The organism is Gordonia liuliyuniae (genome assembly GCF_021739025.1).
GTDB lineage: Bacteria > Actinomycetota > Actinomycetes > Mycobacteriales > Mycobacteriaceae > Gordonia > Gordonia liuliyuniae.
Window position 1 is genome coordinate 55,188 of the sequence record NZ_JAKKOT010000008.1, and the last position, 180,800, is coordinate 235,987.

General features: G+C 66.7%; 180 protein-coding genes, 4 tRNA genes and 4 pseudogenes (1 of these 188 only partly in view). 139 read left to right on the plus strand and 49 right to left on the minus strand.

The window, feature by feature from the left end; genetic code table 11:
• Positions 1 to 1,127, plus strand: partial view of a phosphatase PAP2 family protein gene (locus L5G28_RS17510; protein ID WP_237002651.1) — the 3' portion only. 229 nt of this gene lie to the left of the window's left edge; the window shows 1,127 of its 1,356 coding nt (coding positions 230-1,356); its start codon lies beyond the left edge, outside the window; it ends in the stop codon at positions 1,125 to 1,127.
• Between the two features lie 100 nt (positions 1,128 to 1,227).
• Here L5G28_RS17510 and L5G28_RS17515 read toward each other — a convergent pair whose 3' ends face one another.
• The gene (locus tag L5G28_RS17515; RefSeq protein ID WP_237002652.1) at positions 1,228 to 1,971 is read right to left on the minus strand and encodes a LamB/YcsF family protein; all 744 of its coding nucleotides are present in this window, start codon (positions 1,969 to 1,971) and stop codon (positions 1,228 to 1,230) included.
• 71 nt (positions 1,972 to 2,042) lie between these two features.
• Between L5G28_RS17515 and L5G28_RS17520 the strand changes: the two genes are divergently transcribed.
• Complete coding sequence (locus L5G28_RS17520) at positions 2,043 to 3,596, plus strand: carboxylesterase/lipase family protein (protein WP_237002653.1); 1,554 nt, start codon at positions 2,043 to 2,045, stop codon at positions 3,594 to 3,596.
• Positions 3,593 to 4,102 carry a DUF2599 domain-containing protein gene (locus tag L5G28_RS17525; protein ID WP_237002654.1) on the plus strand — a complete coding sequence of 170 codons (510 nt, stop codon included), beginning with the start codon at positions 3,593 to 3,595 and terminating at the stop codon, positions 4,100 to 4,102. The genes L5G28_RS17520 and L5G28_RS17525 overlap by 4 nt, the downstream gene beginning before the upstream one ends.
• A 6-nt stretch (positions 4,103 to 4,108) precedes the next feature.
• On the opposite strand, the gene L5G28_RS17530 is transcribed toward L5G28_RS17525, so the two are convergent.
• Genes L5G28_RS17530 through L5G28_RS17540 form a run of 3 tightly spaced genes read right to left on the minus strand, consistent with a single transcriptional unit; the run spans position 4,109 to position 6,677 of the window.
• Positions 4,109 to 4,936, minus strand: a complete 828-nt coding sequence (locus L5G28_RS17530) for a metal ABC transporter permease (RefSeq protein ID WP_237002793.1) — start codon at positions 4,934 to 4,936, stop codon at positions 4,109 to 4,111.
• A gap of 23 nt (positions 4,937 to 4,959) precedes the next feature.
• Positions 4,960 to 5,754, minus strand: coding sequence for a metal ABC transporter ATP-binding protein (locus L5G28_RS17535; protein ID WP_236998866.1), 795 nt, complete (start codon positions 5,752 to 5,754; stop codon positions 4,960 to 4,962).
• The gene (locus L5G28_RS17540) at positions 5,751 to 6,677 is read right to left on the minus strand and encodes a metal ABC transporter solute-binding protein, Zn/Mn family (protein ID WP_237002655.1); all 927 of its coding nucleotides are present in this window, start codon (positions 6,675 to 6,677) and stop codon (positions 5,751 to 5,753) included. The genes L5G28_RS17535 and L5G28_RS17540 overlap by 4 nt, the downstream gene beginning before the upstream one ends.
• A 134-nt stretch (positions 6,678 to 6,811) precedes the next feature.
• Here L5G28_RS17540 and mshA point away from each other — a divergent pair, with 134 nt between their 5' ends.
• The 7 genes from mshA (at position 6,812) to L5G28_RS17575 (ending at position 13,663) form a co-directional block, all read left to right on the plus strand.
• Positions 6,812 to 8,149 carry a D-inositol-3-phosphate glycosyltransferase gene (gene mshA, locus L5G28_RS17545; protein ID WP_443669975.1) on the plus strand — a complete coding sequence of 446 codons (1,338 nt, stop codon included), beginning with the start codon at positions 6,812 to 6,814 and terminating at the stop codon, positions 8,147 to 8,149.
• A 46-nt stretch (positions 8,150 to 8,195) separates the two neighbouring features.
• Complete coding sequence (locus L5G28_RS17550) at positions 8,196 to 8,771, plus strand: type III secretion system chaperone family protein (protein WP_236998869.1); 576 nt, start codon at positions 8,196 to 8,198, stop codon at positions 8,769 to 8,771.
• 66 nt (positions 8,772 to 8,837) lie between these two features.
• Positions 8,838 to 10,442, plus strand: a complete 1,605-nt coding sequence (locus L5G28_RS17555; RefSeq protein WP_237002657.1) for an AMP-binding protein — start codon at positions 8,838 to 8,840, stop codon at positions 10,440 to 10,442.
• 76 nt (positions 10,443 to 10,518) lie between these two features.
• On the plus strand, positions 10,519 to 11,265 hold the full coding sequence (locus tag L5G28_RS17560; protein ID WP_237002658.1) for a phosphoglyceromutase: 747 nt from the start codon (positions 10,519 to 10,521) through the stop codon (positions 11,263 to 11,265).
• A 100-nt stretch (positions 11,266 to 11,365) separates the two neighbouring features.
• Complete coding sequence (locus tag L5G28_RS17565; RefSeq protein WP_236998873.1) at positions 11,366 to 11,671, plus strand: GNAT family N-acetyltransferase; 306 nt, start codon at positions 11,366 to 11,368, stop codon at positions 11,669 to 11,671.
• A 127-nt stretch (positions 11,672 to 11,798) separates the two neighbouring features.
• Entirely contained in the window at positions 11,799 to 12,977 is a 1,179-nt protein-coding gene (locus L5G28_RS17570; RefSeq protein ID WP_237002659.1) for a sensor histidine kinase, read from the plus strand.
• The gene (locus L5G28_RS17575) at positions 12,974 to 13,663 is read left to right on the plus strand and encodes a winged helix-turn-helix domain-containing protein (RefSeq protein ID WP_236998875.1); all 690 of its coding nucleotides are present in this window, start codon (positions 12,974 to 12,976) and stop codon (positions 13,661 to 13,663) included. The genes L5G28_RS17570 and L5G28_RS17575 overlap by 4 nt, the downstream gene beginning before the upstream one ends.
• 7 nt (positions 13,664 to 13,670) lie before the next feature.
• Here the strand turns inward: L5G28_RS17575 and L5G28_RS17580 are convergent, their stop codons facing one another.
• On the minus strand, positions 13,671 to 14,516 hold the full coding sequence (locus L5G28_RS17580; protein ID WP_237002660.1) for a DUF3109 family protein: 846 nt from the start codon (positions 14,514 to 14,516) through the stop codon (positions 13,671 to 13,673).
• A gap of 88 nt (positions 14,517 to 14,604) precedes the next feature.
• On the opposite strand from L5G28_RS17580, the gene L5G28_RS17585 reads away from it, so the two are divergent.
• The 9 genes from L5G28_RS17585 to L5G28_RS17625 all read left to right on the plus strand — a co-directional run bounded on the left by L5G28_RS17585 (position 14,605) and on the right by L5G28_RS17625 (position 22,510).
• On the plus strand, positions 14,605 to 15,570 hold the full coding sequence (locus tag L5G28_RS17585) for a Ppx/GppA family phosphatase (protein ID WP_237002661.1): 966 nt from the start codon (positions 14,605 to 14,607) through the stop codon (positions 15,568 to 15,570).
• A 20-nt stretch (positions 15,571 to 15,590) separates the two neighbouring features.
• A complete protein-coding gene (locus L5G28_RS17590) occupies positions 15,591 to 16,760 on the plus strand; it encodes an Rv0497 family membrane protein (protein WP_237002662.1) in 1,170 nt (389 codons plus the stop codon).
• 10 nt (positions 16,761 to 16,770) lie between these two features.
• Positions 16,771 to 17,640 (plus strand): sugar phosphate isomerase/epimerase family protein, encoded by an 870-nt coding sequence (locus L5G28_RS17595; RefSeq protein WP_237002663.1) that lies wholly within the window; start codon positions 16,771 to 16,773, stop codon positions 17,638 to 17,640.
• 1 nt (position 17,641) lies between these two features.
• Positions 17,642 to 18,517 carry a thioesterase family protein gene (locus tag L5G28_RS17600; protein WP_237002664.1) on the plus strand — a complete coding sequence of 292 codons (876 nt, stop codon included), beginning with the start codon at positions 17,642 to 17,644 and terminating at the stop codon, positions 18,515 to 18,517.
• A gap of 4 nt (positions 18,518 to 18,521) precedes the next feature.
• The gene (proC, locus tag L5G28_RS17605; RefSeq protein ID WP_237002665.1) at positions 18,522 to 19,397 is read left to right on the plus strand and encodes a pyrroline-5-carboxylate reductase; all 876 of its coding nucleotides are present in this window, start codon (positions 18,522 to 18,524) and stop codon (positions 19,395 to 19,397) included.
• A gap of 185 nt (positions 19,398 to 19,582) precedes the next feature.
• On the plus strand, positions 19,583 to 19,825 hold the full coding sequence (locus tag L5G28_RS17610; protein ID WP_008377474.1) for a helix-turn-helix domain-containing protein: 243 nt from the start codon (positions 19,583 to 19,585) through the stop codon (positions 19,823 to 19,825).
• Between the two features lie 258 nt (positions 19,826 to 20,083).
• A complete protein-coding gene (locus L5G28_RS17615) occupies positions 20,084 to 20,185 on the plus strand; it encodes a 30S ribosomal protein bS22 (RefSeq protein WP_003402602.1) in 102 nt (33 codons plus the stop codon).
• A gap of 105 nt (positions 20,186 to 20,290) precedes the next feature.
• Positions 20,291 to 21,355, plus strand: coding sequence for an NAD-dependent epimerase/dehydratase family protein (locus L5G28_RS17620; RefSeq protein WP_237002666.1), 1,065 nt, complete (start codon positions 20,291 to 20,293; stop codon positions 21,353 to 21,355).
• Positions 21,356 to 21,397: 42 nt separating this feature from the next.
• Positions 21,398 to 22,510: a lysophospholipid acyltransferase family protein gene (locus L5G28_RS17625; RefSeq protein WP_237002667.1), complete on the plus strand. Its 1,113-nt coding sequence runs from the start codon at positions 21,398 to 21,400 to the stop codon at positions 22,508 to 22,510.
• Positions 22,511 to 22,565: 55 nt separating this feature from the next.
• Here L5G28_RS17625 and L5G28_RS17630 read toward each other — a convergent pair whose 3' ends face one another.
• Positions 22,566 to 23,717, minus strand: a complete 1,152-nt coding sequence (locus L5G28_RS17630) for an HAD family hydrolase (RefSeq protein ID WP_237002668.1) — start codon at positions 23,715 to 23,717, stop codon at positions 22,566 to 22,568.
• A gap of 119 nt (positions 23,718 to 23,836) precedes the next feature.
• On the opposite strand from L5G28_RS17630, the gene L5G28_RS17635 reads away from it, so the two are divergent.
• From L5G28_RS17635 to ccsB, 15 genes are all read left to right on the plus strand, one after another.
• Complete coding sequence (locus tag L5G28_RS17635; protein ID WP_237002669.1) at positions 23,837 to 24,097, plus strand: glutaredoxin family protein; 261 nt, start codon at positions 23,837 to 23,839, stop codon at positions 24,095 to 24,097.
• A gap of 146 nt (positions 24,098 to 24,243) precedes the next feature.
• On the plus strand, positions 24,244 to 25,602 hold the full coding sequence (locus tag L5G28_RS17640) for a glutamyl-tRNA reductase (RefSeq protein ID WP_237002670.1): 1,359 nt from the start codon (positions 24,244 to 24,246) through the stop codon (positions 25,600 to 25,602).
• A gap of 55 nt (positions 25,603 to 25,657) precedes the next feature.
• Entirely contained in the window at positions 25,658 to 26,608 is a 951-nt protein-coding gene (gene hemC, locus L5G28_RS17645) for a hydroxymethylbilane synthase (protein WP_237002671.1), read from the plus strand.
• Between the two features lie 115 nt (positions 26,609 to 26,723).
• Complete coding sequence (locus tag L5G28_RS17650) at positions 26,724 to 28,343, plus strand: bifunctional uroporphyrinogen-III C-methyltransferase/uroporphyrinogen-III synthase (RefSeq protein ID WP_237002672.1); 1,620 nt, start codon at positions 26,724 to 26,726, stop codon at positions 28,341 to 28,343.
• A 13-nt stretch (positions 28,344 to 28,356) separates the two neighbouring features.
• Positions 28,357 to 29,352 (plus strand): porphobilinogen synthase, encoded by a 996-nt coding sequence (gene hemB, locus L5G28_RS17655; RefSeq protein WP_237002673.1) that lies wholly within the window; start codon positions 28,357 to 28,359, stop codon positions 29,350 to 29,352.
• 18 nt (positions 29,353 to 29,370) lie between these two features.
• Entirely contained in the window at positions 29,371 to 29,940 is a 570-nt protein-coding gene (locus L5G28_RS17660; RefSeq protein WP_236998890.1) for a hypothetical protein, read from the plus strand.
• Positions 29,937 to 30,446 (plus strand): hypothetical protein, encoded by a 510-nt coding sequence (locus L5G28_RS17665; protein ID WP_237002674.1) that lies wholly within the window; start codon positions 29,937 to 29,939, stop codon positions 30,444 to 30,446. Before L5G28_RS17660 ends, L5G28_RS17665 begins: the two co-directional genes overlap by 4 nt.
• The gene (mce1N, locus tag L5G28_RS17670; RefSeq protein ID WP_237002675.1) at positions 30,443 to 31,105 is read left to right on the plus strand and encodes a transport-regulating membrane protein Mce1N; all 663 of its coding nucleotides are present in this window, start codon (positions 30,443 to 30,445) and stop codon (positions 31,103 to 31,105) included. Before L5G28_RS17665 ends, mce1N begins: the two co-directional genes overlap by 4 nt.
• Positions 31,098 to 31,994 carry an SGNH/GDSL hydrolase family protein gene (locus L5G28_RS17675; RefSeq protein WP_237002676.1) on the plus strand — a complete coding sequence of 299 codons (897 nt, stop codon included), beginning with the start codon at positions 31,098 to 31,100 and terminating at the stop codon, positions 31,992 to 31,994. The genes mce1N and L5G28_RS17675 overlap by 8 nt, the downstream gene beginning before the upstream one ends.
• 60 nt (positions 31,995 to 32,054) lie before the next feature.
• Positions 32,055 to 33,401 carry a glutamate-1-semialdehyde 2,1-aminomutase gene (gene hemL / locus L5G28_RS17680; RefSeq protein WP_237002677.1) on the plus strand — a complete coding sequence of 449 codons (1,347 nt, stop codon included), beginning with the start codon at positions 32,055 to 32,057 and terminating at the stop codon, positions 33,399 to 33,401.
• Positions 33,398 to 34,024 (plus strand): histidine phosphatase family protein, encoded by a 627-nt coding sequence (locus L5G28_RS17685; RefSeq protein WP_237002678.1) that lies wholly within the window; start codon positions 33,398 to 33,400, stop codon positions 34,022 to 34,024. The genes hemL and L5G28_RS17685 overlap by 4 nt, the downstream gene beginning before the upstream one ends.
• Positions 34,025 to 34,029: 5 nt before the next feature.
• Complete coding sequence (locus L5G28_RS17690; RefSeq protein ID WP_237002679.1) at positions 34,030 to 34,692, plus strand: TlpA family protein disulfide reductase; 663 nt, start codon at positions 34,030 to 34,032, stop codon at positions 34,690 to 34,692.
• On the plus strand, positions 34,689 to 35,498 hold the full coding sequence (locus L5G28_RS17695) for a cytochrome c biogenesis CcdA family protein (protein ID WP_237002680.1): 810 nt from the start codon (positions 34,689 to 34,691) through the stop codon (positions 35,496 to 35,498). Before L5G28_RS17690 ends, L5G28_RS17695 begins: the two co-directional genes overlap by 4 nt.
• On the plus strand, positions 35,495 to 37,129 hold the full coding sequence (resB, locus tag L5G28_RS17700; RefSeq protein ID WP_237002681.1) for a cytochrome c biogenesis protein ResB: 1,635 nt from the start codon (positions 35,495 to 35,497) through the stop codon (positions 37,127 to 37,129). Before L5G28_RS17695 ends, resB begins: the two co-directional genes overlap by 4 nt.
• A gap of 28 nt (positions 37,130 to 37,157) precedes the next feature.
• Positions 37,158 to 38,162: a c-type cytochrome biogenesis protein CcsB gene (gene ccsB / locus L5G28_RS17705; RefSeq protein ID WP_237002682.1), complete on the plus strand. Its 1,005-nt coding sequence runs from the start codon at positions 37,158 to 37,160 to the stop codon at positions 38,160 to 38,162.
• 32 nt (positions 38,163 to 38,194) lie between these two features.
• On the opposite strand, the gene L5G28_RS17710 is transcribed toward ccsB, so the two are convergent.
• Both L5G28_RS17710 and L5G28_RS17715 read right to left on the minus strand, forming a co-directional pair.
• Entirely contained in the window at positions 38,195 to 38,359 is a 165-nt protein-coding gene (locus L5G28_RS17710) for a hypothetical protein (protein ID WP_236998900.1), read from the minus strand.
• Between the two features lie 97 nt (positions 38,360 to 38,456).
• Positions 38,457 to 38,684: a BldC family transcriptional regulator gene (locus L5G28_RS17715; RefSeq protein WP_308191581.1), complete on the minus strand. Its 228-nt coding sequence runs from the start codon at positions 38,682 to 38,684 to the stop codon at positions 38,457 to 38,459.
• Positions 38,685 to 38,931: 247 nt separating this feature from the next.
• Between L5G28_RS17715 and L5G28_RS17720 the strand changes: the two genes are divergently transcribed.
• The 7 genes and pseudogenes from L5G28_RS17720 (at position 38,932) to L5G28_RS17745 (ending at position 42,616) form a co-directional block, all read left to right on the plus strand.
• A complete protein-coding gene (locus L5G28_RS17720) occupies positions 38,932 to 39,261 on the plus strand; it encodes a DUF4229 domain-containing protein (protein WP_236998901.1) in 330 nt (109 codons plus the stop codon).
• Positions 39,261 to 40,370 carry an L-cysteine desulfhydrase Cds1 gene (gene cds1 / locus L5G28_RS17725; RefSeq protein WP_308191994.1) on the plus strand — a complete coding sequence of 370 codons (1,110 nt, stop codon included), beginning with the start codon at positions 39,261 to 39,263 and terminating at the stop codon, positions 40,368 to 40,370. The genes L5G28_RS17720 and cds1 overlap by 1 nt, the downstream gene beginning before the upstream one ends.
• A 146-nt stretch (positions 40,371 to 40,516) precedes the next feature.
• Positions 40,517 to 40,975: pseudogene (locus tag L5G28_RS17730) on the plus strand (ABC transporter ATP-binding protein); the annotation flags it as partial.
• Positions 40,976 to 41,380: a hypothetical protein gene (locus tag L5G28_RS17735; RefSeq protein ID WP_237002683.1), complete on the plus strand. Its 405-nt coding sequence runs from the start codon at positions 40,976 to 40,978 to the stop codon at positions 41,378 to 41,380.
• A gap of 4 nt (positions 41,381 to 41,384) precedes the next feature.
• Positions 41,385 to 41,513, plus strand: a complete 129-nt coding sequence (locus tag L5G28_RS19355; RefSeq protein ID WP_265744556.1) for a hypothetical protein — start codon at positions 41,385 to 41,387, stop codon at positions 41,511 to 41,513.
• Between the two features lie 64 nt (positions 41,514 to 41,577).
• Positions 41,578 to 41,844, plus strand: coding sequence for a helix-turn-helix domain-containing protein (locus L5G28_RS17740; RefSeq protein WP_237002684.1), 267 nt, complete (start codon positions 41,578 to 41,580; stop codon positions 41,842 to 41,844).
• Positions 41,837 to 42,616: a Clp protease N-terminal domain-containing protein gene (locus tag L5G28_RS17745; RefSeq protein WP_237002685.1), complete on the plus strand. Its 780-nt coding sequence runs from the start codon at positions 41,837 to 41,839 to the stop codon at positions 42,614 to 42,616. The genes L5G28_RS17740 and L5G28_RS17745 overlap by 8 nt, the downstream gene beginning before the upstream one ends.
• A gap of 34 nt (positions 42,617 to 42,650) precedes the next feature.
• Here L5G28_RS17745 and L5G28_RS17750 read toward each other — a convergent pair whose 3' ends face one another.
• The gene (locus tag L5G28_RS17750) at positions 42,651 to 43,520 is read right to left on the minus strand and encodes a 1,4-dihydroxy-2-naphthoate polyprenyltransferase (protein WP_237002686.1); all 870 of its coding nucleotides are present in this window, start codon (positions 43,518 to 43,520) and stop codon (positions 42,651 to 42,653) included.
• Between the two features lie 140 nt (positions 43,521 to 43,660).
• Between L5G28_RS17750 and L5G28_RS17755 the strand changes: the two genes are divergently transcribed.
• Positions 43,661 to 45,058 carry a PE-PPE domain-containing protein gene (locus tag L5G28_RS17755; RefSeq protein ID WP_237002687.1) on the plus strand — a complete coding sequence of 466 codons (1,398 nt, stop codon included), beginning with the start codon at positions 43,661 to 43,663 and terminating at the stop codon, positions 45,056 to 45,058.
• On the opposite strand, the gene menE is transcribed toward L5G28_RS17755, so the two are convergent.
• Genes menE through L5G28_RS17780 form a run of 5 tightly spaced genes read right to left on the minus strand, consistent with a single transcriptional unit; the run spans position 45,059 to position 48,415 of the window.
• Positions 45,059 to 46,177 (minus strand): o-succinylbenzoate--CoA ligase, encoded by a 1,119-nt coding sequence (gene menE / locus L5G28_RS17760; protein ID WP_237002688.1) that lies wholly within the window; start codon positions 46,175 to 46,177, stop codon positions 45,059 to 45,061.
• A 38-nt stretch (positions 46,178 to 46,215) separates the two neighbouring features.
• The gene (locus L5G28_RS17765) at positions 46,216 to 46,536 is read right to left on the minus strand and encodes a DUF3349 domain-containing protein (protein WP_237002689.1); all 321 of its coding nucleotides are present in this window, start codon (positions 46,534 to 46,536) and stop codon (positions 46,216 to 46,218) included.
• An 11-nt stretch (positions 46,537 to 46,547) separates the two neighbouring features.
• Positions 46,548 to 46,859 (minus strand): DUF3349 domain-containing protein, encoded by a 312-nt coding sequence (locus L5G28_RS17770; RefSeq protein ID WP_236998908.1) that lies wholly within the window; start codon positions 46,857 to 46,859, stop codon positions 46,548 to 46,550.
• Between the two features lie 24 nt (positions 46,860 to 46,883).
• Positions 46,884 to 47,159 (minus strand): hypothetical protein, encoded by a 276-nt coding sequence (locus L5G28_RS17775; protein ID WP_236998909.1) that lies wholly within the window; start codon positions 47,157 to 47,159, stop codon positions 46,884 to 46,886.
• A gap of 29 nt (positions 47,160 to 47,188) precedes the next feature.
• Entirely contained in the window at positions 47,189 to 48,415 is a 1,227-nt protein-coding gene (locus tag L5G28_RS17780; RefSeq protein ID WP_237002690.1) for an inorganic phosphate transporter, read from the minus strand.
• A 274-nt stretch (positions 48,416 to 48,689) separates the two neighbouring features.
• Here L5G28_RS17780 and L5G28_RS17785 point away from each other — a divergent pair, with 274 nt between their 5' ends.
• Positions 48,690 to 49,742, plus strand: a complete 1,053-nt coding sequence (locus L5G28_RS17785) for an LLM class F420-dependent oxidoreductase (RefSeq protein WP_372476920.1) — start codon at positions 48,690 to 48,692, stop codon at positions 49,740 to 49,742.
• 93 nt (positions 49,743 to 49,835) lie between these two features.
• On the opposite strand, the gene L5G28_RS17790 is transcribed toward L5G28_RS17785, so the two are convergent.
• Positions 49,836 to 50,792, minus strand: coding sequence for a 1,4-dihydroxy-2-naphthoyl-CoA synthase (locus L5G28_RS17790; RefSeq protein ID WP_237002691.1), 957 nt, complete (start codon positions 50,790 to 50,792; stop codon positions 49,836 to 49,838).
• Between the two features lie 73 nt (positions 50,793 to 50,865).
• On the opposite strand from L5G28_RS17790, the gene L5G28_RS17795 reads away from it, so the two are divergent.
• Entirely contained in the window at positions 50,866 to 51,522 is a 657-nt protein-coding gene (locus L5G28_RS17795; RefSeq protein ID WP_237002692.1) for a PaaI family thioesterase, read from the plus strand.
• Between the two features lie 43 nt (positions 51,523 to 51,565).
• Here L5G28_RS17795 and L5G28_RS17800 read toward each other — a convergent pair.
• From L5G28_RS17800 to L5G28_RS17810, 3 genes and pseudogenes are all read right to left on the minus strand, one after another.
• Positions 51,566 to 51,694, minus strand: a pseudogene (locus tag L5G28_RS17800) (sugar O-acetyltransferase); the annotation flags it as partial.
• Positions 51,695 to 51,746: 52 nt separating this feature from the next.
• Positions 51,747 to 52,997, minus strand: coding sequence for a saccharopine dehydrogenase family protein (locus tag L5G28_RS17805; RefSeq protein WP_237002693.1), 1,251 nt, complete (start codon positions 52,995 to 52,997; stop codon positions 51,747 to 51,749).
• 67 nt (positions 52,998 to 53,064) lie between these two features.
• Positions 53,065 to 53,685: a class I SAM-dependent methyltransferase gene (locus L5G28_RS17810; protein ID WP_237002694.1), complete on the minus strand. Its 621-nt coding sequence runs from the start codon at positions 53,683 to 53,685 to the stop codon at positions 53,065 to 53,067.
• Positions 53,686 to 53,722: 37 nt separating this feature from the next.
• On the opposite strand from L5G28_RS17810, the gene menD reads away from it, so the two are divergent.
• From menD to L5G28_RS17825, 3 genes are read left to right on the plus strand one after another with little or no spacing between them, the layout of a single operon-like run.
• Positions 53,723 to 55,393, plus strand: a complete 1,671-nt coding sequence (gene menD, locus L5G28_RS17815; RefSeq protein WP_237002695.1) for a 2-succinyl-5-enolpyruvyl-6-hydroxy-3-cyclohexene-1-carboxylic-acid synthase — start codon at positions 53,723 to 53,725, stop codon at positions 55,391 to 55,393.
• A gap of 11 nt (positions 55,394 to 55,404) precedes the next feature.
• A complete protein-coding gene (locus L5G28_RS17820; RefSeq protein ID WP_237002696.1) occupies positions 55,405 to 55,833 on the plus strand; it encodes a DUF3592 domain-containing protein in 429 nt (142 codons plus the stop codon).
• A gap of 9 nt (positions 55,834 to 55,842) precedes the next feature.
• Positions 55,843 to 56,535, plus strand: coding sequence for a demethylmenaquinone methyltransferase (locus L5G28_RS17825; RefSeq protein ID WP_237002697.1), 693 nt, complete (start codon positions 55,843 to 55,845; stop codon positions 56,533 to 56,535).
• A gap of 27 nt (positions 56,536 to 56,562) precedes the next feature.
• On the opposite strand, the gene L5G28_RS17830 is transcribed toward L5G28_RS17825, so the two are convergent.
• Complete coding sequence (locus L5G28_RS17830) at positions 56,563 to 57,792, minus strand: geranylgeranyl reductase family protein (protein WP_237002795.1); 1,230 nt, start codon at positions 57,790 to 57,792, stop codon at positions 56,563 to 56,565.
• A 143-nt stretch (positions 57,793 to 57,935) separates the two neighbouring features.
• Here L5G28_RS17830 and L5G28_RS17835 point away from each other — a divergent pair, with 143 nt between their 5' ends.
• The gene (locus L5G28_RS17835; RefSeq protein ID WP_237002698.1) at positions 57,936 to 58,952 is read left to right on the plus strand and encodes a polyprenyl synthetase family protein; all 1,017 of its coding nucleotides are present in this window, start codon (positions 57,936 to 57,938) and stop codon (positions 58,950 to 58,952) included.
• Between the two features lie 86 nt (positions 58,953 to 59,038).
• Positions 59,039 to 59,902, plus strand: a complete 864-nt coding sequence (htpX, locus tag L5G28_RS17840) for a zinc metalloprotease HtpX (protein ID WP_237002699.1) — start codon at positions 59,039 to 59,041, stop codon at positions 59,900 to 59,902.
• Positions 59,903 to 60,061: 159 nt separating this feature from the next.
• Here the strand turns inward: htpX and L5G28_RS17845 are convergent, their stop codons facing one another.
• Positions 60,062 to 60,553, minus strand: a complete 492-nt coding sequence (locus tag L5G28_RS17845) for a YajQ family cyclic di-GMP-binding protein (protein ID WP_237002700.1) — start codon at positions 60,551 to 60,553, stop codon at positions 60,062 to 60,064.
• Between the two features lie 129 nt (positions 60,554 to 60,682).
• Here L5G28_RS17845 and L5G28_RS17850 point away from each other — a divergent pair.
• From L5G28_RS17850 to L5G28_RS17910, 13 genes are all read left to right on the plus strand, one after another.
• Positions 60,683 to 60,763: transfer RNA gene (locus tag L5G28_RS17850), tRNA-Tyr, on the plus strand.
• 123 nt (positions 60,764 to 60,886) lie between these two features.
• Positions 60,887 to 60,959 (plus strand) — tRNA-Thr (locus L5G28_RS17855).
• 37 nt (positions 60,960 to 60,996) lie between these two features.
• Positions 60,997 to 61,070: transfer RNA gene (locus tag L5G28_RS17860), tRNA-Met, on the plus strand.
• Positions 61,071 to 61,156: 86 nt separating this feature from the next.
• Positions 61,157 to 61,324, plus strand: a complete 168-nt coding sequence (rpmG, locus tag L5G28_RS17865) for a 50S ribosomal protein L33 (protein ID WP_183369950.1) — start codon at positions 61,157 to 61,159, stop codon at positions 61,322 to 61,324.
• Positions 61,325 to 61,596: 272 nt separating this feature from the next.
• Positions 61,597 to 62,685: a fused (3R)-hydroxyacyl-ACP dehydratase subunits HadA/HadB gene (locus tag L5G28_RS17870; protein WP_237002701.1), complete on the plus strand. Its 1,089-nt coding sequence runs from the start codon at positions 61,597 to 61,599 to the stop codon at positions 62,683 to 62,685.
• A gap of 187 nt (positions 62,686 to 62,872) precedes the next feature.
• A tRNA-Trp gene (locus L5G28_RS17875) sits at positions 62,873 to 62,945 on the plus strand.
• A gap of 38 nt (positions 62,946 to 62,983) precedes the next feature.
• The gene (secE, locus tag L5G28_RS17880; protein ID WP_237002702.1) at positions 62,984 to 63,349 is read left to right on the plus strand and encodes a preprotein translocase subunit SecE; all 366 of its coding nucleotides are present in this window, start codon (positions 62,984 to 62,986) and stop codon (positions 63,347 to 63,349) included.
• An 86-nt stretch (positions 63,350 to 63,435) separates the two neighbouring features.
• Positions 63,436 to 64,290 (plus strand): transcription termination/antitermination protein NusG, encoded by an 855-nt coding sequence (gene nusG, locus L5G28_RS17885; protein ID WP_237002703.1) that lies wholly within the window; start codon positions 63,436 to 63,438, stop codon positions 64,288 to 64,290.
• Between the two features lie 78 nt (positions 64,291 to 64,368).
• The gene (rplK, locus tag L5G28_RS17890) at positions 64,369 to 64,803 is read left to right on the plus strand and encodes a 50S ribosomal protein L11 (protein WP_237002704.1); all 435 of its coding nucleotides are present in this window, start codon (positions 64,369 to 64,371) and stop codon (positions 64,801 to 64,803) included.
• Between the two features lie 111 nt (positions 64,804 to 64,914).
• Positions 64,915 to 65,631 (plus strand): 50S ribosomal protein L1, encoded by a 717-nt coding sequence (gene rplA, locus L5G28_RS17895; protein ID WP_236998928.1) that lies wholly within the window; start codon positions 64,915 to 64,917, stop codon positions 65,629 to 65,631.
• A 107-nt stretch (positions 65,632 to 65,738) separates the two neighbouring features.
• Positions 65,739 to 67,073 carry a bifunctional adenosylcobinamide kinase/adenosylcobinamide-phosphate guanylyltransferase gene (locus L5G28_RS17900; RefSeq protein WP_237002705.1) on the plus strand — a complete coding sequence of 445 codons (1,335 nt, stop codon included), beginning with the start codon at positions 65,739 to 65,741 and terminating at the stop codon, positions 67,071 to 67,073.
• A gap of 94 nt (positions 67,074 to 67,167) precedes the next feature.
• The gene (locus L5G28_RS17905; RefSeq protein ID WP_237002706.1) at positions 67,168 to 67,989 is read left to right on the plus strand and encodes a DUF2786 domain-containing protein; all 822 of its coding nucleotides are present in this window, start codon (positions 67,168 to 67,170) and stop codon (positions 67,987 to 67,989) included.
• 53 nt (positions 67,990 to 68,042) lie between these two features.
• A complete protein-coding gene (locus L5G28_RS17910; RefSeq protein WP_237002796.1) occupies positions 68,043 to 68,474 on the plus strand; it encodes a TIGR04338 family metallohydrolase in 432 nt (143 codons plus the stop codon).
• 4 nt (positions 68,475 to 68,478) lie between these two features.
• Here the strand turns inward: L5G28_RS17910 and L5G28_RS17915 are convergent, their stop codons facing one another.
• Together L5G28_RS17915 and L5G28_RS17920 are read right to left on the minus strand one after the other, a co-directional pair.
• A complete protein-coding gene (locus L5G28_RS17915) occupies positions 68,479 to 70,494 on the minus strand; it encodes a CocE/NonD family hydrolase (protein ID WP_237002707.1) in 2,016 nt (671 codons plus the stop codon).
• A gap of 97 nt (positions 70,495 to 70,591) precedes the next feature.
• On the minus strand, positions 70,592 to 71,770 hold the full coding sequence (locus L5G28_RS17920; protein WP_237002708.1) for a glycoside hydrolase family 76 protein: 1,179 nt from the start codon (positions 71,768 to 71,770) through the stop codon (positions 70,592 to 70,594).
• Positions 71,771 to 72,078: 308 nt separating this feature from the next.
• On the opposite strand from L5G28_RS17920, the gene rplJ reads away from it, so the two are divergent.
• The 15 genes from rplJ (at position 72,079) to L5G28_RS17995 (ending at position 93,586) form a co-directional block, all read left to right on the plus strand.
• Entirely contained in the window at positions 72,079 to 72,609 is a 531-nt protein-coding gene (gene rplJ / locus L5G28_RS17925) for a 50S ribosomal protein L10 (RefSeq protein ID WP_237002709.1), read from the plus strand.
• A gap of 103 nt (positions 72,610 to 72,712) precedes the next feature.
• On the plus strand, positions 72,713 to 73,099 hold the full coding sequence (gene rplL / locus L5G28_RS17930; protein ID WP_236998935.1) for a 50S ribosomal protein L7/L12: 387 nt from the start codon (positions 72,713 to 72,715) through the stop codon (positions 73,097 to 73,099).
• 398 nt (positions 73,100 to 73,497) lie between these two features.
• On the plus strand, positions 73,498 to 74,787 hold the full coding sequence (locus L5G28_RS17935; RefSeq protein WP_237002710.1) for an ABC transporter ATP-binding protein: 1,290 nt from the start codon (positions 73,498 to 73,500) through the stop codon (positions 74,785 to 74,787).
• Positions 74,784 to 75,590 (plus strand): MlaE family ABC transporter permease, encoded by an 807-nt coding sequence (locus tag L5G28_RS17940; RefSeq protein WP_236998937.1) that lies wholly within the window; start codon positions 74,784 to 74,786, stop codon positions 75,588 to 75,590. Before L5G28_RS17935 ends, L5G28_RS17940 begins: the two co-directional genes overlap by 4 nt.
• Positions 75,591 to 75,592: 2 nt before the next feature.
• Positions 75,593 to 76,465: an MlaE family ABC transporter permease gene (locus L5G28_RS17945; RefSeq protein WP_236998938.1), complete on the plus strand. Its 873-nt coding sequence runs from the start codon at positions 75,593 to 75,595 to the stop codon at positions 76,463 to 76,465.
• A 6-nt stretch (positions 76,466 to 76,471) separates the two neighbouring features.
• Entirely contained in the window at positions 76,472 to 77,785 is a 1,314-nt protein-coding gene (locus L5G28_RS17950) for an MCE family protein (RefSeq protein ID WP_237002711.1), read from the plus strand.
• A complete protein-coding gene (locus tag L5G28_RS17955) occupies positions 77,782 to 78,870 on the plus strand; it encodes an MCE family protein (RefSeq protein ID WP_237002712.1) in 1,089 nt (362 codons plus the stop codon). The genes L5G28_RS17950 and L5G28_RS17955 overlap by 4 nt, the downstream gene beginning before the upstream one ends.
• Positions 78,867 to 79,976, plus strand: coding sequence for an MCE family protein (locus L5G28_RS17960; protein WP_237002713.1), 1,110 nt, complete (start codon positions 78,867 to 78,869; stop codon positions 79,974 to 79,976). The genes L5G28_RS17955 and L5G28_RS17960 overlap by 4 nt, the downstream gene beginning before the upstream one ends.
• Positions 79,976 to 81,220 (plus strand): MCE family protein, encoded by a 1,245-nt coding sequence (locus L5G28_RS17965; protein WP_237002714.1) that lies wholly within the window; start codon positions 79,976 to 79,978, stop codon positions 81,218 to 81,220. The genes L5G28_RS17960 and L5G28_RS17965 overlap by 1 nt, the downstream gene beginning before the upstream one ends.
• Positions 81,220 to 82,605: an MCE family protein gene (locus L5G28_RS17970; protein WP_237002715.1), complete on the plus strand. Its 1,386-nt coding sequence runs from the start codon at positions 81,220 to 81,222 to the stop codon at positions 82,603 to 82,605. The genes L5G28_RS17965 and L5G28_RS17970 overlap by 1 nt, the downstream gene beginning before the upstream one ends.
• Positions 82,602 to 83,843: an MCE family protein gene (locus tag L5G28_RS17975; protein WP_237002716.1), complete on the plus strand. Its 1,242-nt coding sequence runs from the start codon at positions 82,602 to 82,604 to the stop codon at positions 83,841 to 83,843. The genes L5G28_RS17970 and L5G28_RS17975 overlap by 4 nt, the downstream gene beginning before the upstream one ends.
• A 178-nt stretch (positions 83,844 to 84,021) precedes the next feature.
• On the plus strand, positions 84,022 to 84,849 hold the full coding sequence (locus tag L5G28_RS17980; RefSeq protein ID WP_237002717.1) for a hypothetical protein: 828 nt from the start codon (positions 84,022 to 84,024) through the stop codon (positions 84,847 to 84,849).
• Positions 84,849 to 85,628, plus strand: a complete 780-nt coding sequence (locus L5G28_RS17985) for a hypothetical protein (RefSeq protein ID WP_237002718.1) — start codon at positions 84,849 to 84,851, stop codon at positions 85,626 to 85,628. Before L5G28_RS17980 ends, L5G28_RS17985 begins: the two co-directional genes overlap by 1 nt.
• Before the next feature lie 363 nt (positions 85,629 to 85,991).
• Complete coding sequence (gene rpoB, locus L5G28_RS17990) at positions 85,992 to 89,492, plus strand: DNA-directed RNA polymerase subunit beta (RefSeq protein WP_237002719.1); 3,501 nt, start codon at positions 85,992 to 85,994, stop codon at positions 89,490 to 89,492.
• A gap of 137 nt (positions 89,493 to 89,629) precedes the next feature.
• Positions 89,630 to 93,586 carry a DNA-directed RNA polymerase subunit beta' gene (locus tag L5G28_RS17995; protein ID WP_237002720.1) on the plus strand — a complete coding sequence of 1,319 codons (3,957 nt, stop codon included), beginning with the start codon at positions 89,630 to 89,632 and terminating at the stop codon, positions 93,584 to 93,586.
• 170 nt (positions 93,587 to 93,756) lie between these two features.
• On the opposite strand, the gene L5G28_RS18000 is transcribed toward L5G28_RS17995, so the two are convergent.
• Together L5G28_RS18000 and L5G28_RS18005 are read right to left on the minus strand one after the other, a co-directional pair.
• Positions 93,757 to 94,203, minus strand: a complete 447-nt coding sequence (locus L5G28_RS18000) for an SRPBCC domain-containing protein (protein ID WP_237002721.1) — start codon at positions 94,201 to 94,203, stop codon at positions 93,757 to 93,759.
• A gap of 36 nt (positions 94,204 to 94,239) precedes the next feature.
• Complete coding sequence (locus L5G28_RS18005) at positions 94,240 to 95,265, minus strand: alpha/beta hydrolase (RefSeq protein WP_237002722.1); 1,026 nt, start codon at positions 95,263 to 95,265, stop codon at positions 94,240 to 94,242.
• 94 nt (positions 95,266 to 95,359) lie between these two features.
• Between L5G28_RS18005 and L5G28_RS18010 the strand changes: the two genes are divergently transcribed.
• Positions 95,360 to 96,487: a DNA polymerase IV gene (locus tag L5G28_RS18010; RefSeq protein WP_237002723.1), complete on the plus strand. Its 1,128-nt coding sequence runs from the start codon at positions 95,360 to 95,362 to the stop codon at positions 96,485 to 96,487.
• A 9-nt stretch (positions 96,488 to 96,496) separates the two neighbouring features.
• On the opposite strand, the gene L5G28_RS18015 is transcribed toward L5G28_RS18010, so the two are convergent.
• Both L5G28_RS18015 and L5G28_RS18020 read right to left on the minus strand, forming a co-directional pair.
• Positions 96,497 to 96,988 (minus strand): SixA phosphatase family protein, encoded by a 492-nt coding sequence (locus L5G28_RS18015; protein ID WP_237002724.1) that lies wholly within the window; start codon positions 96,986 to 96,988, stop codon positions 96,497 to 96,499.
• Positions 96,989 to 97,002: 14 nt separating this feature from the next.
• Positions 97,003 to 97,275 (minus strand): hypothetical protein, encoded by a 273-nt coding sequence (locus L5G28_RS18020; protein WP_237002725.1) that lies wholly within the window; start codon positions 97,273 to 97,275, stop codon positions 97,003 to 97,005.
• Positions 97,276 to 97,422: 147 nt separating this feature from the next.
• Between L5G28_RS18020 and L5G28_RS18025 the strand changes: the two genes are divergently transcribed.
• Complete coding sequence (locus tag L5G28_RS18025; RefSeq protein WP_237002726.1) at positions 97,423 to 98,268, plus strand: DMT family transporter; 846 nt, start codon at positions 97,423 to 97,425, stop codon at positions 98,266 to 98,268.
• A 48-nt stretch (positions 98,269 to 98,316) separates the two neighbouring features.
• Here L5G28_RS18025 and L5G28_RS18030 read toward each other — a convergent pair whose 3' ends face one another.
• Positions 98,317 to 98,769 (minus strand): flavodoxin domain-containing protein, encoded by a 453-nt coding sequence (locus tag L5G28_RS18030; protein WP_236998954.1) that lies wholly within the window; start codon positions 98,767 to 98,769, stop codon positions 98,317 to 98,319.
• A gap of 126 nt (positions 98,770 to 98,895) precedes the next feature.
• On the minus strand, positions 98,896 to 99,426 hold the full coding sequence (locus tag L5G28_RS18035; protein WP_237002727.1) for a DUF4333 domain-containing protein: 531 nt from the start codon (positions 99,424 to 99,426) through the stop codon (positions 98,896 to 98,898).
• Between the two features lie 179 nt (positions 99,427 to 99,605).
• Between L5G28_RS18035 and L5G28_RS18040 the strand changes: the two genes are divergently transcribed.
• The 3 genes from L5G28_RS18040 to L5G28_RS18050 all read left to right on the plus strand — a co-directional run bounded on the left by L5G28_RS18040 (position 99,606) and on the right by L5G28_RS18050 (position 101,608).
• Positions 99,606 to 99,995, plus strand: coding sequence for an SHOCT domain-containing protein (locus tag L5G28_RS18040; RefSeq protein ID WP_237002728.1), 390 nt, complete (start codon positions 99,606 to 99,608; stop codon positions 99,993 to 99,995).
• A gap of 186 nt (positions 99,996 to 100,181) precedes the next feature.
• Positions 100,182 to 101,057: a DUF3558 family protein gene (locus L5G28_RS18045; RefSeq protein ID WP_237002729.1), complete on the plus strand. Its 876-nt coding sequence runs from the start codon at positions 100,182 to 100,184 to the stop codon at positions 101,055 to 101,057.
• On the plus strand, positions 101,054 to 101,608 hold the full coding sequence (locus L5G28_RS18050; RefSeq protein ID WP_236998958.1) for a DUF3558 domain-containing protein: 555 nt from the start codon (positions 101,054 to 101,056) through the stop codon (positions 101,606 to 101,608). Before L5G28_RS18045 ends, L5G28_RS18050 begins: the two co-directional genes overlap by 4 nt.
• Positions 101,609 to 101,618: 10 nt before the next feature.
• Here the strand turns inward: L5G28_RS18050 and L5G28_RS18055 are convergent, their stop codons facing one another.
• Positions 101,619 to 102,446, minus strand: a complete 828-nt coding sequence (locus L5G28_RS18055) for an acyl-[acyl-carrier-protein] thioesterase (protein WP_237002730.1) — start codon at positions 102,444 to 102,446, stop codon at positions 101,619 to 101,621.
• Positions 102,447 to 102,590: 144 nt separating this feature from the next.
• On the opposite strand from L5G28_RS18055, the gene L5G28_RS18060 reads away from it, so the two are divergent.
• Genes L5G28_RS18060 through L5G28_RS18075 form a run of 4 tightly spaced genes read left to right on the plus strand, consistent with a single transcriptional unit; the run spans position 102,591 to position 107,465 of the window.
• A complete protein-coding gene (locus L5G28_RS18060) occupies positions 102,591 to 104,255 on the plus strand; it encodes an FAD-dependent oxidoreductase (protein ID WP_237002731.1) in 1,665 nt (554 codons plus the stop codon).
• A 17-nt stretch (positions 104,256 to 104,272) separates the two neighbouring features.
• Positions 104,273 to 105,715: a glycosyltransferase family 4 protein gene (locus tag L5G28_RS18065; RefSeq protein ID WP_237002797.1), complete on the plus strand. Its 1,443-nt coding sequence runs from the start codon at positions 104,273 to 104,275 to the stop codon at positions 105,713 to 105,715.
• Positions 105,709 to 106,422 carry a class I SAM-dependent methyltransferase gene (locus tag L5G28_RS18070; protein WP_237002732.1) on the plus strand — a complete coding sequence of 238 codons (714 nt, stop codon included), beginning with the start codon at positions 105,709 to 105,711 and terminating at the stop codon, positions 106,420 to 106,422. Before L5G28_RS18065 ends, L5G28_RS18070 begins: the two co-directional genes overlap by 7 nt.
• A gap of 2 nt (positions 106,423 to 106,424) precedes the next feature.
• Positions 106,425 to 107,465, plus strand: coding sequence for a prenyltransferase (locus L5G28_RS18075; RefSeq protein ID WP_237002733.1), 1,041 nt, complete (start codon positions 106,425 to 106,427; stop codon positions 107,463 to 107,465).
• Positions 107,466 to 107,493: 28 nt separating this feature from the next.
• On the opposite strand, the gene L5G28_RS18080 is transcribed toward L5G28_RS18075, so the two are convergent.
• Positions 107,494 to 108,150: a class I SAM-dependent methyltransferase gene (locus tag L5G28_RS18080; RefSeq protein WP_237002734.1), complete on the minus strand. Its 657-nt coding sequence runs from the start codon at positions 108,148 to 108,150 to the stop codon at positions 107,494 to 107,496.
• Positions 108,151 to 108,194: 44 nt separating this feature from the next.
• Here L5G28_RS18080 and L5G28_RS18085 point away from each other — a divergent pair, with 44 nt between their 5' ends.
• Positions 108,195 to 109,187, plus strand: a complete 993-nt coding sequence (locus tag L5G28_RS18085; RefSeq protein ID WP_237002735.1) for an NADPH:quinone oxidoreductase family protein — start codon at positions 108,195 to 108,197, stop codon at positions 109,185 to 109,187.
• Between the two features lie 47 nt (positions 109,188 to 109,234).
• Here L5G28_RS18085 and L5G28_RS18090 read toward each other — a convergent pair whose 3' ends face one another.
• The 4 genes from L5G28_RS18090 to L5G28_RS18105 all read right to left on the minus strand — a co-directional run bounded on the left by L5G28_RS18090 (position 109,235) and on the right by L5G28_RS18105 (position 112,329).
• On the minus strand, positions 109,235 to 109,570 hold the full coding sequence (locus L5G28_RS18090; RefSeq protein ID WP_237002736.1) for a hypothetical protein: 336 nt from the start codon (positions 109,568 to 109,570) through the stop codon (positions 109,235 to 109,237).
• 143 nt (positions 109,571 to 109,713) lie between these two features.
• Complete coding sequence (locus L5G28_RS18095) at positions 109,714 to 110,727, minus strand: TIGR03617 family F420-dependent LLM class oxidoreductase (RefSeq protein ID WP_237002737.1); 1,014 nt, start codon at positions 110,725 to 110,727, stop codon at positions 109,714 to 109,716.
• Positions 110,728 to 110,730: 3 nt separating this feature from the next.
• Positions 110,731 to 111,639, minus strand: a complete 909-nt coding sequence (locus L5G28_RS18100; protein WP_237002738.1) for an amidohydrolase family protein — start codon at positions 111,637 to 111,639, stop codon at positions 110,731 to 110,733.
• 24 nt (positions 111,640 to 111,663) lie between these two features.
• Positions 111,664 to 112,329, minus strand: coding sequence for a hotdog domain-containing protein (locus L5G28_RS18105; protein ID WP_237002739.1), 666 nt, complete (start codon positions 112,327 to 112,329; stop codon positions 111,664 to 111,666).
• Between the two features lie 153 nt (positions 112,330 to 112,482).
• On the opposite strand from L5G28_RS18105, the gene L5G28_RS18110 reads away from it, so the two are divergent.
• Genes L5G28_RS18110 through L5G28_RS18135 form a run of 6 tightly spaced genes read left to right on the plus strand, consistent with a single transcriptional unit; the run spans position 112,483 to position 118,002 of the window.
• Positions 112,483 to 113,067, plus strand: a complete 585-nt coding sequence (locus tag L5G28_RS18110) for a TetR/AcrR family transcriptional regulator (RefSeq protein WP_236998968.1) — start codon at positions 112,483 to 112,485, stop codon at positions 113,065 to 113,067.
• The gene (locus L5G28_RS18115) at positions 113,064 to 114,314 is read left to right on the plus strand and encodes a cytochrome P450 (protein ID WP_237002740.1); all 1,251 of its coding nucleotides are present in this window, start codon (positions 113,064 to 113,066) and stop codon (positions 114,312 to 114,314) included. Before L5G28_RS18110 ends, L5G28_RS18115 begins: the two co-directional genes overlap by 4 nt.
• A gap of 6 nt (positions 114,315 to 114,320) precedes the next feature.
• Positions 114,321 to 115,106, plus strand: a complete 786-nt coding sequence (locus tag L5G28_RS18120; protein ID WP_236998970.1) for an SDR family oxidoreductase — start codon at positions 114,321 to 114,323, stop codon at positions 115,104 to 115,106.
• A gap of 31 nt (positions 115,107 to 115,137) precedes the next feature.
• On the plus strand, positions 115,138 to 116,541 hold the full coding sequence (locus tag L5G28_RS18125; protein WP_237002741.1) for a cytochrome P450: 1,404 nt from the start codon (positions 115,138 to 115,140) through the stop codon (positions 116,539 to 116,541).
• Positions 116,541 to 116,735 (plus strand): ferredoxin, encoded by a 195-nt coding sequence (locus L5G28_RS18130; RefSeq protein WP_237002742.1) that lies wholly within the window; start codon positions 116,541 to 116,543, stop codon positions 116,733 to 116,735. Before L5G28_RS18125 ends, L5G28_RS18130 begins: the two co-directional genes overlap by 1 nt.
• A gap of 1 nt (position 116,736) precedes the next feature.
• Positions 116,737 to 118,002 (plus strand): hypothetical protein, encoded by a 1,266-nt coding sequence (locus tag L5G28_RS18135; RefSeq protein ID WP_237002743.1) that lies wholly within the window; start codon positions 116,737 to 116,739, stop codon positions 118,000 to 118,002.
• A gap of 56 nt (positions 118,003 to 118,058) precedes the next feature.
• Here the strand turns inward: L5G28_RS18135 and L5G28_RS18140 are convergent, their stop codons facing one another.
• Positions 118,059 to 118,949 (minus strand): PaaI family thioesterase, encoded by an 891-nt coding sequence (locus L5G28_RS18140; protein WP_237002744.1) that lies wholly within the window; start codon positions 118,947 to 118,949, stop codon positions 118,059 to 118,061.
• A gap of 119 nt (positions 118,950 to 119,068) precedes the next feature.
• Here L5G28_RS18140 and L5G28_RS18145 point away from each other — a divergent pair, with 119 nt between their 5' ends.
• From L5G28_RS18145 to L5G28_RS18180, 8 genes are all read left to right on the plus strand, one after another.
• Positions 119,069 to 119,854, plus strand: a complete 786-nt coding sequence (locus L5G28_RS18145; RefSeq protein ID WP_237002745.1) for a TIGR03084 family metal-binding protein — start codon at positions 119,069 to 119,071, stop codon at positions 119,852 to 119,854.
• Complete coding sequence (locus L5G28_RS18150) at positions 119,855 to 121,576, plus strand: acyclic terpene utilization AtuA family protein (RefSeq protein ID WP_237002746.1); 1,722 nt, start codon at positions 119,855 to 119,857, stop codon at positions 121,574 to 121,576. It begins immediately after the preceding gene.
• A gap of 69 nt (positions 121,577 to 121,645) precedes the next feature.
• Positions 121,646 to 122,806, plus strand: coding sequence for an acyl-CoA dehydrogenase family protein (locus L5G28_RS18155; protein ID WP_237002747.1), 1,161 nt, complete (start codon positions 121,646 to 121,648; stop codon positions 122,804 to 122,806).
• On the plus strand, positions 122,803 to 124,398 hold the full coding sequence (locus L5G28_RS18160) for an acyl-CoA carboxylase subunit beta (protein ID WP_237002748.1): 1,596 nt from the start codon (positions 122,803 to 122,805) through the stop codon (positions 124,396 to 124,398). Before L5G28_RS18155 ends, L5G28_RS18160 begins: the two co-directional genes overlap by 4 nt.
• An 11-nt stretch (positions 124,399 to 124,409) precedes the next feature.
• Positions 124,410 to 126,428 (plus strand): acetyl/propionyl/methylcrotonyl-CoA carboxylase subunit alpha, encoded by a 2,019-nt coding sequence (locus L5G28_RS18165; RefSeq protein WP_237002749.1) that lies wholly within the window; start codon positions 124,410 to 124,412, stop codon positions 126,426 to 126,428.
• A gap of 69 nt (positions 126,429 to 126,497) precedes the next feature.
• On the plus strand, positions 126,498 to 127,655 hold the full coding sequence (locus L5G28_RS18170) for an acyl-CoA dehydrogenase family protein (protein ID WP_237002750.1): 1,158 nt from the start codon (positions 126,498 to 126,500) through the stop codon (positions 127,653 to 127,655).
• A 50-nt stretch (positions 127,656 to 127,705) separates the two neighbouring features.
• Positions 127,706 to 128,500 (plus strand): enoyl-CoA hydratase family protein, encoded by a 795-nt coding sequence (locus tag L5G28_RS18175; RefSeq protein WP_237002751.1) that lies wholly within the window; start codon positions 127,706 to 127,708, stop codon positions 128,498 to 128,500.
• Entirely contained in the window at positions 128,497 to 129,102 is a 606-nt protein-coding gene (locus L5G28_RS18180) for a TetR/AcrR family transcriptional regulator (protein WP_236998982.1), read from the plus strand. Before L5G28_RS18175 ends, L5G28_RS18180 begins: the two co-directional genes overlap by 4 nt.
• Before the next feature lie 37 nt (positions 129,103 to 129,139).
• Here L5G28_RS18180 and L5G28_RS18185 read toward each other — a convergent pair whose 3' ends face one another.
• Positions 129,140 to 129,892: a DeoR/GlpR family DNA-binding transcription regulator gene (locus tag L5G28_RS18185; protein WP_237002752.1), complete on the minus strand. Its 753-nt coding sequence runs from the start codon at positions 129,890 to 129,892 to the stop codon at positions 129,140 to 129,142.
• Positions 129,893 to 130,037: 145 nt separating this feature from the next.
• Between L5G28_RS18185 and gnd the strand changes: the two genes are divergently transcribed.
• Genes gnd through pgi form a run of 3 tightly spaced genes read left to right on the plus strand, consistent with a single transcriptional unit; the run spans position 130,038 to position 133,563 of the window.
• A complete protein-coding gene (gnd, locus tag L5G28_RS18190; protein WP_237002753.1) occupies positions 130,038 to 130,934 on the plus strand; it encodes a phosphogluconate dehydrogenase (NAD(+)-dependent, decarboxylating) in 897 nt (298 codons plus the stop codon).
• A complete protein-coding gene (gene fgd / locus L5G28_RS18195; RefSeq protein WP_237002754.1) occupies positions 130,931 to 131,935 on the plus strand; it encodes a glucose-6-phosphate dehydrogenase (coenzyme-F420) in 1,005 nt (334 codons plus the stop codon). Before gnd ends, fgd begins: the two co-directional genes overlap by 4 nt.
• Before the next feature lie 2 nt (positions 131,936 to 131,937).
• Positions 131,938 to 133,563 (plus strand): glucose-6-phosphate isomerase, encoded by a 1,626-nt coding sequence (pgi, locus tag L5G28_RS18200; RefSeq protein ID WP_372477254.1) that lies wholly within the window; start codon positions 131,938 to 131,940, stop codon positions 133,561 to 133,563.
• A 131-nt stretch (positions 133,564 to 133,694) separates the two neighbouring features.
• Here pgi and L5G28_RS18205 read toward each other — a convergent pair whose 3' ends face one another.
• The 3 genes from L5G28_RS18205 to L5G28_RS18215 all read right to left on the minus strand — a co-directional run bounded on the left by L5G28_RS18205 (position 133,695) and on the right by L5G28_RS18215 (position 138,095).
• Positions 133,695 to 134,807 (minus strand): NDMA-dependent alcohol dehydrogenase, encoded by a 1,113-nt coding sequence (locus tag L5G28_RS18205; protein ID WP_237002756.1) that lies wholly within the window; start codon positions 134,805 to 134,807, stop codon positions 133,695 to 133,697.
• 44 nt (positions 134,808 to 134,851) lie between these two features.
• The gene (locus L5G28_RS18210) at positions 134,852 to 136,348 is read right to left on the minus strand and encodes an aldehyde dehydrogenase family protein (RefSeq protein ID WP_236998988.1); all 1,497 of its coding nucleotides are present in this window, start codon (positions 136,346 to 136,348) and stop codon (positions 134,852 to 134,854) included.
• 142 nt (positions 136,349 to 136,490) lie between these two features.
• A complete protein-coding gene (locus tag L5G28_RS18215; protein WP_237002757.1) occupies positions 136,491 to 138,095 on the minus strand; it encodes a helix-turn-helix domain-containing protein in 1,605 nt (534 codons plus the stop codon).
• Positions 138,096 to 138,239: 144 nt separating this feature from the next.
• Between L5G28_RS18215 and L5G28_RS18220 the strand changes: the two genes are divergently transcribed.
• The gene (locus L5G28_RS18220) at positions 138,240 to 139,124 is read left to right on the plus strand and encodes an exodeoxyribonuclease III (RefSeq protein WP_237002758.1); all 885 of its coding nucleotides are present in this window, start codon (positions 138,240 to 138,242) and stop codon (positions 139,122 to 139,124) included.
• Positions 139,125 to 139,146: 22 nt separating this feature from the next.
• Here the strand turns inward: L5G28_RS18220 and L5G28_RS18225 are convergent, their stop codons facing one another.
• Positions 139,147 to 140,892: a cytochrome c biogenesis protein DipZ gene (locus L5G28_RS18225; RefSeq protein WP_237002798.1), complete on the minus strand. Its 1,746-nt coding sequence runs from the start codon at positions 140,890 to 140,892 to the stop codon at positions 139,147 to 139,149.
• A 223-nt stretch (positions 140,893 to 141,115) separates the two neighbouring features.
• Between L5G28_RS18225 and L5G28_RS18230 the strand changes: the two genes are divergently transcribed.
• The 8 genes from L5G28_RS18230 to L5G28_RS18265 all read left to right on the plus strand — a co-directional run bounded on the left by L5G28_RS18230 (position 141,116) and on the right by L5G28_RS18265 (position 148,847).
• Positions 141,116 to 141,784: a fasciclin domain-containing protein gene (locus tag L5G28_RS18230; RefSeq protein WP_237002759.1), complete on the plus strand. Its 669-nt coding sequence runs from the start codon at positions 141,116 to 141,118 to the stop codon at positions 141,782 to 141,784.
• Between the two features lie 104 nt (positions 141,785 to 141,888).
• Complete coding sequence (locus L5G28_RS18235; protein ID WP_237002760.1) at positions 141,889 to 143,235, plus strand: TIGR01777 family oxidoreductase; 1,347 nt, start codon at positions 141,889 to 141,891, stop codon at positions 143,233 to 143,235.
• Between the two features lie 43 nt (positions 143,236 to 143,278).
• The gene (locus tag L5G28_RS18240) at positions 143,279 to 144,631 is read left to right on the plus strand and encodes an NAD(P)/FAD-dependent oxidoreductase (RefSeq protein ID WP_237002761.1); all 1,353 of its coding nucleotides are present in this window, start codon (positions 143,279 to 143,281) and stop codon (positions 144,629 to 144,631) included.
• Positions 144,628 to 145,386, plus strand: a complete 759-nt coding sequence (locus L5G28_RS18245) for a DUF1365 domain-containing protein (RefSeq protein ID WP_237002762.1) — start codon at positions 144,628 to 144,630, stop codon at positions 145,384 to 145,386. The genes L5G28_RS18240 and L5G28_RS18245 overlap by 4 nt, the downstream gene beginning before the upstream one ends.
• A complete protein-coding gene (locus L5G28_RS18250; protein ID WP_237002763.1) occupies positions 145,383 to 146,651 on the plus strand; it encodes an SAM-dependent methyltransferase in 1,269 nt (422 codons plus the stop codon). The genes L5G28_RS18245 and L5G28_RS18250 overlap by 4 nt, the downstream gene beginning before the upstream one ends.
• On the plus strand, positions 146,648 to 147,442 hold the full coding sequence (locus L5G28_RS18255) for a DUF1295 domain-containing protein (protein ID WP_237002764.1): 795 nt from the start codon (positions 146,648 to 146,650) through the stop codon (positions 147,440 to 147,442). The genes L5G28_RS18250 and L5G28_RS18255 overlap by 4 nt, the downstream gene beginning before the upstream one ends.
• Before the next feature lie 15 nt (positions 147,443 to 147,457).
• A complete protein-coding gene (gene sigK / locus L5G28_RS18260; RefSeq protein ID WP_265744576.1) occupies positions 147,458 to 148,111 on the plus strand; it encodes an ECF RNA polymerase sigma factor SigK in 654 nt (217 codons plus the stop codon).
• Positions 148,104 to 148,847 carry an anti-sigma factor gene (locus L5G28_RS18265; RefSeq protein WP_237002766.1) on the plus strand — a complete coding sequence of 248 codons (744 nt, stop codon included), beginning with the start codon at positions 148,104 to 148,106 and terminating at the stop codon, positions 148,845 to 148,847. Before sigK ends, L5G28_RS18265 begins: the two co-directional genes overlap by 8 nt.
• Here L5G28_RS18265 and L5G28_RS18270 read toward each other — a convergent pair.
• Positions 148,844 to 150,115 carry a CynX/NimT family MFS transporter gene (locus L5G28_RS18270; protein WP_372477253.1) on the minus strand — a complete coding sequence of 424 codons (1,272 nt, stop codon included), beginning with the start codon at positions 150,113 to 150,115 and terminating at the stop codon, positions 148,844 to 148,846. The genes L5G28_RS18265 and L5G28_RS18270 overlap by 4 nt on opposite strands.
• 459 nt (positions 150,116 to 150,574) lie before the next feature.
• Here L5G28_RS18270 and rpsL point away from each other — a divergent pair, with 459 nt between their 5' ends.
• From rpsL to L5G28_RS18300, 6 genes are all read left to right on the plus strand, one after another.
• Positions 150,575 to 150,946, plus strand: a complete 372-nt coding sequence (gene rpsL, locus L5G28_RS18275) for a 30S ribosomal protein S12 (RefSeq protein ID WP_236999000.1) — start codon at positions 150,575 to 150,577, stop codon at positions 150,944 to 150,946.
• Positions 150,947 to 150,951: 5 nt separating this feature from the next.
• The gene (gene rpsG, locus L5G28_RS18280) at positions 150,952 to 151,422 is read left to right on the plus strand and encodes a 30S ribosomal protein S7 (protein ID WP_161062017.1); all 471 of its coding nucleotides are present in this window, start codon (positions 150,952 to 150,954) and stop codon (positions 151,420 to 151,422) included.
• 116 nt (positions 151,423 to 151,538) lie between these two features.
• Entirely contained in the window at positions 151,539 to 153,644 is a 2,106-nt protein-coding gene (fusA, locus tag L5G28_RS18285; RefSeq protein WP_237002767.1) for an elongation factor G, read from the plus strand.
• Between the two features lie 203 nt (positions 153,645 to 153,847).
• Positions 153,848 to 155,038 carry an elongation factor Tu gene (gene tuf / locus L5G28_RS18290; RefSeq protein WP_237002768.1) on the plus strand — a complete coding sequence of 397 codons (1,191 nt, stop codon included), beginning with the start codon at positions 153,848 to 153,850 and terminating at the stop codon, positions 155,036 to 155,038.
• A gap of 472 nt (positions 155,039 to 155,510) precedes the next feature.
• Positions 155,511 to 156,263, plus strand: a complete 753-nt coding sequence (locus L5G28_RS18295; protein ID WP_237002769.1) for an alpha/beta fold hydrolase — start codon at positions 155,511 to 155,513, stop codon at positions 156,261 to 156,263.
• A 43-nt stretch (positions 156,264 to 156,306) separates the two neighbouring features.
• A complete protein-coding gene (locus tag L5G28_RS18300) occupies positions 156,307 to 156,768 on the plus strand; it encodes a flavodoxin family protein (protein ID WP_237002770.1) in 462 nt (153 codons plus the stop codon).
• Between the two features lies 1 nt (position 156,769).
• Here L5G28_RS18300 and L5G28_RS18305 read toward each other — a convergent pair whose 3' ends face one another.
• Positions 156,770 to 157,177: a VOC family protein gene (locus tag L5G28_RS18305; protein WP_236999005.1), complete on the minus strand. Its 408-nt coding sequence runs from the start codon at positions 157,175 to 157,177 to the stop codon at positions 156,770 to 156,772.
• A gap of 135 nt (positions 157,178 to 157,312) precedes the next feature.
• Entirely contained in the window at positions 157,313 to 158,233 is a 921-nt protein-coding gene (locus L5G28_RS18310; RefSeq protein ID WP_237002771.1) for an oxygenase MpaB family protein, read from the minus strand.
• A 211-nt stretch (positions 158,234 to 158,444) separates the two neighbouring features.
• Here L5G28_RS18310 and L5G28_RS18315 point away from each other — a divergent pair, with 211 nt between their 5' ends.
• The 10 genes from L5G28_RS18315 (at position 158,445) to L5G28_RS18360 (ending at position 166,520) form a co-directional block, all read left to right on the plus strand.
• Positions 158,445 to 159,389 (plus strand): o-succinylbenzoate synthase, encoded by a 945-nt coding sequence (locus L5G28_RS18315; RefSeq protein ID WP_237002800.1) that lies wholly within the window; start codon positions 158,445 to 158,447, stop codon positions 159,387 to 159,389.
• A gap of 104 nt (positions 159,390 to 159,493) precedes the next feature.
• Entirely contained in the window at positions 159,494 to 160,834 is a 1,341-nt protein-coding gene (locus L5G28_RS18320; protein WP_237002772.1) for a cytochrome P450, read from the plus strand.
• On the plus strand, positions 160,831 to 161,430 hold the full coding sequence (locus tag L5G28_RS18325) for a TetR/AcrR family transcriptional regulator (protein ID WP_237002773.1): 600 nt from the start codon (positions 160,831 to 160,833) through the stop codon (positions 161,428 to 161,430). Before L5G28_RS18320 ends, L5G28_RS18325 begins: the two co-directional genes overlap by 4 nt.
• Positions 161,431 to 161,473: 43 nt before the next feature.
• Positions 161,474 to 162,349: an SDR family oxidoreductase gene (locus L5G28_RS18330; protein ID WP_237002774.1), complete on the plus strand. Its 876-nt coding sequence runs from the start codon at positions 161,474 to 161,476 to the stop codon at positions 162,347 to 162,349.
• A 10-nt stretch (positions 162,350 to 162,359) separates the two neighbouring features.
• Positions 162,360 to 162,947: an Rv1363c family protein gene (locus L5G28_RS18335; protein ID WP_237002775.1), complete on the plus strand. Its 588-nt coding sequence runs from the start codon at positions 162,360 to 162,362 to the stop codon at positions 162,945 to 162,947.
• Positions 162,944 to 163,441 carry a hypothetical protein gene (locus L5G28_RS18340; RefSeq protein ID WP_237002776.1) on the plus strand — a complete coding sequence of 166 codons (498 nt, stop codon included), beginning with the start codon at positions 162,944 to 162,946 and terminating at the stop codon, positions 163,439 to 163,441. The genes L5G28_RS18335 and L5G28_RS18340 overlap by 4 nt, the downstream gene beginning before the upstream one ends.
• Positions 163,438 to 164,037 (plus strand): Rv1363c family protein, encoded by a 600-nt coding sequence (locus tag L5G28_RS18345; RefSeq protein WP_236999013.1) that lies wholly within the window; start codon positions 163,438 to 163,440, stop codon positions 164,035 to 164,037. The genes L5G28_RS18340 and L5G28_RS18345 overlap by 4 nt, the downstream gene beginning before the upstream one ends.
• Positions 164,034 to 164,516 carry a hypothetical protein gene (locus L5G28_RS18350; protein ID WP_237002777.1) on the plus strand — a complete coding sequence of 161 codons (483 nt, stop codon included), beginning with the start codon at positions 164,034 to 164,036 and terminating at the stop codon, positions 164,514 to 164,516. The genes L5G28_RS18345 and L5G28_RS18350 overlap by 4 nt, the downstream gene beginning before the upstream one ends.
• Before the next feature lie 78 nt (positions 164,517 to 164,594).
• A complete protein-coding gene (locus L5G28_RS18355; protein ID WP_237002778.1) occupies positions 164,595 to 165,794 on the plus strand; it encodes an NAD(P)/FAD-dependent oxidoreductase in 1,200 nt (399 codons plus the stop codon).
• Entirely contained in the window at positions 165,795 to 166,520 is a 726-nt protein-coding gene (locus L5G28_RS18360) for a DNA alkylation repair protein (RefSeq protein WP_237002779.1), read from the plus strand.
• Between the two features lie 6 nt (positions 166,521 to 166,526).
• Here L5G28_RS18360 and L5G28_RS18365 read toward each other — a convergent pair whose 3' ends face one another.
• From L5G28_RS18365 to mftR, 3 genes are all read right to left on the minus strand, one after another.
• A complete protein-coding gene (locus L5G28_RS18365; RefSeq protein ID WP_237002780.1) occupies positions 166,527 to 166,925 on the minus strand; it encodes a DoxX family protein in 399 nt (132 codons plus the stop codon).
• Positions 166,926 to 167,040: 115 nt separating this feature from the next.
• Positions 167,041 to 168,099: a ferredoxin--NADP reductase gene (locus L5G28_RS18370; RefSeq protein ID WP_236999018.1), complete on the minus strand. Its 1,059-nt coding sequence runs from the start codon at positions 168,097 to 168,099 to the stop codon at positions 167,041 to 167,043.
• A gap of 121 nt (positions 168,100 to 168,220) precedes the next feature.
• Entirely contained in the window at positions 168,221 to 168,865 is a 645-nt protein-coding gene (mftR, locus tag L5G28_RS18375; RefSeq protein ID WP_237002781.1) for a mycofactocin system transcriptional regulator MftR, read from the minus strand.
• A 141-nt stretch (positions 168,866 to 169,006) separates the two neighbouring features.
• Here mftR and mftA point away from each other — a divergent pair, with 141 nt between their 5' ends.
• The 4 genes from mftA (at position 169,007) to mftD (ending at position 172,077) form a co-directional block, all read left to right on the plus strand.
• The gene (gene mftA / locus L5G28_RS18380) at positions 169,007 to 169,099 is read left to right on the plus strand and encodes a mycofactocin precursor MftA (RefSeq protein ID WP_132992091.1); all 93 of its coding nucleotides are present in this window, start codon (positions 169,007 to 169,009) and stop codon (positions 169,097 to 169,099) included.
• Entirely contained in the window at positions 169,099 to 169,458 is a 360-nt protein-coding gene (mftB, locus tag L5G28_RS18385) for a mycofactocin biosynthesis chaperone MftB (RefSeq protein WP_236999020.1), read from the plus strand. The genes mftA and mftB overlap by 1 nt, the downstream gene beginning before the upstream one ends.
• Positions 169,455 to 170,741, plus strand: a complete 1,287-nt coding sequence (gene mftC, locus L5G28_RS18390) for a mycofactocin radical SAM maturase (protein WP_372476916.1) — start codon at positions 169,455 to 169,457, stop codon at positions 170,739 to 170,741. Before mftB ends, mftC begins: the two co-directional genes overlap by 4 nt.
• Positions 170,742 to 170,859: 118 nt before the next feature.
• Complete coding sequence (gene mftD / locus L5G28_RS18395; protein WP_237002782.1) at positions 170,860 to 172,077, plus strand: pre-mycofactocin synthase MftD; 1,218 nt, start codon at positions 170,860 to 170,862, stop codon at positions 172,075 to 172,077.
• 76 nt (positions 172,078 to 172,153) lie between these two features.
• Here the strand turns inward: mftD and L5G28_RS18400 are convergent, their stop codons facing one another.
• Positions 172,154 to 172,819 (minus strand): TetR/AcrR family transcriptional regulator, encoded by a 666-nt coding sequence (locus tag L5G28_RS18400; protein ID WP_237002783.1) that lies wholly within the window; start codon positions 172,817 to 172,819, stop codon positions 172,154 to 172,156.
• A gap of 100 nt (positions 172,820 to 172,919) precedes the next feature.
• On the opposite strand from L5G28_RS18400, the gene L5G28_RS18405 reads away from it, so the two are divergent.
• The 5 genes and pseudogenes from L5G28_RS18405 (at position 172,920) to L5G28_RS18415 (ending at position 176,898) form a co-directional block, all read left to right on the plus strand.
• Positions 172,920 to 174,452, plus strand: coding sequence for a DHA2 family efflux MFS transporter permease subunit (locus L5G28_RS18405; RefSeq protein WP_237002784.1), 1,533 nt, complete (start codon positions 172,920 to 172,922; stop codon positions 174,450 to 174,452).
• Between the two features lie 178 nt (positions 174,453 to 174,630).
• The gene (locus L5G28_RS18410) at positions 174,631 to 174,912 is read left to right on the plus strand and encodes a transposase (RefSeq protein WP_237002785.1); all 282 of its coding nucleotides are present in this window, start codon (positions 174,631 to 174,633) and stop codon (positions 174,910 to 174,912) included.
• A 29-nt stretch (positions 174,913 to 174,941) separates the two neighbouring features.
• A pseudogene (locus tag L5G28_RS19535) lies at positions 174,942 to 175,157 on the plus strand (IS3 family transposase); the annotation flags it as partial.
• Between the two features lie 307 nt (positions 175,158 to 175,464).
• Complete coding sequence (locus tag L5G28_RS19540) at positions 175,465 to 175,920, plus strand: integrase core domain-containing protein (RefSeq protein WP_372477255.1); 456 nt, start codon at positions 175,465 to 175,467, stop codon at positions 175,918 to 175,920.
• A gap of 246 nt (positions 175,921 to 176,166) precedes the next feature.
• Complete coding sequence (locus L5G28_RS18415; protein ID WP_237002786.1) at positions 176,167 to 176,898, plus strand: YoaK family protein; 732 nt, start codon at positions 176,167 to 176,169, stop codon at positions 176,896 to 176,898.
• A gap of 108 nt (positions 176,899 to 177,006) precedes the next feature.
• On the opposite strand, the gene L5G28_RS18420 is transcribed toward L5G28_RS18415, so the two are convergent.
• The gene (locus tag L5G28_RS18420) at positions 177,007 to 178,056 is read right to left on the minus strand and encodes a hemolysin family protein (RefSeq protein ID WP_237002787.1); all 1,050 of its coding nucleotides are present in this window, start codon (positions 178,054 to 178,056) and stop codon (positions 177,007 to 177,009) included.
• Complete coding sequence (locus L5G28_RS18425) at positions 178,049 to 179,413, minus strand: hemolysin family protein (protein ID WP_237002788.1); 1,365 nt, start codon at positions 179,411 to 179,413, stop codon at positions 178,049 to 178,051. Before L5G28_RS18425 ends, L5G28_RS18420 begins: the two co-directional genes overlap by 8 nt.
• Positions 179,414 to 179,646: 233 nt before the next feature.
• Here L5G28_RS18425 and L5G28_RS18430 point away from each other — a divergent pair.
• Positions 179,647 to 180,676, plus strand: a pseudogene (locus tag L5G28_RS18430) (IS3 family transposase); the annotation flags it as partial.
• Between the last annotated feature and the right edge of the window lie 124 nt (positions 180,677 to 180,800).

A 180,800-nucleotide genomic window follows, 5' to 3' on the forward strand; every position in this document is an offset into this window, starting at 1 on the left:
TGCTCGCCCTCGTCTGCATGCCCGCTCGCCTGCGCTGGTGGATGCTCGGCGCGGTCGTCCTGCTCGAAGGCGTCTGGAATCTGCAGCGGGTGATCGTCGGGAACCCGGGGACCGTCGGCAACGGCATCCTGTTCGGGCTCGTCGGCACCGGTCTCTACGCGTTCTGGAAGCTGCACGGCTCGGAGAAGTCGGCGACGTTGAAGGCCGTCGGCCTCGGTCTGATGATGCCGATCATGGGTCGCGTCGGCGACGCCTGGCTGGTGTTATCGGCCAAAGCGAACCCGAAGGTCCTCGACGAGTACGTCGAGGTGGCCGACCGGGCGCTCGGCTCGCCGTCGTGGGTGCTGGGCCGGATCGTGACCGACAACGCGTTCCTGACCGAAGTGTTGAGCACGGTGTACGTCTTCCTGCCGGTCGGTGCGGCGGTCATCGCGTTCTTCCAACTGCGGAACGTCGCGCGCGATGGCTTCCCGCGGCATCACATCATCCGTACCTTCCTGCTGATCGGCATGATCGGCCCGATCGTCTACTTCATCTTCCCGGTGGTCGGCCCGGCCTACGCGTTCGGGCACGAACACCCCGGTGCAGGCTGGGTCGACGTGTGGCCGTGGGTGACACCCGACATCACCGAGCCGGTCGCCAGGTTCTTTGACCAGGGCATCGCCCGGAACTGCATGCCGAGTCTGCACACGGCTTGGGCGACGTGCATCCTCTTGCACGGTCTGCGCGGATCGAGGGCGTCGAGGATCTTCGGCATCGTGTGGTTCGTCTGTACGATCGCCGCGACCCTCGGCTTCGGCTACCACTACGCGATCGACATCCTCGCGGGCATCGTGTTCACGCTGACCATCGAGGCCGCGTTGACTCGCCCGGAGACCGGATGGACGCGCTTCCGGATGGGAGTCGTAGCGGCAGGCTTCGTCGTCTTCGCCGGGCTGCTCCTGCTGACGCGTCTGGCCGCAGTCCCGATGTCGACCGGCGGCGCCGGAGCGGCCGTACTGCTGCTGGCGCCCGTGGGAATGATCGCGATCGCCTTCCTGTTCGTCGAGAGACCGGAACTGCTGTCGGTCGGGCAACGCCCCGGCGGTCCGACGACGCCGTCATTGCGCCAGCGCTCGCAGGCGTGAGGCGACGCTAAGCGGGCTTGAGCCGTCCTCAGCCCCCAGGTCCCGTAGGCGGCGAAGCCTGCGAGGACTCCGCGCGTGGACTGGGGGACGACGCGTGCGCTCATCGGGCGCGCACGTCGATCCCTGCGTCGGCCAGCGCATCGCGTACGGCGCGCGCATGAGCGAGGGCGCCTGGCGTGTCGCCGTGCAGGCACACCGACGTCGCGTGCACGTCGAGCCGGGTCCCGTCGACGGCGACGATGTGTCCGCTGCGGGCGAGTGTCACGACGCGGTCGGCGATCGTGGCGGAGTCGTGCAGGAGCGCACCCGGTTCGGTGCGCGGCACAAGCGTTCCTCGCGACGTGTAACCGCGGTCGGCGAACGCTTCAGTGATGACCGGGATGTCGGCGGCGATCGCGATACGCGCAACCGTGGAGCCGGGCAGACACATCAACGGCAGTCCGGTGTGGGCGACGGCGTCGACCACGGCGCGCGCCTGCTGTTCGTGACTCACGACGGTGTTGTAGAGCGCCCCGTGCGGCTTCACGTATTCGACTGCGCCACCGACGGATTCGGCGAGCGTCCGCAGCGCCCCCACCTGGTAGAGGACGTCGGCGAGCAGATCGTCCGGCGCGACGTCCATGAACCGTCGACCGAAGCCCGCCACGTCCGGGTAGGAGACCTGCGCCCCGATGCGGACATCCGATGCGACGGCCGCCGCGCAGGCTTCGCGGAGCACGGTCGGTGTGCCCGCGTGGAAACCGCACGCGATGTTCGCGCTGCTGATGAGCGGCATCATCGCGGCGTCGTCCCCGACGCCCTCTCCGAGGTCGGCGTTGAGGTCGATGACGGAGTGCGAGCGCATCCTGTCAAGGGTAGTCTCGCCCGTTTCGAGGTCGGCGACGCCGGTTTCCGTGTCGCCTATAGTGTGGGCGCATGGCAGTGATGGACACGACGGTGACGACCGCCGACGGCGCAGTTCAGGGATACCGCGGCCGCGGCGGGCGCAAGGGAACGATCGCGTGGAAGGGCATCCCGTTCGCGGCGCCGCCGGTCGGTCAGCGTCGATGGCGTGCCCCCGAACCCGTAATGCCGTGGCCAGGGGTCCTCGACTGTGAGGATTACGGGAACGCGCCCGTCCAGGACAAGCTGTTCACCGCCCGCGGCGCCGGCCGCTTCCAGCCGCGCCATGAGGACTGCCTGACGGTCAACGTGTTCACACCCGACTCGGTGTCGTCGACGCCGCGACCGGTGATGGTGTTCAACTACGGCGGCGCATACATCCTCGGCAGCACGTCGACCCCGATCTACGACGGCGCATACCTCGCACGTTCGCGGGACGTGATCGTGGTGACCGTCAACTACCGTGTCGGTCCGCTCGGGTTCCTCGACCTGTCCGACTACTCGACGCCGGAGCGGCGATTCGACTCGAACCTCGGTCTACGCGACATGGTGGCCGGACTCGAGTGGGTGCAACGGAACATCGCCGCGTTCGGCGGCGACCCCGGCCGGGTCACCGTATTCGGGGAGAGTGCGGGCGGGTCGGCGGCGCTCACCCTGCTGTCGACTCCTGCCGCAGCCGGACTGTTCGCCGGCGCGATCTCGCAGAGTCCGGCTCCGGACCTGGTGGTGGACAAAGACAACGCGCGGATCTTCGCCGACGAGTTCGTACGACTGCTCATCGACCCGACGCGTCGTGACGGAGCCGAACGCACCGATCCGCCGATGGATCCCGACGTCGTCGCGCGCGTCGTCGACGCCGCCAGTGGGATGGACCTCGTGCGCACCGGCAACAGACTGCTGGGTTTCGCGCGGGCCGCCGGACTGTCGGATCCGATGCCGTTCGCGCCGACCGTCGACGGCGACTACCTGCCGCAGCGGCCGAACGACGCAGCGCGCGACGGCAATACGCACCAGGTGCCGTTGATGATCGGGCACAACAAGGACGAGGGGGAGTTGTTCGCACGGTTCTGGAACATCCTGCCCGACGGTTCACAGGCGTTGGTCGGCGTCGACGACCCCGAGATCCGCACCGAACTGGAACTGCTCTACCCGGGCACACGAGACCATGTGCGCCTGTCCGCCGACGCGACGTTCTGGATTCCGACCCAGATGTTCGCCGGATACCACAGCGTGCACGCGCCGACCTACGTCTACCGCTACGACTATGCGCCGACCGTGTTGAACGCGACGGGGATCGGCGCGACCCATGCGACCGAACTGTTCGCCGTGTTCGGCATCTACCGTGACCCGATCGGTGCGGGGCTCGCCGCCGCGGGCAGTTGGGGCTCGACCAAGCGGATCACCGCGACGATGCAGTCGCATTGGAGTTGGTTCGCCCGCAAGGGGGTGCCGTCGCCGAGCTGGCCGCGCTACACGGTCGAGGACCGCCGCGTGATGATTCTCGACGATCCGTCGCATGTCGCCGTCGATCCCGACGGTGCGCGGCGTCGCGCGTGGGAGCGCGTGCATCTGGCGGTCAGCGGGTGACTCGTCGGCGACCGGCGCTGCTCGTATCGGTGTGTGCGGCGATACTGCTGGTCGGCGCGTGCAGTTCCGGCGTCGACATCGCCGAACCGACGATCTCGACAACTCTGCCGCAGACCGCCTCGGAGGAGAGTTCCCAGACTCCGACATCCCAGACTCCGACATCCCAGAAGTCAACATCCCAGACTCCGACGCTGCCGCCGCCCTACATCGAGGGTGCGGACTGGGTGGACACCGAAGTCGGGCCGAGCTTGCAGGTCCGGCCGACTCGCAACGGACGGGACGTCTCGGGCGGCACCGCGGGCGACGAAGCGTGGGGCGAGGTCCTCGCGCTGCATCCGGACGCCGACAGGCCGGGCATGCGTGCTCAGTTCGACTGCCATTGGACGTTCGCGCGCCTAGTCGACCCGGAGAAGACGAGTTGGAACCTCGAACCGCGGCGGCCAGTCGTCAGCGAGTCGGAGATGATCTCGACGCGGTGCAACCCGGGTTTTCCGGAAGAGAAGTAGCGCTGATCAGTCCCGGCGTCGCGTCCCGACGAGTCGACAGATCACGTAAACGGCGAACGAGATGGTCGTGACTGCGACCGACACCGGGAGTTCGGGTGCGAGTGACAGGATGAGGCCGCCGACCGCTGCCAGTTCGGCGAACACCACTGACAGCATCAGCACCTTGGTCGGGTCAGCCGTCAGCCGCGCGGCCGCCGCGGCCGGGGTGATCAGCAGGCTCATCACGAGTAGCGCTCCGATGATCTGCACACCCTGTGCCGCCGCGAGACCGACGAGGATCGCGAAGACCACTGACAGGAATCGGGTGGGGACTCCAGCCGTCTCGGCGACTCTGGGGTCGAGGCTGGCGAACAGCAGCGGCCGGTAGATGATCGCGTAGACGACGAGAACGACGGCTGCGGTGACGCCGACGGCGATCAGACCGTCCGTGCCGACACTGACCACCTGGCCGGTCAGCAGGGCGAACCCCTGCCCGACGCGACCGTGCAGCGACAGGAACAAGACGCCGAGGCCGAGCCCGAACGCCATGACGACGCCGATCACCGAATCGCGTTCGCGTGCGCGCTGACCGAGCAGACCGAAGACGGCGGCCGCGAGGACCGCGCCGATCACGCCGCCGATGTTCACCCCGACCCCGGCGAGGAGCGCGGCGGCCGCACCGGTGAACGAGAGTTCGGCTGCGCCGTGCACCGCGAAGCTCATCTGGCGCGCGACGATCATCGGCCCCAGGACGCCGCCGATGAGACCGAGGAGGGCTATCGCAAGCAGCGACTGCTGCACGAACGTGTACGACAGCAGGTGGCCGGTCTCCGAGAACTGGAAGAACTGCCCCATGTTCGCTGCCAGGGGCGTCGAGGTCACGAAGCCGCCTCGTCGGCGTAGCCGTGCTCGACGCAGTGGTGGGAGTCCTCGCCGCCCACCACGACCAGTCGCCCGCCGATGCGGACCACTTCGATCGGGCTGCCGTACAGATCGGACAGGGCCGCCGAGTTCATCACCTCGTCGACGGTCCCGATCCGGAATCTGCCGTCGGCGAGGTAGAGCACGCGGTCGACGAACGGCAGCACGGGGTTCAATTCGTGCGTGACGAACAGGACGGCGGTGCGCGCGCGTCGCCGTCGGGCGTCGAGAAGGTCCACGACCACCTGCTGACTGGTCAGGTCGAGGCTCGCGAGCGGCTCGTCGCACAACAGGATCGACGGGTCGCGCGTCAACGCCTGCGCGATCCGGAGGCGTTGCTGTTCGCCGCCCGACAGCAAGCCGACGGCGGTGTTCGCGTATCGGGTCGCGTCGACTTCGGCGAGCGCCGCGTCGACTCGGGTGCGGCGTGAGCGCAGGCCACGCAGGCCCATGCCCCAGGATCCGCCGTCAGCGCCGAAACCGACGAGGTCGCGGCCGCGCAGCATCATCGTGTCGGAGTCGTCTGCGTGCTGCTGCGGGATGTAGCCGATGCGTCCGTTCGCCGTCACGTCACCTTCGGTGAGCGCAACCTGTCCGAGGACCGAGCGGAGCAACGTCGTCTTCCCAGAACCGTTCGGGCCGAGCACGGCGATGAACTCGCCGGGTGCGACATCCAGATCCAAGTCACGCCACAGGGTCCGAGTGTCGAACGACAGCCCGGACCCGGTGAAGCGCAGTACGGCCTCACTCACGCGTTCAGCGCCTTCTCCAGTTGTGCGATCTGTGCCGACTGCCAGGCCACGTAGCTGTCGGCGCCTTCGGGCAGCGACTCGGTGACCTCGACGACCGGCACGCCGGACGACTTCGCAGTGGCCAGCACCGATTCGGTCGCCGGGTCGACCGACTGCACGTTGTAGAGCAGGGCCGAGACCTGGTGAGCCCGCAACAGATCGTCGAAGGCGGCTCGGTCGGCGGCTGACGGTGACTGGCCCTCTTCGACAGCCGCCGTGAATCCGGCGGGTGCGACATCGGTGATCCCGGCCTCGCTCAGCAGGGTCGTCGCGAGCGGCTCGGTCGCCGCGACCTCCGTGTTCGGGTGGTCGGAACCGAGCTTGGTCATCCGGGCGCGCAGCTGGTCGATCTCGGTACGGAACGCCTTGGCATTCGCGCGGTACTCGTCGGCGTGAGCCGGGGCCACCTCGGCGAGCGCGTCTGCGATGTCGTCGGCGGTGTCGGCGACGACGGGCAGCGTGTAGAACGCGTGCTCGGTGGCATCGTGGTCGTGACCCTCATGGTCCCCGTCCTCGTGTTCGTGCTCGTCGTCGAGGGCGCTGACCTGGTGGCCTTCGGCGTCGGCGGCGATGCGCTCCATGTAGGCGTCGTAGTGGCCGCCGTTCATCACGATCACGTTCGCGTCGAGAACGCGCGCGGCGTCGGCGTTGGTCGGCTCGAACTCGTGGGGATCGCCGTTGGGGGTGTCGAAGAGCGCGGAGACGTCGGCGTTGTCGCCTGCGACCGCGTCGGCGACCGACGCCCACACGCTGGTCGACGCCACCACAACGGGATGGTCGGTGTCCTGCGGTCCGGAATCGTCACCGCAGGCGGCGAGGCCTGCGGTCAGGACTGCGGCCGACGCGAGGGCGGCGGCCAGGCGGAAACGACGTGCAGAAGGCATGCGGTGAGGGCTCCGGATTCAAGGCTGAAATGTAATGACAATCGTTACCGACAATACTAAGGCTCGGACGAATCGTTTGTCGAAGCGATGCGTGAACGTGCATCTGTCACCGTCGCCGATCGCCGTATTCTCCGATGGTTACGCTGGAGGACATGACGGGTCGACACCTCCCGCGGCGGCTGGCACTGATCTCCGTGCACACGTCGCCGCTCGCGCAGCCGGGGACCGGCGACGCCGGCGGACTCAACGTCTACGTGTGGCAGACCGCGACCCGTCTGGCGCGGCGCGGCGTGGAAGTTGAGATCTTCACGCGGGCAACGTCGTCGGCCGACGAACCGAGCGTCGAGGCCGCTCCCGGGGTCACCGTGCGCCACGTGCCGGCCGGACCGTTCGACGGCCTCGACAAACGTGATCTGCCCGGACAGCTGTGCGCGTTCTCGGCCAATGTGCTGCGCGCCGAAGCGGCGCAGGATCCCGGTTACTACGACTTGATCCACTCTCACTACTGGCTGTCCGGTCAAGTCGGCTGGCTGGCCCGCGACCGGTGGGGCGTCCCGCTGGTGCACACTGCGCACACGCTCGCCGCGGTCAAGAACGCGTCGCTCGCGATCGGCGACACCGCGGAACCGATGCTGCGCGTCATCGGTGAGCAGCAGGTGGTCGACGAAGCTGACCGGCTGGTGGTGAACACGGCGACCGAGGGTTCGGAACTGGTCGACCTGTACGGAGCCGATCCGTCGCGGGTGGACGTCGTCGTCCCGGGGGCGGACCTGGACCGGTATTCGCCAGGATCCAAGCTCGCGGCGCGCGCGAAGCTCGGCCTCGACCCCGACGACGTGCTCGTCACATTCGTCGGTCGCATCCAGCCGCTGAAAGCGCCCGACGTGCTCTTGCGGGCCATGGCGCCGTTGATCCACGCCGACCGCACCGGCCGACTGCGGCTCCTCGTCGTCGGCGGACCGTCGGGCAACGGCGCCGGTCTGCCGGAGACACTCATCGAGCTGGCCGCCGAACTCGGCGTGACCGAACGGGTCACGTTCCTGCCGCCCCAGGCGCCCGACGATCTCGCTCAGGTGTACCGGGCGTCCGATCTCGTCTCCGTCCCCAGTTACTCGGAGAGCTTCGGGCTGGTCGCCGTCGAAGCGCAGGCGTGTGGGATCCCCGTGCTGGCCGCCGACGTCGGCGGTCTGTGCGTGGCGGTCGCCGACGGCGTGACCGGACAACTCGTCGCCGGACACGGCATCGCGGAGTGGACCGAGTCGCTGGCGGGTCTGCTCGCGGACCCAGATCGGCTGCGCGCGATGGGGGTGCGGGCCGCGGTACACGCCGAGAAGTTCTCGTGGGAGCACACCACCGATGCGTTGCTGGCCAGCTACGACCGTGCTCTCGTCGGGTACCGCGGGGTCGGCGGGCGCGGAACCGGCCGGTTCGGTCTGCGCCGTCGGCGTGGGCGGACCCGGCTGACGGTGTGAGCATTCCCCGCACTTCGAGTGCAGCGGATCGACGGATGGAGACCATATGACCACGACCGACTACACCGCGACGTTGCGGGCCGCCCTCGACGAATCGGGGATCGACTACGCACGCAAGTCCTCCGGTGGCGCGAAATCCGAGCATCTCGTCGTCGAACTGCCCGGCGAGAAGAAGCTCAAGACGACGGTCCTGCTGACGGCGGGCATGCACGGGGTCCGAGTGGAGGCGTTCGTGTGCCGTCGCGCCGACGAGGAACTCGAAGCGGTCTACCGGTACCTACTCAAGCGCAACCGGCGGCTGTACGGCGTCGCCTACACCATCGACAATGCGGGCGACATCTACCTGGTCGGCCGGATCTCGGCGGACGCAGTCAGCCGCGACGAGATCGACCGCGTGCTCGGGCAAGTCCTGGAAGCCGCCGACGGCGACTTCAATCAGATCCTGGAGATCGGTTTCCTCACGTCGATCAAACGCGAGTGGGCGTGGCGATCCGCGCGCGGCGAGCCCATGAAGAACCTGGAGGCGTTCGCCCACCTGATCGACCCCGATGACCTGCCGGAGATCCCGCCGCTAGCTGAATCGGGCGCACTCGACGACATAGGTGAGCCGTCCGGGGAGTGAACCGCCGACAGTGACAACAGGGATTGGTATGGTCGGGCGGATCTCCTCCACCGACGAAGGACCGCCATGACATTCGCCTCCCCGTTCCCGGCCGTCGACATCCCCGACGTCAGCGTCTACGACTTCCTGTTCGGTTCTCTCGCCGACGACGACCGCGACCGGGCGGCGCTGGTCGACAGTGTCTCCGGAGCCACCACGACCTACGGTCAACTCGTCGCCCAGATCGACGCCGCAGCGGGCGCTCTCGCCGCCCGAGGCGTCGGGGTCGGCGACGTGGTAGCGATCCTGTCGCCGAACATCCCCGCGTTCGCGTCCGTCTTCCACGGCGTCCTGCGGTCCGGAGCGACCGCGACCACGCTGAACGCGCTGTTCACCGCGAACGAGATCACCAAACAGCTGCGGAACTCCGACGCCCGGATGATCATCACGATCTCGCTGATGGCGCCGCAGGCTCTCGAAGCCGCGCGTGCGGTCGGCATCGCCGACGTCGACGTCGTCGTCCTCGACGGTGAGGGGTCTGCGTCGACCGGGCATCCGAACGCCGCAGAACTCCTCGGCGCAGGCCTGTCCGCGCCCGACGTGTCCTTCGACCCGGCGACGCACGTCGCCGCGCTCCCGTACAGCTCCGGCACCACGGGGAACCCGAAAGGGGTCAAGCTCAGTCACCGGAACCTCGTCGCGAATGTGTCCCAGACCGCGCCCATCCAAGGCTTCCGGAGCGACGACGTCGTCCTCGCAGTGCTCCCGTTCTTTCACATTTACGGGATGACGGTGCTGCTCAACGCGGCTCTCAAGGCCCGGGCGACGCTGGTCGTCATGCCGAAGTTCGACCTCGTCGCCTTCCTCGAGAACATCGCGAGCCGGAAGGTGACGTACACCTTCATCGCGCCCCCGATCGCCGTCGCGCTCGCCAAACATCCGATCGTCGACCAGTACGACGTGTCGTCGCTGCACACCATCGTCTCGGGCGCCGCGCCGCTCGACGAGGAACTCGGTGACACCGTCGCCCGGCGGCTGGACCTGCGGATGCTGCAGGGCTTCGGCATGACCGAACTGTCGCCGGTCAGCCACGTGATCCCGTTCGACGGGGGAGAGACGACCATGGGCCGGCCCGCGTCGCTCCAGTCGTGCGGATGGCCGATCCCGAACACTGAGAACCGGATCGTCGACCCGGCCACCGGGGAGGACGTCGATCCGCCAGCCGAAGGCACGTCCGCGCCCGGGGAACTATGGGTGAGCGGACCCAACGTGATGCTCGGATACCTGAACAACGACCAGGCCACCGCCGAGACGATCGTCGACGGCCACTGGCTGCGCACCGGCGACATGGCGACCGTCGACTACGACGGCTGCGTCACCATCGTCGACCGCCTCAAAGAGCTCATCAAGTACAAGGGCTACCAGGTGCCGCCCGCCGAACTCGAAGCGCTGCTGCTGACCCACCCTCAGATCGCCGACGCCGCGGTGATCGGCGTCAACGACGCAGACGGCGAGGAGATCCCGAAGGCGTTCGTCGTCCTGCAGGAGGGTGCGCAGCTCACCGAGGACGAAGTCGTCGCCTTCACCGCCGAACGGGTCGCCCCGTACAAGAAGGTCCGTGCCGTCGAGTTCATCGAAACGGTTCCGAAGTCGGCATCGGGCAAGATCCTGCGCAAGAATCTGCGGGGGTAGTGCGGACCGCAGCTCCTCGGTCATCGACCGCGGGCGCGACCAGGTGCGCCGTTAGCGATATGGGAAACTGACGTACATGAGCAACGGCACCCTGATCCTGATGCGTCACGGCGAGAGCGAATGGAACGCGTCCAACCAGTTCACCGGCTGGGTGGACGTCGCGCTGACCGAGAAAGGCCGCGCCGAAGCGGTCCGCGCGGGCGAACTCCTCACCGAGCACCATCTGCTTCCCGACGTCCTTTACACGTCGCTGTTGCGTCGCGCGATCATCACCGCACAGATCGCACTCGACACCGCAGACCGCCATTGGATCCCGGTGGTGCGCGACTGGCGACTCAACGAACGTCACTACGGTGCACTTCAGGGCCTGAACAAGGCCGAGACCAAGGCAAAGTACGGCGACGAGCAGTTCATGCTGTGGCGCCGCAGCTACGACACGCCTCCGCCCGCGATCGAGGCCGACGCCAAATACAGCCAGGTCGGGGATCCTCGATACGACGGCATCGACGTGCCTCTCACCGAATGCCTGCTCGACGTCGTCAAGCGGTTCATCCCGTACTACACCCAGACGATCGAAGCCGACCTCCGGGCCGGTAAGACCGTGCTGATCGCCGCGCACGGCAACTCGCTGCGCGCCCTGGTCAAGCACCTGGACGGGATCTCCGACGAGGACATCGCCGGGCTGAACATCCCGACCGGCAACCCGCTGCGGTACGACCTCGACGAGGATCTGCGTCCGATCACGCCCGGCGGCGTCTACCTCGATCCAGAGGCGGCCGCGGCGGGCGCCGCGGCCGTCGCCGCGCAGGGCGAGAAGAAGTAGCGACACTCGCCAATTCGCACCCTGAGCGCTTTCCCTGGGTGCGTCCTCCACTCCGGGACAATCGGTGCGTTCGCCTGTGACCTCGGCTACATTGGAAGGCATGGCAGACGCGACGATTTCGGTGACACATCTGGCCGAGCGTGAGCGCTACCGCGCTGACCTCGCAGACGATGATTCGGGTCCGGTCGAGGTCGGGTACATCGACTACACGACCGACGGTGACCATCTCGCCCTCACGCACACCGTCATATACGACCGTTGGGGCGGAAGGGGATTCGCGGCCGAGCTGGTCAAGCAAGTCCTCGACGACATCCGGGCGAACGGGCGAAGCGTCGTCCCGGTCTGCACGTACGTCGCCAGTTACCTGGAGAAGCATCCGGAGTATTCGGACCTCGTCGCGTCGTGACCGGCGCGGCGAGCGCCGATCATCGGGAGTTCATTTGCGTGTAACCAGCATTGCTCCGGCGTGAATGGACGGCGAAGACTGGCTGCCCAAGCTGCGAACTCCAGGCGGTGACCGTAAGATTCCGGGTGTGTCCGAAACCAGCGGGGGTCGCCTGATCGACGGTGCCGCGGCGAATGGGCGGTTCGGTCCGGCGCGAGTCGATGCCGGGCAACTTGACCCGGTCGATGCCACCGACGTGTCCCGCACCCATCTGCTCACGATGATGGTGGCGAAAGCGGAGACCGGGATCGTGATGGTCGACGAATTCCACACCGTCGTGATGTTCAACGACCGGGCCACCGAACTCGGCATGGTGCGCGGCGTCCTCGCGGACGCGATCGCCGAAGGCGTCGCCGAAGTCATGTCGACCGGAGCCGACCGCCGCTTCGACTTCTCGCCGCCGCACTCGACCCTCGGTTTCGTCTCCGCGGGTCGCGCGGTGCCGCGCCCGGTCGACACCGTCCGGTGCGTGGCGAGCCTCGCCGAGGTCAACGGCGAACGCTTCGTACTCGTGTACGGCGACGACGACTCCACCAACCAGCGCGTCGAGGCGACCCGTCGCGACTTCGCCGCCAACGTCTCCCACGAACTGAAGACCCCGCTCGGTGCGATCAGCCTGATGGCCGAAGCGATGCTCGAATCGCGTGACGATCCGAGCGCGGTGGAGCACTTCGGGCGGAGAGTCCTCAAAGAGGCGACTCGAATGGGGTCGCTCGTCAACGAGCTCATCGGACTGTCCAAGCTGCAGGACGGCAGCGTCGCCGACCTCGTCCCCGTCGACGTCGACGCACTCGTCGACGACGCGCTCGCGGGAGCAGGTGTCTCCGCCGAGGTCGCGGAGATCGAACTCGTCGTGGACCAGCCGAGCGCGCTGACCGTGCAAGGGGACCGCACGCTGCTCCTCACCGCACTGAGCAACCTGCTCGTCAATGCGATCAACCACTCGCCGACGGGCGACGTCGTGTCGGTCAGCCGCAAGGAAGCCATCATCGACGACTGTCCGATGGCGTGCATCGCGGTCACCGACCGGGGCATCGGCATCGCGCCCGCAGACCAGCAACGAGTGTTCGAACGGTTCTACCGAGTCGACAAGGCGAGGTCACGTGCCACCGGCGGCACCGGTCTCGGCCTGGCAATCGTCAAGCATGTGGCAGCCAGCCACGGCGGACACATCGGGTTGTGGAGCAAGCCGGGGACCGGCTCCACGTTCAGCCTCTACATACCTATCGATGAAACCCCGGCCTACTCAGAGGAACAGTCGCGTTGACGCATGTACTGATCGTCGAAGACGAAGAATCGCTGGCCGACCCGTTGGCCTTCCTGCTCCGCAAGGAGGGTTTCGAGGCGAGCATCGTCAATGACGGAACGCAGGCACTGCCCGCATTCGATCGCATCAACCCGGACATCGTCTTGCTCGACCTGATGCTCCCCGGAGTGTCCGGAACAGACATCTGCAAGTCCATCCGCGCCAAGTCGACGACGCCGGTCATCATGGTGACCGCGCGCGACAGCGAGATCGACAAGGTGGTCGGGCTCGAACTGGGCGCCGACGACTACGTGACCAAGCCGTACTCGGCTCGTGAACTGATCGCGCGGATCCGGGCGGTGATGCGCCGCGGCGGTGTCGTCGCCGACGACGAGGACGCCGCGATCGGCGTCATCGAAGTAGGGCCGGTCCGCATGGACGTGCAACGGCACACGGTGAGCGTCGGCGGCGCCGAACTGACGCTTCCGCTCAAGGAATTCGACCTCCTCGAATACCTGCTGCGGAACTCCGGCCGCGTCCTGACCCGCAGCCAGCTGATCGACCGCGTGTGGGGTGCCGACTACGTCGGCGACACCAAGACACTCGACGTCCACGTCAAACGCCTGCGGTCCAAGGTCGAGCCGGACTCGTCGCAGCCGCGACACCTGGTGACCGTCCGAGGACTCGGGTACAAATTCGAGGCGTAGCGCGCACCTACATCTGTTCGTACTTCAGATCGGTCTCGCGGCGGGAGGTGGCCGCGGCCGTCGCCGGATGGACGGCGATCAGGCCGAGGCCGTCGCGGCGACGACACGCGTCGGCGAGCACGGCGTAAGCCTGCTCGCCGATCAGTTCGATGAGCTCCGGGCGGTACGACTCGTACACCTGGGTCGCGCCGATGTGCGCGTCCGGCGACCCCGAGCAGTACCAGTCGAGGTCGTGCCCGCCCTCGCCCCACCCTCGCCGATCGAACTCGGTGAGCGTGGTCTTCAAGACCTCGGTCCCGTCGGGGCGGGTCACCCAGTCCTGTTCGCGACGCATCGGCAGCTGCCAGCACACGTCGGGCTTCACCGTCAGCGGTTCGAGGCCCTTGCGCAACGCCATCGAATGCAGCGAACAGCCCTGTCCGGCGGCAAAACCCGGCCTGTTCAAGAAGATGCACGCGCCGTCGTGCAGTCGGGTCTTCAACGCGGGTTCGCCGTCGATGTCCTCGTTCTCCTCCAGATATCCGCCCGGCCCGAGCGGATCGTCGCCTGCCCCCTCGTCATGGAACTGCCAGTCGTCGGGTGTCAGCATGGCGACCCCCGCGGCCAGACGGTCACGATCGTCGTCGTCGGTCAGGTACGCGCCGTGGGTGCAACACCCGTCGGTCGGACGGTCCGCGATGATGCCACGACACGCCGGGGTGCCGAACACGCACGTCCACCGGGACAGCAGCCAGGTGAGGTCGGCGCTCACCAGATGCTCGGGGTCGGCGGGGTCGACGAACTCGTACCATTCCCGCGCGAAATCGAGGTCGACTTCGCGCGCGGGGGACGGTTGCGGCTGCTCTGGTGACACGGGAAATCCTCTCGACACTGCGGGTCCACCGTAGTCGTCAATCGCGTCGTGACTCGCATCGACGTGTATCGCCGAGTAGTTTGAACCGGTGCGACTTGGAGTGCTCGACGTGGGCAGCAACACCGTGCATCTGCTCGTTGTCGACGCGCATCGGGGTGGCCATCCCACTCCGATGAGTTCGACCAAAGCCGTGCTGCGGCTGGCCGAGGAGATCGACGACGCGGGACGGATGCGCGATTCCGGTGCGCAAGCGCTGGTTTCGACAACCGAAGAGTTCACCCGGATCGCGAACTCGTCCGGGTGCGAGCAGATCATGGCGTTTGCGACGTCCGCGGTCCGTGACGCCACTAACTGCGACGACGTGCTCCGCAGCGTGAAGGACGCCTCCGGCCTGGAGATCGAAGTGCTCCACGGCACCGATGAAGCGCGGCTCACCTCGCTCGCCGTCCGACGCTGGTACGGGTGGAGCGCAGGCCGCATTCTCGCTCTCGATATCGGCGGCGGCAGCCTGGAGATGTCGAACGGCGTCGACGAAGAACCCGAGGTCGCGCTGTCGCTACCGCTCGGTGCGGGCAGGCTGACGCGCGAATGGCTGCCGGACGACCCGCCGAGCCGCCGACGAGTCTCCATGCTCCGCGACTGGCTCGACGCCGAGCTGAAGCAGCCCGCGCGCGACCTGCGCGCGGTCGGCAAAGCCGATCTCGCGGTCGGATCGTCGAAGACGTTCCGGTCGCTCGCGCGGCTGACGGGCGCCGCCCCGTCCGGGGCAGGCCCCCGCGTCAAACGCACCTTGACGGTGAGTGGGCTGCGGCAACTCACCGCCTTCATCTCGAGGATGACGACGGCCGACCGAGCCGAACTCGAAGGAGTCAGCGCGGACCGTGCTCCGCAGATCGTCGCGGGCGCATTGGTCGCCGAGGCGGCGATGCGTTCACTGGGAGTCGATACACTCGATATCTGTCCGTGGGCACTACGGGAAGGAGTCATTCTGCGCCGCCTCGATGCCGAGCCCGCAGGCACAATGACGACCAATCCGATCCAGACCGCGGACTGACAGACCACCACCATCCAGACATGCAGGAACGGGGCCACCACATGGCGGACGAATCCGAACCGGAGTCGAAGCCGATCACGGTATCCGAGCTGATCGCACGCTCTGAGAACGACGACGCGTTTCCGCGCTCGGAGTCGATGTCGGTCCGGCGCGCGGGCCGCGAGGGCGAGCAGGCGGCGAATACGACCACCTCCTCGGGGATGCCTGCGTACCGGACCGAGAAGCAGGCCGACGCGACTCGGCCGCCGCGCGTCGTCGGCGCCAGCGGTATGCCGAGCTACTCTCCGACGACCGATCCCGAGCCCGAGGCGAACGCGGTGACCGGAATCATCCCGGTGGTCACCGACGATCCGGACGCCGACACCGGAACTCTGCGCGCGGTCCGCGACGACGACTTCATCGACGACGATCTGCCCCCGATGGAGTACCGCTCGGTCGCAGCGGACACGACGTCGACGATGCAGGTGCGGACCGACGACGGGCCGTCACCGTTCGAACAGACCGCATCGATCCCCGTTGTCTCCGGCACGAACACGCCGGAGACTGGGGTTTCCGAGACGGCTGCTCTCACCGACTTCGACGGCGGGCCCGAGCTCGACGGCGGACCCGAGCCCGACACTCGAACCGAGCCCGACACTCGAACCGAGCCTGACTCCGACGCAGACCTCGATCTCGATGCGGACATCGAATCCGACGACGAACCGGAACCGACCGGCTGGGCCGCGCGCCGGGCCGCGAGGGCCGAACGGAAGGCAGAGCGCAAGACGGTCGGGCGCAAGACGGCCGGGCGAAAGACGGCCGGGCGCAAGACGGCCGGGCGCAAAGCGGAGGAGACGAAAGCCGCCGTTGCGACCTCAGACGCCGCCGATACCGATACGAGCGCTGCGACCGCTGACGACGAGACCCGTGCGGCGGACGAAGCAGAGCCGTCGCCGGTGCTCGGCTGGCTGGCGTTCGCAGGCGAACTGGTCCTCGGTCTCGCGGTGGGCGCCGGTCTGTTCTGGGGCTTCACCGAACTGTGGAAGAGCTACGTGTATTTGGCGCTGGTCCTTGCGGTCGTGGTGATCTTCGCGGTCGTCACCTTCGCCCACGTGTTGCGCAAGCGTGATCTGCCGACCACCCTGCTGGCGCTCGGCGTCGGGATGGTCGTGACCATCGGGCCGCTCGTCCTCCTCGCGGCGCAACCGTAGAGCGCGCACCTTGACCCGATTGCGGTTCCCGATCCCGGTCGGCCTGTCGACGGCCTCCGTCTACCCGCAGAGCACCGAGGCGGCGTTCGGATACGCCGCCGACCTCGGATTCGACGGCATCGAACTGATGGTGTGGGGTGACCCGGTCAGCCAGGACATCGCCACCGTCGCCCGGCTGTCCCAGGAGTACCAGGTGCCAGTGCTGTCGGTGCACGCACCGTGCCTGCTGATCTCGCAGCGGGTCTGGGGGCGTGACCCGAAGGCCAAACTCGTGCGCTCGGTACAGGCCGCCGAAGACCTCGGCGCGTCGACGGTGGTCGTGCACCCGCCGTTCCGGTGGCAGCGCGACTACGTCGTCGCATTCGACGACCTGGTCGCGCGGCTCGAGCAGTCGTCCGACGTGTCGGTCGCGGTGGAGAACATGTTCCCGATGCGGGCCGATCGACTATTCGGCGGCGGTGACACCGCATCGCGGCGGATGGCGCGCCGCGGCGGCGGACCAGGCGCCAGCGCATCGGCGTTCGGCAAGCCGATCGACCCGACGGCCACCGGTTACGACAACTACACGCTCGACCTGTCGCATGTCGCGACCGCGGGGCACGACGCGCTTGCGATGGCCTCCCGCATGGGGACCGGCCTCAAGCATCTGCACCTGACCGACGGAACCGGAGCCGCCCACGACGAGCACTTGATCCCCGGCGACGGCAGCCAACCGTGCGTTGAGGTGTGCAACTCGCTCGCAGCCAGTGACTTCGACGGCGCCGTGGTGCTCGAAGTCCACACCACGTCGGCGAGAACCAAGAACGAACGCGCCGCGATGCTCGCGCGTTCGCTGGAGTTCGCGCGCACTCATCTGCGGCGCGACCACTCGGAGGAATGAGATGACACGACTCGGTGGACTGCTCGCCGTGAGGCGAATCGAGCAGGCCGGGACCGGGCACGACCTCGTCTACCGGGCGACGATCGACCCGACGTTCACGATCGGCCCCAAGGTGCACGGCGGCAGCACCCAGATGCTGGCCGCGAAAGCGGCTCGCACGGCACTGGCCGACCTCGCCGCTCCCGATGACGTGCCCGCGCTCGCCGACGTCACCGCGATCGCCGTCTCCTCGGACTATCTGGCCGCACCCGATCCCGCCGAGGTCGACGTCGCCGTGTCGATCGTCAAACGCGGCCGCACCGTGAACCTCGCGCGCGTCGACGTGATCCAGGGCGGACGCGTCATGGTGTCGTCGACGGTGACACTCGGTCGAGTGGACTCCGGTGCCCCGACGTACCGGCTGCCCGGCATGATCGATCCGCTGCCCGTCGAACCGGACGACGCCGGCCTGGGCATCGACGAGACGCCGATCGGTCAGATCATGCACCTCGGCCCGGCCCTGGACCTGGTGCTCGACGGCGCGACGTTCGCCGCCGCGCGCGGCGCGCAGAGCGAGCCGGTGATACGCGGATGGGTTCGACCCAAGGACGTCGCCGACCAGCCCGACGGCATGGATCTCGACTTCCCGGTGCTCGTGTGCGACATCTCACCGCCCGTCCTGATGAATCTCGGCATGTTCGGCTGGGCGCCGACCGTGCAGCTGACGACGTACGTGCGACGCAGGCCGGCGCCCGGCTGGCTGCGATTCGAGGCGACGACGCAGGAAGTCGGCAAGGGCATGTTCAACGAGGACCATCTGGTGCTCGACTCCACCGGAGCGGTCGTCGCGCACTCGCGACAGCTGGCCCTCATCCCCCAATCAACGAAAGGCAAGTGATCACATGACCGAGCGGGTAGCAATTGTCGGTGGAGGCAAGATCGGCGAGGCGCTCCTGGCCGGATTGATCAACGCGGGCAAACCGGTGCGCGATCTGGTCGTCGTCGAACGCTTTGCGGAGCGGTCCGCCGAACTGGTCGACGATTACGGGGTCCGCGTCACCGACGACGTCACCGATGCGGTCGACGGCGCGCGAGTCGTGTTCGTCGCGGTCAAGCCCGACGTCGTCGACACCGTTCTCCAATCGCTGGGGAAGGCCGACGACAACGGCGACGAGGAGCGGATCACCGTCAGCCTGGCCGCAGGAGTCCCGACGAGCCGTTATGAGGCGTCGCTGCCGGCTGGATCCCCGGTCGTCCGTGTCATGCCGAACACCCCGATGCTCGTCAACGAGGCGATGTCCGCGGTCAGCCCGGGGCGGTACGCCAACGACGATCAGGTCGCGCTCGCGGTGCGACTCCTCGAAACGGTCGGCAAAGTGATGGTGGTGCCGGAGAGGTCGCTCGACGCGGTCACCGCGATCTCGGGATCGGGCCCCGCCTACTTCTTTTTGATGGTCGAGGCGATGATCGACGCGGGTGTCGCGCTCGGTCTGACGCGTGCGCAGGCGGCCGAACTGGCCGTCCAGACGGTCAAGGGGTCGGGTGTGCTGCTCGCCGAGTCCGGACTCACCTCGGTCGATCTGCGGGCGGCCGTCACCTCGCCGGGTGGGACGACCGCCGCGGCGTTGCGCGAGTTCGAGCGGTACGGCCTCCGACACGCGGTCAACGAGGCGACGGCGGCTTGCGCCGAAGCCAGCGCACGCATGGCACGTCGACCCGAGATTGAGGGTTCGCGGCCCGCGTCGCCGTTCACCCCGGAATCCGGTGTCGGCGGATAGTAGCGCCGCTGCCAGCGGTGATGCTCGCTGAACGCGGCTCGTGTCGGCGGAATCGACTCTTTTTGAGCCACTCACGTCGCACTAATCACATCTGCCACGCTAAGCTGCTCGCAGCACGTACGTGTCTGATGTCCGCCGGAGGGGAAGCCGGTGGCCGCGATGCGTGCACCGGAGGTTATAAATTCATGGCTGCAGAAAAGCCGGGAGAACGGAACGACTTCGCCGACCGTGGAGTTGCGAACGCATCGTCTGCGTCGCAGTTCCTCACTGTCGCAGAGGTCGCGTCCCTGATGCGGGTCTCGAAGATGACCGTGTACCGACTCGTCCACAATGGTGAGCTGCCCGCGGTTCGCGTCGGACGTTCGTTCCGCGTGCACGCGAAGGCTGTTCACGAGTATCTGGAGACCTCGTACTTCGACGCAGGCTAGGTCGAGTACGGGTAGAGCATGAGAACCACCGCCTGCCGCCGTGTGCGGCAGGCGGTTCATGCACGTCCGGGCGACGCGGCGGGACGGCGGCTGTACCGCCCGATTTCGTGTCGTGTTCACCGGAGCGGTAGGATCGAACACCAGGTCGCTGTCGCCCCGGTATCCGCGAGGATTGCTTGAGTCGGCGACGGCCCCGACAAGCATTGCCGGTTCACGCCGGCGGCAAGTTCATCCGCATCGATCGTGAGGGAGAGCCCCATGGGTTCCGTTATCAAGAAGCGCCGCAAGCGCATGTCGAAGAAGAAGCACCGCAAGCTTCTCCGCCGCACACGAGTGCAGCGTCGTAAACTCGGTAAGTGATCGAAGACCCGCCCCTCACCGGGCGGGTTCTTTGTTTCCCGCCTCTTCGGCTGGTTGAGCCCCCTCCCGCTGGTCGCGTGGAGCCGAGACCCTTAACCTGGTCCCATGGTGCGAGACTCTGACGCCGACGAACCGATCACGCCGCGGTCGGTCCTGGTGACCGGCGCGTCGTCGTTCCTCGGCGGCTACCTGGTGGCGAGGCTCGCCGCCAATCCAGCGATCGAACGCGTCGTCGCCGTCGACTCCCGGATCCCGAGCAAGGATCTGATGCGTCGGATGGGGCGCGCCGAGTTCCTCCGCCTGGACATCCGCCGCCCGGCGATCGCGAAGGCCATCGCGACGTACGACGTCGACACCGTCGTGCACGCGGCGCCGTCGATCATGGACGGCGCTGAGCACTCCGCGGCCATCAAAGAACTCAACGTGGTCGGGTCGATGCAGGTGTGTGCCGCCTGCCAGCGCAGTCCGTCGGTGAAACGACTCATTCTGCGGTCCACCGGCATGGTCTACGGGGCCAGTGGGAGCGACCCCGCGATGTTCGCCGAAGGCGCCCCCGCCCGCAAGGAGCCCAAGAGTGGCTACGGTCGGGACCTCATCGACGTGGAAGGTTACGTCCGCGGCCTGGCTCGGCGACGGCAGGACATCGATGTGACGATCCTGCGCTACCAGTCGATGCTCGGGCCGCGAATCAAGACGCGGATCGGGTCGTATCTGTCGATGCCGGTGGTGCCCGCCGCTTTCGGATTCTCGCCGCGCCTGCAGTTCCTGCACGAGGAAGACGCGTTGGCGGCAGTCGAGCACGCGACGCTCAACCGTCGACCCGGAACGTTCAACATCGCGGGTGACGGCGTCGTCAGCCTGGCGCAGGCGGTGAGCCGGGCGGGCCACGTCCGACTGCCGGTCGCGGCGAGCATGATCCAACCCATCATCGGGGTGCTGCGCGACGGCGCGCTGCCCGCGATGCGCGCAGGCCACACCGGGTATCTGACCTACGGTCGGGTCCTGGACAACACCCGCATGCGCACCGAGTTCGAGTTCGAACCGAAGTACACGACGTCGCAGACACTCGACGACTTCGTCACGAGGGGCAAGACGTCCCCGCTGATCTCCGCGGACACCTGGCGCGACCTGGAGGCTCGGGCATTGGTGGCCGCGACCGCGCTGCAGTGACCCCGCCCAGTGCACGTACGATGGAAGCCATACGAGAGGGGGATGACTGTGGCCGTGGCAGGTGAGCCCAGCGACGAACGAACCGCCAAGGTGATCGCCCTCTACACCGACCCCAGAGTCGGTGGGTCCCGAGTCGGTGGGGGCGGGGCCGGTGGGTCCGGCCCGCTCGGGCACCCGAACACCGACGGCTTTGGTCGTCCGAGCGCACCGGTCACCCCGATCCACCACGGCATCGACGTGCAGGACGAGCCGGAGCCCTCCTCCGTCGGATCCGTTGCGAATTCTCCCCTGTTCAGTCTCGGCGGAATCCGGAGTGCTGTCGCTGACTCGCTGATCGCGACCTCCGGCTTCATCCGCGAACGCATGACCGGCGAGTACACCGTCGACGACTTCGGCTTCGACCCGCACTTCGCGGAATCGGTGTGGTTCCCCGCTCTGCGGCCGATCTACGAGAACTGGTTCCGCGTCGAAGTGACCGGCGTGGAGAACCTGCCGGCGACCGGCGGCGCCCTGCTCGTCGCCAACCACGCGGGATCGATTCCGGTGGACGCCGTGGTCACGTCCCTCGCGGTGCGCGACAACCATCCGAACGAGCGGTACCTGCGGATCCTGGCCGCCGACATGGCGTTCGCGACTCCCGTCGTCAGCGACCTCGCCCGCAAGGTCGGTGCGACGCTCGCATGCAACAGCGATGCCGAGGCGTTGCTGCGTCGAGGCGAACTGACCGCCGTGTGGCCCGAAGGCTACAAAGGCATCGGCAAACTGTACAAGGACCGCTACAAGCTGCAGCGGTTCGGACGCGGCGGTTTCGTGACGACCGCGATTCGCACGCAGGCCCCGATCGTGCCGGTGTCGATCGTCGGCTCCGAAGAGATCTATCCGATGATCGCCGACCTCAAACCGCTGGCGAGAACTCTCGGCCTCCCGTACTTTCCCGTGACGCCGCTGTTTCCGTGGCTCGGCCCGCTCGGCGCGATCCCGCTGCCGTCCAAGTGGCACATCCACTTCGGCAAGCCCATCGTCACCGAAGGTTACGACGAGCAGGCCGCAGACGATCCGATGGTCGTCTTCGACGTGACCGACCACGTCCGCGAAGAGATCCAGCAGACGTTGTTCCGCATGCTGAGCCGCCGCGGAAGCGTCTACCTGGGCTGAGCCATCTGAGCTGGGTCAGCTGAGCTGGGTGGTCTACCTGGGTGTGGGCGGTCGGTCAGTCGCGCTTGCGCAGCACCCGGGTGGCTGCGGCCGCCGCGCCGCCCGCCGCGCCGAGGACCATCGCCGACCGGACTCCGTACTTGGCCGCCTTGCGGGCGGTGCGGAAGTCGTACTGCTCCCAGCCTCGGACGCGTGCGACGTCGCGCAGATCCGCGTCCGGGTTGATCGCGACGGCGTTTCCGACCAACGACAGCATCGGGACGTCGTTGTGCGAGTCCGAATACGCCGTGCAGCGTTTCAGATCGAGGCCTTCACGAACCGCGATCGACCGGACGGCGTGCGCCTTGCCAGCCCCGTGCAGGATGTCGCCGACGAGGCGTCCGGTGAACCGACCGTCGACGCTCTCCGCGACGGTGCCCAACGCACCGGTCAACCCGAGACGTTTGGCGATGGTCTGCGCCAGTTCCACCGGGGTGGCGGTCACCAGCCAGACCTGCTGTCCGGCGTCGAGGTGGCGCTGCGCGAGCGCGGCCGTCGCGGGCCAGATCTTGTCGGCGATGAACTCGTCGTAGATGTCCTCGCCGAGGTGCACCAATTCGGACGTCTCGCGGCCTGCGATGAACGAGAGCGCCTTGTCACGCCCTTGCGCGACGTCGTCCATGTTCTCCCTGCCGGTGATCCGGAACTTGACCTGCTGCCACGCCACGTTGGCGATGTCGCCGTACGAGAAGTACTTGCGTTGCGCCAGCCCGCGCGCGAACAACACGATCGACGCTCCGTGCACCAGCGTGTTGTCCACGTCGAAGAATGCGGCGGCGGTCAGATCTCGGACCTGGCCCTGCCCGTCGACGGGTATCCGGCTGCCGAGCGATTCGATGGCGGCGCGTGCCGACGCCTCACCGGCCAGGGTCTGACGCAGTTCCTCGGCGGTCTGCCGGAACTTTCCCGCCCGCCGGTTGAGCCAGGCCGTCATCCGATGGAACTCGTCCTCGTCGGTCGGCCCGTCCCATTCGTCGGGGCCGGTCAGTCGCGCCCCGTCCCGGTCGTGCTGGACGTCGTCGCCGTCCGGATCCACCGTGGGATCCACGTCGAACTGCTCGGCTTCGAGTTCGGCCGCCTCGTAGAGTTCGGCGTCGTCACCGTGTAGAAGCATATCGTCGCCGTCAGAGGTGATCTCGTGATCTGGGTCGATCGAATCGCGGCTCATCGGCCACCTCCCATTCGTTGCGAGCGAGCTCAATCATGCATTGCAGCCAGCCTATCGCGGCGCACGCCGAACGGCTCCCTCCAGCGGCGACAGTGAGTCCGCTGGCACAATCGTCGACTATGAAAGCCACCGTGGAACTCATGACGCGCGCGGGATGCCATGCGTGCGCCGCCGCCGAACAGCAGTTGCGCACCGTCCTCGCCGACTACGGCATCGAACCGTCGGTCGTCGACGTCGACGCAGCCGCCGAGGCGGGCGACCCGTCCCTTCGCGCCGAATACGGCGACCGCGTCCCCGTGATCGTGCTCGACGGCGACGAGCACAGCTACTGGGAAGTCGACGAGCCTCGCCTGCGCACCGATCTCGACGGCCGCCGCTGAGCGCCGGGGCGCCCGGTGTAGGCCGTCTCACCGACGGGTTGGGGTGCATTCCCGGCATCGAGTGATCTAGCCTGGATACACATGTGCCCATCACGGTGGCGCCGCAGGGGCGCTGTCGGCTCGGTGGGCGGGAAACGGGCGATGCAGTGAGTGTCTTGTTGTTCGGAGTGTCCCATCGGAGCGCCCCGGTGTCGGTCCTCGAACGACTCACCGTCTCCGAGACCGACCGGCCCAAACTCGTCGAGGCGCTCGTCCAGTCTCCCGCGGTGTCCGAGGCGATGCTCGTCTCCACCTGTAACCGGGTCGAGGTGTACGCGGTCGTCGAAGCATTCCACCCTGCGTTGGAAGCGGTCGGCGACGTGTTCGGCGACCACACCGGCATGACCGTCACCGAACTCACCGGCCACGCGTACGTCCGCTACTCCGAAGCCGCCGTCGAGCACCTGTTCACCGTTGCCGCGGGCCTGGACTCGATGGTCGTCGGCGAACAGCAGATCCTCGGACAGATCCGCTCCGCGTACACCGAAGCGGACCAGAACAAGTCGGCCGGTCGCACCCTGCACGAACTGGCGCAGCAGGCGTTGCGCGTCGGCAAGCGCGTGCACCACGAGACCGGTATCGACCGGGCTGGGGCGTCGGTGGTTTCCGTCGCGCTGCACCGGGCTACGACTCTGCGGAACGTGTCCGAGGACCACGGCCCGATGCGGCGCGCCGTCGTCTTCGGCGCGGGCGCCATGGGATCCTTGTCGACCAGCCAGCTCGCAGGCGACGGCGTCGAACAGATCGCCGTCGTCAACCGGACGTCGGAACGGGCCGTCGAAGTGGCCGCCACCGTCGCCGAACGGTACGGTGTCGCCGCGACGGGCACCGACGTCGACGATCTCGCTGATGCGATGGCCGACGCCGACGTCGTCGTGACGTGTACCGGATCGGTCAGCGCGGTGGTCGACGTGGCGACCGTCCATTCGGCGCTCAAGCAGCGAACCAACCCGGCGCCGCTCATGATCTGCGACCTCGGCATCCCGCGCGACGTCGACCCCGCTGTGGTCCAACTGCCCGGTGTGTACGTCGTCGATATCGAAGGCCTCCGCGGTGACCGGGAGACCAAGGCCGCACAGGACGACGCGGTGGCCGCCCGTTCGATCGTCGCGGGAGAACTCGCCGACTACCTGGCCGCGCAGCGTCAGGCCGCTGTGACACCGACCGTGGCGGCCCTGCGCCAGCAGGCCGCAGACGTCGTCGAAGGCGAGATCCTCCGGCTCCAGTCCCGTCTGCCGGACCTCGATGAGATGCAACGCGACGAAGTGGCCAAGACGGTGCGCCGCGTCGCCGACAAACTCCTGCACGCGCCGACCGTGCGCGTCAAACAGCTCGCGTCGACCGGCCGCGGCGACCACTACGCCGAGGCTCTCCGTGAGCTCTTCGAACTCAAGCCCGGCGCAACGGAATCGGTTTCGGCATCCGAAGCGGGTATACCGGTGACCGGCGAGCGCGACTCGCACTGAACAACTCCAGCGCTGCTCGCGCTGACATCACCACCGACACGACAGGACGGCTACCGTGCCCACTGCTGCTTCCAGCGACCGCCCCATCCGTATCGGCACCCGAGGGTCGAAGCTCGCGACCACACAGGCGCAGCAGATCGCCGACCGGCTGATCGCCAACGGACATCCCGCAGAACTCGTGATCATCACCACTGCCGGCGACACGTCGACGGCTCCGGTCGCACAGATCGGCGTCGGCGTCTTCACCACCGCGATCCGATTGGCACTGCGTGACGGCGAGTGCGACGTCGCGATTCACTCATACAAGGATCTGCCGACCGCGCCCGAACCCGACCTGGCGATGGCCGCCGTACCCGAGCGCGTCGACCCCAGAGACGCCCTGGTCAGCAGGGGTGGCCTGGTCCTCGGCGAGCTTCCGTCCGGCTCGACGATCGGCACCTCGTCGCCGCGAAGGGCCGCACAGCTTAGAGCACAGGGTCTCGGTTTGGAAATTCGCCCCCTACGAGGCAACCTTGATTCTCGGTTGGGCAGAGTCGCGAACGGGGAACTGGACGCGGTAGTGGTCGCCCGAGCCGGACTGGTGCGCATCGGTCGAGCCGATGAGGTATCCGAAGCGCTTGACCCCGTGGTCATGCTTCCCGCTCCGGCACAGGGGGCCCTGGCCGTCGAGTGTCTCTCTGACGATGCCGAACTGGTGAGAATACTCGCCGAGTTGGACGATCCGTCCACCCGCGCAGCGGTCGACGCCGAGCGTGCGGTGCTCGCGGCCCTCGAGGCCGGATGCACGGCCCCCGTCGGTGCGATCGCCGAGGTGGTCGAGTCGATCGACTCCGACGGACGCATCTTCGCCGAACTCTCGCTTCGCGCGGGGGTGGCGGCCGAGGACGGATCTGACGTGATCCGCGCTTCGGCGGTGGGTCCGGTGGAGCGGGCCGCACAACTCGGCAAGGATCTCGCCGCCGAACTGCTGGAGCTCGGCGCAGCCGAATACGTGCCCAAAGCGTAGGGCACCGTTCGCGCGGCGACGCACTCCGGCAAGAGGACAAGTCGGTGCTCACGGCAACGAGCGGAGCACCGAACGGACTGCAGCCCCCTGGGCGGGGGCAGGAGAGTGCGAACGCATGAGCCGTACGAAGAATGCTAAACCCGGCCGGATCCTGTTCGTCGGGTCGGGTCCGGGAAACCCCGATCTGCTCACTGTGCGAGCGCAGAACATTCTGGTCAACGCCACATCGGCCTTCGTCGACCCGGACGTCCCGTCCGGTGTCGTGGCGTTGATCGGTTCGGCCCACGCCAAGGCCGAACCCGTTCCGACGCGCGCAGGCCGCAAGGCCGCCGAGGCAGCAGCCGAGGCCGACGAGCAGGAGACCCCCGAGGTCATCCGTCCCGCACTCGGCGAACCCGCACAGGTCGCGAAGATGCTCGTGGCCGAAGCCAAGACGGGCGTCAACGTGGTGCGGGTCGTCGCAGGCGACCCGATGAGCGCCGACGCAGTGCTCGCCGAGATGAGCGCCGTCGCGCGCACCTCGGTGTCGTTCGAGGTGCTCCCGGGGATCCCCGCGGACGCAGTCGTCCCGAGCTTCGCCGGCATGCCCATCGGATCGGGTCACACCGTGGCCGACGTCCGCGGGGACGTCGACTGGGCGGCACTGGCTGCCGCGCCCGGCCCCCTCGTGTTGAACGCGACCGCCGGACACCTCGCGGAACTGTCGAGCGCGCTCACCGAGCACGGGCTGGCGCCGCAGACCCCCGTCGCGATCACCGTGAACGGGACGACGTGTGCGCAGCGCACCATCGAGGCGACGCTCGCCACGGTCAACGATCTCGGCAGTGCGCTGACCGGGCCGCTGATCCTGACGATCGGCAAGGTCGTCGCCTCGCGGAACAAGTTCTCGTGGTGGGAGTCGCGCGCACTGTACGGCTGGACCATTCTGGTGCCACGCACCAAGGACCAGGCCGCTGACATGAGCGAACGGCTCGAATCGCACGGTGCGATCCCGCGCGAAGTCCCGACCATCGCCGTCGAACCGCCGCGCAGCCCCGCGCAGATGGAGCGCGCGGTGAAGGGGCTCGTCGACGGGCGGTACCAGTGGGTCGTGTTCACCTCGACGAACGCGGTCCGCGCCGTCTGGGAGAAGTTCGAGGAGTTCGGGCTCGACGCCCGCGCGTTCTCCGGCGTCAAGATCGCCTGCGTCGGCGAAGCCACCGCGGCCAAGGTTCGCTCGTTCGGCGTCAACCCCGAACTGCTGCCGACCGGCGAACAGAGCTCACTCGGACTGCTCGACGAGTTCCCGCCGTACGACGAGGTCTTCGACCCGGTGGATCGCATCCTGCTGCCGCGCGCCGACATCGCGACCGAGACGCTCTCCGAAGGCCTTCGTGAGCGCGGCTGGGAGATCGACGACGTGACCGCCTACCGCACGGTGCGCGCCGCGCCGCCGCCCATCGAGACCCGCGAGATGATCAAGACCGGTGGCTTCGACGCGGTCTGCTTCACCTCCAGCTCGACGGTCCGCAACCTCGTCGGCATCGCGGGCAAGCCGCACGCCCGCACCATCGTCGCCTGCATCGGACCGAAGACCGCGGAGACGGCGGTCGAGTTCGGCCTGCGCGTCGACGTGCAGCCGGAGAACGCATCTGTCCCGGAGCTGGTGGACGTGCTCGCCGCCCACGCGGCGCAGCTGCGGGCCGAGGGCGCCCTGCCCCCGCCGCGCAAGAAGTCCCGTCGTTCGCGTTCGTGACAGGGAGGTCGGCATGAGTGCACCGTTCACCCGACTGCGTCGTCTCCGGACGACGCCCGCGATGCGTCGGCTCGTCGCCGAGACCCGACTGCACCCGGCCCAGCTGGTGCTGCCGATGTTCGTCGCCGACGGCATCGACGGTCCGCGCCCGATCACGTCCATGCCGGGCGTCGTGCAGCACACGGCCGAGTCCCTCGTCGTCGCGGCCCGCGAAGCGGTCGCGGCGGGAGTCGGTGGGCTGATGCTGTTCGGCGTCCCGGAGGACGCGGACAAGGACGCGGTCGGGTCGGGGGCGGACGATCCGGACGGCGTGCTCAATCGGGCACTGCGCCTGCTTCGCGACGATCTCGGCGATTCGACCGTCCTCATGGCCGACACCTGCCTCGACGAGTTTACCGATCACGGGCACTGCGGTGTCCTCGACGATCAGGGGCGGGTCGACAACGATGCCACGCTGCCGCGCTACGAGTCGATGGCGCTCGCGCAGGCGCGCGCAGGCGCACACGTCGTGTCGCCGAGCGGGATGATGGACGGTCAGGTCGGTGCGATCCGCGCAGCCCTCGACGACGCCGGATTCGCCGATGTGTCGATCCTCGCGTACACCGCCAAGTACGCGTCGGCGTTCTACGGCCCGTTCCGGGAAGCCGTCGGGTCGTCCCTGCAAGGGGATCGGCGAACCTACCAGCAGGACACGGCGAACCGACTCGAGTCCGCACGCGAACTGTTGGCCGACCTCGACGAGGGCGCCGACATGGTGATGGTCAAGCCGGCGATGAGCTATCTGGACATCGTCCGAGACGTCGCCGACCGCACGGATGCGCCCGTGGTCGCGTACCAGATCAGCGGCGAGTACTCGATGATCGCGGGAGCCGGAGCGAACGGATGGATCGACGCGGACGCCGCGTTCGACGAGGCTGTCCTGTCGATCGCCCGCGCCGGAGCGTCGATCATCCTGACATATGCGGCGGTCGACGTGGCACGACGCCTGTCTGAGCGTCTTCTTGGGTAGACCCTCTACCCTGGAATCATGACCGCCCCCGCCCCTATGCCCGGCGCACCCGGATCCGGCACGTCGGACGTGCCGACCCGACCGGACAGCGTGAAGCTGGCCGTCGAGATGTGGTGCGCGGTGATCGTCGTCCAACTGATCGTCGCCATCGCGCAGTATCCGGTCGTTCTGGACCAGTCGCGCAAGATCCTCGACGAGATGGCCGAGCGGGAAGGGCAGGAAGTGCCCGTGTCCGCGACGGCGATGACCGCGGTGTCGATGGTGCTGGTCTGCGTGGTTCTCACCGCGATCGCCTTGCTGTTCATGTGGTTCTTCTGGAACGGACGCAACTGGGCCCGTCAGGGGCTCGGAGTGCTCAGCGCGTTCCTCGCGGTCCAGCTGGTGTTCAGCGTGCTCTACATGTTCACCGACAACAGTTCCGACGACGGAGTGTCCGCACCCGCGTGGGCGACGGTCTTCGGGATCATCGGAGGCGTCGCCGCCATCGGGGCCCTCGTCGCGTTGATGAACCGGGACACCACCGCCTACTGCCGGGACATGGCACAGTGGCGGGACCGTAATCGACAGAACGGCGGGTTGCGACGATGATCGAGTTCAAGTCCCGACTGCGGGCGCCGAAGCCCGACCCCAACGACCGGCCGTCGCTCGTCGTGTGGGCCCTGCGGCTGTGGATGATCTCCGGTGCGCTGCTCGTCGCACTTGGCGTCCTGACCATCATCGAGGAGTCGGCGAGCGTCGGGCTCGAGTTCGGGCCGCTGGCGATCGGCGTCCTCATCGTGCTGGTGGGCGTCGCCTACTTTCTGCTCGGCTCCAAGACGTACCGAGGAGAGCTGCAGTGGCGGTCGTCGCTGTCGGCGCTGACGTGCGTGATCGTCGCGCTGCTCCTGCCGTTGACGATCGGCTTCCAGAGTCCCGGGATGGCCATCGTCCTCGCCGTCGCCGTGGTCGGCCTCGCCGGATCAGTGCTCGCCTACCGGCCCGCATCGGACGCCTGGTTCAACTGCAAACTCAACGCCCCGGTATCGCCCGAGGAGGTCCCCGCTCCGACGGCAGGCGAACGCAAGTCGTCCGATGACGCGGACGGTGGCGAGTGAGCGATCGCGACGAGTTCGACCCTGCGGACAGGGGCGACACCGACGGGACCGACACCGACGGGGCCGACACTCCGGAGACCGAGGACTCCGAAGTCGCCGCTCCTGCCGAGCGCGCTCCGGAGGTCGTCGAACGAGGGGAGGAGCTCTTCTACGAGGAGGGCGGCAGCAAGTGGGTCATCGTGATCGGCCCCGTGATGCTGGCGCTGACACTGGCGTTGGAGATCGCGGGCGGCGGCCGCATCCACTGGGAGGTGCTCACGATCTTCGGCGTGATCCTCATCGGTTTCTCAATCATGCAGGTGATCGCGGCACGCCGACACGTCTCGGTGCGCCTCACCGACTGCACGCTGCGCCAGGGCACTCGCGTCACCGACCTCGACGACATCGCGAAGGTGTACCCGGAGAACACCGGACCCGAGGCGCAGGACTGGGAGAGCGCACCCGCACTCGGTGAGCTGCACGCGGTGCCGCGCCGCCGCAAAGGCGTAGGTGTGAAGCTGACGAACGGCCGACTCGCGCAGGCCTGGGCCCGCGACGTCGACCGGTTCCGCGTCGAACTCACCGAAGCGCACCTCGCGGTCAAGATGGGGCTGCCACCCAAAGGAACGCCACCCAAAGGAACGCCACCCGAGGGCGCCTCGTCGGCAGGCGATGCCTGACCGCAAACCGGTCGCGCTGGCCGCGGCCGCTCTCGTCACCGTCGTGATCGTGGCACTCGCCGCAGTCGTCGTCTGGCAGCGCGACGACGCAGCGCCCGGCGCGGGGGCCGCGGACGCCACCGAACTCCATCAGGTCCATCTCGGTGACAGTTTCGCCTCCGGCGCGGGAACGCTGCCGCTGGTGCCCGATTCGCAGTTCACCTGTCAGCGGTCGTCGGTGAACTTTGGCCAACTCGTCGCCGCGCGCCGCGGGTACCGGCTGACGGACGTCTCGTGTGCCGGCGCGTGGACGAAGAGTCTGTACGAGGGCCAGTACGAGGGCGTCGGGCCACAACTCGACGCGGTGACCCCCGACACCGACGTCGTGACGCTCATGCTCGGCGGGAACGACGCCACCCTGTACTCGACACTCATCGGAGACTGTTCCCGCGTCGCTGCCTCGGACCCGGCCGGAGCGCCGTGCCGGGCCGAACTCGACGGTGCTCCCGCCCGGGCGGTGGACGACGAGATCGAGCCGGCGGTGCAGCAGGCGCTGCACGACATCGCGGCCCGTGCGCCGTCGGCCCGCGTCGTCGTCGCAGGCTATCCGCAACTGCTGCCGGCGGAGCGGTCGTGCCGCCCGGCGGTGCGGATCGCCGACGGCGACATCGCGTACGTCCACCGCGTCCAGGCCCGCCTGAACGCGGCGATCGCCAAGGCGGCGGCGGCCACCGGCGCGACTTTCGTCGACATGTCTGCGCGTTCGGCCGGACACGACGCGTGCCAGCAGGTGAATGTGCGCTGGATCGAACCGATGAGCGGGACGACGGCACGGATCACGATGCATCCCAACGATGCGGGCCAGCAGGCGCTCGCCGACGCGGTGGACGAGGCCTTGGAACACCACTGAAACCTGAGACGAACCTTTGGCGATTGGGTCGAGAGCGCAGGTTTTGGGACACTGGAACCCATGGCCGTTTCAGCTAACCCGTCCGGTCCGAACACCACGCGGAGCGACGAACTGTTCGCTCGTGCCGCGCACGCCGTTCCAGGCGGGGTCAACTCGCCGGTCCGCGCGTTCTCGGCGGTCGGCGGCACCCCCCGGTTCATCGCCGAGGCCGCCGGGTGCACGCTCACCGATGTCGACGGAAATCAGTACGTTGACCTGGTGTGTTCGTGGGGGCCGATGATCCTCGGGCACGCTCACCCGGCGATCGTCGAAGCCGTGCAGAAAGCCGCTGCGGGCGGATTGTCGTTCGGCGCTCCGACTGTCGGCGAAATCGAACTCGCCGAAGAGATCATCGACCGTGTCGACCCCGTTGCCCGCGTGCGACTGGTCAACTCGGGCACCGAGGCGACGATGTCCGCGGTGCGTCTCGCACGCGGATTCACCGGCCGCAGCAAGATCGTGAAGTTCTCCGGGTGTTATCACGGTCACGTCGACGCGCTCCTCGCCGACGCCGGGTCGGGCGTCGCGACGCTCGGCCTCCCGACCTCGCCCGGCGTGACCGGAGCCGCCGCCCACGACACTCTGGTGGTGCCGTACAACGATCTGACGGCCGTCGAAGCGGTGTTCGCCGAACACGGCGCCGACATCGCCGCCGTGATCACCGAGGCCGCCCCGGGCAACATGGGTGCCGTCGCTCCGCTGCCCGGCTTCAACGAAGGCCTGCGCGAGATCACTGCGCGGTCCGGCGCGTTGCTCATCATGGACGAGGTGATGACCGGATTCCGGGTGAGCCCCGCAGGCTACTACGGCGTCGACGGCGTCGCAGGCGACCTGTACACGTTCGGCAAGGTGATGAGCGGCGGTCTGCCCGCGGCAGCGTTCGGCGGTCGCGCCGACATCATGGAGCATCTCGCGCCGACCGGCCCCGTCTACCAGGCGGGCACGCTGTCGGGGAACCCGGTCGCCGTCGCATCCGGTCTCGCGACCCTGCGCAATGCCACCGCCGACGTCTACGAGCGGCTCGACGCCAACGCGGACCGGCTCGCGACGCTCGTCAGCGACGCGCTCACCGACGCGTCCGTCGCTCACCGCGTGCAGAAGGCAGGCAACCTGGTGAGCTTCGCGTTCACCGACGCCGCCGAGCCGCTCACCGACTACGCGAGCGTCAAAGCGTCCGCCACCTGGCGGTTCGCGCCGTTCTTCCATGCGCTGCTCGAACGCGGCGTCTACGCTCCGCCGAGCGCGTTCGAAGCCTGGTTCGTGTCCGCCGCGCTGGACGACGACGCGTTCTCGAGAATCGCCGACGCACTGCCGGCAGCCGCAGCAGCCGCGGCGGCCGCGCCCGCACCCGGAGAGGGAGACCGATGAAGACGATCGTTCACATGCTGCGCCACGGGGAGGTCCACAACCCCGAAGGCATCCTGTACGGGCGACTCCCCGGTTTCCGGCTCGCCGACAACGGACGCGAGCAGGCGGAGCGCGTCGCCGACGCACTCGCCGACCACGACATCACGCACGTGTTCGCATCGCCGCTCCAACGCGCACAGGAGACGGCCGCCCCGATCGCCGCCGCGCACGAACTGTCGATCGGAACCATCGGCAACCTGATCGAGGCGGGCAACCAGTTCGAGGGCCTCCGCGTGGCCGTCGGCGACGGTGCGCTCCGCCAGCCTCGGCACTGGCCCAAGCTGCGCAATCCGTTCACCCCGTCGTGGGGCGAGCCGTACATCAACATCGCGCACCGCATGCTCGCATCGGCGAACGAGGCGCGCGACGCCGCCCGCGGCCACGAGGCGGTGTGCGTCAGCCACCAGCTGCCCGTGTACACGCTGCGCCGATTCCTCGAAGGCCGTCGCCTGTGGCACGACCCGCGGATACGGCAGTGTTCGCTCGCATCGCTGACCAGCCTCGTCTACGACGACGACGAACTCGTCGACATCGTCTACACCGAGCCCGCAGGCGCCTCCGACCCGCGCCTCACCGGAGCGTGACCACGATGCGACGTTCACACCGCGTGCTGGCCGCTGCTCTTGCAGCGGTCACCTCGCTCGGGGTCCTCACCGCGTGCAGCACCGGGGACGACGCCGTCGCACAGAACCAGACCAACCAGTTCGTCTCGCCCGACGGCAAACTCGTCCTCTCGTATCCACCGAGCGACCGCAAAGCCGCAGGCGACGTGAGCGCGCCGGACCTGTTGACCGACGAGACCATCGACCTCGACGAGTTTGCCGACCAAGTCGTCGTCGTCAACGTGTGGGCGTCCTGGTGCGCGCCGTGCCGCAAGGAGTTCACCGAACTCGAAGCCACCTACCAGAAGACCAAGGACAAGGGCGTCACGTTCCTCGGCATCGACTTCCGTGACAGCAAGTCGAACGCCAAGGACTTCTTCAGCGACAACAAAGTGAGCTACCGGTCCATGTACGACTACGGCGGCGCGTCGCTCGCCGCCCTCGGGGTGCCCGTCGGCGCGGTCCCGACCACCGTTGTCCTGGACCGCCAGCACCGTCCGGCGAAGGTGTTCCTCAAGGCGATCACCGAAGAAGAACTGACACAGGCCGTGCTCGACGTCGCGAACGAGCAGTCTGGACCCAATGAGCAGTCTGGGCCCAATGAGCAATCTGGGTCGAACGAGCAATCTGGGTCGAAGTCGCACCGATGACCCAGGTGAACCTGGCGGACGTCGGTGACTCGTTCGCGTCGACAGTCGTTTCGGGGCCGCTGCTGCTCGCGCTCGGCGCATGCGTGATCACCGGTTTCGTGTCGTTCGCGTCGCCGTGCGTGGTCCCCCTCGTACCCGGCTACCTCTCGTATCTGGCCGGGCTCGTCGGCGCCGAGGCGCCTGCCGTCTCGGCCGACGAGAACCGCAAGAGCGGACGGTGGCGGGTGGTCGGGGCCGCAGGCCTGTTCGTCCTCGGTTTCACTGTCGTGTACGTCCTCGCCACGGCCGCGATCTTCGGTGTCACCTCCGTGTTCCTGGACACCGATCGGCTCGAACTGATGCAGCGGATCGGTGGCGTCCTCACCATCGTGATGGGATTGGTGTTCCTCGGCATGATCCCGTTCCTGCAGCGCGATCGCCGGATGGCGCCCCGGCGCTACTCCAATGTGATCGGCGCGCCCGTGCTCGGCGCGGTGTTCGCCGTCGGGTGGATCCCGTGTAGCAGCGCGACGCTCGGCGCAGTCCTGAGCGTCTCGATGGCGACCGAGGGGGCGTCGGCGTGGCGCGGCGCACTCTTGGTGACGGCGTACTGTCTCGGGCTGGGCATCCCGTTCCTGATCCTCGCCGCCTCGTCGGCCTGGGCGGTGCGGAGCCTCGGATTCATCCGACGACACGCGCGCGCCATCCAGATCTTCGGCGGCGTCGCGCTCATCGCGGTCGGCGTACTACTGGTCACCGGTACGTGGAACGAGGTCGTCGACTGGTTCCGATTCAACATGATGAACGATGTGGAGTTGCCGATATGAGCTCGTCCCAGAGCCCCGTTCAGCGCTTCGTCGTCGTCCCGCTGCGCAAGACGTGGCGTGGGCTCACCTCGATGCGTACAGCGCTGGCATTGCTCTTTCTGCTCGCCCTCGCTGCGATCCCCGGGGCACTGCTGCCGCAGCGCGACCTCAACGAGCAGAAGACGCTCGAATACATCGCTGACAAGGGCACGCTCGGCGAGTGGATGGATCGCGTCCAACTGTTCGACGTGTTCTCGTCGAGTTGGTTCACCGCGATCTACCTGCTGCTGTTCATCTCGCTCGTCGGCTGCCTCACGCCACGGATCTGGGAGCACTACAAGGCGTTGCGGACGCCGCCGGTCGCCGCGCCCCGCAACCTGGGCCGGCTGCCGCGTCACATCACCGAGACCGTCGACGGCGAACCGGCGGCAGTCGCCGAGACGGTCACCGGAAACCTGCGGGGATGGCGCAAGACCGTCCGCGTCGTCGAATCGTCCGAACGATACCCGGACGGCGCAGTCGAAGTGTCCGCCGAGAAGGGGTACCTCCGCGAACTCGGCAACCTCGTGTTCCACTTCGCGCTGCTCGCGCTCCTCGTCGCGATCGCGACGGGCAAGATGCTCGGTTACGAGGGCTCCCGCACTCTCGTCGCCGACGGCGAACAAGTCTTGTGCAACACCTCGACCGCGGTCTACGACACGTTCCGGTCCGGCGCACTCGTCGACGGCACGGGCCTCGCACCGTTCTGCTTCCGCGTCGACGACTTCTCCGCGACGTTCCTGCCCAACGGGCAGCCCGACATGTACGACGCCAAGGTCGCCTACACGACCGATGTGACGTCGGCGCCGGACACCTGGCCGACCACCTCGGTCCAGGTGAACAAGCCGCTCCGGATCGCAGGCGACCGTGTCTACGTGCTGGGCAACGGTTTCGCGCCGACGTTCACCGTCACCTTCCCGAACGGGGAGAAGCGCACCCAGACCGCACCGTTCCTGCCGCAGTCGACGCAGACGATGCTGTCCGAGGGAGCGATCCGATTCGAGACGCCCGCAGGCATGTACCCGAACCCCGACGACCGTCGGAAGAACCAGATCGCGATTCAAGGTCTGTTCGCGCCTGACCCGGTGTTCGGGCACGGTGGACTGCTCGACTCGCAGTCGCCGGTCGTCAACAGACCGACGACAGCCATCCGCGTCTACGAAGGCGATACGGGCATCGACTCCGGCACTCCGCAGAACGTCTACTCGCTCGACCAGAAGCTCGTCGACCAAGGCCGCCTCGTCCAGAAGGCGTCGGTCAACCTCGAGGTCGGGAAGGACGTCGTCCTCGAGGACGGGACCCGCGTCTCGTTCGACGGCTACCAGCGCTGGGTGTCGGTGCAGGTCTCACACGACCCGGCGCAGACCTGGGTGCTGGTGTCCGCCGTCGCCATGGTGTTAGGCCTGGTGGTCTCGCTGATGATCAGGCGACGTCGCATCTGGGTGCGACTCGTGCCGGCCAAGGGCGACTCAGCTAGTGACAACAGCGAAGTCCGACGTACTGTAGTAGAGGTTGCCGGACTGGCCCGAACCGATCAGGCGGGCTGGGGCGAAGGCTTCGAAGACCAGGCGCACGGTCTGCTGACCGTCGCCGACAAGCGCGCCAAGCTGTGATGCGCGAGATCGAGAAGAAGGATCACTGATGGAAGAGACGTCGTACGTCAACGAGACGCTCGGCCAGTACTCCGACTGGTTCTACGCGACCGCGGTCACCGTGTACGCGATCGCGATGATCCTGTTCCTCGCGTCGCTGGCGTCGGCTCGGTTCGCCAAGATCGAGAAGACACAGGCACGTGAACTCGTCGGCGCCGGGGCGAGCGTCTCCGCGGACGACCGTGTGCCCGGCCGCGTCGCAGGCCCCGCGCCACGTCGCGGCGCTGGTGAACGTCTCGGCTCCATGGCGTACCCGGTCGTCTGGGTCGGCCTCGCCGCGCACCTCACGTCGATCGTGCTGCGCGGTGTCGCGACCGACCGCGCGCCGTGGGGCAACATGTACGAGTTCATCTCGCTCACGTGCATCGCGTGCGTCGCGGCGGGCGTCGTCGTGCTGCGTCGCCGTGAGCATCGGCCACTGCTCAGCTTCGTGCTGATCCCGGTCATCCTGCTCATGTTCATCGCGGGAAAGTTCTTGTACACGGTGCCCGCGCCCGTCGTTCCCGCGCTGAAGTCGTACTGGCTCGCGATCCACGTCTCGATCATCTCGATCTCGTCCGGCGTGCTGCTCGTATCGGGCGTCGCCAGCATCCTGTTCCTGGTGAAGCAGCGGTGGAACGTGAAAGCGGACGAGACCGCGAGCGGCTTCTCCGGGGGGCTCGGGCGTCTGCTCGGCCACCTTCCGTCGCTGGAGTCGCTCGACCGGCTCGCCTACAAGTGCGTGGTCATCGGCTTCCCGCTGTTCGGCCTCGGCGTCATCTGCGGAGCGATCTGGGCAGAGTCGGCGTGGGGCCGTTTCTGGGGCTGGGATCCGAAGGAGACCGTCTCATTCATCGCGTGGGTCATCTACGCCGCCTACCTGCATGCGCGCGCGACCGCCGGCTGGCGCAACGCCGCCGCATGGATCAATGTCGCGGGGTTCGTGGCTTTGCTGTTCAACCTCTTCGCGATCAACCTCGTCGTGTCGGGTCTGCACTCCTACGCAGGACTGTGACGTCGCAGCTCGGTCGTTGAGGGGCGCGGACGTCAGAGGCTGTTGAGGAAGTCCGGATCGTCGTCCGGGCCCTTGGGGGCTGCCCCGCGGCGCCGGTCGGGGACCGGGTGTTCGGTCGGCGGCTGCCGCAACCCGATCAGGCGCCACCCGATGAATGCGATCGCGCAGATCAGGACTGCTGCTAATAGAAATCCCATGGCAACGGCCACCTCCTGAGAGTCCACGTTACGTGAACTCTCAGGGGAGGTGGCCGTCATGTCGTTCGAGGGCGTCCTCGTGGCGAGGAGCGGCCTGTCAGGAACGGTTGAGGAGCGCTACGACGTCGGCCTCACGGAAACGACGGTGGCCGCCTGGCGTGCGGATCGACTTGAGGACGCCCGACGACGCCCACCGTGCGACGGTCTTCGGATTGACGTTGAACATCGCCGCGACCTGTCCCGGGGTGAGGTTGTGCTGTGTCGCCAGCGCGGGCGTGATCATGCCGCTGGTCGTCTGCTCGTCGTTCTCGGCGATTGCGGTCATTGGTTGAGACCTCCTGTGGGTGGTTGTAGTTCCATTGACGCCGACCGGCCGGTTTCTGCCGATCGCCCGGACAGTTCCATCTGTACACGCACTTGCGGTGGTTGCTCGAACAGTCAGGTGTAAGTAAAGAGACCGTAATGTCCGTTAGGTGGGGGACGAAAGACCCTAGCGATCGTCGGCGACGGCGTCTCGGGGTGCGGTCGCGGGGGTGGAAAAGAAGGATGCGCAGGCACGTATCCTGGAACCCATGAGTGAAGACCGTGCCGTGACCACACCGGCGAACGACGAAGCGCCCGCCACCATGGGGACCCTCGTCGTCGCAGTCCTTCTGTACACGGCGGCTCGGCTGGTGCTCGTCGTCGCGATCGCGGCGGTGATCTTCTACGTCGCCAAGGCGGTCAGCGTCGACGTCCCGCTGGTCGTGGCCGCCGTCTTCGGTGTGCTGATCGCGCTCCCGCTCGGAATGGTCCTGTTCAAATCGCTACGACTGCGCGTCAACGATCAGATCGCGCGGGTCGACGCCGAACGGAGCGCGCGCCGAGACGACATCGCCTCGCGGTTGCGAGGCGACGAGTAGTGAGCGCCACGCGGGTCGTCGAGCGGGTGAGCGACCGGTCGTGGACCGCCGACGCCGTCCGCCGGATCGAAGCCGACGGGCTGCGCAGCGCCGACACGCATCTGTTGAAGGTCGATCTGCCGGACTGGTCCCGGACGCCCGCCGGGGGCGTCGACCTGTATCTGAAAGACGAGTCGACGCATCCGACGGGCTCACTGAAGCATCGCCTCGCCCGTTCACTGTTCCTGTATGCGCTGTGCAACGGGTGGATCGCGCCCGGAACCACGGTGATCGAAGCGTCGTCGGGGTCGACGGCCGTGTCGGAGGCGTATTTCGCGAAGTTGATCGGGGTCCCGTTCGTCGCCGTCATGGTGAAGGGCACGTCGCCGCGCAAGACCGAGCTGATCGAGGCGCAGGGTGGCATGTGCCACTTCGTCGACTCGCCGACCGAGATCTACACGGTGGCCCAACGACTCGAGCATGAGCTCGGCGGACACTTCATCGACCAGTTCACGATGGCCGAACGCGCCACCGACTGGCGCGGCAACAACAACATCGCCGAATCGGTCTTCGCGCAGATGGCCGGCGAGCCGCACCCGGTACCGGAGTGGATCGTCGTCGGGGCGGGCACCGGTGGCACGTCCGCGACGTTCGGCCGCTACCTCCGCTACCAGCAGCACGACACCCGCCTCGCCGTGGTCGACGTCGAGAACTCGGTCTTCCTGCCCGCGTACGAGGCGGGGGACGGAAGCATCGTGTCGACGGGGGCATCGCGCATCGAGGGGATCGGCCGACCGCGAGTGGAGCCGTCGTTCGTCTCGCAGGTGATCGACGCGATGATCGGTGTACCCGATGCCGCGTCGGTCGCCGCCGCCCGGTTCCTGTCGAACCGGCTCGGCCGCCGTGTCGGCGGGTCGACGGGCACCAACTTCTGGGGTGCGTGTGTCCTGCTCGCCGAGATGGTCCGGCACGGGCGAGCGGGCAGCGTCGTCACCCTGCTGTGCGACAGCGGCGACCGCTACGATCACACCTACTTCAACGATGCCTGGGTTGCGCAGCAGGGACTCGAACTGGGCCCGCCGACAGCCGTTCTCGACGAGTACTTCGCGACCGGGAGCTGGCGCGAATAGCGAATCTCGTAACGTTGGCACTCGAACCGGTCCCCACGAACGGTTCGAGTGCCAACGTTCACGAACTTGAGGGGCGCGCGTGTCGACAGTCGAGGCCACCGACCTGGTGCGTGAATATCGGATGGGCGGCGAGACCGTGCGGGCGCTCGACGGCCTCCGACTTTCGGCGTCACCGCGTCGGATTCATCTTCCAGTTCTTCAATCTCGTCCCGACCCTGTCGGCGTGGGAGAATGTCGCGCTGCCGAAGCTGCTGGACTCTAAGTCGCTGGCGAAGGCGAGACCACGCGCTGTCGAACTCATGGAGCGCGTCGGGCTCGGTGACCGGATCAACCACCGTCCGTCGGAGATGTCCGGCGGACAGATGCAACGGGTGGCGATCGCGCGGTCGCTCATCATGGATCCGAAGATCGTTCTCGCCGACGAGCCGACCGGCAATCTCGACTCGCAGACCGGTGCAGACGTGCTCGCGCTCCTCTCCGACGTCGCCCACGAAGGGGCGGACCGGTTGGTGCTGATGGTCACCCACGATCGCGGCGCGGCCGACGTCTGCGATCGGGTGGTGACGGTCCGAGACGGCAGGGTTTTCGGCGGGACGGACCGGTAAGTGCGCGCCGTGTCGGCGGGCATCACGCGAGTCCGGGTCATCGGGTTGCGCGACCTGGCGACCCACAAGCTGCGCGTGATCACGTCGCTGCTCGTCGTCCTGGTCTCGTCGGCGCTTCTCGTCGCGGTCCTGTCGGTGTACGGCTCGTTGACCGCGTCGGTGCACGATTTCACCGCGGCGATCTCCGGCGACGCGACGATCGAAGTCGCGGCGATCGCCGACTCGGGCGTCGACGCCGACCTCGCAGGTGAGCTCCGCCGGGAGATTCCGCAGGCGAAGAGCGTCGTCCCGGTGATCCGCGGAACGGTGAACATCGACGGCGAGCCGACCGTCCTCATCGGTTCGGACTATCGGGCGTCGTCGTTGTCGCCCCAGTTGCGCGACGCCGTCGACGACGGCCATTGACATCGTGTACTCGCCGCTCTGGTCGTCGGCCTGGTACGTCGGCGTGTCCGCGATGCTGTGCCTGGTCGGTGCGCTCGTCCCCGCGATCCGGGCGGCGCGGTTGAACATCAGCGAGTCCGTGGCGTCGGAGTAAGCCGCCGAAACCTTATCGTCAATAAATATTGACAACGTGCTGGATGTCAACTTAACCTGACAAGATGCACGACGATGAAACGACGACAGACGCGGCGACCGTCGCGGGAACAGCGGCCAGTGACGACCCGGGCGTAGGGCTCGGAACGGTCCGGGCGCTCCGAACCCTCGCGGACCGTCTCGAAGACGTCCACGTCTCGTCGGCTCGCGCCAAAGGGTGGAGCTGGCAGGCGATCGCAGACGTACTCCAGGTCAGCCGTCAGGCCGTGCACCAGAAGCACTCACAACGAGAAGCCGCTTCGGCGGCCGGAAAGGACGGCAACGATGTTTGACCGTTTCTCGCGGGAAGACCGCACACTGTTCATGTTCGCCACGCAGGAGGCCCGGGACCTCGGCCACTCCACGCTAGGCAACGACCACCTGATCCTCGGCATGCTCTGCAACGCCCGAAGCCCGATCTTCGGCGTGCTCGGCGAACTGGGTTTCACACTCGACGGCGCCCGAAAGGTCGTCGCCGAGCATCACGAAGACAACGACGAGCCGTCGACACCCGACGCCGACGGCCGCTATGAAGAAGACAAAGAAGCACTCCGCAGCATCGGGATCGACCTCAATCGCGTCCGTGAGGCCGTCCAGTCGAAGTTCGGCGATGACCTCGCCGACGGCTGGGGCGAACGCTCGGGCCGGGGTCGGGGCCGCGGTCGAGGTGGCGACTGCGGTGAACGTCACGGTCGCGGGCCGCACGGTCGTGGCCGCGGCCCCGGATTCGGTTGGCCGGCCGACGCGCCAGGGTTCGGTCCAGGATTCGGTCCGGGTTTCAGCGGCCCCGGCTGGGATCCCGAAGGCCCGTGGGATGGTGGTCGTGGTCGCCGCGGACCTCGCGGACGCGGCCGGGCGCGCATGAACGGCCCGGTACGCGACTCGTTGCGCTCGGCCGTCATGCTGGCGCGCACGCGCGGTGACGACCGGATCGGCGTCGCGCACCTGATGCTCGGCATTCTCGACGCGGACGACGACGCCTCGCGCACGGTCATCGAGGCCGTGACCGACCGCGCCACGCTGCGCGCCAACGTCGAAGCGATGCTGGAGCCCGCCGCCGTCTGACCGCAGATCCGGTCCTATGGCCGGATCTGTGCGGTCACGTCAGTCCGAGCGCGAATCCCGTCATGACGGCCCACATGAGCATCGCCTGGCCGGTCGTCGCGAGGGACGGGACCAGATCGCGGCCCCGGTCGCCCGCGAGGACGGGACGGGCCGCGGCGATGGCGAGCGGCGCGGCGAGCAGACCGGCCAGCGCGAACGTCGTTACCGGCGTGAGCACGATGGTCATCACGAACGGCAGCGTGATTAAGAAGGCGAACAGGCCGCGGGTGCCGTTCTCGCCGAGCCGGACGGCGAGCGTGATCTTCCCAGACTCCCGGTCGGTGGGAATGTCGCGCAGATTGTTCACGACGAGCACCGCGCTGGAGAACGAGCCGACGGCCACCGCGCACACCCCGCCGATCCAGTCGATGCGGCCGCACGTCACGTACTGGGTGCCCAGGACGGCGACGAGACCGAAGAACACGAACACGGCTATCTCGCCGAACCCGAGGTAGCCGTACGGCTTCTTACCGCCCGTGTAGAACCACGCGCCCGCGATGCACACGACGCCGACCGCGATGAGCCAGTAGGCGGTCGTGATCGCGACCGCCAGGCCCGCCGCCGCAGCGATGCCGAAACAGATGAACGCCGCGGCTTTGACCGCGCCGGGGCGAGCGGCCTTCGATCCGACCAGGCGCATCGGTCCGACCCGATCGTCATCGGTGCCGCGGACCCCGTCCGAGTAGTCGTTGGCGAAGTTGACGCCGATGATCAACGCGAGTGCGACGACCAATGCCAACACGGCCTTCCACCAGGTCGCCTCGCCGAGATGGGCGGCGGCCCCGACTCCGACGACGACGGGTGAGACAGCGTTCGGCAGCGTCCGAGGTCGGGCGCCTTGAATCCATTCATTGACGGTAGCCACGCCCTAGAGCATGTCACCGTCGACCGATCGCTCGCCTGGCCGGGGGCCTCCGATTACGCGACTCGCAGTATCAGCAACCTCTCAGGAATCCTCCGAACGGACGCTGTCCGACAGGAGTCGCGGACTGCTTACATCGGATGGTGAAGCTCAAGGGGAAAGTCGCGGCTACCACCCTCGCCGGACTCATGGTCACGGGGATCGGCGCGCCCGCATGGGGCGTCGATCCGACCGACGCGGCTCTCGATCAGTATGCAGACCTGGGACCTCGACCTGCCGAGTTCGACGATGTGCTTGGCACCTGGGTGGACGCCGGCCGGTTGGGGTCCGCCTTCGTCGTCGTCACGCCGGGGACTGACGACACGGGCCTGGCAGAGCGGACGGCTGGCCTGGTCGGTGACCGTGAGAACCGGATCATCAAGTACCCGGAATCGATCTGGCCGCTGGCGTCGGGCAAATCCGATTCGCTGCTGCCGTTGTTCGCGCCCACCTATGACGAATCCAAAGAGGTCGCCGTAAGCGCGAACCTTGAGATGATGCGCGCACTCGCAGGCGCCCCCTACGTGGTGGTCTATACCGGCTACTCGCAGGGCGCCGACGCGCTCGGGAACGCAGCCGAACGGGCCGAACCCGGACTGCTCGGTGAGAACACGTTGATTCTGCTCGTCTCCGACCCCCGTGGCCCGTGGGGCCTCAAAGCGGGGTTGGCGAAGATTCCGTTCTCGGCGCCGGTCATGGCGCTCGTCGGAGCGGAGAGCGACGGCGCGCGCGACCCGGCGGACACCGGCGACGCCCAGGTAGTGCAAGTGATCGTCAAGGGCGACCCGGTCGCCGACTGGCAGTGGAACCCCCTGCGCCCCGTCTCCTCGCTCCTGGTCGACCTCGCCGGATTCATCACCATCCACGCGGGCACCGGGCCGTACTCATACGCGAACCTCGACGGATTGACACTGGAGAAGACGCTCTACAGTGCCGACGGGAACACGACCTATGAGGTGTACGACACCTACCATCCGCTGGCGCTCGTCAACTGGATGATCGCCGATGCCCTGGGCTTCGACGTCGACGAAGAACAACTCGAGGAGTGGGACCGCCAGGCGGAGTTGTTCTACCCGCTGCAGGAGATCTCCCCGGAGACCGCCGCTCCCGGCGTGAAGGTCGTCACCGATCAGCCCGCGGGCAGGCACCGGTTGGTCGACGGCAACGGCGACCACGTCCAGGCTCCCGACGTGGTGACCACTGGTGCAGGCGCGTACGTGCCGCGCCATGCGGCACCGGACAGCGATCCCGCGCCGGCCGACCCCGAGGCCCAGGCCCCTGAACCGGCCCCGACGGCACCTGAAACGACAGGGCCAGCAACGACAGCACCCGAAACGACGGCACCCGAAACGACGGGGCCCGCGGCGACAGGGCCCACGACTGCGACGGACGCGACGGATTCCGGGACGACGGATTCGGGGACGACGGATTCCGGGACGACGGGGGAACAGCCGGAGGCGCCGACGGCCGCCGACGATGCGCCTGAGGACGACGCGGCGTGATCAGCTGAGCAGTTCCCGCAACCGTCTGCGGTCCACCTTGCCGGGGCCACGGCTCGGCAGGGTGTCGAGCACGAACAGTTCGCGGGGGGCGGCGTACCGATCCAGCCGTTCGGCGACGATGTCGCGGATCTCGGCGAGGGTCGGCTCCGGCCCGCCCGGTGCGGGCACGACGGCGGCGACCACGCGCTCACCGAGCCGTTCGTCACCGAGCCCGACCACCGCGCAGTCGGCGACCGTCGGAAGCTCGTCGATCACCGCTTCGACGACTTGTGGGATCACTGTGAGTCCCCCGGTGGAGATCGCCTCGTCCGCACGGCCGACGATCCGCAACGTCCCGTCGTCGACGACGCCGAGGTCGTCCGTCCGGAACCAGCCGGGCTCGGCGAACGCCGGATGGTCGAGTAGATTCCGGTAGCCGAGGGCGACTGTCGCACCGCCCAGGATCACGCGGCCGACCCCGTCGGAATCGGCGTCGTCGATCCGGATCTCGACGCCCCGCAGCGGGATGCCGTCATACACGCATCCACCCGCGGTCTCGCTCATCCCGTATGTCCGGACGATCGTCAGGCCCGCCTCGACCGCCTGCCGTTGCAGTGCGGCGGGGGTCGCCGCTCCGCCGACGAGAACGCCGTCGAGTTCGGCGAGCGCTGCGGTGGCGGTCGGGGACTCGAGTGCTTTGCGTAACTGGACTGGGACGAGCGAGGTGTATCGGCGCGGTCCGTCGAGCGCGTCTACCGCGGACCGTAGGACGGTGGGGTCGAATCCGGACGACAGATCGACGACCACGGGCTCGTGCCCGGCAGCGAGAGAGCGCAGCATCACCTGCAGGCCCGCGATGTGGTGCGGCGGCAACGCCAACAGCCACGCGCCCGGACCGCCGAGTGCCTCGGCGGTCGCGTCCGCCGACGCGCGCAGCGTGTCGCGGGTGTGCATGGCCCCCTTCGGCACTCCGGTCGTCCCGGACGTCGACACGACGAGCGCGACACGGTCGTCGATCTCTTCGCCGACACCGAGATGCACCGACATGAGGTCAGACGCGGCGGACCCGACGTCGGGAAGCGGCAGGTACGCGGCGTCACCGGACAGGAGAGCCGACAGATCTCGCCGGGCGTCGCGCACGGCGAGATTCGGTGGAAGGACCAGCGGTCGGAGCAGTCTCAGGATTCGTCCTTCGGGGTAGATGGCCCGAACGGGTCGCCGTCGAACGGCCAACTGTGCTCTGCCAGACGATCACGGACCCGCTGGACGTCTTCGTCTCGGGGTAGTTCGTCAGTCACTTTAGTGATCTCGACGGCGATCTCGACCGAGTCAACCGGTTGGGCGGGCAGCAGACCGCTGGCGACCTGCGCGACCTCGTCGTCGCTGAGTTGACGGCGCAGCAACGCCAGCAGCGGAACGTAATCGCTCTGCGGGACGCCCTGCGGGTACCCGGCACGGAGCCAGGAGCGGATCGTGGTGAGCAGCGACGGGCGGTCCACGGCGGGCCGACCTAGTCGGTCGTGGAGACTTTGAGCGCCAACGGCCACCCTGCGGCCGCGAGACGCGAGGCGACTTGACGCTGTTCTTCAACGGACGGCGCCTGCTCAGTGACGGCGTGGATCGCGTCCCGGATCCGTTCGGGCGTCGCCGGGTTCTCGGTGCCGTATTCGACTGCGAGTTTGAGGACGATGTCGGTGATCTCCGACTCGGTCAACACCGGAGTCAGCAGGGCGAATAGCGGAGGATAGTCCGCGGCGGGCACGCCCTCAGGATACCCGGCACGAATCCAGGTGATCACGTTCTCGAACAGTGAAGGAGCCATGGTGGTTCGGGAGATCCTTTCAGATCACTTGTAAGCGAAGTCAGGGAAGATCCGCAGATCGAAGTAGTAGAGGAGCGTCTGACGGGTGACCCAGAGAATCCCGACGGCGATGATCAGCGCCGCGAGTCCGACCAGGACGAACCCGAGGTACTTCAGGGCGGGAGTCTTGCGGGTGCTCGTCTCGAGTTCGCCGTCGCCCGCGGCCTCCGCACGCATGCCGAGTGCGAACAGAGAGGGGATTCCGGCGCCGAGGAGTAGGCCGACGGCCAAGACCTTCATGAGCGATTCGACGATGTCCATTGCGATCTACCTTTCGAGGAGCCGGAGACTCAAGCCTGAGTGGAGGTCGTCGGGTCGCCCGAGGTCGGGACGGGAGTCTCGGCCTCGGCGTCCCACTCGGCGTTGACGTTGCTGGCGTCGATCTTCTGCTGCTGTGCACGCCAGTACATGTAGCCCGACAGAGCGGCGAGGATCGCGAAGATGACGATCGCGCCTGGAGCGCCGCCGATCAGGTGTGCGAGCCAGAAGCAGAGCGCGCCGACGATCGCGGCGGCTGGGAGCGTGGTGACCCAGGCGATGGCCATGCGGCCTGCGACGCCCCAGCGGACTTCGGCGCCCTTCTTGCCGAGCCCGCTGCCGAGGATCGAGCCGGTCGCCACGTGCGTGGTCGACAGGGCCATGCCTGCGACCGACGACGTGAGGATGATCGCGGCGGACGATGCCTCGGCGGCCATTCCCTGGGGTGCCTTGATCTCGACGAGTCCCTTGCCGAGCGTGCGGATGATGCGCCAGCCGCCGAGCCAGGTGCCCAAGGCGATCGCGCCGGCACACGCGAAGACGACCCAGAACGGGAGTCCGTGGGCGACCGACGCGGCGTCGAGGTGGCCGGTGGCGATCAGGGCGAGGGCGATGACGCCCATCGTCTTCTGTGCATCACCGGTGCCGTGTGCGAGGGAGACCAGCGACGCCGATGCGATCTGGCCTCGGCGGAAGCCGCGTTCCTTCTTGAGTTCGGACATGCCGTTGGTGATCGCGTAGATCAGGAGTGTGCCGACCGCGGCGACGACGCAGGCGATGACCGGCGCGAACAGCGCTGGCACGATGATCTTGCCGAGGATGCCGTGCCAGTTGATGCCGGTGGTTCCGATGGCGGCGAGCCCGGAGCCGATCAGTCCGCCGAACAGTGCGTGCGAGGAACTCGACGGTAGGCCGAACAACCAGGTGAAGAGGTTCCACAGGATGGCGCCGATCAGGCCGGCGAAGATGATGATCAAAGCCTTGTTCGCGTCGAGGCCTTCGACGAGCGTTCCCGCGCCCTCACCCGACGTGTTCTGAATCTTCAGAACGTCCTTCGTGATGGTGGCGGCGACCTCGACCGAGAGGAATGCGCCGACGAGGTTCAAGATCGCGGAGAGTCCGACGGCTACCTTGGGCTTGAGTGCGCCCGTGGCGATGGATGTCGCCATGGCGTTGCCGGTGTCGTGAAAACCATTGGTGAAGTCGAAGCCCAGGGCTGTGACGATCAACAGCACAAGAATGATCATCTCTGCGGTCATGGCACTACTATGCGGCTCGAACCATATGGCTCGTCAACTCGGGATTTGCCGAGAAAGTTGCCGTGAACAGTGTGTTTACCGTGGATCCCGGCCTATTCATGCAATGTTCACCGGGGCGACCGACGCGCGTCACCGAGCGGGTCCTCAGTGGATTTCCATCGGGGGGACGGAAGGTGTCGAGGAGGTGAACTGAGGCGACGTGACCGGCGGCGATGACGTGCGACGGGCGTCACGTTCGGGGCCGTCGAGGTTGTGGAACAATCGCGGAATGACGATGAAGCTGGGCATGCCTATCAACTATGCAGGCGACTTCCGCGAGACGATCGACAACCTGCGCGACTTCGAATCCGTTGGCGTTCGGCGGGTGACGGTCCCCGAGGCCTACAGTTTCGACGCCGTCAGCCAGCTCGGATACATCGCGGCCCGGACCGAGACGATGGAGTTGCAGACCGGCATCTTGCCGATGTATTCGCGGACGCCGACCAACTTGGCGATGACGGCGGCCGGCATGGACTACATCAGCGGCGGCCGCTTCATTCTCGGCATCGGCGCATCCGGGCCGCAGGTGATCGAGGGATTCCATGGCGTCAAGTACGACTACCCGCTCGGTCGGGCCCGCGAACATGTCGACATCTGCCGCCAGGTGTGGCGCCGGGAGAAGGTGGAGCACCGCGGTAAGTCGTACCAACTGCCGTTGACGGAGGAGGACGGTGGATCCGGGCTCGGCAAGTCGCTCAAGATCATCAACCATCCGGTGCGTGAACGGATTCCGATGCTGCTTGCGGCGATCGGACCCAAGAACGTCGAGTTGGCGGCAGAGCTCTACGAGGAGTTCCAGCCGTTCCTGTTTCACCCCGAGTATGTGGACGCGGCGTTCGGTCCGGCGCTCGAGGCTGGCCGAGCCAAGCGCGACCCGTCGTTGGGTGACCTGTCGATCGTCGTCCAGACGTCGACGCTGATCACCGACGACGCGGAGAAGGCGGAGGCTGCGTTGAACGCGGTCCGCCACCATTCGGCGCTGTACATCGGCGGCATGGGCGCGCGCGGCAAGAACTTCTACAATTCGCTCGTCCAGCGCTACGGCTACGTCGACGAGGCGAAGACCATCCAGGACCTGTATCTAGAAGGACGCAAGGAGGAAGCCGCCGCGGCAGTCCCGGACGAACTGGTCCGCGCGATGAGCCTCATCGGCCCGCGTTCGTACGTCCAAGAGCGTGTCGAAGCGTTCCGCAGCGCCGACGTCGGCGTCATCCTCGCCTCTCCGGCCGCCGCGACGCACGCCGACCGTGTCGAGGACATGCGCGTCCTCGCTGAGATCATCGGCTGACGGTTCGCGAAACCTACACCGCTCAGGCGTTTGGTCTGGGCATGGGCGGGTGTGTGCGTTCTGCGGTGTAGGTTTCGCCAGTAGTACGGGGGCTCAGTAGTAATACGGGTAGTCGTCCCAGTTCGGATCGCGCTTCTCCAGGAACGCGTCGCGACCTTCGACGGCCTCGTCGGTCATGTACGCCAGACGGGTCGCCTCACCTGCGAACACCTGCTGACCCATCAGGCCGTCGTCGGCCAGGTTGAAGGCGTATTTGAGCATGCGCTGCGCGGTCGGGGACTTCGAGTTGATCTTTCGTCCCCATTCGATGGCGGTGTTCTCCAGGTCGGCGTGGTCGACGACTCGGTTCACCGCACCCATCCGGTGCATGGTCTCGGCGTCGTACGCCTCGCCGAGGAAGAAGATCTCCCGCGCGAACTTCTGACCGACCTGTTTGGCGAGGTAGGCGCTGCCGTATCCGGCGTCGAAGCTGCCAACGTCTGCGTCGGTTTGCTTGAAGCGGGCGTGCTCTCGCGAGGCGAGAGTCAAGTCGGCCACGGCGTGCAGCGAGTGTCCGCCGCCTGCCGCCCATCCGTTGACGACGGCGATGACGACCTTCGGCATTGTGCGGATCAGGCGCTGCACTTCGAGGATGTGGAGGCGTCCGCCTTCGGCCTTCACACGCGCGGCGTCGACACCGTCGACGGTCGCCGCGTCGACGTTCGAATCGTGGCTGGTCGCATACTGATAGCCGCTGCGTCCGCGAATGCGCTGGTCACCGCCGCTGCAGAACGCCCACCCGCCGTCCTTCGGCGACGGGCCGTTGCCGGTCAACAGGATGGTGCCGACGTCGGGGGAGCGGCGCGCGTGGTCGAGCGTCCGGTACAACTCGTCAACCGTGTGCGGGCGGAACGCGTTGCGGACTTCGGGGCGGTCGAACGCGATCCGCACGATGCCGTCGGCCCGGCTCTCGCCGACATGACGGTGATAGGTGATGTCGGTGAGATCGTCGAAACCGTGCACCGGCTTCCACTGCGTCGGGTCGAACGGGGCGCTATTCGGGGCAGTCATACCGACGAGCCTATCGCCGGCCAATCACCGGGGCGCGCGATGACGTCGGACAAACTGCGGATACGGTGGGACGATGACGGAGACCTCCAAGCACGAGTGGGACATTCCCGCGACCGATGACTCACCGCACGAAGGTGGTTTCCGTGCAGACCTCCAGATCACGACCGATCGCGGCGGTCCCCGCTATGGAGAGATGATCGAACAGGTCCGTAGTTTCATGGGCAAGGTCCGGTACGCGTCCCCGACTCCGGAACTGGCCGACGAGGTCATCGAGGATCTCCACAAACTCAACGCCAAGCTCGACACGATGCTCGTCGACGAATGGACCACTCCGTCGGGTACACGCATCGACCTGCCGTCGCGCGGCAACATCACCCTGCCGCCGTACGAGGTCAAAGACGGCGGCCCGGACGGTGTCGACGCCGAAGTGACCTTCGAAGACTTCCACCTCGGAGGCAACGGCGTCGCCCACGGGGGACACGTGGCCGTCGCGTTCGACGATCTCGGCGGCATGGCGGCCGCGCTCCGGACCGGCGGCGTCGCGCGGACCGCATACCTCACGGTGAACTACCGGTCGCTGACCCCGTTGAACACTCCACTGGTCCTGAAGACCTGGGTGGACCGCCACGACGGTCGCAAACTCTTCGTGAAAGGCACCCTGCACGACGGCGACCGGCTGTGCGCGGACCTCGATTCGCTCTTCATCGAACTCAAGCCCGGCCAACCCTGACCCGCCGATAACCGCGTTGCGACGCTAATGCCGAGTGTCGCGACTAGCCCTCGACATCCAGGTCTCTGATGGGGGCCGCGGGTGATCCCACCGCCACGACGTGGTCGGGCAGGTCGCGCACGACGACGCTGCCCGCGCCGACGACTGTGTTGCGGCCGATCGTCACACCCGCACTGTCGAGGTACCACTCGCCCGACAGCATGGCGTCGACGTCAGTCATCGCGTCAGTCGAGCAGCTCGTGCGCTTCGACGACGAATCCGGCGGCGCGGAGACGGTCGGCGAGTACGTCGCCCATCGCCGCAGCCGGAGTCAGGACGCCGCTGCGGTCGGGAAGTGAATCGCGGTCCAGAGCGAGCGCGAGCGCACTCTCGCCGAGCATGACCGCGGTGGCCTTGTAGCCGGGGTCGCCGTGTGCGCGCATCTGGGACCGGTAGCGACGTCCGGTCGTGGTGCGGGTGAACGTCTGGGTGACGAAATGCCCGGCTTCGCGCGACTTCTCGGCGGGGCCGTCGCCCGGCTTCGGGAGGAGGTAGTCGAGGATCTTGCGAGTGGGGCGAAAGCTCATCGCACCCAGGAACGCGCCGGTGCCGATCGAGACCGCTCCCGCCAACAACGCGGACATGCCCGGGACGCCGCCAACCGCCATCGTCTCCTGGTAGCGGAACGCGTCTCCGTAGGCGCCGTCGAGCAGCGCGTTGGAGCGTCGCACGATCCGCGTGTTGTACGACGCCATGAAGAACGGAGCGAGTGTTCCCCTCAGCGACGGGTCGACCTTTCGGGCGTCGACGGGGGAGATGTCGCTCGGCTCGGAGTTCATGCCGGCTCGCGGAGTGTCGCCCGGACCGCCCGACAGTGCCTGCGGATTCAACAGGAGGCGGCGAGTCTGCGCGTCCTTCGCCTGATCGGCGATCACCCGGATCGAGTCGACAGTGCCGCCGGACGCGCCACCGCGCATCGACGCGAGCACCATCGTCGTGTCGGTCATCTCGCCCGCGCCGTCCTCCGCGATCTTCCGGTGCAGGAGGTAGGCGCCGAGATCGGAGGGGACCGAGTCGAACCCGCACGAGTGCACGATACGTGCGCCGGAGCCACGAGCGGTCTCGTCGGCCTTGTCGATCGAATAGCGCACGAACGGGACCTCACCGGTGAGGTCCACGTAGTCCGTGCCCGCGGTCGCCGCAGCGACCACCAGGTTCTCGCCGTACCGCAGGTACGGGCCGACCGTCGTGCACACCACGCGGGTGCGTGCGCACATCGCGTCGAGCGACGCAGGCGAATCCGAGTCGGCGACGATCAACGGCCAGTCCGACGCGTTGTCCCCGAGCCTGCGGCGGACCGCCGCGAGTTTGGTCTCCGACCGCCCGGCCAGAGCGATCTTCGTGTCCGCCGGTGCGTACTGGGCCAGGTGTCTCGCGGTCAGTTCGCCGACGAAACCGGTTGCTCCGTAAACGACCACGTCGAATTCGCGACTCATGGAGTCGAGCGTAGCCGGGACGAGCGTGGCTGTGGAGAGGTGAGACGACGGTGTGTCAGATCGCCGTTCAGCCGGGCACCCGCGCGGACCCCAGGACGAACGCGCCGAACGGCTTCGGAGCCTGGTCGGCGTAGAACGCGTCCACCGAGACGACACCGAAGCCCGCGGCCGTGATCTCGGCGGTGACATCACGAGTCAGGTGGCACCCGCCGCCGAGCTTCAGCTGGAACGGCTCGAGCCTGCGCTGCCACTTCCGCACGGCCGCGTCTGGTGCGATCCCGTGCTCGAGGAAACCGAACACCCCGCCGGGTCGGACGACGCGGCGCATCTCGGCGAGGGCCGCACCGAGGTCGGGAATGGTGCAGAGCGTGAACGTCGACAACGCCGAATCGAACGAATCGTCGTCGAACGGCAGACGCGTGCCGTCGAGTCCGGTCCGCTCGATCGGCACGGTGGACGCCGCGACTCTGGCCTCGCCGAGCCGCCAGCCGGTATCGCTCGGCTCGACTGCAGCGACCGCCGTCACCGCAGCCGGGTACGACCCGACGTTGAAGCCCGACCCGAATCCGACCTCCACGACCCGCCCGGACAGCGGTGCGCAGACGCGGTCACGCAGCGTGTGCAGCGCGGGCATTCCGCAGGTGCGCGCGATGATCCTCGGCAGGACTCGGTCAGAGTAGAAGCTCATGAACGCACGCTATAGCGTGCCGCATAGTGTGTCAGCCATGAATCCGTCCACACTGCAGGCCCGCGTGATCGTCGACGAGATGATCCGCTGCGGCGTCCGAGACGCCGTCCTGTGTCCCGGCTCGCGCAACGCACCGCTCGCGTTCGCCCTGCATGCTGCGCACCAGCAAGGACGACTCCGTCTGCACGTCCGAATCGACGAGCGTTCCGCAGGTTTCCTGGCGCTCGGCCTCGCGGTCGCATCGACGACGCCGGTCCCCGTCGTGATGACCAGCGGAACCGCCGTCGCCAACATGAGCCCGGCAGTCTTCGAAGCCAACTATGCGCGCGTCCCGTTGGTCGTGGTCAGCGCGAACCGCCCGTACGAACTCCTCGGCTCGGGTGCCAACCAGACCATCGAACAGTTCGGGATCTTCGGCACCCAGGTGCGGGCCGCCATCAGTCTCGGGCTCGCCGAACAGGACCTCGACACCAATTCGCAATGGCGGTCGGCGGTGGGCCGCGTCCTCGCGTCTGCGCGCGGTGCTCGCACCGGCAACGCCGGACCGGTCCAGTTCGACATCCCGCTCCGCGAACCCCTCGTCCCCGACATGGGGGACGACCCGGATGCCGATCTTGTCGGCGGCAGGTTCGCCGGCCGCCCGGACGGTGAACCCTGGACCGACGCGCCCGTCGGACGGCTCGACATCGCGCTCGAGATCGATCTATCCCGCGACACCGTCGTCGTGTCCGGACACGGTGCGGGCGTTCACCCCGAACTCGCCGACCTCCCGACCGTCGCCGAGCCGACCGCGCCCGCACCGCAGAACCCGCTGCACCCGCTGGCCCTGCGCGAATTGAAACCACAACAGGCGATCATCTGCGGTCGGCCGACCCTCCACCGGTCGGTGTCCCGACTGCTCGCCGATCCGGCCGTCGACGTGTTCGCTCTCACGACCGGTCCGCGCTGGCCCGACGTTTCGGGCAACGTCCGCGCCACCGGCACCCGCGCCGAGCCGACCGCCGCGTCGCGTCCCGGGTGGATCGACGAGGCGGCGGCCGTCCACGCCCGCGTCGTCGCGGCGGTCGACGCCGAACTGGCGGCCGCCGACACCACGACCGGACTCCACGTGGCACAGACGGTGGCATCGGCCATGCAGTCCGGTGACCGGCTCGTCGTCGGAGCGTCCAACCCGGTCCGCGACATCGCCCTCGCGGGCCGTCTGGCCGACGGCGTCGCGGTCATGTCGAACCGGGGCGTCGCAGGCATCGACGGCACCAACGCCACCGCGATCGGCGCTGCGCTCGCCGCGGGCCCCGGCCAACGAACCGTTGCGCTCATGGGCGACCTCACCTTCGTTCACGACGCCACCGGCCTGCTCATCGGGCCGGCCGAACCCCGCCCGACCGACTTGCGGATCGTCGTCGCGAACGACGACGGCGGCGGCATCTTCAGCCTCCTCGAGCAGGGCGATCCGCGGTTCGACACCGGCGACTACACGGGCGTCTACGAGCGGGTGTTCGGCACCCCGCACCGCACCGACCTCGCCGCACTGTGCGCCGGATTCCACATCGGGCACCGCCGCACCGACCTCGCGGGCCTGCCCGGAGTCCTCGCCGAACCGGAGCCCGAAGGCGGCATCGAAGTCGTCGAGGTCTCCACCAGCCGCGGCGGCCTCCGCTCCCTCCACGACCGGATCGCCGCACGACTCGACCCGACTGGCCGGTAACCTCGTATCCCATGACGACCACCGTGCAACGACGTGTGCAGCTCGCGCTCGCCGCGCTCGGCGTCATCGTGACGTTGATCGGTGTGGTCATCATCGCGGGCGCGCACCGCAACGACGCCAAGATCGACGCGAACAAGGCCACCGCAGTCGCCGAGGTCATCTCCGCTGACCGACTCCACGCCGCCGTCAACTTCGTCACCCCCGACGGGGTGCTCCGCAACCCGAAACTGGGCCTTCTCTACCCGACGCAGCTGTCCACGGGACAACGAATCCTCGTCGACTACGACGCGTCGGATCCCGACACCCTCGCCCGCCCGGCGGGCCGCGGAGCGTCGCTGTCGATCAAACCCGCGCTCTCGGTCATCGGAGCCGGATGGATCGTCGTGATCGTCCTCATGGTGGCCGTGGCCGAAGTAGGACGTCGAACGCGCCGCAGCTAGTCTCGTCACATGAGTGGAGACCGCGCAGGCCTGGACAAGAAGCCGTCCGAAGTCGCCGAGATGTTCGACGGCGTCGCCAAACGCTACGACATCACCAACACGGTCCTCTCGTTCGGCCAGGACCGGCTCTGGCGGCGTAACACGCGCAAGGCGCTCCGCCTCCGCCCCCGCGACGTCGTCCTCGACCTCGCCGCGGGCACTGCGGTCTCCACCGAAGAGCTCCGAATGTCCGGGGCCACCTGTGTCGCCGCCGACTTCTCCCTCGGGATGCTTCGGGCGAATGCTCGCCGCGACATGCCCAAAGTCGCCGCCGACGCACTCCATCTTCCGTTCGCCGACGAGTCGTTCGACGCCGCGACGATCTCGTTCGGGCTCCGCAACGTCAACGACGTCGACCTCGCGTTGCGCGAACTGCGGCGTGTTCTCAAACCCGGTGGGCGCCTCGCGGTGTGCGAGTTCTCCACGCCGACGTGGCGGCCGTTCCGCACCGTCTACATGGAGTACCTGATGAAGGCGCTCCCCGCCGTCGCGACGAAGGTGTCGTCCAATCCAGCCGCCTACGTGTACCTCGCCGAGTCGATCCGGGAATGGCCCGACCAGGAACGGTTGGCGGCCAAGCTGAACGCCGCAGGCTTCGCGGACGTGGGGTGGACCAACCAGACCGGTGGAATTGCGGCCATCCACCACGCGCGCCGCCCCTGATGCACTCGAGGCACGAGCGTGCTCGATTCACGTGAACGGGGGCCGGGACTCGACTCTCGACGCGGTTCGTCCGGCGGTTCGCCATGCACGGGCGATCACGTCGGTGTCCTCGGGCGTCAGCAGGTTGCCCATCACGCGGACCACCGTCGACATCAGCGTCGCCGATCGGATGCCGGGCCTACCCAGCACGGGCACGGTCTGAGGGAGCGTCAACAGTCCTGCCGCGCGACGAGCCGCGGCGAACACCGCCCCGTACTCGCGGCGTAGGTGCGCCGGCCACGCGGCGGAGAAATCGCTCGCGGTGTCGAGCATCGCGACCGCGGCTTCCGCGGTCTCCAACGCGTAGTCGATGCCCTCGCCGTTCAACGGGTTGACGCAGGCGGCGGCGTCGCCGATCAACATCCAGTTCGCGCCCGCGACGCCCGAGACCGCGCCGCCCATCGGCAGCAGCGCTGACGTGATGCGTTCGGGCGGCGCCGTCAGCGCCCATTCGTCGCCGACCATGCGGGCGTAGTGCTCCAACACCGGGCGTAGCGCCAGGGACGCGGGGCGCTTCGCCGTAGCCAACGCGCCGACGCCGACGTTCACGAGTCCGTCGCCCAGCGGGAACACCCAGCCGTACCCCGGCAGCAGTTCGTCGTCGGGGCCCCGCAACTCCAGATGCGATCCCATCCACTCGGCGTCCGACCGCTCCGAGAACGCATACGAGCGCGCCGCGACGCCGTACGCCGTCTCCCGATGCCACTGCCGCCCCAGGGATTTGCCGAGGCCGGACCGGACGCCGTCCGCGACGATCACGTTCTGCACCGATATCTGCGATCGTGCACCGCCACACGCGAGCGTCACCGACTCGATCCGGCCTCCCGTCACCTGGACGCCGATCGCCTTGGTGCCCTGCACCATGCGGGCCCCGTGATCGACGGCGAAGCGGCGGATGGCGTCGTCGAGTTCCATCCGGGACACCGCGGTTCCGACCTCGCCGAACGGCGACGACGGCCACGCCACCTGCTGGCGTGCACCCCACCCGTTCAGTTCGAGTCCGCGGATGCGGGGACGGTCGGCCAGGAACTCGCCCATCCCGAGCGCGTTCATCGCCGAATGGGCGCGTGGTGTCAGGCCGTCGCCGCACGTCTTATCGCGCGGGAACACGGCCGCGTCGAGCAGGACGACGTCCATGCCTCGGCGAGCGGCGTGCGCGGCGGCGGCGGCGCCTGCCGGGCCGGCGCCGACCACCAGCAAGTCGGTGCTGTCCGGCATCGCGGGAGACGGATTGTCGTCGGCGGTCGGTACGGTCGTCACCCGACCAGTATGTCGTCCGCCGTCAGCGGCTAGGCTGCTGGTGTGCAGCGCCGCCCGAACCCGCGGTGGCAGGAACGGAACGAAGTGGGGCTCGAACACCAGTGAAGTCAACATTCGCCGGATTGGACCTCGGCACAGGCGAGTTCGCCGGACAGGTCCGGACCTCGCTCGCCGACGTCGAAGAACTGCTCCTCACCGAACTGTCGTCGGGCGACGAGATCCTCACCGAGGCCGCGACGCACCTTGCGAAGGCAGGCGGCAAACGATTCCGTCCCATGTTCGCGATCCTGGCGTCACACTTCGGCCCGGAACCGGAGAACCGCGACGTCATCACGTCGGCGACCGTCCTGGAGATGACGCACCTCGCGACGCTCTACCACGACGACGTCATGGACGAGGCTCCGATCCGTCGCGGAGCTCAGTCCGCGAACGCGCGCTGGTCCAACTCGGTGGCGATCCTGGCAGGCGACTTCCTGTTCGCCCGTGCGTCGCATCTGGTGTCGACGCTCGGTCCCGACGCCGTCCGCATCATCGCCGACACGTTCGCCGAGCTGGTCACCGGCCAGATGCGCGAGACGGTCGGTGCGCGAGGAGCCGACCCCGTCGACCACTATCTGCGTGTGGTCTGGGAGAAGACCGGCTCGTTGATCGCCGCCGCGGGACGGTTCGGCGCGATGACGGCGGGCGCCGACGAGGCCAGCATCAAGACCCTGACCCGCCTCGGCGACATCATCGGAACGGCGTTCCAGGTGTCCGACGACATCATCGACATCGCTTCGGTGACCGGCGACTCCGGCAAGACCCCGGGCACTGATCTGCGCGAGGGCGTCCACACACTGCCCGTCATCTACGCCCTCGCAGGCGACGGACCCGACGCGGTTCGACTGACCGAGCTGCTCGTCGACCAGGCGACGGGAACACCGCGTGCGGTCACCGACGACGCCGAGGTCGACGAAGCGCTCCATCTGCTCGTCGCGTCGGACGGCATGGTCGCGGCGCGCGCGAAACTGCAGGAGATGTCCGAGGAGTCCGCGGCACTCCTCGCGACTCTCCCGGCCGGTGACGCCAACGACGCGTTCACCTCGCTCGTCCGCTACACGGTCGACCGCATCGGCTGAGACGCGACTATCACTTCCGTCTGGAACTGATTGTCTGCGCCTCGCGTTGAGTAGATAGACACCCTCGAACGCAAACAGGAGGCACGGTGCATTTCAACGGGCTCAAGACGGCTGCGTTGATGGGCGCCATGTCGGCGATCATCGTCGGCATCGGGGCAGCATTCGGCAACAAGACGATCCTGATCGTCGCTGTGCTGCTCGCGGTCGGCACCAACGCGTACGCCTATTTCAACAGTGCCAAGCTGTCGCTCAAAGCGATGCACGCGCAACCGGTGACAGAGGTCCAGGCGCCCGCCCTGTACCGGATCGTTCGAGAACTAGCGACGCAGGCGCATCAACCGATGCCCGCCCTGTACATCAGTCCGACGGAGTCGCCGAACGCCTTCGCGACCGGGCGGAACCCGAAGAACGCCGCCGTGTGCTGCACGTCCGGGATCATGGAGTTACTCACCGAACGTGAGCTGCGCGCCGTGCTCGGCCACGAGCTCTCGCACGTCTATAACCGCGACATCCTCATCAGCTCCATCGCGGGCGCGATGGCGGCGGTCATCACAGGGCTCGCGAACATGGCGATGTGGATGGGCATGTTCGGCGGGAACCGCGACAACGGTCCGGGCCCGTTCGCGATGATCCTCGTCTCGCTCCTCGGCCCCGTCGCCGCGGCGGTCATCCAGATGTCGGTCTCGCGCTCGCGTGAATTCCAGGCCGACCAGTCCGGTGCCGAGCTCACCGGCGACCCACTTGCACTCGCATCCGCCTTGAACAAGATCTCGGGCGGAATCGCGTCGGCCCCGCTGCCGCCGACACCGGATCTGACGACCCAGTCGCATCTGATGATCGAGAGCCCGTTCCGGGCCGGTGAGAAGCTGTCCCGCTTCTTCTCCACCCACCCGCCGACCGAGGAACGCGTCGCCAGACTGCAGGACATGGCCCGCAAGATGGGGCAGTAAACGCTTCACGGGTGCGGGCTCAGCAGTTCGTGACGCAGAGCGCAACGAGCTAGGTGGGGCGAAATGTCGTGAGGAGCCCTCCGCAGCGACGAGCCGCTAGGCGAGGAGCGAGGACTGCCGACGAACGATATTTCGCCCCACCTACCGGCGTCGAAACATCTACCGGTAGTTCACGAACTGCAGAGCAATCCCGAAATCTTCACCCTTGAGCAACGCGATCACCGACTGCAGATCGTCGCGCTTCTTGGACGAGACGCGCAGCTCGTCGCCCTGAATCTGCGCTTTGACGCCCTTGGGTCCTTCGTCGCGAATCTTCTTGGAGATCTTCTTGGCGTGCTCGGAATCGATGCCTTCGACGATCTCGCCGGAGATCTTGAACGTCTTGCCAGAAGCTGCGGGTTCGCCCGCTTCGAACGCTTTGAGGGAGATGTCGCGGCGGATCAGCTTCTCTTTGAATACTTCGAGGGCGGCGAGGGCGCGCTCCTCGGCGTCGGAGGTGATCACGATCTTCTCTTCGCCCGACCAGTCGATGCCGGTGTTGGTGCCGCGGAAGTCGTACCGCTGCGACAGTTCTTTGCCCGCCTGGTTGAGTGCGTTGTCGACCTCCTGGCGGTCGACCTTGCTCACGATGTCGAATGAGGAATCAGCCATGCACCGAAGAGTACACGGTGTCTGAGCAGCAGATTTGCATGGACGTGGGAGGTTCGTTGTATTCTAGTCGCCGTTGCCCTCACCGGGGTGTTCCTCGCATGCGTGGACGCCGAGGAGTGGGCGGCGAATGGCAGATTGCCCGAGCGGCCAAAGGGAGCGGATTGTAAATCCGTCGCGCAAGCTACATAGGTTCGAATCCTATATCTGCCACAAACGAGTCAACTCGTACAGATCTACGACGACCAGCGGTTTTGGTTTCTCGGTGTCCGTATGTGTAACCTCGTTGAGGCTCTTGAGTACACGGTGACGGTGACGTCGCCGGGTGTCAAGTACGCCCCCTTAGCTCAGTCGGTAGAGCGTTTCCATGGTAAGGAAAAGGTCGACGGTTCGATTCCGTCAGGGGGCTCGCTGGTTTCGCGGCCGTACGGCTTCGGGACCGACAGGGCGGTGTAGCTCAGCTGGTTAGAGCGCACGACTCATAATCGTGAGGTCGGGGGATCGAGTCCCCCCACCGCTACACATCGATCACCGGTGCACGCCCCGGCCCGAGGCAGGGCCGCGATACGGCCCGACAACTGCAAGACGCGAAAGTAGGCAAACAAAGTGGCTTCCTCAACCGATGTCCGGCCGAAGATCACCTTGGCATGCGAGGTGTGCAAGCACCGTAACTACATCACCAAGAAGAATCGGCGTAACAACCCTGACCGCCTCGAGCTGAAGAAGTTCTGCCCGAACTGCGGAACTCACCAGGCGCACAAAGAGTCGCGCTGACCTGAGCCGCGCTTCGCGCGTGCAGGAGACTTAACACTTTCGAAAGCGGGCCACCTCACGCGAGGTGGCCCGCTTTCGTCGTGTCCGGACGTGATGCCGACCGCGATGTGTAACGATCGTGTGCCACCCGTGTGTAACGATCAGGTGTCGGTTCATGTGGACACCGCGTGCGACGGAACGAACAAGAGAAGAGGGAAGTTCAGTCGGCACAGCCCTGCCGGCTGGCGTGGACAGCGGCCCACGACGGGTGCCGTGTGAGGAGTGTGTGGGCGATGACAGATCAGATCGATGACCCAGAGATCCTGGCGCGGATCGCAAAACTGAAGTCCGGGGAGAAGATGACGCCGGAGGAGATCGCCGAACACACCAGGGCGATGGTCGGCTACAACTACACGGTCGACGACTTCTATGAGGTGGGACGAGAAGAGGTCCGTAAACATGCGCGGGCCGTCCAATCCGATCACCCGGCCCACTGGGATGAGAACGTCGCCGCCCGTCTCGGCCACGACACACTGATTGCGGCGCCGACGTACATCTCGGTTCTCGGGATCATCGCGCAGCGTCGCCTCTTCGAGGACGTCGTCACCGGATACGACGTGTGGCAGGTGATGCAGAGCGACCAGCGGTTGATCTTCCACCAGCCGGTCAAGGTGGGCGACCGACTGGTCTGCGACGTCTCCCTCGAATCGTTCCGGCAGTCGATGGGCACCGACATGATGGTGACGAAGAACATCGTCTGGAACCAGCATCACGAGCCGGTGTTGACGACATTCACCTCGCTTGTCGCTCGGCCGTCGGTCGACGTCGACCCGGACGTCCTGGACAAGCTCGAGCACGTGATGATGACGATCGACCGTGAGCCGCAGAGTGCGCAGACGGTCTTCGGGCCGTTCGAGCGCTACAACGATCCTGATCCGTCCGTCGAACCGAAGCCGTATGGGGCGATCGACTTCGATTCGCTCGAGGTCGGCCAGTCGTTGCCTGCGGTCACGAAGAAGCTGACGCTGGGCAATCTGGTGAACTTCGCGGGCGTTGCTGGCGACCCGAACCCGATCCACTTCTCGCCCGAGGTCGCGACGTCGGCGGGCCTGGACGGCATGGTGGCACACGGCATGCAGACGATGGGCATCGGCGCGAGCGTGATCAGCGACTTCGTCGGGGATCCGGCGGCCGTCTACGAATACAACGTGCGATTCACCAGTCCCGTCTACGTCCCCGCCGTCGGCTATGCGGAGATCGATTTCACCGGGAAGGTCAAATCGCTCGACCCGGTGACCCGGCGCGGTGTGATCGCACTCGTCGCCAAACAAGGCGATCGCAAGATTTTCGGCCGCGCGCAGGCCCATGTGCAATTCGCGTGACTGCGATCGAAGACGAGCGCGCAGCGCGTGCCCGTCTTCACCTGGTGTTACCGGGCGAAGTTGGGTCCGACCGCCGACGTGCTCTACACTAGTTGAGTCTGATGCTCTTTAGACTTGCGCGCTGCCCAAAGGGTGGCGCGTTGGTGTTGTTAAGCGCTGGACGGTACCGGATGCGCATCCGGTACAAAGGGGCGTAGCTCAACTGGCAGAGCAGCGGTCTCCAAAACCGCAGGTTGCAGGTTCAAGTCCTGTCGCCCCTGCCCTCGGGCAGAATGCATACGAAGGGATCGGTGAGAAGGTGGCCAAGCGGGATCGCAAGGCCGGCGACGTCGACGACTCGATCGAGGTCGACGACATCCGGGCCGATGAACTGCGTCCGAGCGGCAAACGCTCAACGCGTGGTCGTCGGGCCGACAGCGGCACCGCAGTCGCGACCAAGTCGCGCGCCGCGGAAGCCGCGCCATCGACCAGCCGAAACCCGTTAGTCCGCATCTGGGTGTTCCTCAAGCAGGTCGTCAGCGAGATGCGCAAGGTCGTGTGGCCGACGCGCAACGACATGGTCAACTACACGATCGCAGTGCTCGCGTTTCTCGTGGTCCTCACCGCGATCATCGCGGGCTTGGACATCGGTTTCGCGAAGCTGATGTTGCAGGTGTTCGGCTGACGGTCGGACCACACGCTGCGGGGTGGACCTCCCGGAGAACTAGCGGGCCTTTTCGGCCCGGTCTGAGAATGAAGGAGTTGGGCGCAGTGAGCACCCCGGAGAACGAAATCGAATCGCCGGAGGCCGGCGATGCGATGCCCGACGATGCTGTGCAGACGGAGACCACGGTCGACGCTGCAGGTGCCGAGCCCGTCGCCGATGCCGCACCGGAGGCTGCTGACACGACAGCCGACGCAGGTGAGGCCCCAGAAGCCGAAGCGGCAGAGCCTGAAGTCGCCGAGCCTGAGCCCGCTGATCCTGAGGTCGAAGTCGACCCGGTCGCCGAATTCAAGGCGCAGCTGCGCCGCCAGCCGGGTGACTGGTACGTCATCCACTCGTACGCCGGGTACGAGAACAAGGTGAAGACCAACCTCGAGACCCGCGTCCAGAACCTCGACGTCGGCGACTACATCTTCCAGGTCGAAGTGCCGACCGAAGAGGTCACCGAGATCAAGAACGGCCAGCAGAAGAAGGTCAACCGCAAGGTGCTGCCGGGCTACATCCTGGTGCGCATGGAACTGAACGACGACTCGTGGAGCGCCGTCCGCAACACCCCGGGCGTCACCGGGTTCGTCGGCATGACTTCCCGTCCGTCGCCGCTGTCCCTGAAGGAAGTCCTTCAGTTCCTGATGCCGCGCGCCGAAGTGCGCAAGGCTCAGGCCGCGAAGGCGGCAGCGGATGCGGGCGAGAGCGTCGAGGAAGCCGCGGCAGCCGCGTCGAACCTCGTCGAGGTCGACTTCGAGGTCGGCGAGTCGGTGACTGTCATGGACGGACCGTTCGCGACTCTCCCGGCCTCGATCAGCGAGGTGAACACAGAACAGCGCAAGGTGAAGGTCCTGGTGTCGATCTTCGGCCGCGAAACGCCGGTCGAACTCGGTTTCAACCAGGTCGAGAAGATCTGACGGCCTTCCACCGAATGCGATGAAGAGACTTCCGCGTATCCAGCGTGCGCGGATCTGTAGGAAAAAGGACTAGAGGATATGCCTCCCAAGAAGAAGAAGATCTCCGGGATCATCAAGCTCCAGATCCAGGCGGGCCAGGCCAACCCGGCTCCGCCCGTGGGTCCGGCGCTCGGCCAGCACGGCGTCAACATCATGGAGTTCTGCAAGGCGTACAACGCCGCGACCGAGAACCAGCGTGGAAACGTGATCCCGGTCGAGATCTTCGTGTACGAAGACCGCTCGTTCGACTTCAAGCTGAAGACCCCGCCGGCAGCCAAGCTGCTCCTGAAGGCCGCAGGCCTCCAGAAGGGTTCGGGTGTTCCGCACACGAACAAGGTCGGCAAGGTCTCGATGGACCAGGTCCGCGAGATCGCCAAGACCAAGGCCGAAGACCTGAACGCCAACGACGTCGACGCCGCAGCGAAGATCATCGCGGGCACCGCGCGTTCGATGGGCATCACCGTCGAAGGCTGATCCCGCCGACACCTCTGCCGTCAGGGCAGAGAACCAGTGACATCCGTGGGAGGGCCGTGCTCGGCCCATTAACCACTAACTCCCGTACTACACGGGGAGAAGGAACAGAGCATGAGCAAGAAGAGCAAGGCCTACCAGGCCGCCGCCGAGAAGATCGATCGCGACAACCTGTACAGCCCGCTGGAGGCTGTGGAGCTCGCGAAAGACACGTCGTCGAAGAACACCGACTCGACTGTCGAGGTCGCCGTCCGCCTGGGCGTCGACCCGCGCAAGGCCGACCAGATGGTTCGCGGCACCGTCAACCTGCCGAACGGCACCGGTAAGACCGCCCGCGTCATCGTGTTCGCCGCAGGCGACAAGGCGAACGAAGCGACCGCCGCAGGCGCAGACGAGGTCGGCGCCGAGGACCTGATCGAGAAGATCCAGGGCGGTTGGCTCGACTTCGACGCCGCGATCGCGACCCCGGATCAGATGGCCAAGGTCGGCCGCATCGCGCGTGTCCTCGGCCCCCGCGGCCTGATGCCGAACCCGAAGACCGGCACCGTCACCAACGACGTGACCAAAGCTGTCAACGACATCAAGGGCGGCAAGATCAGCTTCCGCGTCGACAAGGCTGCGAACCTGCACTTCGTGATCGGCAAGGCGTCGTTCGACGCGAAGAAGCTCGCCGAGAACTACGGAGCCGCGTTCGACGAGATCCTGCGTGCGAAGCCGTCGGCTGCCAAGGGGCGCTACGTCAAGAAGGTCACGGTCTCGACCAACACCGGCCCGGGCATCCAGGTCGATCCGTCGGTGACCCGCAACTTCGCGGGCGAAGATCAGGCCTGAGAAGAACTGCGCACGAACGCATAGAACGAGATAGCGCGAGGGGCCCGGCACACGCTGCCGGGCCCTTCGTGCGTTCACCGGTACCGGTGAACGCGTGAGGAGGGGCGATGGACGTCGTGGTGCTCGGCAGCGGAGCCGCTGACGGCTGGCCGAACCCGTTCTGCTCCTGCACGTCGTGCCTCGACGCGGCCGCACGACGGGAGATCCGGGGACAGACGGCAGCACTCGTCGATGACACCCTTCTGCTCGACTGCGGCCCGGAGACGCCGAGCGCGGCGACGCGGGCGGGTCGGTCGCTGGCGCGTGTACGAGTGCTGTTGGTCACACACGCGCACCCGGACCATCTCGGGCCGCAGGCTCTGCTGTGGCGGTCCTGGGTCTCCGGGCTCGAGGAACTGTGCGTGGTCGGACCGGCCGCCGCGCTAGAGGACTGCCGCGGTTGGGTGGGACCCGACGATCCCGTACGTTTCGTCGCCGTCGGTGCGGGCGATCGGCTCCGACTCGACGACTACGACATTCGCGTCCTCCCGGCCCGGCACCGTGTGTTCGTCGACGGTGACGCCGTGCTCTACGACGTGACCGGCCCCGACGGGACACGGCTGCTCTGGGCCACGGACACCGGGACGTGGCCGCGATCGTGGTTCGACGCGGTGGCCGACGCCCGGTACGACACGGTGTTCCTCGAAGAGACCTTCGGCGACCACGTCGTCGACTCGGTGGGGCACCTGGGGTTCGACGGCTTCTCCGAGATGGTCGGGTCCATGGGGCGGGTCGGGGCGGTCACCGACCGGACCGACGTCGTCGCGGTGCACTTGAGCCACCACAATCCGCCGTTCGACGAGCTCGAACGGCGGCTGGAGGCGGTGGGGGCGAGGCCCGGGCGCGACGGTGAGTGTGTGCGGGCAGGCGGGTCGCTCCCAACCGGTCGGCGCGTGTTCGTCACCGGGGGAGCCCGGTCGGGCAAGTCACGGTACGCCGAGAACCTGTTCGCGGACGTGACCGATCTCGTCTACGTCGCTGCAGGCGGCCCGGCCGGCGATGACCCCGAGTGGACGCGTCGCGTCCAACTCCATCAGCGGCGACGGCCCCCGTCGTGGACGACACTCGAGACGACGCAGGTCACCGACGTCCTGTGCACGACGACGACTCCGGTGCTCGTCGACTGCTTGAGCACCTGGCTCAGCGCCCGACTCGACCACCACGGGGTCTGGGACAGCGGTGACGTGAGTGGTGTGCGCGACGATGTGGACCAACTCGTGACGGCTTGGGAGCAGTGCACGGTATCGGTGGTCGCGGTCAGCAACGAGGTCGGTAGCGGCGTCGTGCCCGCGACAGCGTCCGGACGATTGTTCCGCGATGAACTGGGACGTCTCAATGCGGCGATCGCGAACATCTCCGAGACCGTGGTGCTGATGATCGCTGGACGTCCACTTGTCCTTTGACGTCCACTTGCGCCTCCGCGCGCGACGTCACCGGCGACGAGCCTGTGGATAACGGGATCGACGGTCGGTGGCGTCGACCGATAACCTGTGGCGCATGCGCGACGACAGACTTCTGACCCGTATCGCGGGACTGCTCCGGCAGGCCGAGGGCACCGACAACGAGCACGAGGCGGAAGCGTTTATGGCGGCCGCGCAACGTCTGGCGACGGCGTCGTCCATCGATCTCGCGCTGGCTCGCGCGCACGATCGGTCGACGCGCGCGGCGACGACGCCGATCACCCGTCAGGTGAGCATCGGGGAGAAGGGTAAACGCGGACTCAAGACGTATGTGCAATTGTTCGTGCAGATCGCGCGCGCGAACGATCTGACGGTCGATGTGGCGTCGAACTCGACGTTCGTCATCGCCTACGGGTTCGAAGTGGACATCGACACGACCGAGGCGCTGTACACGTCCTTGGTGATCCAGATGGTCGCAGCCAGCGACGCCTATCTGAAGTCAGGTGCATACAAGCGGGAGACCGCGCGCCAGGTGGTCACCGTCGGCGACGGATACTTTCGGCGCCGGGCGGTCGCCGAGAAGCCGCTGTCGCCGATCACCGCCCGCCTGAACTTCCAGTCGGCGTTCGCCGAACGCATCGGGGCGCGGCTGGTCCGGGCGCGCGATGAGCAGCGCGCCGAAGCGGTCGCGGCCGAGACGACGGCCGCCGGCTCCACCGAGGTCGCCCTGCGTGACAAGGAGGTGGAGATCCGCGACTTCTACCGGGACTCCTCGTCGGCGCGGGGGACGTGGCGTCCGTCGTCGGCGCGGTCCGGGTATTCGGTTGCGGCCCGGCAGGCCGGAGATCAGGCGGGCCGACGCGCCCGCATCGGAGCGGATCACACGTTGCCCGGGGCCCGCGGCGCGATCGACCGGTGACGCGCGACGCCGACCGGTCGGTGGTCTATGCGGCCGAACAACTCGTCCGTGCGATGGTCGAGCGGGCCGGTACGTCGCGGACGGTGCAGATCGCGGGTGCGGAACTGACTCTGCCACCGGAGGCCAGATTCTCGTCGGTCGACGCAGTCCGGCGGTACGTCGACGATGTGCTCGCGTTGCCGAGCGTGTGCGAGAGCTTTCCGCAGGCGCAGCGGCCGGTCACGGTGCGGCGACGGCGGGGGAGCACCGCGGCCCACTACGAACGCGACGGCGGTGTGATCGCCGTGCCCGAGTCGGTAGACGGCTCCTGGGCGATGCGGGAGCTGGTGGTCCTGCACGAGATAGCGCATCACCTCGACCCGGTGGGGGCGCCTGCGCACGGCCGTGGCTTCGTGGACACCCTCATCGAACTCGTCGGACTCGTCCTCGGACCGGAGACCGCGCTCGTCTACCGCGTGGTGTTCGGCGATAGCGGACTGCTGTGACCGCTCAGCGAGCCGCGGCCAGTCGCACCACCGGCACCGGGTCGGCCCCGAGGTCGCCGTCGGCCTGGAACGTCAGATAGCTGGGCTTAGTCGGGTCCAGGACCAGCCGTTGCCTGCGACCACGCGCTTTGATCAGGTCGGGGACGATGGTCAGATACCGGGGGAGGCTCGCCGCGTAGACGTCGACGCGCAGCCGATGGCCGGTTGCGAGGACCACGTCCGTCGGGACGAGGTCGACGTCGATCCGCACCGGCTCGTCGGCCGGTACCGGGAGCCGGCGAATGCGGGACAGATAGTGGACGGCGTCGAGTAGGACGCCGTCGTCGGTGTACGTGCACCGTGACGGATCGAGTGCGCGATTGGACGCCGTCAACGCCCCGTTCGTCAACACGCGCGACGAGCCGTCGGGTGCGACGTCGTTGACGGTGACCGCCCAGATGCCCTCGTGCGCGGTCGTCGAGACGTTCAACCGCAGATTCATCTGGCCGGACACCTGCGTGGGGGCAGCGACCGGTTCGCTGGTGAACGACAGTCCGCCTGCCTCCTGGAAACGCGCGTCGGTCGAGAACTTTTCGCCGAGCACGATGGCGGCGCCCGCGGTGACCTGGGCGATGTCGCGGGAGACGAATCCACGCAGGTCCGGGGTGATGGGGAGGGTGCGTCGTCGGGACGCAGGGGAGGGCCGGAGACTGCCGTCGTGCCGTGCATGGTCTGCGGTCCCAGACGGCTCCTCGGTCAGGAAGAGTCGGCGCGGTGTGACGCCGGTGCGGGGGAAGGCGTCACCGCACGACCAGCTGCCGCCCTGCTGGTGCATGGTCACCGGGCCGTAACCGTCGACGTCGTTGTCGATGCCTTTGAGCCACTTGTCGAACCAGGCGCGTTCCAGGACGTCCAGGCGCGGCGGGCGTCCGGGCGCGCCGTGATCGCACCCGGGGTCGAGGTGATAGCCGTCTGCCACGAGCATCTGCTTGCGGCCGGGGGCCATCTGGAGCTTGGCGTACACGCGGGTGGCGCTGCGGCCGAACAGATCGTGCCAGCCGCCCACAGTGAACGTGGGGCACTCGATCTGCTCGACTTTCGGGTTGCGCTCATCGAAGTACGGGTCGTCGAAGATCCGGTCGTCGCGTGCGGTCAGGAAACCCCAGATCAGCGACGGCATCTCCGAGGCAGGCGACTTCAACCGGTCGCGCAGCCAGAGGTACGCGTCGCCGCGCAGCACGTCGGCGACGCCGGTCGCCGGGTTCGGCAGCCATTTCAGTCCGTTGACGAGGGCCAACCACAGCGGGATGAACGCCGACGGCATCCCGCCGGTCAGGTAGACGTCGCGGACGATGTCCTCGCCGCCCTCGACGGCGAAGACCGCTTTGAGCGCGGGCGGACGGAGCCCGGCGGCCTGCAGCGAGTTGATCGCCGAATACGACCACCCGGTCATGCCGACGTTTCCGTCGCACCACGGCTGACGGCTGAGCCAGTCGATGACCTCCACCGAATCCTGCTGTTCGCGCGGCGACAGGATCTCCCATCGGCCGTGTGACGAGCCCGTGCCGCGAACGTCGACGATCACCTGGGTGTAGCCGGAACGGACTAGGTTGCGGTTGATGCCGAACACGTCCCACAAGCCGGTACCGAAGGTGCGGCCGATCCGGGAGAGCCCGTCTCCGAGCGGCAGCGACGCGCTCGCGGTCCGGACTACGCGGCCGATCGCGGGCGCGTGCAGCGTGTGGTCGATGGAGTCGATGACCGCCCGGTTGTACGGGTTGATGTTCAAGACGGCCGGGAACGGGGTCCGGACCGGCTGGCCGAGGAGATTGGCCGGGCGGACGACGGTCGCCCGCAGCCGTGTCCCGTCCGACATCGTCAGGGTGACGCTGCGATCGATGTGCACTCGCGGGTACGGCTGCCTGCCGTCGACGGCCTCGCGCCAGGCTCGGGCGGTCTCGCCGCCGTCGGCGTTCGGCTGCAGTCGGGCAGATCCCCGGTCTGCCCCCGCGAACCCGTCGTAGTCCAAGTCGAGTGTCATCGCGTCACTCACCCCTCCCGCCGCCCGAAGCCGGCCATGTGGCACACGTCACCAAAAGTGTTGCTGTCCCAATTAAAAACGACGGCGTTCCAGATGCCTAACCCGGGGTGGAAACGATGTCCTCTGGTGATCCGATCGTGACCGCGACTGCGGCTTCAAGGAGCATCGTCGCGGCGATCTGTACGGACATGTCGCGTTCCGGCGTCTTCGACGATGCGACCGCCCCGCCGTGCCTGCGGCCTGCGGGGCCGACCGCCGTCGGGACCACGGCGGGCACTCGCCAATCGTGGCCGAACACGGGAAGGTGTTCGTGCTCGGCCCGGTTGGCCCATGCCGCGTCAGCGCTGGCGGTGACGATCCGCGCGGCCCGCTCCCGAATCGAGACTGACTCGGGGCCGTCGTCGGTCAGGTCGGTGGCGACGAATGCCAGATAGCGCGCGAGGATGCCGCCGAACAGGCCGCCGTCCCCGCCGCCCGCGGCGTGGATGACGCCGTCGGTGGTGAATCGGTCGGCCACGGCGGTCAACAGGGCGTCGATACGGTGCAGTCGCGCGCGGTCGCCGGTGTGGCGGTATGTCTGCGTCTGCGCGGCGAGCGCCACGCCCTGACAGTAGGTGTACAGCGAGTCGTCGAGTTCGCGCGTGCCGTCCGCGTGACACCAGAGCCCGTCCGCGATCAGCCCGGATGGCAGCCGGAGATGCTCGTCCATCCAGTCGGCCATCGCGATCGACCGTTCGATGCGATCGGTTCGGGACAGCAGGACCGCGGCGGGCCCGTTCGCAGGTGCGTTGAAGAATGTGTCGGTGGTGCGCCACGGGATGCCGCCGCCCGCGTCCGGCGCCCAGGCGTCGTACACCCGGTCGCGCAGGACGCGCAACGCCCGCGGGCGGCAGCTCGCGGCGCCGGGCCCCAGGTGGCGCTCCACCCGCTCGATCGCGAGACCGAGCCACGCCATGTCGTCGTAGTACGAATTGGTCCATCTGCCTGCGTTGCGGAAGCGGATCCCGCGCAACAGTGCTGTCGCATCGCGCTCGCACCGGGCGTCGTCGCGGTGGATCGCGCCGTCGACGAGGACGTCCACCAGGTGTGCCTGCCACCAGTAGTTCCACGAGGCCGTGAGACGCTCCTTCGACAGCGGCCGCCCGGCAGGCGGCCATGCGACCCGGCCGATCCGGGTGCCCGGAACCCATCCGCCGAGCCTGCGGAGGTGGCGAGCGCGCAGCGCCTGCTGAGCTGCGGCGGCCCGACGCTGCGCCGATTCGACTTCTGCGGCCATGGACGTTAGCCTATTAGCCGGTACATCGAGTTCGCTCGATGCATCGAGTTCAACCAGAGACCGTTGGTCGTCGGGAACGAAGTTTCCGATCGAAGGTCCGGCGAGAGTCGGCGACCCACGCAGGATGAACGTGGAGTACTCCTCACGCTATGCGCTGAGTTCTTGTTCGCCCCGTGCCTCCTGCGCCGGGGCGTTTTTCTTTTGGCCGGCCTCCGATCGCGAATCGCCGCTCTCACGGCACGACGGCCTGGGTCCGATTCGGTCCCTTAACCCGGACCGACGTGAAGTGACACGAGAGGAGGCGAAGTATGGCTAACGCCGAAAAGGTTTCTGCAGTCGCAGAGATCGCCGAGCAGTTCAAGGGCTCCGACGCGGCAGTCGTCACGGAATACCGTGGTCTGACCGTCACCCAGCTGGGGACCCTGCGTCGCTCGCTCGGTGAAGGTGCAACCTACTCCGTCGCCAAGAACACCCTCGTCAAGCGTGCTGCCGAAGAGGCAGGCGTCGAGGGCCTCGACGAGCTGTTCACCGGTCCGACCGCGATCGCATTCATCCAGGGCGAGCTTCCCGAAGCCGCCAAGGCGATGAAGACGTTCGCCAAGGAGAACAAGAACCTTGTCATCAAGGGCGGGTACATGGACGGCCGAGCGCTGTCCGTGGCCGAGGTCGAACAGATCGCCGACCTTGAGTCCCGTGAGGTTCTGTTGGCGAAGCTCGCCGGTGCCATGAAGGGCAACTTGGCAAAGGCTGCAGGGCTGTTCAACCAGCCTGCGTCGCAGGTCGCGCGTCTTGCCGCGGCACTGCAGGAGAAGCAGGAGGCTTCGGGCGACGCCGCCTGAGTCACCGCTGCTCCAACCCGATCGGTTCGCCGATCACCACCCATGATCGAGCCTGCACCGCAGGCGCCCCCGCACCGGCGGGGAATTACGGAAGGACGCCACCATGGCGAAGCTCACCGCTGACGAGCTCATCGAGCAGTTCAAGGAACTGACCCTGCTGGAGCTCAGCGATTTCGTGAAGAAGTTCGAAGATGTCTTCGAGGTCACCGCTGCTGCTCCGGTCGCCGTCGCTGCTGCCGGTGCTCCGGCCGCCGGCGCGGAAGCCGCTGCCGAGCAGGACGAGTTCGACGTCGTGCTTGAGGGCGCGGGCGACAAGAAGATCCAGGTCATCAAGGTCGTGCGTGAGGTCGTCGCCGGCCTGGGCCTGAAGGAAGCCAAGGACCTCGTCGAGAGCGCTCCGAAGGCCCTCCTGGAGAAGGTCAGCAAGGAAGACGCCGAGGCCGCCAAGGCCAAGCTCGAAGAGGCCGGCGCCTCCATCTCGCTCAAGTGATCTGATGCGCCGTTCGGCGCACCGGTCACCACGCGTGGCTTGAATACGGGCGAGGCCCGCAGGGAGACCTGCGGGCCTCGCCTTTTTCCATGCTCGCCGGTCCCGGTGTCGTCCGTAAGCCGTCGAGTGGCGGCAGTCTCAGCCTCGGGGGCCAAAGAGTCGGGCGTCACTTGGTGTACGGCGCTTCTTCGCGTATTCTCAGACCACCGAGAAGTTACTGCCCAGTAGGGCGGTTGTGAGAAGGCTTTCGCCAGTTCCGATGGTGTGTACCGCTGGTCACGTGCGTTAGAGTGACCGCAGCCACAAAGGGCACGCCGGGGCGAGCGAGGACGCTTGAAGACTGCGACTACGGATGGACGCGGTGGCTGGACCGGTGAATGAACGTCTGGAGGGACGCAGTGGGAGTTGAGGTCACGGTCGAGGGACTTACGAAGTCGTTCGGCTCGCAGAACATCTGGAGAGACGTCAGTCTGACGTTGCCTGCCGGTGAGGTCAGTGCTCTGCTGGGCCCGTCGGGTACCGGTAAGTCGGTGTTCTTGAAGACGCTCATCGGTCTGCTCCACCCCGAGCAGGGTTCGGTGGTCATCGACGGCACCGACATCACGCAGTGTTCGGCCAAGGAACTCTACGAGATCCGTAAGCTGTTCGGCGTCCTGTTCCAGGACGGTGCGTTGTTCGGTTCGATGAGCCTGTACGACAACATCGCGTTCCCGCTTCGTGAGCACACGAAGAAGAAGGAAGACGAGATCCGCAAGATCGTCCTGGACAAGGTCGAGTTGGTGGGTTTGACCGGTGCTGAGGACAAGCTGCCCGGTGAGATCTCCGGTGGTATGCGCAAGCGTGCCGGCCTGGCCCGCGCCCTCGTGCTCGATCCGGAGATCATCTTGTGCGATGAGCCGGATTCGGGTCTGGATCCGGTGCGTACCGCCTACATCTCGCAGTTGTTGATCGACATCAATGCCGAGATCGATGCGACGATCATGGTGGTCACGCACAACATCAACATCGCTCGTACGATCCCGGACAATATCGGGATGCTGTTCCGTAAGGAACTGGTGATGTTCGGTCCGCGTGAGCAGTTGTTGACGTCGGAGCAGCCGGTGGTCAAGCAGTTCTTGTCCGGTGACCGTTTCGGTCCGATCGGCATGTCCGAGGAGAAGGACGAGGCGGCTGCGGCTGCGGAGGCGGCGATGCAGGCCGCGGGTATCTCCGGTGGCGGTACCAAGGACGACTTCTCCGAGATCATCCCGCAGGTCCAGCCCAACCCGGGCATGCCGGTCCGCAAGGCCGCGATCCGGCACCGCGCCAACGTGCTCTCGATGCTGCACACGCTGCCCGCCAACGCGCAGGAAGCGGTCCACAACTCGATCGCCGCCGAGGATCGTCAGGCTGCCGAGGCGCCGGAGACCTCGACCACGCTGGTCGCGCTCGCCGCGACCGACTTCAACGACCCCGATGTCGGTAAGACCGGCCTGCCCGGTGGGCCGGAAGGCGTCTACGTCGAGCCGACCCACGTCCACGACGTGGGTGCCAACGCGCGGACCGAGGAAGTCACCCGCCCCGACCTGGCGAAGACCGCAGCCGCGCAGCCGGCAGGCGACGACGCCTTCACCCAGCCGATCGACACCTCCGCCATCGAGACGGCTATCAACGATCAGTCGAATGGACAGGGGAGTAACCAGGCATGACGAGTGCCACCACGCGTGGCGTCGACAAAGTCGCGAATGCCGGAGAGGGCGCGCTCGCCCAGACCGGCAATATCGTCCAGCTGTTCGTCGACGTCGCACGCCAGCTCTTCGTGCGTCCGTTTCAGCTGCGCGAGTTCATTCAGCAGGCCTGGTTCATCGCCAGCGTCACGATCCTTCCGACGGCGCTCATCGCGATCCCGTTCGGTGCGATCGTCTCGCTGCAGACCGGTTCGCTGATCAAGCAGCTCGGCGCTGAATCATATACAGGTGCGGCCAGCGTGCTGGTCGTCGTGCAACAGGGGTCACCGCTGGTGACGTCGCTGTTGGTGGCGGGCGCCGCCGGTTCGGCCGTGGCGGCCGACCTCGGCTCGCGCACCATTCGTGAAGAGATCGACGCGATGGAGGTGCTGGGCATCAATCCCATCCAGCGTCTCGTCGTGCCACGCGTGTTGGCGATGGTTCTGGTCGCCGTGCTGCTGAACGGCCTGGTCGCCGTGGTCGGCATCGGCGGCGGATACTTCTTTAACGTCGTTGTCCAAGGCGGCACGCCAGGTGCCTACCTGGCCTCGTTCGGTGCGCTCGCGCAGCTTCCGGACCTTTACATCTCGACGCTCAAAGCCGCGATCTTCGGTGTGATCGCCGGTGTGATCGCCGCGTATAAGGGCCTCAACCCGAAGGGCGGGCCGAAGGGCGTCGGCGAAGCGGTGAACCAGAGTGTCGTGGTGGCGTTCCTGCTGCTGTTCTTCGCGAACCTCATCATTACCGCCGTGTTCCTGCAGATCGTTCCGCCGAAGGTAGGTTAGTGATGACTCGTGGTGTGACGATCGCCAAGAGCCGCCCGGAGTACTACCTGTACGAGGCGCGCAAACAGCTTGGCAAGCCGTTGAAGATGCTCGACGGCGCAGGCGAGCAGATGTCGTTCTACGGACGCACACTCGCCTGGATCCCGAAGACCCTCGTGCACTACACGCGCGAAGTGATGCGCCTGCTCGCCGAGGTGGCGTTCGGTTCCGGCGGACTCGCCGTGATCGGCGGCACGGTCGGCGTCATGATCCTGATGTCCGGTTTCACCGGCGTCGTCGTCGGCATGCAGGGCTATGCGGCACTCGACCAGATCGGGTCTCAAGCGCTCACCGGCTTCCTGTCGGCGTACGTCAACACGCGTGAGGTCGCACCGCTCGTGGCGGGCCTCGCCCTGTCGGCGACGGTCGGCTGCGGTTTCACCGCTCAGCTCGGCGCCATGCGCATCTCCGAGGAGATCGACGCGCTCGAGGTGATGGCGGTGCCGTCGATCCCGTTCCTGGTCAGCACCCGCGTGATCGCAGGCTTCGTCGCCGTCATCCCGCTGTACGTGCTCGGCCTGATGGCGGCCTATCTCGCATCACGCGTCGTCAACACCGTGTTCAACGGCCAGTCGACGGGCTCGTACGACCACTACTTCAATCTGTTCCTACCGCCTGCCGACGTCCTATGGTCGTTCGGCAAGGTCCTGGTGTTCGCTTTCGTGATCATCCTCGTGCACTGCTACTACGGCTACTACGCCAGCGGCGGGCCCGCGGGCGTCGGCGTGGCCGTCGGACACGCCGTGCGCGCCGCGCTCGTGTTGATCGCCGTCCTGGACTTCTTCCTCGGCCTGGCGATCTGGGGAACCACAACGTCGGTCAGAGTCGGAGGTTAGACAAACGTGGCGACTGCTAAACGCAGGCTGCTCGGCCTGCTCTTCTTCGTCGTGGTGATCGGACTGCTCGCGACGTCGATCCTGAAGTTCCGCGGAACGTTCGACGACGTCTCCACCATCACCTTGAAGACCGACGACGCCGGCAACGCGCTGTCCGTGGACTCCGACGTCAAAGCGCGCGGTGTGATCATCGGTACCGTCCGCGAAGTGCACGTGGAGTCCGGCGGCAAAGTGACCGTCCAACTCGGTGTGGAACCGGACAAGATGGCGGACCTCAACGCCGAGACGACCGGCCGCGTGCTCCCCAAGACGCTGTTCGGCGAACGGTACGTCTCACTGACTGTGCCGGTCGGCGGCAAGGGCCGGTTGCACGACGGCGACACGATCAAGACCGATCCGCGCGGCAGTTCGGCCGAGGTCGAGGATCTCTTCGACTCGCTGATGCCGGTGCTCGAAGCCATTCCTCCGCAGGATTTGAACGTCACCCTCACCTCGATCTCGCAGGCGATCGGCGGCAAGGGCAAACAGTTGGGTCAGACCATCGACCGGCTGAACACCATCTTCACCCGCGTCAACGCGCACATGGACGACCTGCAGGGCACTCTGCGCGGGCTCGCTTCGTTCTCGGACACCTATTCGGAGGCCCTCCCGGACGTGATCGACGCACTCGACTCGCTCCGGACGACCGGCAACACGATCGTCGAGCGTCAGGGAGATCTGCGCTCGTTGATCTCGACGGTCGGCGTCGCCGCGACCGACACCACAGCGTTCCTGAAGACGAACCGACGTGACATGTTGGACCTGACGATCGAGTCGGAGCCGTTCCTGACCAAGATCGCCAAGCAGTCCCCGACGTTCACGTGCATGTTCAAGAACTTCGCGACGCTCATCCCGGAGTCGGAGAAGATCGTCGGCAAGGGCACCGACAATCCCGGCGTCCGCGTCAACCTCCAGTTCGTGAATCCACGTGGCCGGTACCTCCCGAACCAGGACGAGCCCCGCCTGTTCTGGGAAGATCCGCCTGCCCGCTGCTACGAACCGTCGACTGACGGTCGTCCGTTCCCGCAGTACCCGGGCGGCGGCGTGCCGGACGGCTCCTACCAGCCGCCCTCGCGCAACGCGGGGCCGACCACCTGGCCCGAGCTGCCGCAGCCGCAGTTCAGCCCTACGCCTGCGGGAACGGTGTCCGACGCCGACTACGCCAAGCAGATGAAGATCGTGTACGGCTCGTCGACCGGAGTGGACCCGTCGCAGGTGCCGACGTGGATCACCTACATCGGCGGCGGAGCCGCGCAGGGAACGGAGATGACGATCAAGTGAGAGGACTCGTAGGACCGCTGATCAAGCTGGTCATCTTCGCAGTCGTGACCGTCATCGCCACCGCGATGCTCGGTCTGACGATCGCCAACGCGGGCGGCGGCGGCCGCACCGGGTTCAAAGCCGTCTTCTCCGATGCGGCGATGCTCAACCCGGGCGACGAGGTCCGCATCGCGGGCGTCCGCGTCGGACAGGTCGAGAGTGTCGAGATCACCGACCGGAACAAGGCCCTCGTCACGTTCAACGTCGACCGAGATACGCTCCCGGCGAGCACCAATGTGTACATCCGCTACCGGAACCTGACCGGCCTGCGTTACGTGGCGTTGGAGAAGGGCGCCGGTGAAGCGAACGAGACGGTCGGCAAGGACTACACGTTCGGCACCGACCCGAAGGTCGACGACACCCATCCCGCGGTCAACCTGACCGAACTGTTCAACGGGTTCAAGCCGCTGTTCAAGCAGATCGAGCCGCAGGACATCGACAAACTCGCCGAGACCATCATCAAGGTCTTCCAAGGCGACATGGACACCACGATCAGCCAGCTGGTCAGCCAGACGTCCGAGTTGACGAACGCACTCGCCGACAAGGACCAGGTGATCGGCGACATGATCACCAACCTGACGAAGGTTCTGGACACCGTGAACCGCAACGACAAGGAGTTCACCAGCCTTCTGGTGAACACCGAGAAGCTCGTCACCGGACTCGCCGCGCAGCGCGATTCGGTCGGCTCGGCCGTCAGCTCGGTGTCGAACCTCACGACGGTGACCGGCTCCATCCTGAGTAAGTCGCGTCCGGCCATCCAAGGCGACATCGCCGGGATCAAGTCGCTGTCGGACCAGTTGAACTCGCGCGACGACGACCTCAAGAAGGCGCTGACCAATCTGCCGGTCAAACTGCAGAAGATCGGCCGCGCCGCGACCTTCGGATCGTGGTTCCAGTTCTACCTGTGCGGTATCGACGTCGTCGCGGGCAACGGTAAGTCGACCCTGCTCACCCAGCCCGCGGTCGGACTGCCGGACATCAACCACGTTCTGTACACCAGCGCTGCCACCAGGTGCTGGAAAGACAACAAGCGACCGGGGGAGTGACAATGACGCAAGATCCGAACTCCCAAGGACCGAACAACCCCCAGGGCCCGAACGATTCGGGCGATCTGCCGACAGAACCCAAGAAGAGCAGAAGGTTCGCCGGCCGTCGCAACCCGATGAGCATCGGTGCGATCGGCCTGCTGATCCTGATCATGGTGTCGGTGTCGTCGTTCTACCTGAAGGACCTCCCTCTCCTCGGTGCGGGCCCCCAGTACACGGCGGTCTTCTCCGAGGCGGCCGGGCTCAAGTCCGGCAACGAGGTCCGCGTCGCGGGTGTCAAGGTCGGCGAGGTCACCAAGGTCTCGCTCGACGATGACAAGGTGAACGTCGACTTCCGTGCGAACAACACGTGGATCGGCGACCAGACGCAGGCGTCCATCCAGATCAAGACGGTTCTCGGCCAGAAGTACCTCGCGTTGAACCCGCGCGGCAGCGAACTCGCCGATCCGGATGTCCCGTTCACCGACACGGTCTCCCCGTACGACGTCATCGAAGCGTTCGGCGACGCGGCCGACCAGATCGAGCACGTCGACACGGACCAGGTCGCGAAGTCGCTGCGGACGATGTCGAACGCCTTCTCCGGGACCGCCGGTGACATCGGGCCGTCGCTCGACGGCATCGCGCGTCTGTCGAACACGATCGCCAGCCGCGATCAGGAAGTGCAGCGATTGCTCCAGGCGACGAAGGACTCGTCGAAGATCCTCGCCGATCGCAACGAGGAGTTCACCCGGCTGATCGCGGGCGCGGGCACCCTGCTGAAGGAGCTGAACAAGCGTCAAGACGACATCTCGGCTCTGCTCGCCAGCACGACGACGTTGAGCAAGGCGTTGACCGGGATCGTCCGGGACAACGAAGAGCAACTCGCGCCCGCTCTGGAGTCGCTCAAGGGCGTGACCGATCTGCTGACCGACCAGAACAAGAACCTTCGCGACACGATCACTTACATGGCGCCGTTCTACCGCCTGTACGCGAACGTGCTCGGTAACGGACGTTGGTTCGAGTCGACCGTCACCAACCTGCTGCCGCCCTCGCTGCCGCAGCAGAACACGACGCGACTGCCCAATATGAACAAGCAGTTGAACAACGGTGGAACGGAGGCCGGATGATGACCGCCGCTGACGAGAAGTCCGGGGTCTTCAGCCGACGCAACATCGTGTTCGGTGCGCTCGGCCTGGTCCTGCTCCTGATTGTCGGGGCCGCCGGATGGTGGGCGTCGACGCTGGTCGGGACCACCAAGGTGAACGCGACGTTCACGAGCGCGGTGGGCATCTACAAGGGCAGCGACGTGCGCGTGCTCGGCGTCGACGTCGGCAAGGTGACGGAGGTGACGCCGCGCGGCGACGTCGTCGACGTCGAGATGCGCGTCAACCGCGGCATCGACCTGCCCGAAGGCGTTCAGGCGATGCAGATCATCCCGTCGATCGTCGCCGACCGGTACGTCCAGCTGGCTCCCGCCTACTCCGGTGGCGAGAAGGCGGGCAGCGACGTCACGCTCACCACCGACGAGACCCATGTGCCCGTCGAGATCGACGCGATCTACGCCAACTTGCAGAAGCTGTCGAAGTCGCTGGGCCCCGAAGGCGCTAACAAGAACGGCGCGGTCACCGACTTCGTCGAGACCGCGGCCGACAACCTCGACGGCAACGGCGCGAAGCTCGGCAGGGCGCTCACCAATCTCTCGAAGGCGGCGACCACGCTGTCCGACGGCCGCGGCGACCTGGCGTCGACCATCAAGAACTTGAACGTCTTCGTCGGAGCGCTTCGCGAGAACGACTCCCAGGTGCGGCAGTTCAACACGCAGATGGCGTCGTTCAACACGTTCCTGGCCGGAGAACGCAACCAGCTCGGCACAGCACTCGATTCCTTGTCGTACGCGCTCGGTGATGTCGCGACGTTCGTCGCCGACAACAACGACCGCATCGGCGACGCGATCCGAGGGCTGCACCCGACCGGACAGGCACTCCTGGACAACAAGGAGCACCTGCTCGAGATCTTCACCGTTCTCCCGGTCACGATCTCGAACCTGATCAACGCGTACGACGCAGAGTCGGGCACGCTGGCGATGCGCCTGAACCTGCCGGACCTGCAGGACCCGTTGAGTGCGGGCTGCCGGTTCCTCGACCTGAAGAATCTGATGCCGGGCAACCCGCTCGCCATCGATTTCAGCAAGAAATTGGCTCCGCTCGTCGACAACTGTAAGAAGATCGGCAAGCAGGTCACTGACGGCGTGCTCGAGCCGATGCTGCCGATCCTCCCGTTCGGCATCCTCAGCGCGAAAAAGCTGCAGAAGGAGCCCGCACCGGGCACCAACTCCGGTAACCCGGATCCGCGACTCCCCGGAGGCAAGTGATGAAGGTGACGCTCAATAGGCGTGCCCGCGCATCCGCGGTCGGCGCAGTGATGGCGGTCGTCGTCGCGCTGGCGTCGGCGTGTTCGGGATTCCAGTCGCTGCCGTTGCCCGGCGGCGTCGACGTCGGCGACAATCCGCGCGAGTACAAGATCGAGTTCGCGGACATCCTGGACCTGGTCCCGCAGTCGATGGTCAAGATGGACGGCATCCCGGTCGGTCGCGTCGTGAAGGTCGAAGTCCCCGAGAATTCGTGGGACGCGTTGGTGACGGTCAAGGTCCGCAACAATGTGGACTTGTCGGCGAAGGCGAAGGCCTCCATCCAGCAGACCAACCTGCTCGGCGAGAAGTTCGTCGCACTCAGCGACCCGGAGGACGCGTCGACGACGGCCCGGCAACCCGAGTCGCAGATCATCAAGACCTCACGTACGTCGACGACGACGGACATCGAGCAGCTTCTCGGCGCGCTGTCGATGCTGCTCAACGGTGGCGGGATCAACCAGCTGGAACCGATCATCACGGCGATCAACGAGTCGGTCGGCGACAATCCCGGTCGCTTCGCGTCGCTGCTCCGCCAGACGGAGACGTTGATCTCGGGTCTCAACGCGCAGCGCGACGACATCATCCGTGCGATCGACGGTGTCGATCGCCTGTCGGCTCGCGCCAACAACCAGACCGATCAGATCGAGCGCATCCTCGACGAACTGCCCGCAGGCGTCCAGGTGCTCGAGGAGCAACGTCCGCAGTTCGTCGACTTGCTGACCAAGCTCGACGAGCTCGGCGAAGTCGGTACCGACGTCCTCGGCAAGGCGCACGACGCGATCATCACCGACCTCAAGGCGCTTCGACCGATCTTGACGGAGCTGTCGAAGTCCGCGCAGGACGCGGTCACCGCGATGCCGTTGATGTTGACGCATCCGTTCCCCGATGACCTGCTGCCGGCCGTCCAGGGTGATTCGACCAACCTGTTCATGACGCTCGACCTGCGACTGCTGAACCAGCTGGAGGCATTGGGCGTCGGTCAGGGCACGCCGAAGTACAGCCCGCCGAAGGTCAATCCGCCGAAGGTCAACCCGAACAACCCGTACATCAACGGGAACGGGCCGCGGTGGGGATGGCCGACCATCTCGCTGCTGCCGCCGCCGTTGAACTCGCGTCCGGGGCCCAACACTCCGCCGTCTGGCGGCCGGTATCCGGCAGCAGGCTCGACGACGACGAAGAAGAAGAGCACGGGGACTTCGAACAGCACGGGGACTTCGAACAGCACGGGGACTTCGAACAGCACGGGGACTTCGAAGAAGAAGCCGAAGAACCAGTACTCGGTCACCTCTTCTGAGACCAGCTTCCTCGACGCACCGATCTCGATGATGACCGGGGAGGACCGATGACGAGCCGGATAGTCAAGATCCAGTTGATCGTCTTCGCCGTCGTCGGCGCCCTCGCGGTGGTCTACGTCGGCGGCAAGTACGCACGACTGGACCAGATGGTCGGACTGTCGATCTACCAGGTGACGATCGAGGCCGAGGATTCGGGCGGCGTGTTCCCGAACGCGGAAGTGACCTACCGCGGCGTGCCCGTCGGTCTGGTCGGCGACATGGAACTGACGACCGACGGGATGAAGATCCAGCTCGACCTGCGGTCGGACGGGCCCAAGATTCCGGCGTCGTCGAAGGCGGTAGTGGCCAACCGGTCGGCGATCGGCGAGCAATTCGTCGATCTGCAGCCGCCGAACGACGACGGCCCGTACCTCGAGGACGGGTCGGTGATCACCGACTACAGCCTTCCGCCGAAGCTGCAGGAGGTCATCTCCGACGCGATCACGTTGACCGACACGATCCCGGTGGACGATCTGCACACCGTCGTCACCGAACTCGGGCAGGCGTTCAACGGGCAGGGCGAGAACCTCACCCGGCTCATCGACTCGCTCGACAAGCTGTCCAAGACGGGTGTGGAGAACCTCGACGACACGATCTCGTTGATCGACGACTCCAACGTCGTCCTCGGGACGCAAGCCGAACAGTCCGACGAGATCCTGGCGTGGTCGAAGAACATCGACAAGGTCGCAGCGACGCTGGCAGGCTCGGACCCGGCGATCCGGCGGATCTTGACCGACGGACCGCGCGCGGCGACGACCCTGTCGCACTTCCTGGATTCGAACGGTGACGACACCACGAAGCTGATTCACCAGTTGGGGCGGACGGTCGACACGATCTCGCCGACGTCGTTCGCGGCCGGCGCGACGTTCGCGATGCTGTCGGCGCTGTCTGCGGGCAGCCACACCCCCGCACCGGGAGACGGTCAGATCCACTTCGGCATCGTGCTGGAGACGGGCAACCCGCCGAGCTGTACCAGTGGCTACGAGAGCACCGACAAGCTCATCGCCGAGATGAAGAAGCGCAACCCGGACTTCGACGTCAACTACGACGACTTCCCGTTGAACACGGAGGCGGGCTGCGACGTCCCGGTCGGAAACCCGACGGGCGTACGCAGCGCCGACCGTGCTGCACTGTCGAACCCGGATTTCGTTCAGCCGTGGGACAACAAGCCCAAGGCCGACCCGGACAAGCTCAACCTCAATCCGATCGCCACGCAGCTGGCGACCCTGATGGGTGTGCACGCCAAATGACGTGCAGTCAGTGACGATGCGGTGAAGGATGCGATCGCGCCCGCGGAGCCGTAGACGCCCGCGGGCGCTAGTCGTCCCGAGCTTCGCCTTGTCGCTGGTAGAGCGGGCGGAGCGAGTCGGAACATCCTCCAACCGGCACACAGCGTGCCGTGACATTCGATAGGTACAGTGGCGCTCGATGAATTCTGATGAGACCCGCGAGCCGGATTCGGTGGACGAATCGGTGAGCGATGAGACCAGCCTGGACGGCAGCGACGAGGCAGGAGTCGATGAGACCGGAGTCGACGAGGCAGGAGTCGACGAGGCAGGAGTCGACGAGACAGGCGCGTCTCAGGACCCGGTCGATTCGGACGACGACACCGACTCCGACGACACCGACTCCGGCGACACCGACTCCGGCGAGACGGACGGTGGACGCCACTGGGCGGCCTCGATGGCTCTCGCGGTGGCGGTCACCGCGCTCGTGGCAGCGATCGTGTGCGTCGGCTACTTCGGGTACACCGGCATCCGGGCGTACACCGTCGATGCCAACCGTGAGCAGATGCGCGTCCACGTCGTCGACGCCGCCGAACAGGCGATGCTGAACATCCTCACCGTCGATGACAAGGGTGTCGACGTGTGGCAGAAGCGGATGAAGTCGTCGTTGACCGGTGACGCGTTGAAGCAGGCGATCGACGAGACCAGCGGTGGTGCAGTCAAGCAGATCGAAGCCGCCAAGGACCGGAAGCTGACGATCAAGGCGAGCATCATTCGCAGCGCGACCACCGAATTCAACCCGGACGAGGACACTGCGACGGTATTCGTGCTGAGTCAGGCGGCCACGTCGGAGGCCCCGAACCAGCCGCAGGCACAGTCGTCGTTGCTGTCGGTGGTCAAGGTCGACGACACGTGGAAGGTCGACAAGATCGTGCCGCTCACCGACATCACCTACTACGACGACACGGCAGAGCCTGCCACCGGTGAACAGCAGCAGGGCACCGAACAGCAGCAGGAAGGCGGCAACTGATGGCGGCCGAACGCCCGAACCAGCGTCGTACACGCAAGGTCGCAGGCCGTTCGACGGCCCGCGTCGAACTGTCGCAGACCGCGCGGGAGCGCAAGCAGTCCAAGGGGCCCGCCGGCACGGCGGAGCCGGTCTCGCAGGCCGAGGAGACGACACGCTCCGTCAGCCTTCGCAAGCCGCAGGGCGCCGAGTCCGGCGTCGACCGCAAGCGTCGTCTGGTCGAAGCCGAACGCGAGGTCGCCGAACGCGAACGTTCGATGACCGACGTCGAACCCGGGGTCCGCGGCACACGCGGAACGTACCGACTCGCGGCCGTCCTCGGCGCAGTCGCGGTGCTCCTCGGCGCGATCGCGGCTGTCTTCGCGTTCCACCCGGGAGCCGATGTGTCCGACAACAAGGCGTTCGTCGACCAGGAGGCGTCGGAGAAGGTGCTGTCGCAAGCACGATCGGCAGCGTGTGCACCGTTCCAGTACAAGTACCAGAACCTCGACTACTGGCTCACCGAGGCCCAGAGCAAGCTGAGCGGCACCGCGCGCGAACAGTTCCAGGCGAATCTCAAGACGAACCGGTCGATCATCGAACAGACCAAGTCGTCGTCGGACTGTCGAGTCGAGACGGTCGGCCTGATGGATCTGTCGCACGATCACGCGACCGTCCTCGCCGCGCTCCAAATCGACACCACCCGCGACGGCGCGCTGGTCGAGTCGAACAAGCCGAAGACGGGGATCGTCCTGGTCCGCGACGGCGACGAGTGGCTGGTCGACCAGTTCCTCGATCCGTAGACACCGCGTGGACGTATGTCCGTCGTTCGCTGACAGCGCGCGGATCAGTCATGAAATTTCATGGCCGATCCGCGCGTTCTCTTGACGAACGGGCTCTTCGCGGGTCACTGTAGTCACCAAACCGATCAGCTCAGGTGGCAGCCCGGCGATCTGGTTCTACTCGGGGTTGACAAATCCCGCTCCTCTTCTGATACAGTTGGACGTTGCGCTGGCTGCCTCCTGTTCGCTGTTCGATGCCCTTCCGGTCACCTCGGTGCCCGCCGTGGGAATTCGCTGCTCATCAGGTCGATTCGCCTCGCAGCGGCCCCACGGCCAACGGCTACATGCCATGCACCGAGAAACTTCGTGTTGGAAGGACGCATCTTGGCTCTCGACCGCCAGTCCACCTCAACCACTGCGGGTATTATCCCGGGAGCGCCGCACCGCGCTTCATTCGCCAAGATCGACGAGCCACTGGAGGTCCCGGGTCTGCTGGACGTCCAGCTCGACTCGTTCGACTGGCTCGTCGGAACGCCCGAGTGGCGCGCTAAGGCGACCGCCCGCGGTGAAGAGAACCCGGTCGGCGGACTCGAGGATGTCCTCCGCGAACTGTCGCCCATCGAGGACTTCTCATCCTCGATGTCCCTGTCCTTCTCTGATCCGCACTTCGACGAGGTCAAGGCCTCGGTCGACGAGTGCAAAGACAAGGACATGACGTACGCGGCTCCGCTGTTCGTCACCGCCGAGTTCATCAACAACAACACCGGCGAGATCAAGTCGCAGACCGTCTTCATGGGCGACTTCCCGATCATGACCGACAAGGGCAGCTTCATCATCAACGGCACCGAGCGTGTCGTGGTGAGCCAGCTGGTCCGTAGCCCCGGCGTGTACTTCGACGCCACCATCGACAAGGCCACCGAGAAGACACTGCACTCGGTCAAGGTGATCCCGGGCCGCGGCGCGTGGCTCGAGTTCGACGTCGACAAGCGCGACACCGTCGGTGTCCGCATCGACCGCAAGCGCCGTCAGCCCGTCACCGTGCTGCTGCAGGCGCTCGGCATGACGCGCGAAGAGATCACCGAGCGCTTCGGCTTCTCCGAGATCCTCATGTCGACGCTGGAGAAGGACTCGACCGGCAACCAGGACGAAGCCCTCCTCGAGGTCTACCGCAAGCTGCGTCCGGGCGAGCCGCCGACTAAGGAGTCGGCCGAGAGCCTCTTGGAGAACCTGTTCTTCAAGGACAAGCGCTACGACCTGGCACGTGTCGGTCGCTACAAGATCAACAAGAAGCTCGGTCTCACCGCGACCCCGATGTTCGGTGAGTCGGTGCTGACCCGCGAGGACATCATCGCGACCGTCGAGTACCTGGTGCGCCTGCACGAGGCCGACCCGAACGTCACCAGCGAGATGACCGTCCCCGGCGGTGTCCCGGTGCCCGTCGAGGTCGACGACATCGACCACTTCGGCAACCGTCGCCTGCGCACCGTCGGCGAGCTGATCCAGAATCAGATCCGGGTCGGTCTGTCCCGCATGGAGCGCGTCGTCCGCGAGCGCATGACCACGCAGGACGCCGAGGCGATCACTCCGCAGACTCTGATCAACATCCGTCCCGTCGTGGCGGCGATCAAGGAGTTCTTCGGGACCAGCCAGCTCTCGCAGTTCATGGACCAGAACAACCCGCTGTCGGGTCTGACGCACAAGCGTCGTCTCTCGGCGCTCGGCCCGGGTGGTCTGTCGCGTGAGCGTGCCGGCCTGGAAGTCCGTGACGTCCACCCGTCGCACTACGGCCGCATGTGCCCGATCGAGACGCCGGAAGGACCGAACATCGGCCTGATCGGTTCGCTGTCGGTGTACGCCCGCGTCAACCCGTTCGGCTTCATCGAGACGCCGTACCGCAAGGTCATCGACGGCAAGGTCTCCGACCAGATCGAGTACATGACCGCCGACGAGGAGGATCGTTACCTCATCGGTCAGGCGAACACGAACTACGACGCCGACGGCACCATCACCGACGAGCGCGTCCTGGTCCGCATCAAGGGCGCCGAGGTCGAGTTCGTTCCGGCTGCGCAGGTCCAGTACATCGACGTCTCGCCGCGCCAGATGGTGTCGGTCGCGACCGCGATGATCCCGTTCCTCGAGCACGACGACGCCAACCGTGCCCTGATGGGCGCGAACATGCAGCGCCAGGCGGTGCCGCTGGTCCAGAGCGAGTCGCCGCTGGTCGGCACCGGCATGGAGTTGCGTGCCGCGGTCGATGCAGGCGATGTCATCGTCACCGGCAAGACCGGTGTCATCGAAGAGGTCTCGGCCGACTACATCACCGTGATGGCCGACGACGGCACCCGGGACAGCTACCGCCTGCGCAAGTTCGAGCGGAGCAACCACGGCACGTGCGCCAACCAGGTGCCGATCGTCGACGAGGGGCAGCGTGTCGAGGCCGGTCAGGTTCTCGCCGACGGTCCGTGCACCGACCAGGGTGAGATGGCGCTCGGCAAGAACCTGCTCGTGGCGATCATGCCGTGGGAGGGTCACAACTACGAGGACGCGATCATTCTGAGCCAGCGCCTCGTCGAAGAGGACACGCTCACCTCGATTCACATCGAGGAGCACGAGATCGATGCCCGCGACACCAAGCTCGGTGCCGAGGAGATCACTCGTGACATCCCGAACGTCTCCGACGAGGTCCTCGCGGACCTCGACGAGCGCGGCATCGTGCGCATCGGCGCCGAGGTCCGCGACGGCGACGTGCTGGTCGGCAAGGTCACCCCGAAGGGCGAGACCGAGCTGACCCCGGAAGAGCGTCTGCTCCGCGCGATCTTCGGTGAGAAGGCGCGCGAAGTGCGTGACACCTCGCTGAAGGTGCCGCACGGCGAAACCGGCAAGGTCATCGGCGTCCGCGTCTTCAGCCGTGACGACGACGACGACCTCGCTCCGGGCGTCAACGAGCTGGTCCGCGTCTACGTCGCGCAGAAGCGCAAGATCCAGGACGGCGACAAGCTCGCAGGCCGCCACGGCAACAAGGGCGTCATCGGCAAGATCCTGCCGCAGGAGGACATGCCTTTCTTGCCCGACGGCACGCCGGTCGACATCATCCTGAACACCCACGGTGTTCCGCGTCGTATGAACATCGGCCAGATCTTGGAGACCCACCTCGGTTGGGTCGCCAAGGCCGGCTGGAACATCGACACCGCGCAGCTCGAAGAGGAGTGGGCCAAGCGCCTGCCCGCCGACATGGTCTCGGCCGAGCCGAACACGAACACCGCGACCCCGGTGTTCGACGGTGCCAAGGACGACGAGTTGGCCGGTCTGCTCGGCTCGACCCTGCCGAACCGTGACGGCGACGTCATGGTCGGCCCGGACGGCAAGGCGACGCTGTTCGACGGTCGTTCCGGCGAGCCGTTCCCGTACCCGGTCGCGGTCGGCTACATGTACATCATCAAGCTGCACCACCTGGTCGACGACAAGATCCACGCGCGTTCGACCGGTCCGTACTCGATGATCACGCAGCAGCCGCTCGGTGGTAAGGCGCAGTTCGGTGGCCAGCGCTTCGGTGAGATGGAGTGCTGGGCGATGCAGGCGTACGGCGCCGCCTACACGCTGCAGGAACTGTTGACCATCAAGTCGGACGACGTCGTCGGCCGCGTGAAGGTCTACGAGGCGATCGTCAAGGGCGAGAACATCCCGGAACCGGGTATCCCCGAGTCGTTCAAGGTCCTGCTCAAGGAGCTTCAGTCGCTCTGCCTCAACGTGGAGGTGCTGTCGTCGGACGGTGCAGCCATCGAGATGGCCGACAGCGATGACGAAGACCTCGAGCGCGCCGCCGCGAACCTGGGCATCAACCTCTCGCGCAACGAGAACGCCACGGTCGACGATCTCGCGAACTGACCCACGCACGGGGAGCTCCGCCCCCGTGGACCCCTGGTTAGACCAGTACGGGCTCACGGGGGAGGGATTTCCCGAATGACACAACTTGAACCTCGACGCTTTTAGAGCTTGCTAGCTTTCTGAGGAAGGGCAATAGATTGCTCGACGTAAACTTTTTCGATGAACTGAAGATCGGTCTTGCGACGGCCGACGATATCCACAACTGGTCGTACGGTGAGGTCAAGAAGCCGGAGACCATCAACTACCGCACCCTGAAGCCGGAGAAGGACGGGCTCTTCTGCGAGAAGATCTTCGGTCCGACCCGCGACTGGGAGTGCTACTGCGGCAAGTACAAGCGCGTGCGTTTCAAGGGCATCATCTGTGAGCGCTGCGGCGTCGAGGTGACCAAGGCCAAGGTGCGCCGCGAGCGCATGGGCCACATCGAGCTGGCTGCACCGGTCACGCACATCTGGTACTTCAAGGGTGTGCCGAGCCGTCTGGGCTACCTGCTCGACCTGGCGCCGAAGGATCTCGAGAAGATCATCTACTTCGCCGCCTACGTGATCACGTCGGTCGACGACGAACTCCGTCACGCGGAGCTCTCGACCCGTGAGGCCGAGATGGGCGTCGAGCGCAAGGCGATCATGGATGATCTCGAAGCCGCGCTTGCCGAGCGACAGACCAAGCTCGAAGCCGACCTGGCCGAGCTCGAGGCGGAGGGCGCGAAGGCCGACGCGAAGCGCAAGGTCCGTGACGGCGGTGAGCGCGAGCTCAAGCGCATGCGCGACCACGCCAACCGCGAGGTCGAGGCTCTCGACGAGATCTGGGACAAGTTCACCAAGCTGGCCCCGGGCGAGCTCATCATCGACGAGCGTCTCTACCGCGAACTGGAGGACCGCTTCGGCGAGTACTTCACCGGTGCGATGGGCGCCGAGGCGATCAAGAAGCTCCTCGAGACCTTCGACATCGACGCGGAAGCCGAATCGCTGCGCGAGACCATTCGCAGCGGCAAGGGCCAGAAGAAGCTGCGTGCGCTCAAGCGACTGAAGGTCGTCGCCGCGTTCCAGCGTTCGGGCAACGAGCCCAAGGGCATGGTCCTCGAAGCCGTCCCGGTGATCCCGCCGGAGCTGCGTCCGATGGTCCAGCTCGACGGCGGCCGATTCGCTACGTCGGACCTGAACGATCTGTACCGCCGCGTCATCAACCGCAACAACCGTCTCAAGCGACTGATCGATCTCGGTGCGCCCGAGATCATCGTCAACAACGAGAAGCGCATGCTTCAGGAGTCGGTCGACGCACTGTTCGACAACGGCCGTCGCGGTCGTCCGGTCACCGGACCGGGCAACCGTCCGCTCAAGTCGCTGTCCGATCTGCTCAAGGGCAAGCAGGGTCGTTTCCGTCAGAACCTGCTCGGCAAGCGCGTCGACTACTCGGGCCGTAGCGTCATCGTCGTCGGTCCGCAGCTCAAGCTGCACCAGTGCGGCCTGCCGAAGCTGATGGCTCTTGAGCTGTTTAAGCCGTTCGTGATGAAGCGTCTCGTCGACCTGAACCAGGCGCAGAACATCAAGTCGGCCAAGCGCATGGTGGAGCGTCAGCGCCCCGCCGTGTGGGACGTCCTCGAAGAGGTCATCGCCGAGCACCCCGTGCTGCTGAACCGTGCTCCGACCCTGCACCGTCTCGGTATCCAGGCGTTCGAGCCGCAGCTCGTCGAGGGCAAGGCCATCCAGCTGCACCCGCTCGTCTGTGAAGCGTTCAACGCCGACTTCGACGGCGACCAGATGGCCGTGCACCTCCCGCTGTCGGCGGAGGCGCAGGCCGAGGCTCGCATCCTGATGCTCTCGAGCAACAACATCCTCTCGCCTGCATCGGGCCGCCCGCTCGCCATGCCGCGTCTGGACATGGTGACCGGTCTGTACTACCTGACCACTCAGAAGCCGGGTGAGAAGGGCGAGTACACCGGCGCGACCGGCGACGACGTCGAGCGCGGTGTCTTCTCGAGCCCCGCCGAGGCGCAGATGGCCGTTGATCGCGGCTCGCTGAGCATCCAGGCGTCGATCAAGGTGCGGCTGAGCGATCAGCGTCCGCCCGCGGACGTTGAGGCCGAGCTGTTCGCCGATGGCTGGCGTAAGGGCATGGCGTGGGAGACCACGACCACCTTGGGCCGTGTGCTGTTCAACGAGCTGCTCCCGCACGACTACCCGTTCATCGACGAGCAGATGCCGAAGAAGCGTCAGGCCGTGATCATCAACGATCTCGCCGAGCGCTACCCGATGATCGTCGTCGCGCAGACCGTCGACAAGATGAAGGACGTCGGCTTCTACTGGGCGACCCGGTCGGGCGTCACCGTCTCCATGTCGGACGTTCTGGTTCCGCCCGCCAAGGCCGAGATCCTGGAGCGTTACGAGGAGCGGGCCGACGGGCTGGAGCGCAAGTACCAGCGCGGTGGTCTGACCACCGAAGAGCGTCGCGACGCACTGGTCGAGATCTGGAAGCAGGCCACCGAGGAAGTCGGTAAGGCTCTCGAGGACTACTACCCGGACGACAACCCGATCACGATGATCCCGAAGTCGGGCGCCACCGGCAACATGACGCAGGTTCGTAACCTGTCGGGCATGAAGGGCCTGGTGACGAACCCGAAGGGTGAGTTCATCCCGCGTCCGATCAAGTCGTCGTTCCGTGAGGGACTGACGGTCGCCGAGTACTTCATCAACACGCACGGTGCTCGTAAGGGTCTGGCCGACACGGCTCTGCGTACCGCCGACTCGGGTTACCTGACCCGTCGTCTGGTGGACGTCTCGCAGGACGTCATCGTCCGCGAAGAGGACTGTGGCACCGAGCGCGGCATCAACGTGCCGCTCGCGGAGCGCCAGAGCGACGGCGCACTCATTCGCGACGCTCACGTGGAGACCTCGGCGTACGCTCGTACGCTCGCGGTGGACGCACTCGACGCCGACGGCAACGTCGTCATCAAGAAGGGCCACGACCTGGGCGATCCCGCGATCGAGGCTCTCCTCGCCGCGGGCGTCACCGAGGTGAAGGTCCGTTCGGTCCTCACCTGTGCGACCGGCACCGGCGTCTGTGCCCACTGCTACGGCCGTTCGATGGCCACCGGCAAGCTCGTCGACATCGGCGAGGCCGTCGGTATCATCGCCGCCCAGTCGATCGGCGAGCCCGGTACCCAGCTGACGATGCGTACGTTCCACCAGGGTGGTGTCGGCGACGACATCACGGGTGGTCTGCCGCGTGTCACCGAGCTGTTCGAAGCACGTGTCCCGAAGGGCAAGGCTCCGATCGCCGAGGTGTCCGGCCGCGTCTCCATCGAGGACGATGATCGCTTCTACAAGATCACGATCGTCCCGGACGACGGCAGCGAAGAGGTCGTGTACGACAAGATCTCGAAGCGTCAGCGCATGCGCGTCTTCAAGCACGAGGACGGCACCGAGCGTCTCCTGACCGACGGTGACCACGTCGAGGTCGGCCAGCAGCTCATGGAGGGTGCTGCCGATCCGCACGAGGTGCTGCGTGTGATGGGTCCGCGCCAGGTGCAGATCCACCTCGTCAACGAGGTCCAGGAGGTGTACCGGAGCCAGGGTGTGTCGATCCACGACAAGCACGTCGAGACCATCGTCCGCCAGATGCTGCGTCGCGTGACGATCATCGACTCCGGTGCGACCGAGTTCCTGCCGGGTTCGTTGACCGAGCGCGCCGAGTTCGAGGCGGCCAACAGGTCGGTCGTCGCCGAGGGCGGGGAGCCGGCTGCCGGCCGTCCGGTCTTGATGGGCATCACCAAGGCGTCGCTCGCCACGGATTCGTGGCTGTCGGCGGCGTCGTTCCAGGAGACCACGCGAGTCCTGACCGATGCGGCCATCAACAGCCGCAGCGACAAGCTCGTCGGCCTCAAGGAGAACGTGATCATCGGTAAGCTGATCCCGGCCGGTACCGGTATCGACCGTTACCGGAACATCCAGGTCCAGCCGACTGAGGAAGCCCGTGCCGCCGCGTACGCGCTGCCCACGTACGACGACACCTACTACAGCCCGGACAGCCCGTTCGGTGCGCCGAGTGGTGCCGCCGTCCCGCTGGACGACTACGGTTTCGGTAGCGACTTCCGCTAGCGCGAGACAGACAACGAGGAAGGCCCCCACCGCGAGGTGGGGGCCTTCCTCGTCGCTGCTGGTCGTGCCCAGGGCGCGGCTTTGTGCGCAGGGTCAGACCCTGAGCGCAAGGGCGCTGCCCTGAGCACAAACGGGCAGGACTGAGTTTCTGCGAGGGCCGTCGCTGAGACTTAGGGGGCCAGTTCGGCGGCCCGTCTGCCGACGGCTTCGGTGGTCTTCGTGAACTTGGCGACGAGCTCCCTGCCCATCAGGGCCTTGACGACCACGGACAACGGTCCGTTGATCTCGAAGTGCGAGTCGTAGCGCGACCGCCCGTCGCCGAGATCGACGACGCTCTGGCGGCGCAGGCTGGTGATCAACCGGAACGGAGCGGGCTTCATCCGGTAGGTGAACCATCGTCCGGCCTCGTCCACCTCGTCGATGAACTCGCGTTGACGCATCGGCGGTCGGGGGCCGAGGTCGACCTTCATGTCGATCGGCGCACCCGGAGTCAGCGTCGTCGAGCAGTCCAGCTGGAAGGGATTCCATTCGTGGTAGGCGTCGAAGTCGGTGAGCACGCTCCAGACCACGTCGGCAGGTGCGTCGATTTCGATGCTGTTGTCGGTGACTAGGCTCATCCCGCAACTGTAGAACACGTTGCAGAAATGCGTCTGTCAAGCGCCGATGGCGCGAGCGATCATCGGCCAGGAGTCACGGAGGTCGGCGTAGAACAGGCCCCACGTGTGTACGCCGTCGGGGCGGTGGACGAAGCGGTGTGGGATGTGTAGACCCGCGAGTCGGTTCGCCATGTTCGTCGTGCAGCTCAGGGCTATGCGTTCGATCACGTTGCCGCCGACGAGTCCGCCGCCGTTGCGGAGGAGGCTGCCGTCCACCGGCCCCGCTACTCCCGACCCGGCGGACAGATAGATGGTCTTGCCACGGAGCTTGCCTGCGTTGACCACCGGATCGTGGTGCCGCCACTGCGGGCTTCCCGGCGGCCCCCACATGTTGACGACGTTCCCGCCTCCTCGGGCGACGACGGCCGTGTTCGCGAGCAGCCCCAGCGGATCGGTGGCGCCGGGGCAACCGCTGTAGGAGGCGACGGCACGCCATCGTGACGGCGCGTGCGTCACGATGTCCAGGGCCGGGCCCGCCGTCATGGAGACGCCCGACAGGGCGTTCACGCGACTGGTGCGGTAGGCCGCGTCGATCACCGGCGGGAGTTCCCGGTTGATGTAGGTCTCCCATTTGTTGCGCCCGAGAATCGGGTCGTTCGTGTTCCAGTCGGTCCACATGGAGAACTTCCCGCCGATCGGCAGGATGACGTTGACGCGTTTGTGTGCGAAGAACGCTCGGGCGCCGCCGCTGTGGTACCAGGAGATGCCGTCCTCGGCGCCGCCCGCGCCGGGGAGCATGTAGAAGGACGGCAGTCCGCCAGGCTTACCGACCGGATGCAGGACGTGGTTGCGGACCACCCGGTGCATCGACGGCGAGTACACCGAGACCAGATCCACTCGTGGGCTGAGCCGTTGCACACCGACGATCCGTGCTGCCGCGGCAGCCGCGGGCAGTCCTGGAGCCGATGCGGCGAGCAACGCGAAGACGACGGCCACGAGAACGGTTCGCCTGGTACGGCGGCGACGTGTCGGAGCGGGCGCGGACGCAGGCATGTGCGTTGTCCTCGCACGCAATTCAGTCACGACCCGACAGTAGCGGTGGCACCGTCGAGGGCCGATCCGCGTTACTCGTTCGTTGTGGTATCGATGCGTGCTCCTGCCTTCTACAGTGGAGGTCGTGGCCGAGCGCGTCGATCGAGCGCAGCAGCAGCCGCCGACGCGGTTCCGTTGGCTGCTGCACATCGACGTGGACCAGTTCCAGGTGGCGGCGGAGCGATTGCGTCGGCCCGATCTCGTCGGTGTCCGGGTCATCGTCGGCGGAGACGGCGATCCGTCCCGTCCGCGGCAGGTGGTGACGTGCGCGTCGTACGAGGCGCGGGGCGACGGTGCGCGTGCAGGCCTTCCACTTCCCGCAGCCAGACGTAAGAGCCCCGACGCCGTCTTCCTGCCGCTCGACATGGCGTATTACACCGACGTCTCCGAGCGGGTCATGGACGTCGTCCGGGCACAGGGCAGTCCGGTGGAAGTGTGGGGATTCGACGAGGCGTACCTCGGCGTCGAGCCGCGTGACGCGACGCCGATGCTGACCGCGGCGGAGGTCGTCGCGTTCGCCGACCGGCTCCGGACCGCGGTACTCGACGAGACCGGTCTCGAGTGCTGTCTCGGCGTCTCCGACAACAAGCAGCGAGCCAAGATGGCCGCGGGGTTCGCGAAGGCTGCGGTCCGTCGCCCTGACGCGCCTGCCGCCGACCGGATCTTTGTGCTCGACGACGGGAACTGGCCTCAACTCATGGGGCCGCGATCCTGCCGCGATCTGTGGAGCGTCGGTCCGAGGACCGCGGCTCGGCTCGCCGATCACGGCGTCGACACCGTCGAGCAACTGCAGACGGTACCGCTCGAGGATCTGATTTCGATGTTCGGCCCGAGCCAAGGAAATTGGCTGTACGTCCTGTGTCGGGGAGGCGGCGACGACGCGATCGCGACCGCGCCGTGGATCGCGAAGTCCCACTCGCGGTCACGCACCTATCCGAGAGATCTCACCGATCGGGAAGAAGTCCGTGACGCGGCGGCCGATTTGACCCGTGAGGTGCTCGCGCACGCCGTCGCCGAGCAGCGCCTGCCGTTCCGTGTCGGGCTCACCGTTCGCACGTCGACCTTCTACACGCGGACGAAGGTGCGCAGGCTCGCCGAGCCGACTGTCGAGTACGCCGAGATCATCCCCGTCGTCGACAGTCTGGTCGATGCCTTCGAACTCGACCGGCCGGTTCGTCTGCTGGCCGTCCGGTTGGAATTGGAAGACGTGTAGCGCGCGCTGTCAGCGGGGAACCCGCAACGAACTGAGTTCGGCGTCGCCGTCAACATCCAACCCGATCTGTTCCCATTCGACGCCGATCCGGACGACGGCGTAGGCCGACGTCGGAAATCTCTCGATCGTGCCGGACGGATCGAGCGTCAACGCCGTCTCCGGGATTCCCGGAAAGTGGCCGACCATCAGCAGGGTCCGCGCGTCGGCCGGCGCGTGAATGCGGATCGTCTCCAGCAATTCGTCGGGTGTGCCGCCGTAGATGCCGTCGACATACTGGGTCGGCGCGCCGATCCCGGTCCGCGCCAACGTCAGCCGGGTGCGCGTCGCCGTCGAACAGAGAACGGCGTCGACACGATACCCGTCGTCCCGGATCCAGTCGCCTGCGAGCGCGGCCTGACGTCGACCGCGCTCGTTGAGCGGCCGCTCGTGATCGGGGACGCCGAGCGGGTAGTCGCTCTTCCCGTGCCGAAGCAGGATCAGCAGGCGGCTCCCTCGGCTCATGCGGCTCCGTGGGCTCATGCGGCTCCGTGGGTGTCCCGGGCGAGCGAGGAGTCAGCGGACATGGTCCGCAGTACTTGCGCGGTGGCACGCCACGCGGCGGCCTCCTGCACGTAGAAGGCATGTGCATCGACGTCGCACGTGTGAGCAGAGTCGTCGGCCAGCTCGGACAACTCCAGGTGCTCGTCGACGCACCGCGTGATCAGACTCGCCAGACTCTCGCCCCGGCACGCTGCGTCGACGTCGTCGGAGGCCAGGGTCATCAGGCGTTCCAGTTCGCTGCGGTACATGAGTCAACGGTAGATCCGACCCCCGACAATCTCAGGCAGGCGCGCCACCGGTTGTCGGGTGCACAGGCGTCAGTGGAATGAGTGACAATTCACGCGCAGTGCTCGTGATTGCCGGGTGAGGCGTCGCCTGCGGATAGTCTGGTCGGGATGCACACCTGGATTCCCGCACTGTTGGCGATCGCCGCGGCACTGTTGATCGCCATCGGCACTGTGCTGCGTCAGCGCTCGTCGGCGGCGAGCGGGGCCATCACCGCCGGCTGGTGGATCGGCGCTGCCGTGGCGTTGTCCGGGTTCTCGCTGCAAGCGTCGGCGTTGGGCCTCGGGTCGATCCTCCTCGTGCAACCGCTCGTCGTGCTCGCCGTGTTGTTCGTGCTGCCGATGGAGGCGTGGGCCGACCACCGGCGACCACGCCGCTCCGAGTGGGCGTGGGGCGGTGTCCTCGTCGCCTGCGTCGTCGCCTTCCTACTGATCGCGAGACCGGTATCGACGGACCGCCGCCCAGATGTCGTCGTCATGGGAGGCACGGTCGGCGCAGTGGTCGCCGGGTTGATCGCGCTCGTCGTGGTCGCCGAATGCAAGGACAACCGTCACCACAAGGCGTTACTGTACGGACTGGCGTCGGGTGCCCTGTTCGGAGTGTCCTCACTGCTGATCAAAGCGGTGGCGATCCGCGTCGTCGACGGCCCGCTGACCGTGTTCGTCCATTACGAGGTCTATCTGCTGGTGCCGGTCGTCGTGCTCGGCGTCGTCGCGCAGCAGCGTTCGTTCGGGTCCGGTGATCTGCAGACGTCGTTTCCGGCCATGAACGTCATGGAGCCGACCGTCGCGATGGTGCTCGGTGTCGCGCTCCTCGGCGAGAGCTTGAAGGTCGGGGTGCCCGCGACGATCATTCTCGTAGTGGTCCTGGCACTGGCGATCGTCGCTGTCGCAGAACTGGCCAAAGCCGCAGCGATCCGCGGGGACCAGCGTTCGCTGGCGTGCGTGGATCAGTGAACGTACCCAGACCCAGCCTCCCGCGATTACGCAGGCTTCGGCAGAGGCTCAGGCTCCGGCGATGACCGGCTTGAGTCGCTCGGCCCACGCCTGCGCCGCCTTGGCGGGCTTCTCGGCGCTCGATGCGTCGTGGCGGTAGTGCTCCCCGACCTCGATCGCGCCCAGAGCCGTCAGTTTCTCGGCCATGACCTCTCCGCCGCGGTTGAACGTGTCGTCGTAGACCGTGTCGCCGAGACCGAACACGGAGAAGCGCAGTCCAGCGAGATCGGGCTTCTCCTCATCCAACTCATCCGCGAACGGAAGTGCGCTCGACGGGAGTTCGCCTTCGCCGTACGTCGAGCAGACCACGACGAGGAAGTCGTCGGTGTTCAGATCTTCGGCGGCGTACTCGGCCATGTCGTAGATCGACGGATCGTGGTCGGCGGCGAGCACGTCGGCGATGGCGTCGGCGACGAGTTCGCTGGTGCCGGTCTCGGTGCCGTAGAGGATGACAGCTGCCATTATCGGGCATCTCCTGGGAAGATTCGGGGTCAACGACGACGATGACGGTATCCTAACCACTTCGTCGCGTCGAACCCCGACCAGGGACTTTAGGTCTATGTCACAGGCCCGTCGGCGGAGTCGGGGTCAGTTGACCTCCCAACGGTCGTTCGTACCGCCCGCGGAGACGGAGTATGTGAGGGGCCGCGTCGCCCCGCCGTCGTTGACCACCGTGCATTGGAACGTCGATCCCGCGGTCAACGCTTTGACGTCCTCACCGCAGTTCACGGTGACACTCCCGCCGAGTTGATCCGCGACTGGCTGTGCGAGTTGCTTTGCGACAGTGGGCATGTCGTACAGCAGGTCGTCAGTGGTCAGCTTGAATCCGCCGTCGTCGTCGGTGATCGCGATCTGCGTACGAACCTTCGCGCCGTCGATGTCGGCCACGCACGTGAACGCGGTGCCGGTCGTGATCTCGCTCTCCGGATAGTCGCACTCGTAGGTGGAGACGGTCCGGCCGGTGTTCGCGTAGTCGTCGTCGATCTCCGAGACGGCCCTCTCCTCGAAGGCACTCCGGTCGAAACCGTTGTCGCCTACGCTCACCGAGGCGCTGCACGCGGCGAGGAGGGGGAGTGCGGCGAGGGCTGCGATGGCGGCGGCGGGACGCAGGTGGCTCATACCCGGCAAGAATATTCTTCACGGAAGTGATTTGTGTCACTATGGCGATTTGTCCGTCGATCGGATGACTGTCGCAGAACTGTGGTGATCGTGGGTCGCCGGTTGTGGCTGAACGGCGCTATTGCCTTCTCCTGGCGCGATAGGATTGCATTCCCGACATTTGAGAAAGGTGCACGAAAGTGGACTGGAGTTCGTTCTGGGGTGTGCTGTGGTACACCATCGTGATTTTTGCTTTCATCGCATATCTGATCGTCTTGTTCATGATCCTGACCGACCTGTTCCGCGACCACAAGCTGGGTGCGGGTTGGAAGGTCCTGTGGATCATCGCGCTGGTGATCTTCCCGTATCTGACGGCGTTCGTGTACATCCTCGCGCGCGGCCCCGGGATGAACGATCGGAACCACGCGGCAGCTGTCGCCGCTCACCGGGCGCAGGAGGAGTACATCCAGCATGCCGCGGGCCAGACGTCGCCTGCGCACCAGATCGCGACCGCGAAGTCGCTGCTCGACGCCGGAGTCGTGACGCCGGAGGAGTACGAGACTCTCAAGGCCAAGGCGCTCGCTGCCTGACCGGCCCCGCTGGCTGGTAGTGCCCTGCGGCAGGCCCGGACGGAGATTGTTCCGTCCGGGCCTGTCCGTCTGTCGTGACGTGTACACCCGGTCGGTCGAACGATCGTGTGTGCGCCGTGGTCGGCGGTTCGGACCGATACTCTGGGATCGGACCGAACACCGCGCTCCGCGAGAAGGGACCTGTCCATGGCGACCCGTATCGACAGCTGGATCTGGGCGATCCGACTGACGAAGACCCGCTCAGCCGCGGGCGCCGCATGCCGGGGCGGCCACGTCCGGCTCAACGGGGCCACCGCCAAACCGTCTGCGACCGTCGCGGTCGGCGACCGAGTGAGTGTGCGCCAGGGTTCACGCGAACGGATCGTCGAAGTGACCGGCCTGATCAACAAACGGGTGTCGGCGGCCGTCGCCGCGCAGAACTATGTCGACCACAGTCCTCCGCCTCCTCCCCGCGAAGTGATCGCGTCGATTCCGCGCCGCGAAGCCGGAGCGGGCAGGCCGACCAAACGTGAACGGCGTGAACTCGACCGCTTTCGCCGCGGGTCGATGCTCGTTGTGGCCGCGATCGCGGTGCTCGGCCTGTCGGCGTGCGGTAGCGATGGAACGTCCGACGCGGTCGACTCGACTCCCGAACCTAAGACGGGGACCGGTCCCGACTTCGACCGATGCGGCGGTCTCACCACTGACGACGTCGTCTCGATCAGCCGACTCGGCGGCCTCACCCAGGTCATCGACAACCCGTCGGCCTGCGAATGGCGGCGCGGCGCGACCAGCGCGCCGTCCGTGTCGTTCAACTGGTACCGGGGGTCGCCCATCGGGCGCGAGCGGGGAACCGAACAGCTGCAACGCGATGTGACACAGGATTACGAGGTCGACGGACAGTCCGGTTTCATCGCCCGCCATGGGAACATCTGCGAGACCGGCATCGGATGGGACGCCGACTTCATCGAGATCTCGGTGATGTCCGCATCCGCGGACGGTACCGCGTCGATGACTACCGATCAGACGTGTGAAGTGACGAAACGGCTCACCGAGAAGGTCGTGAGAGGAGCGTCCTCGTGAGGGGGAACCGGGCCCGCCGGGTCGTCGCCGCATCGGCGGTCGCCGTCGCCGCGGTCGTCGGTGTCGGCGCGTGCAGCGTGGACGGCACTCCGGTGCGTGAAGGGCGTGACGTCGGCACCGACACCGGCCACGTCGACACCGACAAGTTCGAGAACCTCCTCGCCGAATGCGAGATCCTGCCGTCGAACCAGATCGCCGAAGCCGTCGGCGGCGCTGTCGCCGACCCGAGCTTCTTCGGTGCCAACTGTCGCTGGACTGTGCTGGGGACGAACACCGCCGAGGTGATGTTCAACTGGTTCGAGTGGGGGTCGTACAACCATGAGAAGGACACCGCCAAGCGGCTGGGTTTCACCACCGAGAACGTCGAAGTGCGCAGCCAGGCCGCCTTTACCGCACGGGACCCGAAACGGCCGAACGTCTGCGGCGTGACTGCGAAAGCACCGAGCGGCGGCGTCTACACGTGGTGGGTTGAGCCATCCGGCACGCCGGCGGGCGACGCCTGCGACGCGCCCATCAAACTGATGGAACTCATTCTGACGGGTGCGTTCTGAGGGTCGCGCTCTAAAGGGCCGCGTTCGCAAGGGTCGTGACTGAGACGGTCGAGGCCACGGCGAGCGCGCCGTCGTCGTCGGGGACCAAGATCCACATCAGCAGGCGCTCGCCGTCCCGGGAGCGGCGGACGGTGACCGGCGTGGCCGGCGCGATCGGTCGCAGGTACTCGATCACTGCTCGGTGCGGACCGTCGATCAGATCGGGGTGATCGACGAGCTCATCCTCGACGATCTCGAGGTACGCCGCGTTGTTCAGATGCTTGAACGGATCGAAATCAGTGATCCGCAGGACGTGTTCGCGATCGGGGAGATCGATGTCCTCGACACTCGGAGCGGTCCCCGGGTTCATCGACTTCCACCGCAGGCGGTGCTCGTCGGTCATCTGCACGAGGAGGTCGAGGGCACCGTCGCTGATCCGCGACGGCATTCCCGAAGCGTTGACGTTGATCCAGAACGCCTCGGTCTCGACGAGTCCGTTCGGTCGGGGTTCCGGATTGAACCGGTTGGTCTGCGTCTCGCCGACGATGCGCACGCGCATGTTGGTCCACCGCGTGGAGAGGGCGCCGCACCACCGTTCCATTCGGAGATCGGACGGCCAGGTGAGGGGTTCGATCACATCGATGACGGTGCGGCGGATGATCCAGAACGGGTCGGTGTCGGCGAATGTGACGGCAGCGATGTTGTCGTTCGCGACGTCCTGTAGGTAGCGCGCCACGCCGTCCAATCGGACGCGCATGTCCTGGTCGACGTCACCGGTGCGGACACGGTACTCGCCTGCGAAGAATCGCGCACCGGACTTCCGTTCGCTCAGCGGCCCGTACTCGCCGGTGCTGGTCACGTCGGGGGCCTCCTAGGGGGCGGCGGGGTGGCGCGTAATCTCGGGTCCACTATCCTCCGGTGTGACGCATTACGCTATTCTCAATAGCAAAACTAGAACACGTTCACCCTGTGGATCGCCGGTTTCGGCATGAAGGAAGACCAGATGGCGCACGTTATCACCCGCCCTTGCTGCAATGACGGCTCTTGCGTCGCAGTGTGTCCGGTGAACTGTATTCATCCGACGCCGGACGAACCGGACTTTCTGACCGCGGAAATGCTGTACATCGATCCCGAGACATGTATCGACTGCGGTGCGTGTATCGACGAATGCCCGGTTGAGGCGATCGTTCCCGACGACCAGCTCGAAGAGTCGGACGAACCGTATCTTCAGATCAACGCGGACTACTACAAGGACCACGACGCAGACGGTGGCCTGGTGAAGCATCCCAAGCCCCCGCAGCTGCCCGAGGGTGAGGAACTGCGGGTCGCGATCGTCGGGGCCGGTCCGGCCGCGTTCTACGCGGCCGAGGAGCTGGTCAAGAAGCGGCAGGTGCAGGTGCACATGTTCGACCGGCTGCCCACCCCGTACGGACTGGTGCGCGCGGGGGTGGCCCCCGACCACGCCAAGACCAAAGGCGTCGAGTCGACCTTCGCGGCCGTCGAGAAGAAGGGCAACTTCACCTACCACCTGAACGTCGAGGTCGGTCCGCATGTGACCTCCGACGAGCTGCGCGAGCGCTTCGGCGCGGTGCTGTACGCGGTCGGCGCTGCGCACGATCGACGTCTCGGCATCGCGGGCGAGGAACTGCCCGGATCGATCGCCGCAACCGACTTCGTCGCCTGGTACAACGGGCATCCCGATCACGCGGGCCGGGTGTTCGACCTCTCGTCCGAGCGGGTCGTCATCGTCGGAAACGGCAATGTCGCGCTCGACGTCGCCCGCATTCTGGTGACCGATCCCGATCAGCTCGCCCGCACCGACATCGCCGATCACGCCCTCGCCGCGCTGCGCGAATCGGCCGTCCGCGAAGTCGTCGTGCTGGCGCGACGCGGCGTCGAGCACGGTGCGTTCACCAACAGCGAGTTCCTGTCGCTCGGCGAACTCGACGGTGTCGACATCGTGATGCCCGAAGAACTCACGCTGTCCGACGAGGCGGCCGCCGCGGACGCCGACGGCTCCCTGGACTCGGTCAAGGCCACCAAGATCCGACTCGCCCGCGAGTTCGCCGAGAAGTCGGTCGGCGGCGCTGACCGTCGGATCGTGTTCGAATTCTTGACCTCGCCGACCGCGATCGTCGGCTCCGACGGCGTCGAGACGGTGCAGTACGTCCGCAACCGGTACGTCGACGGAACGACGATCGAGCCGACCGACGACACCGGCGAGATCGCGACCGGACTCGTGGTCCGATCGGTCGGTTACCGCGGGAACCCCGTCGACGGCTTGCCGTTCGACGAGCAGCGCGCCGTCGTCCCCAGCGCAGACGCGCGCGTACTCGACGCTCCGGACGGCGAACCGATACCCGGCCTCTACGTCGCAGGCTGGATCCGGCGCGGACCCACCGGAGGCATCGGCCGCAACCGGTACTGCGGCGAGGAAGCGGCCAAGGCCGTGCTCGCCGACTTCGCGCACGGAGTGCTTCCGGCTCCGAGCGCGAGCACCGACGACCTCGCCGACCTCGTCGCGTCGCGCGGAGCCAACCGCATCGACCTCGCCGGGTGGAAGGCGATCGATGCCGCCGAGAAGGGGGCGGGCAAGGCCGCAGGTCGCCGCCGCATCAAGATCGTGTCTGTGACCGACCTGGAGCAGGCCGCGGGGGACAACGCGTGAGCGCCGGCGACGACCGGTTGCGGATCGCGCTGCTCTCGTACCGCAGCAAACCGCACTGCGGAGGTCAGGGCGTCTACGTCCGGCATCTGGCGCGTGAGATCGCGCTGCTCGGTCACGACGTCGAGATCTTCTCCGGCCAGCCGTACCCCGACCTCGACGAGTCGGCGCTCGACGCGGGCGTCACCTTGACGAAAGTGCCGAGCCTGGATCTGTTCGGCGAACCGGACCCGTTCCGGACCCCGAAGCCGCGCGAGTTCCGGGACTGGATCGACGTCGTCGAGGTCGCCCAGATGTGGACCGCCGCATTCGGTGAGCCGCTCACGTTCAGCCTTCGAGTATCCCGGCTGCTGCGCAGTCGTCGCCGGGCCGCACTGGCGGCAGGCGACTCGACCGGCGGCTTCGACGTCGTCCACGACAACCAGTGTCTCGGCTACGGCCTCCTGTCGGTCAAGCGCGCAGGCTTCCCGCTCGTCGCCACGATCCACCATCCGATCACCCGCGACCGCGCCCTCGCAGTGCGGGCCGCCAAGGGCGTCAAGAAGATCAGCGCCTGGCGCTGGCATTCGTTCCTGGCCATGCAGGGACGCGTGGCCCGGCGGATCCCGTCACTGCTGACGGTCTCGCGCAGCAGCGAAGAGGACATCCGCAGCGCGTTCAAAGTCCGTGAGGACTCGTTGGCGACGATCCCGCTCGGCGTCGACACCGAGGTGTTCGCACCGCGCACCGAACGCGCCCCGGGGCACATCGTGTGCGTCGCGAGCGCTGATGCACCGCTCAAGGGCGTCTCGTACCTGTTGGAAGCGGTGGCCAAGGTTGCCGCCGAGCAGCCGGTGCACCTGACACTCGTGTCCAAACTCGACTCGGACGGCCCGTCGGCCGCGCTCATCGACGAACTGTCGATCGCCGACAAGGTGTCAGTCGTGTCGGGCATCGACGACGACGAGCTCGCACGTGTTCTGGCTAGCGCTGAGATCGCCTGTGTCCCATCGTTGTACGAGGGATTCTCGCTGCCGGCCGTCGAAGCCATGAGCTGTGGGACCCCGTTGGTGGCGACCCGAGCCGGAGCGATCCCCGAGGTGGTCGGCGAGGCCGAAGAAGCGGCGGTGCTCGTCGACGCGGGCGATGCCGGACAGCTGGCGCAAGCGTTCCTGCGTCTGTTCGACGACCCGGACCTGCGCGATCGACTCGGCCGTGGCGGCCGGGAACGCGTGCTGACGAAGTACAGCTGGTCGGCGGTCGCCGCCGCCACCGTCGAGCGGTACCGCGCGGCGATCGAATCGACTCGAGGAAATTCTCCTGGCGCCGATTCCCCTGGCGCCGATTCCCCTGGAGTCGATGTCACTGGCGCCGATTCCCCTGGAGTCGATGTCGCCGGAGTCGATGTCACTGGAGTTATTGCCACTGGGGGTATTGCCACTGAGGGTATTGCCACTGGGGGACAGAAGGGAACATTATGCTGACGGTCGATTTCGATCGACTCAAAGTCGGTCCGGGAGTACGCGCGATCGACATCGGCGCCGGACAAGGACGGCACTCGTACGAGATGCTGCGTCGCGGCGCCGAGGTGACGGCGTTCGACATGAGTGCATCCGACATGGCCGACGTCTCCGAGATGTTCGGGGCGCTGGTCGCGGCGGGCGAAGTCCCTGAGTCGGGGAACGCGGACACTCGTACCGGCGACGCTCTCGGTCTGCCGTACGACGACGCCTCGTTCGACGTGGTGCTGATGTCGGAGATCCTCGAACACATCCCCGACGACGAGTCGGCGATCGCCGAGATGGTCCGCATTCTCAAGCCGGGCGGCCTGGCTGCGGTCACCGTTCCGAGGTTCTGGCCGGAGAAGATCTGCTGGGCGCTGTCGGACGAGTATCACGAGGTCGAAGGCGGGCACGTCCGCATCTACAAGGCGTCGGAGTTGGCGGCCAAGCTCCAGGCCGCGGGCCTGGAAGTGACCGGCACTGATCATGCGCACGCGCTCCACGCGCCGTACTGGTGGCTCAAGTGCGCCGTCGGCGTGGAGAACGACGGCAACCCCCTGATCAAGGGCTATCACAAGCTGCTCGTCTGGGACATGATGAGCAAGCCGTGGGTGACGCGTGTGGGCGAGCAATTGCTCAATCCGCTCGTCGGCAAATCGGTCGCCATCTATCTGCGTAAACCGGAATAGGCATGCCGATCCCGTACATCGACGGCGTGCTGACCCCGGCTCAGATCCGGGCGACGGGACAGTCGATCGTCGCGATGCAGGAGCCGTCCGGCGCTCTGCCGTGGTTCCCCGGCGGCAAGACCGACCCGTGGGACCATGTCGAATCAGCGATGGCGTTGTCGGCCAGCGGGTTCCGGTGGGAGGCGGAAGCCGCCTACGAGTGGTCTCGCCGCACTCAGCGACTCGACGGGTCGTGGCCGATCGAAGTCCGGGAGGGGCGCGTCGTCGACACCGGCGTCGATAGCAACTTCTGTGCCTACGTCGCGGTCGGCGTGTGGCACCACTTCCTGGTGTACGACGACCCGGTGTTCCTTCGCCGCATGTGGTCGACGGTCCGGGCCGCCATCGAGCGCACCGTGACGTTCGCGCGCGCCGACGGCGCGATCCGGTGGGCCGCAGACTATTCGACCGGTGAGATGTTCCCGAACGTCCTCATCACCGGGAACGCCAGCATCTATTCGGCGCTCGACTGCGCGGTGCGGATCGGGGACGTCCTCGGTGAGCCGACGCAGGCGTGGGAGGCCGCGAGGCACCGCCTCGGCGACGTGTTCGACCGCTGGGCGGACGATCGCAGCGTCCTCGACCCCGCGTCGCACCATTCCATGGATTGGTACTACCCGGTGCTCGGCGGCGCGGTGCGCGGCGACGTCGGACGCGAACTCATCGACGAACGCTGGAGCGAGTTCGTCGTCGACGGTCTCGGCGCACGCTGCGTCGACGACCACCCGTGGGTGACGGGCGCCGAGACCTGCGAGCTGGCGATGGCCGTCGACTCGCTCGGCGACGTCGACCGGGCCGCCGCTCTCGTGCAGTCGATCCAGCATCTCCGCGAGGACGACGGTTCGTACTGGACCGGGCTCGTCTTCTCCGACGGGAAACGCTGGCCGGTCGAACTGAGCTGTTGGACGGCGGCGGCCGTCGTGCTCGCTGCCGACGCGATCAGCCGCGCGACGCCGGGAAGTGGAATCTTCCGCGACGTCGCAGACAGCCGCGTCGCAGGCTAGTGCCTCGTGTGGCGTCTGGCTCCCCAGGTCAGCGGCGCACCAGCACGCGCAGCGAACCGTGGGCGTCGGCTTCGGTGAATTCGCCGGAGTCGAGGGCCTGCCGATAGATCTCGTACGGTGGACGCCCGCCGTCTGCAGGGTCGGGGAACACGTCGTGGATCAGCAGGGCTCCGCCGGGGCGCACCCAGGTGGCCCACCCGTCGTAGTCGTTCTGGGCGGCCTCCATCGAGTGGCCGCCGTCGATGAACACGAAGTCGACGGCACGACCCCATACGCGGGCCGCGGCAGTCGACGGTGCGAGCAGACCCAGGACGGTGTGCTCGAGTCGCGCGTCGAACATGGTGCGGCGGAACCGTGCCGCAGTGTCGAGAAGACCGGCGTGCGCGTCGACGAGAGTCGTGTCGTGATACTCCCAGCCCGGCTGATGCTCTTCGGAACCGCGATGATGGTCGACGGTGACGATCAGTGCGTCATGACGTTGCGCCGCATCGCCCAGGTACACGGTCGACTTTCCGCAGTACGTGCCGATCTCCACCCCGATCCCGACCGAATCCGGCTGGGACAGAAAGCGATCCACTACACGATGCAGAGCATCGGCTTCGTCGGCGGGCATGAATCCCGGAGTGTTGTCGGCCACCGTGCGGCGGTCGTCGGGCAGCGTGGAACTCGAAGTCGACAAAGGCATGATTCGATCGTAGGCGAGGCCTCGATGCAGATACGGTGAAACCCATGAAGGCTCAGATGATCGTCAGCGAGACCGGCCCCGACGGACTCGAACTCCAAGAGATCCCCGCCCCGCAGGCCCAGGATGGGCAGTACCTGGTCGACGTCCGCTCGTGCGGGGTGTGCTTCCCCGATCTGCTCATGTCGCAGGGCAAGTATCAGTTCCGTCCGCCGGTCCCGTACGTCCCGGGCACCGAGGTTGCGGGCGTGATCGCGCAGGCCCCCGCCGGGGGCGCTTACGCCGTCGGTGACCGGGTGTTGGTCACGTCGATGATCGGCGGCTTCGGCGAGCAGCTCGCTGCCGTCGAGCGTCAAATCCTCCCGATGCCCGCCGAGCTGACCTTCGACGAGGGCGCCGCGATGGGCATCAACTTCCAGACGGCGTTGTTCGCGTTGAAGGTTCGCGCGCAGACGGCTCCGGGCGAAGTGGTTGCCGTCCTCGGTTCGGCGGGAGGCGTGGGCGTAGCCTCGATCCTCGTCGCGAAGGCCATGGGCGCCAAGGTGATCGCCGTCGTGCACCGCACCGGCCAAGAGGAGATGCTGCGCGGTCTCGGAGCCGACGAGGTCGTCCAGCTGACCGATGGCTGGAAGGAGAAGGTGCTCGAACTGTCCGACGACGGCGTCGATGTGCTGATCGACCCCGTCGGCGGCGACGTCTTCGACGAGGCGCTGCGCACTGTCGGCGTCGACGGTCGCTACGTCGTGATCGGGTTCGCCGCGGGCGGCATCCCGTCGGTCAAGCTCAACCGTGTCTTGTTCCGCAACATCTCGATCGTCGGCGCGGCGTGGGGCGAGTACATCACCAAGAAGAGCCCCGAGCTCCCCGCCCTGCTGCACGACGAGCTCACCGAGATGATTGCTGCGGGCATGCGTCCGCCCGCCACCCACGTCTACGAACTCGACCAGCTGGGGGCCGCGCTGACCGACCTCGCCGAAGGCCGGATCAAAGGGAAGGCCGTCGTCCATGTCACGGAGAGTGAGGCGACCGTTCGGAAGTAGCGCCTGTAGTCGGTCACGAACAGGCGTTGCAGTGCAGGGCCGCCTGGTCAGAGATCGAGCTTCGTCCATTGGTGCATGCGGTACGACGAGTCGTCGCCGGTCAACCAGCCGTGTAGAGCGGAGGCGAATCGGTCGACGAGTGGCGGGGTGATCACCGGGAACGCCGAGTGGCCCCAGGCGACGAATCGGCCGGGCATCGCATTGCGCGGGTCCAGCATGAGTTCGTACTGCGGGTCGTAGACGGCGAAACCCGCAGTGAACGCGATCGCCTGTGCGTCGCGGGTTCCGGGCGCTCCGCTCTCCTGCTGGGCGATCACGTGCGCGATGGCAGCCCTGGTGTCGTCGGCCAGATGTGCTGGGAGAACCCAGTGGTCGTAGCTCATGGCGTCGACGATAGCGGCGGTTCGTCGAGCAGTGCTTTGATCGGCTGGCCGTGCTGTTCGCGGATCTGGTGATTTTCCAGCACAGTCAGAGGCTTTTCGGCCGACAGGGGGCCGATATGGAGTACGACTGTGTTGGAAAACCGTCAACACTGCGAACGCAGTGAGGCGGCCACGTCGGCGAGCAGATCCGGGTCGGCCTGGTACGGAGTGTTGAATCCGAGACGATCCACCAGCGGGTCGTAGCGGCGGAGCAGTTCGGCGGCGCCGTCCACCGGATCGGTGACCGTCACCGCGATCGCGTCGACCAGGTCGTCGGGAACCAGGCGGGCGATGGCCTTCCAGTCGCCGGCGCGGGTCAGTTCTCGAAGGCGCGGCTGGAGATCACCGAAACCCACCGAGTCGAGGATCGGGCGGTACGCGGGAGTCGAACCGTAGAAGCCGATCTGAGCGCGGACCGCGTTGCGTGCGGCGGCGCGCTCGACGTCGTCGCGTCCGACGATCACCATCGCCGAATGGTGGACTGTCGGACGCGGACGGTAGCCGGCGCCGTCGATGAGATTGGGGATCGTGGTGTCGCGCAAGAACTGCGGTGTCGCCAGCGGATGGGAGAGGAAGCCGTCGGCGACCTCGCCCGCCACCCGCGTCATCGCTGGCCCGACGCCGGCCAGCCACACCGGCGGAGGACCGAAACCGTCCACCTCGTCGGCATCGGGTTTGAACAGCGGCGGCATCAGCGTCTGCGTATAGAACTCGCCGCGGTGATCGAGCCGGCCGCCAGTGAGCCAACTGTCCCAGATCGCGCGGACCGCTGTCACCAGGTCGCGCATGCGGTCGGCCGGACGGCTCCACGGCATCGAATATCGACGCTCGATATGCGGCTTGATCTGCGTGCCCAGACCCAACACGAACCGTCCCCGCGAATACGACTGCAGGTCCCAGCCCATCGTCGCCAGCAGCAGCGGATTGCGACCGAACGCCACAGCGATCGACGTACCGAGCGTCACGGACTCCGTGTGCTCGGCCGCCAGCAAGAGCGGAAGGAACGGGTCGTGCGCGCCCTCGAACGTCCACACGCCGTCGTATCCGGCGGCCTCGGCGGCTGCGGTCCGTTCGGGCATCTCCGCTAGGGGGCAGGTGATCGTCGTGTCGACACGCATGCGCTATCCGATCTGAAACAGTTGGGCAGCATTGCCGTGTAAGACGCGGCGCACCCAGTCATCGCCGAGGTCGAGGCGGGTGATCGCATCGAGCGCGTGCGTGTAGCCGTACGGGATGTTCGGGAAGTCGGAGCCGAACAGGATCTTGTCGCCGAGGTCGGCGACGCGCGGCAAGAGATCGCGCGGGTACGGCGCATCCTGCTCGGAGAAGTCGGTGAACGACATCGTCGTGTCCAGTCGCACGTTCTCGTATCGCTCGGCGAGCGCGAGGAACTCGGCATACTCGGGGGTGCCCATGTGGGCGACGATCAGCGGCAGTGTCGGGAAGCGCGCCAGCAGGGCCTCGACCGGCCCCGGCCCGGTGAACGAGCCCGGGGCAGGCCCCGAACCGCAGTGGATGACGACCGGTACCTGCGCGTCGTCGATCGTGCCCCACACGTCGTCGAGCAGCGGATCGATCGGCGAGTAGTCACCCACCTGGATGTGTGATTTGAACACTCGCGTGCCTGCGTCGATCGCGGCGCGAACGTACTCGCCGGCGTCGGGTTCGGGGTAGAAGGTCGACGTGTGCAGGCAGTCGGGGTGCCCGGCGGCGAAGTCGGCGGCCCACGAGTTCAGCCAGCGCGCCATCGCGGGCTTGTGCGGGTAGAGCATCGACGAGTAGGCGAGGACGCCGAACCCGCGGAGTGTCTCGACGCGTTCGTCCTCGTCAGCGCGGTAGGTGATCGGCCACTCACGGCCCAGCATCGGGCCGGCCGAATCGAAGTACGCCCACACCTTGTCGAGGACTCGCCCCGGCATGAAATGCGTGTGGACGTCGATGATCCCGGGGAGGTCGAGCCGTTGCCAGCGTTCGTGGACGGCATCGGTCTCGGCCCGCGAGAACGGCTGCACCTCGTGTTCGTCGCACATTGCCCTGACGCTACCGACTCGCGGTCAGTCGCGCGCCGTAGCCTCCGCGATTGCGGCCATCACCTCGTCGCGTCCCGCGAACTCCTTGGGACGGATCATGATCGCTTCGACTTCGGCGGTGACGCCCTCGCTGTCGTGGATCTCGCCGCTGACGAAGGCCTTGCGGTCCTGCGTACCGGTCACCTCGGCACGTAAGGACACCTGCCCGAGCTTCGTGGGACGGACGTAGCGCACGGTCAGAGTTCCGGTGAAGTGCGGCATCGACGTACCGCTGCTCGCGCATTCGCCGACGAGTTGATCCAAGAGGAGGGCGAGGACGCCGCCGTGCACGTGGCCGCCTGGCCCCTCGTACGCGGCGCCGAGCGTCACCTCGGCGGTCGAGACGCCCGCGTGGGTGACCGGACGCAACGGCGGGGCGACCGCGTTGCGGACGCCGGTCGCCGCGTTGCCCCACGGCATTCCGACGAGATCTCGCGTGAACGGGACGCCGAACCCGCCCGGCTTCTCCTCGGTGCGCAGGCGAGCGACGATGTCGTCGATCTGTCGGCGCGCATCGTCGAGGGCCGTGTCGTCGACCTCGGTGCGGATCACGGCGTCGACGAGGTCGCGCACCGATTCGGTGAGCGGCTCGACGGCGCTGATCCGACGTTCCACTTCGGCGGGGCCGATGTCCTCGAATCGAAAGTCCACGGGTCACCTCGGGTGTCAGGGGAACCTCGGAAGCGAGGCTCGGGGCCGACACCCATACTAGAACGCGTTGCAGTCTTGGCCCACGCCGGACGCCGGATTCCGTTCTGGACAGGTGTCTGGACTTTGTTTCGATGCCGGGGTACCGTCGATCGCATGTCCACGCCTCTGGAAACCGAATCCACCCGTCGACGTCTCACTCCGCAGCAGGCGGAGAAGATCGCGAAGATGACCGACGCGGCCGTCGAGATCGTGTTGGCCGACGGATTCGACAAGTTGTCGGTGCGCGACGTGGCGAAACGGGCAGGCGTGGCTCCGGCCACCGCATACACCTACTTCAGTTCCAAAGGGCACCTCGTCGCCGAAGTGTTCTGGCGACGACTCGCAGTGGGTGTTCCCGAGCCCGATCCGTCGTTGTCCGCGTTCGACCGGGTCGCGCAGGTCCTGCACGGCGTGTCGATGGTCGTCGCCGGGGAAGGGCAGCTCGGCGGCGCGGTCACCGTCGCGCTGCTGTCCGACGACCCGGAGTCGCAGCACCTGCGGTTGCGGATCGGCGGGTTCATCCACGATCGACTGGCGGCCGCAGTGGGCGACGGCGTCGACGATCCGCAGGGGCTCGTCGACGCGCTGCAGATGCTCTACGCGGGCGGCTTGGTGACCGCAGGCATGGGCCACCTCAGCTACGAAGCAACGTCTGCGCGGCTGATCGCCGCCGCCGCACGATTGATGGGACAGTCATGACTATTGCCGACTCCGGAATGCAGAACAGAATTCCGTTCGATCCGTACGACTACGAGTTCCATGAGGACCCGTATCCGACGTACGCGACGCTGCGGGCGCAGGCCCCGGTCTATCGGAACACCGACAGTGACTTCTGGGCGTTGTCGCGTCACGCCGACGTGTCCGAAGCGTTCCGGGACAACACCAGGCTGTCGAACAGCTGGGGTGTGTCGATGGACCCGACCGCGTACAACGAGAACGCCGAATACGCGATGAGCTTCCTCGCGATGGACGATCCGCGCCATCTGCGTCTACGCAAACTCGTCTCGAAAGGCTTCACGCCTCGTCGCGTCGGTGAGCTCGCGCCGCGTATCGCCGAACTGACGGCGCAGCACTGGGACAAGTGCCTGCAGATGGGCGAGTTCGACTTCGTCCACGACTTCGCCGGTCTGCTGCCGATGGACGTGGTGTCGGAGCTGCTGGGTGTCGGGACGTCCGACCGCGCGCACCTGCGGAAGCAGTCCGACCTGCTGATCCACCGCGAGGAGGGAGTCACCGACGTCCCGCCCGCGGCGATCAGTGCCTACCTCGACCTATATGCCTTCTACACGTCGCTGTTGGCCGAGCGGCGCAAGAACCCGGGCGACGATCTGGTGTCCGCGTTGACGACGGCCGAACTCGTCGACGGCGGCGAACGGACCGCATTGACCGACGGCGAGATCGTCGGCTTCATGATGCTGATGGTCGTCGCGGGCAACGAGACGACCACCAAACTCCTCGCGAACTCGATGTTCTGGGGTGGGCGGAGCCCCGACCAGGTGGCGCCCATCATCGCGGCGGCGACCGACGACGATGCGGCGCTCGACGCCGTCGCACCGTGGGTGCAGGAGACTCTCCGCTACGACACGTCGACGCAGATGCTGATCCGTCGGGTCGTCGAAGACGTCGAGTACGGCGACTTCACGATCCCGGCAGGCGACCGGGTCCTCCTGCTGATCGGTTCGGCTAATCGTGACGAAGAGGTCTTCGGCGACGATGCCGACCAGTTCGTGATCGGCCGCGACAGCGACCGCGCCATCATGAGCTTCGGTCTCGGCACCCACTTCTGCCTCGGCGCACACCTCGCCCGCCTGGAGACCGAGATCGGTCTGGCGAAGATCGCGCAGACGGTCAGCTCGTTCGACATCGACTTCGCGCGAGCCGCGCGCGTCCACTCCGTCAACGTCCGGGGGTTCGCCGACCTCCCCATGACCGTGAAGGCCCGGTGACCACCGATGCGATTCCAACCCCACCCCGAACGTCGACCGGTCCTCGTCGCGGGCGCGTCCTCCGGTATCGGTGAGGCGACCGCACGTCGCCTGGCCGGTCTCGGTTACCCGGTGGCGCTCGGCGCCCGCCGCGTCGACAAGCTCACCGAGCTCGCGGACGAGATCACCAGCGCGGGCGGGGAAGCGGTCGCCGTCGAACTCGACGTCACGTCCGACGAGTCGGTGATCTCGGCGGTGAAGTCCGCGCAGGAGGCGCTCGGCCCACTGGAGATCGCCGTGTCCGGAGCAGGCGACCTGCAGATCGGCCGCGCGCACGAGATGCCCGTCGACGAGTGGGCCGCGCAGATCGACGTCCACCTGGTCGGCGCGTACCGCATGTACCGCGCCGTGGTCCCCGACATGATCGGGCGGCGGCGCGGCGACTTCGTCTTCATCAGCTCCGACGTCGTCTCGCATCCGCGTCCATGGTCGTCGGCGTACGTCGCCGCCAAATGCGGCGTCGAAGGGCTTGTCGCGACCGCGCACATGGAGCTCGAAGGCACCGGCGTCCGCGCGGGGCTGGTCCGGCCCGGCCAGACGATGACCGGGATGGGCATGAACCTGGACCAGACGGCCACCGAGGGCATGCTCAACGACTGGATCGCGTTCGGTCTCGCCCGCCACGGCCACTTCCTCGAACCCGACAACCTCGCCCACGCCGTCGAGTCGATGGTGACGCTCCCGCCGGGGGCGCACATGAAAGCCGTCGACGTCGAAGCCGAGGGCAAGCTGACCGCGACGACCACCGGTTAAGCAGATCCGACCCGACCCAAGGAGAACCGACATGACTGCTGTCACGTCAAAGCGTGTGTCCGGCGGTGCCGGCGAGCACGGACATCTCGACGAGATGGCCACCGATCCGATCGCCCTGTTCCAACGGGTGCGCGACGAGTGCGGAGAAGTCGGAACGTTCCAGTTGGCCGACCGCGAAGTGGTCCTGGTCAGCGGGGCGGCCGCGAACGAGGAGTTCTTCCGCGCGCCCGACGAAGTGCTCGACCAAGCGGCAGCCTACCCGTTCATGACCCCGGTGTTCGGTGAGGGCGTCGTCTTCGACACGAGCCCGGAACGCCGCAGCGAGATGCTGCACAACCAGGCGCTCAAGGGCGCGCACATGAAGCAGCACGCGGTGACGATTCCGCAAGAGGTAGAGCGGATCATCGCCGACTGGGGCGACGAAGGCGAGATCGACCTGCTCGAGTTCTTCGCCGAACTCACTCTTTACACGTCGTCGTCCTGCCTGATCGGCGGCAAGTTCCGCGAGGAGCTCAACGTCCACGTCGCGCACCTGTTCCACGATCTGGAGAAGGGCACCGACCCGATCGCGTACGTCGACATGCACGCGGACATCGAGAGCTTCCGGCGTCGCGACGCCGCACGCGCCGAACTCGTCGAGTTCATCGGGCAGATCATGGAGGGCCGGGTCGCGAACCCGCCGGAGAGCAAAGACGACCGCGACCTGGTCGACGTGCTCGTCTCGCTGATGAACGACGACGGTTCACCGATGTTCGACGCCAACACCGTCACCGGCATCTTCATCTCGATGATGTTCGCCGGGCACCACACCACGTCGGGCACGGCCGCGTGGACGCTCATCGAACTGTTGAAGCACCCCGACTATCTCGCGCAGGTCACCGAGGAGCTGGACGGGATCTACGAGGCCGGCGACGGTGGAGCGGAGCGAGGGGACGTGACACAGTACTCGTTCGCCGCGATGCGGCAGATCCCCAAGCTGGAGGGTGCGTTGAAGGAGGCGCTGCGCCTGCATCCGCCGCTGATCATCCTGATGCGGGTCGTGCAGGAGGCGTTCGAGGTCGGCGGGGTGACGGTCGAACCGGGACAGTCGATCGCGGTGTCGCCCGCCGTTTCCAACCGGTTGCCGGAAGACTTCCCGAGCCCCGACGAGTTCGACCCCGAACGATACGGGGACGGTCGGCAGGAGGACCTCGTCAACCGGTGGACGTGGATTCCGTTCGGTGCGGGCCGCCACCGCTGTGTCGGCGCACAGTTCGCGATGATGCAGCTCAAGGCGATCTTCTCGGTGCTGCTGCGCAACTACGAGTTCTCGCTCGTGCAGGACCCCGAGAGCTACCGCAACGACCACTCGAAGATGGTCGTCCAACTGCAGCAGCCGTGCCGGGTCGCGTACCGGCGTCGGGGCGGGGCCGAATCGGCGACAGGAACGGCGTGATGCGCGTAGTCGTCGACCTGGACCTGTGTCAGGGGCACGGCATGTGCGAGATGGAGGCCCCGGAGGTCTTCGAAGCCGGACGTGACAGCGTCACGCTGCTCGACGAGACGCCGGACGAGTCACTCCGCGGTGAGATCGAGGCCGCGGTCCGCTACTGCCCGACGCAGGCGTTGAAGATCGTGGAGGAGGACTGAGATGACGACCGACCCGAATACCACCCTCGATCGACTGACCGGCGATCAGCTGGCGACGCTGGTGCCGGAGTTGTTGTTGACCGGGCAGCTGATCGACCGCAGCGGCATGGCCCATCTGATCTCGGCGTTCGGCCGGGACGGCATGGCGCAGGTCGCGATCGAAGAGTGGATGGCGGCGAGCCCGGTGTACACGGGACGAATGCGTGCCGCGCTCGGCATCGACGGCGACGGTGTCGTCGACATGTTCAAGTGCCTGCAGCTCGACATCGGGGCTCCGCCCCAGTTCATGGACTTCCGCTACCGCGTCGACGACGAATACCACGGGTCGTTCGTGCTCGACCACTGCGGCGCACTGCTCGACGTGGAGCCGATGGGCGAGGATTACGTCACCGCGATGTGCCACACGATCGAGGATCCGACGTTCGACGCGACCGCCATCGCGACGAATCGTCGCGCACGGATCCGGCCGGTGCATCGTCCGCCGCGAATGCCGGTCGACCGCACGCCGCACTGTGAGTGGGCGGTGACGATCGAACCCGACCGCGACGAACTGCCGTTGCCCGAAGTGACCAAGCCGATGCTGGTCCGCCGAGCGGCGACGGTCGAACTCAGCCCCATCGACCCCGCGTCAACCGACGGCCTGGTGGACTACCGTGGTCCGCTCGTCGCAGACCTGAACTTCGCCGAATGGTCGGCGTCGGCGTTGCGGCGCATCCTGGAGGAGGTGACCCTCCAGCATCAGCTGTTGGCGCTGGGATTCCTCGACTCGGTGCTCCGTCGCGCGGACGACGCCGCGGCCGACGACATCTTCGATAAACAGCTCATCGGGATTGCGGGCATCGCGTCCGAACGTGTGCGTGCCGCGGTCTTCGAGAACCGTTCGGACGCGCAGACCCTCGCCGACGTGCTGAACCTGAACCCGGTGTTCGGGCCGAGACAGTACACCGGCTTCCGTGCGGAGGCGGTCGACGACGAGCACGTCGACGTCCACATTCCGAACGACTCCGACGCGCTGGCCGACGGCGGGTGGATGCGTCTGCTCGCCGGCGGGCGGCTCGGCGCGCTGCAGTCCGCATCGACGGCGGTAGACCCGACATGGGTGGTCGGCGAATCGTTCGGCGGGCCGGTCGAGACGGTGATCCGGATCGGTCGCGGCGAGCCGCAGAGCGAACCCGGCGAGGTCGCGATCGTCCGGTTCTCCGGGGGCGCGTCGTTCAGTTTCGCCGACCGCGGTCCGTCACGGAGCCTCCCGCTGACCGTCGTGTGAGACTGTGTGAGGCTTCCGCGTCGAGATCTCAACGACGCTGTCGCTGCTTGCGGCCCTCACACATCGAAGCGGACGTCTGCCGTCGCGTGCGCGAGCAGCGTGCCGTCCTCGTCGCGCAGGTCGGCGTCGAACACCGAGAGGCGTCGTCCGAGTTTGATCGGGCTGACGCGCGTGTGGATGCGACGGCCGTCGACGGCGGGGGAGCGGAGGAAGGCGACAGTGAAGTCGACCATCTGGTACCTCTGGCCGGCGCCGGTGTAGAGCTGTGCTCCGAATGAGCACCCTTGGGCGACGACCGCGCCGATGACGCCGCCGTGCATGGTGCCCATCATGTTGCCCATCCACGCCGCGGTCTCGGTGGTGTAGGTGAGGCCGTCGTCGTCCGCGGCGGAGATCGATCCGCCGAGCATCGTGGCGATCGGGCCGATCGGGGCGCCCCGCCGGATCGCGTCGATCACTTCCCGGCCGGTGAGGCCCCCGGGCAGCGCGTCGACGATCGGTACGTCGTTCGGAGCCTGCGGTACCGCGAGGTTCAACTCGGCGGGCCCACTCGCCGCGCGTCCGACGCGGACGTTGCGTGCGAGACCCGAGCAGAGGACGCGTCCGCCGTCCCCGGTGATCTCGACGGTCGTCGTCCCGTAGCCGGGTGACGACATGCGCAGGTCCGCGGTGGCCTGCACGCGTTCGTCGACGTCCGGGCGGTCGAGCATCGCCATCGTCAGCCGGGACTGCAACGACGTGGCAGCGGGGTCCTCGATGAAGAATCGGTATCCGCCCAGGTCGTCGAACAGCACGGCGAGGGCCGGCAGGTCGATGAGCCCGCGGTGGTCGGTGACGCGGGAGCCGAGTGCCTGGTGCATCACCGCGCCGTCGAAGTCGACGTCCCGCCCTACGGCGAAGGCCGTGAACGGATCAGTGGGGGTCGCGCCGGTGGAGTTCGGGCTCATACCGATCTGTCTAGCAGGAGCAGTGGTGTGACCTGGGTCGCGGTGGGGGAGTTTCAGTGGATTCACTAAAACAATCAGGCGTGCTTGATTATTTTCTGATCGTGTGTGACGCTCATCGCGTGAGCATCGCCGACGATCTGCGCGCCGAATACGCCGCGCTCGACGCCCTCGTGGCGGACCTGAACGAGGACCAGTGGTCACAACCGACGCCCGCGCCGGGTTGGACCATCGCCCATCAGATCGGCCACGTCCTCTGGACCGACCGGGTGTCGCTGATCGCTGCCACGGACCCCGAGGAGTTCTCGGCGCAGGTGCTGGCCGTCGGTACGCAGGATCCGGCGGGCTTCGTCGACACCGCCGCCCGGATCGAGGCGGCGCGGCCGCCCGCCGACCTGCTCGCTGACTGGCGAGAGACACGGACCAGGCTCGTCGACGCGCTCGTCGCAGTGCCCGACGGTGTCAAGCTCCCGTGGTTCGGGCCGCAGATGTCGCCGTCGTCGATGATGACCGCGCGGATCATGGAGACCTGGGCGCACGGACTCGACGTCGCCGACGCGCTCGGCGTCGTCCCGGAGCCGACCGACCGGCTCCGCAACGTGGCGCACATCGGCGTCCGCACCCGCGACTTCGCCTACCTGGTGCACGGCCGCACGCCGCCGACCGATCCGTTCCGAGTCGAGGTGACCGCGCCCGATGGACAGATCTGGACGTGGGGGCCGCCGGAGGCGTCGAACATCGTCCGCGGATCGGCCCTGCACTTCGCCGAACTCGTCACGCAACGGCGCGCGCTCGCCGACCTCGACCTCGAGCTCATCGGTGACGACGCGGTCGAGTGGGCGTCGATCGCGCAATGCTTCGCAGGCCCGCCCGGACCCGGACGGGAACCCTCGCAGGAAGGACACTGAATGGCTCCCGACCCGACCTCGACGCCCGGATCGGTCCGGATCGGCAACGCGTCCGGCTTCTACGGCGATCGGCTCACTGCCGTCCACGAAATGCTCGACGGCGGACAACTCGACTATCTGACCGGCGACTACCTCGCCGAACTGACGATGCTGATCCTCGGCAAGGACCGCATGAAGGACCCGTCCCGCGGCTATGCCAAGACGTTTCTGCGACAGATGGAGACGAGCCTGGGCCTCGCCGTCGAGAAGGGCGTGCAAGTCGTGGTCAACGCGGGCGGTCTCAACCCCCACGGGTTGGCTGTCGCGCTGCGCGAACTCGCCCAGCAGCTCGGCGTCGACGCCCACATCGCATTCGTGAACGGTGACGACCTCGCGCCGCGGGCCGCCGAGCTCGGTCTCGGCACGCCGATCACGGCCAACGCCTACCTCGGCGGCTTCGGCATCAAAGCCGCCCTCGATCGCGGAGCCGATGTCGTCGTCACCGGCCGCGTCACCGACGCGTCGCTGACCGTCGGGGCCGCAGCAGCGGCCTTCGGCTGGGGCTACGATGACCTCGACGCGATCGCCGGAGCAGTCGTCGCGGGGCACGTCATCGAATGCGGAACGCAGGCGACCGGCGGCAACTACTCGTTCTTCTCCGAGATCCCGATGGACCGACCCCTCGGCTTCCCGATCGCCGAGGTCGCCTCCGACGGATCGTCGATCATCACCAAGCACGACGACACCGGTGGCGCCGTGAGTGTCGGCACGGTGACCGCACAACTCCTGTACGAGGTGCAGGGGCCGCGCTACTACAACCCGGACGCGACGGCGCTGCTCGACACGATCGCACTCGCACAGGCCGGACCCGATCGGGTCGCGATCACCGGCGTGCGCGGAGAAGCCCCGCCAAAAGATCTCAAGGTCTCGCTGAACCACCTCGCCGGTGTCCGCAACGAAGTCGACGTCGTGATCACCGGCCTCGACGTCGAAGCGAAGGCCGCGCTCTTCCAGAATCAGTTCGAAGCCGCGCTGCCCAGCCGCCCGGCCGAACTCACCTGGGAGCTGTCCCGACTCGACCGCGCCGACGCAGACACGCAGGAGCAGGCGAGCGCGGTGCTGCGGTGCGTCGCCCGCGACCCCGACCCTAAGGTCGTCGGCCGGCCGTTCAGCGCGACCGCCGTCGAACTGGCCCTCGCCAGCTTCCCCGGCTTCACAATGACCTCTCCTCCGGGCAACGGCGCGCCGTACGGCGTGTTCGAACCGGGTTACGTCGACGCCGGGCTCGTCGAACATCGGGTCAATCAGCCCGACGGCGTGTCCGTCCTCATCGAACCGTCACCGCTGCGCACCGAGCCCGGACGCGACCACAGCGTCCCCGACTCGGGCCCCGTCGACGACTGGGGTCCCACCCGAAGGGCGCCGCTCGGCGAGATCGTCGGCGCGCGCAGCGGCGACAAGGGCGGCAGCGCCAACATCGGCGTCTGGACGAAGGGCAGGGCCGAATTCACCTGGCTCGACCAAATCCTGACCGTCGACAACCTGAAGGAACTGTTGCCCGAGGTCGCCGACCTCACTGTCCACCGCTACCGGTTGCCGCAGATGAATGCGCTCAACTTCGTCATCGAAGGCGTGCTCGGCCGCGGCGTCGCCGAGAACGTCCGCTTCGACCCGCAAGCCAAAGGCCTCGGCGAATGGCTGCGGTCGAGGGTCGTCGACATCCCCGAACAGTTCGCGCGCTGAGAAGGGCCCGCCCCGCTCGCTGAGAACGAATCCCGCGCAACCCGCGGAACACGAGGTAAGGAGTATTACGTGCCCATCCCCAGTCCTCTGTGGGACAGTCCCGAACGTCTCGCGCTGCGCGCGAGCGTCGCCGGGTTCATGCATCGCCACATCATCGGTCAGCAAGACGGATGGGAGCAGACCGGTCTGATCCCGCGCGACGTCCACGGTGCGGCCGCTGAACTCGGACTGTTCGGTCTCGGTATCGCCGAAACGGTCGGCGGTTCGGGGGGCGACCTCATCGACGCGACGATCCTCGGCGAGGAGTTCCATTACCAGGGCGGGGCCGGCGGCGTGTTCGCGTCGTTGTTCACGCACGGGATCGCGCTGCCGCATCTGATCGCGGCGGGCGATCCGGCACAGATCGACAAGTGGGTGCGGCCGACACTCGAGGGACGTCTGATCGGCAGTCTGGCCATCACCGAACCGGGCGGCGGGAGCGACGTCGGACATCTCACGACGACCGCGGTGAAAGACGGCGACCACTTCGTCGTGAACGGAGCCAAGACGTTCATCACCTCAGCGGTACGCGCCGACTTCGTCGTCACGGCGGTCCGCACGGGTGGGCCCGGGGCGGCAGGCGTCTCGCTGCTCGTCGTCGAGAAGGGCACGCCGGGCTTCGAGGTGGCGCGCAAACTCGACAAGATGGGGTGGCGTTCGTCGGACACCGCCGAGTTGTCGTTCGTCGACGCCCGGGTGCCCGTCGAGAACCTGGTCGGACCGGAGAACTCGGGGTTCGCACAGATCGCGCAGGCATTCGTCACCGAGCGGGCGGCTCTCGCCGTGCAGGCGTACGCGAGCGCACAGCGCTGCCTCGACCTGACCCTCGAATGGGTCCGGGACAGGGAGACGTTCGGGAAGCCGCTCATCGCGCGGCAGTCGGTGCAGGACTCGGTGACCGAGATGGCTCGGCGCATCGACGTCGCTCGCACCTATACGCGCGCCGTCGTCGAGCGGAGAGTGCAGTCCGAAGACGATCTGATCGCAGAGATCTGCTTCGCCAAGAACACCGCCGTCGAGACCGGGGAGTGGGTGGCGAACAAGGCCGTCCAACTGTTCGGCGGCATGGGGTACATGCGCGAATCCGAAGTGGAACGCCAGTACCGCGACATGCGCATCCTCGGCATCGGCGGTGGGACCACAGAGATCCTCACCGGCCTGGCAGCGAAACGATTGGGGTATCAGGCATGACCGTACTCAAGTCCCGAATCGACACGGGTGCAGACGAGTTCATTGCGAACGTCGAAGCGATGAACGCGAAGCTCGCCGACCTGGACGTCGAATTCCGCACCGTCCTCGTCGGCGGTGGTGAGAAGTACGTGGAGCGCCACCGCAAGCGCGGCAAGATGACCGCACGCGAGCGCATCGAACTGCTGGTCGACGAGGACTCGCCGTTCCTCGAGCTGTGTGCGCTCGCCGCACACGGCTCGCAGTTCACCGTCGGCGCGTCCGTCGTCGTCGGCATCGGCGTCGTCCACGGCGTCGAGTGCATGCTGGTGGCGAACGATCCGACCGTCAAAGGCGGCACGTCCAACCCGTGGACGTTGCGTAAGATTCTGCGTGCCAACGATATCGCGCTCGCCAACCGTCTCCCGGTGATCTCGCTGGTCGAGTCGGGCGGGGCGGACCTTCCGACGCAGAAGGAGGTGTTCGTTCCCGGCGGACGACTCTTCCGCGATTTGACGCGGCTCTCCGCGGCGGGCATCCCCACCATCGCGCTGGTCTTCGGCAACTCGACGGCAGGCGGCGCATATGTCCCGGGCATGAGCGACCACGTCGTGATGATCAAAGACCAGTCGAAGGTGTTCCTCGGTGGTCCGCCGCTGGTCAAGATGGCCACCGGCGAGGTGAGCGACGACGAGGAGCTCGGTGGCGCCGAGATGCATGCGCGCGTGTCCGGCCTCAGCGACTACCTCGCCGCGGACGAACAGGACGCGCTGCGCATCGGCCGCCGCATCGTGGCCCGCCTCAACTGGCGTAAGCGGGGACCCGAACCGGTCGCCGTCGCCGAACCGCTGTACGACGCCGAGGATCTGCTCGGGATCGTGCCCTGCGACTTGAAGATCCCGTTCGATCCGCGCGAGGTGATCGCGCGGCTCGTCGACGGCAGCGACTTCGACGAGTTCAAACCCGATTACGGGAGCTCGCTGTGCACGGGGTGGGCCACCGTGCACGGCTACCCGGTCGGCATTCTCGCCAACGCGCAGGGCGTGCTGTTCTCGCAGGAGGCCCAGAAGGCGACCCAATTCATTCAGCTCGCCAACCGTAGCGACACGCCGCTGTTGTTCTTGCACAACACGACCGGTTACATGGTCGGCAAAGAGTACGAGCAGGGCGGCATCATCAAGCACGGGGCGATGATGATCAACGCGGTGTCGAACTCGACGGTCCCGCACATCTCGATCCTGATGGGAGCCAGCTACGGGGCGGGCCACTACGGCATGTGCGGTCGCGCCTACGATCCGCGGTTCCTGTTCGCGTGGCCGAGCGCCAAGAGCGCGGTGATGGGCGCGCAGCAACTCGCCGGAGTCATCTCGATCGTGTCCCGGGCCGCCACCGAGGCTCGCGGCGGCGTCGTCGACGAGGAGGCTGACGCCGGGATGCGCGCGATGATCGAGGCCCAGATCGAGATCGAATCAGTGCCGACGTTCCTGTCCGGGATGCTCTACGACGACGGGGTCATCGACCCGCGTGACACCCGAACGATTCTCGGCCAGACCCTGTCCGCGATTGCGACTGCCCCGATCGAGGGCACCAGCAATTTCGGCGTCTTCCGGATGTGAGGGAGAACTTCATGACACAGACCATCACCTCCGTGCTCGTCGCCAACCGTGGCGAGATCGCGTGCCGAGTGTTCACCACCTGCCAAGCGATGGGACTGCGGACCGTCGCCGTCTACTCCGACCCGGACGCCGACGCACCTCACGTGCGCATGGCCGATTCTGCTGTCGCCCTTCCGGGGTCGACGTCGGCGCAGACGTACCTGCGACCGGACAAGATCATCGCCGCCGCGCAGGCGGCAGGCGCCGACGCCATCCATCCCGGTTACGGATTCCTGTCGGAGAACGCCGAGTTCGCGCAGGCCGTCGTCGACGCGGGGCTGGTGTGGATCGGCCCGCCCGCCGTTGCGATCACGGCGATGGGTTCGAAGGTCAACGCCAAGGCCCTGATGGCGTCCGCCGGCGTCCCCGTCCTCACCGACATCGACCCCGACGCCGTGACGGAAGCGGATCTGCCGCTGCTCATCAAGGCGTCGGCGGGCGGCGGCGGCCGCGGTATGCGGATCGTCCGTGAGGTCGCCGAACTCGCGGACGCGGTGGCGGCGGCGCGCCGAGAAGCCGAGTCGGCGTTCGGCGACCCGACGGTGTTCTGCGAGCCGTACATCGAACGCGGCCATCACATCGAAGTCCAGGTGATGGCCGACGACCATGGAACCGTCTGGGCGGTCGGTGAACGCGAATGCTCCATCCAGCGGCGCCATCAGAAGGTGATCGAGGAGGCTCCGGCTCCGCTCGTGGAGCGGATCGGTCCGGATATGCGCGAACGTCTGTACGCGGCGGCGCGTCTGGCCGTGGAGTCGATCGGATACCGGGGCGCCGGGACGGTGGAGTTCTTAGCCGACGCCGGGAGCGCCGGGAGCGGGAAGTTCTTCTTCTTGGAGACCAACACTCGTCTTCAGGTGGAGCATCCGGTCACCGAGCTGACGACGGGAACCGATCTGGTCGCGTGGCAGATCCGCGTCGCCGAAGGGGAGGCGCTGCCCGAACGGGAGCCGGTCTCCGCGGGGCATTCGATCGAAGTCCGCCTGTACGCGGAGGACCCGGCGAACGACTGGCAGCCGCAGTCAGGCACGGTCACCTCGATCGACCTGCCTGCCTCGGCGCACTTCGAACAGTTGTCGAGGCCGGGGGTGCGCGTCGACTCCGGCGTCGCCGACGGCAGCGAGATCTCGACGTTCTACGACCCGATGCTCGCGAAGGTCATCTCGTGGGCGCCGACCCGGGAGCGTGCCGCCGCGATGCTGGCGCGTGCGTTGAGCGATGCGAAGATCCACGGCGTCGTCACCAATCGCGACATGCTCGTCAACACACTGCGCGACGAGACGTTCCTGTCCGGCGACACCGACACCGCGTACCTCGACACTGTCGGTCTCGACGTCCTGTCGGCACCGCTGGCGTCGCCCGAGGACGTCCGCGTCGCGGCTGTCGCCGCAGCGCTCGCGCAGTCGGCGATCAACCGGTCGACGGCACGCACGCTCGGTTCGCTGCCGTCCGGTTGGCGCAACATCGCCTCCGACTACCAGGTGAAGAGGTACACCGCGTGCGGGGGCGCAGCGGACGGGGACGAGATCGTCGCGCGGTACCGGTTCGGCAACTCGGGCGTCGAACTGCCCGACCTCCCGGAGTCGACGGTCGTGTCGGTCTCGTCCGACGAGGTGGTCATCGCGACTGGGGGTGTGACCCGTCGCTACACGGTGTCGGTCAGCACCGAACGAGTATCCGGTGCGCAGACGGTGAACGTCGACTGGCCGGGTGCGTCCGTCGCGTTCGCGCGGGTCCCGCGCTACGTCGACCCGGCGGCACAGGCCCGACCCGGGTCGTTGCTGGCACCGATGCCTGGGTCGGTCATCCGAGTCGCGGTCGCTGAAGGCGACGCTGTCACCGCAGGCCAACCGCTGTTGTGGCTCGAAGCTATGAAGATGGAGCACACGATCAGCGCCCCGTCCGACGGTGTCGTGTCGGTGTTGGCCGTCGAGCCGGGACGGCAGCTCTCCGTCGGAGACGTCCTCGCCGTCATCGCCGAACCCGACTAGTTGCCCTGACCAGCGCCACTTATCGGACTGGGCGCTTCGCCCAGCCGCACACCAACGAACAGGAATTCCATGACCTTCATCGAGAACGACGAGCGCATCGCACTGCGCGAAGCCGTCCGGGCACTCGCGAACAAGTACGGCCAGCAGTACTTCCTCGACTGCGCCGAACACGACCGCAAGACCGACGAGATGTGGCGTGAAGCAGGCGAACTCGGCTTCATCGGGGTGAACCTGCCCGAGGAGTACGGCGGCGGCGGGGCAGGGATGTACGAACTGTCGATCGTCATGGAGGAGATCGCGGCAGCAGGCACCGGGCTGCTGATGCTCGTCGTCTCGCCTGCGATCTGCGGCAACATCATCGCCAAGTTCGGTACCGATGAGCAGAAGCAGCAGTGGATCCCGGGTCTCGCAGACGGCAGCATCACGATGGCGTTCGGCATCACCGAACCCGATGCCGGATCGAACTCGCACAACATCACGACCACGGCCCGCCGGGACGGCGACGAGTGGATCCTGAACGGGCAGAAGGTCTTCATCTCGGGGGTGGACCAGGCGCAGGCCGTGCTGATCGTGTCGCGGACAGAGGACGCGAAGACCGGCCGCCTCAAGCCCGCTCTCTTCATCGTGCCGACCGATGCGCCGGGTTTCAGCTCCACCATCATCGACATGGACCTGAAGAACCCGGAGAAGCAGTTCACCCTGTTCCTCGACGACGTCCGGCTACCTGCCGACGCCCTCATCGGGTCGGAGGACGCCGCGTTGAGCCAGTTGTTCGCGGGTCTCAACCCGGAGCGCATCATGGCGTCGGCGTCGGCCGTCGGCATGGGACGTTTCGCGTTGGCGAAGGCCGTCGCCTATGCGAACGAGCGCACGGTCTGGAAGGCTCCGATCGGCGCGCACCAGGCGATCGCGCACCCGCTCGCCCAGTGCAAGATCGAACTCGAGATGGCCAAGTTGATGATGCAGAAGGCTGCGACCCTGTACGACTCCGGCGACGACTGGGGCGCGGCCGAACCGGCCAACATGGCCAAGTATGCGGCGGGCGAAGCCTGTGTGAAGACCGTCGACCAGGCGGTGCAGACCCTCGGCGGCAACGGTCTCACGGTCGAATACGGTGTGGCCGCGATGGTTCCGCTCTCGCGCCTGACCCGTATCGCTCCGGTGAGTCGGGAGATGATCCTCAACTTCGTCGCCCAGACGAGCCTGGGCTTGCCGAAGTCATACTGACGTCGGTTCTCGACCGGAACCTGCATCGGCCCCACTACCCAAGGACCCCCATGATCGAGACTCTCGTACGCACTGAGATCGTCGCCGCCGTCGCGATCATCACGCTGGATTCGCCAGACAACCGGAACGCGTTGAGTTCAGTTCTGGTGGCGCAGTTGCAGGCGGCGTTGGCGGGCGCGGCGTCCGACGACGCGGTCCGCGCGGTGGTGTTGACGCACACGGGCGGAACGTTCTGCGCCGGCGGCGATCTGAAGGAGGCTCTCGGCCGTGGACTGTCCCCCGAGGAGGCGACGGCGGAAGGCACGCAGGCGATGATCGAACTGATGGGGACGATGTTGGAGACACCGAAACCCGTGGTCGCTGTCGCGAACGGGCACGTCCGTGCGGGCGGGTTCGGGCTCCTCGGGGCCGCCGACATCGCGCTCGCCGGCCCGAAGGCGACGTTCGCGCTCACCGAGTCACGGTTGGGGCTCGCGCCGTCGATGATCTCTCTCGTCCTGGTGCCCAAGATGTCGGCGCGTGCGTCCGGCCGCTACTTCTTGACCGGTGAGACGTTCACTCCCGACCAGGCCGAGGAATTCGGTGTCGTGTCCCGTGCGCTCGGCTCGGCCGACGACCTCGACGCCGAACTCGACAGCATCTGTGAGGGCGTCCGAAGGTCGTCGCCGCAGGGACTCGCCGTGTCGAAGGCGTTGACCACCGCAGGCGTCCTCGCCGAGTTCCGCGCCGGCGCTCAGACGCGCGCCGCGGAGTCGGCTGCGTTGTTCGCCTCCGACGACGCACGCGAGGGCATGACCGCGTTCCTGTCCAAGCAGAAGCCGTCGTGGGATGTGAGCGCGTCGTGACCGCGTCGGCGCGCGAACCTCAGCAGGACCGGTCGCGGATCACCCGGGAGCGCCTGCTCGCGTCGGCCGTCGACATTCTCGCCGACCAGGGGTGGGCTGCCGCGACAGTCGCCCACGTCGCCGAAGAGGCGGGCGTCTCACGGGGAGCGGCACAGCATCACTTCCCGACGCGCGAAGCGCTGATCACTGCGGCGTTGGAGCAGATGTTCACCGACCTGACCGCCCTCGCCGCGGAGGACCTCGACGATCTTCCCCCGGGTCCAGAGCGGATCAGAGTCGTGGTCGAACGGGCCGTCGACATCTACGTGGGGCCGAACTTCCGTGCGGCGCTGCAGGTGTGGGCCGCCGCGGCCTCCGACGAAGCGCTGCGCGAACGAATTCTTCCGTTGGAGGCCAAATTCGCGCGCGCCGCGCACGCGATGACGCTCGCCGGACTCGACCCCGAGGGGACCGACCCGAACGCGCACCGACTCGTGCAAGCCACCCTCGACCTCGCGCGCGGTCTCGGCCTCGCGGGCACGCTGTCGGACGATTCGCGTCGGCGCGCCCAGGTGGTCGGGACGTGGGCGGACCAATTGACCGCGGCGCTCAGGCGCGACTGAACGACCTACAGACCTACAGGTCGCGATCCCAGCGGAGCTAAGCGAACGTGACGGTCGGCCCGTAGTCGGCGACCCGGTCGATGGCCTGCTGGCGGTCGGTGATGATCCGGTCGACCTCGTCGAGCGTCGCCACCCGTGCGAGCGCGCGCGCACCGAACTTGGAGCTGTCGGCGACGACGATCGACCGGTCTGCGGCGCGGATCATGGCCCGCTTGACGGGGATCTCCAAGGTGTTCGTGTTGGTAATGCCTGCGGTGGGGTCGATAGCGTCGGCGCCGAGAAACGCCCAGTCGGCCGAGTAATCGGACAGGAAGTCGACGGATCGTTCGCCGACCAGCGTAAACACCGATCCGAGGAGTTCGCCGCCGGTCACGAGGAGTCGGACGCTCGGCAGCGTGGCCGCGTACTTTCCGATGCGCAGGTCATTGGTGATGATCGTGATCTCGTGCTTGTGTCGTAGCTCGAGAGCGATCTGGAACGTCGTCGAACCGCTGTCGAGGACGACGGTCTGGCCGTCGCGCACCTCGGCGGCGGCCGCGCGGGCGATCGCGATCTTCTCGTGGCGTCGTTCGCCTTCTTTGACGGCGTACGGAATGTCGTTCGGCGCCCCGATCGTGCTCCGCGCGCCGCCGTGGGTCCGTTCGGCCTGCCCGGATCGCGCGAGAGCGTCGAGGTCACGTCGAATGGTCGACGCGTCGACGCCGAGATCGCGAGAGAGCGCTGCGGCCTCCAGGTATCCGTCGATTTGGAGTCGTCGCAGTATCTCCCGCCGCCTATCGTCAGCGGCCATCGAACATCCCACGGCGGGACGGCACGGATTCACTCATGCGTGAATATTGACATACCCGAAGACCGATCACATGATTACGTGCACAATGTGCGCGATTTCGTGCAATCGTTGGTGTGTTCCATAACGTCGCGTGGAGGAGTGCCTGGTGGAGATCGGTGTGATCGGCCTCGGCCGAATGGGTGCGAACATGCGTGATCGTCTCCGCGCGGACGGCCACACGGTGATCGGATACGACGCAGCCCCCGGTGTCGGCGACGTTGATTCGCTGCACGATCTCGTCAAGGGCCTCGCCGTTCCACGCGTCCTGTGGACGATGGTGCCTGCGGGCGCCCCGACCCGCGAGGTGATCGACGAACTGGCTGATCTGCTCACGGACGGTGATCTCGTCATCGACGGCGGCAACTCCCGTTTCACCGAGGACGCGGTGCACGCCGCCTCGCTCGGCGAGCGAGGCATCGCCTACCTCGACTGCGGAGTGTCCGGCGGGGTGTGGGGGAGGACCGAGGGTTACGGCCTCATGGTCGGCGGTTCGGCCGCCGACGTCCGGCGTGCGATGCCGATCTTCGACACGCTGCGTCCGGAGGGGCCGCGCGAGCGCGGTTTCGTGCACGCGGGCCCGACCGGGGCGGGGCACTACGCGAAGATGGTGCACAACGGCATCGAGTACGGACTCATGCAGGCATACGCCGAGGGGTACGAGCTGCTCGCCGCGGAGTCCCTCATCACCGCACCCGACGAAGTGATGCGGGCGTGGCAATCGGGCACCGTGGTCCGCTCCTGGCTTCTCGAACTCCTCGTCGCCGCTCTCGCCGACGACCCGGGGCTCGCTGAGATCACCGGGTACACCGAAGACTCCGGCGAGGGGCGGTGGACGGTCGAGGAGGCGATCGGTCACGCCGTGCCGACACCGGTCATCGCCGCTGCGCTATTCGCGCGGTTCTCCTCTCGGCAGGAGGAGTCGCCTGCGATGAAGGCTGTGGCGGCACTACGCAATCGATTCGGGGGACATCAGGTTCACACCGACCCGGAAGCAGGGAAATGATCAAACTCGGATACAAGGCGTCGGCAGAGCAGTTCGCGCCGCGCGAACTGGTCGAGCTCGCCGTTCTCGCCGAACAGCACGGCATGGATTCGGCGACCGTCTCGGACCACTTCCAACCGTGGCGACACAACGGTGGCCACGCTCCCTTCTCGATCTCGTGGATGACTGCGGTCGGCGAGCGGACGAGCCGGATCCAGTTGGGCACGTCGGTGATGACGCCGACGTTCCGATACAACCCGGCGGTGGTCGCGCAGGCGTTCGCGACGATGGGCTGCCTGTACCCCGATCGAGTCATGTTGGGCGTCGGCACGGGCGAGGCGCTCAACGAGATCGCGACCGGATTCGACGGTGAATGGCCCGCGTTCAAGGAACGGTTCGCGCGGCTGCGAGAAGCCGTCGAGTTGATGCGAGCGTTGTGGCGGGGCGAGCGCGTCGACTTCTCGGGCGAGTTCTACAAGACGAAGGGCGCGTCGATCTACGACGTTCCAGAGTCCGGGACGGTCCCGGTGTACATCGCGGCGGGCGGCCCGGTCGTCGCCCGATACGCCGGACGCGCGGGCGACGGTTTCATCTGCACCTCCGGCAAGGGCATGGACCTGTACACCGAGAAGTTGCTCCCGGCGGTCGAGGAGGGGGCGGCGAAGGCGGGCCGGTTCGACGACGTGGACCGGATGATCGAGATCAAGCTGTCCTACGACACCGACCCGCAAGTGGCGCTGGACAACACGCGGTTCTGGGCTCCGCTGTCGCTGACACCCGAACAGAAGCACAGCATCGAGGATCCGATCGAGATGGAGGCCGCGGCCGACGCGTTGCCGATCGAGCAGATCGCCAGACGGTGGATCGTCGCCTCCGACCCGGACGAGGCCGTCGCCCAGATCGCGCCCTACCTGGACGCGGGTCTGAACCACCTGGTGTTCCACGCCCCGGGCCACGATCAGCGCCGTTTCCTCGACCTGTTCGAGCGAGACCTCGCACCCCGACTGAGGGCGCTGACATGAGCGTGTCAGATGCGACGGCGTGGGCGGCGCTCACCGAGCACAGCGCGACGATCACCGAACGCAGCCTCCGGGATCTGTTCGCGGCCGACCCCGCGCGGGGCACGGCCATGACCGTCTCCGTCGGAGACCTGTACATCGACTACAGCAAGCATCGGATCAACGGTGCGACCATGCGTCTGCTGCATCTGCTGGCCCGCGAGACGCACGTCTTCGAGAAGCGGGACGCGATGCTCCGCGGCGAACGCATCAACGTCTCCGAAGACCGCCCGGTGCTGCACATCGCGCTGCGCAAACGACGCGACGAGTCACTGTGGCTCGACGGACATGACGTGGTGCCCGACGTACACGGCGTCCTCGACGCGATGGGCGAGTTCACCGACAGCCTGCGCGACGGGTCATGGCGCGGCGCGGACGGACGTCCGATCACGACCGTCGTCAACATCGGCATCGGCGGCTCCGACCTCGGACCGGCGATGGTGCACGCCGCGCTGCGCGAGTACTGCGACGGTCCTGACGTGCGGTTCGTGTCGAACGTCGACCCGGCTGACCTGCTGTCCACACTCGCCGACCTCGATCCGGCGACGACGCTGTTCGTCGTCGTCTCGAAGACGTTCTCGACATTCGAGACGATGGCGAACGCACACGCCGCACGGCGATGGATCGTCGACGCGCTCGGCGAGGATGCCGTCGCCGGACACTTCGTCGCGGTGTCCACCAACGCGGCACTGGTCGCCGACTTCGGCATCGAATCGTCGAACGTCTTCGGATTCTGGGACTGGGTCGGCGGCCGCTACTCCGTCGGATCAGCCGTCGGGCTGTCGGTCATGGCAGCGATCGGCAGGCACAGGTTCGCGGAGTTCCTCGCGGGGTTCCGTACGGTCGACGAACACTTCCAGACCGCGCCCATCCACTCGAACGGGCCGGTCATCCTCGGTCTGCTGAGCGTCTGGTACGCGAGCGTGCTCGACGCGGACGCCCGCGCGATCCTGCCGTACGCGAACGACCTCGCCCGGCTGCCCGCCTACCTGCAGCAGCTGGCCATGGAGTCGAACGGCAAGTCGGTGCGCGGCGACGGCACACCCGTCGGCGTGCCGACCGGAGAGGTGATCTGGGGGGAGGCGGGCACCAACGGTCAGCACGCCTTCCACCAGTTGTTGCATCAAGGGACCAGACTCGTTCCGGCGGACTTCATCGGCTTCGCGCGGGCGGGGGAGGACTTCATCTCTCCCGACGGCGCCACCAGCATGCATGAGGTGTTGACCGCCAACATGTTCGCGCAGTCGCGGGTGCTGGCATTCGGGAAGACGAAGGCAGAGGTCATCGCCGACGGCGTCGACCCCGTGCTGGCGCCGCACAAGGTGATGCCCGGAGATCGGCCGTCGACGACGATCCTGGCGTCCGAGCTGGCCCCGTCGACGCTCGGTCAGTTGATCGCCCTGTACGAGCATCAGGTGTTCGTGCAGGGCGCGGTGTGGGGGATCGACTCCTTCGACCAGTGGGGAGTCGAACTCGGGAAGGCGTCGGCCGTGGAACTCGCCCCCGCGCTGGCCGCGGGTGGCGGGCCCTCCGACGAGATGGACAGCTCGACCAGGGGGCTCGTCGCGGCGTTCTGGCGCGAGCGGACATAGCGCGAAACGGCGCCGTGACCGTCGTCGGCCGATGAACTGTGAAACCTACACCGCAGCAGGGCTGCATCGATCCATAGGGTGATGCGGCCTCGCTGCGGTGTAGGTTTCACGACGTTCCGGATTTGACCTGTCTATACGGCGTGGTCGATGACGCCGCGGACGTTCAATCCGTTGCGGAGATCGTCGTATCCCTGGTTGACGTCTTCGAGCGAGTACCTCTTGGTGACGAGTTCGTCGAGCTTGAGTTCACCGGCGTCGTACAGGCGCAGGAGTCGGACGATGTCGTACTGCGGATTCATCGACCCGAACAGGGTGCCCATGATCGTCTTCTGGTTGAGCGTGAGATCGGTGCCGGACACCTGCACGGTCAGCTTCGTCGGATCGGCGAGACCGGTGATGACGACCTTGCCGCCCTTACCGATGATCGCGGTCGCCGCCTGCACGACGGGGACGTCGACGGTACCGACCAGGATCAATGCGGCGTCCGCGCCCTGGCCCCACGTCAGTTCGGTGACCTTCTCCTGGGCTTCCTCAGCGGTCGCGAAGGCGTGCGTCGCACCGAACTTGAGAGCCTCGTTGCGCTTCATCTCGATCGGGTCGACCGCGACGACGTACTTGCACCCCGCCGAGACGGCGCCCTGCACGGCATTGATGCCGAGACCGCCGATGCCATAGATCACCGCGGTGTCGCCCGCCCGGAGATTGCCTGCGTTGACGGCGGTGCCCCAGCCCGACGGCACGCCGCAGCCGACGAGGACAGCCGTCTCCAGCGGCAGCCAGTCGTCGACCTTGACCACCGAATGCTGAGAGATGGTCGAGTACTCGGAGAACGTGCCGAGCATGCACATCGCGCCGAAGTCGTCACCGTTCCCGTGGAAGCGGAACGTGCCGTCGGGCATCGACCCTTCCAGGATGGTCGCGCCCATGTCGCACAGGTTCTGGCGACCCGTCGAACAGTACCGACAGGTGCCGCAGTTCGGGATGAAGCTGCACACGACGTGGTCGCCGGGCTTCACCTTCGTGACGCCGGGCCCGACTTCCTGGATGATGCCCGAGCCCTCGTGGCCGCCGACGATGGGGTAGCGGGGCGGAAGGTCGCCGTCGGTGAGGTGCAGATCGGAGTGGCACAGGCCCGCCGAGGTGTACTTGATCAGGACTTCGCCCGCGCCGGGGCCGTCGAGCTCGAGTTCCATGATCTCGAACGGCTTGCCTGCTTCGAGGAGCACTGCTGCTTTGGTCTTCATTGGTAATTTTCCTTCCGAACGGGGTCAGAGGTCGAACAGGGAGGTCAGAGTGCGATGTTGACGGACTTGGTCTGGGTGTAGAGGTCGATCGCGGAGTCGCCGAGTTCACGGCCCCACCCGGACTGTTTGAATCCACCGAACGGGAGGGCGGTGTCGAAGCCGTTGTACTGGTTGACCCACACCGAACCGGCTTGGACGGCGGCCGCGGTGCGATGGGCCTTCGACAGGTCCTTCGTCCAGATGCCTGCGGCCAGACCGTAGATCGAGTCGTTCGCGGCGCGGACCACGTCCTCTTCGTCGTCGAACGGGAGGGCGGAGACGACCGGTCCGAAGATCTCCTCTTCGACGATGGAGAACTCGGGCTGCACGTCGACGAACACCGTCGGCTCGATGAAGTAGCCCTCATCGCCCCACCTCTTGCCGCCGGTGAGGGCGCGGGCACCGTCGGCCAGACCCTGCTGGATGAACCCGTTGACTCGGTCGAACTGCTCCTGCGACACCAACGGGCCGAGTTCGGTCGTCGGGTCCAGGCCCGGACCGATCTTCGACTGTGCGGCGGCGTCGGCGACGGCCTGCGTGAAGTCGTCGAAGATGTCGCGCTGGACGTACATGCGTGTCCCGGCGACACAGCACTGGCCGTGGTTGAACATCCACGCGGCGACCGAACCGGCGACCGCAGCTTCGATGTCGGCGTCGTTGAAGATGATGTTCGGGCTCTTGCCGCCGAGTTCGAGAGTGACCTTCTTCAGGTTGCCGGTTGCGGCGTGCACGATCTTCTTGCCGACCTCGGTGGACCCGGTGAACGCGACCTTATCGACGTCCATGTGGGCGGACAGGGCCGCGCCCGCGTCGCCGAATCCGGGAACGATGTTGACGACGCCGGGCGGGAAGCCGGCCTCCTCGAACACCTCGCCGAGCATCAGTGCGCTCAACGGCGTCTGCTCGGCGGGTTTGAGGATGACAGTGTTTCCGGCCGCGAGCGCGGGCGCGAGCTTCCAGGTGGACATCAGGATCGGGAAGTTCCAGGGAACGATCTGGCCGCACACGCCGAGCGATTCGCGCCGGGTGTAGGCGTGGAACTGGCCGCCCGGCGCGAACGGCATCGACGGAGTGATCGACGATCCGGCGATCTTGGTGGCCAGACCGGCGTTGTACCGCCAGACGTCGGCGGCCCAGCTGACGTCCACCGCGGTCGCGATCGCCACGGACTTGCCGTTGTCGAGGGCTTCGAGCTGACCGAACACGTCGGCGCGTTCGCTGAGGATGTCGCCGACCCGCCAGATGAGACGTTCACGTTCGTTCGGCTTCATCCGCGACCACGGCCCCTCGTACGCAGCCCGGGCCGCGGCGACGGCGCGGTCGATGTCGGCGGCCTCGCCGTGCGCGACGTTCGTGATGACCTGTCCGGTGGCCGGATCGTGGGTGGCGAACGTACGGCCGGACGCGGCGTCGACCCATTGGCCGCCGATCAGCATCTTGCGGTCCTTCGAGACGAAGTCGGCGACGGCGGGGAGAAGTGCCGTATCCAGAGTCGTGGTCATCGGTGCCTCCTGACGAGAGCGATATGTGAAGTGCGCCACTGGGGCGGTGCACTATTTCTCCCATGCCGGGGACGTCGCTGCGTGTACGGAAACTGAACACTCCGCGTGGACACGCGGCGGTGACTCGCCCGTAGCGGCGGTGTCAGATGCCGAGCGCGCGTATTCGCGCGTACAGCGTGGTGCGACTGATGCCCAACGCCGACGCCGCGTGGCTCTTGTTGCCGCGGGCCACGTCGAGAGCTTCCTGGATCGCCAGCCGTTCGGCCTGTTCCAGACCCAGCAGCTTCGAGGCTCTCGTGGACCCGCGGTACTCCTCCGGGAGGTCAATCGCTCCGATCGCGCGCGATCCGCGAGCGAGAGCCGAGTCGACGGCTCGACGCAGGACGATCGTCAACTCGATGAGGTTGCCCGGCCACTCCTGACACACCAGCGCGTCCGCGGCGTCGGACTGCAACTTCACGCGGGAATCTATGCGCTGCAACACTTCCTGTCCGATAGACGCCAACTCTGTGGTGCGCTGGCGCAACGGTGGAAGGATGATCCGCCGCGTGCAGCAGGCGGTGAGCGCGGCAGCCGGGCTCGACAACGATTCGACGGGCCCGGTGACGACCACCAGGGCCGGGTCCGACGATCCGCGGCCGGCGACCGCTGCGTGCAGCAGCCGCATCGACCGTTCATCGAGGAGGTCGGCTCCGTCGATAATTACCCCGCGACCCGACATTCGGGCTGTGCGCAGGACGGCCGCGACGTCGACCGGTGAGCCGTCCAGGATCGATGCGGCGACGTCGATGGTCGTCGCATCCTCTGGCGGCACCCGCGTGTAGGCGTGCGTCGTGCGGCCGGTTCCAGCCTCACCGCAGATCGCGGTGGTCGCAGCGATCTCGCTCGGCAACCGGAGCGGCGAGGCGGGCACGGCGTCCTCGATCCGCGGGCGCAGACGGAAGACGGCTGCGTGCCGTACTCCCGGCACCCGGTCGACGGCGACGTCGGCGACCACCCCGGAGACCAGGGTGATGGCGGGCGGCGCATTCCGTTCGCCGACGAGGAGTGCGAGCGTGCCGAAGTCGCCGGGGGCAAGGAGTTGGGCGGCGAGCGAATTGGTGAGTTGAAGGTCGTCACCGACCGCTGCGACCGCGGTGTCGCGGCGCGCCGAGGCGCGTTCGAACGCAGAGACCACAGCGCGGTGGTCGGTGTGCGTCCGATTGAGCAGTCGTTCGGCGATGTCGTCGACGAGGCCGCGGATCAACGGCACCGACAGCGGGTTCACGCGGTCGGCGACTTCGGTCATGCAGATGATGCCTGCGAGACGTCGCGTCGCCGGATGGATGATGGGTCGGCCGAAGCAGCTCAGCGACCGGAACTGCTCGAGGTAGTGCTCGCCACCGTTGATGACCACATCGCCGCGCACCTCGGCGGTGGTGCCGAGCGCGGTGGTGCCCATCGCGTCCTCACCGAAGGCCGCGCCATCGACGGCTCCGGCGTCCGACAACCGGTTCTCCAGGGTGGCGTCGGCCGAGACGCGGGCGACCATCCGACTCTCACTGTCGACCAGGAGCAGGGCCGTCTCGGTTCCACTCAAGATCTCGACGGCGCGTGCGAGGACCGGGCGCGCTGCGTCCAGCAACGGGTCGGCGGATGCGATGTCGGAGACGTTCGGCACCGGTCGGGCGTCTCGTTGCAGTCCCGACGACGCGACCCGCTGCCACGATGCCGCGATCACGTCACGATGGGGGAGGGAGGTGGTCACGGCTCCACTGTGGCATGGATTACACCTGGCCGGTAGCGGTTGGCCGCCGGGGTCGTCGGATCGTCGTACCAACGCGTATGGCGTCAGGACTAGCCCGTAGAGCGGATATCGGGCCGAAATCGTGGTGGCGCTACGGTGGTTCGCATGCGTGTAGCGACCTGGAACGTCAACTCGGTGAAACAGCGTGTGCCCCGGCTTCTCCCGTGGCTCGACGAGCGCGGCCCCGACGTGGTCTGCCTCCAGGAGACCAAGGTGTCCGACGAGGTGTTCGCAGCCGAACTCGGGGATGCGCTCGCTGCGCGCGGATACGAGTTCGCACATGCCGGACAGGGCCAGTGGAACGGGGTCGCACTGCTCAGCAGGGTCGGGCTCGACGATGTGCGTGTCGCGTTCGCCGGTGCGCCGGGATTCCCGGACTCCGACGCCGCGCCTGAGGGCCGGGCCGTCTCGGCCGTGTGCGACGGTGTCCGCGTCCACTCGCTGTACGTTCCCAACGGTCGCGAGGTGGACGCCGACCACTACCACTACAAGCTCGCCTGGCTCGAGACCCTGCGCGCCTCGATCGTCGACGAATCCGACACCACCATGCTGTGCGGTGACTTCAACATCATCCCGACCGACCATGACAGCTTCGATCCGTCGGCGTTCATCGGACACACGCATGTGACGGCTCCCGAACGCGATGCGCTCACCGCGTTCGAAGCCCTCGGACTGCGTGACACGATGCGCGAGCACTGGCCGGACGAACGGATCTACACCTACTGGGACTATCGCGCAGGGATGTTCCACAAGGATCTCGGAATGCGGATCGACCTGATCCTCGCCGGCGGTCCCGTCGCCGACCGGGTCCAGGCCGCGTGGGTGGACCGCAAGGCCCGCAAGGGGACCAAGCCGAGTGACCACGCGCCGGTCTTCGTCGACCTCGACACCGCTCCCGACGGAAACGTCGGGCCCGTGGTGCCGCCGCCGTCTCGACCGGCGAAGGTCGCAGCGGGATCGGTGAAGCTGCCGCACACGGTCGCCGACTGACACCCACCCACCCGCGCCCGTCTCACCCGTAGGTGAACGAGAACACCTGCAGTCCGGGCGTGGGAGTCACGTCGACGCGACCGCGCTGATTCTCTGCGGAACCGACGATCTTGTGGAGAGTCGGCGGCCCGCTGATCGGGATGACCGTCGGGTCGGCGCCGTCGCGGCGCACGGTGATGCTTCCGGTTCCACCGACCACGATGTAGACGTTCTTCGCGTGGTAGTCGAGGCCGATCGACGAGTCACCGCGTGCCGTCGCCCCCTGGTAGTCGAGGTCCCACGGTCCGTCGAGGCAGAAGGTGTCCGCCGGTTGGGTGTCCGGACGGCGGAACTCGCTGCGTCCGGCGACGTACGGTGTCGGGCCGCGGTAGTTGACCATCTTCCCGACTCCCAGATACGTCTCGGGCGTCGTCGATTCGGTGGGCGTCGTATCGCTCCGCTCGGACGGCGGCGGCAACGTCGCGGTCGGATCGGCCTGCATCAGCAGTTCTCGGATCAGGCGCTCGGAGGTCGCGTATCCGCCCTCACCGAACTCGATGTGGCGAACCGTCCCCGACGCATCGATCAGATAGTGGGCGGGCCAGTAACTGTTGCGGTATGTCGTCCACGTCGAGAACGCCGGATCGAGAGCGACCGGATACGTGATGCGCAGCCGCTCCGCTGCCTTCTTCACATTCGCGGGAACCTTCTCGAATGCGTACTCGGGCGTGTGGACGCCGATCACCTCCAATCCGGCGGCGCGATACTTCTCGTACCAGTCGACGACGTGCGGGATGCTGCGTTGGCAGTTGATGCATGAGTACGCCCAGAAGTCGAGGAGCACGACCTTGCCGCGCAACTCCGACAGCGCGAGCGGAGCCTCATCGGGCGTGTTGAACCATTCGCTGATCCCCGACAGGCGCGGCGCCGTGCCACAACTCTGCAGCTGTTCGGCGCCATCGGTGCAGTTGGACAGTTCACGGTTCTCATCGGTGACGATGCCGCCGATGTCGAGTCTCGCCGTCAGATCGTCGGTACCACCGACCGAATCCTGCAGTGCGCTCGCATAGTCCGGGATCGCGCGCTGCAATGCCGCGGGTACGTTGAACACCAGGCCGATGGCGAGACCGATCATCACCACACCCGCCGTGATGCGGATGCCGCGCTGGTGTCGACGGAAGCCCGCCACTCGCTCGGCCACCCGTCGTCCGGCAAGCGCGAAGACGAGAAGCGGAAGCGCCGCCCCGACTGCGAACGACAACGTCAACGCCACCGTGTCGAAACCGATGTCGCCGGTCGCGCCTGCCACGACGATCGCCGCGAGGACGGGGCCCGCGCACGGCACATAGAGGACGCCGAGCGCCAGGCCCAGATTGAATCCGGACTTGCCCGTGCCGACCGACCGAGTGGGAAGACGTGAGAAAGGTTTCTCGAGTAGACGCTCGACCGCTGGAACGATCAGGCCGACGCCGATCGTCGTCAGGACGATCAGACCCGCCCACCGGAACGCGTCCTGTGGAAGATGCAGCAGTGACAGCAGACTCGACCCGACCAGCGTCACGGTCGCGAAACTGACGACGAGACCGCCGATCACGCGATACGGCCGACTCTTGTGCGAGAACCGTGGACGCCGACTGCCCGCGGAAGCAGTTTCCGTACTCGACGTCGGTGTCTCGCCGTGGGGTTCGTGAGCGCCTGCGAAGAATACGACCGGGAGTACCGGAAGGATGCACGGAGAGATGCCGGTGATCAGGCCGCCGACGAATCCGATGAGCACGATGGAGTACATGCCGGGCATTCGGTGCGGATGCGCCATCGGATGGGTACGTCGACATCGGCGTGGTATGTCCGCAGACGCACGGCGCGACGGCCGTTCGACGCCCGCCGAACGGGACGAAGAAGAGAATTTTCGATCCCCGCCCATCCGATTCGAGCGCGGCTCCGAATGGCTCCTTGTAACAGCAGGAGATGCCCGGCGACCGCCGGACAGTCCACGACAAGGGAGACAGCAGATGAGCATCACCAAGACGACCGGTGCACGGGTGACAGCGATGGCGTTCGCGATCGCCGTGGCCGCAACGATGACCGCGTGCTCGAGCGACGACTCGTCCACCGAGTCGGCCGACTCGACGATGACCACGGGCGCGATGAGCACGAGTGCGATGACGGCCGATCCGGCCGCAGGCCTCGTCGGCCCGGGCTGCGCCGACTACGCGAAGCAGGTGCCGACCGGACCGGGTTCGGTGACCGGGATGTCAACCGAACCGGTAGCAGTCGCCGCGTCCAACAACCCCTTGCTCACCACCCTCACGTCGGCGCTGTCGGGCAAGCTCAACCCCGACGTCAACCTCGTCGACACCCTCAACGGCGGCGAGTTCACCGTGTTCGCACCGGTCGACGACGCCTTCGAGAAGGTCGACGCGGCGACCATCGACTCGCTCAAGACCGACGCACCCGGCCTGACCTCGCTGCTCACCTACCACGTCGTCGAGGGCCAGGCCGCACCCGACAAGGTCGTCGGCGAGCACAAGACCGTTCAGGGCGACACGCTCGAGGTCACCGGCAGCGGTGACGACCTGAAGGTGAACGGCGCCGGCGTGATCTGTGGCGGCGTCAAGACCGCCAACGCCACCGTCTACCTCATCGACGGTGTGCTCATGCCGCCCGCCGACGACAAGTAGAGACCGACTCCGGTTCGACGATCCGAGACCGTACGGTCGGCCCCGCCTCAGGGGCCGACCGTACAGTCGATGGCACGCCCCGATGGACGGAAGAGGTTGACGATATGAGCATCGAATTCACGAGCACCGTCGACGCTGAGATCGACGACGTCTTCGAGTGGTTCTCCAGGCCGGGAGCGCTTCGCAGACTGCTGCCGCCCTGGCAGCCGATGTCCGCGATCAGCGAAGCCGAGTCGTTGGCCGACGGACAGGCCGTCCTCGGGCTGCCCGGCGGGCTCCGGTGGACGGCGCAGCACCGAGCAGACGACTATCGTCCGCCCCACGCGTTCGTCGACGAACGGATCACCGACGGTGTCCGCGGCCTGCCGACCGCATTCGCCGGATCCTGGCGGCACGAACACGAATTCGTCGACGACGGTGTAGGACGCACCCGGGTCATCGACCGCGTGCACACCGCCGTCCCGGCGAAGCTGCTGCGTCCGACCTTCGAGTACCGACACCGACAGATCGCCGACGATCTCGCCGCACATGCGCGAACACGAGCCGCCGGATCGACGCCGTCCGTCATCGCGGTGACCGGCGCATCGGGGCTCGTCGGCTCCGCGCTGTGTGCATTCCTCTCCACAGGCGGGCACCGTGTGATCCGACTCGTTCGGCGCCCCGCGCAGACCTCCGACGAACGGACATGGGATCCGGCTGACCCGTCATCGGGCCTGTTCGACGGCGTCGACGCCGTGATCCACCTGGCCGGTGAGTCGATCGCCGGACGGTTCACCGGAAGCCACCGCGCCGCCATCGTCGACTCCCGGATCGAACCCACGCGGAGACTCGCCGCGCTCGCCGCAGCCAGTGCCGAGGTCCGGGTGTTCGTGAGCGCGTCCGCGATCGGGTTCTACGGCGCGCATCGACCAGACGAACTCCTCGACGAGTCCTCGGCCAGAGGAGAGGGCTTCCTCGCCGACGTCGTCGACGAGTGGGAGGCCGCCGCCCGCACCGCGTCGGTGGGCGGAACGCGGTCGGTGCAGATCCGCACCGGAATCGTCCAGAGCCCGCAAGGCGGCGTGCTCCGCCTGCAGCGGCGACTGTTCGAAACAGGTCTCGGCGGCCGACTCGGTGACGGTCGACAGTGGCTGTCATGGATCGACATCGACGACCTCATCGATGTCTATCTGCGGGCGATCGTCGACGAGAGTCTCGACGGCCCGGTCAACGCGGTCGGCCCCGAACCGGTGACCGGGTCCGACTTTGCAGCGATTCTCGGCCGAGTGGTGCACCGTCCGGCGATCCTCCCGGTGCCTGCCTTCGGCCCGAGGCTGCTCCTCGGGAAGCAGGGCGCCGACGAACTCGCGCTCGCCGACCAGCGAATCGGGAGCCGTGTCCTCGCTGAGGCCGATCACCGGTTCCGGTTCGAGACACTGGAGGACTCGCTGCGTCACCAGCTCGGGCGGTAGCCCGGCGACCCATCCGATTCGGTGTCGGCTCCGAATGACCGGCATGACCGCACCGAAACATCTGCCACCGCACTCGCGGGTCGCCGTCGTCGGCAGTGGCGTCGCCGGCCTGACCGCCGCGCATCTCCTCGCGCGCACCCACACCGTGACTCTCCTGGAGTCCGACTCCCGTCTCGGCGGACACGCGCACACACAGACCGTGTCTCTGCTCGATGGCGACGTCTCGGTGGACACCGGATTCATCGTCCACAACGACCGCACGTACCCGACACTGCTGACACTGTTCGCCGAACTCGGGATCGCCACGCAAGACACCGACATGTCGATGTCCGTGCGATCGGAACTCACCGGACTGGAGTACGCGGGAGCGCGCGGCGCCCTCGGGTTGTTCCCGCACCCGCGTAACGCGATGAGCCCCAGACACATCCGAATGCTCATCGAAGTGCGGAGATTCCATCGACTCGCCCACGAGGTCCTCACCAACCCGGGGAACGACGTCGCCCTCGACGAATTCGTCCGGGAGGCAGGGCTGTCGGACTACTTCCTCGACAACTTCCTGCTTCCGCTCGTGGCCGCCGTGTGGTCGTGCGACTCGGCCACCGCGGGGCGTTACCCGGCTCGCTACCTGTTCGAGTTCCTCGACCACCACGGGATGCTCACCGTCTTCGGTTCGCCGACGTGGCGGACCGTCACCGGCGGCTCCGCGACCTACGTGCAGGCCGTCGCCGATCGACTGGCGTCGGCCGGCGGCCGCGTGCTCGTCGACGCCCCGGTCCGCGGCATCCGCGAAACGGAGGACGGCGTGCGGATCGAGGCTCCCGGTCTGAACGAGACGTTCGACGCGGTCGTCGTCGCGACTCATCCGCACCAGGCGCTCGCCGCTCTCGACCGACCGACCGGCATGCAGCGGGAGGTACTGGGCGACATCGCGTACCTACCCAAACATGCTGTCCTGCACACCGATACGTCCCTGCTTCCGCGATCGTCGCGGGCCCGTGCATCGTGGAATTACCAGATCCGCGACGACGGCGACGACGTCGCCGTCACCTACGATCTGACGCGCCTGATGCGTCTGTCCACCGGCGGCGAGCGCGTCCTCGTCACGATGGGACGCACCGATCTCGTCGATCCGCAGCACATCGTCTCGGCCATGACCTATGAGCACCCCGTCTACGACCTGGCGTCCGTGTCCGCGCAGAAGCGACTGCCCGACATCGACACCGCGCGGATCGTGTTTGCAGGCGCCTACCACGGATGGGGGTTCCACGAGGACGGCGCGGCGTCGGGCGCCCGTGCAGCCGAGCGGCTCGGGAATGGGCGGCTCGGGGATGGGTGGTCGACCGTCTCGAATCGCGAAGCACTCGACGGCGACGGCCTGATCGGGCGGGCGCGATGAGCCTCCATACGCCGCGACTCGTGGCCAGTCGGATCACCCACGTGCGCACCGAACCCGTGGAGAACCGGTTCGTCTACCGCAGCATGCACTGGCTCGTCGACATCGACGCGCTGCCCGACCTCGGCGTCGGCAGACGATGGCTGGCCCGCTTCTGCGCCGCCGACCACTTCGCGCAGCCGGTGACCGACGGACAGACGCTCCGCGATCGGCTCACCGGGTTCCTCGCCGCGGAAGGCATTCAAGCGCCGACCGGTCGGGTGATCGTCCTGACGTCCCCGCGGGTCGCAGGCTACGTCTTCAACCCGCTCAGCGTTTTTTGGTGCCACCACGCAGACGGGACCCTCGCCTGTGTCGTCGCCGAGGTCCACAACACGTATTCGCAGCGGCACTGCTACGTGGTGCATCCCGACGCCGACGGCCGCGCCAGTGTGCCCAAAGAGTTCTACGTGTCACCGTTCAACGACGTCGACGGCAGCTATCGCCTCCGCCTGCCGACCCCGGACGAGGACGGCCGGGTCTCGCTCGGTATCACGCTCCACCGACCCGACGACGCGCCGTTCATCGCGACCCTCGTGGGCCGGTCACGTCCCGCGACACCGCGCGCCGTCCTCCGCGCTCAACTGTCCGCCCCGCTGGCGCCATGGATGGTCGCCGCTCGAATCCGCGTACAGGGCATCGCGCTGTGGATGCGCGGCCTGCCCATCGTCCCCCGCCCGGCACCCGAGAAGACCTGCAACCGAAAGGCCCTTCGATGACCATCGACCGACTGTACGAGAACGACATCGCGCAGAGCCGCGACCTCGACGACAGGGGTTCGGCCGTCGACCCCGCGAGGTGGCCGGATGTCGCCGCCCGCCCGGAATCGGTGACGGCGCGAATTCGCGGTCGGGCCGCCGAAGCATTGTTCCGGCGCGCGACGGCCGGCCTTCCGCCGGACGCTCCGCGAATGATCGTCCACGATGAAGACGCACTGTTCCGGCGAGTCGGGACGGCGGGGCTCATCGGTTTCGGCGAATCGTATATGGCGGGGGAGTGGACGGCAGACGACCTGGTCGCGACTCTCACCCCGCTCGCACAGCGCATCGCCGACATCGTGCCTGCGGCGTTGCAGCGGCTCCGTCCGATCATCCTGCCGAGCCATCCGCGCGACGAGGAGAATTCGCTGGCCAACACGCGATCGAACATCTCGCGTCACTACGACCTGTCCAACGACCTCTTCGCATCGTTTCTCGATGAGACCATGACCTATTCGAGTGCGTATTTCGGATCCGACGATGCGGCCGCGCATGCCGACTGGGACGATCTCGCCGATGCGCAGCGCGCCAAGATCGACCGGCTCCTCGATCAGGCAGGCGTCGAGTCGGGCACTCGGCTGCTGGAGATCGGGACCGGCTGGGGCGAGCTCGCGGTCCGCGCGGCGGAGCGGGGAGCCGTAGTCCGGAGCATCACGCTCTCGCACGAGCAGCAGGCGGCGGCACGACGACGCGCGACCTCCGCAGGCCTCGCCGACCGCATCCGGGTCGATCTCGCCGACTACCGCAGCGTCGACGGTGACTACGACGCCGTGGTCTCCGTCGAGATGGTCGAAGCCGTCGGACGCGACTACTGGGGCGACTACTTCGCCACGATCAACCGGGTCCTCGCACCGGGCGGGCGGGCCGCGATCCAGGCGATCACCATGCCGCACGACCGGGTGCTGGCCTCGACCGGCACCTACACCTGGGTGCACAAATACATCTTCCCCGGCGGTCAGATCCCGTCCGAGCAGGCGCTTCGCCACGCGGCGGCGTTGTCCGGCCTCACGCCGACATACGCCGAATCGTTCGGCCTGCACTATGCGAAGACTCTCGAACTCTGGCGCGAACGCTTCAGCGCACACCGGGATCGGGTGGCAGAACTGGGATTCGACGACACGTTCGTCCGGATGTGGACGTTCTACCTCGCCTACTCCGAGGCGGGCTTCGCCTCGCGGTACCTCGACGTCTGCCACCTCGTCTACACGAAGGGCGCAGGCCGATGACGGGCATCTCGGGAGCAGTGACGGTCCTCGCGGTATGCGCGGTGTGGATCGTCGTCCTGCAGGGCGCCGCGTTCGCCGTCGGCCACCGCATCCGGCGATACAACGTCGTCGACGTTATCTGGGGTCTCGGCTTCGTCGGCATCGGCGTCGTTGCGCTCGTGCTCGGCGGCGGCGACCTCACACGCCGTATCGTGCTCGCCGTCGTAGTCGCCGTATGGGGTCTGCGCCTGTCCTGGCATATGCACGTCAAAACGCGCGGCCACGGCGAGGATCCTCGCTACGTCGACTACCTGGGACAGGACCCGACGGTGGGTACGGTCATCGGGAAGGTCTTCGCGACCCAGGGGGCCTCCCAACTCTGGGTCGGCCTGCCGATCGTGGTCTCCGCGGTGTGCGGGGCGACGACTGGACCGGGCTGGATTCTCCTCGTAGTCGGTGTAGCGGCGGCCCTCGTCGGATTCTCTTTCGAAGCGATCGGCGACGCCCAACTGCGTGCGTACAAGGCCGACCCCGACCGGGGTCCGATCATGGATCGGGGGCTGTGGGGGTGGACGCGCCACCCGAACTACTTCGGCGATGCCTGCCTGTGGTGGGGGCTGTGGCTCATCGCCGCATCGGGAGGGCTGCCCGCAGTCCTGACCGTGCTGTCACCGGTCGCGATGACCTACTTCATCGTCTACGCGACCGGGGCACGCCGTCTCGAAGCGGCGATGGCCGACAGACCCGGATACGCCGACTACTGTGCGCGAACCTCCTATTTCCTGCCGCGTCCACCGCGCCGGAGCCCCTGATGGAGTCGATCCGCCATGACGGCCTTCGCTGAGACTCCCATCGGGCGCACCCGACCGACGGCATCGAGGGCTAAGCTGTTGTCCGATGAGACCTGGAGATCTGCAGTGACGCGTTCCGCGGCGACCGATACCGGTCTGGACGCCCTGATAGAGGCGAGTGCAGCGGGCGAGATGGACGCCTTCGCCGAACTGTACGACCAGACCAGTGCGCGCATCTACGGCATGGTGCTGCGCGTGCTGCGCGATCCCGGATACAGCGAAGAGGTCACTCAGGAGGTGTACCTGCAGGTCTGGCGGGGCGCAGAGAAGTATCGCCGCACCGACGGGTCACCGATCGCGTGGCTGCTCGCGATAGCTCACCGACGCGCCGTCGACCGGGTGCGATCGGAGTCGTCGGCATCGCGCCGCGATTCCTATTACGGCGCAAAGCAACTCGTCGAACTCGGTGATGAGGTCGGCGATACGGTCCAGATGCGCGAACAGGGCCGCCGCGTACGACGATGCCTGGGCGGTCTCAGTGAACTGCAGTCGCAGGCAATCGGACTCGCCTACTACCAAGGGCTGTCGTATCGAGAGGTGTCCGACGCGCTGGCGGTCGGACTGCCGACGGTGAAGAGCCGGATCCGCGACGGATTGAAGAAGCTGAGGGGGTGTTTGGAAAGTGAGTGACGATATGAGCGGTGCTGGGGAGACCGGCCACGTGGACGCTGACGATCTACTCGATCTCGCACCGCTGGTTGCGCTCGATGCACTCTCCGAGTCCGAACACGCGAGTGTCGAGAAGCGTGTCCAGCGCGCCGATGCGATGACTCGTCGCGCCTTCGACGTCGAAGTCGCCGCCGTCCGTGACACGTTGGCCGACTTCGGCGAACTCACCGAACAGGCGCCGCGCGCGGGCCTGCGCGACGAACTGCTCGCGGCCGCCGAGCGCGATCAGCTCGCCGACCGACGGCGGGCGAGCCGGATCCGGTGGGGCGCCGTCGCGGCAGCGGTCGCGGCCGTCATCGCCGTGGGCGGCGGCGTGGTCGGCTACGCGATGTCCGGTCGAGACGAACCTGCCCAGACGACGGCCGAACGCGTCTTCGAGGCGACAGACGTGCGCACCGTGAGCGGCGAACTGGCGAAGGGGCGAGCGTCGGTGACGTTCTCACCGTCGGCGGGTGCGGGCGTCCTCGTCATGAACGACGTCACCCCGCCGGACGCGGGCAAGGTCTATCAGCTGTGGCTGGTAGGGCCGGACGAAACCCGCCTGGGCGGAGTGATGGCTCCGGACGACGTCGCTCCGTCGACGACGGTGGTTCTCGACGATCTCGGCGATGCGACGGCGATGGCGTTCACCGTCGGTGACATGGCGACGCCCGAACTGCGTATCGGGCCGACTGTCTCCGAGATGTCGCTCGGTTAGCGTCCCGCCGCCTGGTCCTCGAGGTAGCGCGGCTTGCAGATGACCCACGCCCCGCACAACATCACGAGGACCATGCCGACGACGAGTAGGAACGGGACGCCCCAGCCGTGTGTCACATCGTGCAGCACGCCGAACAGCAACGGGCCCGCGCAGGCGAGCAGATAGCCGACGCCCTGCGCGAAACCCGACAGCGACGCGGACGCGGCGCTCGTCCGCGTCCGCACGTTGATGAGGGTCAACGCCATCGGGAATGTCGTCGGGCCGAGACCGCAGAGAAGAGCCCACACCAACGGAGCCGACAGCGGGGCCCACATGAGTCCCGCGAAACCCGCGAACCAGCACGCCGCGAACAGCACGGTGAAACCGAACGGGTTGGCGAACCGCGTCGACAACGTCGGTGCGACGAATGTGGCGGCCAGGCCGACACCGGAGAACACGGCGACGGCCGTGCCGCCGAGCGACTCGCTGCCGCCGGCATCGGTGATGATCTTCGGCATCCACGTGAACATCGCGTATGTGCCTGCTGACGTCATGCCGAACATGAACGTCATGCCCCACGCCATCGGGCTGCGCCACATCGAGATCGTGGCGTCTGGAACCGGGGGCGCCGACTCGTCGACGACGGCCGCGTCTCGTCGGCCCGCGACTTCGCGTCGGGCGGCCGCGCGTCGTTCGCGGACCACCCACAGCCACGGGCCGAGCGCAGCGAGCGGGACGAGCGCCCACACGCCGAGTGAGAACCGCCAGTCGACCGCGTCGGCCAACGGGATCGCGACCGCGGCCGGGATCACGGTCCCCGCCTGCACGAAGATGATGTATGCCGTGCTGATCGGGGCGATCCGGTCGGCGAAGTAGCGCTTCACCAGCGGCGGGATCAGGATGTTTCCGATACCCATGCCGAACAGGGCGACACACGAGAGGACGACCAGCACGGCGACGTTCTGGCTCAGCGACCGTGCTGCGATGCCGACACCGGTGATGACGACGGCGGCGAGCATCACCTGTTCGATGCCGAACCGGCGCCCCAGTCCCGGCGAGACGATCCCCGCGACGCCGAACGCGAGCGTCGGCAGCATGCCGAGCAACCCGCTGACTGCGGTGCCGAATCCGACGTCCTCGGAGACGCGTTCGAGCAGAGGAGTCAGCGAGGTGACCGCGGTGCGCAGCGAGAACGCGAACACGACGATCGCGAGAAGGACGATGATCCGACCTCGCAGACTTCCCGATCCGTATCGTTCGAACGTCTGAGTCTGCGGCATGGTCGTCACCGAACCAATGGTCGCAGCCGCCGTCGGGGCGACGCGAATTCTTTTGCGGTGCGACCGGTCACAGGCTGCCCCACAGCGTGACGGGACATGCGTTGCGGGCGTTTCCGGCTGTTCGGACCGTGTTCAACCTCGCATGTCAATGATTTTGACCAGGGTAAACCGGGGCGGTAAAGTATTGCGTCGGCACCTGCCCACGGTAGGTGCTGCCCGAATTCTCTTCCGAACCCGTTTCGGGGGAGGCGGGATCGCGAGCCGGATACGGCGTGGCTGACACGCCCGACCTCGGGGTGGCGATATTGCAGTTGACCGGCGCAGACGCGCCGGTGGGGCGAGTTGCGGACATCGTTCGGAGCGTATGCGGGTGCATGCCTGCGTGCGGACCGGAAGACGTGCCCGGAGCACTAACCGTGACGAGAAGAAGGACCGACGGGAGTCGGCCCACAAGGAGAAAAGAACTCAGTGCCAACTATTAACCAGCTGGTCCGCAAGGGCCGCAAGGACAAGGCGACGATCAAGAAGACCGCCGCCCTGAAGGGGAGCCCGCAGCGGCGCGGCGTGTGCACTCGCGTGTACACCACCACCCCCAAGAAGCCGAACTCCGCTCTTCGTAAGGTCGCCCGTGTGCGCCTGACGAGTGGCGTCGAGGTCACCGCCTACATTCCGGGTGAGGGCCACAACCTGCAGGAGCACTCGATGGTGCTCGTTCGCGGCGGACGTGTGAAGGACCTCCCCGGTGTTCGCTACCGCATCATCCGCGGCTCGCTCGACACCCAGGGTGTCAAGGACCGCAAGCAGGCTCGTAGCCGTTACGGCGCCAAGAAGGGAAGCTGATCTAGATGCCACGTAAAGGACCCGCTCCCAAGCGCCCGCTGATCAACGACCCGGTCTACGGTTCGCCCCTGGTCACGCAGCTCGTCAACAAGATCCTGCTGGACGGCAAGAAGTCGACCGCCGAGCGGATCGTCTACCAGGCTCTCGAGCAGGCTCGTGAGAAGACCGGCACCGACCCCGTCGTCACGCTCAAGCGTGCACTCGACAACGTCAAGCCGACCCTCGAGGTCAAGAGCCGCCGCGTCGGTGGTGCCACCTACCAGGTGCCGATCGAGGTCAAGCCGGGCCGCGCCAACACGTTGGCTCTCCGCTGGCTCGTCACGTTCAGCCGTCAGCGTCGTGAGAAGACGATGGTCGAGCGTCTCGCCAACGAGCTGCTCGACGCGTCGAACGGTCTCGGAGCTTCGGTGAAGCGCCGCGAAGACACCCACAAGATGGCTGAAGCCAACCGGGCGTTCGCGCACTACCGCTGGTGACAACCGCCGGACGCGGATCGGGTCACCCCCGATCCGCGTTCATCGGCCCTTTGCCCTCGGGCGGATGGTCGTCGAAGAACCAATTCCAACCTCTAGCGAAAATGCGAGGCGAATAAGTGGCACAGGAAGTGCTGACCGACCTGACCAAGGTCCGCAACATCGGCATCATGGCCCACATCGATGCCGGCAAGACCACCACCACCGAGCGCATCCTCTACTACACCGGTGTGAACTACAAGATCGGTGAGACCCACGACGGTGCGTCGACGACCGACTGGATGGAGCAGGAGAAGGAGCGTGGTATCACCATCACCTCCGCCGCCGTGACCTGCTTCTGGGACAACAACCAGATCAACGTCATCGACACTCCCGGCCACGTCGACTTCACGGTCGAGGTCGAGCGCGCGCTTCGCGTCCTCGACGGCGCCGTCGCCGTCTTCGACGGCAAAGAGGGTGTCGAGCCCCAGTCCGAGCAGGTCTGGCGCCAGGCCACCAAGTACGACGTCCCCCGCATCTGCTTCGTCAACAAGATGGACAAGATGGGCGCGGACTTCTACTTCACCGTGCAGACGATCATCGATCGTCTCGGTGCGAAGCCGCTCGTCATGCAGCTCCCGATCGGCGCCGAGGATGCCTTCGACGGCGTCGTCGACCTGATCGAGATGAAGGCCATCACCTGGCGCGGCACTGTCGCGATCGGTGCCGAGCCGACCATCGAGGAGATCCCCGCGGAGCTGGCCGACAAGGCTGCCGAGTACCGCGAGAAGCTTCTCGAGACGGTCGCCGAGTCGGACGAAGCCCTCATGGAGAAGTACTTCTCCGGTGAGGAACTGACGATCGACGAGATCAAGGGTGCGATCCGCAAGCTGACGATCAACTCCGAGATCTACCCGGTGCTGTGTGGTTCGGCGTTCAAGAACAAGGGCGTTCAGCCCATGCTCGACGCCGTCATCGACTACCTCCCGAACCCGCTCGACGTCGGCGAGATCGAGGGCCACGTCGTCGGCAACGAGGAAGAGATCATCTCCCGCAAGCCGTCGAAGGACGAGCCGTTCTCGGCGCTCGCGTTCAAGATCGCTGCTCACCCGTTCTTCGGCAAGCTGACGTTCGTGCGTGTGTACTCGGGTCGCGTCGACCCGGGCACGCAGGTCCTGAATGCCACCAAGGGCAAGAAGGAGCGCATCGGCAAGCTCTTCCAGATGCACGCCAACAAGGAGAACCCGGTCGAAGACGCGGTGGCCGGCCACATCTACGCGATGATCGGCCTCAAGGACACCACGACCGGTGACACCCTGTGTGACACCAGCGCTCCGATCGTCCTCGAGTCGATGAGCTTCCCGGACCCGGTCATCAACGTCTCGATCGAGCCGAAGACCAAGTCCGACCAGGAGAAGCTGGGCACCGCGATCCAGAAACTCGCCGAAGAGGATCCGACCTTCTCGGTGAACCTGGACGACGAGACCGGCCAGACCGTCATCGGCGGCATGGGCGAGCTCCACCTCGACATCCTCGTCGATCGCATGAAGCGCGAGTTCAAGGTCGAGGCGAACGTCGGCAAGCCCCAGGTCGCCTACCGCGAGACGATCCGCAAGACCGTCGACAAGCACGAGTTCACCCACAAGAAGCAGACGGGTGGCTCGGGCCAGTTCGCGAAGGTCATCATCAAGCTCGAACCGTTGGTCGACGGCGAAGAAGGCGCGACCTACGAGTTCAAGAACGCCGTCACCGGCGGCCGTGTCCCGCGCGAGTACATCCCTTCGGTGGATGCCGGTGCGCAGGACGCGATGCAGTACGGTGTGCTGGCCGGCTACCCGCTGGTCAACCTGAAGGTCACCCTGCTCGACGGTCAGTACCATGACGTCGACTCGTCGGAGATGGCCTTCAAGATCGCCGGTTCGCAGGCCCTCAAAGAGGCTGCGAAGATGGCACAGCCCGTCATCCTGGAGCCGATCATGGCCGTCGAGGTCACGACTCCGGAAGACTACATGGGCGACGTCATCGGCGACCTCAACTCCCGCCGTGGTCAGATCCAGGCCATGGAGGAGCGCAGCGGCGCTCGAGTCGTGAAGGCTCAGGTTCCGCTGTCGGAGATGTTCGGCTACATCGGAGACCTTCGGTCGAAGACCCAGGGCCGCGCAAACTACTCCATGGTCTTCGACTCGTACGCTGAAGTTCCGGCGAACGTGTCGAAGGAGATCATCGCGAAGGCGACGGGCGAGTAGAACCGCTCGCCGTCTTGGCGGAACCCATTGGCGGACCACGCCAGCGTGGACAAACCAATACCCCGATCGGCGGCTCCCGCCGTCGATCGGGGACCATGTAAGAAGCCTCCCCGTAGTGGTACAGATGAGTATCGGTACAGGGAACCCATACACCGTCGACCGGGAACCACCCGGTGGCGCAGAGAAGTCCAGGAGGACATCAAGTGGCGAAGGCGAAGTTCGAGCGGACCAAGCCGCACGTGAACATCGGCACCATCGGTCACGTCGACCACGGCAAGACCACCACCACGGCTGCCATCACCAAGGTGCTGGCAGACCAGTACCCGGACCTGAACGAGAGCTTCGCTTTCGATCAGATCGACAAGGCGCCTGAGGAGAAGGCTCGTGGTATCACGATCAACATCTCCCACGTCGAGTACCAGACGGAGAAGCGTCACTACGCTCACGTCGACGCTCCGGGTCACGCCGACTACATCAAGAACATGATCACCGGTGCCGCCCAGATGGACGGCGCGATCCTGGTCGTGGCCGCCACCGACGGCCCGATGCCGCAGACCCGCGAGCACGTCCTCCTGGCCCGCCAGGTCGGCGTCCCCTACATCCTCGTCGCACTGAACAAGGCCGACATGGTCGACGACGAAGAGATCATGGAGCTCGTCGAGATGGAGGTCCGCGAACTGCTGGCCGCCCAGGAGTTCGACGAGGACGCACCGGTCGTGCCGATCTCGGCGCTGAAGGCGCTCGAGGGCGACGAGAAGTGGGTCAAGTCCGTCCAGGACCTGATGGCTGCCGTCGACGAGTCGATCCCGGACCCGGTCCGCGAGACCGAGAAGCCGTTCCTGATGCCCGTCGAGGACGTCTTCACGATCACCGGTCGTGGCACCGTTGTCACCGGTCGCGTCGAGCGTGGCGAGATCAACGTCAACGCTGAGGTCGAGATCGTCGGCATCCGCGAGAAGAGCACCAAGACCACCGTCACCGGTATCGAGATGTTCCACAAGCTCCTCGACTCGGCACAGGCTGGCGACAACGCCGGTCTGCTGCTCCGCGGCCTCAAGCGTGAGGACGTCGAGCGCGGTCAGGTCATCGTGCAGCCGGGCACCACGACCCCGCACACGGAGTTCGAGGGCCAGGCGTACATCCTGTCGAAGGACGAGGGTGGCCGTCACACCCCGTTCTTCAACAACTACCGTCCGCAGTTCTACTTCCGCACCACGGACGTGACCGGTGTCGTGACCCTTCCTGAGGGCACCGAGATGGTCATGCCGGGCGACAACACTGAGATGCTCGTCAAGCTCATCCAGCCGGTCGCCATGGACGAAGGCCTGCGCTACGCGATCCGCGAGGGTGGCCGCACCGTCGGTGCCGGTCGCGTCACGAAGATCATCAAGTGATGACCACCCGCCGGGCGCAGTAGCGGAAGTGATTTTTGCGGTGCCCGGCGGGACATCACGGATCATCAAGTGATGACCACCCGCCGGGCGCAGTAGCGGAAGTGATTTTTGCGGTGCCCGGCGGGACATCACGGATCATCAAGTGATGACCACCCGCCGGGCGCAGTAGACCCGCTGACCTCGCATCGAGGTCTGAAAGAGCCCCGCTCCGATTCGTCGGAGCGGGGCTCTTTCGCGTGTCGAGCGACGCCCCGTACGAGCAGGGCCAATCGGCGGGTCAAGGCCGACGTCGCGCTCCTCGACATCGCCGCCCAGGTGGACTCGGTCGTGTATCCGACGGCGACGCCGGAGGATCTGGCGTCGACCGCGGAACTTCGCGATGCTCCTCGGAAGCACGGTGTTCGAACGAGTTCTTCGAGAACTGAGGTTCCCGGAGCGCGGCGCCGCATCGGCCGACATTAGTCTGGACGTCATGGTGTCTCAACGTCGCACGCTGACGCGTGCCGGGCTGTCGTTGTCGATCCAGGTGTCGGGGCCGCTCGACCCGGCCAGTGTCCCGGTGGTCCTGGTCCACGGCATGGGCGGCGATCGTACGACGTGGCGTCCGCTGGCGAGCAAGCTCCGCAAGGCCGGTCGGACGGTGGTCAGTTTCGACATGCGTGGCCATGGGCGGACCGGGCCCGCAGAGTCGTATCTCCTCGACGACTTCCGTGACGACCTCTCCGCCGTCGTCGATGACCTCGGTGCCGAGCGCGTCGACCTCGTCGGACACTCGCTGGGTGCCCACACGGCACTCCGGTTCGCCATCTCGGCACCCCAACGCGCCCGCCGGATCGTGCTCGAAGAGGTTCCGCCGATCCCGCGCGATGCCGCCGATCTCGCCGAGGAGGTCACCCCGTCCGCGACGTTGGTGGAGCGGATCCGGGGGATAGGGTCGCTCGTCGCCAACCCTGGACCATTTCTACGGTTCGACCGTGCTCTGGGTGATCCGGTGATGTCGGCGTTTGCCATCGCCGAGCCCGCGTGGTGGTGCAGTCTTCAGCAGGTCACGGCACCGACACTTGTCGTGTCGGGTGGACGACGCAGCTTCCTGCCGCCGAGGCATCTGCGCGACCTTGCCTACGCGCTGCCGTCAGGCGATTTCCTGACGATCGAGGCGGGCCACAGCGTGCACCGCGATCGGCGCGACGAGTTCACCGAGGTGGTTCTCGCTCACCTGTCGTGAGACGCCCCTGTTGTGACGAGTCCATTCGTGTGACGATCGAGGAATGAACTCTCTGATCGTCGTCGCGTCGAAGTCGCATGGAAACACTCGTCGGATCGCGGAGGCGATGGCGGAGACGCTCGACGCCCGGGTCGTCACGCCCGACGAGGTGTACGACGCCGAGATCGACGCCGCTGATCTGATCGGGTGGGGTTCGGGAATCTACTGGATGTCGTTCGCTCCCGAACTGCGACGTCGCATCGAGCGGCTCGATGCGCGTGGCCGCGGCCGCGCCTTCGTCTTCTCCACGAGCGGGCTTCCCGAGACGCCGCTTCGTCGATACAGCCGAGCCCTGGTGGCGTCACTCGCTGGCCGCGGCTTCACTGTCGCCGACGATGTGTTCGCCTGTCGCGGCCTCGACACGATGGGGCCGCTCGCCCTGATCGGCGGGGTCAACAAGGGGGCGCCGACGACGAACGACCTGGCCGCCGCGCAAGCGTTCGCGCGGCGCGTCCGCGAGTCCTGATCTATCCATCGCTCGCGATCATCCAGGCGATGCCGAAACGGTCCGTGAACATGCCGAAGTAGGCGCCCCATGGCGCCTGGTCGAACGGCATCGTCACCGTCGCTCCGTCGGTCAGTCCGGCCCAGGCGCGCCGCAACTCGTCGACGTCGGAGCCGGACAACGACACCGAGATCCCGGTCGGAGCGGTGTACGGCATGACGCTGGGGGTGTCGGAGGCCATCAGGACGAGGTCGTCGTCGGTGGTGAGTTGTGCGTGCATCACCAGGGTGCGTTCGCTGGGGTCGGGGACCATGTCGGGGAAGTCTTCGAAAGTGCTGACGACGAGTTCTCCGCCGAGGACCTCGTGATAGAACTCCATCGCATCGCGGGCGTTGTTCCTGAATGAGATGTACGGATTGAGGTGCGCCATGGACTCTTCTCCCTGTGAGGTCTGATCGGCCGGTGGTCGCCGATCCCGGTGTCCGCACATTCAGTGTTCACGCAGCCGTGCGGCGGCACAAGAGGCGTGCGTCGACGCGTACGGCGCCGTCGACTGTGGCCGCGTCTACGTGTTGTGGAGCTTGCGCGGATCTATGCCGGTCCGCTCCCACGCCTCGTGGGCCCACGGGACGTAGAGCGCCTTGACTGGCAGCTTGTTGATCAGCGGGTTGATCTTGCGCATGAACGCCGCGAAACGGTCGAAGTTGCGCTGGTCGCGGTCGCTCCACTCCAACTCGCAGACGTCGCGCATCTGTTGCGGCAGGGTTCCGACGATCACGACGTGGAGGGCGCTGTTCAGCGGTGCGGACGCGATCCGCCACACCGGCTTCGGCATCCATTTCGGCCCGGGGACGCCCTTTCGGAGATAACCGGTCGCGTACGTAATGGTCCGCGTCGGGACGAAGCGGTCGAGCATCGAGTCCCAGTACTCACAGAACTCCTCGTACGTCTGCGGTTGGCTGCGGGCCGAGACGCCGTACAGCTGGTACCAGACCTTGCTCTCTTCGAATATCTGCACCTTCTCGGCGTAGGTGAGTCTGCGAATGAACGTGTCGGTGATGTACAGGACCTGGTCGACGAACGTCGCGTGCGCCCAGTAGAACAGTTCGGGGTTGAGCCCGTGGTACCGCGAGCCGTCGCTGATGGTGCCTTTGATGCCGCGGTGGAAGTCGCGGACCCGGTGGCCCCACTGGTGGGGGTTGTCGGAGTACACCGTGCGCATGATCGGTGGGCCGGAGCGCTTCGCGCGGCCGAGGAAGTCGCTGAAGATGATCGAGTGGTCTTCTACGCCTTGCGCGAGCTGTTCGATGCAGTTCTCGGTGCCTGCCAGTCGTTGGAACCCGAGGAGTCCTCGGCTGTCGCCGTAAAACTTCCACACCAACGAGTCGGCACCGAGTCGCAGGTCGAGCGAATCGACGTCGACGTCGTCGACGACGGCGGGTTCCGCCTCGCGGACGTGCTCGTCGAAATCCGTAGTTGAGGTCATGGCGACAGCGTAACCTGACTTTGGAACAAAATGAAAACTTTGTGCCAAACTCGACGCTGTCTCGGGTCGAGCCATGACGAACTACCCTGGCGGCATGGTCTTCTCGCAGCCGTCAGGAAAGAACAAACAGTCGCCGTTCGGTACGTCCGACGACCGGCGAGACGCGAAGGCGACGTTCCGCCTCAAGCCGAAGGACGCGCCGCCGCCTGCGATGCCGACCGCCGACGATCTGATCGCGGCCTCGCGTGTGGTCGCATTGCCGATGCGCACCGCGTTCCGCGGCATCACCGTCCGTGAGGCGATGATCTTCTCCGGTCCGGCGGGGTGGGGCGAGTTCGCGCCGTTCGCTGAGTACGACGACGCCGAGTCGCGCGTGTGGCTCGCCGCAGGGATTGAGGCCGCCTATCTCGGCACGCCCGATCCGGTGCGCGACGTCGTCGACGTCAACGCCACGGTCCCCGCGGTGCCTGCCGACGACGTCGCCGAGATCATCGGTCGATACCCGGGTGTGCGGACCGTGAAGGTGAAGGTCGCCGAGCCCGGACAGTCGTTGGCCGACGACGTCGACCGGGTCGCGGCGGCACGCGAACTCGTTCCGACGGTGCGGATCGACGCGAACGGCGCGTGGGGCGTCGAGGAGGCGATCGAAGCGATCGCCGCGATCGGCGACGTCGAATACGTCGAGCAGCCCTGCCGCACCGTCGACGAGTTGGCCCAGGTTCGTCGAGCCGTGACGGTCCCGATAGCCGCCGACGAGTCGATCCGTCGCTCGACCGATCCGATGCGGGTCGCACGGGCCGACGCGGCCGACATCGCGGTGCTCAAGGTCGCACCGCTCGGCGGAATGCGGGCGTTACTCAAGGTCGCGGCTCGGCTGCCGATGGACGTCGTCGTCTCCAGCGCCCTCGACACGGCGGTCGGCATGTCCGCGGGGGTCGCCGCCGCGGCGGCGCTGCCGGGACTGCACCGCGCGTGCGGGTTGGGGACCGGTGCGATGTTCGGTCGCGACGTGGCCGCCCCGTTCGCCGTCGTCGACGGTCGAGTCGAGTTCCGCAGCGTCGTCCCGGCGAACGACCTGCCGCTCGCCTCGGCCGAGCGCACTCAGTGGTGGCATGACCGGCTGCGTCGGTGCCACTCGCTGCTCGTTGGCGGGTGAGGATCGGCGAGAGGAGATCGGGACTAGAAACAAATCGACAAATCTGTTCCAATGAGTATGGGCGATGTCACTGTGGGCGTCGCACGAAGGTTGGGAGAGAAGCGATGACCGACATCCTCGCGAGGCCGGAGGCCGGCAGCGAACTGCGGCCGATTCCGATGAGCGATCGCAACGGCGTCCTCGAAGTGCTGAGCATGCGGCGGGACCCGTTCAAGTTCGCCGACGAGAAGTTGGTGCGCTACGGGAACGTCATGGGCCTCAACGCACTCGGTGTCCGAATGGTGACTGCGGCAGGCCCGGCGGCGGCCAGCGAGATCCTGATGAACAAAGAGAAGGCGTTCGCCAACGCGCCGGCCTGGAGCTACTTCATCGGCCCGTTCTTCAATCGCGGCGTCATGCTCCTGGACTTCGACGAGCACCGCCACCACCGCCACATCCTGCAAGCCGCGTTCACACCGAAGGTCCTCAAGGGCTACATGGACGAGATGCAACCGATGATCGCCGACCGCATGCAGCGGTTCCCGACCGGTGACGTCCGGATGTTCACCGAGCTCAAGCAGATCACCCTGGACGTCGCCCTCGAAGTGTTCCTCGGCCTCGAACTGCCCAAGGCCGAAGCCGACCGCATCAACAAGGCCTTCATCGACACCGTCCGTGCAGGCGTCGCCTTCGTGCGCAAACCGGTGCCCGGCGGCCGGTGGTGGAAGGGTCTGCGCGGTCGCAAGATCCTCGAAGAATTCTTCCACGAGCACATCGCGGACAAGCGTGCGACGGCCACACCCGACCTCTTCTCGGTGCTCTGCCACGCGGAGAGCGACGACGGGCACACATTCACCGACGAAGACGTCGTCAACCACATGATCTTCGTTCTCATGGCGGCGCACGACACGTCGACCATCACCATGACGCAGATGGCCTACCACATGGCCACACATCCCGAATGGCAGCAGCGTGCGCGCGAGCAGGCGTTCGAGTTCGGCGAGAGCCTCACGTACGACGACCTCGGCTCGATGGACGTCATCGACCTCGTGATGCGCGAGTCGCTACGACTGTGCCCGCCAGTCCCCGCCCAGCCGCGGATGGCAATCAAGGACACCCAGGTGCAGGGCTTCTTCATCCCGAAGGACACGATGGTCGTCGTGCCACAGATGTCGAATCACCGCGATCCCGAGATCTACTCCCACCCGAACATGTTCGACCCCGAGCGGTTCTCGGCCGACCGTGCTGAGGACAAGGCGCACCGGATGGCGTGGATGCCGTTCGGCGGCGGCGTCCACAAGTGCATCGGCCTGTACTTCGGCCAGATGGAGATCAAGACGATCATGCACCACCTGCTGCGCAACTACGAGTGGACGGTGCCCGCGGGCTACGAGATGCCGATGGATTACAGCGCACTGCCAGTTCCGAAGGACAAGCTGCCCGTGCAGGTCCGGCGCCGCTCATGACGGCCGGGACCTCACGGAAGGCCAGGGTCACGTCATCGCCGTCCGCGCAGGAGGCGGCGATCCTGGCCGCTGCCGCGAACGAGTTCTCGACGGTCGGCGCACGCCGCGCCAACATAGACGAGGTCGCGAAGGCGGCAGGGGTCAGCCGTTCGACGCTGTACCGGCGATTCCCGAACAAGGACAGCCTGCTGTTGGCTGTCGCCAACGACGCCTTCGAGCAGGGCCTGGCCCGGCTCGAGGACGCCACCGCAGGCCTCGGCCCGTCCGAGGCCGTCGTCGCGGCGTTCACCGCGGGCGCCGAGATGGTTCACACCGATCCGCTGTTGCGTCGCATGGTGCTCGAAGACGTCGAACTGCGTACCATCACCGCGGCTACCATGAGCGGTCTGTTCATCGAGATGGTGACCGCCAGGGTCGGTGGGACGCTGCGCCGGGCCGGCGCCGAGATGCCCGACGACGATCTGCTGCAAGCCGTCGAACTGCATGTGCGCCTGGTCATCTCGTTCCTCGAAGTCCCCAACACGGAACCCGAGAAACAGACTGTCGAGTACGCGGCGCACCTCGCGGCCACCTACCTCGCGCCGATGATCTACTGACCCTCGCACTGCTGACCACCCCGCCTGCTCGACAAGGAACTCCATGTCTATTCTCGATCGGTTCTCGTCCGAACACCGTCTGGCGCAGACACGCGCAGGCGTCTCCGGCAAGGTCGTCGCCATCACCGGTGGCGCGCGCGGTATCGGATTCGAGATCGCTGAACAGGTGCTCGCCGCGGGCGGCCGGGTCGCACTCGGCGACATCGACGGTGACGCCGTCGGAAAAGCGGCCGCCGACCTCGGTGTGGAAGGCGCCGAACTCGACGTCACCGACGCCGCGTCGTTCGAGAGATTCCTCGACGTCGTCGAAGAGCGAGTCGGGCCGATCGACGTCCTCGTCAACAACGCCGGGATCATGCCCGTCGGTTCGTTCCTCGACTACGATGAGGCGCTGATCCGCAGCACCATCGAGATCGACTTCCTCGGCGTGATCCTCGGTACCCGCGCAGCCGCACGCAGGATGGTTACGCGCGGTGGCGGCCAGGTCGTCAACATCGCATCCGTCGCCGGCCGTCTCGCCGCGCCCGGACTGTCGGTGTACAACGGTGCGAAGTCCGGGGTCATCGAATTCTCCGAGACCCTCGACTTCGAGCTCGCGCCGCACGGCGTCAGCGTCTCGGCGGTCCTCCCGTCGTTCACCAAGACCGGGCTCGTCACGGGTCTCAAGACCAACGCGTTCGTCAAGACCGTCGACACCGACGTCGTCGGCCGCGAAGTCTTGACGACGATCGCCACGCGGCGGACGCGCGCGATGGCACCCGCCTCGCTCCGCTGGGTCGACATGATGCCGATGACGCCGATCGGGTTGAAACGTCGACTGGCGAAGTTCGCCAAGACGGACACGATCTTCCTGCACGCCGATCAGTCGGCGCGCGCCGACTACAGCAAGCGGATCGGTCAGGTGGGTCGTTCCGATTAGTGTTGCTCGCATGCCGTCCGACCGCCATCTCGCAGCCTTGCGTGCCGCCCGCGTCGAACGTCGGACTCGTCGGGGCGAGCTCGACACCGTCCTGGCCGAGCAGCGACCCCCGTCGTCAGGTGAGCCGACTCGGGGCCGTCGTCGTTCTCTGCCGATCGTGTTCGCCGTCCTCTCCGTCGTGCTGGCAGGTGTCGCGGTGTGGCAGTACCTGGTTGCGCCGCATCACTATTCGGACGCTGAATACGTATCCGCGACCACCGACCGTGTTCGCCTCCTCGTGGAGGCGGACAGCGACGACCAGGGACGCGCCGAACGCATCTTGTCGGGGGCGACCGGCGCGTTCCATGATTCGTTCGCACAGTCGGCCGACGCGTACACCCAGTTCGTGGCATCCGCGAGGACGAGCGGTGTCGGCTCGGTGGACGGGGTCGGGCTCGCACGACGGGAAGGAGACTCCGCGTTGATGCTCGTGGCCGCGAGCGTGCGGGTGGCGACGTCGACTGGCCAGGACGAAGCGCCTGCGGCGTTCCGCATGCGCGTGTTGATGACGCCTGAGGACGGAGAACTGAAGATCGCCGCGGTGGAGGTGCTCGGGTGAGGAGTCGACTCGAACGGCCGGTCACCCGGATCACGTTGATCGGCGTGGTCGTCGCATTCGTCGTACTGGTGGGTGCGTTCGCCGTGGGCGTCGTCGGGTTGGATCACCGCTCGGACGCGCGGGCCGCGGCCGCCGCCCGTGACACAGTGTCCGAGCAGGCCGCCGACGCCGTCGCGGCCGTCTTCTCGGTGTCGGAGAAGACCTGGCGGCAGGATCGGCAGAAGGCGACGACGTACCTCGCCGAACCCATGTCGACGTCACTGGCGTCCGCCTTGGCGGGCGGCCCGGCAGCTGGCGTCGTCTCCGTCGAGTGGGAGCCGCAGCATGCGGCGACCGTCGACGTCGACGCAGACACGGCTACCGCGATCGTCGTCGCACGCGTGACGGTGACCCCGCGCGGTAAACCGCCGCAGACGGCGAACCGCACCGTGCAGACGAGTCTGCGATGCGTCGACGGCCGATGGATGGTCACAGGAATGGACGAGTTGAAATGACCGAGCCGACGCGGGTACGGAAAGCCCGTGAACAGTACGACGACGCCGTCCGCGCGGAACGTCTCGCCCGGATCGCGGCGGCCCCCGAGCTGCGCGCGCGGGCCCGTCGCCTGCGCGCCGCGCTCCGGCTGGCGGCGGTGGCCGCGGTCGTGGTCGCGGTCGTCGCGCTCGGCGTCGGACTGTGGGGGTTCTTCTCAGCCGACGACCTGAACGCCGATGCAGCTGCCACCGATGCCGCCGTCGCCGATGCGACGTCGGCCGTCACGACGATGCTGACGCCCGACCCGGCCGACGCGTCGGGATACGTCGACGCGATCAGCGGGGACAGCACCGGCGAACAGCGCCAACGGTTCGACTCCGGGCGCGACGCCCTCGTCGGGTACGTGAGTGGGCTCGAGGTCCGACCAGACGGTCGCGTGGTGTCCGCGGGAGTCGAATCGGCGTCCGACGACTCGGTCAACGTCCTGGTCGTCGCGCAGACCACGGACCCGAGCCTGGTCGGCGACACGTCAGGAGACACCAGAGTGACCGTCCGGGTGCGGATGACACCCGGCGACGACAGCTGGCTCGTCTCCGACACGGAGGTGCTCTCGTGACGCGCCGTGCGCTCTGGACAGTGGTGGGCGCGTGCACGCTGATCGTTGCCGTGGTCTTCGGCCTCCTGGCGGCGAACGCGCACCGCGAGCCCGCAGGCCCGGATATCGCGCCTGCGGAAGCGGCGGCGGCAGCGGTCGGGAAGCTGATGACGTTCGCACCGGACGACACGGCGGACGAGCGCGGCCGAGCCGAGGATTCGCTGACCGGTGTGCTCGCCGCCGACTACGCACTGCGCGGACCGGACGTCGTCTTCCCGTCGGCGGTCGCGTCCGAGGCGACGATGACCGTCGACGTCACCGACGCCGCGACCGTCGAGCACGCCGACCGGTCGGCCCGGGTCCTGGTGTTCGCCCAGCAGACCGTCGCCGTTGGCGCGCATACGGATCCATCGCACGTGGGTATTGCGCGGTGGGCGTGGATGACTAGAGTCGAAGGTCATTGGTTGTTGGCTCGGCTCACCCCGGTGTCTCCGCAGTGATCGGCGATCACCGGTCGGCTGCGCGGACCGGTGCGGTGTGAAGCGAGCCTCGAGTATCGAGACCCTAAGGACACACCTGTGAATGACCCCATTGTGATCGTTGGCGCAGGGCTGGGCGGCGTGCGCCTCGCCGAGAACCTGCGCAACGGTGGACACACGGGCGGCATCGTGCTGCTCGGGCAGGAGACGCATCCGCCGTACGATCGTCCGCCGCTGTCCAAGAGTGTCGTGACCGGGCACAGCGAGCGCGTGGACCTCAAACCCGCCGAGTTCTACACCGAGCAGGACATCGATCTGCGGACCGGGACACGTGTCGTCGCAGTGAACCCTGACGCGCACACCGTGACCGTCGAGTGCGGCGGGCAGCGCAGCGACGTCGCCTACGGGACGCTCGTGCTGGCGACCGGCCTCGTCGCGCGCCGATTCCCCGGCCTCGCCGACGACGTGTCCGGCGTGCACGTGATCCGCACGATCGAAGACGCGCTCGCGTTGCGGGAAGCGGCCGGGACGGCGAAGCACGCCGCGGTGATCGGCGCCGGGTTCATCGGCTGCGAGGTAGCGGCCAGCCTGCGTGAACACGATGTTCCGGTCACCCTCATCGAGCCCACGCCGACGCCTCTGGCCGTGGCGATCGGTGCGCGGATGGGACAGATGGTGACGCGGCTGCACGTCGAGGCCGACGTCGACCTCCGCACGGGTATCGGTGTGGATGAGATCGTCGTCGAGGACGGAGCGGCATCGGCGGTAGTGCTCTCGGATGGGTCGCGAGTGGACGCCGACGTCGTAGTCGTGGGCATCGGCGGGTACCCCGAACTGGGTTATCTAGATGGATCCGGCATCGAACTCGCGCCCCGGTCCTCGGGCGGCGGAATCGCATGCAACGGTGTCGGACGGACGAGTGTGCCCGACGTCTATGCCCTCGGCGACGCCGCGAACTGGGCCGACGCACACGGTGATCATCACCGTGTCGAGCACTGGAATCATGTCGTCGACCACGCCGCTCTCGTCGCAGCCGAACTGCTCGGCCACGCGATCACCCATCAGAGCGTCCCGTACTTCTGGAGCGATCAGTTCGGCCTCAAGATCCAGATGCTCGGGTCGCCGCACCCCGACGACGAGGTGCACGTCGTCGACGACGACGGACGCAAGTTCCTGGCGTACTACAGTCGCGACGGTGTTCTCACCGGTGTGATCGGTGCGGGCCGGGTCGGGAAGCTGATGAAGACGCGGCAGTACCTGCAGACGCCGACGCCCGTGTCGGCGCTGTTGGATCAGTGAATGCTCGACGACACGGCTTCGGCCGCTGACATCCTCGCTGTACTCGTCGAACTCGGTGATCCGGTCCGTGCCGCAGGCGCGCGCCGCTTCTTCAAGACGGGGCCCGGCGAGTACGCCGAGGGCGACGAGTTCGTCGGCATCCGTGTGCCGGAGCTACGGAAGCTCGCGCGCAGACTGCGGGGGCTGCCCGGCGATGTGCTCGCCGAACTCGTGTCGAATCCGCTGCACGAGGCCAGACAACTCGCATTGTTGACGTTGGGCGTCAACTTCGCCGCTCGCGGATCCGATCGCGCCCACTGGGTCAACGTCTACCGCGACGCTGTGCGGTCGGGCCACGTCGACAACTGGGATCTCGTCGACTGCTCGGCCGAGCCGATCCTGGGCGCGTTCCTCGTCGACGCCGACGACTACTCCGAACTGCTCGACTGGGCGTCGTCGGACGATCTGTGGGAGCGCAGAGTGGGGATCATCGGCGCCTTCGCGTTCATTCGGGCCGGGCGATCCGACGCGATCCTCGCGGTCGCGCCGTCTGTCATCGACGACCGCCGCGACCTGATTCAGAAGGCGTTCGGATGGATGCTGCGGGAAACCGGGAAGCGCGTCGATCGCGCCGTCCTCACCGACTTCCTCGACGCGCAGGCGGCACGGATGGGTCGCACTGCGCTGTCGTACGCAGCCGAACATCTGACGTCCGACGAACGGTCGCGGTACCGCGCGATGCGTTGAACTGGGTCACTCGCTGGGAGTTCGTTCCGTCTCCCGCTCGGGTGCGCCGCGTCGGACGAGCAGCGCCAGGACGATCATCGGGATCTGCAGGGGCAGCCGCGCCCACGCGATCGACTTGAGGAGCGGGCTCTTGTCTACCCAGAGCCGGATCATGTTGACGTTCGCCGGGAACACTGCGACGAACAGGGCTGCGGCGAGCCCGGCCGCGGTGCGGCGCGTTCGAGGAACGACGACGGCGGCGCCGATGCTGACCTCGGCGACACCCGACGCGTACGTCCAGAACCGCTTCGAGCCGGGTATCTCCTCGGGAACGATCGAGTCGAACGCCTTCGGTGCGACGAAATGAAGGACGCCGGGAACCAGGAGAATGCCGGACAGGATGCGCGCCAGACGATCATGAAGCATGGGGTCGAGTCTAACCGGGTGTCGAATGCGGTGATGCCCCCGCAGGTGCGGGTCGACCTGCCGTTCGGCGCGCCGATGATGATCGAAGTCGACGGCTGCGCGCACTACGCGGAAATCAGAATTCGATGCGCAGCTTGTCCGACGTCGGACGCGCCTGGCAGCCGAGGATGTAGCCGTCCTCGATGTCGTCAGGATCGAGGGCTCCGGTGACCTCCATGTCGACGGTCCCCTCGACGAGCGTGCACGCGCACGAACCGCACTCGCCCTCTTTGCACGAGTACGGGGCGTCGAGTCCCGCGTCGAGCATGATGTCGACGAGGGTCCGCGATCGTGGCCACGACATCTGGTGCGTCTCACCGTCGAGTTCCACCTCCACCTCGGCGGCGGCCGCGGCCTCCTCCTCGCTCACCTCGCCGAGTTCGACGTCCTCGAACGGGTCGCCGGCCAGGGAGTTGTAGATCTCGGTGTGCACGTTGTGGTGGTCGAACTTCGCCTTGTGCAGGCCAGCGTGCACCGCGTCCATGAACGGGCCAGGACCGCAGACGTACGCGGTATGCGTACGCGCCATGGGGGCGAACACGGTGGCCAGCTTTTTCTCCGTGGGCAGGCCCTGAATCGTCTCGATCCAGTGAACCACCGTGAGGCGGCCGGGATGGCGGTCCTGGAGGTCACGCAGTTCCGCGGCGAAGATGACGTCGTTCTCGCTGCGGTTCGCGTAGAAGAATGTGACCGGACCGGTGCCGTCGGCGATTGCGGTCTTCAAGATCGACATCACCGGTGTGACGCCCGAACCCGCGGCAATGAGCAGCATGGGTGCATGGATGTTGGACGGCGTGAACACGCCCGACGGCGGGAGCGCCTCGATCTGGACGCCTGCTGCGAGGTGGTCGCAGATCCAGTTGGAGCCGTACCCGTCCGGTGTCCGCTTGACCGTCACCTTCGGCAGGCTGTCGTGTCTGACGGCTGAGGACAGCGAGTAGCAGCGCGCCACTGAGCCGGTCTGGTCGCTCGGGATGCGGAGCGTCAAGAACTGGCCGGGCAGATAGTCGACGAACTTGTCGGTGTGGGTGTCCGGGATGTCGAAGACGATGCTGCGCGCATCGGCGGTCTCGTCGATCACCTCGGAGACGGTGAGGATCGCGCTGCGCGTGCTGTGCGGGGTCAGGTCGGTCATTCGTGCGCTCTCTGGTGCGAGGACATCCGACGCGGAGCCGGAACTAGAACGTGTTCTAGATTAGGATATCAGCGCTTGAGATTCTGTCATAGGTGCTGTTCCGGCAGAGGCCCTGTTCCGGTCAGGGGGAGCGGCGGGTGTGCGGCTCGCTCGCGGTCAGTGGGCCGGCCAGTGAACCCACGCCGTCGACCAGGGTTCGTCCGCCGGCCTGCAGGAGTTCGGTCAGGTCGGAGGCTGGGTCGAGCAGCCATTGATCGTAGGCGGCGAGCGCGGTGCCGAGCGTCATCCAGGCGATGGTCTGGGGGAGGTGGTCGCCGGCTTGTAGGCCGAGGCGGGCGGCGGAGTGCTCGGCGATCACCTGCCGCCAGTCGGCGTACATGATCATCGAATGCGCCTGCAGTGCCGGGACTCCCAGCAGTAGCGCCATACGACTCCGGTGCTGCTCGATCATCTCCTCCGGGACCTCGTTGAACTGAACGAGTGCGCGTGTGAGGCTCTCGCCGAGCTGGACGTCGTCCGGGGTCTCGGCGAGGAGGCTGTGCAGGCCGCGAAGGTGCTCGTCGAACTCGCCCCACGCGAGCGAGTTCTTCGACGGGTAATAGCGGAACAGTGTGCGACGGGCGATTCCGGCCGCGGCGGCGATGTCGTCGACGCTCGTCTCGTCGAACCCCTGTGTCGTGAATAACTCGATGGCCACCGCGCTGAGACGTCCGCGAGTGGTAGCTGCGGGTCGTCCACCGAGCGGCCCGGTGCGCGATGCGGTCACTCGCGGCTCCTTTCTCACATCTGTTGTCGCTGGTCGAGATGCTACGCGTGACGAATTCTCGGGAAACACTAGCAATTATGCACTCGGTGCCATTACGGTGTGTTGTGAACCACAAGTATCTACCTCAGGAGGTTGGTTCACATGGCCGAACAGGCAGCCCAGACTCACGACGAGCTCGTCGCGGAGTCGCTGGTGGAGGAAGTGTCCATCGACGGGATGTGCGGCGTCTACTGATGACGACTGCAACGACCATCGCCTCCGGCGACCGCTCTGCGGTCGCCGGAGGCGAGCCGCACCCGCCCGTCCAACCCGCCTTCGACCCGGCAGCCGCCTGGACGCTCAACCCCAAAGTGGCGTTGCGTCCGGAACCGTTCGGTGCGCTGCTCTACCACTTCGGAACACGCAAGCTGTCGTTCCTCAAGAACCTGACCGTCGTCGGTATCGTCCGCGACCTCGCCGAGCATTCCAGTGCTGACGATGCGCTCGCCGCCTCAGGTGTCACCGACGACACTCGCCCGCTGTACGTACAAGCGCTGACCGCGCTCTGTGAGTCGGGCATGATCATCCCCGCCGACCCAGGAGTGAACTCGTGACCACCGTCGAATCCCCGGTCATGCCGTCGATGACCCCGCCGCTAGGCCTCGAACCTCAGCCGACTTCGCCGCCGAAGGTCGGGCGCCTCGTCGACCAGTTCGAGAAGGGGCTCGACGCACCCATCTGCCTGACCTGGGAGCTCACGTACGCGTGCAACTTGTCGTGTGTGCACTGCCTGTCGAGTTCGGGCAAGCGAGACCCGCGTGAGCTGAGCACCGAGCAGTGCAAGGCGATCATCGACGAGCTGCAGCGCATGCAGGTCTTCTACGTGAACATCGGCGGTGGCGAACCGACGGTCCGCCCGGACTTCTGGGAACTCGTCGACTACGCGACGGATCACCAGGTGGGCGTCAAGTTCTCGACCAATGGCCTCCGGATCACGCCGGACGTCGCCGACCGGCTCGCCGCCTCGGACTACGTCGACGTGCAGATCTCGTTGGACGGTGCGACCGCCGAGGTCAATGACGCGGTCCGCGGCCCGGGGTCGTTCGACATGGCGGTGCGCGCACTCGAGAACCTGTCGAACGCAGGCTTCGCCGACGCCAAGATCAGCGTCGTCATGACGCGGGAGAATGTCTCCCAGCTGGACGAATTCAAAGCTCTCGCCGACAAGTACGGTGCGACGCTGCGCATCACCCGCCTGCGTCCGTCCGGCCGCGGCGCCGACGTGTGGGACGATCTGCATCCGCTTCCCGAGCAGCAGCGCGAACTCTACGACTGGCTCGTCGCGCACGGCGACAATGTGCTGACCGGCGACTCGTTCTTTCATCTGGCCGCATTCTCGGAGTCGGGCGGGAGCGGTCTGCCCGGCCTCAACCTGTGCGGGGCCGGTCGTGTGGTGTGCCTGATCGATCCGATCGGTGACGTGTACGCGTGTCCGTTCGCGATCCACGAGAACTTCCTCGCGGGCAACATCACCACCACTGAGGGCGGCTTCCAGGAGATCTGGCAGCGCAGCGACCTGTTCACCGAACTCCGTGAACCGCAGAACGCAGGCGCGTGCACCAAGTGTCAGCACTTCGACGCCTGCCGCGGCGGTTGCATGGCAGCCAAGTTCTTCACCGGTCTGCCGCTCGCCGGCCCAGACCCCGAGTGTGTGCAGGGCTTCGGCGAAGAACTCCTCGCAGGCGACCGGAGCAAGCCGACCGCCAACAAGGATCACTCGCGTGGAGTTCCGCTCACACTGATGACCCGTCCGCCGTCCCGCGACTGCGACGAGAATCCGCTGGCCGGCTTCGCGCCGACCGCCGCGAGTGGCTGCTCGTCCACCAACTGCTGCTGAGCAGACCCTTCTGCTGATCGAGCACCCCGACGGATCGAGCGGAGTCGAGATATCGGCGACTTCGCCCGATCGATGCCGCACGCTCGCTCATCACTTCGATAACGAAAGAAATTCACTCATGTCCAAGATATCCGAACTCGCTGAGAAGAATCCGTGGCGTCGTAACCCGTGGTTCGAGACCGTCGGCGAGGCACAGAAGCGTGCCCGTAAGCGGCTTCCGAAGACCGTGTACTCGTCGCTGGTGGCAGGTACCCAAGCCGGTATCACCGTCAACGACAACATGGATGCGTTCACTGAACTCGGGTTCGCCCCGCACGTCATCGGCACCACGCCGGAACGGAATCTGGCGACGACGGTGATGGGGCAGGAGCTCCCGTTCCCCGTGATGATCTCGCCGACCGGTGTGCAGGCCGTTGACCCCGACGGCGAGGTCGCGGTCGCTCGGGCCGCCGCCAACCGCGGTACGGCCATGGGCTTGTCGAGTTTCGCGTCGAAGCCGGTCGAAGAGGTCACCGCCGTCAACGACAAGACGTTCTTTCAGATCTACTGGCTCGGCAGCCGAGAGGACATTCTGGCTCGAGCGCAGCGTGCGAAGGACGCCGGCTGCAAAGGGCTGATCGTCACCACCGACTGGGTGTTCAACGTCGGACGCGACTGGGGCAGTCCGGAGATCCCGGAGAAGGTCGATCTCGCCGCGGTCGCGAAGCTGGCCCCGGAGATGATCACCAAGCCGAAGTACGCGTTGAGCTGGTTCCGCGACGGCAAGCTCCTCATCCCCGACCTGACCGCGCCGAACATCGCGCACCCGGACCAAACGGGCCCGACGTTCTTCGACGTGTACGGCCAGTGGATGAATACCCCGCCGCCCACCTGGGAGGACCTGCAGTGGCTGCGCGAGCAGTGGGACGGCGAGTTCATGGTCAAGGGCATCACCCGCATGGACGATGCCAAGCGTGCGCGTGACATCGGAGCGACGGCGATCTCGGTGTCGAACCACGGCGGCAACAACCTCGACGGCACCCCGGCCACGATTCGCGTCCTCGGGCCGATCGCCGACGAGCTCGGTAACGATCTCGACGTCCTACTCGACGGTGGCATCCGACGCGGAAGTGATGTCGCCAAGGCCCTAGCGCTCGGCGCGAAGGCTGTCATGATTGGCCGCGCCTACCTGTGGGGTCTGGCCGCCAATGGGCAGGCCGGAGTCGAAAACGTTCTCGATCTGATGCGGATGGGCCTCGACTCGACGCTCATGGGCATCGGCAAGAACGACGTCGCCGACCTCACGCGCGACGACCTCATCATCCCGGAAGGGTTCGAACGAATCTTCGGCGCATAGCCGACAGTTCGGTGTACGCAGGCCCCGGCCGTCGATGCTCTCGGCACGCCGGGGCTTCGTGCTGCCGTGGGCATTCTCAGCGTCTGTGGTCGAGCTTGCACTCGTCGATGTGCTGGAGCTGAGCATCGGTGAGTGCGGGTGTCGTCAGCGGTACGGGGCGGCCGTCGGCTCGGAGGCCGGCCAGGATGATCTCGGCGAAACGTCGCCACGCGCCGTCGACACCTTGTGTCGCGTCGCCGATCGCAGCCAGCATGCAGACGATTCCGAACATGTCGGTCGGCTCGATCTCGGCGCGGATGGCGTGCGCGTCCTTGGCACGTTCCAAGATCTCGGTCACCAGGGTCTCCACGACCTTCTTGCCTGCGACGAGTGTTGGATCGGAGTGGTCGACGGCCATCAGGATGGTGGCGAGGCCGCGGTCGGACGCCAGTAGTTCACCGATCGTGGTGATGAGTACGACGACCGACTCCCACGGGTCTGTGTCGGCGGCCGCGATTCGGATGCGCGCTCCCACGTTGTCCAGGTGGTCGGTGAAGACGCCGACGATCAATTCGTCGCGGTTGGCGAATCGTCGGTACACCGTGCCGACGCCGACGCCCGCGCGTGCTGCGACGTCGTCGAGCGTCACGTCGAGACCACGTTCGGCGAACAGTTCGCTCGCCGCCGCGATGATGCGGGCGCGGTTTCGTGCAGCGTCGGCTCGGAGGGGGCGCGACGCTGAGGTCTGCTCTCCTGTGCTCATGTTCACACTCTATCAAGTGGAGGTGATCCCTCCGATTAGTGGTACCGTCGAAACGTAAGCGGAGGGATTGCCTCCGATTGTAGATTCGATGGAGAACTTCATGAGCACTTTCACTTCCGAGCTCGAACCCGAGCTCGTCGGGGGCGGCGGAGCGCGGAGCGGCGACGGCACGCCTGCCCCGACCCGGGCGCACCGGCTGCGCTGGGCCATCCTCGGTGTGCTGGCCCTCGCCCAACTCATGGTCGTGCTCGACGCGACGATCGTGAACATCGCGCTGCCGCACGCGCAGGCCGATCTCGGCTTCGATAACTCGAGTCGTCAGTGGATTATCACGGCCTACGCACTGGCGTTCGGGAGTCTGCTTCTCCTGGGTGGTCGACTCACCGACCTCTGGGGGCGCAAGCGGTCGTTGATCATCGGGTTGGCCGGCTTCGCTGTGACGTCGGCCATCGGTGGCGCGGCCGTCAGCTTCGAGATGCTGGTCATCGCCCGTGCCGGTCAGGGCGTCTTCGGTGCTCTGTTGGCGCCCGCCGCACTGGCCCTGCTGACCACTACGTTCACCGACTCGTCCGAACGCGGTCGGGCCTTCGGCATCTTCGGCGCGATCGCGGGCGGCGGCGGCGCGCTCGGCCTGCTGCTCGGTGGAATGCTCACCGAATGGGCGGACTGGCGCTGGTGCCTGTACGTGAACCTGGCGATCGCGGCGATCGCCATGGTCGGCGCAGTGATCTTCCTCGACGACACGCGATCCGAGCACAGGCCGAAACTCGACCTGCCCGGAGTGCTGACCGTGACGATCGGCCTGTTCGCCGTCGTCTACGGCTTCGCCAATGCGGAGACCGCGGGCTGGAGTGACTGGGCGACGATCGCCTGGCTCGTTGTCGGCGCCGCAGTCCTCGCTGTGTTCATCTGGTTGCAGAGCCGTGTCTCGCACGCGCTGCTCCCGCTGCGCGTGATCCTCGATCGGACTCGCGGCGGTTCGTACCTCGTGGTGTTCATCGCGGGCATCGGGATGTTCGGCATCTTCTTGTTCCTGACCTACTACCTGCAGCAGAACCTGGAGTTCACACCCATCAAGACCGGTCTCGCGTTCCTTCCGATGATCGGCGTCCTGATCGTCGTGTCGACGCTCGCCACAGCAGTCATGCTGCCGCGGTTCGGTCCGCGCTGGATGGCCGCGGCCGGCATGATGATCGCTGCTGGGGGAATGGTGTGGCTGGCTCAGCTGACCTCGACATCGGCGTACACGGCGGATGTGTTGCCGGGCTTGCTCGTCATCGGATTCGGGCTCGGTCTGTCGATGGCTCCGGCGATGCAGGGCGCCGTCTCCGGGGTCTCCTCCGATGACGCGGGCGTCGCGTCCGCGACCGTCAACACCATGCAGCAGGTCGGCGGGTCGGTCGGAACCGCGCTCCTTTCGACGATCGCAGCGAGTGCTGCGACGGCCTTCACCGCTGACCATGCGAGCATGGCGCCGGCTCAGCTGGCCGCAGACGCTGCAGTGAACAGCTACACCACCGCATTCTGGTGGGCTGCCGCGATCTTCGCTGTCGGCGGAGTCCTGGCCGGGGTCGTGATGCGCAGCGGCAGGCTGCCAGACACCCCGGAGGGCGCGGTGTCGATGGCGCACTGACTCCGTTCAGATTGACGGACACGGCTCGAGTGTGCGGCCCGTTCTCCATCGGAGGACGGGCCGCACGCGTGTGGCGCTGGCGTGTCCCCCGTGAAGTGGTCCATGGTGTTCTAGAGTCCTGATTGCCCTGGTGGGGGCTGAGAGCCCTGGTGGGGGCTGAGAAAGGATAATGAGGGTCATGGCAGGACGTAAGCGTCACTCGGCGGAGGACATCGTGCGCAAGCTGCGCAGGGCCGACGAGCTGGCCGCCGAAGGAAAGACCGGCGAGGAGATCGCCGCGGACTTGGATGTGTCCGCGGCCACGCTGTACAACTGGCGTCGCCAGTACGGCGGCATGGACGGCGACGCGGCGAAGGAACTCAAAGAGCTCCGCGAACAGAACGGTCGGCTTAAGCGGTTGCTCGCCGACGCCGAGCTGGAGAAGGACGCACTGCGGGAGATCGCGAAGGGAAAATTCTGAGCCCAACGGCCAAACGCGCTGCCATCGCGATGCTCACAGACGTGAAGGGTCTGTTCGAGCGCACAGCGTGCAAGGTTGTTGGGCTTTCCCGCTCGGCGTACCGGAGGTTGCCGCAGGCGCAGACCCCGGCAGACCCGGACGCTCGCTTGCGTGGGCAGCTGCGCTCCTACGCTGGCAGGAATCCCCGGCACGGGTTCCGGCGGGCGTGGGCGCACCTGCGGTTCGACGACGGTATGGAAGTCAACAAGAAGAAGGTGCATCGGTTGTGGAAGGAGGAAGGCCTGCAGGTCCGGCGCGCTCCGCGGCGTAAGCGGGCCGGTCGGTCCTCAGTGCCGGTCGTCGTCGCCGACGCACCGAAGGTGGTGTGGGCGTTGGACTTTCAGTTCGATTCCACCGTCGACGGCGCGAAGATCAAGATCGCTTCGATGGTCGACGAGCACACGCGCCAGTCGTTGCTGAACATCGTGGACTGCTCGATCACCGCCGGGGGGGCTGATCGCCGAGCTGAAGAAGACGTTCGCGATCTGGGGTGGCCTGCCGCTGGTGCTGCGCATGGACAGCGGCCCCGAGTTCATCTCCGAGGCCCTGCGGTACTTCTGCGCAGGGACGGTCGGTATCTCCTACATTCCGCCAGGTACGCCGTGGAACAACGGATTCATCGAGTCGTTCAACAACCGACTCCGGGACGAATGTCTCAACCGCAACTGCTGGCCCACCCTGCTCGAAGCGCGGGTTCCCGGTGCACACGCCGACACCACCCCGTCGCGTGCGAGATCAACTGATCAACGACAAGTAAGAACTGGCTCTAGAACCACCTGGGCCGGATATCGGGGGCCTGCCAGTTCCGTTTGGGGTAGGTCTTTTCCTTCTGCGGCTGGTCGTCACAGCCGCAGGTCTTGCGATATGCACGGATCAGGCCAAACCTCTTACAACTCGGGCACTTGCGGAACTCATCGGCAGTTGCCACCATCGTGGGATCTCCTTGTCTCGTACGATTGCCGGACCTAACGGTCACACGCCGTATGCCCATTCGGTTGTCGTGTACGGCCTGTCCGCGTGGCCGGGATCGTTCGCTACGACGAGGCCCCTGGGCGATTCAGTCATACACGAGAGACGCTTTCGTCAATACGTCACCTCGAGACGAGGCCCGACCTGCCATGATCGTCGCGTTGTGGTTGCCATCACCAATCTAACGTGGAGTGATGTAGAGGGCTAGAGCGGCGAAATGGTTGGTCGCACTGTATTCGTGGGTGTATGACTTCTAATGCCCGAGGTCCTGTCGTGAGCCGTGACGCCGCTGTGGGGAGCGACGCACGTTTATCGTGGCTACTTGCAGGCGTCGCGGGCATGGTCGGTGCGGTAGCGTTCTTGCACAGCGCGGGCTACTTCGTCACCTTCATGACCGGCAACACCGAACGAGGTGTTCTGGAGTGGTTTACCGTCTCGTCGGAGCAGCAGATCGCCGGTGCTGGCGCGGTCGCCGCGATCACCCTGCTGATTGCGTTCGTCGCAGGCGTTGCGGCAGCGTCGTTCTGTCGGCGGCGGTTCTGGCGTAACCACCCGCACGGACCGACAGTGCTCACGACCGCAGGACTGCTGCTTGCGGCCGCGATCGACTTCATCTACGACGGTGTCACTGAGGAGGAAGTGCGGTTCGTTCCGATCATCCTCATCACGTTCTCGATCGGCGCGTTGAACACGTCCTTCATCAAGAACGGTGAAGTATCGGTCCCACTGTCTTATGTCACGGGCACGCTGGTCAAGCTGGGGCAGGGTATCGAACGCCATGCGAGCGGAGGGGGAACCGTTTATGACTGGCTTGGTTATGCGCTGCTTTACACAGGCTTTGTCGGTGGTGCCGCCGTCGGCGGCGTAGTAGCGTCGATGTTTCCCGGCCCCCAGGTGATCTTGGCTGCGGGAATTCTATGTGGGATAACGACCATAGTGACTTTCCTGCATTCCGACCGTAGAGCCATCCTCGGCTGAACCTCGCAAATATATTAGCCCGCCGTCAAATACACTCTTAGATCCAAAGAGCCCTTATGCCTTCTCCATTTTGGTGCCGTTCCTTGGGGGGCGTACGCACTGGTGATTTCATTTGCTTGAGGGGCGAGGCTGTTCGGTAGCAGCACCGTCCGCGGGCAGCAGGCGCTTGAGGACGTCGGTGATGGTGACCAGCCCGATGATGGCGGCTGTATCGGCGTCGGTGATGATGGCCAGGTGATTGCGGGTCTTTCGCATCGCTTGCAAAGCTTCGTAGGCGGGGGTGGTGCCCTTGATCGTCAATGCGGGCCGCTGCAGGTCGCGAGCGGTAACAGTGGGGCCAGCTTGCAAGCTGTCGCGGACGTGGATGATGCCTTCCACAGGCGCGGTATCGCTGTCGCGGACCAGCAGGCGCAGGTGACCGGTTCGGTCGGCCGTGGCTTCAATGTCGGCGGGCGAAGCCCCCGACCCGACGCGGGCAGGTGCCGAGCTGGTGCGAACCAGATCCCTGATGGTGAGTGCTTCGAGTTCTAAGGCGCTGGCCAGTTGTCCGCGGTAGCGCTCATCGAGGGTGCCGACAGTGGCCGAGTGTTCCACCAGATGCCGCAGGGCAGCTGAGTTCTGGCCTGCGGCGACTTCGTCGACGGGCTCGACACCTACTTTGCGTAGGCACCAGTTGGCGGCCTGGTTGAGGATGACGAGCAAGGGGCGGGTGGCCCACATGAACCCGCGCATCGGTAATGCCAGCACAGTCGCGGACTTTTCGGGATGTGCGATCGCCCATGATTTGGGCGCCATCTCGCCGACGACCAGGTGTAAGAAAGTGACGATGAGCAGGGCCAGGACGAAACCGGCGACATCGGCGGCCCACATCGGAGCCCCCCAATCACTAAATGTTGGGGTGAGCCAATGGTGTACAGCAGGTTTGGTCACCGCACCCAGCGCCAAGGTGCACACAGTGATACCCAGCTGAGAGCCGGCGAGCAGTACCGAGAGTTCGGAGGCGCTGCGCAGTGCCGCGCGGGCGGCGCGGCTGGTAGGTGCGGCGTCTTCGAGTCGGTGGCGGCGGGCGGCGATGAGCGCAAACTCGATTGCGACGAAAAATGCGCTTGCCGCGATCAGCCCGACAGTCAGCGCGGCCACGATCCAGGGGTTACCCATCGGCGTTGTCCTTCGGCTGAACATGCAGGGAGACAAAGACGGAGGCGGGAACGTGGTTTTCGATCTCGCGTACCTCGAGGGTCAGGGTGCGCTCTGGTGGAACGTCGTCGGCGAGGAGATCGGCCGGTTCTGGCTCCAGCGCGACCGCGGCGCTATCGCCGACGGCCGGGAGTTTGCCCAGGGCCGCGATGACCATGCCGGCGACGGTTTCGTAGTCACCGACCGGTAGCTGCCGTGCCAGAGTGCGTTCGGCCTCGTCGATATGTAGATCCCCGGGAAGTAGCCAGCCCTCGGCAGCAGATCCGGCAGGCAGCGCAGCGTCGTGGTCGTGTTCGTCGGCGATTTCGCCGACCAGTTCTTCGGCGATGTCTTCGATGGTGACGACGCCGTCGAACCCGCCGTACTCATCGATCACCAAGGCCATCTCTTCGCCTGCGGTATCGAGTTCGGACACCACGTGTCGAAGCGGCAGCGACGACGGGACAATCAGCGGCGGCCGACACCGGGACCCGGCGTTGCCGGTCCGGTCGGCGGCGAGCAAATCGTGCAGGTGGATCACACCGAGCAGATCGTCGGAATCGTCTCCGATGACTGGGTACCGAGTGTGTCCTGAACTCATCTTTGCAACGACGTCGGCCACAGAATCGTCGCTGTGTACGACATCCACGCGGGCCCGCGGGATCATCGCGTGTTCGGCGCTACGGGTGGGAAAGTCGAGGATGCGATCGAGCAACGTCGAGAGTTCCGGTGGTAGCTCTCCGGTTTGACGGGACGCGGCCACGATGTGCTCGAGGTCGCGGGGGGTGGCCGAGTGCTCGACGTCGTGGACTGGTTCGATCCGCAGTGCCCGCAGCAGCAGGTTTGATGATTGGTCGAACAGCCAGATCAGCCAGCCAAAGAGCCTGAGGTACACGGTGGTCGACAGCGCCAACCACCGGGCAACCGGCTCGGGACGGGCGATCGCCAGGTTCTTCGGAAACAACTCCCCGAACACCATTTGCAACACCGTCGACAGCAGCACTGCCAGTATCGCGCCGAACGCGACACCGATACCAGTCGGGACACCGATATCGCCGAACAGATCGCCGACGCCCTGCCCAATCAACGGCTCGGCGACATAACCGACAAGCAGACCGGTCACAGTGATGCCCAGCTGAGCGCCTGAGAGCATGAATGAGGTGCGGCGGGTAACTGTGAGAGCTCGGGCAGCGCCGGTGTCCCCGGCTTCGGCGCGCGCTGCCAGATCAGAACGATCCACGGCCATATACGCGAACTCTTGAGCCACAAAATATCCGGTAAACGCAGTGATCACCGCGACGACCGCGACCCCGGCGAGGATACTCAAAACGGTCAACACTTGCTGACACTCCGGATACGGGCTACCGGTAGGTCAGCGAAAGGCGGGTGGGGTCTTCGGGATTTGCGCGAAGCGCGTCTCATGACTCTCTTTGCTGTCGAAAACGGGACCGAACGCCAGAATACGGCAGCCCCGCGCTTTTACGATCCGACATCGCAAAACCCCACCACCCAGCGGTCTGAAGCGCACTGGGTTTGTTGGAGGTTCCTGACCTTGGAAACGAGGATGGAGTTTTGCCGAAGGAACTGGCGAATGGGAAGCCGACGACGCGTCGCTACTCGGACGAGGAGAAGGCCGCCGCGGTGCGGATGGTGAGGACGCTGCGAGCGGAGCTCGGCGTCACGCAGGGACGGTGCAGCGCGTCGCGACGCAGTTGGGTTACGGGGTCGAGTCCGTGCGGATGTGGGTGAAGCAGGCCGACATCGACGATGGCGTTACTCCGGGCGTGAGCGCGGCAGAGGCGCAGCGTGTGAAGGAACTTGAGCAGGAGGTCCGAGAGTTGCGGCGGGCCAACGAGGTGTTGAAGTGGGCGGCGTCTTTCTTCGGGGCGGAGCTCGACCGTCACTACCGGAGGTAGTCGCGTTCATCGACGCGAACAAGGACGACCTGGTCAATGGCCGCCGGCTCGGAGTCGAGCTCATCTGCAGACTGCTGCAGGTGGCTCCGAGCAGTTACTACGCCGCTAAGACCCGCGTTCCGTCCGCCCGTGCCCGGCGGGATGAGGAGCTGATCCCGCAGCTGGTCGAACTCTGGGAGGCCAACTACCGCGTCTACGGGGTCCGCAAGCTCTGGAAGGCAGCGCGTCGAGCGGGGATCGTCATCGGCCGCGATCAGACGTCGCGATTGATGCGTGCCGCCGGCATCGAGGGCGCACGGCGTTCGAAGCGAGTGAAGACCACCAGGTCGGACCCAGCGTCGGCGCGACACCCTGACCTGGTGCAGCGGGAATTCACCGCGACCGCCCCAAACCGGCTCTGGGTGACCGACCTGACGTTCGTGCCCACCTGGGCGGGCGTTGCCTACGTGTGCTTCATCATCGACGCGTTCTCGCGGACGATCGTGGGCTGGCGGGTCGCGTCGCATATGCGTACCGAGATGGTCCTCGACGCGATTGAGATGGCCCGCTGGTCCCGCGGTGCCCGACACGATGACCTGAGGTGTCATAGCGACGCGGGATCTCAATGCACGTCGATTCGCTACGGCGAACGCCTGGCAGAGATCGGTGCGACACCCTCGATCGGGTCGGTTGGCGATTCGTATGACTGTCAGCCTGTTTCTACCCGGTCCCGCGAGGATGGGGTAGTCCCGGCCGGAGCGTTCTGACCCATCTCTACGATTGGCCCGCAGGGTGCCTTGGCGTTGATCTGTCGACCCTCCGGCTGGGCAC

Excerpts from the sequence above, each read along its gene's own strand:
- rplA (WP_236998928.1), top strand. The coding sequence starts at position 64,915 with ATGAGCAAGAAGAGCAAGGCCTACCAGGCCGCCGCCGAGAAGATCGAT.
- L5G28_RS17720 (WP_236998901.1), top strand. The coding sequence starts at position 38,932 with ATGAGTGAAGACCGTGCCGTGACCACACCGGCGAACGACGAAGCGCCC.
- L5G28_RS18335 (WP_237002775.1), top strand. The coding sequence starts at position 162,360 with ATGCCGTCCGACCGCCATCTCGCAGCCTTGCGTGCCGCCCGCGTCGAA.
- L5G28_RS18185 (WP_237002752.1), bottom strand. The coding sequence starts at position 129,892 with ATGGCCGCTGACGATAGGCGGCGGGAGATACTGCGACGACTCCAAATC.
- L5G28_RS18245 (WP_237002762.1), top strand. The coding sequence starts at position 144,628 with ATGAGCCTCCATACGCCGCGACTCGTGGCCAGTCGGATCACCCACGTG.
- L5G28_RS18160 (WP_237002748.1), top strand. The coding sequence starts at position 122,803 with ATGACCGTACTCAAGTCCCGAATCGACACGGGTGCAGACGAGTTCATT.
- L5G28_RS18310 (WP_237002771.1), bottom strand. The coding sequence starts at position 158,233 with ATGACCTCAACTACGGATTTCGACGAGCACGTCCGCGAGGCGGAACCC.
- L5G28_RS17675 (WP_237002676.1), top strand. The coding sequence starts at position 31,098 with ATGCCTGACCGCAAACCGGTCGCGCTGGCCGCGGCCGCTCTCGTCACC.
- L5G28_RS17970 (WP_237002715.1), top strand. The coding sequence starts at position 81,220 with ATGAAGGTGACGCTCAATAGGCGTGCCCGCGCATCCGCGGTCGGCGCA.
- L5G28_RS17830 (WP_237002795.1), bottom strand. The coding sequence starts at position 57,792 with ATGCCGGACAGCACCGACTTGCTGGTGGTCGGCGCCGGCCCGGCAGGC.
- L5G28_RS18060 (WP_237002731.1), top strand. The coding sequence starts at position 102,591 with ATGGCGCACGTTATCACCCGCCCTTGCTGCAATGACGGCTCTTGCGTC.
- L5G28_RS17980 (WP_237002717.1), top strand. The coding sequence starts at position 84,022 with ATGAATTCTGATGAGACCCGCGAGCCGGATTCGGTGGACGAATCGGTG.
- L5G28_RS18140 (WP_237002744.1), bottom strand. The coding sequence starts at position 118,949 with ATGAGCCCGAACTCCACCGGCGCGACCCCCACTGATCCGTTCACGGCC.
- L5G28_RS17785 (WP_372476920.1), top strand. The coding sequence starts at position 48,690 with ATGAAGCTGGGCATGCCTATCAACTATGCAGGCGACTTCCGCGAGACG.
- L5G28_RS18170 (WP_237002750.1), top strand. The coding sequence starts at position 126,498 with ATGACCTTCATCGAGAACGACGAGCGCATCGCACTGCGCGAAGCCGTC.
- L5G28_RS17520 (WP_237002653.1), top strand. The coding sequence starts at position 2,043 with ATGGCAGTGATGGACACGACGGTGACGACCGCCGACGGCGCAGTTCAG.
- L5G28_RS18035 (WP_237002727.1), bottom strand. The coding sequence starts at position 99,426 with ATGAGCCACCTGCGTCCCGCCGCCGCCATCGCAGCCCTCGCCGCACTC.
- L5G28_RS17845 (WP_237002700.1), bottom strand. The coding sequence starts at position 60,553 with ATGGCTGATTCCTCATTCGACATCGTGAGCAAGGTCGACCGCCAGGAG.
- L5G28_RS17610 (WP_008377474.1), top strand. The coding sequence starts at position 19,583 with ATGGCTGCAGAAAAGCCGGGAGAACGGAACGACTTCGCCGACCGTGGA.
- L5G28_RS18045 (WP_237002729.1), top strand. The coding sequence starts at position 100,182 with ATGGCGACCCGTATCGACAGCTGGATCTGGGCGATCCGACTGACGAAG.
- L5G28_RS18210 (WP_236998988.1), bottom strand. The coding sequence starts at position 136,348 with ATGACCACGACTCTGGATACGGCACTTCTCCCCGCCGTCGCCGACTTC.
- L5G28_RS17825 (WP_237002697.1), top strand. The coding sequence starts at position 55,843 with ATGAGTGGAGACCGCGCAGGCCTGGACAAGAAGCCGTCCGAAGTCGCC.
- L5G28_RS18240 (WP_237002761.1), top strand. The coding sequence starts at position 143,279 with ATGACCGCACCGAAACATCTGCCACCGCACTCGCGGGTCGCCGTCGTC.
- L5G28_RS17690 (WP_237002679.1), top strand. The coding sequence starts at position 34,030 with ATGCGACGTTCACACCGCGTGCTGGCCGCTGCTCTTGCAGCGGTCACC.
- L5G28_RS17775 (WP_236998909.1), bottom strand. The coding sequence starts at position 47,159 with ATGGACATCGTCGAATCGCTCATGAAGGTCTTGGCCGTCGGCCTACTC.
- L5G28_RS17550 (WP_236998869.1), top strand. The coding sequence starts at position 8,196 with ATGACCACGACCGACTACACCGCGACGTTGCGGGCCGCCCTCGACGAA.
- L5G28_RS18220 (WP_237002758.1), top strand. The coding sequence starts at position 138,240 with ATGCGTGTAGCGACCTGGAACGTCAACTCGGTGAAACAGCGTGTGCCC.
- L5G28_RS17805 (WP_237002693.1), bottom strand. The coding sequence starts at position 52,997 with ATGAGTCGCGAATTCGACGTGGTCGTTTACGGAGCAACCGGTTTCGTC.
- L5G28_RS17555 (WP_237002657.1), top strand. The coding sequence starts at position 8,838 with ATGACATTCGCCTCCCCGTTCCCGGCCGTCGACATCCCCGACGTCAGC.
- L5G28_RS18120 (WP_236998970.1), top strand. The coding sequence starts at position 114,321 with ATGCGATTCCAACCCCACCCCGAACGTCGACCGGTCCTCGTCGCGGGC.
- L5G28_RS17915 (WP_237002707.1), bottom strand. The coding sequence starts at position 70,494 with ATGACACTCGACTTGGACTACGACGGGTTCGCGGGGGCAGACCGGGGA.
- L5G28_RS19540 (WP_372477255.1), top strand. The coding sequence starts at position 175,465 with ATGGACAGCGGCCCCGAGTTCATCTCCGAGGCCCTGCGGTACTTCTGC.
- L5G28_RS18025 (WP_237002726.1), top strand. The coding sequence starts at position 97,423 with ATGCACACCTGGATTCCCGCACTGTTGGCGATCGCCGCGGCACTGTTG.
- L5G28_RS18300 (WP_237002770.1), top strand. The coding sequence starts at position 156,307 with ATGAACTCTCTGATCGTCGTCGCGTCGAAGTCGCATGGAAACACTCGT.
- L5G28_RS17630 (WP_237002668.1), bottom strand. The coding sequence starts at position 23,717 with ATGAGCCGCGATTCGATCGACCCAGATCACGAGATCACCTCTGACGGC.
- rplJ (WP_237002709.1), top strand. The coding sequence starts at position 72,079 with ATGGCTAACGCCGAAAAGGTTTCTGCAGTCGCAGAGATCGCCGAGCAG.
- L5G28_RS18150 (WP_237002746.1), top strand. The coding sequence starts at position 119,855 with ATGGCTCCCGACCCGACCTCGACGCCCGGATCGGTCCGGATCGGCAAC.
- L5G28_RS17745 (WP_237002685.1), top strand. The coding sequence starts at position 41,837 with ATGTTTGACCGTTTCTCGCGGGAAGACCGCACACTGTTCATGTTCGCC.
- L5G28_RS18295 (WP_237002769.1), top strand. The coding sequence starts at position 155,511 with ATGGTGTCTCAACGTCGCACGCTGACGCGTGCCGGGCTGTCGTTGTCG.
- hemB (WP_237002673.1), top strand. The coding sequence starts at position 28,357 with ATGAGTGCACCGTTCACCCGACTGCGTCGTCTCCGGACGACGCCCGCG.
- L5G28_RS18165 (WP_237002749.1), top strand. The coding sequence starts at position 124,410 with ATGACACAGACCATCACCTCCGTGCTCGTCGCCAACCGTGGCGAGATC.
- rplL (WP_236998935.1), top strand. The coding sequence starts at position 72,713 with ATGGCGAAGCTCACCGCTGACGAGCTCATCGAGCAGTTCAAGGAACTG.
- L5G28_RS18125 (WP_237002741.1), top strand. The coding sequence starts at position 115,138 with ATGACTGCTGTCACGTCAAAGCGTGTGTCCGGCGGTGCCGGCGAGCAC.
- L5G28_RS17635 (WP_237002669.1), top strand. The coding sequence starts at position 23,837 with ATGAAAGCCACCGTGGAACTCATGACGCGCGCGGGATGCCATGCGTGC.
- L5G28_RS18205 (WP_237002756.1), bottom strand. The coding sequence starts at position 134,807 with ATGAAGACCAAAGCAGCAGTGCTCCTCGAAGCAGGCAAGCCGTTCGAG.
- L5G28_RS17820 (WP_237002696.1), top strand. The coding sequence starts at position 55,405 with ATGACGACCACCGTGCAACGACGTGTGCAGCTCGCGCTCGCCGCGCTC.
- mftB (WP_236999020.1), top strand. The coding sequence starts at position 169,099 with ATGACGACTGCAACGACCATCGCCTCCGGCGACCGCTCTGCGGTCGCC.
- L5G28_RS17900 (WP_237002705.1), top strand. The coding sequence starts at position 65,739 with ATGGACGTCGTGGTGCTCGGCAGCGGAGCCGCTGACGGCTGGCCGAAC.
- L5G28_RS18080 (WP_237002734.1), bottom strand. The coding sequence starts at position 108,150 with ATGCCTTTGTCGACTTCGAGTTCCACGCTGCCCGACGACCGCCGCACG.
- L5G28_RS17540 (WP_237002655.1), bottom strand. The coding sequence starts at position 6,677 with ATGCCTTCTGCACGTCGTTTCCGCCTGGCCGCCGCCCTCGCGTCGGCC.
- L5G28_RS18020 (WP_237002725.1), bottom strand. The coding sequence starts at position 97,275 with ATGTACCGCAGCGAACTGGAACGCCTGATGACCCTGGCCTCCGACGAC.
- L5G28_RS17695 (WP_237002680.1), top strand. The coding sequence starts at position 34,689 with ATGACCCAGGTGAACCTGGCGGACGTCGGTGACTCGTTCGCGTCGACA.
- L5G28_RS17985 (WP_237002718.1), top strand. The coding sequence starts at position 84,849 with ATGGCGGCCGAACGCCCGAACCAGCGTCGTACACGCAAGGTCGCAGGC.
- mftA (WP_132992091.1), top strand. The coding sequence starts at position 169,007 with ATGGCCGAACAGGCAGCCCAGACTCACGACGAGCTCGTCGCGGAGTCG.
- L5G28_RS17620 (WP_237002666.1), top strand. The coding sequence starts at position 20,291 with ATGGTGCGAGACTCTGACGCCGACGAACCGATCACGCCGCGGTCGGTC.
- L5G28_RS18235 (WP_237002760.1), top strand. The coding sequence starts at position 141,889 with ATGAGCATCGAATTCACGAGCACCGTCGACGCTGAGATCGACGACGTC.
- L5G28_RS18230 (WP_237002759.1), top strand. The coding sequence starts at position 141,116 with ATGAGCATCACCAAGACGACCGGTGCACGGGTGACAGCGATGGCGTTC.
- L5G28_RS18400 (WP_237002783.1), bottom strand. The coding sequence starts at position 172,819 with ATGAGCACAGGAGAGCAGACCTCAGCGTCGCGCCCCCTCCGAGCCGAC.
- L5G28_RS18110 (WP_236998968.1), top strand. The coding sequence starts at position 112,483 with ATGTCCACGCCTCTGGAAACCGAATCCACCCGTCGACGTCTCACTCCG.
- L5G28_RS17810 (WP_237002694.1), bottom strand. The coding sequence starts at position 53,685 with ATGAGCTTCTACTCTGACCGAGTCCTGCCGAGGATCATCGCGCGCACC.
- L5G28_RS18090 (WP_237002736.1), bottom strand. The coding sequence starts at position 109,570 with ATGAGCTACGACCACTGGGTTCTCCCAGCACATCTGGCCGACGACACC.
- L5G28_RS18075 (WP_237002733.1), top strand. The coding sequence starts at position 106,425 with ATGCCGATCCCGTACATCGACGGCGTGCTGACCCCGGCTCAGATCCGG.
- L5G28_RS18365 (WP_237002780.1), bottom strand. The coding sequence starts at position 166,925 with ATGCTTCATGATCGTCTGGCGCGCATCCTGTCCGGCATTCTCCTGGTT.
- L5G28_RS18370 (WP_236999018.1), bottom strand. The coding sequence starts at position 168,099 with ATGACCGACCTGACCCCGCACAGCACGCGCAGCGCGATCCTCACCGTC.
- menD (WP_237002695.1), top strand. The coding sequence starts at position 53,723 with ATGAATCCGTCCACACTGCAGGCCCGCGTGATCGTCGACGAGATGATC.
- L5G28_RS18070 (WP_237002732.1), top strand. The coding sequence starts at position 105,709 with ATGCTGACGGTCGATTTCGATCGACTCAAAGTCGGTCCGGGAGTACGC.
- L5G28_RS17870 (WP_237002701.1), top strand. The coding sequence starts at position 61,597 with ATGACAGATCAGATCGATGACCCAGAGATCCTGGCGCGGATCGCAAAA.
- L5G28_RS18135 (WP_237002743.1), top strand. The coding sequence starts at position 116,737 with ATGACGACCGACCCGAATACCACCCTCGATCGACTGACCGGCGATCAG.
- L5G28_RS17790 (WP_237002691.1), bottom strand. The coding sequence starts at position 50,792 with ATGACTGCCCCGAATAGCGCCCCGTTCGACCCGACGCAGTGGAAGCCG.
- L5G28_RS18360 (WP_237002779.1), top strand. The coding sequence starts at position 165,795 with ATGCTCGACGACACGGCTTCGGCCGCTGACATCCTCGCTGTACTCGTC.
- L5G28_RS17770 (WP_236998908.1), bottom strand. The coding sequence starts at position 46,859 with ATGGCTCCTTCACTGTTCGAGAACGTGATCACCTGGATTCGTGCCGGG.
- L5G28_RS17965 (WP_237002714.1), top strand. The coding sequence starts at position 79,976 with ATGACCGCCGCTGACGAGAAGTCCGGGGTCTTCAGCCGACGCAACATC.
- L5G28_RS17665 (WP_237002674.1), top strand. The coding sequence starts at position 29,937 with ATGATCGAGTTCAAGTCCCGACTGCGGGCGCCGAAGCCCGACCCCAAC.
- L5G28_RS17795 (WP_237002692.1), top strand. The coding sequence starts at position 50,866 with ATGACGGAGACCTCCAAGCACGAGTGGGACATTCCCGCGACCGATGAC.
- resB (WP_237002681.1), top strand. The coding sequence starts at position 35,495 with ATGAGCTCGTCCCAGAGCCCCGTTCAGCGCTTCGTCGTCGTCCCGCTG.
- L5G28_RS18000 (WP_237002721.1), bottom strand. The coding sequence starts at position 94,203 with ATGAGCCTAGTCACCGACAACAGCATCGAAATCGACGCACCTGCCGAC.
- L5G28_RS18100 (WP_237002738.1), bottom strand. The coding sequence starts at position 111,639 with ATGTGCGACGAACACGAGGTGCAGCCGTTCTCGCGGGCCGAGACCGAT.
- L5G28_RS18315 (WP_237002800.1), top strand. The coding sequence starts at position 158,445 with ATGCCGACCGCCGACGATCTGATCGCGGCCTCGCGTGTGGTCGCATTG.
- L5G28_RS18345 (WP_236999013.1), top strand. The coding sequence starts at position 163,438 with ATGACCGAGCCGACGCGGGTACGGAAAGCCCGTGAACAGTACGACGAC.
- L5G28_RS17600 (WP_237002664.1), top strand. The coding sequence starts at position 17,642 with ATGACACGACTCGGTGGACTGCTCGCCGTGAGGCGAATCGAGCAGGCC.
- L5G28_RS17660 (WP_236998890.1), top strand. The coding sequence starts at position 29,371 with ATGACCGCCCCCGCCCCTATGCCCGGCGCACCCGGATCCGGCACGTCG.
- fgd (WP_237002754.1), top strand. The coding sequence starts at position 130,931 with ATGATCAAACTCGGATACAAGGCGTCGGCAGAGCAGTTCGCGCCGCGC.
- L5G28_RS18030 (WP_236998954.1), bottom strand. The coding sequence starts at position 98,769 with ATGGCAGCTGTCATCCTCTACGGCACCGAGACCGGCACCAGCGAACTC.
- rplK (WP_237002704.1), top strand. The coding sequence starts at position 64,369 with ATGCCTCCCAAGAAGAAGAAGATCTCCGGGATCATCAAGCTCCAGATC.
- L5G28_RS17615 (WP_003402602.1), top strand. The coding sequence starts at position 20,084 with ATGGGTTCCGTTATCAAGAAGCGCCGCAAGCGCATGTCGAAGAAGAAG.
- L5G28_RS17780 (WP_237002690.1), bottom strand. The coding sequence starts at position 48,415 with ATGACCGCAGAGATGATCATTCTTGTGCTGTTGATCGTCACAGCCCTG.
- L5G28_RS18085 (WP_237002735.1), top strand. The coding sequence starts at position 108,195 with ATGAAGGCTCAGATGATCGTCAGCGAGACCGGCCCCGACGGACTCGAA.
- sigK (WP_265744576.1), top strand. The coding sequence starts at position 147,458 with ATGACGGCCTTCGCTGAGACTCCCATCGGGCGCACCCGACCGACGGCA.
- L5G28_RS17515 (WP_237002652.1), bottom strand. The coding sequence starts at position 1,971 with ATGCGCTCGCACTCCGTCATCGACCTCAACGCCGACCTCGGAGAGGGC.
- L5G28_RS18320 (WP_237002772.1), top strand. The coding sequence starts at position 159,494 with ATGACCGACATCCTCGCGAGGCCGGAGGCCGGCAGCGAACTGCGGCCG.
- L5G28_RS17710 (WP_236998900.1), bottom strand. The coding sequence starts at position 38,359 with ATGGGATTTCTATTAGCAGCAGTCCTGATCTGCGCGATCGCATTCATC.
- L5G28_RS18250 (WP_237002763.1), top strand. The coding sequence starts at position 145,383 with ATGACCATCGACCGACTGTACGAGAACGACATCGCGCAGAGCCGCGAC.
- L5G28_RS18415 (WP_237002786.1), top strand. The coding sequence starts at position 176,167 with ATGACTTCTAATGCCCGAGGTCCTGTCGTGAGCCGTGACGCCGCTGTG.
- L5G28_RS18095 (WP_237002737.1), bottom strand. The coding sequence starts at position 110,727 with ATGCGTGTCGACACGACGATCACCTGCCCCCTAGCGGAGATGCCCGAA.
- L5G28_RS18405 (WP_237002784.1), top strand. The coding sequence starts at position 172,920 with ATGAGCACTTTCACTTCCGAGCTCGAACCCGAGCTCGTCGGGGGCGGC.
- L5G28_RS17685 (WP_237002678.1), top strand. The coding sequence starts at position 33,398 with ATGAAGACGATCGTTCACATGCTGCGCCACGGGGAGGTCCACAACCCC.
- L5G28_RS18420 (WP_237002787.1), bottom strand. The coding sequence starts at position 178,056 with ATGGGTAACCCCTGGATCGTGGCCGCGCTGACTGTCGGGCTGATCGCG.
- L5G28_RS17625 (WP_237002667.1), top strand. The coding sequence starts at position 21,398 with ATGACTGTGGCCGTGGCAGGTGAGCCCAGCGACGAACGAACCGCCAAG.
- L5G28_RS18130 (WP_237002742.1), top strand. The coding sequence starts at position 116,541 with ATGCGCGTAGTCGTCGACCTGGACCTGTGTCAGGGGCACGGCATGTGC.
- L5G28_RS17715 (WP_308191581.1), bottom strand. The coding sequence starts at position 38,684 with ATGACCGCAATCGCCGAGAACGACGAGCAGACGACCAGCGGCATGATC.
- L5G28_RS18015 (WP_237002724.1), bottom strand. The coding sequence starts at position 96,988 with ATGAGCCGAGGGAGCCGCCTGCTGATCCTGCTTCGGCACGGGAAGAGC.
- L5G28_RS17740 (WP_237002684.1), top strand. The coding sequence starts at position 41,578 with ATGCACGACGATGAAACGACGACAGACGCGGCGACCGTCGCGGGAACA.
- L5G28_RS17650 (WP_237002672.1), top strand. The coding sequence starts at position 26,724 with ATGAGCCGTACGAAGAATGCTAAACCCGGCCGGATCCTGTTCGTCGGG.
- L5G28_RS18225 (WP_237002798.1), bottom strand. The coding sequence starts at position 140,892 with ATGTACTCCATCGTGCTCATCGGATTCGTCGGCGGCCTGATCACCGGC.
- hemL (WP_237002677.1), top strand. The coding sequence starts at position 32,055 with ATGGCCGTTTCAGCTAACCCGTCCGGTCCGAACACCACGCGGAGCGAC.
- L5G28_RS18410 (WP_237002785.1), top strand. The coding sequence starts at position 174,631 with ATGGCAGGACGTAAGCGTCACTCGGCGGAGGACATCGTGCGCAAGCTG.
- proC (WP_237002665.1), top strand. The coding sequence starts at position 18,522 with ATGACCGAGCGGGTAGCAATTGTCGGTGGAGGCAAGATCGGCGAGGCG.
- L5G28_RS17975 (WP_237002716.1), top strand. The coding sequence starts at position 82,602 with ATGACGAGCCGGATAGTCAAGATCCAGTTGATCGTCTTCGCCGTCGTC.
- L5G28_RS17530 (WP_237002793.1), bottom strand. The coding sequence starts at position 4,936 with ATGGGGCAGTTCTTCCAGTTCTCGGAGACCGGCCACCTGCTGTCGTAC.
- L5G28_RS18330 (WP_237002774.1), top strand. The coding sequence starts at position 161,474 with ATGTCTATTCTCGATCGGTTCTCGTCCGAACACCGTCTGGCGCAGACA.
- L5G28_RS17920 (WP_237002708.1), bottom strand. The coding sequence starts at position 71,770 with ATGGCCGCAGAAGTCGAATCGGCGCAGCGTCGGGCCGCCGCAGCTCAG.
- L5G28_RS17560 (WP_237002658.1), top strand. The coding sequence starts at position 10,519 with ATGAGCAACGGCACCCTGATCCTGATGCGTCACGGCGAGAGCGAATGG.
- L5G28_RS17910 (WP_237002796.1), top strand. The coding sequence starts at position 68,043 with ATGGTCGAGCGGGCCGGTACGTCGCGGACGGTGCAGATCGCGGGTGCG.
- ccsB (WP_237002682.1), top strand. The coding sequence starts at position 37,158 with ATGGAAGAGACGTCGTACGTCAACGAGACGCTCGGCCAGTACTCCGAC.
- L5G28_RS18175 (WP_237002751.1), top strand. The coding sequence starts at position 127,706 with ATGATCGAGACTCTCGTACGCACTGAGATCGTCGCCGCCGTCGCGATC.
- L5G28_RS18115 (WP_237002740.1), top strand. The coding sequence starts at position 113,064 with ATGACTATTGCCGACTCCGGAATGCAGAACAGAATTCCGTTCGATCCG.
- L5G28_RS18325 (WP_237002773.1), top strand. The coding sequence starts at position 160,831 with ATGACGGCCGGGACCTCACGGAAGGCCAGGGTCACGTCATCGCCGTCC.
- L5G28_RS18255 (WP_237002764.1), top strand. The coding sequence starts at position 146,648 with ATGACGGGCATCTCGGGAGCAGTGACGGTCCTCGCGGTATGCGCGGTG.
- L5G28_RS17905 (WP_237002706.1), top strand. The coding sequence starts at position 67,168 with ATGCGCGACGACAGACTTCTGACCCGTATCGCGGGACTGCTCCGGCAG.
- L5G28_RS18305 (WP_236999005.1), bottom strand. The coding sequence starts at position 157,177 with ATGGCGCACCTCAATCCGTACATCTCATTCAGGAACAACGCCCGCGAT.
- L5G28_RS17945 (WP_236998938.1), top strand. The coding sequence starts at position 75,593 with ATGACTCGTGGTGTGACGATCGCCAAGAGCCGCCCGGAGTACTACCTG.
- mshA (WP_443669975.1), top strand. The coding sequence starts at position 6,812 with ATGGTTACGCTGGAGGACATGACGGGTCGACACCTCCCGCGGCGGCTG.
- L5G28_RS17590 (WP_237002662.1), top strand. The coding sequence starts at position 15,591 with ATGCAGGAACGGGGCCACCACATGGCGGACGAATCCGAACCGGAGTCG.
- mftD (WP_237002782.1), top strand. The coding sequence starts at position 170,860 with ATGTCCAAGATATCCGAACTCGCTGAGAAGAATCCGTGGCGTCGTAAC.
- L5G28_RS17565 (WP_236998873.1), top strand. The coding sequence starts at position 11,366 with ATGGCAGACGCGACGATTTCGGTGACACATCTGGCCGAGCGTGAGCGC.
- L5G28_RS17940 (WP_236998937.1), top strand. The coding sequence starts at position 74,784 with ATGACGAGTGCCACCACGCGTGGCGTCGACAAAGTCGCGAATGCCGGA.
- rpsG (WP_161062017.1), top strand. The coding sequence starts at position 150,952 with ATGCCACGTAAAGGACCCGCTCCCAAGCGCCCGCTGATCAACGACCCG.